201 protein-coding genes, 5 tRNA genes and 1 other RNA gene (2 of these 207 cut by a window edge) are annotated in these 227,270 nt (G+C 70.9%); 107 read left to right on the top strand and 100 right to left on the bottom strand.

Going from position 1 to position 227,270, the window contains the following annotated elements:
* The 10 genes from ACSQ2D_RS17540 to soxR form a co-directional block, all read left to right on the top strand.
* Positions 1-999, top strand: the 3' portion of a protein-coding gene (locus ACSQ2D_RS17540) for an AAA family ATPase (RefSeq protein WP_435987205.1). Its footprint begins 687 nt before the window's first position; the window shows 999 of its 1,686 coding nt (coding positions 688-1,686); its start codon lies off the left edge, out of view; it ends in the stop codon at positions 997-999.
* Positions 996-2,333 carry a hypothetical protein gene (locus ACSQ2D_RS17545; RefSeq protein ID WP_435987206.1) on the top strand — a complete coding sequence of 446 codons (1,338 nt, stop codon included), beginning with the start codon at positions 996-998 and terminating at the stop codon, positions 2,331-2,333. Before ACSQ2D_RS17540 ends, ACSQ2D_RS17545 begins: the two co-directional genes overlap by 4 nt.
* Positions 2,330-3,322 carry a glutamate ABC transporter substrate-binding protein gene (locus tag ACSQ2D_RS17550; protein ID WP_435987207.1) on the top strand — a complete coding sequence of 331 codons (993 nt, stop codon included), beginning with the start codon at positions 2,330-2,332 and terminating at the stop codon, positions 3,320-3,322. The genes ACSQ2D_RS17545 and ACSQ2D_RS17550 overlap by 4 nt, the downstream gene beginning before the upstream one ends.
* A complete protein-coding gene (locus ACSQ2D_RS17555) occupies positions 3,319-4,557 on the top strand; it encodes a hypothetical protein (RefSeq protein ID WP_435987208.1) in 1,239 nt (412 codons plus the stop codon). The genes ACSQ2D_RS17550 and ACSQ2D_RS17555 overlap by 4 nt, the downstream gene beginning before the upstream one ends.
* The gene (locus ACSQ2D_RS17560) at positions 4,554-6,992 is read left to right on the top strand and encodes a tetratricopeptide repeat protein (protein WP_435987209.1); all 2,439 of its coding nucleotides are present in this window, start codon (positions 4,554-4,556) and stop codon (positions 6,990-6,992) included. Before ACSQ2D_RS17555 ends, ACSQ2D_RS17560 begins: the two co-directional genes overlap by 4 nt.
* Complete coding sequence (locus ACSQ2D_RS17565) at positions 6,989-8,248, top strand: protein phosphatase 2C domain-containing protein (RefSeq protein ID WP_435987210.1); 1,260 nt, start codon at positions 6,989-6,991, stop codon at positions 8,246-8,248. The genes ACSQ2D_RS17560 and ACSQ2D_RS17565 overlap by 4 nt, the downstream gene beginning before the upstream one ends.
* Complete coding sequence (locus ACSQ2D_RS17570; RefSeq protein WP_435987211.1) at positions 8,241-9,539, top strand: VWA domain-containing protein; 1,299 nt, start codon at positions 8,241-8,243, stop codon at positions 9,537-9,539. Before ACSQ2D_RS17565 ends, ACSQ2D_RS17570 begins: the two co-directional genes overlap by 8 nt.
* Positions 9,536-10,444, top strand: a complete 909-nt coding sequence (locus ACSQ2D_RS17575; protein ID WP_435987212.1) for an FHA domain-containing protein — start codon at positions 9,536-9,538, stop codon at positions 10,442-10,444. Before ACSQ2D_RS17570 ends, ACSQ2D_RS17575 begins: the two co-directional genes overlap by 4 nt.
* 431 nt (positions 10,445-10,875) lie before the next feature.
* Positions 10,876-11,439 (top strand): AAA family ATPase, encoded by a 564-nt coding sequence (locus tag ACSQ2D_RS17580; protein ID WP_435987213.1) that lies wholly within the window; start codon positions 10,876-10,878, stop codon positions 11,437-11,439.
* The gene (gene soxR / locus ACSQ2D_RS17585) at positions 11,440-11,871 is read left to right on the top strand and encodes a redox-sensitive transcriptional activator SoxR (protein WP_435987214.1); all 432 of its coding nucleotides are present in this window, start codon (positions 11,440-11,442) and stop codon (positions 11,869-11,871) included.
* Positions 11,872-11,958: 87 nt separating this feature from the next.
* Here soxR and ACSQ2D_RS17590 read toward each other — a convergent pair whose 3' ends face one another.
* Positions 11,959-12,516: a hypothetical protein gene (locus tag ACSQ2D_RS17590; protein WP_435987215.1), complete on the bottom strand. Its 558-nt coding sequence runs from the start codon at positions 12,514-12,516 to the stop codon at positions 11,959-11,961.
* Positions 12,517-12,769: 253 nt separating this feature from the next.
* On the opposite strand from ACSQ2D_RS17590, the gene ACSQ2D_RS17595 reads away from it, so the two are divergent.
* The 6 genes from ACSQ2D_RS17595 to ACSQ2D_RS17620 all read left to right on the top strand — a co-directional run bounded on the left by ACSQ2D_RS17595 (position 12,770) and on the right by ACSQ2D_RS17620 (position 18,250).
* Positions 12,770-13,216 carry a hypothetical protein gene (locus tag ACSQ2D_RS17595; protein ID WP_435987216.1) on the top strand — a complete coding sequence of 149 codons (447 nt, stop codon included), beginning with the start codon at positions 12,770-12,772 and terminating at the stop codon, positions 13,214-13,216.
* Between the two features lie 163 nt (positions 13,217-13,379).
* A complete protein-coding gene (locus tag ACSQ2D_RS17600; RefSeq protein ID WP_435987217.1) occupies positions 13,380-13,673 on the top strand; it encodes a hypothetical protein in 294 nt (97 codons plus the stop codon).
* Between the two features lie 3 nt (positions 13,674-13,676).
* Positions 13,677-14,264, top strand: coding sequence for a peptidoglycan recognition protein family protein (locus ACSQ2D_RS17605; protein WP_435987218.1), 588 nt, complete (start codon positions 13,677-13,679; stop codon positions 14,262-14,264).
* Positions 14,258-14,755 carry a hypothetical protein gene (locus ACSQ2D_RS17610; RefSeq protein ID WP_435987219.1) on the top strand — a complete coding sequence of 166 codons (498 nt, stop codon included), beginning with the start codon at positions 14,258-14,260 and terminating at the stop codon, positions 14,753-14,755. Before ACSQ2D_RS17605 ends, ACSQ2D_RS17610 begins: the two co-directional genes overlap by 7 nt.
* Before the next feature lie 120 nt (positions 14,756-14,875).
* Entirely contained in the window at positions 14,876-17,989 is a 3,114-nt protein-coding gene (locus ACSQ2D_RS17615; protein ID WP_435987220.1) for an AfsR/SARP family transcriptional regulator, read from the top strand.
* Positions 17,990-18,076: 87 nt separating this feature from the next.
* Positions 18,077-18,250 carry a hypothetical protein gene (locus ACSQ2D_RS17620; RefSeq protein WP_435987221.1) on the top strand — a complete coding sequence of 58 codons (174 nt, stop codon included), beginning with the start codon at positions 18,077-18,079 and terminating at the stop codon, positions 18,248-18,250.
* A gap of 112 nt (positions 18,251-18,362) precedes the next feature.
* Here the strand turns inward: ACSQ2D_RS17620 and ACSQ2D_RS17625 are convergent, their stop codons facing one another.
* The 4 genes from ACSQ2D_RS17625 to ACSQ2D_RS17640 all read right to left on the bottom strand — a co-directional run bounded on the left by ACSQ2D_RS17625 (position 18,363) and on the right by ACSQ2D_RS17640 (position 23,730).
* Positions 18,363-18,848, bottom strand: a complete 486-nt coding sequence (locus ACSQ2D_RS17625) for a CHAP domain-containing protein (protein WP_435987222.1) — start codon at positions 18,846-18,848, stop codon at positions 18,363-18,365.
* A 244-nt stretch (positions 18,849-19,092) separates the two neighbouring features.
* Positions 19,093-21,216 carry an ABC transporter ATP-binding protein gene (locus ACSQ2D_RS17630; protein ID WP_435987223.1) on the bottom strand — a complete coding sequence of 708 codons (2,124 nt, stop codon included), beginning with the start codon at positions 21,214-21,216 and terminating at the stop codon, positions 19,093-19,095.
* Complete coding sequence (locus ACSQ2D_RS17635; RefSeq protein ID WP_435987224.1) at positions 21,216-22,946, bottom strand: ABC transporter ATP-binding protein; 1,731 nt, start codon at positions 22,944-22,946, stop codon at positions 21,216-21,218. Before ACSQ2D_RS17635 ends, ACSQ2D_RS17630 begins: the two co-directional genes overlap by 1 nt.
* Positions 22,947-23,031: 85 nt before the next feature.
* Positions 23,032-23,730, bottom strand: coding sequence for a TetR/AcrR family transcriptional regulator (locus tag ACSQ2D_RS17640; RefSeq protein ID WP_435987225.1), 699 nt, complete (start codon positions 23,728-23,730; stop codon positions 23,032-23,034).
* Between the two features lie 216 nt (positions 23,731-23,946).
* On the opposite strand from ACSQ2D_RS17640, the gene ACSQ2D_RS17645 reads away from it, so the two are divergent.
* Positions 23,947-25,512 (top strand): OFA family MFS transporter, encoded by a 1,566-nt coding sequence (locus ACSQ2D_RS17645; protein ID WP_435987226.1) that lies wholly within the window; start codon positions 23,947-23,949, stop codon positions 25,510-25,512.
* A gap of 49 nt (positions 25,513-25,561) precedes the next feature.
* Here the strand turns inward: ACSQ2D_RS17645 and ACSQ2D_RS17650 are convergent, their stop codons facing one another.
* Complete coding sequence (locus tag ACSQ2D_RS17650; RefSeq protein ID WP_435987873.1) at positions 25,562-27,145, bottom strand: DUF7059 domain-containing protein; 1,584 nt, start codon at positions 27,143-27,145, stop codon at positions 25,562-25,564.
* A complete protein-coding gene (locus tag ACSQ2D_RS17655; RefSeq protein WP_435987874.1) occupies positions 27,142-27,513 on the bottom strand; it encodes an anti-sigma factor antagonist in 372 nt (123 codons plus the stop codon). Before ACSQ2D_RS17655 ends, ACSQ2D_RS17650 begins: the two co-directional genes overlap by 4 nt.
* Positions 27,514-27,689: 176 nt before the next feature.
* Between ACSQ2D_RS17655 and ACSQ2D_RS17660 the strand changes: the two genes are divergently transcribed.
* From ACSQ2D_RS17660 to ACSQ2D_RS17690, 7 genes are all read left to right on the top strand, one after another.
* A complete protein-coding gene (locus tag ACSQ2D_RS17660) occupies positions 27,690-30,017 on the top strand; it encodes a DEAD/DEAH box helicase (protein WP_435987227.1) in 2,328 nt (775 codons plus the stop codon).
* Between the two features lie 308 nt (positions 30,018-30,325).
* Positions 30,326-30,517: a hypothetical protein gene (locus ACSQ2D_RS17665; protein ID WP_435987228.1), complete on the top strand. Its 192-nt coding sequence runs from the start codon at positions 30,326-30,328 to the stop codon at positions 30,515-30,517.
* A gap of 229 nt (positions 30,518-30,746) precedes the next feature.
* Positions 30,747-31,784 (top strand): sulfate ABC transporter substrate-binding protein, encoded by a 1,038-nt coding sequence (locus ACSQ2D_RS17670; RefSeq protein ID WP_435987229.1) that lies wholly within the window; start codon positions 30,747-30,749, stop codon positions 31,782-31,784.
* Positions 31,781-32,752, top strand: coding sequence for a sulfate ABC transporter permease subunit CysT (cysT, locus tag ACSQ2D_RS17675; protein WP_435987230.1), 972 nt, complete (start codon positions 31,781-31,783; stop codon positions 32,750-32,752). The genes ACSQ2D_RS17670 and cysT overlap by 4 nt, the downstream gene beginning before the upstream one ends.
* Entirely contained in the window at positions 32,749-33,555 is an 807-nt protein-coding gene (gene cysW, locus ACSQ2D_RS17680; protein WP_435987231.1) for a sulfate ABC transporter permease subunit CysW, read from the top strand. The genes cysT and cysW overlap by 4 nt, the downstream gene beginning before the upstream one ends.
* Positions 33,552-34,562 carry a sulfate/molybdate ABC transporter ATP-binding protein gene (locus ACSQ2D_RS17685; protein WP_435987232.1) on the top strand — a complete coding sequence of 337 codons (1,011 nt, stop codon included), beginning with the start codon at positions 33,552-33,554 and terminating at the stop codon, positions 34,560-34,562. Before cysW ends, ACSQ2D_RS17685 begins: the two co-directional genes overlap by 4 nt.
* Positions 34,563-35,027: 465 nt before the next feature.
* Positions 35,028-35,492 carry an RrF2 family transcriptional regulator gene (locus tag ACSQ2D_RS17690; RefSeq protein WP_435987233.1) on the top strand — a complete coding sequence of 155 codons (465 nt, stop codon included), beginning with the start codon at positions 35,028-35,030 and terminating at the stop codon, positions 35,490-35,492.
* Positions 35,493-35,502: 10 nt separating this feature from the next.
* Here ACSQ2D_RS17690 and ACSQ2D_RS17695 read toward each other — a convergent pair whose 3' ends face one another.
* The 8 genes from ACSQ2D_RS17695 to ACSQ2D_RS17730 all read right to left on the bottom strand — a co-directional run bounded on the left by ACSQ2D_RS17695 (position 35,503) and on the right by ACSQ2D_RS17730 (position 42,098).
* The gene (locus ACSQ2D_RS17695) at positions 35,503-35,997 is read right to left on the bottom strand and encodes an Rv3654c family TadE-like protein (protein WP_435987234.1); all 495 of its coding nucleotides are present in this window, start codon (positions 35,995-35,997) and stop codon (positions 35,503-35,505) included.
* Positions 35,994-36,317, bottom strand: a complete 324-nt coding sequence (locus ACSQ2D_RS17700) for a TadE family type IV pilus minor pilin (RefSeq protein ID WP_435987235.1) — start codon at positions 36,315-36,317, stop codon at positions 35,994-35,996. Before ACSQ2D_RS17700 ends, ACSQ2D_RS17695 begins: the two co-directional genes overlap by 4 nt.
* 41 nt (positions 36,318-36,358) lie before the next feature.
* A complete protein-coding gene (locus ACSQ2D_RS17705) occupies positions 36,359-36,562 on the bottom strand; it encodes a DUF4244 domain-containing protein (protein WP_435987236.1) in 204 nt (67 codons plus the stop codon).
* 75 nt (positions 36,563-36,637) lie between these two features.
* Positions 36,638-37,309, bottom strand: coding sequence for a type II secretion system F family protein (locus tag ACSQ2D_RS17710; RefSeq protein ID WP_435987237.1), 672 nt, complete (start codon positions 37,307-37,309; stop codon positions 36,638-36,640).
* Positions 37,306-38,340, bottom strand: a complete 1,035-nt coding sequence (locus ACSQ2D_RS17715) for a type II secretion system F family protein (protein ID WP_435987238.1) — start codon at positions 38,338-38,340, stop codon at positions 37,306-37,308. The genes ACSQ2D_RS17710 and ACSQ2D_RS17715 overlap by 4 nt, the downstream gene beginning before the upstream one ends.
* Positions 38,337-39,701, bottom strand: a complete 1,365-nt coding sequence (locus ACSQ2D_RS17720) for a TadA family conjugal transfer-associated ATPase (protein WP_435987239.1) — start codon at positions 39,699-39,701, stop codon at positions 38,337-38,339. Before ACSQ2D_RS17720 ends, ACSQ2D_RS17715 begins: the two co-directional genes overlap by 4 nt.
* A 17-nt stretch (positions 39,702-39,718) precedes the next feature.
* Positions 39,719-40,507 (bottom strand): hypothetical protein, encoded by a 789-nt coding sequence (locus ACSQ2D_RS17725; RefSeq protein ID WP_435987240.1) that lies wholly within the window; start codon positions 40,505-40,507, stop codon positions 39,719-39,721.
* Between the two features lie 691 nt (positions 40,508-41,198).
* Complete coding sequence (locus ACSQ2D_RS17730; protein ID WP_435987241.1) at positions 41,199-42,098, bottom strand: hypothetical protein; 900 nt, start codon at positions 42,096-42,098, stop codon at positions 41,199-41,201.
* Positions 42,099-42,151: 53 nt separating this feature from the next.
* Between ACSQ2D_RS17730 and ACSQ2D_RS17735 the strand changes: the two genes are divergently transcribed.
* Positions 42,152-43,081, top strand: a complete 930-nt coding sequence (locus ACSQ2D_RS17735) for a hypothetical protein (RefSeq protein WP_435987242.1) — start codon at positions 42,152-42,154, stop codon at positions 43,079-43,081.
* 159 nt (positions 43,082-43,240) lie between these two features.
* Positions 43,241-44,428, top strand: coding sequence for a tryptophan--tRNA ligase (trpS, locus tag ACSQ2D_RS17740; protein WP_435987243.1), 1,188 nt, complete (start codon positions 43,241-43,243; stop codon positions 44,426-44,428).
* An 85-nt stretch (positions 44,429-44,513) separates the two neighbouring features.
* On the opposite strand, the gene ACSQ2D_RS17745 is transcribed toward trpS, so the two are convergent.
* Positions 44,514-45,380 (bottom strand): lysophospholipid acyltransferase family protein, encoded by an 867-nt coding sequence (locus tag ACSQ2D_RS17745; protein WP_435987244.1) that lies wholly within the window; start codon positions 45,378-45,380, stop codon positions 44,514-44,516.
* Between the two features lie 190 nt (positions 45,381-45,570).
* Complete coding sequence (locus tag ACSQ2D_RS17750) at positions 45,571-47,235, bottom strand: alkaline phosphatase D family protein (protein WP_435987245.1); 1,665 nt, start codon at positions 47,233-47,235, stop codon at positions 45,571-45,573.
* Positions 47,236-47,516: 281 nt separating this feature from the next.
* Here ACSQ2D_RS17750 and acs point away from each other — a divergent pair, with 281 nt between their 5' ends.
* Both acs and ACSQ2D_RS17760 read left to right on the top strand, forming a co-directional pair.
* Complete coding sequence (gene acs / locus ACSQ2D_RS17755; protein WP_435987246.1) at positions 47,517-49,511, top strand: acetate--CoA ligase; 1,995 nt, start codon at positions 47,517-47,519, stop codon at positions 49,509-49,511.
* A 200-nt stretch (positions 49,512-49,711) separates the two neighbouring features.
* Positions 49,712-50,125 (top strand): hypothetical protein, encoded by a 414-nt coding sequence (locus ACSQ2D_RS17760; protein ID WP_435987247.1) that lies wholly within the window; start codon positions 49,712-49,714, stop codon positions 50,123-50,125.
* A gap of 133 nt (positions 50,126-50,258) precedes the next feature.
* On the opposite strand, the gene ACSQ2D_RS17765 is transcribed toward ACSQ2D_RS17760, so the two are convergent.
* The gene (locus ACSQ2D_RS17765) at positions 50,259-51,794 is read right to left on the bottom strand and encodes a DUF222 domain-containing protein (RefSeq protein WP_435987248.1); all 1,536 of its coding nucleotides are present in this window, start codon (positions 51,792-51,794) and stop codon (positions 50,259-50,261) included.
* Between the two features lie 61 nt (positions 51,795-51,855).
* Between ACSQ2D_RS17765 and ACSQ2D_RS17770 the strand changes: the two genes are divergently transcribed.
* From ACSQ2D_RS17770 to ACSQ2D_RS17810, 9 genes are all read left to right on the top strand, one after another.
* Entirely contained in the window at positions 51,856-52,203 is a 348-nt protein-coding gene (locus tag ACSQ2D_RS17770; RefSeq protein ID WP_435987249.1) for a hypothetical protein, read from the top strand.
* A gap of 111 nt (positions 52,204-52,314) precedes the next feature.
* Positions 52,315-52,860, top strand: coding sequence for an NADPH-dependent FMN reductase (locus ACSQ2D_RS17775; RefSeq protein WP_435987250.1), 546 nt, complete (start codon positions 52,315-52,317; stop codon positions 52,858-52,860).
* A 311-nt stretch (positions 52,861-53,171) separates the two neighbouring features.
* Positions 53,172-54,227: a trypsin-like peptidase domain-containing protein gene (locus ACSQ2D_RS17780; RefSeq protein WP_435987251.1), complete on the top strand. Its 1,056-nt coding sequence runs from the start codon at positions 53,172-53,174 to the stop codon at positions 54,225-54,227.
* 2 nt (positions 54,228-54,229) lie between these two features.
* A complete protein-coding gene (locus tag ACSQ2D_RS17785; protein WP_435987252.1) occupies positions 54,230-55,420 on the top strand; it encodes a hypothetical protein in 1,191 nt (396 codons plus the stop codon).
* A gap of 236 nt (positions 55,421-55,656) precedes the next feature.
* Positions 55,657-58,335, top strand: coding sequence for an AAA family ATPase (locus tag ACSQ2D_RS17790; protein ID WP_435987253.1), 2,679 nt, complete (start codon positions 55,657-55,659; stop codon positions 58,333-58,335).
* Between the two features lie 38 nt (positions 58,336-58,373).
* Positions 58,374-58,997, top strand: a complete 624-nt coding sequence (locus tag ACSQ2D_RS17795; RefSeq protein ID WP_435987254.1) for a hypothetical protein — start codon at positions 58,374-58,376, stop codon at positions 58,995-58,997.
* A 229-nt stretch (positions 58,998-59,226) separates the two neighbouring features.
* Entirely contained in the window at positions 59,227-59,820 is a 594-nt protein-coding gene (locus tag ACSQ2D_RS17800; RefSeq protein WP_435987255.1) for a hypothetical protein, read from the top strand.
* Positions 59,821-59,882: 62 nt separating this feature from the next.
* A complete protein-coding gene (locus tag ACSQ2D_RS17805) occupies positions 59,883-61,709 on the top strand; it encodes a DEAD/DEAH box helicase (protein ID WP_435987256.1) in 1,827 nt (608 codons plus the stop codon).
* Between the two features lie 284 nt (positions 61,710-61,993).
* Positions 61,994-62,800, top strand: a complete 807-nt coding sequence (locus tag ACSQ2D_RS17810; RefSeq protein WP_435987257.1) for a LuxR C-terminal-related transcriptional regulator — start codon at positions 61,994-61,996, stop codon at positions 62,798-62,800.
* A gap of 128 nt (positions 62,801-62,928) precedes the next feature.
* On the opposite strand, the gene ACSQ2D_RS17815 is transcribed toward ACSQ2D_RS17810, so the two are convergent.
* The 11 genes from ACSQ2D_RS17815 to ACSQ2D_RS17865 form a co-directional block, all read right to left on the bottom strand.
* Positions 62,929-64,077, bottom strand: a complete 1,149-nt coding sequence (locus ACSQ2D_RS17815) for an acyltransferase family protein (protein WP_435987258.1) — start codon at positions 64,075-64,077, stop codon at positions 62,929-62,931.
* Positions 64,077-65,501 (bottom strand): hypothetical protein, encoded by a 1,425-nt coding sequence (locus tag ACSQ2D_RS17820; RefSeq protein ID WP_435987259.1) that lies wholly within the window; start codon positions 65,499-65,501, stop codon positions 64,077-64,079. The genes ACSQ2D_RS17815 and ACSQ2D_RS17820 overlap by 1 nt, the downstream gene beginning before the upstream one ends.
* Positions 65,502-65,509: 8 nt before the next feature.
* On the bottom strand, positions 65,510-66,427 hold the full coding sequence (locus ACSQ2D_RS17825; RefSeq protein ID WP_435987260.1) for a type II secretion system F family protein: 918 nt from the start codon (positions 66,425-66,427) through the stop codon (positions 65,510-65,512).
* A 1-nt stretch (position 66,428) separates the two neighbouring features.
* Positions 66,429-68,363, bottom strand: a complete 1,935-nt coding sequence (locus tag ACSQ2D_RS17830) for a type II secretion system F family protein (protein ID WP_435987261.1) — start codon at positions 68,361-68,363, stop codon at positions 66,429-66,431.
* A 53-nt stretch (positions 68,364-68,416) separates the two neighbouring features.
* Positions 68,417-69,814 carry a CpaF family protein gene (locus ACSQ2D_RS17835; protein ID WP_435987262.1) on the bottom strand — a complete coding sequence of 466 codons (1,398 nt, stop codon included), beginning with the start codon at positions 69,812-69,814 and terminating at the stop codon, positions 68,417-68,419.
* Positions 69,811-70,983, bottom strand: a complete 1,173-nt coding sequence (locus ACSQ2D_RS17840; protein WP_435987263.1) for an AAA family ATPase — start codon at positions 70,981-70,983, stop codon at positions 69,811-69,813. Before ACSQ2D_RS17840 ends, ACSQ2D_RS17835 begins: the two co-directional genes overlap by 4 nt.
* Positions 70,980-71,777, bottom strand: coding sequence for a Flp pilus assembly protein CpaB (gene cpaB, locus ACSQ2D_RS17845; protein WP_435987264.1), 798 nt, complete (start codon positions 71,775-71,777; stop codon positions 70,980-70,982). Before cpaB ends, ACSQ2D_RS17840 begins: the two co-directional genes overlap by 4 nt.
* Before the next feature lie 44 nt (positions 71,778-71,821).
* Positions 71,822-73,000 carry a pilus assembly protein TadG-related protein gene (locus tag ACSQ2D_RS17850; protein ID WP_435987265.1) on the bottom strand — a complete coding sequence of 393 codons (1,179 nt, stop codon included), beginning with the start codon at positions 72,998-73,000 and terminating at the stop codon, positions 71,822-71,824.
* Between the two features lie 26 nt (positions 73,001-73,026).
* Entirely contained in the window at positions 73,027-73,434 is a 408-nt protein-coding gene (locus ACSQ2D_RS17855) for a TadE/TadG family type IV pilus assembly protein (protein WP_435987266.1), read from the bottom strand.
* Positions 73,435-73,503: 69 nt separating this feature from the next.
* Complete coding sequence (locus ACSQ2D_RS17860; protein WP_435987267.1) at positions 73,504-73,674, bottom strand: Flp family type IVb pilin; 171 nt, start codon at positions 73,672-73,674, stop codon at positions 73,504-73,506.
* Between the two features lie 124 nt (positions 73,675-73,798).
* Entirely contained in the window at positions 73,799-73,969 is a 171-nt protein-coding gene (locus ACSQ2D_RS17865) for a Flp family type IVb pilin (RefSeq protein ID WP_435987268.1), read from the bottom strand.
* Between the two features lie 262 nt (positions 73,970-74,231).
* Here ACSQ2D_RS17865 and ACSQ2D_RS17870 point away from each other — a divergent pair, with 262 nt between their 5' ends.
* Positions 74,232-75,560 (top strand): hypothetical protein, encoded by a 1,329-nt coding sequence (locus ACSQ2D_RS17870; protein WP_435987269.1) that lies wholly within the window; start codon positions 74,232-74,234, stop codon positions 75,558-75,560.
* Here the strand turns inward: ACSQ2D_RS17870 and ACSQ2D_RS17875 are convergent.
* Complete coding sequence (locus ACSQ2D_RS17875) at positions 75,557-76,687, bottom strand: acyltransferase family protein (RefSeq protein ID WP_435987270.1); 1,131 nt, start codon at positions 76,685-76,687, stop codon at positions 75,557-75,559. The genes ACSQ2D_RS17870 and ACSQ2D_RS17875 overlap by 4 nt on opposite strands.
* 137 nt (positions 76,688-76,824) lie before the next feature.
* Positions 76,825-78,051 (bottom strand): hypothetical protein, encoded by a 1,227-nt coding sequence (locus tag ACSQ2D_RS17880; protein WP_435987271.1) that lies wholly within the window; start codon positions 78,049-78,051, stop codon positions 76,825-76,827.
* A 239-nt stretch (positions 78,052-78,290) separates the two neighbouring features.
* Between ACSQ2D_RS17880 and ACSQ2D_RS17885 the strand changes: the two genes are divergently transcribed.
* From ACSQ2D_RS17885 to ACSQ2D_RS17910, 6 genes are all read left to right on the top strand, one after another.
* Positions 78,291-79,370, top strand: coding sequence for a glycosyltransferase family 2 protein (locus tag ACSQ2D_RS17885; protein WP_435987272.1), 1,080 nt, complete (start codon positions 78,291-78,293; stop codon positions 79,368-79,370).
* Entirely contained in the window at positions 79,367-80,425 is a 1,059-nt protein-coding gene (locus tag ACSQ2D_RS17890; protein ID WP_435987273.1) for a glycosyltransferase family 2 protein, read from the top strand. Before ACSQ2D_RS17885 ends, ACSQ2D_RS17890 begins: the two co-directional genes overlap by 4 nt.
* 16 nt (positions 80,426-80,441) lie before the next feature.
* On the top strand, positions 80,442-81,332 hold the full coding sequence (locus ACSQ2D_RS17895) for a glycosyltransferase (RefSeq protein WP_435987274.1): 891 nt from the start codon (positions 80,442-80,444) through the stop codon (positions 81,330-81,332).
* 160 nt (positions 81,333-81,492) lie between these two features.
* Complete coding sequence (locus ACSQ2D_RS17900; RefSeq protein WP_435987275.1) at positions 81,493-82,239, top strand: class I SAM-dependent methyltransferase; 747 nt, start codon at positions 81,493-81,495, stop codon at positions 82,237-82,239.
* 1,847 nt (positions 82,240-84,086) lie between these two features.
* Complete coding sequence (nhaA, locus tag ACSQ2D_RS17905; RefSeq protein WP_435987276.1) at positions 84,087-85,448, top strand: Na+/H+ antiporter NhaA; 1,362 nt, start codon at positions 84,087-84,089, stop codon at positions 85,446-85,448.
* A gap of 106 nt (positions 85,449-85,554) precedes the next feature.
* Positions 85,555-86,823 (top strand): hypothetical protein, encoded by a 1,269-nt coding sequence (locus ACSQ2D_RS17910; protein ID WP_435987277.1) that lies wholly within the window; start codon positions 85,555-85,557, stop codon positions 86,821-86,823.
* Here ACSQ2D_RS17910 and ACSQ2D_RS17915 read toward each other — a convergent pair.
* Complete coding sequence (locus ACSQ2D_RS17915) at positions 86,746-87,654, bottom strand: glycosyltransferase 87 family protein (RefSeq protein ID WP_435987278.1); 909 nt, start codon at positions 87,652-87,654, stop codon at positions 86,746-86,748. The two genes, ACSQ2D_RS17910 and ACSQ2D_RS17915, sit on opposite strands and share 78 nt — an antisense overlap.
* Positions 87,655-87,824: 170 nt before the next feature.
* Here ACSQ2D_RS17915 and ACSQ2D_RS17920 point away from each other — a divergent pair, with 170 nt between their 5' ends.
* From ACSQ2D_RS17920 to ACSQ2D_RS17935, 4 genes are all read left to right on the top strand, one after another.
* Positions 87,825-88,379, top strand: a complete 555-nt coding sequence (locus ACSQ2D_RS17920) for a phage holin family protein (RefSeq protein ID WP_435987279.1) — start codon at positions 87,825-87,827, stop codon at positions 88,377-88,379.
* A gap of 22 nt (positions 88,380-88,401) precedes the next feature.
* Positions 88,402-89,313 (top strand): alpha/beta fold hydrolase, encoded by a 912-nt coding sequence (locus ACSQ2D_RS17925; protein ID WP_435987280.1) that lies wholly within the window; start codon positions 88,402-88,404, stop codon positions 89,311-89,313.
* Positions 89,314-89,434: 121 nt separating this feature from the next.
* A complete protein-coding gene (locus ACSQ2D_RS17930) occupies positions 89,435-90,196 on the top strand; it encodes a serine hydrolase (RefSeq protein ID WP_435987281.1) in 762 nt (253 codons plus the stop codon).
* A gap of 217 nt (positions 90,197-90,413) precedes the next feature.
* A complete protein-coding gene (locus ACSQ2D_RS17935) occupies positions 90,414-91,505 on the top strand; it encodes a glycosyltransferase 87 family protein (protein WP_435987282.1) in 1,092 nt (363 codons plus the stop codon).
* On the opposite strand, the gene ACSQ2D_RS17940 is transcribed toward ACSQ2D_RS17935, so the two are convergent.
* Positions 91,444-92,202 carry an acyltransferase family protein gene (locus tag ACSQ2D_RS17940; RefSeq protein ID WP_435987283.1) on the bottom strand — a complete coding sequence of 253 codons (759 nt, stop codon included), beginning with the start codon at positions 92,200-92,202 and terminating at the stop codon, positions 91,444-91,446. The two genes, ACSQ2D_RS17935 and ACSQ2D_RS17940, sit on opposite strands and share 62 nt — an antisense overlap.
* Before the next feature lie 56 nt (positions 92,203-92,258).
* Here ACSQ2D_RS17940 and ACSQ2D_RS17945 point away from each other — a divergent pair.
* A protein-coding gene (locus ACSQ2D_RS17945; protein ID WP_435985665.1) for an IS3 family transposase occupies positions 92,259-93,436 on the top strand; the annotation gives its coding sequence in 2 pieces (ribosomal slippage) (positions 92,259-92,543 and positions 92,546-93,436; 1,176 coding nt in all).
* 97 nt (positions 93,437-93,533) lie between these two features.
* Here the strand turns inward: ACSQ2D_RS17945 and ACSQ2D_RS17950 are convergent.
* Positions 93,534-93,902, bottom strand: coding sequence for an acyltransferase family protein (locus tag ACSQ2D_RS17950; protein ID WP_435987284.1), 369 nt, complete (start codon positions 93,900-93,902; stop codon positions 93,534-93,536).
* Between the two features lie 29 nt (positions 93,903-93,931).
* On the opposite strand from ACSQ2D_RS17950, the gene ACSQ2D_RS17955 reads away from it, so the two are divergent.
* The 3 genes from ACSQ2D_RS17955 to ACSQ2D_RS17965 all read left to right on the top strand — a co-directional run bounded on the left by ACSQ2D_RS17955 (position 93,932) and on the right by ACSQ2D_RS17965 (position 96,448).
* Positions 93,932-94,204, top strand: coding sequence for a hypothetical protein (locus ACSQ2D_RS17955; RefSeq protein ID WP_435987285.1), 273 nt, complete (start codon positions 93,932-93,934; stop codon positions 94,202-94,204).
* A 178-nt stretch (positions 94,205-94,382) separates the two neighbouring features.
* On the top strand, positions 94,383-95,819 hold the full coding sequence (locus ACSQ2D_RS17960) for a sensor histidine kinase (protein ID WP_435987286.1): 1,437 nt from the start codon (positions 94,383-94,385) through the stop codon (positions 95,817-95,819).
* Positions 95,820-95,827: 8 nt separating this feature from the next.
* Positions 95,828-96,448: a response regulator gene (locus ACSQ2D_RS17965; protein ID WP_435987287.1), complete on the top strand. Its 621-nt coding sequence runs from the start codon at positions 95,828-95,830 to the stop codon at positions 96,446-96,448.
* Here ACSQ2D_RS17965 and ACSQ2D_RS17970 read toward each other — a convergent pair.
* The 4 genes from ACSQ2D_RS17970 to ACSQ2D_RS17985 all read right to left on the bottom strand — a co-directional run bounded on the left by ACSQ2D_RS17970 (position 96,426) and on the right by ACSQ2D_RS17985 (position 104,668).
* Positions 96,426-96,725: a DUF6907 domain-containing protein gene (locus ACSQ2D_RS17970; protein ID WP_435987288.1), complete on the bottom strand. Its 300-nt coding sequence runs from the start codon at positions 96,723-96,725 to the stop codon at positions 96,426-96,428. The two genes, ACSQ2D_RS17965 and ACSQ2D_RS17970, sit on opposite strands and share 23 nt — an antisense overlap.
* A 110-nt stretch (positions 96,726-96,835) precedes the next feature.
* Positions 96,836-102,541, bottom strand: coding sequence for an OmpL47-type beta-barrel domain-containing protein (locus ACSQ2D_RS17975; protein ID WP_435987289.1), 5,706 nt, complete (start codon positions 102,539-102,541; stop codon positions 96,836-96,838).
* A 196-nt stretch (positions 102,542-102,737) separates the two neighbouring features.
* Positions 102,738-103,973: a sensor histidine kinase gene (locus ACSQ2D_RS17980; protein WP_435987290.1), complete on the bottom strand. Its 1,236-nt coding sequence runs from the start codon at positions 103,971-103,973 to the stop codon at positions 102,738-102,740.
* Positions 103,974-103,996: 23 nt separating this feature from the next.
* Entirely contained in the window at positions 103,997-104,668 is a 672-nt protein-coding gene (locus ACSQ2D_RS17985; RefSeq protein WP_435987291.1) for a response regulator transcription factor, read from the bottom strand.
* 61 nt (positions 104,669-104,729) lie between these two features.
* Between ACSQ2D_RS17985 and ACSQ2D_RS17990 the strand changes: the two genes are divergently transcribed.
* From ACSQ2D_RS17990 to ACSQ2D_RS18000, 3 genes are all read left to right on the top strand, one after another.
* On the top strand, positions 104,730-106,190 hold the full coding sequence (locus tag ACSQ2D_RS17990; protein ID WP_435987292.1) for a ferredoxin reductase family protein: 1,461 nt from the start codon (positions 104,730-104,732) through the stop codon (positions 106,188-106,190).
* Positions 106,187-106,738 carry an FMN-binding protein gene (locus ACSQ2D_RS17995; RefSeq protein ID WP_435987293.1) on the top strand — a complete coding sequence of 184 codons (552 nt, stop codon included), beginning with the start codon at positions 106,187-106,189 and terminating at the stop codon, positions 106,736-106,738. The genes ACSQ2D_RS17990 and ACSQ2D_RS17995 overlap by 4 nt, the downstream gene beginning before the upstream one ends.
* A 269-nt stretch (positions 106,739-107,007) precedes the next feature.
* The gene (locus ACSQ2D_RS18000) at positions 107,008-110,619 is read left to right on the top strand and encodes a S8 family serine peptidase (RefSeq protein ID WP_435987294.1); all 3,612 of its coding nucleotides are present in this window, start codon (positions 107,008-107,010) and stop codon (positions 110,617-110,619) included.
* Between the two features lie 243 nt (positions 110,620-110,862).
* On the opposite strand, the gene ACSQ2D_RS18005 is transcribed toward ACSQ2D_RS18000, so the two are convergent.
* Both ACSQ2D_RS18005 and ACSQ2D_RS18010 read right to left on the bottom strand, forming a co-directional pair.
* A complete protein-coding gene (locus ACSQ2D_RS18005; protein WP_435987295.1) occupies positions 110,863-111,534 on the bottom strand; it encodes a response regulator in 672 nt (223 codons plus the stop codon).
* Positions 111,531-113,288, bottom strand: a complete 1,758-nt coding sequence (locus ACSQ2D_RS18010) for an ATP-binding protein (protein ID WP_435987296.1) — start codon at positions 113,286-113,288, stop codon at positions 111,531-111,533. Before ACSQ2D_RS18010 ends, ACSQ2D_RS18005 begins: the two co-directional genes overlap by 4 nt.
* Positions 113,289-113,389: 101 nt before the next feature.
* Here ACSQ2D_RS18010 and ACSQ2D_RS18015 point away from each other — a divergent pair, with 101 nt between their 5' ends.
* From ACSQ2D_RS18015 to ACSQ2D_RS18030, 4 genes are read left to right on the top strand one after another with little or no spacing between them, the layout of a single operon-like run.
* On the top strand, positions 113,390-114,415 hold the full coding sequence (locus ACSQ2D_RS18015) for a Bug family tripartite tricarboxylate transporter substrate binding protein (protein ID WP_435987297.1): 1,026 nt from the start codon (positions 113,390-113,392) through the stop codon (positions 114,413-114,415).
* Between the two features lie 2 nt (positions 114,416-114,417).
* Positions 114,418-115,005, top strand: a complete 588-nt coding sequence (locus tag ACSQ2D_RS18020) for a tripartite tricarboxylate transporter TctB family protein (RefSeq protein WP_435987298.1) — start codon at positions 114,418-114,420, stop codon at positions 115,003-115,005.
* The gene (locus ACSQ2D_RS18025; protein ID WP_435987299.1) at positions 115,005-116,555 is read left to right on the top strand and encodes a tripartite tricarboxylate transporter permease; all 1,551 of its coding nucleotides are present in this window, start codon (positions 115,005-115,007) and stop codon (positions 116,553-116,555) included. Before ACSQ2D_RS18020 ends, ACSQ2D_RS18025 begins: the two co-directional genes overlap by 1 nt.
* Positions 116,552-116,944: a universal stress protein gene (locus tag ACSQ2D_RS18030; protein WP_435987300.1), complete on the top strand. Its 393-nt coding sequence runs from the start codon at positions 116,552-116,554 to the stop codon at positions 116,942-116,944. The genes ACSQ2D_RS18025 and ACSQ2D_RS18030 overlap by 4 nt, the downstream gene beginning before the upstream one ends.
* A gap of 107 nt (positions 116,945-117,051) precedes the next feature.
* Here ACSQ2D_RS18030 and ACSQ2D_RS18035 read toward each other — a convergent pair whose 3' ends face one another.
* The 4 genes from ACSQ2D_RS18035 to nth form a co-directional block, all read right to left on the bottom strand.
* On the bottom strand, positions 117,052-117,837 hold the full coding sequence (locus ACSQ2D_RS18035; RefSeq protein WP_435987301.1) for a GNAT family N-acetyltransferase: 786 nt from the start codon (positions 117,835-117,837) through the stop codon (positions 117,052-117,054).
* Positions 117,838-117,992: 155 nt separating this feature from the next.
* Positions 117,993-119,195, bottom strand: coding sequence for a MarP family serine protease (locus tag ACSQ2D_RS18040; RefSeq protein WP_435987302.1), 1,203 nt, complete (start codon positions 119,193-119,195; stop codon positions 117,993-117,995).
* Positions 119,192-119,935, bottom strand: a complete 744-nt coding sequence (locus tag ACSQ2D_RS18045; RefSeq protein ID WP_435987303.1) for an NUDIX hydrolase — start codon at positions 119,933-119,935, stop codon at positions 119,192-119,194. The genes ACSQ2D_RS18040 and ACSQ2D_RS18045 overlap by 4 nt, the downstream gene beginning before the upstream one ends.
* Positions 119,932-120,591, bottom strand: a complete 660-nt coding sequence (nth, locus tag ACSQ2D_RS18050; protein WP_435987875.1) for an endonuclease III — start codon at positions 120,589-120,591, stop codon at positions 119,932-119,934. Before nth ends, ACSQ2D_RS18045 begins: the two co-directional genes overlap by 4 nt.
* A gap of 234 nt (positions 120,592-120,825) precedes the next feature.
* Here nth and gntA point away from each other — a divergent pair, with 234 nt between their 5' ends.
* The 3 genes from gntA to ACSQ2D_RS18065 all read left to right on the top strand — a co-directional run bounded on the left by gntA (position 120,826) and on the right by ACSQ2D_RS18065 (position 123,119).
* A complete protein-coding gene (gene gntA, locus ACSQ2D_RS18055; RefSeq protein ID WP_435987304.1) occupies positions 120,826-121,602 on the top strand; it encodes a guanitoxin biosynthesis heme-dependent pre-guanitoxin N-hydroxylase GntA in 777 nt (258 codons plus the stop codon).
* A gap of 91 nt (positions 121,603-121,693) precedes the next feature.
* Positions 121,694-122,377, top strand: coding sequence for a DUF1989 domain-containing protein (locus ACSQ2D_RS18060; protein ID WP_435987305.1), 684 nt, complete (start codon positions 121,694-121,696; stop codon positions 122,375-122,377).
* Between the two features lie 64 nt (positions 122,378-122,441).
* Positions 122,442-123,119, top strand: coding sequence for a Crp/Fnr family transcriptional regulator (locus tag ACSQ2D_RS18065; protein ID WP_020145792.1), 678 nt, complete (start codon positions 122,442-122,444; stop codon positions 123,117-123,119).
* Between the two features lie 98 nt (positions 123,120-123,217).
* Here ACSQ2D_RS18065 and ACSQ2D_RS18070 read toward each other — a convergent pair whose 3' ends face one another.
* The 5 genes from ACSQ2D_RS18070 to ACSQ2D_RS18090 are packed head-to-tail and all read right to left on the bottom strand — an operon-like array spanning position 123,218 to position 126,264.
* Complete coding sequence (locus ACSQ2D_RS18070; protein ID WP_435987306.1) at positions 123,218-123,880, bottom strand: nucleoside/nucleotide kinase family protein; 663 nt, start codon at positions 123,878-123,880, stop codon at positions 123,218-123,220.
* A 20-nt stretch (positions 123,881-123,900) separates the two neighbouring features.
* A complete protein-coding gene (locus tag ACSQ2D_RS18075) occupies positions 123,901-124,698 on the bottom strand; it encodes an MBL fold metallo-hydrolase (protein WP_435987307.1) in 798 nt (265 codons plus the stop codon).
* Positions 124,699-124,738: 40 nt separating this feature from the next.
* The gene (locus ACSQ2D_RS18080; RefSeq protein ID WP_435987308.1) at positions 124,739-125,611 is read right to left on the bottom strand and encodes an NUDIX hydrolase; all 873 of its coding nucleotides are present in this window, start codon (positions 125,609-125,611) and stop codon (positions 124,739-124,741) included.
* 18 nt (positions 125,612-125,629) lie between these two features.
* The gene (locus tag ACSQ2D_RS18085; RefSeq protein WP_020145788.1) at positions 125,630-126,094 is read right to left on the bottom strand and encodes a RidA family protein; all 465 of its coding nucleotides are present in this window, start codon (positions 126,092-126,094) and stop codon (positions 125,630-125,632) included.
* Positions 126,095-126,108: 14 nt separating this feature from the next.
* Positions 126,109-126,264, bottom strand: coding sequence for a DUF4177 domain-containing protein (locus tag ACSQ2D_RS18090; protein ID WP_142179199.1), 156 nt, complete (start codon positions 126,262-126,264; stop codon positions 126,109-126,111).
* Positions 126,265-126,337: 73 nt separating this feature from the next.
* On the opposite strand from ACSQ2D_RS18090, the gene ACSQ2D_RS18095 reads away from it, so the two are divergent.
* The 3 genes from ACSQ2D_RS18095 to ACSQ2D_RS18105 all read left to right on the top strand — a co-directional run bounded on the left by ACSQ2D_RS18095 (position 126,338) and on the right by ACSQ2D_RS18105 (position 129,454).
* Complete coding sequence (locus ACSQ2D_RS18095) at positions 126,338-127,099, top strand: alpha/beta hydrolase family protein (protein WP_435987309.1); 762 nt, start codon at positions 126,338-126,340, stop codon at positions 127,097-127,099.
* Positions 127,100-127,217: 118 nt separating this feature from the next.
* Positions 127,218-128,282, top strand: a complete 1,065-nt coding sequence (locus ACSQ2D_RS18100; RefSeq protein WP_435987310.1) for an ArsA-related P-loop ATPase — start codon at positions 127,218-127,220, stop codon at positions 128,280-128,282.
* Entirely contained in the window at positions 128,279-129,454 is a 1,176-nt protein-coding gene (locus ACSQ2D_RS18105) for an ArsA family ATPase (RefSeq protein WP_435987311.1), read from the top strand. The genes ACSQ2D_RS18100 and ACSQ2D_RS18105 overlap by 4 nt, the downstream gene beginning before the upstream one ends.
* Before the next feature lie 71 nt (positions 129,455-129,525).
* Here the strand turns inward: ACSQ2D_RS18105 and ACSQ2D_RS18110 are convergent, their stop codons facing one another.
* The gene (locus ACSQ2D_RS18110; protein ID WP_056761538.1) at positions 129,526-129,831 is read right to left on the bottom strand and encodes a WhiB family transcriptional regulator; all 306 of its coding nucleotides are present in this window, start codon (positions 129,829-129,831) and stop codon (positions 129,526-129,528) included.
* Between the two features lie 285 nt (positions 129,832-130,116).
* On the opposite strand from ACSQ2D_RS18110, the gene ACSQ2D_RS18115 reads away from it, so the two are divergent.
* Positions 130,117-132,555, top strand: a complete 2,439-nt coding sequence (locus ACSQ2D_RS18115; protein WP_435987312.1) for a transglycosylase domain-containing protein — start codon at positions 130,117-130,119, stop codon at positions 132,553-132,555.
* Positions 132,556-132,635: 80 nt separating this feature from the next.
* On the opposite strand, the gene ACSQ2D_RS18120 is transcribed toward ACSQ2D_RS18115, so the two are convergent.
* Positions 132,636-133,091 carry a GatB/YqeY domain-containing protein gene (locus ACSQ2D_RS18120; RefSeq protein WP_435987313.1) on the bottom strand — a complete coding sequence of 152 codons (456 nt, stop codon included), beginning with the start codon at positions 133,089-133,091 and terminating at the stop codon, positions 132,636-132,638.
* Positions 133,092-133,171: 80 nt separating this feature from the next.
* On the opposite strand from ACSQ2D_RS18120, the gene ACSQ2D_RS18125 reads away from it, so the two are divergent.
* Entirely contained in the window at positions 133,172-134,110 is a 939-nt protein-coding gene (locus ACSQ2D_RS18125; RefSeq protein WP_435987314.1) for a metallophosphoesterase, read from the top strand.
* Positions 134,111-134,223: 113 nt separating this feature from the next.
* A tRNA-Pro gene (locus ACSQ2D_RS18130) sits at positions 134,224-134,300 on the top strand.
* Between the two features lie 99 nt (positions 134,301-134,399).
* On the opposite strand, the gene ACSQ2D_RS18135 is transcribed toward ACSQ2D_RS18130, so the two are convergent.
* The 7 genes from ACSQ2D_RS18135 to ACSQ2D_RS18165 form a co-directional block, all read right to left on the bottom strand.
* A complete protein-coding gene (locus tag ACSQ2D_RS18135; protein ID WP_435987315.1) occupies positions 134,400-134,750 on the bottom strand; it encodes a nuclear transport factor 2 family protein in 351 nt (116 codons plus the stop codon).
* Entirely contained in the window at positions 134,747-135,628 is an 882-nt protein-coding gene (locus tag ACSQ2D_RS18140; RefSeq protein ID WP_435987316.1) for an RNA polymerase sigma-70 factor, read from the bottom strand. Before ACSQ2D_RS18140 ends, ACSQ2D_RS18135 begins: the two co-directional genes overlap by 4 nt.
* A 50-nt stretch (positions 135,629-135,678) precedes the next feature.
* Positions 135,679-135,924, bottom strand: a complete 246-nt coding sequence (locus ACSQ2D_RS18145; RefSeq protein WP_435987317.1) for a hypothetical protein — start codon at positions 135,922-135,924, stop codon at positions 135,679-135,681.
* Positions 135,921-136,661, bottom strand: a complete 741-nt coding sequence (locus ACSQ2D_RS18150; protein WP_435987318.1) for an SDR family oxidoreductase — start codon at positions 136,659-136,661, stop codon at positions 135,921-135,923. The genes ACSQ2D_RS18145 and ACSQ2D_RS18150 overlap by 4 nt, the downstream gene beginning before the upstream one ends.
* Positions 136,662-136,775: 114 nt before the next feature.
* Positions 136,776-137,072 carry a mycothiol transferase gene (locus ACSQ2D_RS18155; RefSeq protein ID WP_435987319.1) on the bottom strand — a complete coding sequence of 99 codons (297 nt, stop codon included), beginning with the start codon at positions 137,070-137,072 and terminating at the stop codon, positions 136,776-136,778.
* A complete protein-coding gene (locus ACSQ2D_RS18160) occupies positions 137,026-137,277 on the bottom strand; it encodes a hypothetical protein (RefSeq protein WP_056761527.1) in 252 nt (83 codons plus the stop codon). The genes ACSQ2D_RS18155 and ACSQ2D_RS18160 overlap by 47 nt, the downstream gene beginning before the upstream one ends.
* An 89-nt stretch (positions 137,278-137,366) precedes the next feature.
* Positions 137,367-137,882 carry a DinB family protein gene (locus ACSQ2D_RS18165; protein WP_435987320.1) on the bottom strand — a complete coding sequence of 172 codons (516 nt, stop codon included), beginning with the start codon at positions 137,880-137,882 and terminating at the stop codon, positions 137,367-137,369.
* 146 nt (positions 137,883-138,028) lie between these two features.
* Between ACSQ2D_RS18165 and ACSQ2D_RS18170 the strand changes: the two genes are divergently transcribed.
* Positions 138,029-138,736 (top strand): hypothetical protein, encoded by a 708-nt coding sequence (locus ACSQ2D_RS18170; RefSeq protein WP_435987321.1) that lies wholly within the window; start codon positions 138,029-138,031, stop codon positions 138,734-138,736.
* Positions 138,737-138,812: 76 nt separating this feature from the next.
* On the opposite strand, the gene ACSQ2D_RS18175 is transcribed toward ACSQ2D_RS18170, so the two are convergent.
* On the bottom strand, positions 138,813-139,937 hold the full coding sequence (locus ACSQ2D_RS18175) for a carboxylate-amine ligase (protein WP_435987322.1): 1,125 nt from the start codon (positions 139,935-139,937) through the stop codon (positions 138,813-138,815).
* Positions 139,938-140,235: 298 nt separating this feature from the next.
* Between ACSQ2D_RS18175 and ACSQ2D_RS18180 the strand changes: the two genes are divergently transcribed.
* The gene (locus ACSQ2D_RS18180; protein ID WP_435987876.1) at positions 140,236-141,645 is read left to right on the top strand and encodes an MDR family MFS transporter; all 1,410 of its coding nucleotides are present in this window, start codon (positions 140,236-140,238) and stop codon (positions 141,643-141,645) included.
* Positions 141,646-141,746: 101 nt separating this feature from the next.
* Positions 141,747-142,235: a pyridoxamine 5'-phosphate oxidase family protein gene (locus tag ACSQ2D_RS18185; protein WP_435987323.1), complete on the top strand. Its 489-nt coding sequence runs from the start codon at positions 141,747-141,749 to the stop codon at positions 142,233-142,235.
* 78 nt (positions 142,236-142,313) lie between these two features.
* On the opposite strand, the gene ACSQ2D_RS18190 is transcribed toward ACSQ2D_RS18185, so the two are convergent.
* The gene (locus tag ACSQ2D_RS18190; protein ID WP_435987324.1) at positions 142,314-143,327 is read right to left on the bottom strand and encodes a DNA topoisomerase IB; all 1,014 of its coding nucleotides are present in this window, start codon (positions 143,325-143,327) and stop codon (positions 142,314-142,316) included.
* 120 nt (positions 143,328-143,447) lie between these two features.
* Positions 143,448-143,660 carry a hypothetical protein gene (locus ACSQ2D_RS18195; protein WP_435987325.1) on the bottom strand — a complete coding sequence of 71 codons (213 nt, stop codon included), beginning with the start codon at positions 143,658-143,660 and terminating at the stop codon, positions 143,448-143,450.
* A gap of 151 nt (positions 143,661-143,811) precedes the next feature.
* On the opposite strand from ACSQ2D_RS18195, the gene ACSQ2D_RS18200 reads away from it, so the two are divergent.
* Positions 143,812-145,149, top strand: a complete 1,338-nt coding sequence (locus ACSQ2D_RS18200; protein WP_435987877.1) for an FAD-dependent oxidoreductase — start codon at positions 143,812-143,814, stop codon at positions 145,147-145,149.
* 2 nt (positions 145,150-145,151) lie between these two features.
* Here ACSQ2D_RS18200 and ACSQ2D_RS18205 read toward each other — a convergent pair whose 3' ends face one another.
* The 4 genes from ACSQ2D_RS18205 to recR form a co-directional block, all read right to left on the bottom strand.
* Entirely contained in the window at positions 145,152-146,255 is a 1,104-nt protein-coding gene (locus tag ACSQ2D_RS18205; RefSeq protein WP_435987326.1) for a WD40/YVTN/BNR-like repeat-containing protein, read from the bottom strand.
* Between the two features lie 39 nt (positions 146,256-146,294).
* Entirely contained in the window at positions 146,295-147,566 is a 1,272-nt protein-coding gene (locus ACSQ2D_RS18210) for an aspartate kinase (RefSeq protein WP_435987327.1), read from the bottom strand.
* 130 nt (positions 147,567-147,696) lie between these two features.
* Entirely contained in the window at positions 147,697-148,284 is a 588-nt protein-coding gene (locus ACSQ2D_RS18215) for a DUF5063 domain-containing protein (protein WP_435987328.1), read from the bottom strand.
* Between the two features lie 377 nt (positions 148,285-148,661).
* Entirely contained in the window at positions 148,662-149,261 is a 600-nt protein-coding gene (gene recR / locus ACSQ2D_RS18220) for a recombination mediator RecR (protein ID WP_020145767.1), read from the bottom strand.
* Positions 149,262-149,374: 113 nt separating this feature from the next.
* Between recR and ACSQ2D_RS18225 the strand changes: the two genes are divergently transcribed.
* A complete protein-coding gene (locus ACSQ2D_RS18225; protein ID WP_435987329.1) occupies positions 149,375-150,580 on the top strand; it encodes an aminotransferase class I/II-fold pyridoxal phosphate-dependent enzyme in 1,206 nt (401 codons plus the stop codon).
* 21 nt (positions 150,581-150,601) lie between these two features.
* Here ACSQ2D_RS18225 and ACSQ2D_RS18230 read toward each other — a convergent pair whose 3' ends face one another.
* The 4 genes from ACSQ2D_RS18230 to ACSQ2D_RS18245 form a co-directional block, all read right to left on the bottom strand.
* The gene (locus ACSQ2D_RS18230) at positions 150,602-151,720 is read right to left on the bottom strand and encodes a HoxN/HupN/NixA family nickel/cobalt transporter (protein ID WP_435987330.1); all 1,119 of its coding nucleotides are present in this window, start codon (positions 151,718-151,720) and stop codon (positions 150,602-150,604) included.
* A 104-nt stretch (positions 151,721-151,824) separates the two neighbouring features.
* Positions 151,825-152,499 carry a lysophospholipid acyltransferase family protein gene (locus tag ACSQ2D_RS18235; RefSeq protein WP_435987331.1) on the bottom strand — a complete coding sequence of 225 codons (675 nt, stop codon included), beginning with the start codon at positions 152,497-152,499 and terminating at the stop codon, positions 151,825-151,827.
* A gap of 126 nt (positions 152,500-152,625) precedes the next feature.
* Positions 152,626-153,384 carry a class I SAM-dependent methyltransferase gene (locus ACSQ2D_RS18240; RefSeq protein WP_435987332.1) on the bottom strand — a complete coding sequence of 253 codons (759 nt, stop codon included), beginning with the start codon at positions 153,382-153,384 and terminating at the stop codon, positions 152,626-152,628.
* Positions 153,385-153,436: 52 nt separating this feature from the next.
* Positions 153,437-154,816, bottom strand: a complete 1,380-nt coding sequence (locus tag ACSQ2D_RS18245) for a hypothetical protein (RefSeq protein ID WP_435987333.1) — start codon at positions 154,814-154,816, stop codon at positions 153,437-153,439.
* A gap of 91 nt (positions 154,817-154,907) precedes the next feature.
* Between ACSQ2D_RS18245 and ACSQ2D_RS18250 the strand changes: the two genes are divergently transcribed.
* Positions 154,908-155,774: a LysR family transcriptional regulator gene (locus tag ACSQ2D_RS18250; RefSeq protein WP_435987334.1), complete on the top strand. Its 867-nt coding sequence runs from the start codon at positions 154,908-154,910 to the stop codon at positions 155,772-155,774.
* A 374-nt stretch (positions 155,775-156,148) separates the two neighbouring features.
* On the opposite strand, the gene ACSQ2D_RS18255 is transcribed toward ACSQ2D_RS18250, so the two are convergent.
* Positions 156,149-158,776: a DNA polymerase III subunit gamma and tau gene (locus ACSQ2D_RS18255; RefSeq protein WP_435987335.1), complete on the bottom strand. Its 2,628-nt coding sequence runs from the start codon at positions 158,774-158,776 to the stop codon at positions 156,149-156,151.
* A 199-nt stretch (positions 158,777-158,975) separates the two neighbouring features.
* Between ACSQ2D_RS18255 and egtB the strand changes: the two genes are divergently transcribed.
* The 6 genes from egtB (at position 158,976) to ACSQ2D_RS18285 (ending at position 165,412) form a co-directional block, all read left to right on the top strand.
* Complete coding sequence (gene egtB, locus ACSQ2D_RS18260) at positions 158,976-160,274, top strand: ergothioneine biosynthesis protein EgtB (RefSeq protein WP_435987336.1); 1,299 nt, start codon at positions 158,976-158,978, stop codon at positions 160,272-160,274.
* Positions 160,261-161,241, top strand: coding sequence for an L-histidine N(alpha)-methyltransferase (gene egtD / locus ACSQ2D_RS18265; RefSeq protein ID WP_435987337.1), 981 nt, complete (start codon positions 160,261-160,263; stop codon positions 161,239-161,241). Before egtB ends, egtD begins: the two co-directional genes overlap by 14 nt.
* Before the next feature lie 103 nt (positions 161,242-161,344).
* Positions 161,345-161,806, top strand: coding sequence for a DUF3817 domain-containing protein (locus ACSQ2D_RS18270; RefSeq protein WP_435987338.1), 462 nt, complete (start codon positions 161,345-161,347; stop codon positions 161,804-161,806).
* A 134-nt stretch (positions 161,807-161,940) separates the two neighbouring features.
* On the top strand, positions 161,941-162,597 hold the full coding sequence (locus ACSQ2D_RS18275) for an ABC transporter ATP-binding protein (RefSeq protein ID WP_435987339.1): 657 nt from the start codon (positions 161,941-161,943) through the stop codon (positions 162,595-162,597).
* A 12-nt stretch (positions 162,598-162,609) separates the two neighbouring features.
* Positions 162,610-164,136, top strand: a complete 1,527-nt coding sequence (locus tag ACSQ2D_RS18280) for a hypothetical protein (protein ID WP_435987340.1) — start codon at positions 162,610-162,612, stop codon at positions 164,134-164,136.
* A 49-nt stretch (positions 164,137-164,185) separates the two neighbouring features.
* Positions 164,186-165,412 (top strand): GNAT family N-acetyltransferase, encoded by a 1,227-nt coding sequence (locus ACSQ2D_RS18285; protein ID WP_435987341.1) that lies wholly within the window; start codon positions 164,186-164,188, stop codon positions 165,410-165,412.
* Between the two features lie 603 nt (positions 165,413-166,015).
* On the opposite strand, the gene ACSQ2D_RS18290 is transcribed toward ACSQ2D_RS18285, so the two are convergent.
* Complete coding sequence (locus ACSQ2D_RS18290; RefSeq protein ID WP_435987342.1) at positions 166,016-167,269, bottom strand: MFS transporter; 1,254 nt, start codon at positions 167,267-167,269, stop codon at positions 166,016-166,018.
* Between the two features lie 190 nt (positions 167,270-167,459).
* Between ACSQ2D_RS18290 and ACSQ2D_RS18295 the strand changes: the two genes are divergently transcribed.
* On the top strand, positions 167,460-168,533 hold the full coding sequence (locus ACSQ2D_RS18295) for a substrate-binding domain-containing protein (protein WP_435987343.1): 1,074 nt from the start codon (positions 167,460-167,462) through the stop codon (positions 168,531-168,533).
* Positions 168,534-168,562: 29 nt separating this feature from the next.
* Here the strand turns inward: ACSQ2D_RS18295 and ffs are convergent.
* An RNA gene (gene ffs / locus ACSQ2D_RS18300) (signal recognition particle sRNA small type) lies at positions 168,563-168,659 on the bottom strand.
* Between the two features lie 24 nt (positions 168,660-168,683).
* Positions 168,684-170,006, bottom strand: coding sequence for an MFS transporter (locus tag ACSQ2D_RS18305; RefSeq protein WP_435987344.1), 1,323 nt, complete (start codon positions 170,004-170,006; stop codon positions 168,684-168,686).
* Between the two features lie 111 nt (positions 170,007-170,117).
* Between ACSQ2D_RS18305 and ACSQ2D_RS18310 the strand changes: the two genes are divergently transcribed.
* Entirely contained in the window at positions 170,118-170,591 is a 474-nt protein-coding gene (locus tag ACSQ2D_RS18310) for a hypothetical protein (protein ID WP_435987345.1), read from the top strand.
* Between the two features lie 287 nt (positions 170,592-170,878).
* On the opposite strand, the gene ACSQ2D_RS18315 is transcribed toward ACSQ2D_RS18310, so the two are convergent.
* Positions 170,879-170,966, bottom strand: a tRNA-Ser gene (locus ACSQ2D_RS18315).
* An 84-nt stretch (positions 170,967-171,050) separates the two neighbouring features.
* Between ACSQ2D_RS18315 and ACSQ2D_RS18320 the strand changes: the two genes are divergently transcribed.
* A complete protein-coding gene (locus ACSQ2D_RS18320) occupies positions 171,051-171,995 on the top strand; it encodes an MBL fold metallo-hydrolase (RefSeq protein ID WP_435987346.1) in 945 nt (314 codons plus the stop codon).
* Between the two features lie 36 nt (positions 171,996-172,031).
* Here the strand turns inward: ACSQ2D_RS18320 and ACSQ2D_RS18325 are convergent, their stop codons facing one another.
* Complete coding sequence (locus ACSQ2D_RS18325; protein ID WP_435987347.1) at positions 172,032-173,063, bottom strand: hypothetical protein; 1,032 nt, start codon at positions 173,061-173,063, stop codon at positions 172,032-172,034.
* 111 nt (positions 173,064-173,174) lie between these two features.
* On the opposite strand from ACSQ2D_RS18325, the gene argF reads away from it, so the two are divergent.
* Both argF and ACSQ2D_RS18335 read left to right on the top strand, forming a co-directional pair.
* Positions 173,175-174,182, top strand: a complete 1,008-nt coding sequence (gene argF, locus ACSQ2D_RS18330; RefSeq protein ID WP_435987348.1) for an ornithine carbamoyltransferase — start codon at positions 173,175-173,177, stop codon at positions 174,180-174,182.
* A gap of 95 nt (positions 174,183-174,277) precedes the next feature.
* Positions 174,278-175,309 (top strand): metallophosphoesterase, encoded by a 1,032-nt coding sequence (locus tag ACSQ2D_RS18335; protein WP_435987349.1) that lies wholly within the window; start codon positions 174,278-174,280, stop codon positions 175,307-175,309.
* Positions 175,310-175,384: 75 nt separating this feature from the next.
* On the opposite strand, the gene ACSQ2D_RS18340 is transcribed toward ACSQ2D_RS18335, so the two are convergent.
* Together ACSQ2D_RS18340 and ACSQ2D_RS18345 are read right to left on the bottom strand one after the other, a co-directional pair.
* Positions 175,385-175,921 (bottom strand): LytR C-terminal domain-containing protein, encoded by a 537-nt coding sequence (locus tag ACSQ2D_RS18340; protein ID WP_435987350.1) that lies wholly within the window; start codon positions 175,919-175,921, stop codon positions 175,385-175,387.
* Positions 175,922-175,966: 45 nt separating this feature from the next.
* Positions 175,967-176,263: a type II toxin-antitoxin system VapB family antitoxin gene (locus ACSQ2D_RS18345; RefSeq protein ID WP_020145941.1), complete on the bottom strand. Its 297-nt coding sequence runs from the start codon at positions 176,261-176,263 to the stop codon at positions 175,967-175,969.
* 51 nt (positions 176,264-176,314) lie between these two features.
* On the opposite strand from ACSQ2D_RS18345, the gene ACSQ2D_RS18350 reads away from it, so the two are divergent.
* Entirely contained in the window at positions 176,315-177,904 is a 1,590-nt protein-coding gene (locus ACSQ2D_RS18350) for a helicase HerA-like domain-containing protein (protein ID WP_435987351.1), read from the top strand.
* Positions 177,905-177,966: 62 nt separating this feature from the next.
* Here ACSQ2D_RS18350 and ACSQ2D_RS18355 read toward each other — a convergent pair whose 3' ends face one another.
* Both ACSQ2D_RS18355 and ACSQ2D_RS18360 read right to left on the bottom strand, forming a co-directional pair.
* The gene (locus ACSQ2D_RS18355) at positions 177,967-178,803 is read right to left on the bottom strand and encodes a helix-turn-helix transcriptional regulator (protein ID WP_435987352.1); all 837 of its coding nucleotides are present in this window, start codon (positions 178,801-178,803) and stop codon (positions 177,967-177,969) included.
* Between the two features lie 154 nt (positions 178,804-178,957).
* Positions 178,958-179,830, bottom strand: a complete 873-nt coding sequence (locus tag ACSQ2D_RS18360; RefSeq protein ID WP_435987353.1) for a peptidase inhibitor family I36 protein — start codon at positions 179,828-179,830, stop codon at positions 178,958-178,960.
* A gap of 208 nt (positions 179,831-180,038) precedes the next feature.
* Here ACSQ2D_RS18360 and ACSQ2D_RS18365 point away from each other — a divergent pair, with 208 nt between their 5' ends.
* Positions 180,039-181,355, top strand: coding sequence for a peptidase inhibitor family I36 protein (locus ACSQ2D_RS18365; RefSeq protein ID WP_435987354.1), 1,317 nt, complete (start codon positions 180,039-180,041; stop codon positions 181,353-181,355).
* Positions 181,356-181,437: 82 nt separating this feature from the next.
* Positions 181,438-182,001 (top strand): hypothetical protein, encoded by a 564-nt coding sequence (locus ACSQ2D_RS18370; protein ID WP_435987355.1) that lies wholly within the window; start codon positions 181,438-181,440, stop codon positions 181,999-182,001.
* Positions 182,002-182,079: 78 nt separating this feature from the next.
* Here ACSQ2D_RS18370 and ACSQ2D_RS18375 read toward each other — a convergent pair whose 3' ends face one another.
* Complete coding sequence (locus ACSQ2D_RS18375) at positions 182,080-184,854, bottom strand: BTAD domain-containing putative transcriptional regulator (protein ID WP_435987356.1); 2,775 nt, start codon at positions 184,852-184,854, stop codon at positions 182,080-182,082.
* A gap of 286 nt (positions 184,855-185,140) precedes the next feature.
* Positions 185,141-185,230, bottom strand: a tRNA-Ser gene (locus ACSQ2D_RS18380).
* A gap of 158 nt (positions 185,231-185,388) precedes the next feature.
* On the opposite strand from ACSQ2D_RS18380, the gene ACSQ2D_RS18385 reads away from it, so the two are divergent.
* Positions 185,389-186,780 (top strand): RNA polymerase sigma factor, encoded by a 1,392-nt coding sequence (locus tag ACSQ2D_RS18385; RefSeq protein WP_435987357.1) that lies wholly within the window; start codon positions 185,389-185,391, stop codon positions 186,778-186,780.
* A 31-nt stretch (positions 186,781-186,811) separates the two neighbouring features.
* Here the strand turns inward: ACSQ2D_RS18385 and ACSQ2D_RS18390 are convergent, their stop codons facing one another.
* Positions 186,812-187,318, bottom strand: a complete 507-nt coding sequence (locus tag ACSQ2D_RS18390; RefSeq protein ID WP_435987358.1) for a nucleoside deaminase — start codon at positions 187,316-187,318, stop codon at positions 186,812-186,814.
* A gap of 17 nt (positions 187,319-187,335) precedes the next feature.
* Here ACSQ2D_RS18390 and upp point away from each other — a divergent pair, with 17 nt between their 5' ends.
* Positions 187,336-187,974: a uracil phosphoribosyltransferase gene (gene upp / locus ACSQ2D_RS18395; protein WP_020143911.1), complete on the top strand. Its 639-nt coding sequence runs from the start codon at positions 187,336-187,338 to the stop codon at positions 187,972-187,974.
* Positions 187,975-188,005: 31 nt separating this feature from the next.
* Here upp and ACSQ2D_RS18400 read toward each other — a convergent pair whose 3' ends face one another.
* Positions 188,006-188,995, bottom strand: coding sequence for a small ribosomal subunit Rsm22 family protein (locus ACSQ2D_RS18400; protein ID WP_435987359.1), 990 nt, complete (start codon positions 188,993-188,995; stop codon positions 188,006-188,008).
* Between the two features lie 150 nt (positions 188,996-189,145).
* Between ACSQ2D_RS18400 and ACSQ2D_RS18405 the strand changes: the two genes are divergently transcribed.
* The 4 genes from ACSQ2D_RS18405 to ACSQ2D_RS18420 all read left to right on the top strand — a co-directional run bounded on the left by ACSQ2D_RS18405 (position 189,146) and on the right by ACSQ2D_RS18420 (position 192,898).
* Positions 189,146-189,316: a hypothetical protein gene (locus ACSQ2D_RS18405; protein ID WP_435987360.1), complete on the top strand. Its 171-nt coding sequence runs from the start codon at positions 189,146-189,148 to the stop codon at positions 189,314-189,316.
* A gap of 18 nt (positions 189,317-189,334) precedes the next feature.
* Positions 189,335-190,135: a PH domain-containing protein gene (locus ACSQ2D_RS18410; protein ID WP_435987361.1), complete on the top strand. Its 801-nt coding sequence runs from the start codon at positions 189,335-189,337 to the stop codon at positions 190,133-190,135.
* Positions 190,136-190,312: 177 nt separating this feature from the next.
* Positions 190,313-191,809 carry an APC family permease gene (locus tag ACSQ2D_RS18415; RefSeq protein WP_435987362.1) on the top strand — a complete coding sequence of 499 codons (1,497 nt, stop codon included), beginning with the start codon at positions 190,313-190,315 and terminating at the stop codon, positions 191,807-191,809.
* 162 nt (positions 191,810-191,971) lie between these two features.
* Positions 191,972-192,898: a type IV toxin-antitoxin system AbiEi family antitoxin domain-containing protein gene (locus ACSQ2D_RS18420; RefSeq protein WP_435987363.1), complete on the top strand. Its 927-nt coding sequence runs from the start codon at positions 191,972-191,974 to the stop codon at positions 192,896-192,898.
* Between the two features lie 132 nt (positions 192,899-193,030).
* On the opposite strand, the gene pntB is transcribed toward ACSQ2D_RS18420, so the two are convergent.
* From pntB to ACSQ2D_RS18435, 3 genes are all read right to left on the bottom strand, one after another.
* Positions 193,031-194,419, bottom strand: a complete 1,389-nt coding sequence (gene pntB, locus ACSQ2D_RS18425) for a Re/Si-specific NAD(P)(+) transhydrogenase subunit beta (RefSeq protein WP_435987364.1) — start codon at positions 194,417-194,419, stop codon at positions 193,031-193,033.
* A gap of 6 nt (positions 194,420-194,425) precedes the next feature.
* A complete protein-coding gene (locus ACSQ2D_RS18430; RefSeq protein ID WP_435987365.1) occupies positions 194,426-195,991 on the bottom strand; it encodes a Re/Si-specific NAD(P)(+) transhydrogenase subunit alpha in 1,566 nt (521 codons plus the stop codon).
* Positions 195,992-196,178: 187 nt separating this feature from the next.
* Entirely contained in the window at positions 196,179-197,087 is a 909-nt protein-coding gene (locus ACSQ2D_RS18435; protein ID WP_435987366.1) for a helix-turn-helix domain-containing protein, read from the bottom strand.
* A gap of 348 nt (positions 197,088-197,435) precedes the next feature.
* Here ACSQ2D_RS18435 and ACSQ2D_RS18440 point away from each other — a divergent pair, with 348 nt between their 5' ends.
* The 6 genes from ACSQ2D_RS18440 (at position 197,436) to xylB (ending at position 204,551) form a co-directional block, all read left to right on the top strand.
* Positions 197,436-198,800, top strand: coding sequence for an ABC transporter substrate-binding protein (locus ACSQ2D_RS18440; protein ID WP_435987367.1), 1,365 nt, complete (start codon positions 197,436-197,438; stop codon positions 198,798-198,800).
* 100 nt (positions 198,801-198,900) lie between these two features.
* Positions 198,901-199,848, top strand: coding sequence for a carbohydrate ABC transporter permease (locus ACSQ2D_RS18445; RefSeq protein ID WP_435987368.1), 948 nt, complete (start codon positions 198,901-198,903; stop codon positions 199,846-199,848).
* Positions 199,845-200,687, top strand: a complete 843-nt coding sequence (locus ACSQ2D_RS18450; RefSeq protein ID WP_435987369.1) for a carbohydrate ABC transporter permease — start codon at positions 199,845-199,847, stop codon at positions 200,685-200,687. Before ACSQ2D_RS18445 ends, ACSQ2D_RS18450 begins: the two co-directional genes overlap by 4 nt.
* A complete protein-coding gene (locus ACSQ2D_RS18455) occupies positions 200,684-201,490 on the top strand; it encodes an SDR family oxidoreductase (RefSeq protein ID WP_435987370.1) in 807 nt (268 codons plus the stop codon). Before ACSQ2D_RS18450 ends, ACSQ2D_RS18455 begins: the two co-directional genes overlap by 4 nt.
* Before the next feature lie 116 nt (positions 201,491-201,606).
* The gene (locus tag ACSQ2D_RS18460; RefSeq protein ID WP_435987371.1) at positions 201,607-203,133 is read left to right on the top strand and encodes a mannitol dehydrogenase family protein; all 1,527 of its coding nucleotides are present in this window, start codon (positions 201,607-201,609) and stop codon (positions 203,131-203,133) included.
* Entirely contained in the window at positions 203,106-204,551 is a 1,446-nt protein-coding gene (gene xylB / locus ACSQ2D_RS18465; protein WP_435987372.1) for a xylulokinase, read from the top strand. Before ACSQ2D_RS18460 ends, xylB begins: the two co-directional genes overlap by 28 nt.
* A gap of 123 nt (positions 204,552-204,674) precedes the next feature.
* On the opposite strand, the gene ACSQ2D_RS18470 is transcribed toward xylB, so the two are convergent.
* From ACSQ2D_RS18470 to ACSQ2D_RS18505, 8 genes are all read right to left on the bottom strand, one after another.
* Complete coding sequence (locus ACSQ2D_RS18470) at positions 204,675-205,058, bottom strand: SHOCT domain-containing protein (protein WP_435987373.1); 384 nt, start codon at positions 205,056-205,058, stop codon at positions 204,675-204,677.
* Positions 205,059-205,168: 110 nt separating this feature from the next.
* Positions 205,169-205,879 carry a flavodoxin family protein gene (locus tag ACSQ2D_RS18475; RefSeq protein ID WP_435987374.1) on the bottom strand — a complete coding sequence of 237 codons (711 nt, stop codon included), beginning with the start codon at positions 205,877-205,879 and terminating at the stop codon, positions 205,169-205,171.
* Positions 205,880-205,996: 117 nt separating this feature from the next.
* Positions 205,997-206,839: a DUF4328 domain-containing protein gene (locus ACSQ2D_RS18480; protein ID WP_435987375.1), complete on the bottom strand. Its 843-nt coding sequence runs from the start codon at positions 206,837-206,839 to the stop codon at positions 205,997-205,999.
* A 140-nt stretch (positions 206,840-206,979) separates the two neighbouring features.
* Positions 206,980-208,740: an arginine--tRNA ligase gene (argS, locus tag ACSQ2D_RS18485; protein WP_435987376.1), complete on the bottom strand. Its 1,761-nt coding sequence runs from the start codon at positions 208,738-208,740 to the stop codon at positions 206,980-206,982.
* A 191-nt stretch (positions 208,741-208,931) separates the two neighbouring features.
* Complete coding sequence (locus ACSQ2D_RS18490; RefSeq protein WP_435987377.1) at positions 208,932-210,968, bottom strand: sunset domain-containing protein; 2,037 nt, start codon at positions 210,966-210,968, stop codon at positions 208,932-208,934.
* A gap of 269 nt (positions 210,969-211,237) precedes the next feature.
* Positions 211,238-212,878, bottom strand: a complete 1,641-nt coding sequence (locus ACSQ2D_RS18495) for an AMP-binding protein (RefSeq protein WP_435987378.1) — start codon at positions 212,876-212,878, stop codon at positions 211,238-211,240.
* Positions 212,879-212,983: 105 nt separating this feature from the next.
* Entirely contained in the window at positions 212,984-213,667 is a 684-nt protein-coding gene (locus ACSQ2D_RS18500; RefSeq protein ID WP_435987379.1) for a maleylpyruvate isomerase family mycothiol-dependent enzyme, read from the bottom strand.
* Between the two features lie 60 nt (positions 213,668-213,727).
* Positions 213,728-214,354, bottom strand: coding sequence for a mycothiol-dependent nitroreductase Rv2466c family protein (locus ACSQ2D_RS18505; protein ID WP_435987380.1), 627 nt, complete (start codon positions 214,352-214,354; stop codon positions 213,728-213,730).
* 79 nt (positions 214,355-214,433) lie between these two features.
* On the opposite strand from ACSQ2D_RS18505, the gene ACSQ2D_RS18510 reads away from it, so the two are divergent.
* Both ACSQ2D_RS18510 and ACSQ2D_RS18515 read left to right on the top strand, forming a co-directional pair.
* Positions 214,434-214,877: a MarR family winged helix-turn-helix transcriptional regulator gene (locus ACSQ2D_RS18510; protein WP_435987381.1), complete on the top strand. Its 444-nt coding sequence runs from the start codon at positions 214,434-214,436 to the stop codon at positions 214,875-214,877.
* A gap of 142 nt (positions 214,878-215,019) precedes the next feature.
* Positions 215,020-215,877, top strand: a complete 858-nt coding sequence (locus ACSQ2D_RS18515) for a hypothetical protein (RefSeq protein WP_435987382.1) — start codon at positions 215,020-215,022, stop codon at positions 215,875-215,877.
* A gap of 1 nt (position 215,878) precedes the next feature.
* On the opposite strand, the gene ACSQ2D_RS18520 is transcribed toward ACSQ2D_RS18515, so the two are convergent.
* Positions 215,879-216,751 carry an alpha/beta fold hydrolase gene (locus ACSQ2D_RS18520; protein ID WP_435987383.1) on the bottom strand — a complete coding sequence of 291 codons (873 nt, stop codon included), beginning with the start codon at positions 216,749-216,751 and terminating at the stop codon, positions 215,879-215,881.
* 1 nt (position 216,752) lies between these two features.
* Positions 216,753-218,507, bottom strand: coding sequence for an MFS transporter (locus ACSQ2D_RS18525; RefSeq protein WP_435987384.1), 1,755 nt, complete (start codon positions 218,505-218,507; stop codon positions 216,753-216,755).
* A 211-nt stretch (positions 218,508-218,718) separates the two neighbouring features.
* Here ACSQ2D_RS18525 and ACSQ2D_RS18530 point away from each other — a divergent pair, with 211 nt between their 5' ends.
* Positions 218,719-219,978 (top strand): threonine/serine ThrE exporter family protein, encoded by a 1,260-nt coding sequence (locus tag ACSQ2D_RS18530; RefSeq protein ID WP_435987385.1) that lies wholly within the window; start codon positions 218,719-218,721, stop codon positions 219,976-219,978.
* A gap of 125 nt (positions 219,979-220,103) precedes the next feature.
* Here the strand turns inward: ACSQ2D_RS18530 and ACSQ2D_RS18535 are convergent.
* Positions 220,104-220,176, bottom strand: a tRNA-Arg gene (locus ACSQ2D_RS18535).
* 465 nt (positions 220,177-220,641) lie between these two features.
* On the opposite strand from ACSQ2D_RS18535, the gene ACSQ2D_RS18540 reads away from it, so the two are divergent.
* Positions 220,642-222,486 (top strand): phosphoenolpyruvate carboxykinase (GTP), encoded by a 1,845-nt coding sequence (locus tag ACSQ2D_RS18540; protein ID WP_435987386.1) that lies wholly within the window; start codon positions 220,642-220,644, stop codon positions 222,484-222,486.
* 203 nt (positions 222,487-222,689) lie between these two features.
* Positions 222,690-223,220 carry a DUF6328 family protein gene (locus ACSQ2D_RS18545; protein ID WP_435987387.1) on the top strand — a complete coding sequence of 177 codons (531 nt, stop codon included), beginning with the start codon at positions 222,690-222,692 and terminating at the stop codon, positions 223,218-223,220.
* A 168-nt stretch (positions 223,221-223,388) separates the two neighbouring features.
* Here ACSQ2D_RS18545 and ACSQ2D_RS18550 read toward each other — a convergent pair.
* A tRNA-Ser gene (locus tag ACSQ2D_RS18550) sits at positions 223,389-223,478 on the bottom strand.
* A 191-nt stretch (positions 223,479-223,669) separates the two neighbouring features.
* Between ACSQ2D_RS18550 and ACSQ2D_RS18555 the strand changes: the two genes are divergently transcribed.
* Positions 223,670-225,193: an LCP family protein gene (locus ACSQ2D_RS18555; protein ID WP_435987388.1), complete on the top strand. Its 1,524-nt coding sequence runs from the start codon at positions 223,670-223,672 to the stop codon at positions 225,191-225,193.
* A 101-nt stretch (positions 225,194-225,294) separates the two neighbouring features.
* Here ACSQ2D_RS18555 and ACSQ2D_RS18560 read toward each other — a convergent pair whose 3' ends face one another.
* A complete protein-coding gene (locus tag ACSQ2D_RS18560; RefSeq protein WP_013491183.1) occupies positions 225,295-225,498 on the bottom strand; it encodes a cold-shock protein in 204 nt (67 codons plus the stop codon).
* Between the two features lie 229 nt (positions 225,499-225,727).
* A complete protein-coding gene (folP, locus tag ACSQ2D_RS18565) occupies positions 225,728-226,663 on the bottom strand; it encodes a dihydropteroate synthase (protein WP_435987878.1) in 936 nt (311 codons plus the stop codon).
* Between the two features lie 539 nt (positions 226,664-227,202).
* Here folP and ACSQ2D_RS18570 point away from each other — a divergent pair.
* Positions 227,203-227,270, top strand: the 5' end (the start) of a protein-coding gene (locus ACSQ2D_RS18570; RefSeq protein ID WP_435987389.1) for a lactococcin 972 family bacteriocin. Its footprint extends 415 nt past the window's final position; the window shows 68 of its 483 coding nt (coding positions 1-68); its start codon is at positions 227,203-227,205; its stop codon lies beyond the right edge, outside the window.

The raw sequence follows: 227,270 nt of genomic DNA on the forward strand, positions 1-227,270 counted from the left end.
TCGGTGGAGGAGCTCCTCGCCGAGCTCGACGCGATGATCGGCCTCGAGCGGGTCAAGAAGGAGATCCACCGGCAGGTCGCCCTGCTCACCGTCGAGAAGATGCGCACCCAGGCCGGGCTCAAGGCTCCGAAGATGAGCCGTCACCTCATCTTCGTCGGCAACCCCGGCACCGGGAAGACGACGGTGGCGCGGCTCGTCGGCGGCATCTACAAGGCGCTCGGCCTGCTGCCCACCGGCCAGCTCGTCGAGGTCGACCGCAGCGAGCTCGTGGCCGGATACGTCGGGCAGACCGCGATGAAGACCGCCGAGGTCTGCGCCAAGGCCACGGGCGGGGTGCTCTTCATCGACGAGGCCTACGCCCTGACCGGCGACCAGTACGCCCAGGAGGCCGTCAACACCCTCGTCAAGGAGATGGAGGACCACCGCGAGGACCTCGTCGTCATCGTGGCGGGCTACCCCGACCCGATGGTCGGCTTCATCGCCCAGAACCCGGGCCTGGCCAGCCGGTTCACGACGACGATCGAGTTCGACGACTACTCCGACGACGAGCTGCTCGCGATCCTCGACTCCATCGCCGGAGGCAGCGACTACGAGCTGACCGACGACGCCCGGACCCGCGTCCGGCACCAGCTCGAGGCCACGCCGCGCACGCCCGCGTTCGGCAACGGGCGATTCTCGCGCAACGTCTTCGAGCACGCCGTGGGTCGCCACGCGTGGCGCCTCAAGGACGCGACGGAGCCGACGCGCGACGACCTGCGTCTACTCACCGCAGACGACTTCACCGACCAGCCCGACGGGCCGGCCGAGGCTCCGGCCGACGCACCGGCCGACGCACCGGCCGACGCACCGGTCACGGCCGACGCTCCACCGCAGGATCCGGCGGAGCTCAGGGCAGACCCTGATGGTCCGGCGGGCACCGATGAGGCAGTCTCGGACGAGCACGGCGAGCAGGCCGAGCCCGACGACACCAGCGCGAACGAGCACGAGGACACCGCATGAGCGCACCGACGACGAACATCCCCGTCGCCATCCCGGCGGGTGCGTCGTCCGGCGCGCCCACGGGCCAGGCGCCGCGCACCATCGCCGGCAGCCTCTCGGGCGGCGTCCCCGGTGCCCGCGGCATCGCGAGCCGGCTGCTCCACGGCACGCCCGGCCGGATGCGGCTGTTCGGACTGCTCGGCGTCCTCGCCGCCGTCCTGCTGGGCGCCGTGAGCGCCAACGCGCTCCTCGCCTCGCAGTCCGCGGTCGAGCGCGCCGCCAACAACAGTGCCCAGGTGGTCCGGGCCCAGTCGATCCACGTCGACCTCCTGCGCGCCGACGCCGTCGCCACCAACGCCTTCCTCGTCGGCGGCCTCGAGTCGCCCGAGTCGCGTGCCAGCTACGAGGGCGCGATGGGTCGGGTGGCGTCGGGGATCGCCGAGGCCGCGGCTGCCCAGCCCGCCGACGGCAACGCCCTCGGGGTCCTGTCCCAGCGCGTGCAGACGTATGCCGCCCTCGTCGAGCAGGCCCGCTCCAACAACCGGCTCGGCCTGCCGGTCGGAGCGCAGTACCTCACCCAGGCGAGCGCGGGTCTGCGCGCCGATGCCATCCCGATCGTGACGCAGGTCGTCAAGGCCAACGAGGACCGCGCGAAGAAGGAGTTCGATCGCAGCAACTCGAGCCTCCAGCTGCTCGTGGGCGTCCTGTCGCTCATCGGGCTCGTCGCGCTCGCGGTCTGGCTCGCCAAGCGCACGCACCGCTACCTCAACCCGTCACTGACGGGCGCCATCGCGCTGCTCCTCGTCGCGCTCTTCGTCACGGCGACCGTCATCACCGGCGTCGGCAGCGCGACCCGCGACGTCTCCAACGGCAGCTACCAGCGAGCCGTCGCCCTCGCGAACGTGACGACGGCGGCCAACGACGCCCGCGCCAACGAGAGCCTGACCCTGATCCGCCGGGGCTCGGGAGCCTCCAACGAGCAGGCCTGGGTCGCCGACCGCAAGACCGTCGACGCGACCCTCGCCACGCTCGACGACAGCGCCACCCTGCAGGAGCAGTGGACCGACTACGTCGACGCGCACGTCAAGGTGCGCTCCCTCGACAACGGCGGCCGCTGGGACGACGCGGTCAAGCTGTCGACGAGCACGGCCGACGGAGGCGCCGCGAAGACCTTCGGCACCTTCGACGTGAGCGTGACGCAGGCCCGCGACAGTGCCGGCAAGGCGACCGTCACGACCCTGGAGAAGCTCGGGGGCAGCGCGCCCCTCATCGCCGTCGTCGTGGCCCTGGTGGCCCTCGTCGCATCGTGGCTCATCATCCGAGGAGTCGGCCAGCGGACCGAGGAGTACCGATGAGCACCACCAGCGCGACCCTGCGGCGTCGTTTCTCCAGCCTCGTCGCCGTGGTCGGCCTCGGCGCCCTCGCGGGCTGCTCCGGCGTGACGTACGCCGAGACGCAGCTGCCGACGAGCGCCCCGCCGAAGCCCTCGAGCAGCGCGCCCGCCGTGGCCGCGCCGACGTGCGCCAACGCGACCCAGTCCTACGACCCGCTGCCGAACCTGCCGAGCCGGGGCGACATCACCGACCCGTCGATGCGCCGGATCATCAGCAAGGGGTTCATCACCGTCGGTGTCTCGGCCGACACCTACCTCTTCGGTGCCCGCAACGCCTTCACCGGCGGCATCGAGGGCTTCGACATCGACATGGCGCGGGCCGTCGCCAAGGCGATCTTCGGTGACCCGAACAAGGTGCAGCTGCGGGTCATCACCGCCGGCGACCGCATCCCGCTCCTCAAGGATCCCGACCGCCCGATCGACATGGTCGCGCGCAACATGTCGATGACGTGCGGGCGCTGGAACGACATCGCCTTCTCCGCCGAGTACTACCGCTCCGGCCAGAAGGTCCTCGTCAGCAAGGCCCTGCCCGGCGCCAAGGACCTCAGTCTCGCCGACCTCAAGGGCAAGCGGGTCTGTGCCCCCACCGGCACGACGTCGCTGACCAAGCTCGAGCAGGTCGAGGGCCCGGTCGTCGTGACGGCAGGCACGCACACCGGCTGCCTCGTGCTGCTCCAGCAGGGCAAGGCCGACGCCATCACGGGTGACGACACCGTGCTCGCCGGCCTCGCGGCCCAGGACCCCAACACCGTCATCACGAGCGCCAAGGCGATCACCGTCGAGCCCTACGGCCTGGGCGTCAACAAGTCCGACGTCTACCTCGCGCGCTACGTCAACCGCGTCATCGCCGACCTCGAGGCCGACGGCGAGTGGAAGGCCATCTACAACCGTTGGCTCGCCGCACCGCTCGGCCCGGCGCCCGCACCCCCGACCCCGGTCTACGGACGATGAGCGCAGTGCCGCAGAGCCACCCCGACCCGGGCACCGTCGCTCCGACGGCGCCCGGTCGGCTCGGCGTGCCCGTCCAGGCCGGCGAGGCCCAGACCTACCTCAACGCGTTGCGCGAGTGGGTCGCCCAGCGTCGCGCCGACCTCGGCGAGGTCGACCGCGCCGTCCTCAAGCTCTCACAGGCCGAGCAGGTCGCGATCACCACCGACCTCACCGTCGCGCTGACCTTCTGGAAGGCCGTCAGCGACCGCCTCACCCTGCTCGAGACGACCTTCGACGGTGGCCGCGTCGGACCGGTGGAGGCCGAGCGGCTCTCGACCCTGATCCACGGACGGCTCGACTCCAACACGACCGAGCACCTCTCGCTGCCGTCGAGCGGCTCGCTGGCCGTGAGCCTGCCCGAGGCGTGCCGGCTGCTCGACTCGCTGACCCGCACCCTCCAGGCCCGCGCCTCCCTCGCACCGGGGGCCGCGGAGGCGACCCAGCGGATCACCCTGGTGCGCGCCGGGATCGAGCGCACGCGCGACCAGATCCCCCTCGTCCCGGCCGGCACGCAGCGTGACGAGGCCACCGAGAAGCTCGCGCGCCTGGACCGCAGGATGGGCGACCTCGTCGAGCGCGCCCGTCGGGGTGCCGACGTCGGCGGCATCATCGGCCCGCTCGAGATCGACGTGGCCGTGCTCGAGCGCGACCTCATCGTGGCGGCCGCCGAGCGAGCCTCCGCGGCCCGCAGCCGGGTGCGCACCCAGCAGCAGGTCGAGGAGCTCGACGCGCGCGCCGCCGCCATCCGCGCCCTCGAACGCGCCTGCCTCCAGGCGATCACGCCGGCCCCGCACCTCGCGATCCCCAACGTCCGTGCGCTGGGACCCGTGCCGCAGGCGGCAGCCGAGCTCACGGCATACCGCGACAAGCTCGAGCGGGTCTCGCGCGCGCTCGACCTGGCCCACGAGACGTATGCCGCCGGGCTGGCCGAGCGCGACGAGGTCGTCGGGCTCGTGGGAGCCGTCGGCGCCATGGCCGCGGCGGCGACCCTGACTCCCGAGGCGGGGGCCGACGTGGCCGAGCTGCGCCGACGGCTCGACGAGACGCTCGCGTCGCGGCCACTGCCGATCGCCCGTGCCCGTGCCCTCGCGGCCGCCTTCTCGGCCTACGTCGACGCGGCGACCCGCCCGCAGCCCCGTGCCGGTCGCGCCGCCCCCCGTCCGTCCGCACCCCGACCCCAGAGGCCCCGCCCATGAACTGCACGCAGCCGGGCTGCACCGGAACGATCGTCGACGGCTACTGCGACGTGTGCGGCATGGCCGCCGGGTCCACCCCGGCGCCCGCCGTCGGTGCGCCGGCCCGAGCCGGCGGCGCGTCTGCCCCGGCTGCCGCGGCCGCGGCTGCGCCGTCCGGTCCGTCCATCCCCGAGGGCGGCGCCTGCCAGCAGCCCGGGTGCACCGGCACGATCGACGCGGGCTACTGCAACGTCTGCGGCACGCCCGCCGACCAGCTCGGGGTGGCCGGGTATGCCGCCCCCTCGTCGGCGGCCGCGGCCGACCCGACCGGCGGGTCCGCCGCCTCAGCGGCCACCGGAGGCGTCGGCCCCGAGATCTCCACGCGCTCGGCCGCCTCGAGCAACCTCGCGTCGGCAGCCTTGGGCTCCAAGCGCGCCCGCGAGTCCGGGTCCATCGCGACGCGTCGCACCGGCGGCTCGCAGCGGCTGCGCTCGGCCCGTCTCGGAGGCGGCATCACCTCGGTGCGCCCCGCGCCCGAGATCGACGCCGAGAAGGCGCTGCTCACCAACCCCTCCGTGCCCGAGAACAAGCGCTTCTGCCCGAAGTGCGGCGAGCCCGTCGGCCGTGGTCGCGACGGCAAGCCCGGCCGCACGACCGGCTTCTGCGCCAACTGCCGCCACCCGTTCTCCTTCGACCCCAAGCTCAAGGCCGGCGACCTCGTCGCCGGGCAGTACGAGGTGGCCGGCTGCCTCGCCCACGGTGGCCTCGGCTGGATCTACCTCGCCCGCGACAAGAACGTGTCCGACCGGTGGGTCGTGCTCAAGGGCCTGCTCAACTCGGCCGACCCCGACGCCCTCGCGGCGGCCATCGCCGAGCAGCGCTTCCTCGCGCAGGTGTCGCACCCGAGCATCGTCGAGATCTACAACTTCGTCACGCACGACGACGCCGGCTACATCGTCATGGAGTACGTCGGCGGCACGTCGCTCAAGTCCATCCTCAAGCAGCGTCTCCAGGCCGCCGGGAAGTACGACCCGCTGCCCGTCGACCAGGCTCTCGCCTACATCCTCGAGATCCTGCCGTCGTTCCAGTACCTCCACGACCTCGGGCTCGTCTACTGCGACTTCAAGCCCGACAACATCATCCAGGTCGGCGACGAGGTCAAGCTCATCGACCTCGGTGGCGTGCGCCGTGCCGACGACGACGACTCGGCGATCTTCGGCACCGTCGGCTACCAGGCCCCCGAGGTCGCCGAGCTCGGCGTCTCCGCCGCCTCCGACATCTACACGATCGGACGCACGCTCGTCGTGCTGACGATGGAGTTCCGCGGCTACCAGACGACCTACCTCAACACCCTGCCGGCCCAGGACACCGTCCCGGTCTTCCAGCGCTACGACTCCTTCTACCGGCTCGTCGCCAAGGCGTGCGCGCCCAACCGCGACGACCGCTTCGTCTCCGCCGACGAGCTGCGCTCGCAGATGGTCGGGGTGCTCCGCGAGGTCGTCGCCCTCGACCGCGGGTCCGGCGCCGCCGCGACCACGGTCAGCTCGCTCCTCTTCGACGTGCCGACGCCGGGCGTCGAGCCCGACGACTGGCGCAACCTCCCGGCCCTGCGCCGCGACCCGCACGACCCGCAGACCGGCTGGCTCACCACGGTGTCCGGCTCGCCGGAGGAGCGCCTCGCGACGCTCAAGCGTGCCGCCGTGCGCACGACGGAGGTGCTCCTCGAGCAGGCCCGCACCGCCCTCGACGCCGGCCAGCCCGACGTCGCCGAGTCGACCGCCGGCGAGCTGCTGAGCGCCGACCCGTGGGAGTGGCGGGCCGTGTGGATCCAGGGCCTCGCCGCCCTCGAGCGGGGCGACTCGCGGGCCGCGCAGGCCGCGTTCAACGCCGTCTACGGCCAGGTGCCCGGAGAGCTCGCGCCAAAGCTCGCGCTCGCCCAGGCATCGGAGCAGGCCGGGGACGACGCCGTCGCCGAGAACCTCTACGTCGCGTGCGCGCGCACCGACGCGACCTACGTCCCCATGGCTGCCTTCGGCCTCGCCCGCATCCGGGCCGCGCGGTCCGACGTCGAGGGGGCCGTGGCGGCATACCGCCTCGTCCCGGTCCAGTCGAGCGCCTACCGCACGGCGCGGGCGGGCCTCGCCGAGCTGCTCACCAAGGCCAACCGGGGACTGCCCGACCTCGCCGAGGCACTGCGCACGCTCGACGACACCTCGCTGTCGGCGCGGCGCCGGGCCGAGCTCACGACGCTGATCTACCGTGAGGCGCTCGTCACCGTGGAGAAGAGCGGCAACAAGGCCGATGTCCGCCTCGGCGAGCACAAGGGCACCCCCAACGGCCTGCGTCTCGGGCTCGAGGAGGCCCTGCGCGAGCTGGCCAAGCGCACCCCCGACCTGTCCGAGCGCGTCCCCCTCGTGGACGAGGCCAACGCCATCCGACCCTGGAGCCTCTGGTGACCGACATCCCGACCACGGGAGCACCCCAACCCGCTCCTGCGCCGACCGGCTCGCGGGACTGCCCCGCCTGCGGCACGGCCAACCCGGCCGAGTCGACCTTCTGCGAGGCGTGCGGAGCCGACCTCGTCGTCGCGGTCCGGGCCGCGAACGGGACGCAGCCCGCGGCCGACGTCTCCGACGGCACCGTGCTCGCCTCGGCGACGCCACAGACGGCGCCCGCCGGTGAGGAGTCCCCGCTCGACGTCGGCTGGACCGGGGCCGTGCCCTCCGCGGCCGTCGCCCCCGTCGCCGACGAGCTCACGTGCCACGCCTGCGGCGAGGGGCACATCGTCGACGGCTACTGCGACCACTGCGGCACCCCGCCGCCCAACCCGCGCGACCACCTCGTCGAGTCGCCGACGTCGTGGGTCGGCGGCGTCTGCGACATCGGCAAGCGCCACGCCCGCAACGAGGACGCCATGTCGCTCAGCGCCGGCGAGCCGGCGGGGTCGCGGGCCGTCCTCGTCGTCTGCGACGGCGTCTCGATGGCCACCGACTCGCACATCGCCTCGCTCGCTGCCGCGAAGGCCGCTCGGGCGGTCCTCGACCAGCCCTTCCCCAAGGGCGTCGGCACCCCGGACGCCTGGGCCGCCGGCGCCGGGCGCGCGCTCACGAGCGCCGTGACCCGCGCCAACGAGGCGGTCGCCGCCTCCGTCGTCGAGGACGTCCCCAACCCGCCGTCGTGCACCTTCGCGGCCGCCGTCGTCGAGGACGACGTCATCGTCGCGGGCAACGTCGGCGACAGCCGGGTCTACTGGCTGCCCGACGACGCGGCGGAGCCGGCACGCCAGCTCGGCCGCGACGACTCCTTCGCCCAGGAGCAGATGGCCGCGGGTGTCCCCAGGCTCGAGGCCGAGACCGGGCCGCACGCGCACTCGATCACGCGCTGGCTCGGCAAGGACGCACCCGACGACCTCACGCCGCACCTGACGACGATGACGGCGACGCCCGGCTGGCTCATGGTCTGCTCCGACGGGCTGTGGAACTACTGCTCCGAGGCCGAGGCGCTGCGCAGCCTGCTCACCGACGCGGCCGCACGGATCGAGGACCCGTCGCCCACCACGGTGGCGCAGGCCCTCGTCGACTTCGCCAACGAGCAGGGTGGACGCGACAACATCACGGTTGCCCTCGCCAGACTGGCTGGGCGAGGATCGAGCACGACGACGACCGAGGCGACCGCAGCGGCGCCGGTGGAAGGGGACCCGACCGATGGCTGACTTCACGGCAGAGGTGTTCCAGAACGAGTTCCTGCCCGACGGGGGCACCGACGTGCACGCGATCGTCCGCGTGACGTCGACCGGCGCCTCCGCGGGCGCATCGGCAGGAACCTCGGCCGGGCTCGCCGACCCCGGCTCGGCGGCCGAGGTCATCCTCATCGACACGTCCGGCTCGATGGGCCGGCGCGGTGTCCAGGCCGCCGGTGAGGCCGCCAAGGCCGCCCTCGCCGAGATCGTCGACGGCACGCTCTTCTCCATCGTGTCCGGCAACGGCACCGCACAGATCGTCTACCCCTACAGCCACCAGGGCGCGCTCGTGCCGATGTCGGCGCACACCCGCGGTGAGGCCAACCGGGCCATCGACGGCCTGCGCGCCAACGGCGGCACGGCGATGGGCACGTGGCTCTCGCTCGCCCGGCAGATCTTCGAGACCGTGCCGCACGTGACCAAGCGCCATGCGATCCTGCTCACCGACGGCGTCAACGAGGGCGAGACGCCCCAGTCGCTGCAGGCCGCGGTCCGCAGCTGCGTCGGTGCCTTCCAGTGCGACTGCCGCGGTGTCGGCGACCAGTGGCGCGTCGACGAGGTGCGCGGCATCGCCTCGGCGCTGCTCGGCACCGTCGACCTCATCCCGGCCCCCGAGGAGATGGCGGCCGAGTTCGAGGCCATGATGCGCACCTCGATGTCGCGCGGCGTCGCCAACTCCGAGCTGCGCGTGTGGGTCCCCCAGGGAGCCGAGCTGCTCTTCGTCAAGCAGGTGTCGCCCACGCTCGAGGACCTCACGTCGCGTCGCACGGTCGTCAACCCGCTCACCGGCGCCTACCCGACCGGTGCGTGGTCCGACGAGAGCCGCGACTACCACGTGGCGGTCCGGCTCCCGGCTCGCACGCTCGGCCAGGAGCAGCTCGCGGCGCGGGTGCAGTTCTCGCTCGGCGGAGACCCCGTAGCGCAGGCCCTCGTCAAGGCCAAGTGGAGCAACGACGACTCGCTGACGACGCGCATCGACCCCGCGGTCGCCGCCTACACCGGGCAGGCCGAGCTCGCCACCGTCATCCAGGAGGGCCTCGCCGCCAAGGCCGCCGGCCAGGACGACGTCGCGACCTCGAAGCTCGGCCGGGCCGTCCAGCTCGCCGACCAGACCGGCAACGAGGAGATGACCTCGCGCCTCCGGAAGGTCGTCGAGATCGACGACGCCGACACGGGGACCGTCCGCCTCAAGAAGGGTGCGTCGAAGATCGACGAGATGTCGCTCGACACGGCGTCCACGAAGACGAGCAGGGTGCGCCGGTGAGCGCTGTCTGCCCCAACGGGCACACGTCCGAGGCCGAGGACTACTGCGACACCTGCGGCTCCCCCATCGACGCGAGCGCCCAGCCGGCCTCGGGCGGCGGCGTCGGGGGCGGTGCCACGGGCACCGCCAACGGCACCGCGAACGGCCCGGCGTCCGGCCCGGCGTCCGGCGTCGCGCCCTCGTCCGGCTCCTCGCTCGACCTCGACCCGCCGGCTCCTGCCGCCCCCGCCGCCTCGACACCCGCCACGGCGGACCCGGCCGCACCGGCGGCCCTGGTGTGCCCCAACTGCCAGACCGAGAACCCCGACGGCGCACTCTTCTGCGAGGCCTGCGGCTACGACTTCACGACCGGCGCGATGCCGCGCGACCCCTCTGCCGGCCCCGGCGGCCTCACCGACACCGAGCCCGACGGCGAGGCCGTCGGTCCCGCGTCCGCGGGCTCCGGCGCTGCCGCTGCCGCCGACGGCCCGGCCGGGGAGGCCACGACGTCCTTCGAGTGGCTGGCCGAGGTCTGGGTCGACCCGGACTGGTACCAGACCCAGGAGGCGGAGGACCCCTGCCCGTCACCGGGTCTGCCGACGATCATGCCGCTGCGCCACCGGAGCGTCCTGCTCGGCCGCGTGTCCACGAGCAAGAACACCAACCCCGAGATCGACCTGTCGTCCGACCCCGGGGTCAGCCGCCGCCACGCGCAGCTGACCACCGACGGCTCGCGCTGGTTCGTCGAGGACCTCGGCAGCTCCAACGGCACCTTCGTCGGCCCCGCGTCGGGACCGCTCCCCCAGCGCTCCATCGCGGTCGGTCCCAAGACCGAGCTCGGCGACGACGACCGCCTCTACGTCGGCGCGTGGACCCGCGTCGTCGTGCGTCGTGCCACACCCGACGAGGTCGAGGCCTACGCCTGACGCCCCGTCGGGCCTACGCCTGACGCCCCGTCTCAACCCGCCCGCCACCCCGCCGCCCCCGGCACTCGAGTGGCCACCCCGTCCCAGTCGTCCCAGTCGTCCCAGTCGTCCCACGGCCCGTGCGGGCCGGCAGCGACGACGGGGCCACCCGACGGGTGGTGCGCACCGGCTGTGGGACGACGGGGCCACTCGACGGGGTGATGGCACCCGCCCTGGGACGACGGGGCCACTCGACGGGGTGATGGCACCCGCCCTGGGACGACGGGGCCACTCGACGGGGTGATGGGCACCCGCCCTGGGACGACGGGGCCACTCGACGGGACGTGACGGCATACGGGATCGGTGTCAGGCGGCGGAGGTCTGCGGACGCTACTTGAACGTCACATGAACTCTGACGACTTTTCACTCCCGGGCGCCTAGGGTGGTGCGGTGTGAGCGACCGGCCCCTCCACACCGCCGTCGACATCCCGCAGGTCATCGTCGTCACCGGCGTCATGGCTGCGGGCAAGTCGACCGTCTCCCAGCTCCTCGCGGAGCGCTTCTCCCACGCGGTGCACCTGCGCGGTGACGAGTTCCGCCGCGTCGTCGTGCGCGGTCGCGTCGACATGTCGCCGCACGGTGACCCCGAGGCGGAGAGACAGCTCGCCCTGCGCCACGCCATCGCCGCGCACTCCGCGAACGAGTACGCCGCGGCCGGCTTCACCGTCGTCGTCCAGGACCTCTTCGTCGGCACGACCCTCCGGCCGTTCCTCGACCAGCTGACCGCGCGACCGCTCAGCCTCGTCATGCTCGCGCCCGACGTGGGCACCGTCATGCAGCGCGAGTCCGAACGCGTCAAGGTCGGCTACGGCGACCTCTGGTCGATCCGCGACTTCGACCACAAGGTGCGCACCGAGACGCCGCACATCGGGCTGTGGCTCGACAGCTCGCAGCAGACGCCGGACGAGACCGTCGAGGAGATCCTCGCGCGCCTGGCCGAGGCGAGGATCGCCTAGATGTCGGGCCTGACCATCGGGCAGGTCGCCGAGCGCACCGGCGCGGCCACCTCCGCGCTGCGCTACTGGGAGGACCTCGGGCTCATCACCTCGGTCCGCACGACGGGCAACCAGCGGCGCTACGAGCGGGCCACGATCCGGCGGGTGTCGTTCATCCGGGCGGCCCAGCGGGTCGGGCTGTCGCTCGAGGAGATCGGCGCGGCCCTGTCCACGCTCCCGGACGCACGCACCCCCACCGCCACCGACTGGGCCCGCCTCTCGCGCGCCTGGCGCGGCCGGCTCGACGAGCAGATCCGCCGCATCGAGAAGCTGCGCGACCAGCTCGACTCCTGCATCGGCTGCGGCTGCCTCAGCCTGCGCACGTGCGCGCTCAACAACCCCTCCGACGTGCTGGCCGAGCACGGCCCGGGTGCCGTCCTCCTCGAGCCCTGAGAACGGCTGCGCGTCCAGCGGTTCCGCTGAGTCGCGGTCGGGCCGAGGGGTCCCTCGGCCCGACCGCGGCGACGGTCGTCCGTCGGGTCAGCGGCCGTCGCCCGGGCGGGCGATGCTCACATGGACGTGGTCGTAGTGGCCCCCGACGACGCCGGAGCCGCCGGTGTAGGTGCGCCAGCCCTCACTGCGGCGCGGCCAGGTCCAGATCCGGCCGTTCCAGATGACCTGCTGGACCTTGAGCGGACCGGCGTTGGCGACGGCGAAGTTCGCGGCGCGCTGGAGCTGGTCCTTGTCGATCGGACCGGGGTACTGGCCCGGGGTGTTGCCGGCATAGCAGTCACCGGCGTTGCCGCTGTAGTGGTAGCTGTCCGAGGTGTGCCCCGAGTCGGTGGCGAAGTTGCCGTGGTTGCACGACGTGAGCATCGGGCGGTTCTCGCGCAGCACGTCGATCGTCCAGCGCGCCCGCTGCGTGTAGCCGGTAGCCACCGAGTCGGCCGGATAGGGATTGGTCGCGACCGCGACGAGCGTGCTCGAGGGCGCGTCGGCGGCGGGCGCTGCCTGCGGCGAGAGCGACGGGACGGCCACGGCCGCCACGGCCGTCGCCGTCAGGGCGAGCGAGAGGACGCGTAACTTCCAGCTGGACATGTGAGTACTCCTTCTCCCGACGACGCCCTCAGGGCGCCGTGCGGATGGGCCCGGGGCGTTCGGCTGCTCCGGGTGGTCGTGTGAGCGTCTCCACGTCCCCTAACCAGTCGCTAACCACGCTCGGGCAAAGGCGTGGGCAAAGGTCTGGACGGGCTCGCGCACCCGGATCGGGCTCGGGCCGTGCTCCTCGGTCGGTTAGCGGGCAGTTAGCGGCGCTCCGGACGATGGGCTCACCACCGAACAGGAGGCTCACATGATCCGCAGGACCACCGTCGCCAGCGGCCTCGCCGCTGTCGTGCTCTCCCTCACCGGCGCCATGATCGGCGCGGCCCCCGCCTCAGCCGACGACGGCACCGTCTCGGCCACCTCCCCCGACGGCCGCGCGTACGGCTCGGCCTACCTCGACTTCCGCAGCGCGCTCCGCGTCAACATCAACGACCTCTACGTCAACGACCGCTGCCCCGGCGACGGTGTCGCGGCCACGATCAACCTGTACGTCGGCCACGGCGGCACCATCCAGGACATGATCTGGATCAAGGTCGGCGAGCGCACGGACTCGGGAGGCTGCGGCTCGGACCCGGTGCGCACGAACACGTACTACCTGGCCGGCTACGAAGAGGTCGACGCCTTCGCGATTCGCGTCTGCGGCTCGGGCGGCTGCTCCGGCTACGACTGGCGGATGAACCCCTACGCGCACTGACCCGGACTCGATCCGCCGGCGTCATCGACCGGTGCGAACCGGCCCCTTTCCGGCCTTGACCAGACAGGGAGGCCGGCCGGCGCCGGACCCCACTCACGACCCCGGATCCCACTCACGACCCCGGGCCCGAGACGTCCAGACCCCATCTCACGAGGAGCTGACCATGACATCAACCGCACCGCGAGACCTCACCCCCGCACCGTCGTCGGACCCTGTGGCCCACGACCTCGGCGCGGCCGACGACCACCTCATGGGCCGCCGCGCCGCCCTTCACCGCGGGGTCGCCGGCCTCGCGGTCGCCGCCGTCGCTGCGGTCGCGACACCGTCCGCCGCACGTGCTGCACGGGTCGGGGACTCCGGCGGCGAAGCCGAAACGGTCGGGACCGCAGGAGCCGCTGCCGGTCGACCCGCCCGTCCCCGCACGCCTGAGTGCCTCGCCGACCTGACGGAGGGCTGAGCCATGGCGCGCATCCTCTGGCTCGCCGACTCCCTCCGCAGCGCCGGCCTCACCGTACGCGAGACGAACGGGTGGGAGACCCGTGAGCGGCCGGCCTCGACGGGCGGCTTCGCGCCCGAGGGTGTCCTGCTCCACCACACGGCCGCCTACGCGACGGCCGACAACCCGCACCCGTCGCTCAACACCGTCATCGAGGGACGCGGCGGTGCCGACCCGTTGCCGGGACCGCTGTGCCACGTGCTCATCGACCGCAACTCCGTGTGCTGGGTCATCGCCGCGGGCCGTGCCAACCACGCCGGCGCCGCCGTCGCGAGCGGTCCCATGCCGGCCGGTGACGGCAACGAGATGTACGTCGGCATCGAGGTCGAGTACGCCGCGACCAACCACTCCCCGACCCAGTACGCCACCAGCTCCCAGAAGTCGACGGCCATCGTCGCGGCGGCCCGCATCGTCAGCAGGCTCGGCCACGGGTACCGCTACGTACGAGCGCACAAGGAGACGAGCACCACCGGGAAGATCGACCCCTACAACTGGAACATGACCGACGTTCGCGACTCCGTCCGCCAGTGCCTCGAGCGGACAGGATGGTAGGCAGGAGCGGTTCCACCGACCGCGCTGCAGGTGGCGGCCGGCGTGCCCACACGGTCCGGGTCGCCGTGTCGGCGGCGCTCGCCGTCACGGGACTCGTCGCGACGGCGGCCACCAGCCACGCGGCTTCCTACACGCCCGCGCCCTACCGGCTCGTCGCCCAGTGTCCCGGCAACCTCGTGAGCGGCTGGCCCAAGCAGGTCATGAACGACTCGCTCGAGAAGCGCGGCCGCGTCGAGCTGCGCTACTCGCCCGACAACGGTGGCACCAACTGCGTCCAGCTCTACGACGTCGCGGCCGGCGGGCACTACATGCAGGTCAGGCTGCACCGAAACGGTCTCTCGGAGACCGCGTACGACCGGGGCACCTACGACCTCTACGCGGGCGGCCTGCTGGTGACCGGGACCAACGGGCGCTGCGTGGACGTCCAGGCGACGGTCGACTACGGCGGCATCCCCTGGTTCGGCACCTGGAACGACGTGGCCTGCGGCTGACTCCCCCGACGTGGCGGGGCGCCTCCCTTCCTCCTGGGACGGCGCCCCGCCCGACCTCGGACCCCGCACTCGTGAACCCGGGGTTGCGCAGGCACGTGTGGACCACAGCAGAATGCACCTGTGCAGTTCGGGGTGCTGGGGCCCGTCGAGGTCCGCGACGACGACGGCACCGCCATACCCCTCGGCGGCGGACGCGAGCGCCTCGTGCTCGCGCACCTGCTCATCGCGAGCGACCGGCTGCTGCGCAGCGAGGCGATCATCGACCTGCTCTGGGACGACCCTCCGCCCACGGCCAAGCAGCAGGTCCAGAACGTCATCTCGACCCTGCGGCGACGCCTCGGCACCGACGGCCGCGACCTCATCACCTCGCACCGCACCGGCTACGAGCTGCGCCTGCGGCCACCCCACACCCTGGACCTGCTCGAGTTCCGGTCTCTCGTGGACCACGCCAAGAACGACCCGTCGGCGACGCCTGACCAGCAGGTCGAGTGGCTCGGCCGAGCCGTTGCGCTCTGGCGGGGCCGTCCCCTCGGTGATCTGGCCGGGGCAGTGGTCGGCGAGGGCACCAGTGGGGTCGTACGCCGGCTCGACGACGAGCGGATCGCCGCCGTCGACCTCTATGTCGCGGCCCTGTCCGAACTGGGCCGCAACGACGAGGTGCTCGCTGTCACGGCGTCGAACCTCGAGGGCGACGCCTGGAACGAGAGCCTGCACGAGCACCGTCTGCGTGCCTTGGCGTCGGCCGGCAGACGCACGGAGGCGGCCACCGCCTATCGTCTTCTCCGCCAGCGCTTCGTCGACGAGCTCGGCGTCCCCCCGGGTCCTCGCCTCGCCGCGCTCAACTCCCTCATCCTGCGGGGTGACTCGGTCGAGCCCGAGGTCACGCACCGCCTGCCGCGCGAGCTCCCGGCGCCGACGTGGACCCTCGTCGGCCGCGATGCCCTGCTCGGGGCGGTGCTCGCGCGGCTCGGGGGCCTCACCCAAAACAGACCCGGTCGCTCCACGCCTGCCTCCGCCCAGGCCGCGGCCCCCCGCGCCCGCACCGCGGCACCTCCGGCCGTCGTCGTCCTCGTCGGCGTCGGTGGCGTCGGCAAGACGGCCCTGGCCGTCACGGCCGGTCACGCCCTGAGCAGCGCCTATCCGGACGGCACGCTGTATGCCGCATTGGGCGACGACCCGTCCGGCGCCGCGGATCCCCACCACATCGTCGGACGCTTCCTGCGGGCGCTCGGCGTCGAGAGCGGCGCCATCCCGGGCAGCCTCGACGAGCGGCTCGCGCTCTTCCGCAGCTGCACGGCGGGACGGCGCGTCCTCATGGTGCTCGACGGTGCGGTCGCCGAGTCACAGGTGCGGCCGCTGCTCCCGACCACCCCGGGCGCGGGCGCCATCGTCACCTCTCGCAGCAAGCTCGCCGGCCTCGTCGGGGTCCGGCGACACATCGTCCCGCCCCTCTCGGTGAGCGACGGGGCCTCGCTCATCGCCGAGCTGGCGAGCCCCGAGTCCGATGCCGTCCACGACGTCGAGCTGCTGAGCCAGGTGAGCTCGCTCTGCGGACACCTGCCGCTCGCGCTGTGCGTCGCAGGGTCCAAGCTCGCCACCAACTCCTCGCTCACGGTGGAGGAGCTCGTTGCACGCCTGACTCGTGAGCACGCTCGCCTCGACGAGCTGTCCGCCGGTGACATCGACGTCCGGGCCAGCATCGCCGCCTCGCTCGCCGACCTCGCGGCTCCTGCCCGAGCCCTGTTCCGGCGACTGTCCCTGGCTCCCGCCGGGGACTGGCCGGCGTGGCTCGCCCGGTTCCTCCTGCACGGGACCACGAGAGAGATCGAGGCCCACCGGGCGCTCGACGAGCTCGTCGACCGGCACCTCGTCGAACCCGTCGGCCGCGACGGCGCGAACCAGCCTCGCTACAGGGTCCACAGCCTCGTCAGCCAGCTCGCGGCCGAGCGGTTGGCTGCCGAGGAGCCTGCCGATGCCCGGTCGAACCTCACCCGCGAGCTGGCGACACGGTGGCTCGGGCTGGCCCGCGTCGCGGGTGAGTCGCTCCAGGAGAGCCGGGGACGCGCCGACGCCGCCGCGACGGGACCGACCGCGGAGGTCGACACCGGCCCGCTCGACGGGGCGGCGGAGGCCGTGGCCACGCCTCGTGAGTGGTTCGAGGCCGAACGCGGGAGTCTCGTCTCCGCCGTCGTCACGACCAGCCGAGAAGGCGACCCGGATCTGGCCGGAGCGCTGGCCCTCGCCGTCCGCGACTTCCTGGCGATGCGTGCCTACGACGACGACCGCGAGCGGGTGCTCCGGGTCGCCCTCGAGGCCCATGCCGAGCGACCGGACGTCATGTCGGCGCCGCGGCAGCGGTTGGAGCTGCTCAGCTCACTCTTCGCGGTCCTGGCCCAGCGCCAACAGTCCGACCAGCTCCCTGACGTCGCGGCGCAGGCGCTCGAGGTCGCCCGGCAGCTCGACGACCCACAGGCCCAGCAGCGCACCCTCTCGATGTCCGGGTGGGCCGCGATGATGGCCGACCACTTCGGCGAGGCCATGACGTCGTTCGACGCGGCCGCAGCCCTCGCCTCCAGGCTCGGCGACGAGGCCGGACGCCTGCGGGCCGAGGCGCAGCGAGGTGTCGTGCTGCGCAACGTCGGGCGCGCCGCCGAGGCGGATCCGCTGCTCGCCGCGCGCGTCGAGCAGTCCCGCACCATGGAACCGCGGCGCTCGACGAGCATCTGGCTCACGACGCGGGCCGAGGGCCTGCTCGACCTCCAGCGGTGGGACGAGGCGCAGTCACTGCTCGCCGAGGCACTCGACCTGGCCCAGGCGATCCAGGACGACCTCGGCACGGCGCACTGCCGGCTCGCCCTGGCCCGCGTGCACTGCGGGCTCGGAGACCTCGACCGCGCCGAGGCCGAGCTCGCGGCTGCCCGCGCCGAGCTCGACCCGCGGGCCCGATCCGGGGAGGACCCAGACGTCCTGCGTCTGCACGTCGACCTGCTCGCGGCCCGGGCCGAGTGGCGGCAGGCAGACCAGCAGGTCCGCAGACTCGTCGCGCTGCGGCGTCGCCTCGGCCAACCGTTGGAGCTCGCAGCGGACCTGGCCCGGCGCGTGGCCATCGCACAACGGTGCGCGCTGCACCCCGACCCGGAGCGGACCGAGTGCGAGCGCCTGCTCCAGGACCTCGGCCTGACCGACGCCGCCCTGCGGCTCCCCACACCCCCTTACCCTGCTCACGCGAGTTAGCGAGAAGTTAGGGGCGCCCGCATAGTCTGCGACCGTCATCTCGGGCTCCGACCCGGAACCCGCCACTCCACCTGTCAGGGGACCACGTTGAAGATCGTCACTCGGGCCGCCGCCGTCCTCGTCACGGCAGCCGTCCTGGCCGTCGCTGGCCACACCACCGCGAACGCCTCGGGAGACGGCGACGCCGCCGTCTGGTGTGCCAAGCAGGGTGGTCAGAGCACCAACGGCACGTGCCCGGTGCAGCCGCCCACGACCATCTGAGGCTCGCCGTCAGGAGGGCCCGAACGGGTGCGCCGGGGAGGACCACCTCCCCGACGCACCCGTTCTGCATTCCACGCGTCGGCAGCACCCGCCGACGCGCGCGGCGCGCGGGTCAGCCCTTGTGCCAGTAGTACGCGGTGCCGCCGTTGGCCTGGGCGTGCGTCGTGGGGTTGTAGGTGTGCTCGCCGACCTTGTTGGGAGCGACGAAGTTGGAGTCGATGACGCGGATCCCGGTGCCGTCCGGGTCGCCCGTGACGATGGCCGTGTGGATGCCGCGGTCATGGGCGGCGTTCGTCTCCTGGATGATGTCGCCCGGCACGACGTTGGCCTTGGAGACCTGGTGGTAGCCGGCGTTGATGTAGGCCTGGTAGTAGCCGGTGCCGAGCGTGTTGGCGTGGGTCTCGGCGTAGATCTTCTGGACGAAGACCTTGCACTGGCCCTGGTAGGTGCCGAGGTAGTTGCGGGCGTGGGCCACCATCGGGTGCAGTGCACTCGCCGTGGACGCGCTCGTGAGCGGCACGGCGCCGGAGGCCGCGACCGTGAGGGCGACGGCGGCCAGGACCGTGCGGGCGGAGGTCTTGCGGGCGCTGGTGAACATCTTCTGCTCCTTGGTTCGAGGTGCCGGCCAGAGACCCCTGAGCCGGCGCGTCCAGCCCGGCGGGTGCGGGTGAGGGCGTGCCACCAGACTCGTGACAGCCGCTAACCCACGGCTAACCGTCCCCGCTGACCAGCGCCGACGCCGTACGACCCGCGCCGCCGAACGATTCCGGCGCCTCCGCACGGCATGCGTGAGCGGCCCGCCGTCCCGGTGGGAACGGCGGGCCGCGTTGGGTTCTCCCAGCTCAGTCGCCCTGGGGATCCGCGGGGACCGCGCTGTCGGGCGCAGGGACACCGGGCCCGCCTGCCGGGCCGGGCGCCCCGGCCCCGACGGACGCCATCTCGGGTATGCCGTCCGGCGCGCCGGCAGCGCCCGCCGACTCGTCGAGGTCGGCCGCGGCACCCGCGAACTGGGCGGCATACAACGTGGCGTAGGCGCCGCCGGTCGCGAGCAGCTCGGCGTGCGTGCCCTTCTCGACGATGCGCCCCTCCTCCATGACGAGGATGAGGTCGGCGTCGCGGATCGTCGAGAGGCGGTGCGCGATGACGAAGCTCGTGCGGTCGGAGCGCAGCGCGGCCATGGCGTGCTGGACGAGCAGCTCCGTGCGCGTGTCGACCGAGCTCGTCGCCTCGTCGAGGATGAGCAGCGCCGGGTCGGAGAGGAACGCGCGCGCGATCGTGACGAGCTGCTTCTCGCCGGCCGAGATGTTGGACGCCTCGTCGTCGAGCACCGTGTCGTAGCCGTCGGGCAGCGAGTGCACGAACCGGTCGACGTAGGTGGCCTTGGCGGCCGCGACGACCTCCTCGTCCGTGGCACCGGGGCGACCGTAGGCGATGTTGTCGCGGATCGTGCCGCCGAAGAGCCACGTGTCCTGCAGCACCATCCCGATGCGCGCGCGCAGGTCGTGGCGCGTCAGGTCGCGGATGTCGACGCCGTCGAGCGTGATGCGTCCGCCGTCGAGCTCGTAGAACCTCATGATGAGGTTGACGAGCGTCGTCTTGCCGGCGCCGGTCGGTCCGACGATGGCCACGGTCTGCCCGGGGCGGACCGACAGGTCGAGGTCCTCGATGAGCGGCTTGTCGGGCGTGTACGAGAAGGCGACCGACTCGAACGCCACGGCACCGTGCGGGTCGTCGATGCGCGCCGGCGTGACGGCGTCAGGCTCCTGCTCGTCGGCGTCGAGCACCTCGAAGACGCGCTCGGCGGAGGCGACCCCCGACTGGAGCACGTTGGCCATCGACGCGACCTGTGTCAGCGGCTGCGTGAACTGCCGGGAGTACTGGATGAAGGCCTGGACGTCACCGAGGCTCATCGTGCCCGACGCGACGCGGAGGCCGCCGACGACGGCGATGGCGACGTAGTTGAGGTTCCCGACGAACATCATGACCGGCATGATGATGCCGCTGATGAACTGGGCACCGAACGAGGCCTCGAAGAGCTCGTCGTTCTTCTGCTTGAAGTTGGCCTGGGTCTCCTTCTGGCGGCCGTAGACCTTGACGAGCCCGTGTCCGGTGAAGGTCTCCTCGACGATGCCGTTGAGCTCACCGGTGTTGCGCCACTGCTGGATGAAGAGCTTCTGCGAGCGCTTGGCGATGAGGCCCGTGACGACGATCGAGATCGGGATGGAGACGAGCGCGATGAGCGCGAGCTCCCACGAGATCCAGAACATGATGCCGAGCACGGCGACGACCGTGAGGAGCGAGTTGAGCAGCTGGGACATCGTCTGCTGCAGGGACTGGCCGACGTTGTCGATGTCGTTGGTGACGCGGCTCAGCAGCTCACCGCGGGGCTGGTTGTCGAAGTAGGGCAGCGGCAGGCGGTTGAGCTTGGCCTCGACCTCCTGGCGCAGGTCGTACATCGTGCGCTGGAGGACGCCCTGGAGGATCCAGCCCTGGATCCACATGAGCAGCGACGCGACGACGAAGAGCGCGACGACGAGCAGCAGCACGCGGGCGACGGCGTCGAAGTCGATGCCCGCGCCCGGGATGAAGTCGACGTTGCTCAGCAGGTCGGCATACGTCGTCTGGCCCTGCGCGCGCAGGGTCTCGATGACCTGCTCCTTGGTGGTGCCGGGCGGCGCGTCGATCGTGCCACCGATGACGCCCGCGAAGATGAGGTCGGTGGCGCGGCCGAGGATCTTCGGCCCGATCGAGCTGAGCGCGACGCTCGCGACCGACAGCACGAGGACGACGACCACCTTGATGCGGTGCGGTCGCAGCCGGCCGAGCAGGCGCTTGGCCGACGGGCCGAAGTTGAGCGACTTCTCGCCCGGCTGACCCATCTGCATGTGGGGCGGACCGCCCCGTCGGGCCGGCCCGCGGCGGACCTCTGCGGCCTTCTCCTCGGCCGTCTTGACTCCCTCGGCCATCAGGCCGCCTCCTCCGCGCTGCGCTGGGACTCGACGATCTCCTGGTAGGTCGCGCAGGAGTCGACGAGCTGGTCGTGCGTGCCCTGGCCGACGATGCGGCCGTCCTCGAGCACGATGATGTGGTCGGCGTCGACGATGGTCGAGACGCGCTGGGCCACGATGACGACGGTGCTGCCCAGCGTGGCCGGCCGCAGGGCCCGACGCAGGCGTGCGTCGGTCGAGAGGTCGAGGGCCGAGAACGAGTCGTCGAACAGGTAGATGTCGGGGCGCTTGACGATGGCCCGGGCGATGGCGAGGCGCTGGCGCTGGCCACCCGAGACGTTGGTGCCGCCCTGCGCGATGGCCGAGTCGAGCCCGCCCATCGCCTCGACGAAGTCCTGGCCCTGGGCGATCCGCAGGGCGTCCCACAGCTCCTCGTCGGTGGCGTCCGGGTTGCCGTAGCGCAGGTTGGTCGCGACGGTCCCGCTGAAGAGGTAGGGCTTCTGCGGGACGAGCCCGATCTTGCTCCACAGGTCGTCGAGCTCGAGGTCGCGCACGTCGACGCCACCGACCCGCACCTTGCCGGCGGAGGCGTCGAAGAGGCGCGGGACCAGCCCGAGGAGCGTCGTCTTGCCGGCGCCCGTGGACCCGATGATGGCCGTCGTGCGTCCCGGGTCGGCCCGGAAGCTGACGTCGTGCAGCACGGCCGCCTCGGCGCCCGGGTAGTGGAAGTCGACGCCGACGAGCTCGAGGCCCGCAGCGGCAGGAGGCATCCTCAGCGGCTGCACGGACTCCACGACGGACGACTCGGTCTCGAGGACCTCCTGGATGCGGCCGGCCGAGACCGAGGCGCGCGGGATCATCGTGGCCATGAAGGTCGCCATCATGACGGCCATGAGGATCTGGACGAGGTAGGAGAGGAAGGCCGTCAGCTCGCCGATCTGCATGTCGCCGGAGGCGATGCGGTGCCCGCCGAACCACATGACGGCCACGGTCGAGAGGTTGAAGATGACCATGACGATCGGGAAGACGAGGGCCATGAGGCGACCGACCTGCAACCCGGCGTTGGTCAGCTGGCCGTTGGCCTCGGCGAAGCGGGCCTCCTCGTGCTCCTCGCGGACGAAGGCGCGGACGACCCGGATGCCGGTGATCTGCTCGCGCATGACGCGGTTGACGCCGTCGAGCGAGGTCTGCATGCGGCCGAACCACGGCACCATCCGCGAGATGACGAGGCCGACGACGAGACCGAGCAGCGGCACGGCGACGGCGACGAGCCACGACAGGCCGACGTCCTCGCGGAGGGCCATGATGATGCCGCCGACCATCATGATCGGGGTCGTCACGAGCAGGGCGAAGCCCATGAAGACGACCATCTGCACCTGGGTGACGTCGTTGGTGCTGCGCGAGATGAGCGTCGGAGCCCCGAAGCGCGTCACCTCCTGCGCCGAGAAGTCGACGACCGTGCCGAAGACGTTGCCCCGGACGTCGCGACCCATGCCCATGGCGACGCGGGCCGCGAGGAAGGTGGCCGCGACGGACGCCGCGATCTGCACGAGGCTGACGGCGAGCATGATGCCGCCGTGGCTGATGATGAAGGCGGTGTCACCCTTGGCCACGCCCTGGTCGATGATCTCGCCGTTGAGGCTCGGCAGGTAGAGCGAGGCCATGGTGCTGACGAGCTGGGCCAGGCAGATGAGCACGATCTGGCCCGAGTAGGGACGCAGGTGACTGCGGAGCAGTCGGATCAGCATGTCGGTGCCTTTCGGTGCACGGGCGACGGTGGGGTGTCGCTGAGGAACGCTAAGGACTCACGTGGGGTGAGGGTCAACTGGTTTGTCACGGTCGCGGCTCCCCGTGCGGTGCGAGCATCCGCGGGTCTCCGCCGAGCTGCGCGTGGAGCTCGGCGATCGACAGGCCGCTCTCGGTGGGGGCGGACCGTCGCACGAGGCCGAAGAGGACGGTGTCGACGATCTCCTCGGGGGTCAGCACCTTCCCGTCGGCGATGCCGGGGTGGCTGCCCGAGAAGGTGAGCAGCCGGATCCGGTGGATGAGGTCGGGGCCGGGCACGACGAGGCAGTCCTCGTCGTGGACGAGCATCTGGTGGATCGTGTCGAGGAGCGGCTGGTGCGCGGCCACGTGCTCCTCCTCGTCGGCGTGTCCGCGCAGGTGCCGGCCGGCGTCGTAGCAGGCCTGGTGCGGCCCGCGGTTGGGCGGCTCGGTCAGGCCGAGGGCCCCCATGAGGCCGAAGACCTCGGTGAAGCGGTGCTGCATGATGCGCGTGAAGTCGACGAGCCGGTCGCGGAGGGACCCCTCCGGGTCGATGGCCGAGATGCGGCGCCGGACGGGGGCCGGGCAGAACGCCGCCTGCACGGCCTCCTTCTCGAGGACCTCCTTGGTCGGGAAGACCCGGAAGATCGTGCCCTCGGCCACGCCGGCCTCCTGCGCGATCTCGCTCGTCGTGGGCTTGCGCCCCTCGCGGTGGGCGAGACGGACGAAGACCTCGATGAGGGCGTCCCGGCGGTCATCGGGGCTCATCGGGGCCGCCCGTTGACCGGTTCGCTGACCCTCCACACGTGTCGACACGCTGACCATCATGAATGAGTGAGCGCTCACTCACAAGTGGTTTCGGGGCGCCGATGACACATTTCGCCGCAAACCCGGGTATGCAGCCCTCCGGACCCCTCGACCGCAGCGGCTCGCGCCGCGCGGTCCCACGCCCACCTGTCCCTCTCCAGCCGATCCGAGGTCCGCATGACTGCAACGACGCAGCGCACCGCCACGACCACCAGCACCCCGGGATTCCTCGACCGTCGCCGCACGGTCGCCCCCCTCGGCTTCAACCGGTGGCTCATCCCACCGGCCGCCCTCGCCGTGCACCTGTGCATCGGTCAGGTCTACGCGACGAGCGTCTACAAGACCTCCCTCGTCGCGCACTTCGACACCTCCCAGACGGCGATCGGCATCATCTTCTCGATCGCCATCGTCATGCTCGGGCTCTCGGCCGCGGTCTTCGGCACGTGGGTCGACCGCAACGGCCCGCGCAAGGCGATGTTCGTCGCGACGGTCTGCTGGGGCACCGGCTTCCTCGTCGGCGCGGCCGGCATCGCCACGAGCCAGCTGTGGCTGCTCTACCTCGGCTACGGCGTCATCGGCGGCATCGGTCTCGGCATCGGCTACATCTCGCCCGTCTCGACCCTCATCAAGTGGTTCCCGGACCGTCCGGGCCTCGCCACCGGGCTCGCCATCATGGGCTTCGGCGGTGGCGCGATGGTGGCGAGCCCGCTCTCGCGCCAGCTGCTCGCCCGCTTCGACCCGGGCTACACGCCGTCGGACTCGACGTCGACGGCCGACGGGCACGCCCTGACGCTCCTCTTCGTCACGCTCGGGATCGTCTACGCCCTCGTCATGCTCATCGGCGTCTTCAACATCCGCGTCCCGCACCCCGAGTGGAAGCCCGAGGGCTGGACGCCGCCCGCCGACGCGAGCGACACCGCCGCGCTCGTCACGACGAAGTCGGTCTCGGCCGCGAGCTCGGTCCGCACGCCGCAGTTCTGGCTGCTGTGGGTCGTCCTCTTCTGCAACGTCACCGCGGGCATCGGCATCCTCGAGCAGGCCAGCCCGATGATCCAGGACTTCTTCCGCGAGAACGGCTCGTCGGCCGTGACCGTCGCTGCCGCAGGCGGATTCGTCGGCCTGCTGTCGCTCTTCAACATGGCCGGGCGCTTCGTCTGGAGCTCGACGAGCGACGTCATCGGCCGAAAGCCGATGTACATGGTCTACCTCGGCGTCGGCATCCTCGCCTACATCGGTCTCGCGCTCGCCGGCCACGTCGCCATCGCGCTCTTCGTCCTCATCGCCGCCGTGCTCATCTCGTTCTACGGCGGCGGTTTCGCGACCGCGCCCGCCTACCTGCGCGACCTCTTCGGCACCTTCCAGGTCGGCGCCATCCACGGCCGGCTGCTCACCGCCTGGTCGGCCGCCGGAGTCGCAGGGCCGCTCATCATCAACGGCTTCCTCGACGCCCAGGGCAAGCCGGGCACGCTGACGGCCGACGCCTACACGCCCGCGCTGCTGACCATGGTCGGCGTGCTCGCCGTCGGCTTCGTCGCCAACCTCCTCGTGCGCCCGGTCGCCGACCGCTTCCACGAGTCCGACGACGTCGTCGAGGCGGCCAAGCCGGCTCCGGTCGAGGAGGGCGAGGGCTCCTCGCGCCTGCCGGGGACCGCGCGCGTCGTCGCCCTGTGGGCGGTCATCGTCGTCATCCTCGCCTACGGCGTCTTCCAGACGGTCACGACGGCAGCCAAGCTCTTCGCCTGACCGGCACCACCCTCAAGCGCGAGATCGCTTGCAGCGGCGGCCTGCTCGTTCAGACGAGCAGGCCGTCTGCCACGAGGTCGCGCACCTGCGGGAGCACCTCGGCACGCACGTCGGCGGGGTCGAGACCGAGCACCGTCGCGATGGCGTCGAGCGCGGCCCCCGCCGTCAGCTCGCCGTCGGCCACGCCGAGGTATGCCGCGAGCAGCGTCCCGGCGCGGACGACGCGTCCCAGCCCGCCGCCCTGCCGGACGAGGATGACGCTCGGGTCCTCGGCACCCGGGACGCCGTGCCGCTCCTCCGTCACGTCGGGCGCGCACGACCACGCGACGTCGAGCACGTCGCCGTCGGAGTGCTCGGCCAGCCACGTGCGGGCCCGCAGTCCCGCGTCGACCGCCGGTCCCATCGGCGCCGCGACGGGACCGTGCGCCTCGTCGAGGGAGCGCCACGGCGCGCGGTCGGTCGCCGGCCGCTGCAGCGTGACGACCCCGAACCCGACCTGCTCGACACCCCGTGAGGCGAAGTCGCGCAGCCACGCGGCATACATCAGCGAGTGGGCCTCACTGCCGGGCTGGGCGCCGCCGTCGCGCGCCCACAGCTCGGCGTACTCGGCGGGGTCCTGCGACTCGCGCTGGATGACCCAGGCGTCGAGGGCGACCCCGTCGCGGGCTTGCTCGTCGAGCCATTCGCCCCAGACCTCGCGCCACGTGCGTCCCGCCGGGACCTCCCAGTTGCCGAGGAACTGGGCGATGCCGCCCGGCTCGAGCACGCTGCCGACCTGGCGAACGAGCGAGCGGACGAGGGTGTCGCCGGCGCGGCCGCCGTCGCGGTACTCGTAGAGCGGCACCCCCTCGTCGCGGGGCGTGATGACGAAGGGTGGGTTGCTGACGACGAGCGAGAACTGTTGCCCCGCAACAGGATCGAGCAGGTCACCTGCTAGCAGCTCGACCTCCGGGACGGCGCCCACACCCTCGGAGGCCGCGAGCGCGACGTTGAAGGCGGCATACGCCAGCGCGCGCTCGGAGATGTCGGTCGCGACGATGGAGCCGACGTGGCCGGTCAGGTGCAGGGCCTGCACGCCGCAGCCGGTGCCGAGGTCGAGCGCGCGGTCCACGGGCCGGCGGACCGTCCACGACGCGAGGGTCGTCGAGGCGCCGCCGATGCCGAGCACGTGGTCGGGCCGCAGTGGGCCGCCGACGGCGAGCTCGGACAGGTCGGAGGCGACCCACCAGTCGTGGGCGTCGTCGCCGTAGGGACGCAGGTCGCACGTCGCGAGGACGTCGCGGTCCGGAGGCGCCCCGCGGTCGGCGGCGAAACCGGCACGGCCCTCGAGGCGCACGAGGCCGAGGCGTACGGCCCCGTCGACCCCGAGCGAGGGCAGGGCGGCGGCCAGGGCCGATGCACGCACCCGCCGGCCGAGGGTGAAGAGGCGCACGAGGACGCCGCACGCGTCGTCCACCGACGTGACCGACGACTCCGTCGCGAGGAGCGCCGGCAGCGGCTGCTCACGGTGCAGTGCGGCGGACGCCACCGGCCCGAGACGCTCGGCGACGCCGTCGACGGTGAAACCGGCCGCCGTGAGGTCCGCACGCAGCAGCGCGACGAGGGACCGGTCGACGACAGGGGTGTCGTTCAGGACTGCTCGCCCGGCGCGCTCGCCCCGGCCGCGCTCGAGGCGAGCGCCGCGTCGAGGGTCGGGTGGATCTCGAAGACCTTGTCGAGGCCCGTGATGGAGAAGACCTTGAGGACGCGGTCGTCGGTGCCGACGAGGAGCATCGACCCGCCCCGCGTGCGGGTCAGCTTGAGGCGACCGACGAGCACCCCGAGCCCGGTCGAGTCGAGGAAGGTCACGTCCGTGAGGTCGACGACGAGCTTGGTGCGGCCGCTCTGGATCTGTTCGTCGAGCTTCTCGCGCACGAGCGGCGCGGTGTAGACGTCGATCTCGCCGCCGAGGTGGACCACGGTCTGCTCGCCATGGTCGGCTCGGGTGATCGAGAGATCCACCTGTGCCCCTTCCTTGTGCCGACACGTACAAAGATTCTGGTCGCGGGTCCCGCCGGTCCGGTCCTGACGTCGTGCTGACCGTTCCCCGCCCGGCTCGTTCCCCGCGCGTGACTGACTGCGCAGTAACATGCCCCGCTCGTCGGTTACCGTACCCCGACGGCATACGGTTGCTCCACATGAACGGGGAGTCAGCGCCCGCGGGACCCGTGCCGGAGGACCTCCTGCGCACGCTCGTCGGCGACCATCCCGAGCGGCTCGTGCACGTGCACGAGGTGCCCGCTCGCCGCGCCGTGCTCGGCGCGTGGCCGGAATGGGTCGACCCGACGCTCCTGGGCGCCCTGCTGGCCTCCGGCATCGAGGCCCCGTGGTCGCACCAGGTCGAGGTGGCACAGGCCGCCCACGCCGGCCGGCACGTCGTCGTCAGCACCGGGACGGCCTCCGGAAAGAGCCTCGGCTACCACCTGCCGATGCTCAGCGACATCATCACCGGGACCGGGGCGCCGAACGGACGCGGCGCCACCGCGCTCTACCTCTCCCCCACCAAGGCGCTCGCCGCCGACCAGCTGAGCCGCATCGACCGGCTCGCCCTGCCCGCGGTCCGTCCCGCGACGTACGACGGCGACACACCCACCGACGAGCGGCGCTGGATCCGCGACCACGCCAATCTCGTGCTGACCAACCCCGACCTGCTGCACCACTCCCTGCTGCCGGGTCATGAGCGGTGGAGCTCGTTCCTGCGGGCACTGCGCTACGTCGTCGTCGACGAGTGCCACGTCTACAAGGGCGTCTTCGGCGCCCACATGGCCGCGGTGCTGCGGCGGTTGCGGCGGGTCGCCGCGCGCTACCGCTCCGAGCCGACCTTCGTCTTCGCCTCTGCCACCGTGGCCGACCCGGAGGAGCACGCCTCACGCCTCCTCGGTATGCCGGTGACCCCGGTGACGCGGGACGGCTCGCCCCGCGCGTCGATGACCTTCGCCCTCTGGGAGCCACCGCTCCTCGTCGACGAGACCGGGCAGCCGTCGCGGGTCAGCACCATCACCGAGACGGGCGAGCTGCTCGCCGGGTGCGTGCGCGAGCACGTGCAGACGGTGGCCTTCGCCCGGTCGCGGGCCGGTGTCGAGGTCGTGGCGCGGATCGCGAAGGAACGGGTGCCCGTCACGGACGAGCACCGGGTCGCCGCCTACCGCGGCGGCTACCTCCCGGAGGAACGTCGGGAGCTCGAGCGGTCACTGCGTGCGAAGGAGCTGCTCGGGCTCGCGGCCACCAACGCCCTCGAGCTCGGCGTCGACGTCAGCGGCCTCGACGCCGTGCTGCTCGCGGGATGGCCGGGCACGCTGTCGTCGCTGTGGCAGCAGGCCGGCCGGGCCGGGCGTTCCGGAGAGCGGTCGCTCGCCGTGCTCGTCGCCGCCGACGACCCGCTCGACACGTTCGTCGTGCACCACCCGGAGGCCATCTTCGGCCGTGGCATCGAGGCGACCGTCGTCGACCCCGACAACCCGCACGTGCTCGCGCCCCACCTGGCCGCGGCGGCCGCCGAGCTGCCGGTGACCGAGGCCGACATCGAGATCTTCGGGCCGCAGACGCGCGTGCTGCTCGACGCGCTCGTCGCCCGCGGGATCCTCAAGAAGCGGCCCCGCGGCTGGTTCTGGGGGCGCGAGGACCGGCCCGCCGACCACCTGTCGCTGCGCGGCGCCGGTGAGCCGGTGCGCATCATCGAGACCCGCACCGGACGCGTCGTCGGCACCGTCGACGACTCGAGCGCGCACTCGCAGGTGCACACCGGCGCGGTGCACCTCCACCAGGGCCAGACGTGGGTCGTCACCGAGCTCGACCTCGACGACCACGCAGCCTTCGCGGTGCGCGGTGACCCCGGGTGGACGACGCAGGCGCAGTCGGTCAGCGACTTCCAGATCGTCCACGAGACGGAGCACGAGGAGTGGGGACCGCTCCGCTGCTCGTTCGGCCACGTCACGGTGCGCCACCAGGTCACCTCGTTCCTGCGCCGCCTGCCCGGGGGCGAGGTGCTCGGCGAGCACCCTCTCGAGCTGCCACCGCGCTCGCTCGCGACGAAGGCCGTGTGGTGGACGATGCCCGTCGAGGAGCTCGCGGCCGCCGGGGTGGACGAGGACGGCATACCCGGGGCGGCCCACGCGGCCGAGCACGCGGCCATCGGCATGCTCCCCCTCTTCGCCACGGCCGACCGGTGGGACATCGGCGGCGTCTCGACGGCGCTCCACCCGGACACGGGGCTGCCGACGATCCTCATCTACGACGGGCACCCCGGTGGCGCCGGCTTCGCCGAGCGCGGCTACCGACGGATCCGCCCGTGGCTCAGCGCGACCCGCGACGCCATCGACTCGTGCGAGTGCCCGGAGGGCTGTCCGTCGTGCATCCAGTCGCCCAAGTGCGGCAACGGCAACGAGCCCCTCGACAAGCGCGGCGCCGTGGCGCTGCTCGATCTCGTCCTGCGCCACGCCAATCCCGGATTGAGGAGCGTCACGTGAACCGACCAAGCCGCCGACCGCGCCCGTCGGGCTCCTCGGGTCCGCCGCGCCCGCCGCGTCCGTCCGGGCCGCCCGGCCCGTCCGTGCCGTCCGTGCCGTCCGTGCCGTCCGTGCCGTCGCAGCCTCCCCCGCCCACCGGACCACCGGAGCCGCCGACGCCGCGGGACCCGGCCGCATCCCCGGGGTCGGCGGGATCGGCGGAGAGGCCTCCCGACTCCGCCTCACGCCCGTGGCGCGGGATCACGGGCGGGACGGCCGGTGCGCCTGCGCCCTCCGTCGTCGCGCGCGGGACGCTCCGCCGGGTCGACGTGGAGATGCGACCCCTCGTCCTGGACGCCGACGACGGGACGACGTGGGAGCTGCTGCTCCCGCCCGGCTGGGTGCTCGACGCCGAGCCGGGCGCGCGGGTGACCGTGAGCGGGGACGCCCCGACCGACGTGGCCACGGCGTCGATGGTCGGCCCGGTGCTGCGCGTGCGGTCGCTGTCGCGCGGCGACTGAGCATCCGCAGGCGGCGGTCCCGCCCTTCCGGGCGGCCGACCGCCCTCGCCCTCGGCGGTCCGACCACACTCTGAGACATAATGCTGCGTTATTTGACCGGTAACGCATCGCTATTCGAAACTCCCATGCAACGGATAGGAAAGCAGCCACTCGTCGGCTGTCGACCGACCCGGCGCGCCGCAGCCCGCGACGCGACCCCCATCCGGACCGCACCCCTCAGGAGGCCGACATGCGCCGCCCCTCGATCGCCCTCACGGCCATCGCCGTCACCGCGACCCTCGGCCTGACCGCATGTGCCGGTGGCGGGTCCAGCGACACCGCCGGAGTCCCGGGCACCGACGCCGCGGGCGACGCCGCGACGAGCACCATCAACCTCTACGCGTACGCCGTGCCCAAGGTGGGCTTCGACGTCGTCATCCCCGCCTTCCAGAAGACGAAGGCCGGCCAGGGCGTGCAGTTCCAGCAGAGCTACGGTGCCTCGGGCGACCAGAGCCGCAAGGTCGCCGCCGGCGCCCAGGCCGACTTCGTCAACTTCTCGGTGGAGCCCGACATCACCCGTCTCGTCGACGCCGGCCTCGTCGACTCGAACTGGAATGCCGACGAACACAAGGGAATCCCGTTCGGCTCCGTGGTGACGATCGTCGTGCGCAAGGGCAACCCCAAGGGCATCAAGGACTGGGACGACCTGCTCAAGCCCGGCATCGAGGTCGTCACGCCCAACCCGTTCTCGTCGGGCTCGGCCAAGTGGAACCTCCTCGCCCCCTACGCCGCCAAGAGCAACGGCGGCGCCGACAAGGCCGCCGGCCTCGCCTACGTCTCGGCCCTCGTCAAGGACCACGTCAAGGTCCAGCCGAAGTCGGGCCGCGAGGCCACCGAGACCTTCCTCCAGGGCAGCGGCGACGTGCTCCTCAGCTACGAGAACGAGGCCCTCTTCGTCGAGAAGAACGGCGACCCCGTCGAGCACGTGACGCCGCCCAAGACGTTCAAGATCGAGAACCCCGCCGCCGTGCTCAAGGGCAGCAGGAACCTCGCCACGGCCACGGCGTTCAACGACTACCTCTACACGCCGGCGGCGCAGAAGCTGCTCGCCCAGGCCGGGTTCCGCCCCGTCGACACGACCGTCGCCCGGGAGTACGCCTCGACGTTCCCGGCACCCGCGAAGCTCTGGACCATCGCCGACCTCGGTGGCTGGAAGACGGTCGACAGCACGCTCTTCAAGAAGGACGTCGGTGACATCGCCAAGATCTACGACCAGGCGACGCAGTGACGTCTGACACCGACCAGCAGCGCAGGGGCCCGCATCCGGAGACGGAGGCGGCGCCCCTGCCGCCACGTCCGGACGCGCCCGCACCGGACGGCATACGCCCTCGGGGCGGCGACGCCGCACCCGCAGTCGCGCCGCCCGGTGGCGGCCCGCGACGCACGCACCACGGCAAGGGCCTGCGCGGGCTCCGCCGGCCGCTCGGCATCGGCATCGTCACGCTGTGGCTCAGCGTCATCGTCCTGCTGCCGCTCGCGGCACTGACGGTCGCGGCCTTCGACGAGGGCCTGGCCGGGTTCTGGGAGGCCGTGACCGCGCCCGCCGCGCTCGCGTCCCTCTGGGTGACCGTGCTCGTCTCGGCCGTCGTGGCCCTCGTCAACGCCGTGCTCGGGACGCTCGTCGCGTGGGTGCTGGTGCGCGACGAGTTCCGCGGCAAGCGGTTCGTCAACGCCTTCATCGACCTGCCGTTCGCGCTGCCGACGATCGTCGCGAGCATCGTGCTGCTCTCGCTCTACGGGCCCAGCAGCCCCATCGGGGTCGAGCTCAACGCGACGCGCTGGGGGCTCGTCGTCGCGCTCCTCTTCGTCACCCTGCCGTTCGTCGTGCGGTCGGTGCAGCCCGTGCTCATCGAGGCCGACCGCGACGTCGAGGAGGCCGCGGCCTCGCTCGGCGCCACGACCTGGACGACCTTCCGCCGCGTCGTGCTGCCGACCCTGGCGCCGGCGATCCTCAGCGGGACCGGGCTCGCCTTCGCGCGCGCCATCGGCGAGTACGGCTCGGTCGTGCTCATCGGCGGCAACATCCCCCGCGAGACCCAGGTGGCCTCGCAGTACATCCAGCAGCAGATCGAGATCGACCGCCCGCTCAACGCGGCCGCGGTCTCGGTCGCGCTGCTCGCCATCGCGTTCGTCACGCTGCTGCTGCTGCGCGTCGTGTCGAGCCGCAGCCAGCGACGCGAGGAGCGTGACGCATGAGGGTCTCCCGGCGCACCCGCCTGTCGCTGCGCGTCGTCGCGCTCGGCTACCTCTTCGTCCTGCTCGCCGTGCCGATCGGCGTCATCCTCTGGCGCACGTTCGAGCCGGGGCTGTCGGTGTTCATCGCCTCCATCTCGACGCCCGCCGCGAAGTCGGCACTCAACCTGTCGCTGCTCATCGTGGCCATCACGGTGCCGGTCAACGTCGTCTTCGGGGTCGCGACCGCGCTCGCCCTCGTGCGCGGTCGCTTCCGCGGACGCGGGCTGCTCCAGGCCGTCGTCGACCTGCCGTTCGCCGTCTCGCCGATCGTCGTCGGCGTCTCCCTCATCATGCTGTGGGGCGTCAACGGGTGGTTCGGTGCGCTCGACCGGTCCGGCTTCCAGGTCATCTTCGGGATCCCGGGCATGGTGCTCGCGACGATCTTCGTGACCTTGCCCTTCGTCGTGCGCGAGGTCGAGCCGGTGCTCCACGAGATCGGCCAGGAGCAGGAGCAGGCCGCCTCGACGCTCGGGGCCAACGGGTGGCAGACGTTCTGGCGCATCACGCTGCCGGCCATCCGCTGGGGCCTGACCTACGGCGTCGTGCTGACGGTCGCACGGGCCCTCGGCGAGTTCGGCGCCGTGATCATGGTGAGCTCCGGCTTCCCCGGCGTCTCCCAGACGCTGACGCTCCTCGTGCACTCCCGCTACATCGACGACCACAACACCTACGGCGCGTATGCCGCCGCCACCCTCCTCATGGGCATCGCGCTGCTCGTGCTGCTGCTCATGACCGTGCTCGACCGCAAGAGGAGCGACCGATGATCACCGTGACCAGCGCCCGGAAGGACTACGGGTCGTTCACCGCCCTCGACGACGTGAGCCTCGACATCCCGAGTGGCTCGCTGACCGCCCTGCTCGGGCCGAGCGGTTCCGGCAAGTCGACGCTGCTGCGCGCGATCGCCGGCCTCGAGGAGCTCGACTCGGGCACCGTGACGATCGAGGGCCGCGACGTCACGGACGAGCCGCCGCAGCGACGCGGCATCGGCTTCGTCTTCCAGCACTACGCCGCCTTCAAGCACATGACGGTCCGCGACAACGTCGCCTTCGGCCTGACGATCCGCAAGCGCCCCAAGGCCGAGACGGCCAAGAAGGTCGACGAGCTGCTCGAGATCGTCGGGCTCGACGGCTTCCAGCACCGCTACCCCGCGCAGCTCTCCGGTGGGCAGCGCCAGCGGATGGCGCTCGCCCGGGCCCTCGCCGTCGACCCGCAGGTGCTGCTGCTCGACGAGCCGTTCGGGGCCCTCGACGCCAAGGTGCGCACCGACCTGCGCCAGTGGCTGCGTCGGCTGCACGACGAGGTGCACGTGACGACGGTGCTCGTGACGCACGACCAGGAGGAGGCGCTCGACGTCGCCGACCGCATCGCCGTGCTCAACAAGGGACGCATCGAGCAGGTCGGCGACCCCGTCACGCTCTACGAGCGCCCCGCCAACGACTTCGTCATGGGCTTCCTCGGGTCGGTCGCGCACCTCGGCGGGCAGCTCGTGCGACCGCACGACATCGCCCTCGAGCGCGACCGCGCGACGGCCCTGGCCCTCGACGCCAAGGTCGCCGACTCCCCCGGTGTCATCGACGCCGTCGTCGAGCGCGTCGTGCCCCTCGGCTTCGAGGTGCGGGTCGACCTGCGCGCCGACTCCGGAGAGCGCTTCGCCGCGCAGATCACGCGGCGTGACGCGGCGCAGCTGCAGCTGCGCGAGGGCGAGACGATCCACGCGCGTGCCGTGGGTCGGTCGAGCATCGTCGAGCACGACCCCGCGCTCGCGATCTGAGGCGCAGCGTCCAGCTGCGAAGGCCAAGGTGGGACAGGTCTCGCCCCGACACGGACGACGGCATAACGTATGCCGTGAAGCCCCTCTCGTCGCCGCGCGACGCGGGCGGGCAGCTCGGGTCACCGAGTGAACTGAGGCGGCGAGGGGACGACACCTCGCCGCCTCAGTCACACCCCCACCCACCCCACCCCCTCGAGTGGTCACTCCGGTACAGGGGATCTCCGCGCAGAAACGACCACACGACCACCCCACCCCCTCGAGTGGTCACTTCGGTACACCCGGACGTCCGCGCGGAAACGACCACTCGACCACCCCACCCCCTCGAGTGGTCACTCCGGTACACCCGGACGTCCGCGCATAAACGACCACTCGAGGGGTCTTGACCGTCGAGTGGTCGCCTCGGTACGGCCTGGTCAGGAGCGCTGATAGGCGCATGGGTCACCGCGGGTGCGGCAGACTGCACGGGTGGACATCTCGGCACGAGTCGACTACGCGGTCCGCGCGATGCTCATCCTCGCCGAGTCGGACGCGGAGGGCTCGGGCCCGATCAGCATCGACAGCCTCTCGACCCGGCAGGAGCTGCCGCGCAAGTTCCTCGAGGCGATCTTCGCCGACCTGCGCCGCGGCAACCTCGTGCTGAGCCGTCGCGGCGCCCGCGGCGGCTACGTGCTGGGGCGGCCGCGCACCGAGATCAGCGTCGGCGACATCTTCCGCGCCGTGGACGGTCCGCTCGCCGAGGTGCGCGGGCTGCGACCGCACGAGACGGAGTACCACGGCGTCGCCACCCACCTGCCGAGCCTGTGGGTGGCCGTCCGCGCCAGCCTGCGCGAGGTGCTCGACGACACCTCCCTCGAGGACCTCCGCACCGGCGACCTGCCCGACCGGGTGCGACAGCTGCTCACCGCCCCGGACGCCTGGCAGAACCGCTGACGTCCGGTCGTCAGCGCTGGGGACCGGCACGGGAGCGAGCCGTCGCAGGGTCGGGCCACAGCCGGGCACGGACCGTCACGCGCAGTTCGACGTCTGCTCCCCTCGACGAACACGACTGTGTCGCAGCGCCGTTCGCGCGAACGACCCGTTGCGCCACAGCGCAGGCCTGAGCTGGGCTCGCGCCGTCCTGCATCGCCGAAGCGGCGGCCAGGGAGCCGAGGTCGGCGGCGACGCGCGCGCGGTGGCTGGCCACGACCACGGACGCCACCACGAGGCCGCCCATCGTGAGGACCAGCACGACGGCCACGACCGACAGGGCCAGGATGCTCGCCGCGCCCCGCTCGCCCTCCGGCCTCGTCGGCCGCGGTTGACACTCTCGATGTCGCGGTCGGCGCCGTGGTGCTGGCGGCCGGTGCAGCTGTGGGCGTGTGTAGCGCCGTGGCTGTCGGTGACGTTGCCGCCGTCGGTGTGACGGGGAGGCCGGTCGGAGGGCAGGGGTCGTCACGACGGCGACTCGACGGGAGTGACGGCGGAGGCGCTGAGCTCCCAGCCGGGCAGCACGCCCCAGCCACCCGTTCGGGCCGAGACGACGACCCGGACTCCCCCACCGACTCCGAAGACCTGCACACGAGCGCCCGCCGGGGCCGACTCGGCCGCGAGGGCAGTGACGCGGGCCGCGTCGTCACCACGGGCCGCGGCCCGGGCGGCGACACGAGCCGCGTCGACGCACCGGATCTGGTCGACGGCGGCGTTGACCGCGACGAGGCAGAAGCCGAGGACGAGCACGACCGACGGGATGGCGACGGCGAGCTCCGCCGTCACCATCCCGCGCTCCCGACCCGGTGCGGGCCGAGCGCGTCGCGACCTCACCCCGCGATCCCCAACGCGCTCTGGACGATGCCGGCCAGGGCGCCGCGCACGGCGTCGGACTTGACGACGCCGAGCAGCACGAGGGCGAACGTGCAGGCCGCCATGATGCCGACGGCGTACTCCGCGGTCGTCATCCCCCGGTCGCGAGGTCCGGACGTCCTGCGGTGACGCGTGAGTCGTCGGATGAGCTGATGGGTCATGGGTTCTCCTCTCCTCGCCCGGACCGGATGCCCGGGACGCTGTGCCCTCGTGACCGAGGGATGATCGGTGGCCCGTCAGGCGGCGAGCAGGTCACCTGCGAGGGCGATGACGAGCGGTGCCACGGTGGTCAGACAGAAGGCCGGAAGCAGCACGAGACCGAGTGGCGCGACGAGGCGGACGCCGACCTTGGCCGCCGAGACCTCGAGCCGCTCGAGCTCGGCCGCGTGCAGGTCGTCCGAGGCGGCACGCAGCATCGCGCCGGGCGGCACTCCCGCCTGCTGCGCGATGGCGACCGCGCGCGCGGCCGGTGCCCACGTGGGTCCCACCGAGGCCCAGGCGTCGGCCTCCGTGGCTCCCCACCTCAGGGCGGCTGCCACCTGTCGCAGGTCCGAGGACGGACGTCCGGTCAACCCGGTGGCCACCGCCTCGAGCACGTCCCACGTCGGCAGGCCCGACCGGTAGGCCAGGGCCAGCAGGGCGAGGGCCGAGGACACCTCGGCCTCGGTCGCACGCCGCCCGTCGTCAGCGGCGCCGCCGTCGTGAGGAGGGCGACGCGAGTCGCCGTCCGAGCCTGCGTCACGGGTCGAGCCGACGGCCTGGTGGGCGACTGTGTCATCCGTGGCGCCACCGGACCTGGCGCCGGGACCGCCGGACAGGACGAGGACGGCAGAGGCGGACAGTCCGGCCGCCACCAGACCCAGAAGCGGCGCGTCCCGGAGCGCGTCGGCGATGGCGTCGGGTGTCACGGTCGCACCGCCGCCCGGACCATCCGGGAGCACCAGACCCTCCCGGTCCAGACGAGGAGGAGTCCGACGACGACGGAGGCCGTCGCGATCGGCGACCCGAGGTAGAGCGTCGCCGGGTCGATGCCGCAGGCCAGCCCGAAGAGCGGACCCGTCAGTGGGAGGAGGGTCAGGACGGTGACGGTGGCGCGTGGACCTGCCACGGCGACGGCGACCCTGCCCCGACGGGCTCGCGCGTCGAGGAGCCCTCGGACCGCACGCTCGACCGCGGAGGCGAGTGGAGCGCCGGTGGTCTCGGACAGGCGCCAGGCAGCAGCGACGAGCGCCAGCTCCGGCGAGGCGCTGCGCGCGGCCCACTCGCCCCAGACCGGCGAGGTCGGCTCGGCCCGGTCGCTCGCGTCGAGCAGGCCGCCGACGAGCCGGTCGATGTCGGCCCCGGTGGAGGCACGGCCCGCGCCGCCCGCGGTCCCTCCGGACGTCCACGGACGCCGAGGTGACGAGGTCGCGGCCGAGCGCCGGCTCGCGCGCCCGCCAGCCCGTCGGTCCTGTCCGGCTCGGCCCTGTCGGGCCAGACGGACCCGCTCCGCACCGAGCGTCGAGGTGGCCGCGAGCTCGATGGCACGGCTCGGCGTCAGGCCGGCGCCGAGCGCCGGACCGATGCCGCGCAGCAGGTCGAGGACGTCGTCGACGAGCGCTCCCGGCCGTCGGCGCAGTCGCCACCTCTGGTAGAGGTCGACCGGGTCCTGCTGCCACACGCTCGGTCCAGCGCCGTCGCCACCCGTCGCGAACCCGTCACCGGCCAGGCCGCGACCGGCGCGCGGTCCGCCGGGGATCCCACCACTGAGCCCACCATCGATCCCGCCCCCTGGACCACCGGCAGCCCCACCCCTCAGTCCTGCACCGGGCTCGCGCCCGGCCCCGTCACCGCACCAGAGGTCGACCACGATCGTCCTGCGGGACACCCGGCGCGGCCACACGAGCACGGCCAGACCCAGCAGCACCGCGGCGAGCGCCCCCACCGCGCCGGCGTTCACGACGCCTCCTCGATCGGAGTCGGCGCCGGGGTCAAGGCCGAGGCCGAGGCCGGCGGCAGGACAGGAGCTGGGGATCGCATCGGGGTCGCCGTCGGGGCCGGGATCGAGGTCGCGATGGACCTCGGGGTCGCCGTCGGGGCCGGGATCTGGGTCGCGATCGGGGCCGTGGCCGTGGCCGTGGCCGTGGCCGTGGAGACGAGCTGCGCCTCCAGCCCGAGCCGACCCGCGAGCGCCGGCCACGCCGGCCCGGGTCGGGGCTCGTGACCGGGGCCGTCCCACTCGAGCGCGGGCACGATGCAGGGGTCGCCGTCGCGCCGGAAGAGCGCCGCGACCGAGGCGACCCGCCGTCCTCCCCGGTCACGGGTCACGTGGACGACGACGTCGATGGCCGCCGCCAGCTGGGCCCGGACGGCGTCAGGGGACAGGCCTGCCAAGGCCCCCAGCGCCTCGAACCGGGCCACGACGTCGGCAGGAGCGTTGGCATGGACCGTGCCGCAGCCACCCTCGTGGCCGGTGTTGAGGGCGGCCAGCAGCTCCCTGACCTCGGCCCCACGGACCTCGCCCACGACGATCCGGTCGGGGCGCATGCGCAGCGCCTGCCGCACGAGCGTCGTCAGGGTCACCTCACCGGCGCCCTCGACGTTGGCCGGACGGGCCTCGAGCCGGACAAGGTGCGGGTGGTCGACCGTCAGCTCGCGCACGTCCTCGACGACGAGCAGCCGCTCGACCGGGTCGCTGCAGCCGAGCAGCGCCGCAAGGAGGGTGGTCTTGCCCGCGCCCGTGCCACCCGAGACGACGAACGCGAGCCGCTGCGCGACGAGCGCTCGCAGCACCGGCTCCCACTCCGGGGGCAGCATCGCGCGCCCCCGAAGCTCGGCCAGTGACACCGGCTCGCCGGGCGGCACCCGGATCGTGATGTGCGGGCCGCCGTCGACGAGCGGCGGCAGCATCGCGTGGAGGCGAGCCCCGGACGGCAGCTGCCCGTCGACCCAGGGGCTCGCCTCGTCGAGACGGCGGCCCGCGATGCCGGCGAGGCGGACGGCGAGGCTGCGCGCGTCGTCGGCGTCGAGCCGCTCGCCCACCCACTCCATGCCGTGGCCGCGGTCGACCCAGATGCGCCCGTCGCCGTTGACGGCGATGTCGGTGACGCCCGGCTCCGCGAGCCACGGGTCGAGCGGGCCGGCGCCGAGCACCCGAGAGGCCAGCGCCGAACTGGTCTCGGCGACGCGCTGGGCCCCGAGGGCGCCACGCTCCTGGGTCGCCACCTCGGCGACCGCGGCGCCGTCGGGACCGATGCCGTCGCGGACCCGCTGCCACACCGCCGGGGTGAGCGAACCGCCGGGCCGTGGCTGCGCGCTCATGCCGCGACCGTCTGCGCTCATGCCGCGACCGCCTGGTCGGTGAGCCTCAGCAGCAGCTCGTCGGCGGCGCGCACGACCTCGCCACGCCCCCGCGCGCCCGGCGGCAGCCCCTCCGCGACCTCGGCGACGAGGCGCCGGTCGTCACCGACGGTCGCCACGAGCGGCACGTCGAGCCCGTCCATGACGAGGTCCTCGAGGTCGGGCTCGATGCGGCCGCCCCGCAGCACCACCCACGGCTCGATCGGCAGCAACGGCTGGGCCTCCCATGCCCGCTCGGCGTCACGCAGACGGCGCAGCAGTCCCCGCACGCCCGACACGACCGCGGAGGTGGCCGCCAGCTGCGGCACCTGCGTGCCGCACACGACGACGACCGCGTCGACGAGCAGTGCCACCCCGGCGAGCACGGAGGGGTCGCGCGGCAGGTCGAGGACCGTCAGGTCGTGCGCGTCGGCCAGGCCGGCCACGACGTCGGGGACGCTCTGGGCCCAGCCGTCATCCGTCCCGTCAGTCGGCCACACCCATCCCGAGCCGCCGCTCCCCGAGAGCACGGGCACCCCGCACGAGACCGGGAGCTCGTCGGCCAGCCCGAGCCCGTCCACGACGCCGGCCACCTCGGACAGCTCCGGCCATCGCCAACCCGGCTCCTGCTCGAGCCCGAAGACGACGTCGAGGCACCCCGACACGCGGTCGAGGTCGACGACCACGACCGACCGTCCGGCTGCGGCGGCGCGGACGGCGACGGCAGCCGCGAGGGTCGAGGACCCGACCCCACCCGAGGCCGGCACGAAGGCGATGACGTTTCCCATGCGCCCACCGTCATGCACGCGGAGGAGCCCGCCCAGCGGCATACGCGAGCCGGTGGATGGCCGGCCCCGCACCCGAGGGGGTGTGGACAACCGGGCCGCACGCCGCCCACCCGAGCGCAAGGCCCGGAAAATAGTGGTGGCCTTCGTCCGGGGGAAGACGAAGGCCACCTCACGAGACTGGCACCGGGGGGGAGGGGCCAGATCGCGTCGGTGCTCGACCCTTGAGGGGAGCACCACCAACAATGCTGGACGCTAGACCTTCGGATTGCAAACCGAGAAGTCACGACACGCGGTGATTTCTCGGGATTTGTCACGACACGACAGAAACGTTCAGTTCCAAGGGCGCCGACAGATCTTCCCACACAAGGCGGAGGCCCCCCGACCAACGGTCGGAGGGCCTCCAGAGAAGCTCCGGGCTACCAGGCGTGCATTCTCGTTAGTGTCGCCCCGGTTGTGCGCCCGGGGGTGGACTGTTCCAAGGGAACTGCTCTCGCGTGGGTACTCGGCCTCTTCTCGAGACATCTGTTCTGCGTGGATCCGGATCTACGCCTCTCGGCGATGTGGTTCCTGACTCCGTTCTACTCCACGACGTCGGCGTGGCGACACCCCCCACCTCCTCGCGACGACAAGAAACTGTCCACCCCGGTGGACATCCCGCACGAATCGTCGCGAACGGGCGTCCGGCCGAGGCTCAGGTGAGCCGTCCGGCCCGGACCGCGTCGCTGATCCGCTCCCCCTCCGCGGCGCCCCGGACCATCGCCTCCCCCGCCTGCGCGAGCCAGAGACCGACGCCTGCGGCGCCACCCTGGGCGTATGCCGTGAGCGCACCGAGGTAGGCCGGCCCACCGTTCGCGACGTGGCCGGCTTCGGGGACGGCGACCCCGGTCGGGTCGAGCCCGAGGGCCTGGACGAGCGCGCGCTCCATGGCGCGGGCGACGAGACCGTTGCCGTGGACGAAGGGGCGGATCGCGGCGATCTCGGCGTGGACGAGCGCGGCGACCACGGAGGCCGGGACGCGGTTGCTGCCGGCCGCGGCGACGATGACGTCGGAGAGGGAGGCGAGGCGCGCGGCGACGACGGTCGGCGCCGGGGCCGGACCGAGGTCGACGAGCTCGGTGCACCCCTCGTCGCCGATGCGCGGACGGCCGAGCGCGTCCCCGCTGACGACGGGTGAGGCCGCTGCGACGTGGAGCCGGGCCAGCGCCTGGAGCGGTGCGGTGCGCACGAGCGCGACGACGCGCTCGCTCTCGGCAGTGGCCGAGACGGCGCCCTTGAGCGTGCGCAGCCCGGGGTCGAGGTCGTCGGGCCAGTCGCGGGCGCCGCTCATCAGCTCGCGCACGACGTCGACGGGCAGCTCGGCACCGTCGAGGGCCGCGCTCGCCTGGGCACCCCGCACCCGGGACTCGGCCGAGGCCTCGGGGATGCGCCGGCGCAGGGCCTCGTGGAAGCGGAGCCTCGTGCAGGCCTCCCGGGCGGCGTCGGCGCGGGCGCGCACGTCGGGCAGGTCGGTCAGCGCGGCGAGCTGGTCGAGCAGCACGGTCTGCTGTGACGACGGGCTCGGGTTCGGGCGGCTCGGGGTCGGGTCTGGCACGCCTGTCAGCCTAGGTCTGCCGATGGGTCGTCCCCGCCTGTCACGATGAGACGGTGGCCACTTCCACCGTCGTCGACTGGCTGCTCGCCGGGGACGTCGCCGTGGGCTACCTCACGACGCGCGACCTGCTCGGGCGCGACGACCCCGACCTCCAGGCGCGCATCGCCACGGAGGGGGTCGGCGCTGCGCTGCTCGCGGCACGGGGTCCCGACGGGCACTGGGGCCGCGGCTTCTACCAGCCGAAGTGGACGTCGAGCCACTACACGCTGCTCCAGCTCAGCCAGATCGGCCTCTCCCCGCTCGAGCCGGCCGCACGGGAGACGGTGGGGCTCGTCCTCGACGGCTGCAAGGCCGACGACGGCGGCGTCAGCCCGTCCCCGCGCGCCAAGCCCAGTGATGCCTGCATCAACGGCATGGCGCTGGGCTACGCGAGCTGGTTCGGCGCCGCCGAGGAGCAGCTGCGCAGCGTCGTCGACCTCTTGCTCCGGGAGGTCGTGGCGGACGGCGGCTTCAACTGTCGGCACAACCGGCCCGGAGCCAGCGTCACGCACTCGTCGGTCCACACCACCGTGTGCGTCATCGAGGGCATCACCGGCTACCTCCGGTCGGGTGCCCGCTACCGCGCCGACGAGCTGGAGCGGGCCCGCTCGTCGGCCGCCGAGTTCCTCCTGCGCCACCGGCTCCTGCGGAGCGAACGCACCGGCGAGGTCATCCGTGCCGAGTTCGCCGGGCTGCACTACCCGTCCCGCTGGCACTACGACATCCTGCGCGGTCTGGATTCCCTTGCAGCCGCAAGTATCCCGCGCGACGAGCGCATGGACGAGGCGCTCTCGATCCTCCGCGGTCGCCGTCGCGCCGACGGCCGCTGGACCCCCAACCGCGCCTACCCCGGCCTCACCCACGTGCCCAACGAACGGGTGGGTGTGCCGAGTCCGTGGGTCACCCTGATCGCCGAACGCGTGCTCCTCGCGTATCCTCACTGACATGAGTTCGACCGTCGCACCGACCCGCGCGTGGTGGCTGCCCAGCTGAGGCGGCCCGTCGAACCAACCCGAGATCCGGAGCCGCCCACGGGCGGCTCCTCGCATGTCCAGGACGTGCGGCGAGGTCTCTCCCGTGGGCACCCACGACCAGGAGAGACCATGACCAGCAGCATGACCAGCAGCACGACCAGCAGCACGATCACGAGCACGACCCACCGCGCCACACCGTTCGCCCCTGCCGACACACGCGACGCCGACGAGAGCGCGACGTATGCCGCGGCGCTCGAGCGCAGCGCCGTCCTCGACGCGCTCATCGACCAGCACGCCACCGGCGACCCCGACGACAGCACCGAGGACGCCGCTCGTCTCCGGATGCTCACCGGCGACCGTCCCACAGGGCCGCTCCACATCGGCCACTACCTCGCGAGCCTACGCAACCGGGTCAGACTGCAGGACAAAGGAGTCGAGACCTTCGTCGTCATCGCCGACTACCAGGTGATCACCGACCGCGACTCGGTCGGCGAGGTGGGCGCCAACGTCCAGGGACTCGTGCTCGACTACCTCGCCGCCGGCCTCGACCCGGCTCGGACGACGATCTTCACCCACAGCGCGGTGCCGGCGCTCAACCAGCTCATGCTGCCGTTCCTGTCCCTCGTCACCGACGCGGAGCTGCGCCGCAACCCGACGGTCAAGGACGAGCTCGCGCTGTCCGACGGCCGGCCGCTGTCGGGCCTGCTGCTCACCTACCCCGTGCACCAGGCGGCCGACATCCTCTTCTGCCACAGCCGGATCGTGCCGGTCGGCCGCGACCAGCTGCCGCACCTCGAGCAGACACGCGCCATCGCGCGCCGTTTCAACCAGAGGTATGCCGCGGGGCACAGTGTGTTCGCCGAGCCCGAGGCCCTGCTCAGCGAGGTCCCCCTGCTCCTCGGCACGGACGGTACGAAGATGAGCAAGAGCAAGGGCAACGTCATCAACCTGCGCGACACCGCCGACGAGACGGCCGCCCGGGTCCGGGCCGCGCGGACCGACTCGGAGCGGCGGATCACCTTTGATCCCAAGGGTCGTCCCGCCGTGGCGAACCTCCTGACCATCGCCGGGCTGTTCCTCGACGAGTCACCCGAGGTGGTGGCCGAGCGCGTCGACGACGGCGGCGCCCAGGCCCTCAAGCGCGTCGTCACCGACGCGGTCAACGATTCCCTCGCGGGGCACCGGGCGCGGCGGGCCGACCTCGCCCGCGACCCGGCATACCTCACCTCGGTGCTCCACGAGGGGAACGCACGCGCCAACGAGGTGGCCGAGCGGACCCTCGCGACCGTGCGGGCGGTGATGGGGATGAGCTACTGAGGGCCGCGGAAACGTCATCGCCTCGCCGGCGCGCCCGGGAGGGCGATGAGCCCAACGAGCACGACGCCGCCGAGGGTCGGGCGGCCTATGAGGCAGTCTCACGGATCCCCGGCGACGGCTCCTGAGTCGGACCCGGCGCCACCCGACCGCGTCGAGGGCGACGTGGGTGGGCTGCCCTGCGGGAGCGCTGGATCCGCGCCTCGGCCGCGAGGTCCGCCCGGCGCATGCCCTCCTCGTCGAGGCGCAGGCCCTCCTCGGGACCGGGCGCGCTGCCCCCGCGGGAGGCGGGCAGCCACCAGCGGTCGGCGGCGTCGCGCGGCTGGTCGGGATACGCGTCCATCGCCTCGGTGAGCACAGCCTGCAGGCGGTCCCGCAGCTCCTCGGAGACGGCATACGGCTCGGCGTCGGGGGCGGGAGTCAGCGGCTCGCCGACGACGATCGTGACGGCCGTGCCGCGGCGGAGGCTGAACCGTCCACCCACCGTGAGGATCCGCTGGCTGCCCCAGACGGCCACCGGGACGAGGGGCACCTGGCACCACGTCGCGACCGCGGCCGCGCCGGGACGAAAGGGCCTCAGCTCCCACGAGTGCGAGATCGTCGCCTCGGGGAAGAGCCCGACGACCTCACCGGCACGGGCCTTGGCGACGGCATGGCGCAGCGCGACCTCCCCGTGCGCGCGGTCGACGGCCACGTGGCCCATCGCCCGCATCGCCCTGCCGACGACCGGCGGCGCGAAGACGCCCTGCTTGGCGAGGAACCGGACGAATCGGCCCTGCCGGCGTCCCACCAGCCCGACGAAGAGGAAGTCGAGGAAGCCGACGTGGTTGCCGGCGAGGACCGCGCCACCCCCGCGGGGCAGGTGCTCGGCGCCGCGCACGTCGATGCGCAGGCCGAGCCCCGAGAAGACGGCGAGCGCCGCACGGATGACGAGGCGATAGGTCCGGTCGGTCACAGCACATCTTCGTCACGGATGCCCAGGTCGGATGGACCCGACACACCGCCGCCCGTCGAGTGGCCCGCCGCTCCGTGCCCGACCGCACGGTCAGGCCGGTGTGACTGCGGGGCCACTCGACGGCTGGATGGCTCCGACGGATGTTGCGGCGGGGCCACTCGACGGCTGGATGGCTCCGGTGGGGTGGCGCTCAGGCGCTGCCGTGGGTCTCCTCGCGGATCGTGTCGGCGATGATCTGCTCGTCGCTCGGGGTCGACCGCCGCAGCGTCGTCGTGGGCAGCGGGTTGTCAGCGGTCTGGCGCAGGCCGCGCACGCCGTCGTCGATGACGAACTCGGCACGCGTGAACGCCTCGGCGCCGGGCGTCGTCACGACCGGCACACAGCGGAAGCGCGCCGTCAGCTCGGACGGGGTGATCGACGTCGAGACGTAGCCGCGCAGGTTGGTCCAGAAGCGCAGGTTGGGGTTCCACGCCGCCCACGGGTGCTGGCCGGTCGGGCTGTCGTAGCCGTTGCCGCCCGAGGTGATCGAGCTCGTGATGAGCTCGGAGCCGACGACCTCGCCGGGCTGGTCCCAGTCGAGGTAGAGGTCCGAGGCCCAGTGGGCGTGCACGTCGCCGGTCAGCACGACGGGGTTGCGCACCCCGGCGTCGACCCAGCCCTGGGTGACGCGCCGACGGGACGCGCGGTAGCCGTCCCACGCGTCCATCGACACCGTCGTCCTCGCCGTCGCGTCGTTGTCGCGCCGGCCGAAGAAGACCTGCTGGCCGAGCAGGTCCCACCGTGCCTCCGACTGCCGGAAGCCGTCGAGCAGCCACTGCTCCTGCTCCATCCCGGGCAGCGAGCGCGTCGGGTCGTCCGCCGCGGGGCAGTCCTTGTAGCCGTCGCCGCAGGCCTGGTCGGAGCGGTACTGGCGCGTGTCGAGCATGTGGAAGTTCGCGAGCCGGCCCCAGCGGACGCGGCGGTAGAGGTCGAGGTTCGGACCGTCCGGCACCGAGGAGCGGCGCAGCGGCATGTTCTCGTAGTAGGCGCGATAGGCGGCGGCCCGCCGCTGGAGGAAGGTCGGCGTCTCCGCGACCTTCTCGGGGATGTCTCCGGCGTAGTTGTTGTCGACCTCGTGGTCGTCCCAGACGGCGAGCCACGGCGCGGCGGCGTGCGCGGCCTGCAGGTCGGGGTCGCTCTTGTACTGCGCGTAGCGCTGCCGGTAGCCGGCGAGCGTCGTCGTCTCCGGACCGGCGTGGTTGCGGCCGATGCCGTTGCCGCCGCCCTCGTACTGGTAGTCCCCGAGGTGGAGGATGACGTCGGGCCGCTCCTCCGCGAGGCGGCCGTACGCCGTGAACCAGCCGGCAGGCAGGTTCGAGCACGACACGAACGCCATGGCGAGCGCCGACGGCGTCTCCCACGGGTTGGGTGCCGTGACCGCGCGACCCGCCTCGGAGAGGTGGCGGCCCAGGCGGAAGCGGTAGAAGTACTCGCGGCCCGGACGCAGGCCGTGCACCTCGACGTGCACGGAGTGCGCCCAACCGGGCTGTGCAGCAACCGATCCCGCCTTGACGACGTCGGCGAAACGGTCGTCCGACGCGACCTGCCAGTTCAGCTGGTAGGTGGCGGACGGCATACCACCGAGCCCGTCGGCGGCGAGCGGGTCGAGGGCGAGGCGGGTCCAGAGGACGAAGCCGTCGGGCTCGGGGTCGCCGCTGGCGACGCCGAGGGTGAAGGGGTTGGCCGCCGGGACGACGGCGGCCGCGCTGGGTCGGCTGTCGAGGACGACGCCGGCCCCCGCGAGGGCGACGGTCCCGGTGGCGAGGCCACCGCGGAGCAGGGTTCGGCGAGAGGGCAGCTGGGGAGTCGTGTCCATGTCGTCCACATTCGTCACTCTGCGGGCGGCGCGGCCCACCACCCGGAGAACCTCAGGTGAAGCGTTGGGGCGAGATGGCGTATGCCGTCCGCTCGCGTCGGGTGCGCGCGTGGCCCGACCGCTCGTCCTCGGAGCGAGACCGCTCGGCGGGCTACTCGTCGGTAGCGGTGAGACCCGCCTCACTCGGCCCTTGAAGCGCGAACTAGCCTGCGTTTGAGTTGTGCATCAACCACGACGCCCCCGCCGACACGTGCGCGGGCGGCGCGACCGCACCATCGTCGATGCGAAAGGGTGACACCGTGAGCGAAGAGCCGCTCGAGAACCTCGTCCATGAGGGACTGACCTTCCCACCGCCGCCCGAGTTCGCCGCGCAGGCGAACGGCACGGCCGACCTCTACGACCAGGCGGACGCCGACCACGAGGGCTTCTGGGCCGAGCAGGCCCGCACCTACCTCACGTGGAGCACCCCGTTCACGCAGTCGCTCGACTGGAGCAACCCGCCCTTCGCGAAGTGGTTCGCCGACGGCGAGCTCAACGCGTGCGTCAACGCCGTCGACCGCCACGTCGAGGCCGGGCGCGGCGACAAGGTCGCCATCCACTTCGTCGGTGAGCCCGAGGGCGACACCCGCGACATCACCTACGCCGACCTCCACGCCGAGGTGCAGCGTGCGGCCAACGCCCTCGCCGACCTCGGCGTCGGCAAGGGCGACACCGTCGCGATCTACCTGCCGATGATCCCCGAGGCCGCCGTGGCGATGCTCGCCTGCGCCCGTCTCGGCGCCCCGCACTCGGTCGTCTTCGGCGGTTTTTCGGCCGAGGCGCTGCACTCGCGCATCGACGACGCCAAGGCCAAGGTCGTCATCACGTCCGACGGTGGCTACCGCCGCGGTGCCCCGTCGGCCCTCAAGCCGGCCGTCGACGCGGCCCTCGACCACGACGACACGTCGGTCGAGCACGTGCTCGTCGTCAAGCGCACCGGCCAGGACATCGCGTGGAACGACCGCGACGTCTGGTGGCACGAGGCGCTCGAGAAGGCCGACCCGACGCACGAGGCGCAGCCGTTCGAGGCCGAGCACCCGCTCTTCATCCTCTACACCTCAGGCACGACCGGGAAGCCGAAGGGCATCTTCCACACGACCGGCGGCTACCTGACACAGGCGGCCTACACGAACGCCGTCGTCCACGACGTGCACCGTGACACCGACGTCTACTGGTGCACCGCCGACATCGGCTGGGTCACCGGGCACTCCTACATCGTCTACGGGCCGCTCACGAACGGTGTCACGCAGGTGATGTACGAGGGCACCCCGGACACCCCGCACCAGGGCCGCTGGTGGGAGATCATCCAGGACTACAAGGTCACGATCCTCTACACCGCCCCGACCGCCGTGCGCACCTTCATGAAGTGGGGCGCCGACATCCCGGCGAAGTTCGACATGAGCTCGCTGCGCCTGCTCGGGTCGGTCGGCGAGCCGATCAACCCCGAGGCGTGGCTCTGGTACCACAAGCACATCGGCGGCGGCCGCGCCCCGATCGTCGACACGTGGTGGCAGACCGAGACCGGCGCCATCATGATCAGCCCGCTGCCCGGCGTCACGACGCTCGAGCCCGGCTCGGCGCAGAAGCCGATCCCCGGCATCAGCGCCGAGATCCTCGACGACGAGGGCAAGCCGTTCACGACGCCCGAGCAGGTCGGCTACCTCGTGCTGACGAAGCCGTGGCCGTCGATGCTGCGCGGCATCTGGGGCGACCCGGAGCGCTACAAGGAGACGTACTGGTCGCGGTTCGGCGAGAAGTACTACTTCGCCGGCGACGGCGCGAAGTACGACGCCGACGGCAACATCTGGCTCCTCGGCCGCGTCGACGACGTCATGAACGTCTCGGGCCACCGCCTGTCGACGGCCGAGATCGAGTCGGCGCTCGTGTCGCACCCGAAGGTCGCCGAGGCCGCGGTCGTCGGCGCCAACGACGAGACGACGGGCCAGGCCGTGTGCGCGTTCGTCATCCTCCGCCAGGAGTTCGTCGAGGAGGCCGACGAGCCCGGTGAGGGCAAGGACCTCGTCCAGGAGCTGCGCAACCACGTGGCCAAGGAGATCGGCCCGATCGCGAAGCCGCGCTCGATCATGATCGTCAGCGAGCTGCCCAAGACCCGCTCCGGCAAGATCATGCGCCGCCTGCTGCGCGACGTGGCCGAGGGCCGCGAGGTCGGCGACGTGACGACCCTCGCCGACAGCTCGGTCATGGAACTCATCAAGACGGGCATGACGAAGGACTGACCCCACCCGGGCCGTCCTGCCGGCCCCGAGCACGTATGCCGCCCGCCTCGCCACCCGGCGAGGCGGGCGCATCTCATGGCGACACGTGACCTGCGCGCCTTCGATCTGCGACACGACTGAACATCACGTGCGCTTCTTCCCGGGGTCGGCAAGCTAGCGTGAGGCCATCCGCTCGTCCCCGCAGCGCAGGAGGAAATGCCGTGACCAGTCAGCCCACGCGACGACCCGGCGGAGTCACTCTGGTCGTCGTCCTCGCCATCCTCAACGGCCTGCTGTCGATCGCGGGCGGCATCATCCTCATCCTGACGCGCAACAGCAGTGAGGTGGAGCGCGCGGCCAAGGCGGGGGCGACGACCCTGCTCGTCCTCGGCATCGTGGTCCTCGTCATCGGCCTGGTCTACCTCGCGGTCGCCTCGGGCCTGGCCAACGGCAACGACGGATCCCGCCTCATCACCAACGTGTTCACCGTGCTGAGCCTGCTCGTGAGCATCTGGGCGGCGTGGCAGTCGACCGGCTCCGCCCAGATCCAGGCCGTCAGCAGCGGACTCATGGCGATCGTCATCCTGGTGGCCCTCAACTCGGCGTCGGCAAAGGCGTTCTTCGCCTCCCGCTAGGCCCCCCGCTGGACCATCACCCAGGCACCACTCCCGGGCGCGTCGGTTCATGCCACCCGCGCCGACCCGTGCACCTCCCACCCACGGCAGGCCCCTGGCCCCGGCGTCGTGGCCGGGGTGTGGGGCGGGGCAGCTAGAGGTGCCAGGTGACGCCGGTGGGGCTGACGGTGGCCGTGAGTCCGCGCCGGTGGACGACGGTGTGGTGCCGACCGCAGAGCAGAGCCCCGTTGCACACATCGGTGGGTCCGCCGTGGAGCCAGTGGGTGACGTGGTGGGCCTCGCACCACATCGGCGGGACGGTGCAGCCGGGATAGCTGCAGCCGCCGTCACGGACGGCCAGGGCCCGACGCTGCGCGGGGCTGAAGAGTCGTCGCGTGTAGCCGAGGTCGAGCACCTCGGACGGGCCTCCCAGGACCATGGGGACGATCCCGGCCTCGCAGGCGAGCCTCCGCACCGCGCCGGGCGAGAGGGCGGCGTCGGTGTCGAGGAGACCGACGCCCCTCAGATCATCCATGAGCGCGTCGAGGGACATCGTGACGACCAGCGTCGTCCGCGGGGACCGGGTCACGCCCTCGGGAGAGGCGACGCCGCGGCCGATGATCTCGAGCAGCGCATCGGCCCGACGTGCCGCCGGGGTGCGCGGGTCGACGTCGGCCGTGCCTGCACGGTCTCGGCGCCCCTGCCCTCGCGCAGGATGGGCGTCGAGATCCGGGTCCAGGCCGAGCGCAGGATGGGCGGCGCGGTCCGGGTACAGCCCGAGCGCGGGATGGGCGTCGAGGTCCGGGTTCAGCCCGAGCGTCGGACGGGGGGCGAGGTGCGTGCTGGAGATGAGCTCTGGCCGAGGTCTGGACAGCCGGTCGATGGCGGCCTCGACGATCGCGGCACCTTCAGGGTCCAGGCGCAGCTCGAAGACGGTGAACCCGGCACACGAGCGGACCTTGCGGAACGCGCGCCCGAGCCGGAGCCCCTCCTCCTCGGCCTCGAGCTCGGCCGGTGGCTTCAACGCTGCGCGGGCGTGGGCGATGAGCCGGCCCAGCTCGCGCCCGGTGAGCGCGTCGCAGGCCTCGACCATCGAGTCGAGGATGCCCGACAGGTGCTCGGGGTCGGCGATCCGGGCGACGTCGTCGTGGAAGCGGACGATGGCTGCCGCGTGCGCGACGGGGACCTCGGCGGCCGCGACCCGCTCGGCGAGGCGCGCCCAGCGGGGCTCGTTCATCGCCGCACCGACGCGGGTCACCGCCGCCGCGCCCTGCCCGTCCAGCACCCCGCCGCCCACGCCGGCACCGGCCTGTGCGCGCAGCCAGTCGGCGCGGCTCAGCCCGTCGTCGGACCCGAGGCCGCGGGAGTCGGCCTCACGAGCCAGAACGGCCGTCAGGGTCTGGCTCAGCTCGCGCACGGCCTGGGCGTGGCCGACGGCCTCACCGACCTGCGACTCGGGCAGCGACCACGTCGGGAAGTCCCGGGTCAACGCCCGCAACGTCTCGGCCATCGACGACAGCACGCCGACCAGACCCAGCTCCTCGACCGACCCGGCAGCGTCATCGAACCGTCCGGCCCCCTCGGAGCCCTCAGCAGCACCCGAGCCGACGGACCGCAGGCGGGCGCGAGCCGCAGCGCCGTGCTGCGCCGGCGCCGGCGGGCGGGGCTCGTGGGTGGCTGCTGTGCTCATGTCCTCACTGTAGAGTCGACCACTGACAATGCATGACATCGTCACCGCGCAAGGAGCCACCATGCCCAGCCCGACCACGGGAACCGACCGCACCAAGGTCCTCTCGGTCCGCCTGACCGCCGAGGAGCTCGAGGCCCTCATCGCGCGGGCCACGGAGATCGGCGTCGGCCCCTCCACCCTGGCGCGCACGTACGTGCGCCACGGCCTGTCCGGCAGCCCGGCAGGCGCCGGCGCCACGACGGCGCCAGCCGCCGCCCCGGCTGCATCGGGCTCATCGGCCGCGCCGAGCTCACCGGGTGCAGGGGGCTCGGCACTCGAGACTCGCCTCTCAGCCATGCTCGCCGAGCACGCCAAGGCCGACCTCGAGTCCCGCGTCGCCGCGCTCGAGAAGTGGGTGGCGGAGCACTGAGCCGACCGCTCCACGAAGCGGACGGCATACGCGATCTGGGTGTGAGCCCAGCCACACGCCCAGCACGGGCCCTCCCGGAATGCCCAGCCGGCTGTGGTAGTTGGTTGAAACGTGAAGCAACTTCGAATCGTCGTGTCCTCCACCCGTCCCGGCCGCATCGGGCCGAAGGTCGCCGAGTGGGTCGCCTCGCAGGCGCCCGCGAGCGAGTGGGAGGCCGAGCTGCTCGACCTGTCGTCGCTGCCCTTCTTCGACGAGGAGGACATGCCGCGCAACGGCAACTACGCCAAGCCGCACACGAAGGACTGGGCCTCCAAGGTCTTCGAGTCCGACGCCATCGTCGTCGTGACGCCGCAGTACAACCGCAGCTTCCCGGCCCCGATCAAGAACGCCATCGACTACCTCTTCGCCGAGTGGGACGCCAAGCCCATCGCGCTCGTCGGCTACGGCTGGAGCGGCGCGAGCGACGCCACCGCCGACCTCGCGAAGGTCCTCGCCCACGTCAAGGCCGACGTCGTCGGCTCGACCGGTCTCGTCTTCACCCAGGACGTCTCCCCCGCCGGTGAGCTCGACGTCACCGACGAGCGCCGCGCCGAGCTCGGCGCCCTCCTCGACGCGCTGGCCGCCAAGGTCGAGGAGCCCGTCGGCGCCACCGCTTGAGCCCAGCACCCGCACTCCCCGACGGGGGCCGCCCATCCCGGGCGGCCCCCGTCGTCGTCCCGGCACCGGACGCCGATGTCAGACGCCGGTATCAGACGCCGCCGCACACCCTCCGTCTGACACGGGCACCGGAACACCACGTCGTATGCCGTCCGCCACCGTCACGCAGGGCCGCGGACTCCCGTGACGGCGGGGCGGTTCGGGCAATTCGCCTCGAGGGACGTGCGCCCGGTGCTTGACTGGATGGGCGCCAGGTATGGGAAGGCGGTTGTGATGGGCACACAGCTGCGCGGGCCGGCAGAGGTCGCGCCATGACCCATTTCCTCGACACGCTCCCGCTCGACTTCTCCGACCCGAAGGTCCAGCAGCTGGAGACCGCCCTCATCCAGACGTTCCCGACGGCGGGCGACGTGCGCATGGTCCTGCGCAAGTCCGGCATCTCCGAGGCCTACGTCAACCTCCAGCAGCCGACGGCCGCGGCGTGGCAGGAGCTCCTCGACGTCGCCCGCAGGCAGGACCGCCTCAGGGTCCTCATGGCTGCGGTCATCCGGGAGCCGAACTCGGCCGCGATCCGGCCCACGCTCGAGGCGCTCCTCGCCGACACGCTGGCAGCGACGCCGAGCGCCGAGGCCCCTCCTCCGGACGAGCCGATCGTGTGGAAGAGCGACCCCACCCCCGACGGCCTCGAGCGCCAGATCGGGGCCCAGTCGACCCTGCTCGACGTGTCGTTCCTCGAGCGCGGCATCGAGATCAGCCCGTCCGTCGTCAAGCTCGTCGTCACGCTGAACGACAAGGAGCGTTACAACGGAACGGGATTCCGCATCTCGGACGACCTCCTCCTCACCAACCACCACGTCCTCTTCGACGAGCAGGGTCCGGCCAGGACAGTGGAGGCGTGGTACGGCTACGAGCGGTCGTTCGCCGGGGCGACCCGCGACCCACAGGTCATCGTCTGCGACCAGAGCTCGATCGTGGGCAGCAAGGACCACGACTGGGCCGTGGTCAGGGCCGTGAGTCCCCTTCCGGTACAAGCCCGCCCGATCACGCTCACGGGGGCACCGAAGCCCGCGGTCGCGGACCGGGTCTACATCATCCAGCACCCCGACGGGCGGGTGAAGCAGATCGGGATGGTGCACAACACCGTGGTCAAGGTCGACGACGACCGGATCGGCTACCTCACCGACACCGAGGGCGGCTCGTCCGGCTCACCGGTCTTCGACGAGCAGTGGCGCCTCGTGGGCCTGCACCACCGGTGGGAGACGGACGTCGTGGGCGGTCGACGACGCATCTACAACCAGGGCGTCCGCATCGATCGCGTCGTGGAGGGCCTTGCGGCCGCGGGCGTCGTCCTGGAGGGGGCGGGCTGACCATGGGCTACCTCGACCACCAGTTCGACCCCGGCACCCCCGCCGGGCAGTACGTCGTGGAGCGGCTCGGGTCGCGCTACTTCGAGAAGCAGCCGATCCAGGAGCTGGCCCTGGCAGCCGGCGTCCAGCGCGACCAGATCTTCTGGGACCAGAAGGCGTCGCAGCTGTGGATCGACGTCCTCGAGACGGCATGGAAGCAGCAACGGCTGCGCCTGCTCTTCATCGCCATCTCCAAGGACGCCGGCGCCGACCGGATCTTCCAGGACCTCGCGGCCGAGCCGACGGACCACGAGGTCGTCGAGATCCCGCCCCAGACAGGGCAGGCGGGGCAGCCGGGTCTGGCGGGTCAGGCGCAACAGCCGGCCGCGGCCGGAGCCGTGGCCGGAGCCGCGGCCACCGTCGCCGAGGCCGTCGGGGCGATGTTCACCGCCGCGGTCCTCTGGAACGACGTGCCGCTCATCGACCGCACCGACCTGCGCGGCCACGTGAAGCGGATGCTCGGTCCCGGCGGTCGGCGTGCGCTGCTCGTCAAGGGCCCCACCGGTGCCGGCAAGACCTACACCCGGCAGTTCATCCGCTACGTCTCCGAGAACGCCCTGCCACCGAACGGCACGAAGGCCAGGGTCAGCCCCGTCGACGCCGCCCGCCGCGCCGGCAGCCCGATCGACGTCCGCGAGCTGGCCGACACGGTCGCACGCTTCGTCGTCGGCGAGCCCGCACCGAACTTCGACCCGACCGCCCAGCCGCAGACCGTCGTCTGGCTCTTCAAGGACTGGCTCGTGGCCGAGGTGGCCGCCAAGGGTGACCTCGAGGACTGCTGGCTCGTCTTCGACGGGTTCGACCCGACGACGGCCACGGCCGCGGCGCTCCAGCTCGTCATGGAGCTGGCGCAGTCGGCCGCGTCCCGGGACCTCGGGCCGGTGCGCGTCATCGTGCTCGGCTACGACGACCCCCTCTCGGAGCCGGACCAGGCACTCGTCGAGCCCCTCCGCCACCCCGGCGACGACGACGTCAAGGCGTTCATCCGCGCCTACGCGACCCGGGCACAGGGCATCCCACCGGATGCCGACGCCGTCGACGCCGTCTTCGACGAGCTGGTCAGCGACGGCGGCCCCGTCGCGGACCGCCAGCTGGTCGAGCTCGGTCCGAGTGCGTTCGCCCTCTGTCTCGACGTGTTCGGGCCACTCCCGTGAGCGGGCCTCCGTCCGGGCGGACTCCCGTCGTCTCGGCCGCGGACGTCCGTGCCCGCCTGGCCCAGCGCGCGTCGGCACGGTCGGCACCGTCAGCCCCGAGTTCGCGGGCCGCCGCGCCGCCCGCCCCGTGGGAACCCGAGCCACCGTCGTCGACGCGGGACGTCGAGCCTGCGCCGACGGGCCGGACCGGTGAGGCAGCCGCCCCGGACCCCGCCCGGCAGCGACTGCGTGAGCGGGTGGCACTGCTCGACTACTTCACCGTCGACTCCCTCGAGGGTCGTACGACGCGAGAGACCCCGCGCCACAAGGAGATCGACGGCTTCATCGGCAGCGACTGCGAGCTCGTCACCACGAGGGCCGGCGGGGGCGCGTGGCGCCTCCGGCCCGAGGTGCGCGCCGAGGTCCTGCGGTCGCTCGGCCCCGACCGGGCCGTCGAGCTGACGCGCGGACGGTGGGCGGTGGCGCCCGCGCCGGACGACGTGACCCACCGGATGGCCGTGCGCCTGATCCAGGGGGACACGACGCTCCGGGCGCTCACGCCGGCCGAGCTGACCGGCATACTCAAGGCGGCCGTCTGGCTGGAGGGGCTCGGTCTCGACCTGCCCGGCTCCGCCGACGTCCAGTCGGCCCTCGACCTCGCCAACGTCCTCACGCCGCTGCGCGCGGTGTCCACTCCGGACTTCGTCGGACGCGAGGACGAGCTCGCCCGGCTCGAGGCGCACGTCATGGGTGGCCCGGGAGGCCTCCCCCTGGCCCTCCACGGCCCCGGCGGCGTCGGCAAGTCGACCCTCCTCGCGACCTTCGTGCTCGACCACATCGAGGGGACGGACGCGCGCCCGCCGATGCCCTTCGCATACCTCAGCTTCGAGCGGGCCGAGCTCGACCCGGAGTTCCCGATCGGGCTCATCGCGGAGGTATGCCGTCAGCTCGCTCTCCAGTCGGCCGACCTCGCCGGGCCGCTGGGTGAGCTGCGCCGGGAGATCGTCGCCGTCGTCGAGGCGGAGGCGGCACTGCAGCGCGAGACGTCGAGCTCGCGGGGGCTCGGCACCAAGGACATGGTGCGTCGACACCTCGACGAGGACGCGTTCCTCATGGAGCTGAGCCAGCGGCTGCGGCGCGCGTGGGGCAGCAAGCCGGTGCTCGTCGTGCTCGACACGTTCGAGGTGGCGCAGCGGCGGCGCCGCTCGACGCTGGGCCGCCTCAACCGCACGCTGCAGAGCCTGCAGCGCCAGCTGCCGTCGCTGCGGGTGGTCGTCGCGGGCCGGGCCGAGGTGACCGAGCTCCAGGTCGAGAACCGGCGGCTCAACGGGCTCGACGACGCCCAGGCGAAGCAGTTCCTGCGCCGGGCCGTGGCCGACCTCGCCGTGACGGACGCTCTCGTCGACTCCGTCGTCGAGCAGGTCTCGGGCAACCCGCTGAGCCTGCGGCTCGCCGCCGACCTCATGCGCCGCGAGGGCCCTGCAGTGCTCGCGACGAAACGTGGGCGTCGCCGGCTGCTCTTCGACCTCCGGGCGGAGCAGGTGCAGGGCGTGCTCTACCGCCGGATCCTCGACCACGTGGCGCGCCCGATCCGGCCGCTCGCCAACCCCGGGCTCGTCGTCCGGCAGATCACCCCCGAGGTCATCAGCGACGTGCTCGCGGTGCCGTGCGGGCTCGGCGAGCTGCAGCCGGCCCAGGCGGCCGAGCTCTTCGAGATGCTGCGCAGGGAAGTCTCGCTCGTCACCGAGTCCAGGCCCGGGGTGCTCGTGCACCGCGCCGACGTGCGTCAGGAGATGCTGCCGCTGCTCGACGCGGAGAGCCCGGAACGGGTCGCCGAGATCCACCGCCGTGCTGTCGCCTTCTACGGCGCCCGGTCCGACACCGACGACCGCATCGAGGGCCTCTACCACCGGCTCATGCTCGGCCAGGCGTCGTCGACGCTCGACGCGCACTGGGACCGGGGCGCCGGGCCCTTCCTCGAGCCCGCGATGAGCGAGCTGCCGCCGTCGTCGCGGGTCTACCTCGCCGGCAAGCTGCGCCTCGAGGTCGACGCCGCCGACCTCGCCGAGGCCGACTACACGGCCTGGGCACGGCAGGCCACGAAGCAGGCGAGGTCACTGCTCGACTCCGGTCGCCCGGCGTCCGCCTGGGACCTCCTCGCCGCCGACGACCGCCAGCCGCGTCTCGTCGAGGTCAGCCGGCTGCGCATCGAGGCGCTGGCCACGCTCGGCCGTCACGAGGAGGCGATGGCCGAGGTCGACGCGGCCGTGCGCGCTGCCGAGGAGCGTCCCCTCTCGCTCGACTACATCGAGCTGTGCATCGTCGGCGGTCGCGTGGCCGAGGACGCCGGCGACCTGGAGCGGGCGGCTCGGCTCTTCGTCGACGCCCGGGAGAGCGCGACGGACTTCGGGGCGCGCTCCGCGGCGCTGACGGCCGGCGTCGGCGTCCTGCGGATGGTCCGGCGCCAGGGAGGGCTCGGGTCCCAGTCGGCGACCCGCCGTCTCCGCGGCGAGCTCATCGCCGAGGCGGCCGGGCTCACCGAGCAGGACAAGGCGAGCCACCCCGGTCTCGTGCGCGAGCTCGCCGCGGAGCTCGGGGACGCCGTGCCGAGCCTGCTCGCCGACGCCTCCCTCCACGTCGGCGTGACCTCGGCCGGCGACGACGCGTCCGGCCACGACGCGAGCACCCTCGACGTCATCCAGGACAACATCCGCAGGACGATCGAGAGCGACCCGACCATCGGGCCGACCGACCGAGGACTCGACGAGGACGAGCCCGCTCCCGACGTCGGCGACCTGTCGTCGGCGGTGCAGGGCCATGCGCTGGCCGAGGCCGTCAGGGCCCTTCCCGACGACCTGGACCTGCGCGAGTCGCTGAAGAAGTACTGGCAGGGCGAGGCCGACCGTCCGTCGTTCGACTACAACGCCGACAGCTGAGCGCTGACGAGCGGCCGCATCACACGAGAGGGGACGTCATGCCCACCAAGCCGAAGCCCGACCCGAAGCCCGACCCTGTGCCCAACCCGGCGGAGCCGACACCGACGCCGACGCCTGGGCCGGCACCGACGCCTCCCTCCAGCGCGTCGGCGAGCGGCGCGAGCTGGCGCTGGCTCTTCTGGGCCGCCATCGCGATCGTGATGGCGTACGTCGGCTTCGTCCTGCTCGCCTTCGTCCGCGCCGACGACAGCCTGCCCGAGACCGACTGGAGCAGGTCGGTCTACGTGCTGCTGGGCGTCGAGGCGCTCGCCTTCACCGCCGTCGGATGGCTCTTCGGCCGCGAGGTGCACCGAGGCGAGGCGCAGGAGGCGCAGAAGCACGCCGACGAGGCGAAGCAGGTGGCGACGCTCGAGAAGGACCGCGCCGACACGGCGAAGGACGTTGCAGCACAGGAGCGTTCGCGCGCCGAGGCCGCAGCCACCAAGGGCCACATCCTTGCGCGAGCCGTGCGCTCCCTCACCGAGCCCGAGCCGGCCGGTGGCGAGCTCGGCGGTGTGGAGAGGTCACCGGAGGGTGGCGGCACGCGCGGCCTCGACACCCCGGTCTCCGGGTCGACCCAGGCACTGCGCAACATCGCCGACGAGCTCTTCCCCACCGACTGACGCGGGTCGACGTCGGGGTCGACGTCGGGCCGCCGTCGGGGCCGGCGTCGGGGACTGCCGTCCCGGTGGCGTATGCCGCCCTCCCGAGGTCGGCGGGTAGGGCGGGCTTTCGCGGCCGTTTCGCCGACGAGCCTCCGGATCCGGTGATACAAAGCGGGGCATACAGGGCATACGTGTCGTTCCTGCAACAGCCCGGGACGCGGCAGCCCGCCACCACCCCGGAGGATGCATGTCGCACCACGACGCCGACGCGTCTCACAGCCCGACCCGACGCACGGTCGTCAAGGGCGCTGCCTGGACGATGCCGGCCGTGCTCGTCGCCGCACCGGCTCCGGTCGTGGCGGCCTCCGTCGCTCCGCTCACCTTCACCGGCTCCGCCTGCAAGCTCCCGGGCGGCTCCTCGGACACCTACAAGGGCTACGTCTTCGAGCTCGTCGCCACGAGCGCGGGTAGCGCGGACAACACCGTCACCGTGATCACCGGCGTGACGGTCGACGGCATCGTCGAGCCGCGCTTCGCCGTCGCGGTCAAGAGCGGCGTCTGCGCCTGCGCTCCGTGCGGCAGCGCCCCGTCGAACCACCAGTGGTGCACCCCGAGCGGTGCCGGCACGCAGCGGGTGCTGCTCTACACGGACGGCGCGGCGAGCGGTACGAGCTCGAACAGCGAGATCTGCGTGACCTACAGCCGCTACCGCTGCGACTGCTCGCCCCTGGTCGGCGGCTCGCGGCCCGTCACCATCTGCAGCGGTCGCCGCTCGACGCCGCCGATCACGGGCGGTGGTGGCGCCTGCCGGATCGCCGACGTCTTCCCGCTGCCGGCCTGACGCACCCGCCGGGACCCCGCATCGCGTGTCGCACACCCCCTCCGAGGCACTACCGTCAGGGGGTGAGCGAGCGCAGCCTGGAGTCCGAAGCACCCGAGACCGATGCCCCTGAGGGCGAGGCAGGTGCCGTCGCCCCAGAGCCCGACCGGGTCTCGTTCGCCGACCTCGGCCTCGACGACAAGGTCCTCAAGGCGCTGCGTGACGTGGGCTACGAGTACCCGTCTCCGATCCAGGAGGCGACGATCCCGGCCCTGCTCGACGGCCGCCACGTCGTCGGGCTCGCCCAGACCGGCACGGGCAAGACGGCGGCGTTCGCGCTGCCGATCCTCAGCCGGCTCGACCTCAAGCAGAAGAAGCCGCAGGCGCTGGTCCTCGCGCCGACGCGTGAGCTCGCCCTGCAGGTCTGCGAGGCCTTCGAGCGGTATGCCGCCCACCTCCGGGGCGTCCACGTGCTGCCCGTCTACGGCGGGCAGGCCTACGGCGTCCAGCTGAGCGCGCTGCGCCGCGGCGTCCACATCGTCGTCGGCACCCCGGGCCGCATCATGGACCACCTCGAGAAGGGCACGCTCGACCTGAGCGAGCTGCGCTTCCTCGTGCTCGACGAGGCGGACGAGATGCTCAAGATGGGCTTCGCCGACGACGTCGAGACGATCCTGGCCGACACCCCCGACGACAAGCACGTCGCGCTCTTCTCCGCGACGATGCCGGCGCAGATCCGGCGCATCTCGAAGAAGTACCTCCAGGACCCGGTCGAGATCACCGTCAAGACGACGACCTCGACGGCGCCGAACATCACGCAGCGCTACCTCACGGTGAGCTACCCGCAGAAGGTCGACGCGCTGACCCGCATCCTCGAGGTCGAGAACTTCGAGGGGATGATCGTCTTCGTCCGCACGAAGAACGAGACCGAGACGCTCGCGGAGAAGCTCCGGGCCCGAGGCTTCTCAGCCATGGCGATCAACGGCGACATCGCGCAGAACCAGCGTGAGCGCACCGTCGACCAGCTGAAGTCGGGCAAGCTCGACATCCTCGTCGCCACCGACGTCGCCGCCCGGGGGCTCGACGTCGAGCGCATCAGCCACGTCGTCAACTACGACATCCCGACCGACACCGAGTCCTACGTGCACCGCATCGGCCGCACCGGTCGCGCCGGCCGCAGCGGCGACGCGATCTCGTTCGTCACGCCGCGTGAGCGCCACCTGCTCAAGGCCATCGAGAAGGCGACCCGCCAGTCGCTCACGCCGATGACCATGCCCAGCGTCGACGACATCAACGCGACGCGTCTGACGCGCTTCGACGACGCCATCACCGAGGCGCTGGCGACCGACAAGGTCGACTTCTTCCGCGACGTCATCGCGCACTACGTCGGCGAGCACAACGTGCCCGAGGCCGACGTCGCGGCTGCCCTGGCCGTCGTGCTCCAGGGCGACGAGCCGATGCTCCTAGACCCCGAGCCGGTCCGTCCCGCGCGGACGTTCGACGACCGCGGGTCGCGCGACCGTCGTGACGACCGCGGCGACCGCGGAGGTCGACCGGTTCGCGGCGACCGCGGTGACCGGGGGGACCGGGCCGACCGAGGTCCGCGCCGCGGCACGTCCGGCCCGATGGCGACGTACCGGATCGCCGTCGGTCGCCGCCACAAGGTCGAGCCGCGACAGATCGTCGGCGCCCTCGCCAACGAGGGCGGCCTCGGCCGGCAGGACTTCGGGCACATCGACATCCGCGCCGACCACTCCCTCGTCGAGCTGCCGGCCACCCTGCCGCCCGGCACCTGGGACAAGCTGCGCTCGACGCGCATCTCGGGTCAGCTCATCGAGCTGAGCGAGTCGCAGGAGCGGGGCAGCCGGCCGACGCAGTCCAAGCCCTACCGCAAGGGCCCGCGCGACTGACCCCGCTCGTCCTCGAGGCACTCCCGACGGCGCACGGTGTGCTCCCCCCTGTCGGCCAGCACACCCTGCCGTTCCGTCAGCTCCTGGCCGGCGCGCCACGTCCTCCCTGACGACGGCGAACCTCCACGAACTCGTCCGGCCCCCACCCCTGTCGTGCCATTCTGAAGGCCGACGTGGTCGCGCGTCGAGTGTCGTTTCGGACACCTTGACCGCGGCCTCGGTCGGCTCTTCGCAGGGCTTCGGGAGAAGGCTGTCACGGGACCGTCCCCGTTCGAGGAGGAGACGTGTCGCAGAGTCGTGAGGTGGCAGCCGCGAGCGCGGCGCGAGACCTTGCGGTGGCCGCCGCGCGGGGAGAGTCGCTGGCGCCGTTGCTACCCGTCGTCGTCGAGGTCCTCCGGGCCGACGCGGGCGTGGGGCTCACGCGTCTCCGTCGGACCGCACAGGGCGTCGACGTGACGGTGCAGGTCGCCGGTTCGGCGCCGATCACGGCCGAGATGGGCCGCCTTGCGGCGGAGGTCGCCGACCAGCACCCGGCGATCCCCCTGCTCTCGACCTCGGGCGCGGTTCGGGTGAGCGACCTCGTCCCCATCAGGGACTTCTGGCACACGGAGGTCTACGCGCGGATGCACGGGCACGTCGGTGGGCGGTATCCCGTGGCGGTCATGCTGCACAGCTCCCCGACCGACGTCGTGTTCCTCGGTGCACACCGGGCCGCTGTCGACTTCAGGACGGAGGACCTGCACCTGCTGGAGGCGATCCAGCGCCCGCTGGGGGCGGCACTGGCCTTCCGGGCCGCGCTCGACGAGACGACGGCGGCGCTGCGCGGTGAGCGACCGTCGCTGCCGAGCGGCACTGTCGATCTGGTCCACGAGCCCGTGACGGCCCTCTGCGCCGCGTACCGTCCCACCCGACGCGAGGGCGAGGTGCTGGCCCTCGCCGCCGCCGGGTGGACCAACCTGCGCATCGCCCGCCGGCTCGGCATCACCGAGCGCACGGTGCGCAAGCACCTCAGCTCCGTCTACGAGCAGTCGGGGCGCCGCGGCCGTGCCGCGGCCGCCGCGTGGTGGGTCGCCATGCAGGATCTCGACTGAGCGATGGCGTATGCCGTCCGCTCCGGCCCGCGCGGCCCCGACCATCTCGTGGGGTCGGCTCATGGGGGACGACTGGACCGCACCGCTGACGGTGCGGCGCCTCCAGGTGCGACGGCAGGGGTGCGGCCCTAGCGAGCGGAAGCGACCGCTTCGACCGGGACGACGGCAGTGGGGTGCGCGACCACCGGGACGAGCCGACGAAGCCGCATCGACGGCCGCTCGACGAGCAGCCATGACGCCCAGGCGACAGGCACCGTCACGGCGACGGAGAGCACCGCGAACCACGCCGCCCCGACGGCCGCTGCGACGCCAGCCGAGATCATCAGCTGTTGAAGTGGACAACCCAACAAGTACATGCCGTACGAGATGTCGTTGCGCGCACCGCTTCGGATGGGGAGTCGGGCTCCGAGCCACAAGAGGACGAAGGTCAACGGGACCGGCGCCAGAGCGAGGTAGAGCGCGTGACTCGTTGCGAGCATCAAGGTGACCGCACCAGAGGCGGCAATCACGAGCCACGGAGTGGACGGCATCCATTCCCGAACGAACCAGAGCAGCACCCCGGCTGCGAAGAACGACCAGAGTCGGGCGAAGTCAGGGTTGAACCATGGCGCGAGGCCGGCGGCCTGCTGTACGACTACCAAGGCAGACAGACATGCCAGCACGCTCAACGCGGACCTTGCGCCGAACCCGGGGAAGGCGATGATGAGGCCGAAGAAGAGGTAGGCGCCCGCCTCGAACACAAGCGTCCACAGCGGCGCGTTCCACAAGCCGACGTAGTAGCCGCCACTTGGTGTGTCACCGATCCCAAGGACCGGCATGAAAAGCATGGAGTTGCCGATGACGTATCGGCCGGCCCCACTCCACGAATAGACCGAGCCGTCGAGACTTGCCGACAGAGGCGCGATGACGAGAGCGGTGAGCAGCAGAGTTGACCAGAAGGCGGGCATGAGCCGTAGCGCACGCCGCCAGAGGTACGGCTTCATGCCCATTCGAGATCGGCTTCCAGCGATGAGATAGCCGGAGATCGCGAAGAAGCCGTCGACGGCAAAGCCGCCGGCATAGGCCAGAGTGCCGCCGGGCCCGTGGATGAATGACCGGGAATGCTCGAGGATCACCATTGCTGCGAGCATGAGACGCAGCGCGTTCAAGGCGTTGTCGCGGCCTGCGAGACGGACATGGAGAAGCGCTGGTTTCCCCTGTCCCCTGACCGGCATGGGGACAGAGTGCACCAAAAGGCACTGGTGGGTGAGCCATTCCGCAAATCGGGGTCGCAACATCAGGCTCTGAGCAGCACGAAGCCGCCAGCTTTAACGACCACCTCCCACCCACGTCCTGCCTGCATTGCGGCGACCACGGCGGCATCCGTGGGGAGGACGGCAAACGTGCACCCGACCAGTTGGGGGTAGGTCTCCCAACCGGGCTTTGCCGCGATGAAACCGAGGTAGGCCCTGATGCGCTCTCCGGTGTAGAGCTCGACGCGCGTGTCCATAGCCGGACGCAGTCCGGCGTGCCGAAGCATGAGCCAGCCGCCTACAGCCTGGTCGTTGCACACGACCGTGCCTGCAGGGAGCCGGGCGAGCGCGGCGTCGAGGCCGTTGGGCCCGATCCCCGGAAAGGCCGCCGTCGTTGGCGAGAGGACCGCCGCCAGCAAAAGACTCACGACGCCAGACACCAGCACCGCCAGTCGCTCGCGACGGGAAGGGCTGGGGTCCGTCTGACGGGTCACCTGCTGGATAGCCGCGGCGGCCAGGGGTGCCATCACGACCGCGGACAGCCCGGTGGTCCGGGACCAGGTGACAGCGAGGACCAGAGCCAGGACCGTGAGGAGCGCGACCGTCCACTCCCCACCTCCGCGCATCATCTGAGCTGCGACCACCACGGCGAGGAGCAGTAGCGCGGCGAGGAGACCGGCGTTCGTCAGACCGGGCGGCTGCCACTCGCTGATCATCGAGGTCACACCGCTCACCTGGAAGGGCGACGTGAACAGTCGCGGCCCCACCGGCGTCAGGGCAGCGACCGCGACGGAGAGTACCGGCACCAGTGCGAGCCGCGCAGCCTCCCGCACGGAGACACGTCGCTCGAGCAGCATCCCGACGACGACGAGACCGCCGATGACGGGACCGACGAACCACATGCCGTGGCTGCACGCCCACAGCCAGCTCAACGGCACGAGCCACCAACGGGCACGGCGGTCCTCGCGTGTCAGCAGCCATGCGCTGGTGGTGACAGCAGCAAGCGCGAAGGTCACGAGCTGCGGTCTGGGCGAGAGGCTCCCGCTGAGGGCGACGAAGGTCACCGCGAGCACCAGGGCGGACACGAGGGCCGACGACCGACGTCGGCAGGCGGCATACACCGTAACCCCGACAAGCAAGGATCCGAGGCACAGCAGCCACGCCACACCGGGGAGTCCATAGGCCGCGTGGGCCCAGTGCATGAGCACCTCGGGCAGCCACTGGTTGAGGATCCACACCTTCTCGGTCCCGGCCCCGAAGGGGTCGTCGAGGACGAACTGCCCTGTCTGCACGAGGTGCTCACCCGCCACGACGTGCCAGTACGCATCGGGGTCCTTGAGTGGACCGAGGGGCTTGAGAGCGAAGAGGACCAGGACCAGGGCCGGCAGCAGCCAACCGAGTCGCGCCGCCGGCGAGCTCGACCCGGGGTCGTGCACAGCGCGGGCCTTCGAGTCCGTGACGACGGCCACGACGGGGATCAGCCGCCGAAGGCCTGCATCATGCGGATGCCGCCGGGGCCGATGATGACGATGAAGAGTGCCGGCAGGATGCAGAACATCAGCGGGAAGAGGATCTTGATGGTGACCTTCTGGGCCTTCTCCTCCGCCTTCTGGCGACGGACGAGGCGCATGTTGACGGTCTGCTCGCGCAGCACACCGGCGATGGGCAGGCCGAGCCGGTCGGCCTGGACGAGGGCGGTGATGAAGTTCTTCACCTCCGGCAGCGTGACGCGGTCACCCATCGAGCTGAAGGCCTCGCCGCGCGACTTGCCGATCTGGATCTCGGACAGGACGCGAGCGAACTCTCCGGAGATCGGGCCCTCGACGTTGCGGGCAACCTGGAGGAGCGCAGAGTCGAAGCCTTGGCCAGCCTCGACACAGACGCTGAGCATGTCGAGCGCGTCGGCGAGGCTCTTGCTCGTCTCCTCTTGACGACGAAGCGCTACGTTCTTCATGAGCAGGTCAGGAAGGAAGAAGAGTGCGGCGCCGCCGATCAGGGCGAAGAGGAGAGCGTTCGGCAGCTGGAACTTGCCATAGAAGGCGCCCAGGACGATGCCGATCAGTAGGGCCGCCCCCTTGAGGCCGAGGAGGCGCTCGACCGTCCAGCCTTCCGGATTCCCCGCTTGGTCGAGGAGCTTGGTGTAACGCTCGTCGGCGCCGCCGGGAGAGAGGGCTCGCGCGAGACCCTTCGTCCGCTCGAGGATGGGCGCGACAAGGCGATCCTTCGCGGCCAGGTCAGTCGTCACCACATCCCGGCGGTCGACGGAGTTCTCGATGAGCATGAGGGACTTGGCCACGCCGCGCGGCTCACCAGTGCTGAAGCTGAGGCTGAGCACGGCGACGAGCAGACCGATCGCGATGAGTCCAGCGGCGACGTAGACGGGGTTCACATTCATGTCACACCTCGATCTTCACGACTTGACGCATCCAGATGATGCCGACGCCGAGCGCGAGGAGCCCACCGATGCTCATGAACAGGCCTACGGTGGTCGTCCAGAGCAGGCTGACGTACTCGTAGTTGACCTTCGTCATGTAGATGAAGATGAAGATGGGCAACGCGACGAGGATGTACGCCGATAGCCGTCCTTCGGCGGAGAGGGTCGCCACTTGGCGGTGCAGCGACTCACGTTCACGAAGGGTGCCCGCGGTGGTGCGCAGCGTGTCGGCGAGGTTGCCACCGACCTCGCGCTGGATACGGATTGCCATGACCGTCCAGTGCATCGACTTGCTCTCCATGCGGTCTGCCACTCGCTCGAGGGCATCCGAGATGTCGGTGCCGATGCGCGTCTCGGCAAGCGCTCGGCTGAACTCCTTACCGGCGGGCTCGGCGGCATCCCGAGCCACCGCGTCGAGGGCTTGCGGCAGACCGAAACCACTGCGGAGGCTCGTCGAGATGAGGAGCAGGATCTGGGGCAGCTGGGCCTCGAACTTGCGGGCTCGCCGCGAGGCCGCGAAGCGCAGACCGATCGGCATGATGAGCACGCCTACGACGATGCCGAAGACCAGCCCCACGATCTTCGCCTGCCCGCCGAGCACCAGGCCGATCGCCGCGCCCACGATGACCGCGACAACACGGAGTATGAGCCACTCGCCTGCACGGAAGGGCAGATCGGCCCGCTCTATGAGCGCCATCGTCTTGCTCGTCGCCTTGCGGTCCTTCATGACGCGGTCGCCCATGTCGAGCAGCTGCGCCGTGATGGTGCTCTGGGCCGCCTTCATCTCTTGGCGGGAGATCGTCACTGCGTCACCGACGACGTAGGAGTCGATGGAGGCCACTCGGCGCTCGCGCTTGGTCTGCAGTGTCGGCATGAGAGAGGTCGAGAGCACGACGAAGAGGGCCAGCGCGAGCAGGCCGCCGGCGATGTAGGGCGTGCGGTCGGTGATCGGGACCGGTCCCAGGCCGACACCTGCGGCCTGCGGAGCGGGTGCCGCCACCGGCGCCGGCGTCGCCGACCCCGAAGGTGCCGGTGTAGCAGCTGGTCCGGCGAAAGTGACCTCACGCGCGAAACCGAAGGCGGTGCTCCCTGCGACGCCGGAGATCTCGTAGCGGTGAGGCCCGGTCAGGGTCTTGGGGATCGCAGACGAGAACTGGACCTGGCGGTTGAGCGCCTGCGCTGACGCTGCAAAGGCCGCGGTCACGCCTGCGGCGTTGTCGGCCGCAACCACGGTCCCGCCGTTGGTTTCGGCAAACGTCTGGAGTGCCTTGCTCGCGTCCGGATCGTTGGTCTTGAACCGCACGACATCGACTCGGATGCCGCCGGCCTTGAGCTTCGCGACGGCGTTCTTGAGAGCGAGAGCCTTGTTGTCGGCGACGGTGTCGGCACCGTCGCTGAGGAGCACGATGCTGCGGTCACCCGTCCCGCTCAGCACGCCAGCAGCGCTCTGCATGGCGGCATACAGGCTGGTGTCGCCGCGCGAGTCGAGGCCGTTGATGACGCGCTGGGCTGCCGCGCGGTCGACGGTCGGCGCGAGGTCGACCCCCGCGGTGTTGGCGAACGAGGCGACTCCAACCTTGACGTCGGCCGGCACGGTCTTGAGGTAGGTGGCCGAGGCTTTGCGGACGGTGGCCATTCCTTGCGAGCCCATGGATCCGCTGGTGTCGATGACGAGCATCGCCTTGCGATCCAGCTTCGCGGCCTGCTTGACCGTGGCCGGGAACTCCTCTCCGTCGATCTTCACCTTCAGCGACGCCGGATCGACCTGGACGTCGACCTGGCTTCGAAGGGTAATGACACCGGTCAGTGTCGACCCCGCGCCGGTCGACGTCGCCCTGACGCTGCTCAGGCCGACCGACACGTCGTCGGCCTTGGCAGTGCCGGCGGGCAGGACCACGAGACCGACCGCGAGAGCGGCAAGCCCGGTGAGGAGGCGACGGGTTGAGGAGCTCACAGTGCCGACCGAGAGAAGAGTGTGACGGGTAGCTCGACACCCACGTCGGCGAGGTCGGAGGTGAACTTCGGGCGGATGCCGGTCGGCATGAGCCCGCCGAGGAAGCGGCCGTTTTCGTCCCGGCCGGCGCCGTAGTTGAAGGTGAAGATGTCCTGGAGCGTGATGACGTCGGACTCCATGCCCACGACCTCGGAGATCGCGACGATCCGGCGCGTGCCGTCCTTGAGTCGTGACTGCTGCACGATGAGGTCGACGGCGCCCGCCACCTGCTCGCGGATCGCGCGCACCGGCAGATCGACACCTGCCATGAGGACCATGGTCTCGAGACGCGCGAGGCTGTCGCGCGGCGTGTTGGCGTGGACGGTCGTGATCGACCCGTCGTGACCGGTGTTCATGGCCTGGAGCATGTCGAGGGCTGCGCCGTCACGGATCTCACCGACGATGATGCGGTCGGGACGCATACGAAGGGTGTTCTTGACGAGCTCGCGGATGGAGACGAGACCGCGACCCTCGATGTTGGCCGGACGCGCCTCGAGGCGCAGCACGTGCTGCTGCTGGAGCTGAAGCTCGGCCGCGTCCTCGATGGTGACGATGCGCTCGTCGTGCGGCAGGAAGGAGCTGATCACATTGAGCGTCGTCGTCTTGCCCGAGCCGGTGCCGCCACTGATGATGATGTTGCGACGGCCCTTGACGCAGGCGCTGAGGAAGTCGCGGACGTTCTCGGTCATCGTGCCGAATGAGATGAGGTCACGGTCGGTGAACGGGTCCGCAGAGAACTTTCGGATCGTCAGCATCGAGCCGTCGAGGGCGATCGGCGGCACGACGGCGTTGACACGCGATCCGTCGGGCAGGCGAGCGTCCACCATGGGGCTCGACTCGTCGACGCGTCGACCGACGCGACCCACGATCTTGTCGATCGTGCGGCGCAGGTGCGTCTCGTCCGAGAAGCGCGCGTCGACCGGATAGATCTTCCCCGCGCGCTCGATGTAGATGTCCTCGGCGCCGTTGACCATGATCTCGGAGACCTCTGCGTCGCGCAGGTAGGGCTCGAGTGGACCGTGACCGAGGATGTCGTCGGACACGTCCTGGGCAATACGCGTGCGGTCGGAGTGTGAGAGCGGGGTCTGCTCGGAGTCGATGACCTCCTGCAGGGTCGTGCGCACCTGTGAGGCGAGCTCGCTCTCGCTGAGGTTGGGGTCGTAGAGGCGCGGACCGAGCGACGCGACGAGCGCCTGGTGCACGCGCTCCTTGACGCCCGCGAAGGGGTCGACCCCGCGGCGGCGCACGGGAGCAGAGCCGTTCGTGATGCGGACCTGGCCATTGTTGGGCGGCGCGGGCTCGTTGATCTGGCTGGACTGGCGGGCCCGCTCCAGGCGGTCGGCGAGGTTGCTCATCTCTTGCTCCCGAAGAGTCCGAAGCTGCGCTTGGCGCCGTTCTGCAGGTCCTCGCCGAAGCGGCGACGAATCTCGTGGTCCGCGAGGTCGCGGATCGCCAGCGACACCGGGTTGCGCGGGTCGTCGAGGACGAGCGCGACGCCACGGTTGACCGATGCCGGCACCGTAAGGCTGTTGGGGACGTTGGCGGAGATGGGCGCCTTCAGAGCGGCCTCGACGTCGTCGGGCTTGAGCCCGACCTTGGCGTCGGAGCGGTTGAGCACGATGGTCCGCGCCTCCCTCGAGGCGCCGAGCGTGTCGAGCGTGTTGATGGCGATCCGGAGGTTCTTGACGGCCGGGATGTCGAGTGTGGCGATGAGGATGGTCAGGTCGCTGACATCGAAGGCCGCAAGCACGTGCTCGGTGAACGACGGCGGCGTGTCGACGAGGACGTAGTCGTACTGCCCTCGCGCGACGCGGAGCAGCTCGATGACGACGTGCGACGGGACGCGGTCGGCATCGGCTGGGTCGGCTGGCGCCGCGATGACGTCGAGCCCACTCTCCTCGTGACGGGTGACGACCGACTGCACGCCCTGGTCGTCGAGGTGCCCGCTCATGGCGACGACGTCTCGGACCGAGCCGTGCGGCTGCAGCTGCAGGCTGATGGCGACGTCGCCGAACATCAGGTCGAGGTCGACGAGGAGCGTCTTGGCTCCTGTCGAGGCGAGGTAGACGGCGAGGTTGGTCGACATCGTCGTCTTGCCGACGCCGCCCTTGGCGCTGAAGACGGTGATGATCTTGCCGTCGCGCCCACCGACTGTCGTGCCGTGTCCGCTGAGCTGCTGCGTCAGTGCCACGGAACGTCGGACCGCGTCGGCGAGCGCCGTCTGGTCGTCGGCCTGGACGACCTCACGAACGCCGCTGCGCAGCGCCTGCGCTAGCGCCGTGACGTCGAGACGGTGACGCAGCAGGATGACGCCGAGCTCGGGCCGGTCGATGCGCTCGCGCTCGGCCAGCTCGCATGCCGAGTCGAGGTCGATGTCGGGGCCGATGACGACGAGCGACTGGTTGCGGTCCTCCTCGAGGGCGCGGCTGACACGCGGCGCCGAATTGAGGTGCACGGCATCGCCACCGAGTGCGAAGCGGTAGGTGTCGACCGCGCCGGGGTCGTAGTCCCAGAGGATCGTCATTGGCCGGTCACCGCGTCTCGGAGCTGGAGGTCCGTCACCTCGAGACCCGGGTCCATCTTCACATCCGAGCCACGCAGGGCGCCGTAGAGCTGACGGTTGTTGATGCCGTGGACGAGCACCGGAGCATCGGATGGCTTGATCGCGACCGTGACGAGGTAGCCACCGCTGGCGCCCGCGGCCGTGGCCGGCTGGCCCTCGGCGGGCGGAGCTGCCGCCTGACCTGACAGCGGCGCATCACCCATGGCGATGACGAGAACGTCAGGCAGGAGAAGGCTCGTGCCGTGGACATCGTTCTCGTTGAGGATCTTGGCCTCCGGGGTGTCACGAAGGTCCTTGATCTTGTAGGACTGGTACAGCGCGATGTGTGAACCCGGGGTGACGAACTTGCCCACGCGAGCGGGATCGGAGAGCTGGAGTGAAACGGCCAACATGCCACTCGGGACCTCGATCGCCTTCGTGCCGGCCGGCGCCGTTCCGAAGCGTGCGGCCAGCAGGTACTCGCCCGCCTGGATGTCGGACGTCGCCAGAAGCGCGTTGTTGTCGGCGTTGATCTCCTGAAGTGCACCAACGGGGACGGCCTTCGAGCTCACGGACGTCTGGGCGATGAGACCGGTGCGTTGTGCGTCCTTCAGCGTCGTGCCGGCCGGGATCGGCTGCTGCGCCACCCACACCGGCGCCGGAGACTCGGCGGCAATCGCCCGGGCGTCGGCGTTGCGCGCGTACATGATGACGAGCGCGCCACCACCAACGGCGAGGGCTAGCGCCACGACGATGGCAAGAATGCGACGGTTCATGCGGAGATACCCCCAGAGAAGAAGTTCATGGTGTTGCGATGACGTCAGCCCAGATAACCGACGACGGAGGCTCCCAACGAGGTGCCAGTACCGATGGTGGTCCCCACAGGGAGGAGCCCGGAGGTGAACCAGCCCCAGAAGTAGGTAACCGACCCGTTGCACTTTCCTGTGCAAACGCCGGAGGGCTCGGCATAGATGGCGGCCGACTGGCTTGGTTGCGCTGCTGCGACCTTGACGAAGCCTGCAACGTAGAACTTGGCGATGCCGCCAAGGGTGAAGGTCGCCGAAGATCCTGTTCCGGTGGCCGAGATCGCAATGGGGATGGCGGTCTCCTTGCCCAGGTAGTTGTTCAGGTCGCCGCTGTCCTTGCATGGGTTGGGCAAGGAGCCCACGTCACCAGGCATCGTGCCCGTGGAGTCAAACGTGGCCGTGCACGGTTCGTTCGCCGCCGTCCATCCGAATCCGCCGGGGTAGTATCCGCCGTTCGCGTTGCGGCCGCATGTGTCAGTCGTGTTGTCGTCGTTGCTGTGAGCAACGATCGCAACTGGGTATCCGCCGGAGCTGATGGCTGTGGGCAGAGTTGTCGAGCTGCTTCCCGGTGGCGGCGTGTAGGGCGGGCTGGGCGCGTACTTCGTGCCCGTGGCAGTCGCGGCCTTCCAATCGCAGAACCCCATCACCAGGGGAAGCGTGTTTCCTGTGTTGCCTGCGGGGCCCCACCCGGCGCGAGCGCACGACACGACCGTCGTTCCGCTCGACCCTCCACCAGCGAGGGCTCGTGCGAAGGGCGTGAGGACTGTGCTCCCTGCAGCCGTCTGTGTTCGCGTCCTTACCTCGACGTACTTGACCGCTGCGGACGCAGACGGAACCGGGTTGCACTTGCCGAGATCAGAGGCGTCGGCTGCGACCGATGTGTCACACACCGGCAGGTCCGATCCCGTGACGTTCTTGACGCACACGCTGGCGATCTCGGACAACTGGTCCTTGGCGTTCGCGTCGGCCAAGGGCTTCACGGCATTGACTGCTCCGGCGGCGCTGCACGCCGTGGTGTCGGCCTTGGCGCAGTACTGCGCCAGCGCATACGCAGACGCGTCGGCTCCGTTCTGCAACTCACGTCGTTCGGACATCACCTGACCGATGTCGACACTGAGGGCCAGGCTCCCCATGACCACACCGAACCCCACCAGAACGCTAACGATGACCGCCACAGCACCGTGCTCACGCATCGCGCGAGCGTGCCGGGCGCGTAACTTCAACCGCCGCATCTCATCACCCCGTTCGCCACCACAGGACCACTGATACCCCACGAGCCGCCCACCATCCTGATCGCCGGCCCCATCACGATCCAGTCGAACGGGGCTGTGACGCGAACAGTGGCGTTGGATGGAGACGCTGCGGGACAGCTAGCCACCACAGTGGCGGCCGCGCCAGGAACCCCAGCGGCCCCGGCAAGGGCACGCTGGGTAATCGCGGTTAGGTCCGAGGCAGCTGGGCTCGGAAGAACCACGGCGGCGCGGGCCCCTTCGCGCGAGGCGTTCGTCAACTGGATCTGGGTAAAGAAGTAGCGACCGAAGTCGACGACTCCTGCGATGACCAGAAACAGCACAGGGAGGACGATCGCGAACTCCACGGCGGATGCGCCGCGCTCAGTTCTGGCCATGCCAGATCGCCCTCCCCAAAGTCGTGCGGTGACGTCCGTGGCCCCCCGGCGTGGACGTCGTGTGAAGTATCAGACCTGCTTGGCCACGTTGTCGAACGTGTTCGACAGGTTGCCGCCGAGAAGCGTGACGGCGGCGATGATCACGACAGCGATCAGAGCAACCATCAGGCCGTACTCGACAGCGGTCGCGCCGCGCTCGGATGTGAAGCGGCTCTGGATCTTGGCGGCAATCTTGGTCATTTCTTACTCTCCCTGGTGAAGTGGCGCTACGCCCGAACTATGTGAGTTGGAGCTCGTAGGACCCCTCCACGAGCGAGGCACGGATGCGAGGCCGTTCCCCCGACCCCGCACCCGTGGTCGATGCTCAGACCTTCTTCGCGACGTTGTCGAACGTGTTGGAGAGGTTGCCTCCGAGGAGCGTGACGGCGGCGATGATCACGACGGCGATCAGGGCGACCATCAGGCCGTACTCGACGGCGGTCGCGCCGCGCTCACGGTTGAGCAGCGTCTGGACCTTGGCAGCAATCTTGGTCATGGTGAAGGGTTCCTCCCAGTGATGCAGGGCCACCCGAATGTGCCCCCCGCTGAGGGAAGGTTAGGTTGCGCGTGGCGGTGTGTCTCGGAAATGGTTGAAGTTCACATCGCGCACCCAAAGTTCATCTTTCGGACAGGGCGGGATGAGACCCTTGGTCGAGGCTCGGACACGATCGTCCGCGGGTGGCCGGCGGCTAGCGAGGAAGCACAGGGAGACGTTGGCAGTGAGCACGGAATCACCCGAGCGTCGTCGAGCCCTGCCCATGGGAGTGGTCATCACGCTGGGCGTTCTCGCCATCGTGGTCGCCCAGGTGGCCGTCATCGGTTCCGATGCGTTGTGGCTGCCTGCCCTCGGCGACACGATCCGGGAGACTGCGTCGATCCCCCATGGAATCCCGTTCGCTGCAGCGGATTCGACAGGTTGGGTCAACACGACCGTCCTTGGCCAGCTCCTCTTCTCGTACGCCTTCACCCTCGGCAGCATCGGGATCGTCATCGCGCAGGTCATTGCTGTCACGGCGTGCCTGACGACCCTCGCTCTGGATGCGAGCACGCTCGGCGCACGGCCCCTGGGCACCTCAGTGGCTATCGTGGCCGTTGCATTGGGGGCAGCCGCGCCGATGCTCATCGCCCGGGCGCAGCTCCTCTCGTTGCTTCCGTATGCGGTGCTGCTCGCGCTGCTGAGGCGCCAGCACCTGCGACCGTCCGCCGCCATCTGGTGGTCGGTGCCGATGGTGGCGGCGTGGGGAAATCTTCACGGCGGCGTGCTGGTGGGCATCGCGGTGCTTGGGTGCTACCTGCTCTTCTCCCGCCTACGCCACGCGCCCCTGACCGCCGTCGGGGTAGGAGTCTCGGCGCTGGCTGCGACGTGCCTCAACCCTGGACTGCTTGACACACCCCGTTACTACCTTGGCGTGTTCGGCGGTAAAGCGACGAGTGACGACTCCGGGATGTGGAGCCGACTGAGCCTGACGAACCCGTTCGACGTTCTCCTCGTCGTATCCGCCCTGGCACTGCTTGCCATGTGCCTTCGTCGCCGAAGGCCGCCGTGGGAGCTCGTCGCCGGTGTCGGTCTCGCGGCGGCGACGATAACGGCCGCGCGCCACGGGATCTGGCTGCTGCTCTTCCTCGCCGTCCCTGCCGCGCTTGGGTGGACACGACCTGACGCGGAACCGGTCCGCAGAGAGTTCTCACCGGCTACCGGGGCCGTCTTAGCCATCGCCCTTCTGACTGTCGCCAGCGGTCTGCTCGCGCTGCGCGTGCCTTCCTTCGCGGCTGCGGACTCCAACGCCACTGCCCTCGCACGTGCTACGCGAGGGCAGGTCGTGCTGGTCGAGGAACCGCTCGCCGAATCTCTAGTTGCGGCAGGGGCGACCGTGTGGGTGAGCAATCCACTCGATGCGTTCACCACGAGTGACCAAGCGGCATACCTGGCATTCATGGCGGCTGACACGGCTGGTTCGAGATCGGCGCTGGAGCAGGCCGACGTCGTTGTGGCGGCGCCAGATTCACCACAGGCCCGCGCAGCGATCGCTAGCGGATTCACCAGGGTCACCCCTGTGGGCGAGTACGTCCTGCTGCGACGGGTCTAGTCGGAAACAAGAGGCGGGGAGACACGCACGGACGACTGCCCGACGATCGTGACCGGCTCGAGCACGTCCATGTCCGAGAGTCGTTGGGGGCCGGGGCCCCTCAGCAATCGTTCGAGTGGCCTCTCAAAGGTCTCGTAGAGAACGAACGAGACGCCGATGACCGCCATGACGGCAAGAAGGCAACCGAGCGCGGCTCCCAGCGGCAGGGGTGACGCCAGTAGAGGCGCGGTGAGGGCCAAGATCAGGGGGTGCGCCATGTAGACGCAGAAAGACCACTGGCCCAGGCTCACCATCAATCGGGATCGAAGTGGAGACGGCGCAGCGGCCAGATCGAGATGGGCACAGGCGATGATCACGGCCACGAAGCTCGGCACCATGGCAAGCGTCAGGGCCCACCGGTCCTCGAGGTGGTACCCCGTGAAGGTAGGACAGAAGAGCACAACCACGTAAGAGACGGTCAGCGATGCGGAAGCCCAGCGCATCCGCACCCGGGGCGCGTTGCCTCGCATCACCGCCGTGGCCGCTAGGGCTCCGCATGCAAACTCGACGAAACGAAACGCCGGCAGGTGGAAGAGCAACAACCCCCAATCAGGGCCCCGCACATGTAGCGCAGCCCCGATACCTGCCGCGCCGGCGAGAAGCAGAGCCGAAGCAACGATGGGATGACGCACTCGCCAGAGGAAACGTGCGACGAAGGGAAAGGCCGCGTAGAAGAACATCTCGCACGACAGCGACCACGACACGCCCGTAAACGAGCGGACCACGGCGTCATCCGGCGACCAAGCCTGCAGCAGCAGGACGTTGGCGGGGAGCGCTGACCAGTTGGGTGCGGCGCTGAAGGGCAGCATCGCAACGACTACGAAGAGCAGATGCACCGGATAGATGCGCGCAAAACGGCGGCGGTAGAAGCGCGACGTGCTCGCATCCGGGTCCATCGAGTAGGTCAGGACGAAGCCGCTCAGGACGAAGAAGAAAGTGACTCCGACATATCCCGCGCCCATGAGGCGTCCGAGCATCGGGAAGTTGGGGATGTACGTGGACAGGTGGAAGATCACGACGAGGCCGGCCGCCACGAATCGCAGGCTTGTCAGTGATCTCAGGTGTGCCTGGTTGCCGGTCGCGAACATCCCCACCTCGTCCGATACACGCTCGGTGCGCGGCGAGCTCGCTATACCGCGCGGCTCGAGCCTAGAGGTGAGGAAGCGCTCTGCCGTGCGTTTTGACGAACAGCGGCTGCTCGGCCCAAGCGCGTCCGGACCGACAGTCAGGGAAAGGGACGGTGACTCAGGTCGCCCGAGACGATGAAGAAGCTCGTCACCCAGAAGTACTGGGCCACCAACCCGATTGCGATCAGCACCCCCAGAACAAGTGGCGGCGCCCAGCGAACCCCGCGTAAGTAGGTGAACCCCAAACCCGGGAACGGCCAGAGCGGGGCGATGGCCAGCATCAGGTAGCGGAGCATGCTTGGACTGGGGCGACTCGCTAGGAACAAGTACAGCGGATAGACCACTGACCAGAGGCGTAGCTCTTGCCCCCAACGGCGACTACCGGGCCTCAGACACACCAACGCCAGGTACACCACGACGACGATGGCCAAGATCCCTACCGGCGTGAATCTGAGCATGTCGCCGACCCAGCCACCTAGACCGTTGCTGTTGACGGGCCACGCGGCCTGCGTCTCGAAAAATGCATCACGGCGACCCGTCACAGCCCAGGCAATGAGCGGCCAGAGGGCTGCAGTGGCGAGGACCGCCGCCGTGGCGGCGACATCCCTCACGGGGAAGCGCGGCCCCGATGTCGTGCGACGTTGCGTCAGCCAGTCGTGGAACAACACGGCACCCAAGACCACCCCCAATGGAAGCGCGATGGGTCTGGTGAGTGACAACAACACGGCGATCCCTACGGCCTGACCCAGAAGCCGACGCCGCACAGCGCCGATGAAGAGCACAACCAGAAGCAGCGCCAAGCCCTCCGTGTAGGCCACCTGGAGGACAGGGGCCGTGACGTACGCCATCACGCAGGCGACGAGAGCACCAGCCCCCCAAGTCCCCATTCGAAATCGAACCAGGTTGAAGAGCGCCACCATGGCCATGGCCCCGAACAGAAGGCTGACGATCCACGCGCTTGGAGCGAACCTCATGCCGGTCGCTGCCATCACGCCACGAACAACCATGGGGTAGGCGGGGTAGAAGGCCCACTCATTCTGCTGGACCACGCCTTGACCATCGACTGGAAGCGTCGCTGGGTAGCCCCCGTCAGCAATCGACTCGTACCAGTTCCCGTCCCAGTTCGGGACGACGCCGAAGTAGCCGGGTGAGGCGGGCGTCGGTGACGTCACGTGGTACGCGGGAGAGGTCCGCTCCAGGGCGACCTGGCGCGAGGCCCCGATGGACAAGAAGACCGCACCCACCGCCGTGAAGACGACCCAGATGGCCAACGGGACCATGAGCTTCTGTAGAAGAGGATCGCCTCCTGCCCGGGTCTCTGGCACACGTCATTATGGCCGGCGTGAGCGGAAATCTTGGGAACCAGTCACCAGTACGCGTCCCGAGGGCGTGGTTCCGGGAACGTGTACGCGCCGAACCCACCAAACGCAGAACCGAACCCATCGAGCTCCGGTTCGGTCTGATCCGATGGTGGGACGCGGAAGACTGGCCGAACCACGAGCAGAACCGCGGTGTCCGCCATATGCTGGCGAGGTTTTCGACTACATAGTTGGGGGACCAGGACGTGACCGACGAAGGCTTCGGCGCTCTGCGCATCGCGGCCATCGTGCCGTGCCACAACGAGGAGGCCGCTGTTGGGCGGGTCGTCACCGACCTCCGACGCGCGGTCCCCACCATGGACGTCTTCGTCTATGACAACTGCAGCACGGATCGAACCCGCGAGGTGGCCGAAGCTGCGGGCGCCGAGGTTCGCGTGGAGGAGCGACCTGGCAAGGGTCACGTGATCCGTCGCGCCTTGGCCGACATCGACGCCGACGTGTACGTGATGATTGATGGAGACGACACCTACGACGCTTACGCACTGCCGGAGATGCTGACCACGCTCCTCGACGGACCGTTCGACCAGGTCATCGGCGTCCGCATCGCCGCGGAAAAGAGCGCCTTCCGTTCCGGCCACCAGCTCGGCAACCGCATGTTCAACCAAGTCGTGTCTCGCATCTTCGGGCGACCGGTCACAGACATGCTCAGTGGCTACCGCGTCTTCTCGCGTCGCTTCGTCAAGTCCTTCCCGGCGATGTCACGTGCCTTCGAGATCGAAACCGAGCTGACCGTTCATGCGATCAACAACCGCGTGCCCCAGAGCGAAGTGCCTGTGACGTTCGTCGACAGGCCAGAAGGGTCCGAGAGCAAGCTTCGGACCTATCACGACGGCTTCCGGATCGCTCGTATGATAACCCGCCTGATGCACCACGAACGGCCCCTGGCGCTCTACTCCACGCTCGCTGCGCTCGCCATCCTGACCGCTATCGGCATTGCGGTTCCCGTCGTCCAGGAATACCTCGACACCGGAATCGTCGGCCGATTCCCGACCGCCTTCGGCTCGGCGTCCTTGGTCATTGTCGGATTCATCATTCTCGTCGTCGCCATTCTTCTCGACGGCCTCCGCAAGGTCCGTCAAGAGACGACCCGCATCGCGTACATGACCATTCCAGCGCTGCCTCGTGTCGCCCGACGAAGCTCAGCTGGACCGGTCGCAGCCAAGCCGGCCAGGACCACCACCTGGCGCGAAGCCACCTCGGAGCCGCAAGCCTCCGAGGCCTCGGTCACCCCGCTCTTCGCCGAGCGGTCATCGGAGCACGTGTGAGCGTCAGCGTCGTCGTCGTCGGTTTCGGCGACGAACCAGTTCTGAGCGAGTGCCTACAGTCGATCAGGGCTCAGCTTGAGAACGACGACGAACTGATCCTCGTCGACCACGGCATCACTGAGTTTCAGCCCTGCGAGGGCGTCACGGTGGTCACCCCCAGCGGCAATTCAGGCTTCGGAGGTGGCTGCGCCGCCGGGGTCGCTGCTTCTACGGGCGACGTGCTGGCCTTCGTGAACTCTGATGCCGTTCTGCGCCCGGGAGCCATTGCAGCCCTTGCAGCTGCCGTGGGAGACCCCACGGTCGGTTTGGTCGGAGGGATAGTGCTGCTGCCCGGCATGCCGGAGACCATCAACTCCATGGGGCTCCCCGTGCACCTCAGCGGTCTCAGTTGGAGCGACGGCTACGGAGAGGCTCTCGGCCCGTCTCACCGCAAACTCCGGCAACTCACGTCCGTGGCCGGCGCGTTGTTCGCCTGTCGCCGTGATACCTGGGATCTGCTGGGAGGCATGGATCCTGCGTACTTCATGTACCACGAGGACACAGATCTAAGCCTGCGCGCTCACTTAGCCGGGCTCACCGTGGAGTTATGCCCTGAAGCATTCGCATGTCACCAGTATGAGTTCTCACGCAATAGTCAGAAGATGTTTTTCCTTGAACGGAACCGCTTCCTCACCGTGCTGGGTGACTTTCCGAATCACTTGCTCCTGCGAACACTGCCGGCACTGCTCATGCTTGAGCCCTTGTATGTGGCAATCGCCATTCGAGATGGGTGGGCCAGCGAGAAGGTCCGAGCCTGGTGGTGGCTTTGGCAGCACAGGCGTGAGGTTCTCGCCCGCCGCCGACGCGTTCAGTCGCGGGTTGCGGCACCCCATGCCCTAGATCAATTGCTCACAGCATCGATCACACAGACGCAGTTGCGACCGCCAGTTGGATTCAAGTTGCTCAACTCGGCCCTCAATTCCTATTGGGCGATTGCCCAGCCGGACGCCGAGACCCCGCACCGGTCCGTCACGCGCACACTGGATTACGGAGCCGAAAAGGGTACGGGTGCCTAGTCTCGGAGTCATAGTTATGGCTGTATACAGGCCCGATCCCAATCTGCTCAGGCGGCAATTGCGGTCGATCATTGACCAATCTCTTACGGAGTGGCGCTGCATCGTCGGCCTGGACGGGCCAGACGAAGCGGCCGTCACCCTGATTGATGCAGAGATCGGGAAGGACTCACGCTTCGAAGTGGTTGTGTTTCCAGAGAATGTCGGAGTGTACTTGAATTTCGAGCGCCTCCTTCGACGTGTCGACCACTCGGCAGCATGGTTTGCGCTCGCTGACCAGGACGACTACTGGCATCCACTCAAGCTGGAGCGGCTGGTCTCTACCTTGGAGAACGCCGGAGCCTCAGGTGCGTCATGCCAAGGCCGGATAGTGACTGAAACAGGGATTGTGCTTGGCCAAACGGCTAGGCGATCAAAACCTCTCACATCGCTTCTGATCGTCAACGAAGTAACAGGCTGCCTCAGCATATTTAGACCAGAAGTCCTCGACCTCGCGCTTCCATTCCCTCCCAATTCCGCCCTTGCTATCCATGATCACTGGTTAGGCGTTTGCGCCGTCACATTACACGGCTTCTGCTTCAGTGATAATGTGCTGCACGACTATGTACAACATCCGGGTAACACAATAGGTGAGCAAAGAAAGCTCAAGCTGCACAAGGCCCTCCTTAAACTGCTTCTCGGAAGAGTGTCATGGGCCCGGGTAACCTCTGAGCCCTGGGAGTGGAGGGTCACGATGGCCCAGACTCTGTTGTCGCGTGCCGCCGCGCCGGATACCCAGGCCTTGCAGGCAATCGCCCGAGGCAGCTTGACCCCGAAACTCGCCATGTTGATGGCGCGGCAAGTGCTATCCAGACACGTCGCTGCCCCTGTCGCCGCAGCCCTATCTTTTGCGGCGGCGGCACGCCGATGACGAGCAAGCCTCAGACTATCGTCTATAAAGACAAAAGACCCGCCCCGCTTGGACGGTCAGCCGTCGGCGGGGACATTGCAGATATCATCGACATGGGAGGCGCTAGCGCGATGAGCGAAGCAGAGTCGCTTGGCGGGTCCGAATGAGTCACGCGGAACAGATGGCATTCTTTCAACTTTGCGCCGACATCAACGAAGGCCCAATCTCAGAGTCCCGCGTTCTCGAGATCGGCTCGTACGACGTTAACGGCTCCGTACGTGGGTTGTTTAGGAACGCTAGGGAATACGTGGGAGTGGACTTGGTCCACGGACCAGGCGTCGACCTTGTTGGATTCATCCACGAACTAGACTTGGGAGAAGGATCGTTTGACATTGTCGTTTCTGGCGAGTGCTTCGAGCACGATCCTCATTGGCGCGAGACCTTTAAAAGTATGGTTGCCCACGCGCGACCGGGCGGATTCGTGGCGATCACTTGTGCGTCTCGAGGCAGAGTTGAGCATGGGACTGCCAGGTCCGGTGCCGCTCAGTCACCAGGCACGGAGCACATGGGCTCCAACTACTATGGCAACGTTGAGCCGGACGAAATGGATGGCATTGCGGGCACGCTAGGGCTTAAGGCTTTTCGGAGTTGGTATTTGCGAAGTCCTGCAGACCTCTACTTTGCTGGCATTAAGTCGGGAGGCAGCCACCCCTTCCGACTTCCAAGCTCCGAAGACGTCGTTAGGATTCGCGATCTCATGCCCCTGCGCGAACGCATCTACCGCTACCCGCTCAACTGGGCCGCTCGCCTCCCCATATCCGAGGGAGCTTTCCAGCGCTTCGCCATCCCGTACTGGCGTTTCGTGCAGGAGTTCAGGAACTTCCTGAGTCGCTTAGAGACGCGATTCATCAAGAACACCTTGCGGTAACGTGCCCAGCCCGATTGATCACCTCAAGCGCACAGTTGGGCATAGCGGCCTGTATGCCGCGTCCATGGCGACCATGGGAGTCGCAGGGCTCGCGTCGGCTCACTTACTTATCGATGCCGTCGGCGCTCGGACATGGTCGGCGGTCGTCGTGACGCAGGCCATCGGGGCGATTTCTGGGGCTCTGAGCTTTCTCGGATGGCAATCCGCCGGGCCATCATTAGTTGCGATGCAACGCGCAAATCCAATTGGGGTCTTAAAGCAATCAATTCGCCCCCGGGCGATAGCATTCATTGCGCTCCTTCCATTCACGGTGATTGCAGTCTTTGCCATAACGCGCACTACCAGCCTCGCCCTTGCATTGCTAGCTGTGGCATCCGCGCTTCCGAGTCTTGGGTGTTCTTGGTACTTCATTGGACTTGCCCAGCCCGGGAGGCTGCTAAGACTGGACACCCTTCCCCAAGCGGCTGGAATGTTGGGAGGGGCCCTTTTCGCTGGTCATACGAAGAGCCTGTACCCATTTGTTATCGGCATCGTGGTTGGAGCACTGATAGCCCCAACCCTCTCCTACGCCTCCGCGCTGCGGCCTAGATTGACTCGCAAACTGCAATCAGAATGGAAGGGAGTTGAAGTTCCGATAGCCAGCGGCGTTTTGCGACATGCCGCTTGGTCCTCATGGGCCGGGCTCATCACAAGCTACTCCCCGCTTCTGTTTGCGGCTGCGCTGCTACCGGCACTGCTCCCGGTCGTTGCGCTAGCGGACAGGCTCTTTCGATTCGCATTGGCAGGCTTCTCGCCTGTGCTGCAGAGCATCCAATCATGGGTTCCAGAAGCGACCAGTAGCCTAGGCATTGCCCGACGAGCACGCGCCGCGGTTCTGGGCGCGGCGGTTTGGGGAGCCATTGGCGGAGTGGTTGGCGCTCTGACGCTTTCTAGCTTGGGCGACGCCTTGTCGTCAGGGGCGATCTCTATACCAAGCGGCCTCGCCATTGCTTACGGGGTCATGTACGCGGTGTTGAGTGTCGGACAGGTGACAGCCCTCGCCGTCCTCGTCCCGCTCGGTGAAACTCGGACGATCGCTTGGTCAACCGCCCTTGGAGCAGCGATTGTCGTGAGCTTCGTCCCGATACTCACTCAGGTCGCCGGACTGCCAGGTTTGATGAGTGCAGTACTTGTCGGCGAAACGTGCGCGGTGACCATCCAAGTAGTGCGCGTAATCCGCTCAACTCAAGGGCTCGGCGGGGAGACGGTCGGCCTACGAAGCGCGCCGCCCCCCGGCGGCACCCCAACCTAGTGAGAAGCTCCACTTCGACGGTGACGACGCCAGAGAATGCGCCTGGGTGGGGAGATCGCGGTTCGACGAGACTCTTCGTCCCGGAGTTGCTGAAGCATCGTCTTCGGCTTCGGCGGCGGCCAGTCCTGGGCGCGCGGGTCCTTGGTGTCCATGTAGTACTCGGTCCACCCGTAGTCGTCGCGGTAGCGCAGCGTCCCGTCGCCGACGTAGTACCAGCCTGCTGGCTTGTCGTTCATCGTCAACCCCCAAACTCACTCACCAAGTGGGAGCCCCCCTCCCGAGGCTCAATCTACGGCTGCCAACCGGTCGGAATCCACTGATGTCTAATTAGTCCGATTTGACCGTGCCACAGGGTGTTCCGGTCGCCTCACGTCGTCCCGGCGACCCCAATCGACCTTCGCGAGTCGCACGCGCAGGTCCGGCTCCCGGAACGCGTCCCGAGCCGGTGCCGCCGCCTCGCTAGAATCGAGGCGGCTCACGGCGACGACGCAAGTGGCCATGGTGTGCCGGGAAGTCTGGTCGGCGGCCCATGACCCATCCCCGAAGGGACCCCAAGGTGAGCGACCCGCACTCCAGCGCGACCCCGCCGACACCATCGCGCGACGAGGCCGGCAACCGGCTCCTCGGCCGCGGTAGCTGGCGTGAGGCGCGCTACGTCGCGGACCTCTTGCGTGCCGAGACCGTCGGCGGCGCGATCCTCCTCGCGGCCGCAGTGGCCGCCCTCGTCTGGGCCAACTCGCCGTGGCGCGACGGCTACGCAGCCCTGCGCGACACGGTCATCGGCCCTCAGGCCCTGCACCTCGACCTCTCGCTCGGGACGTGGGCGGCCGACGGGCTGCTCGCCGTCTTCTTCCTCGTCGCGGGCATCGAGCTCAAGCGCGAGTTCGTCGCGGGAGACCTGTCCGACCGTCGCAAGGCGGCACTCCCCATCGCGGCAGCGGTCTGCGGTGTCGCGCTGCCCGCGATCCTGTTCGTCGTCACGGCCACGCTAATGAGCCGGGGCGAGAGCGCGAGCGAGCTCAGCGGCATAGTCCGTGGCTGGGCCATCCCGACGGCCACCGACATCGCCTTCGCCCTGGCGGTACTCGCCGTCATCGGCACGCACCTGCCGAGCGCGCTGCGTTCGTTCCTGCTGACCCTCGCCGTCGTCGACGACCTCATCGCGATCACGATCATCGCCGTCTTCTACACCGACACGGTCAGCCTCCTGTGGCTGCTCGCGGCCGTCGTCCCGCTCGCCGCGTGGCGCCTGCTGCTCAAGCGGAAGATCACCAACCCGTTCATCCTCGCCGTCCCCGCCCTGCTCGCCTGGGTCTTCGTCCACTCGAGCGGCGTCCACGCCACGGTCGCGGGCGTGCTGCTCGGCCTGCTCGTCCCCGTCAACCGCGAGGTCGAGGATGACCCGGACCGGCACTCGCTGGCCGAGCGCATCGAGCACAAGATCAGGCCGTTCTCCGCCGGCTTCGCGGTGCCGGTCTTCGCGTTCTTCGCCGCCGGCGTCACGGTCGTCGGTGGCGGCTTCGGCGCCGCCCTGAGGGACCCGGCCGCGATCGGTGTCGTCGTCGGACTCGTCGTGGGAAAGGCCGTCGGCATCCTCGGGGGCACGTGGGCGGTCGCCCGCTTCACGCGCGCCGAGCTCGACGAGGACCTGGCGTGGACCGACGTCCTCGGACTCTCACTGCTCGCCGGCGTCGGCTTCACCGTGAGCCTGCTCGTCGGAGAGCTCGCGTTCGGCACCGGCTCCGAGCGCGACGACCACGTCAAGCTCGCCGTCCTCTGCGGCAGCCTCATCGCCGCCCTGCTCTCGAGCGTCGTGCTCCGGGCCCGCAACCGGCACTACCGGATCGTCGAGGCTCGCGAGACCGAGGACCGGGACCACGACGGCGTCCCGGACGTCTACGAGACCGAGGGACGCTGATCGCGGAACGGCCTGAGGTGATCGCACTGCCCGTTTTCTACGGATGCACCCCATGCCGCTTCGACCCCGGCTATCTTGACCCGACCGGGGATCGGAGTCTGACTTGATGAGCGAGCTCGCGACAGCGCGTGGCGAATGGAGCCGCAGGCGCGTCGTCTTGACGCTCGTCGCGGGCTATCTCGTGCTCCGGATCCTGAGCTTCGTGGAGTTGTGGGTCGCCTCGAGCTCGCAGGCGCCCACCGGACCGCCGAACCCACTGGGCGCACCAACGACCTACTACGTTCACACGCAAGCTCCTGCGTCCCCGGGCCTGCCGAGCGTTCTCGCGAACTGGGACGGCCAGTGGTACGAGAGGATCGCCACCGAGGGCTATCCGACTGCCTCCGAGGCGCGTTCAGCAAGCGACGCGTGGAGCTGGCAGTTCCCACCTCTGTTTCCGCTACTCGCCAAGCTCGTGATGGTCCTGACCGGGCTCGGCTTTCCCATGGCCGCAGTGCTGCTGAACCTCATGTTGGGCGGCATCGCGACCGCGCTGCTCTACGGGATGTTCCGCTCTGCCGTGAGCGCACCGATTGCCGTCGCTGGAGCCCTCTCCGTCAACGCCTTCATGACCGCCCCGCTCCTGAACGTGGCGTACAGCGAGCCAGCGGCGCTCGTCTTCCTCCTGCTCGCCCTGCGCGGACTCGTCTCGAAGCGCTATGCCTTCGCCTGGTTGGCCGTACTTGCCCTGGCCTTCACCCGTCCCGTTGCAGCCCCGCTCGCATTGGTCTACGCCGCGCACTGGTGGTCATCCTGGCGATCGCGGAGCACCCCGCGCCCAACTCCGACGATGCACGCCTGGCTGGCGCTGGGCACACTCACCTCTCTCATCTCGCCCTTCCTGTGGAGCCTCAGTGCTGCTGCCCTGATGGGAGACGCGCAGGCGATCACGCGAACAGACGGGCCAACCTCGGGTTCCTCCCGGGCCGCGTCGATGATGAGCTCCTTCGACTTCGGTTGGTTCGCACGTGCTGGTGAGCAGGCCGGCGGACTGGGTGTGACCCTGCTGGTAGTCACTGTCGTCCTCGGAATGGGGATCCCCGTCGCGGCTGCACGACGGCTGGGCCTAACAGTGGAACTCCAGATCTGGGGCGTGGCGTACGTCGTGTTCGTGCTGCTCGTGACTCCGGTGACGCCGGGATTCCTGCGCTACCTCCTACTGGCCGCCCCGCTGCTCGTGGCCGTTCCGATGTGGACCCTGACGTGGAGTCGCCGCGCGCTGGGTCTGATCGCCTTCACCTTGATCACTGCGATAGCTCTATGGAGCCAATGGTTCTGGATCCGCTACGTCTACATCCTCGACCCGGCCCCGGCCCTCGTGCCGTGGAGTCCTTAGGCCGTCAGCACCAGAGCGTTCGTGTGTGCGCTGCCATGCGAAGAGTCGCGGAATGGCCGCGAGGATGGCGAACACCGCGTAACCCTCGATGACCGGGCACCCGAGCACCATCGCTGGTGCCAAGAGCCAGGCTCGGCCTCCCAACGCTGCCCACACCGTGAGCAGAGCAGCGCACCCCAAACGCACCGTGGGCCCGAGCCCTCGGTCGCCTGCCGACTCGAGGACGAACGAGACCCAGCGGGCCCACGCGTCCGGGCTCACGGCGTACGACAGCCCACACACCACGACAGTCGATGCCACCGCCCACACGACGGGACGCCAGTCACGCCGCACGGGGAACCACAATCCGACCACTGCGGGGCCGATCTTCGTCAACAACGGGAGCATCAGCCACCACGCCCGGCCTCGAACGCTCCACACCAGCGCGACTGCGAAGAACAGATAGATGTTGCCGATGAGGATGTCCGGCAGGAGGAAGAGACCTGACACCACACCCCTGAGCCACCCCAGCGGGCTGACGAGCCAAAACAGTGCAGCCACGCCTAGCATCGCCCAGAGCACCTGGAACACCGGCCACGGCAGGTGCCCGAGGGGAGTGAGCACCTGGGCGAACACCGGTGAGTAGAGGTAGGCGTCAGTGAACTCCGGCGGAAGCGTGTACCAGCTGCTCGGATCAGAAGCCGCCAGCCAGTATGCGTGCGAGTCCAGCCCGAGGGTGCCGGCCCGGACGTACCCAGAGACCTGGAGGTAGGCAAAGAGCAGACCACCCGGCAGCAGCGCGACCCAGAGCGCCCGTAACAGGCGTTCCCGATCGATCGAGGTCCCAGCCACCGTGTCCCCCTCAACGGGTACGTGCATGGCGCGCACACGCCCGCCACATTCCGGACCATAACGTCGGGTCTCGCGAGCCGCACGGGGTTGAGCATGGTCGGGAATCAATTCGAAGATAGGGTGAGCAGGCACGTCATGGCTGAACTGAACGGAAACGAGGAAGTGAGCCGATGAGCACGGATCCCCGGCAGGAGCGGACACTCGGCCAGCTGGTCGCGTCCGCGACACAGGACATCTCGACGCTAGTCCGCAGCGAGATCGCCCTGGCCAAGGCTGAGGTCTCGGTTCAGGTCAAGAAGGCGGGTGTGGGCGGTGGCCTGCTCGCCGGAGCGGCCGTCATCGTCTTCTACTCCGTCTACTTCCTCTTCACGACGATCGCCGAGGGCATCCAGGCGCTGGGTCTGCCGCGCTGGGCCAGCTTCCTCATCGTGACCGTCTTCATGCTGCTCGTCGCGGCCGTCCTCGGCCTGCTCGGCGTGAAGAAGATGAAGACCGTCGACCCCACCCCGGCGAAGACGATCGCCGAGGCGCAGGAGACGGTCGAGGCGATCAAGTCGGCGGTCGAGCACCCGGGCACGACCGTCCCGGCTCCGCGCCCCGAGTGGGACCGACCCGGCCTTCCGGCCACCGTGCCGGCCGACGCCCCTTCGGCACCCACCACTCCGGCCGCGTCGTCGAGCAACGGGAGCGCGCCGAGCACGCCCGACCCGTCGCGCGACGCCTGACCTGAGACTGCCCGCCGCATCCATGTCCGTCGACGCTGCCTTCGTCAACATCGACGGCCCGTGGGAGCACCGCTACGTCTCCGCCAACGGCGCCCGCTTCCACGTCGCCGAGCTCGGTGACGGGCCGCTCGTGCTGATGCTGCACGGCTTCCCGCAGTTCTGGTTCACGTGGCGCCACCAGATGGTGGCCCTGGCCGATGCCGGCTACCGCGTCGCCGCCATGGACCTCCGCGGCTACGGCGGGTCCGACAAGCCGCCGCGCGGCTACGACACGTACATGGCGACCCTCGACACCGCGAGCGTCATCCGCGCCCTCGGTGAGAAGGACGCCGTCGTCATGGGTCAGGGGCTCGGGGGCTGGATCGCGTGGTGCATGCCGATCCTGCGACCCGACGTCACCCGCGCCATCGCGTCCCTGTCGATGCCGCATCCGCGGATCCTGCGGCACGCGATGTGGTCGAACGCGAAGCAGCGTCGCGCCTCGTCGTGGATCGCCGGCCTCCAGAAGCCCTTCGCCCCAGAGCGCGAGATGGCGAAGTCGCACGACTACGTCGAGGACCTCCTCCGCTCGTGGTCCTCACCCTTCGGCACCTTCCCCACGGCCGAGGACATCTCCCGCTACGGCGACGCGATGATGATCCCCTTCGTCGCCCACTCCGCCGCGGAGCACTACCGCTGGCTCGGCCGGTCGGCGGTGCGCCCGGACGGACCGCTCTTCATGCGCCGCATCCGCCACGCGATCCGGGTGCCGGTCGTTCAGCTCCAGGGCAGCGAGGACGGCTGCGTCATCGCCGCCGCCACCCACGGGTCGGGCGCCTTCGTGCCCGGCGACTACCGCCACGTCAAGGTCGCCGGCGCCGGCCACTTCCTCACCGAGGAGGCCCCCGACCAGGTGAACGCCGCCCTCCTCAAGTGGCTCGGAACCCTTGCCTGACATGGAGCTCGAGCTTCCCGACGCCGGCGGCGTCACGTGGTCGGTGTGCGTCCGTCGCGTGACGGTGGAGCCGGGACAGGGGAATCGGAGAGCTCGCTCGACGCTTCCACTGGACTCCGGAATGCCGTTGGCTGCCGCGGGTGCCGACGCGCCGTTGCGCACGGCGTCCGTCGGCAAGGTGCTGCTCCTCGTGGAGACGGCCCGGCTCATCGCCGCCGGCGACCTCTCCCCCGACGAGCCGCTCACCCGGTCCGTCGACCTCTGGGTGGGCGACTCTGGTCTCTGGCACACCCTGTCGGTCGAGACGCTCCCTCTCATCGACGTCGCGGCCCTCGTCGGCGCCGTCTCCGACAACCTCGCGACCAACGTCCTGCTCCGGCGGGTCGGGCTCGCCGAGGTCGCCGCCCGCGCCACGTCTCTCGGTCTGCGTGCAACCGCCCTGCACGACCGCGTCCGCGACGTCCGAGGTGCCGACCATCCCGCCACGTTGTCGACCGGAAGCGCCACCGAGCTGAGCCAGCTCATGGCCCGGCTCGCCTCCGGCACAGCCGCTGGCCCAGACGCGGATCGCCTCGTGCGCCAATGGCTCTCGGCCAACGTCGACCAGTCCATGGTCGGGTCGGCCCTCGTCGAGCAGGGCGGCCTCGACCCGATCGCTCACCACTCGTCCTTGGACCTGCCGACGGCGTTCTGGAACAAGACCGGGACGGATGCCGGAGTGCGGGCCGACGTCGGCGCCGTCACCTCGGGCGACCGGACGGTCACCTGGGCCGCGATCGCCAACTGGGACCCCTCCCCCGGCACGACGCTCGACCACCTCACGGTCTGGGCGGTCCTCCGCGGGATGCGCCACATCGGCGAACAGGTCCTCGCCCAGCTGTAGCCCGACCGAATTCGCACGAATCGCGGACTTCTCGACTGGTCTCGCGGACAATGACCGAGGCGCATCCCTCAGCCCGCGCCGCCCTCGTCGCTGACCTCGGGAAGTCATGACTACGCCAGCAACACGCCCCTTGGCCACGGTGTGGCCACCGGTCGCGCTTGTCGCGACAGCCCTGCTGGCCTGGCTGCAGTGGCGAGGCGTCACCAGCGGCATCTGGGTGGACAGCGATGTCTATGTCATGGGGGCTCGCACACTGCTCGATGGCGGCGACCTCTATGCCGACGCCACCTCCGTTGACCTCCGCTTCACCTACTCGCCGTTCGCGGCCGCGATCTTCGTGCCACTGGCGCTCCTGCCCGTGGAGGTCGCCCGGTGGAGTCTGACGGCTCTGTCCGTCATCGGCCTCCTGACCACCGTCCTCGTGCTCGGACGGCGTCTCCACCTGAAGCCTTGGGTCATCGCATGGCTGGTTCTCGCGACTGCAGCGCTGGAGCCCGTCCTCCGCAACCTGCTCCTCGGTCAGATCAACCTCATCCTCATGGCGATGGTCGTTGTGGACTTGCTGGTCGTCCCTCAGCGATACAGGGGAGTCCTGGTCGGGGTCGCTGCGGGAATCAAGCTGACACCTGCAGTCTTCGTCATCTACTTCCTTCTCCGGAGGGACTGGGTCTCCGCCGTGCGCGCGGCCGGCGCGTTCGCAGCGACGGTGGTCGTCGGACTGGTCGCTGCTCCGGCGAGCACGGTGTCCTTCTGGGGTGGCGGCTTCCTCGGGCTCGGCAAGTTCGGTGCTGATGCCGTCGTTGGTACGGACAACCAGTCTCTGCTGGCCGCAGTACTCCGCGTCCTCGGTCGACCCGAGGTACCTCTGGTCGTGCAAGCACCACTGGCTCTCGTCGGAATCGGCCTTGGGACAGTCGCCGCTCGGCGAAGCCTCGAACGAGGTGGACCGGCATGTGAGGTGGAGGCCGTGGCCTGGATCGCACTCGGGGGTCTCCTAGCGTCGCCGGTCTCCTGGACCCACCACTGGGTCTGGATCACCGTGGTACTTGCCGTGCTGGCGGCGCGCGCCCAGCCCGTCGCGGCCGGTCTGGTGCTCTTCGCCTTCTGGTTCCCTCTCGTGTGGATGCTCTACAGCAGCGACGGTTTCGAGGCGTTGCTGTTCCCATGGTGGAAGGCGCTCGTCTCCGCGGTGTACGTCGTCGTCGCGCTCACGATCCTGATCGCCCAGGCGGTGGGTGGTGGCCGTGCTACCCATACCAAGTCGGCGACCGCCGAGGCGCGGGCCGAGCCCGCACCCACCGCTCCTTGAGCGTCGCCATAGGCAGCTCGACGAACCGTCGCGTCAGCTCGGCGAGCAGGCGAGCCGTGGGCACCGCGATCGCGGCGGTGGGCAACGGGCCAAGCCCCCAGACCACGCTGATGGCCACCAGAAGCGGCAGGTGCCATAAGTAGAGGGAGTAGCTCGCCAGACCGAGCCGTACGAGAGGTCTCGGCTGCAACGCACGGGACAGACGGCCGTCGGGCGCGGACGTCACGTGCCCGGTGATGACGAAGGACGCCAGCGCCGCCAACGGAATGTCCGACTCTCCCGGCAGCCAGTGTTGGAGCGGCCCGACGATGGCGACGGCGAGTACGGCAACAGCGGCCCAGGCAACGCCGCTGCGAAAGGCAAAACCCAACCAACCCCATCTGCCGACGGCGAGTACGCAGCCGATGAGGAGACCGAATCCGCGTGTCACAGGTGAGAACTCGGCGACGTCCGAGCCAGCCGTAATGGCGTAGAGGCCCAGCATCGCCATCGCCATCGCCATCGCCATCGCCATCGCAGCCAGCATCCACACCAGCACTCGGGCGCTCATACTCCGCCGAAGCGCGAATACCAGAAGGAGGGAAAGGCCAAGTAGAACTGCTCTTCCTGGGCGAGCGACCAGAGGTGGCTCATGGCGGCCCAGACTCCGAACGGCAGGGCACCCAGCACCACAATGAGCAGGTTGGGACTGCTGCACGGATAGGTGACATCTGATCTGCGTCGATGTGTGTCGGCGCTGGAAGGATGTGCACCATGCCCAAGGCGTTTCCCAACGAGTTCCGCGAGGACGTGATCCGGGTCTTCAAGGAGTCGGATGCCTCCGTGGCCCAGGTCGCGAAGGACTTCGGCATCTCGCCGTCGTGCCTGAAGCGGTGGCTGACGATCGATGAACGACGCTCGGCCAGCGCTGCGAGCCCGGCCCGGACCTCCAATGAGTCCGAGGCGCTTCGGGAGGCGAACAAGCGGATCAAGCTTCTCGAGCAGGAGAACGAGGTCCTGCGCCGCGCGGCCGCCTATCTCTCGCAGGCGCACCTGCCGGGAAAATGATGTACCCGCTCGTCCGCGAGCTCGCCGGCGACGGGATCCCCGTCACGGTGACGTGCCGGGTGCTGAAGATCGCCCGCCAGCCCTACTACCGCTGGCTGGCCAACCCGATCACCGACACCGAGCTGACCGCGGCCTACCGGGCGAACGCGTTGTTCGACGCCCACCGCGACGACCCGGAGTTCGGCTACCGGTTCCTGCTCGACGAGGCCCGCGACGCCGGGCAGGCGATGGCCGAACGGACCGCGTGGAAGCTGTGCTCGCAGCAGGGTTGGTGGTCCGCGTTCGGCAAGAAGCGCGGCCGCAACGGCAAGACGCCGGGACCGCCGGTGCACGACGACCTGGTCGAGCGCGACTTCACCGCGCCCGCCCCGAATCGGCTGTGGCTGTCCGACATCACCGAGCACTGGACCGGCGAGGGCAAGCTCTACCTGTGCGCGATCAAGGACGTCTACTCCAACCGCATCGTCGGCTACTCGATCGACTCACGGATGAAGTCCTCCCTCGCCGTCGCAGCCCTGGACAACGCCGTCGCCCGACGCCACGCTGACGGCGCGGACGTGGCCGGATGTGTCCTGCACACGGACCGCGGGTCGCAGTTCCGGTCCAGAAAACTGGTCCACCAGCTCCACCGTCACGGCATGGTCGGCTCGATGGGCCGGGTCGGGGCGGCCGGTGACAACGCAGCCATGGAGTCGTTCTTCGCGCTGCTGCAGAAGAACGTCCTGAACCGTCGCGCGTGGGCGACCCGCGAGCAGTTGCGGATCGCGATCGTCACCTGGATCGAACGCACCTATCACCGCCGCCGGAGACAGCCTCGGCTCGGGCGGTTGACCCCGGTCGAATACGAGTTGATCATGACGACAACCGCCACGCAGGTGGCCTAACCGAAACTGTCACCCGTCCGTGCAGCAGACCCGTTCCACGTATAGGTCGCTGAGGCCACCCACGCAACGGCAAGCTGTTGCCACGATGCCCCTTCGTTCAACCACAGCGGCGTCGCCGCCACGTAGGCGGCGAGGACAACAAGGAGCGGCGGAAGAGCCTGAGAAACCGGGGGACGTAGAAGGCCCGCAGATCGATCCGAGCGTTCGCTCGCCACTCGCCTAACAGGATCGTCGTAATCAGATAGCCGCTCAGGACGAAGAAGATGTCGACTCCGACCCGTCCTACCGTGAACCCGGGGAGCGAATGCGCACAGACGACCAGGGCGACGACAACTCCCCGCAGCCCGTCGAGTGCCGGCACGTACGGCAAGCTCCCTGACCTCACGCCGTGAGGGTAGGGCGAAGCAGAACGTCTGCCGGGCCGTCTTGTGACTTTGCGCGCGGGCGAGGTCCTGAGATCTGCCACGTTGGCCCTCGGCCTACGTCGACCAGTCCATGGTCGGGTCGGCCCTCGTCGAGCAGGGCGGCCTCGACCCGATCGCGCACCACTCGTCCTTGGACCTGCCGACGGCGTTCTGGAACAAGACCGGGACGGATGCCGGAGTGCGGGCGGACGTCGGCGCCGTCACCTCGGGCGAGCGGACGGTCACCTGGGCCGCGATCGCCAACTGGGACCCCTCCCCCGGCACGACGCTCGACCACCTCACGGTCTGGGCCGTCCTCCGCGGGATGCGCCACATCGGCGAACAGGTCCTGACCCAGCTCTGAGCCACGGTTCAACCAGGCCGCCTTGTCGAAAACGGCAGACATTCGACGTTCTGTTCATGGCTCTTTGCCTGCGTTTGACACGCCTGAGTTCTGCCACCTCATCACCGTTTTACCGTTTATAGAAGCGGTTGAACCAATTGGCATACCGCCAGCACACCACGAACTTAAACTCCGCCTCATGTACCAGTTGGGGTGGGCTGGCCGCAGTGTCGCGGGCCGACGGCAGGCCGCCGGCGCTGCTGTGCCCACGCTGGCCGGATGGGTCCTCGGCGTCGCGGTCACGGCGGCGATCCTCGGCACCCCCTATCTGGTCTTCGCCTACCACAACCCGGACCTGCATCTCGTCCTGGACTCCCTGGACACGAGCGTCGCCCTGCTCGTCTCCTACCTGCTGTTCGGCCGCTACCGGCGCAGCAGACGCCTGCAAGACCTACTCCTGGCCCAAGGCCTGTTCCTCCTCGCCGTAGCCGGCCTGGGTATGACGCTCAGCCTTCATCTGCTCGGGTTGCACGACGGACGTTCCGATGTCTGGCTCCCGGTGGGGCTTCGCGTGACGGGAGCCGCGTTCGTGCTGGCGGCCTCGATGACAGGGGAGCGGCTCGTCACGGGACGTCGCGGGCGAGCAACCGCACTGTTGGCGTGGATGGTCATCATGGTCGGGATGATCCTGACGTGGGTGGGGAGGAGCCTCCTGCCGTTGGCCATGGCACCCACGCCTCCCGCCTCTGCTCAACAACCGGTCATCACCGGGCACCCTGCCCTTCTCGTGGCGCATGGTCTGACGGCCATCTGTTTTGCGGTCGCCTCGGTCCGTTTCGCGATGCTGGCCGGACGCCGCTTCGGACTGAACGACGAGCTCGTTCGTTGGCTCGGCCCGGCCTTCGCCCTTGCTGCCTTTGCACGCCTCAACTACGTCCTCTTCCCCTCGCTCTACAGCGACTGGCTCTACACCGGCGACCTCCTCCGCACGGCCTCGTACGCGGTGCTTCTTCTCGGCGCGGCGCGGGAGATTAGTCGATACTGGTCGGCCCAGGCCCGAGCGGCCGTCCTCGATGATCGGCGTCGCCTGGCTCGCGAGCTCCACGACGGTGTGGTGCAGGAGCTCACCTACATCCGCTCTGAGACGTCAACGCTCGCAAGGGAACTGGGAACACGTCAGCGAGTGCTTGACGCGTGCGATCGAGCCCTCGATGAGGCACGGGCCGCGGTGGACGCCTTGGGGCGCAGCAGTGATGAGCCGCTCGGGTTCGTGCTTCACCGAGCCGCTCGGCAGGTGGCGGAGCGCTACAATGCCAGCCTCGAAGTGGAGCTGGACGACTCGGTGTCGGCTGATGCCGACCAGCGCCACACCCTCGTGCGCATCACGCGGGAAGCGGTGTCCAATGCGATCCGACACGGCAGAGCAGACCGGGTCCGGCTCCGCCTGACAGGCGGTGAGCAGGGACGTCAGCTGCTTGTCCAGGACGACGGGGTTGGATTCGATGTCAGCCAGGCCAGACACGGTGCGACGGGGTACGGCCTGACGAGTATGGCCGACCGGGCCACGTCCCTCCATGGTTCGTTCACCATCGACTCGGCACCCGGACAGGGCACGACCGTGGCGGTGACGTGGTGACGATACGTGTGGTCATCGCCGACGACCACACACGCATGCGCGGCCGCATCCGGGATGCACTCGAGGCCGGAGGCTGTGACGTGTGCGGCGAGGGAGCGAGCGCTGCGGACGCCGTCCGCCTGGTCACGGAGCACCGACCGGACGTGGCCCTCCTGGACATTCACATGCCCGGTAACGGCATCCAAGCGGCCCACGACATCGCGAAGCTCGCGCCCGAGGTCGCCGTCGTGATGCTCACGCAGTCGGCCGAGGACGAGGACCTCTTCGACTCGTTGCGCGCCGGCGCCTCCGGCTACCTGCTCAAGGACACGGATCCTGCCGAGCTCCCTGACCGGCTACGCCGAGTCATAGCGGGAGAAGGCACCATGTCGCCCCGCCTGGTCGCGCGGATCATGGACGAGTTCCGCGCACCCACGAAGCGTCGCTTCGGACGATCCACCGCGGCAGCGAAGCTCAGCGCGCGCGAGTGGGAGGTGATGCAGCTGCTCAGCGAGGGGCTTGCCACCGACGAGGTGGCCGGCCGCCTCTTCCTGTCGGCGACGACGGTCCGGGTCCACGTGTCATCGGTCTTGAAGAAGCTCCGGGTCAAGGACCGGGAGAGCGCCTTCAAGCTCTTGCGCGGCGAATGACTCCGACCCCCTCGTCGACGAGGTGGGTCAGGGCGTCGATGAGGGCATCAGCCTCATGGAGCGTGTACTCCTCGCCGCCCAGCAGGACGTAGGGACCGTCCAACTGGCCCGTGTCCGGCTCGATGGTCGTGCACAGCCGCAGCGAGACACCTCTGACGAGCAGCTCACCGCTCATGTGGACGGCGTCGTCCTCCCCCGTGCGTATGCCGTGTCGCTGCACGCACCAGGTCGGGCAACCGGCCGGCCGGCCGGCATACGGGCTGTTGGCGGTGGTCATGACATCCCTCCTGCTAGAGATGCTCGGTTCTGGTGCGAGGGGTCCCGCGTCGTCACCGACGCGGGACCCCTCATTCCCCTCAGCCCCCTCGAGCCTCAGAGCTGCGATCCTCAGCGAAGGCCGATGGTGACGAAGTACGTCTGGCCGTCGTCGAGTCTGACGCCGATCTGGTAGTAGCTGCCTCCCGTGCTCGGCGTCTTCCAGTTGTAGATGTACTGCCCCGCGTCGTACCGGAACGTCGACCCGCTGTCCGCCGAGACGGTCTGCAACGTCTCATCGACTGGAAGGCTCATCGCCCCACCCTTGACCGGGGTCAGCCAGACCGGCGCGTTGATTGACTGCACGGCCTGTCCAGCAGCGTTCTTCAGCACGAACTTCACCGGGATGGTGCTGCCCGACTTGAAGACACTGGTCGAGGTGCCGACCTGGTGCGCCGTGTCGTTGATCGGCTGCAGGAAACCGTCGAACTTGTAGACGACCTTGTAGGTGCCCGTCTGGCTGACGGAGTTGCCTGCCTTGTCTGTGGCGGTCGCCGTCCAGCTGAACGTGCCCACGCCGTTGGAGCCACCGGTCACGGCCACCTTGCAGGTGTCGAGGCCGGAGAAGTCGTCCGTCGCGGTACAGGCCGCCGCGGGGGTGGCACCGAGGCTGTAGAAGCCGTTGGTCACGTTCACCGACGTGATCGTCGGGTTCTCGTTGTCGATGCTGATCCCTGAGACCGAGGTCGTGCCGACGTTGTCCGCGAAGTCCTTGGCGGATCCATTGGCCGACTGATTCGCTCCGTTGCTCGAGAGCGTCACGTCGTCCTGGCAGGTGGCCCAACCGGAGAGTGTGTCGGAGCAGGCGAAGTGGACCTTGACCGGGCTGACGTACCAGCCGTTCTTGCCGGTGGTGCCGCTGACCACGGAACCGCTGATGGACGGCTTGGTCTTGTCGAGCTTGACGGTCACCGAGTCCGTGCCGATGTTCCCAGCGGTGTCCTTTGCCGAGCCGTTGACAGCCAGGCCAGTCGTGCTGGTCTCGGCGCTGATGACCTGGTCGGTGGTGACGCTGCCGGCTGCAACGCCCGAGCCCGGGTCCGTGTCCTTCGCGTCGAAGTGCACCGTGACGTCGCTGTTGTTCCAGTCCGACGCGTTCGCCTTCGGGTTCACCGTGTGGGTCACAGTCGGAGCGATGTTGTCGTACTTCAGTGCGACCTCGTTGGTGCGCTCCACGTTCCCGGCCACGTCGACCGCGTAGTACTTCACGCTTGCCGTGCCCGTGCCGCTCAGCGGGACGCTGACCGACTTGCTCGCACCCGCCGCCACCTGCTCGCTGCCGCCGTTCACGGCGTAGTGGATCTCGCTGACACCGGACGGGCCGACGTCAGTCGCGTTCAGCACGACTGTGGCGGTGGCACCGGTGCAGTAGCCGTTGGTGGTCGTGCACTGGTTGTCGGCGGTGGTCTGCGGCTCGTGGCCGTCGATGTTTATGCCGGTCACCGTCTTGGTGCTCGTGTTGCCCGCGACGTCCTTCGCCTCGGCGCTGGTGACGCTCTGGTTGGCTCCGTCACCGGACACCACGGCGTCGGAGGGGCAGGTGCCCTGCCCCGAGCCGGCGCTGCCGTCGGCCAGGGCTGGGTCGGAGCAGGTGAAGCCAATGATGACGTCCCCGCGATACCAACCGGCGGCGTTCTTGCCGGCGGGCAGCTGGGCGGTGATGCCAAGCGGAGCCCGGTCGATGTTGATCCCGCTGACCGACCCGGTGCCCGGGTTGCCCGCCTTGTCGCTGATCGTGGCCGAGGTGCCCTGGTTGCGGCCCTCACCCGCGATCTTGCTGTTGGCCGGCTGGGTCGCCGGGTTGATGCCCGACAGGCCATCCGTCCCGGTCCAGGCGACGGACACGTCGCTGCGGTACCACTCGCCACCGTTCGAGTCGCCCGTCGGCGCACCCGTCAGGGAAGGAGCAGTCTTGTCGATGCTGATCTTGCCGACGGTCACCGAGTTCGTGTTGCCGGCCACGTCCTGGGTGTCTCCCTGGACCGACTGGTTCTCGCCCTCGCTGGCCACGGTCTGGTCCGGGCCACAGCCGGCGATGCCGTCCGTGACGTCGGCCGGAATCCCAGAGTCGGCGTCCGTGCAGCTGAACGCGACCTTGACGTCGGTGTTGTTCCAGCCGAACGAGTTGGCGACCGGGGTGCGCGTCGAGGTGATCGTCGGCGCGATCGTGTCCACCTTCACCTGGATGGTGTTGGTCGTCCCGTGCGCCTCCTCGTTGCCGGCAATGTCCCCGCTCCAGTAGGAGATGGTGTGCGTGCCGGTGGAGAGGTCCGCGGTGAACGGCTCGCCGTAGGTCTGCTTGGCGCCGCCGTCGATCGTGTAGTACGTCGCCTTCACGCCGGACGTGACGTCCGACGCGTCAAACGCGACCGGGATGCCGCTGGTGACGAACCAGCCGCTGTCCGGCGAGATCGGGTTGATCACCTTGGTGACCGGCGCCGTCGTGTCGATACTCAGGGTGATCGGAGCACCCGCGGTCTCAACATTGCCGGCGTTGTCCTTGCTCCAGAAGGCGATCTCGTGCGTGCCCTCGGTGCCGAACGGGAAGGCGCCGCTGTAGGCCTGAGCAGTTCCCCCGTCGACCGTGTAGTAGGTCGCGTCCACCTGCGACAGGTTGTCGTGGCCGGTCAAGGTGACCTGGACCGCGTCGCCGTACCAGCCGCTGGCCGGGACCTGCGGCACGCTCGACGTGGTGGTCGGGGCGGTGACGTCGATCTTGATGCCGTCGACCTTGGCCTTGGTGACGTTCCCGGCCAGGTCGTTGACCGAGGCGTTGGCGCCCAGGTTCTCGCCCTCACCGGTGACGGTGCTGTCGGCCGGACAGTTCGCGTCGAGGCCAGAGCCGTCTTCCGAGCAGGTCCAGACGACGGTGACGTCACCGTTGTACCAGCCATTGGCATTCGGGCCGACCGTGGCCTTGCCGGTCAGAGTCGGCGGCGTCTTGTCGAGCTTCAGCGTGATGCTGTTGCCCGCCCTGTCCTCGACGTTCCCAGCATTGTCGGTGCTCCAGTACTTCACCGTGTGGGTGCCGTCGGTGCCGATGACCACCGCGGCGTTGTAGGCCTGCCCGGGACCACCGTCGATCGAGTAGAACGTGTGGGCCACGCCGGACAGGTTGTCACTGGCAGCCAGCGTGAAACTGACGTCCTTGTTGTACCAACCGTTGGTCAGAGCACCGGACACCGATGCAGAGGTGCTGGGGGCGTTCCGGTCGATCTGGATCCCGCTGACCGTCGTGCTGGTGGTGTTGCCGGCCCTGTCGATGCAGGTGGCGGTGGCGGACAGATTGCCGCCCTCACCCTTCACGATGGAGTCAGCAGGCTGCGCGGCCGGTCCCGACAGCGGGTCGGTGCAGGTCCAACTGACCGTCACGTCGCCGTTGTGCCAGCCGCTCGAGAACGAGCTTGCAAGCACCGGGCCGGTCTTGTCGATGCTGATGCCGGAGACCGTGGCGCTATCAGAGTTGCCCGCAGCGTCCGTCGCCGTGCCGGTGACCGCCTGGTCTGCGCCCTGGACGAGGACCTTGTCGGCCGTCTTCGAGGCCACGCCGGACCGGTCGTCAGTCGCGGTGAACGTCACCGTGACGTCGTCGTTGTACCACTGGTTGTCGTTGGCGGCCCGGTCCACAGACCCGGAGATCTTCGGGGCCGTCTTGTCGATGCTGACCAGCGCGGTGTCCGTCGCGGAGTTCCCCGCGCCGTCCTTGGCGGTCCCCACGACCTCCTGACCGGTACCCTCGGTGGTCACGGTGGCGTCGCCGGTGCAGCTGGCGACGCCCGAGCCGCCCTGGTCGGCGCACGTAAAGGCCACGTCGACGTTTCCGTTCGTCCATGCCCCGTTCTTGTAGGACGGCGGAGTGAATCCGTGGCCGATGGTCGGCAGGGTCTTGTCGATCAGCACGTGGACCGTCTTCGCGGCCTCCGCGTTGCCGGCCACGTCGGTGCTGAAGAACGTCACCGTGTGGTCACCCTCGGTGGACAGCTTGAAGCTCGTCCCGGTCTGCTGCGTGCCGTTGTCGACCGAGTACGTCGTCGAGGCGACGCCGGAGCCGTTGTCGGTGGGCGACAGGGTGACGTTGACCTCGCCGTTGACCCAGGCGTTCGACGTGCCGCTGATCCCGGTGTTGGGGGCGGTGCGGTCGATCTGGATGCCGAAGACCGTCTTGGTGGTGTTGTTGCCGGCGTTGTCCGTGCAGGTGGCCGTCGAGGAGAGGTTCGAGCCCTCGCCCTTGACCACGTCGTTGCTGGGTGGGCTCGCGACCTTGGAGAGGGTGTCGGTGCAGGTCCAGGTGACGGTCACGTCGTCCTTCTGCCAGCCGTTGGGGAACGAACCGCTGAGAACCGGCGGGGTCTTGTCGATGTTGACGCCGGTGACGCCGGCACTTGCCGAGTTACCCGCGGCGTCTGTGACGGTGGCGCTGGCGCTCTGGTCCGCGCCCTCGGTAAGGACCTTCGAAGCCGGAATGCCGCTGATGCCGGAGAGCGCATCGCTCGCGGTGTAGCTCACCGTGACGTCGTCCTTGTACCAACCGGCGGCGTTCTTGGTGCCGTTGGCGGTCGCGGTGATGGTCGGGTTGGTCTTGTCGAGCTTGACCGTCACGGAGTCGGTGGCCTTGTTGCCGGCCTTGTCGGTGGCGGTACCGCTGACGAGCGTGCCGTTCGTCTCGGTGCTGACCGTCTTGGAAGCCGTGGTGCCACCGTCCGCGACGCAGGACGCGAGACCCGAGCCTCCGGTCTCGTCGGCGCAGCTGAACGTGACGGTCGCGTCAGCCTTGTTCCAGCCTGCGGCGTTGGGCGCCGGTGACACGGCGTGCGTGATCGTCGGCGCCGTCTTGTCAATCGGGGCAACCGTGGTGGTGACGGAAGCGGTGGCGGTGTTGCCCGCGTTGTCCGTAGCGGTGCCGGTGACGGTCGTGCCGCCCGGGACGGTCTTCGAGCTCGACGCCGGGCTGGTTCCGTCCGCGGCACATGACGCGATGCCGGAGGCCTCGCCACCGCCAGAGTTGCCGTCGTCACACGTGAAAGTAACGGTGACCGTGCCATCACCGTTGTCCTTCTGCGTTCCACTGATGCTTGGCTTCGCCTTGTCCAGCCGAACCGTGACGGAGCCTGACGCTCCGGTGTTGCCCAACCGGTCGGACTGCGCAGGCGCCGTCTTGGTGACGATGCCGTTGGCGCTGATTGCCGAGTCGGTCTGGAAGGGCTGAGCCGCGGCAACTCCGGAGCCGGCGTCGGTCGCGGTCCATCTGACGGTCACATCGCCGTTGTTCCAGCCCGCGCCATTCGGTGCCGGGGACAGCGCGGCCGTGACGACCGGCCCCGTGTTGTCGAGGGTGTAGCTCGCCTGGGTGGAGTTGGTCTGACCGGTGCAGTTGTTGGCGTTGAAGTTCGGGGAAGCAGCCACGGTAAAGGCCTGGGCCCCGTTCCCGGCCGGTGCAGTGGTCGTGAACGTCCAGTTCGACTTGGCCGTCAAGGACGTCTGGCGAGGCAGCGTGGCCGCCCCCGTCACAACGACGCACTGGGTGTCATTCGACGTGGTCACCGTCAGCGTCAGCGCGGCCCCCTGCTTGGCGTAGAGCGTGCTTCCCACACTCACGGTCCCCGCGCCGCCGCTGAAGACCGCGCTCGAGACGCTCGACGCCGACGCCCCCACGAGGTTGACGCCCCCGAGGACGAGAGCACCCGTGGCGACCCCCGCCAACAGTCTCCGCATCTTGCTCGTCGTGCCACGCCTGGAGCGTGACTGCGCGCCCTGAACCGCGCTCGTCTGGATGTTCATCCCAGGTTCCCCTCACCTAATCAACACGAAGTGGGTGTGCCGGGCCCCCGCCGCACACCCAGAAGGTATGAGTGTTTTCGTCCCACCCGGAGCGGTTTGACGTTCAACCACCCAAACGCCGAGGCGTTCACGCTCGACGGCCGCGTTCAAATGTCTAAACGTGTCCTCGATACCGCGGGCGGAGCCATGACAGACGTCAGTCGGCAGCAGTGGCAGGGATCAGCACACTGAACGTCGCTCCCCCGCCAGGCGTTTCCGTCACGTCGAGCCGGCCACCGTGCGACCGGACGATCTGGGTCACGAGCGCCAGCCCCAGCCCGACGCGTCGGCTACCCGCCCCTCCGTCACCGCGGGAGAAGCGGCGCGACAGCTGCTCGACGTCCGCGACATCGACTCCGTCGCCGTGGTCGACCACGTCGACACGCACCTGATCCTCGGAGACGCCAGACCTCACCTCGACGCGAGTCCCCTTCTCGGAGTGGGCGATCGCGTTGTCGACGAGCGCCAGCACCGAGCGCCGGAGGCTCGGCCTCACTCCCAGCACGACGCACCCACCAGCCCCGGCCGCCTCGTCGACGAGCGTCACCCCGTGGTCCGCGGCATATGGCAGCAGCGACGTGACGACCTCCGACGCGAGCGCGCCCAGGTCGACCCGCTCGGCCACCTCGTCGACGTGCTCGAGCTGCGCCGAGAGCAGCAGGTCGGACACGACGTCGGCCATGGCCTGGGTGTCGTGGACGAGCTGGTCGACCTCGGCCAGCCGGCGCGCCGACGTCGGGTCCCCGCCGCCGGCCGCAGCATCCGCAGCGACATCCGCGGCGACGTGACGCCGCAGCATCTGGGCGCGGGTGCTGATGACGGCCAGTGGCGTCCGCAGCTCGTGCGAGGCGTCGGCGACGAACTGGCGCTGCAGCTCCATGGCCTCACCGAGCGGCCGCACCGCGCGCCGCCCCGCCAACAGACCGGTCAGCGCAGCCAAGAGCACCCCGAACACCCCGGCCGCAGCGGTCGACACGAGCAGTCGCTGCTCCTCGCCGGTGTGCAGGCGGATGTCGTAGACCGCGACGTAGCGCCCGCCCTCGCGCTGGTCGACCCACGCGGGCCACGACCGCCCGTCGGCGGTGAGGCTCGTCGCACCCGACACGTCCGGCCCGACGGCCGAGGCCGCAGCGGCCAGCTCCGCTGGCATCGACCGCGTCGCCTCCTGCCCCGACTCGGTCAGCTTGACGAGCCACGTGCCCGGCGGGGCGTCGACGACGTCGTCGGCCGTCCGGGCGGCCGTCTCGGTGCGCCCGCGGATCTCGGCGAGCTGCTGCCGGTCGAAGAGCAGGGCCGTGCCGATGATGGCGAGCAGCACCACGAGCGCGGTCGTCGCGCCGACGCGCAGCGCCACCGTGCGCGAGGCCCGCCGCAGCGGATCGCTCTCCCCCACAGACCCTTTCGAGCGCCGGCCCATCAGGACGCCCCGAGCCGGTAGCCGACGCCGTGCACGGTCTCGATGACGGACTTCCCGAGCTTGCGGCGCAGGTAGTAGACGTAGGTGTCGACGGCCCCGAGCGTGTCGGCGTTGTCGAAGGCCGCGACGAGCAGCTCGTCCCGGGTGAAGACCCGCGTGGGCCGGCGTGCCAGCGTCTCGAGCAGTCGGGCCTCGCGCCCCGACAGCATGACCTCGCCGTCACCGCCGACGAGACGCTGCTCGCCGACCACGAGCCGCCGGGCCCCGACGGTCAGCTCGCCCGTCGCCCCACCCATCGGGCGCAGCAGGGCGCGCAGCCGCGCGAGCACCTCGTCGACGTCGAAGGGCTTGACGACGTAGTCCTGCGCGCCGGCGTCGAGACCCTCGACGCGGTCGGCGACCGTGCCCCGCGCGGTGAGGAAGAGGACGGGCGCCGTCAGCCCCCGCGAGCGCAGCCGCGTCACGAGGTCGACGCCCTCGATGCCCGGCAGCCCACGGTCGACGACGAGCACGTCCCAGTCGTCGACGAGGCCACGGTGGAGGCCCGCCTGGCCGTCACGAACGGCCGTGACGGCATACCCCTCCTCGCCGAGCAGCTCGGTGAGCATCTGCGAGAGGTCGGGATCGTCCTCGACGAGCAGCAGTCGCGGGCGGATCGGCGACGTGGTCATGGACCGACCCTCCCCTTCCCGTCTCATAACTTTCTGAGATCACGTGACCACCATCGTCTACGTGAGCACCACCATCGCACCACACCGCGGGACCCCGAGCCGGGTCCGTCGCGCCCTGCGTGCCGGCGCGGACTTCCGCCGCTGGCAGGCCCGCACGGGCGACCTCCTCGAGACCCTCGCCATCGCGAGCCTGCTCGCCGTCGTGGCGCAGTTCCTCCTCGGCGGGGGCAGCCACGACCTCGTCGCCGGCCCGGGCAGCACCACCCTCATCGCCGTCGGGCGCCTCACCGGCCTCGTCGCGATGGACCTGCTGCTCATCCAGCTGCTCCTCGCGGCCCGCGTGCCGTGGATCGACCGCGTCTACGGGATGGACCGGGCGCTCAAGGCGCACCGCGTCCTCGGCCGCGTCACCGTCCCGCTCGTGCTCGTCCACGTCGGCGCCATCGTCGTCGGCTACGCCGCGCGCGACGACCTGCACGGTCCGTTCGCGCCGGTCGTCGAGTCGTTCCGGCTGCTCACCGGCGGCAGCGACCTCCTCTTCGCCTTCATCGCGACCGCCCTGCTCGTCGTCATCGCCGTGACGTCGGTCAGCATCGCGCGCCGCCGCCTCTCCTACGAGTGGTGGCACCTCGTGCACCTGACGTCGTATGCCGCCGTCGTCCTCGCCGTGCCGCACGAGCTGTCGATCGGCTCGGACTTCACCGCCTCGCCGTGGGTGCGCACCTACTGGTGGACCCTCTTCGTCCTCGTCGCGGCCAGCGTCCTCTGGTGGCGCCTGCTCGTCCCCGTCGCCCGCAGCCTGCGTCACCAGCTGCGCGTCACCGACGTCGTCGAGGAGGCCCCCGGCGTGTGGTCGGTGTGGATGAGGGGACGCCACCTCGACACGCTCCCGGTCCGCGCCGGCCAGTACCTCAACTGGCGCTTCGTCAGCCCCCGCCTGCTCGCGACCGCCCACCCGTGGTCGATCTCGAGCGCCCCCGACGGCCGCCACCTCCGCATCACGGTGCGCGAGCTCGGCGACCACTCGAGCCGCCTGGCCCACCTGCGACCCGGCACGCGCGTCCTCTTCGAGGGCCCGTACGGCGCCTTCACCGCCCGCCGGCGCGTGCGCCGTCGCGTCCTGCTCCTCGCCGCCGGCATCGGCGTCACGCCGGTCCGCTCGATCCTCGAGGAGCTCGTGCGCCACGGCCACGCCGGGCCCGGCGACGTCACCGTCGTCTACCGCGCCAACGACGAGTCACAGCTCGCCCTGCGCCACGAGCTCGAGCACCTCACCGCCGTCGGCGGCCACCAGCTGCTCCTCCTCGTCGGCCCCCCGGTGAACGGCTCGTGGCTGCCACCCGACCACTCCGGCGGCCGGCCGGTCCCCGACGCCGAGCGGCTTGCCGAGCTCGTCCCCGACCTGCGCCGCCACGAGGCCTACCTGTGCGGCCCCGGCGGCTGGATGAACCTCGTCCACCGCAGCCTCCTCGAGGGCGGCATCCCCAAGGCCCACATCCACGGCGAAAGGTTCTCCTGGTGAGGAAGGCAACGACCGCCCTCGTCGGCCTGGCCGGCATCGTCACGCTGAGCGCGTCCTGGGCCACCGGGCTCGCGCCGAAGCACGCCGCCGTCACGGGCGTCCACATCCTCTCGTCGGCCAAGGCCGGCACGCCCGTCGCCGCCGCACCGCCGAGGCCCTCCGGCAGCTCTAAGACCTCCGGCGCCACCAGGGCGTCTGGCAGCTCGAAGACGTCGAGCGGCTCGAAGACGTCGGGCGCGGCCCCCAAGGCAGCCGCCGCCGCACCCCGCTCCGGCACCGTCGACGGCGCCGTCGTCGGGACGCAGTACGGCTCCGTCCAGGTGCGCGTCAGCTTCACGGGCACGAAGATCACCAACGTCCACGCCCTCCAGCTCACCGACAGCTCCCGCACGTCGGTGTCCATCAGCGCCGGCGCCGCCCCGACGCTGCGGCAGGAGGCCCTCGCCGCGCAGTCGGCCCAGATCGACGTCGTCAGCGGTGCCACCTACACGAGCGAGGCCTACCAGCAGAGCCTCCAGTCGGCGATCGACGCGGCCCACCTGGGCTGACGAGCCCCCACGAACCGCACCCGACAGGGTGCCCGCGACGCGGCCCGCCGATCTTCCCTTGTGGTCGGCGGGCCGCACCTCTCCCCCCGAGCCCAGCACCCGGCATACGCCCTCCGCCCGATGGCGTATGCCGTGTGCCCGGGTGCTCGGGGCCACGCGCTCTCCGCCGAGGGTGCACATCCGTGCAGAAGTCAGGTCGTTCCTGACATCCGGGACCCCGTGCTCTGCCATGATGCGCTCGCATCTTCACTTCTCACAGGGGCTCCTCCATGCTCGGTCGCCGGCCTTTCGCCGCGGTCCTGACGCTTGCGCTCATCGCGCCCGTCACGGTCCTCACCACGTCCACCACCGCTTCGGCGGCACCCACCCCGTCGGCGAAGAAGGTCGCGGCCAAGCACCTGCCTCACCCCGCGCGCAACGCCAAGAACGCGACCGAGCACGACCCGCACACGGTGCTCGTCAAGTTCAAGAAGTCAGCCGGCCAGGCCACCCGTGACACGGCCGTGCAGAGCCGCGGCGGCCGGGGCGCGCAGGCGCTCGCCGGCACGGACTTCGTCAAGGTCACGACGACCGGCCGCGCCGACGAGCTCGCCAGCCGCCTGAGCGCCGACCCGTCGGTCGCCGAGGTCACGCTCGACTACGTCCGCGAGGCCAGCGCCACCCCCAACGACTACTTCTACGCCACGACGCGCGAGCAGGAGTACCTCAAGACGGTGCGGATGCCCACCGCGTGGGACCGCTCGAAGGGCTCGCTCTCGCAGGTCGTCGCGGTCCTCGACACCGGCGTCAACGGCAAGCACCCCGACCTCACCGGTCGCACCGTCGCCGGCTTCAACGCGATCACCGACGTCGGCATCGCGGCCGGGGCGGCGAGCGACGACAGGGGACACGGCTCGATGGTCGCGGGCATCATCGCCGCCGAGACCAACAACGCCGAGGGCATCGCCGGCGTCGCGTGGAACGCGAAGGTCATGCCGGTCAAGGTGCTCAACTCGCAGGGCAAGGGCACCGACTCCGACATCGTCCAGGGCATCAAGTGGGCGGCCGACCACGGCGCCCGGATCATCAACATGTCGCTCGGCGGTCCCGACGACAGTCCCGCACTGCACGACGCCGTGAAGTACGCCGTCGGCAAGGGCGCCGTCGTCATCGTCGCGGCGGGCAACTCCGGCGGCGACCGCCCGGAGTACCCCGCGGCCTACGCCGAGGCCATCGCCGTCGCCGCGACGGACGACGCCGGCAAGCTCACCTACTTCAGCACCCACGGCTCGTGGGTCGACGTCGCGGCTCCCGGCTGGGGCATCCTCTCGACCGAGCGCAACAGCGACTACTACTTCGGCGACGGCACGTCGTTCTCCGCACCCATCGTGGCGGGCATCGCCGTGCTGCTGCGCAGCAAGACCCCGTCGATGACCCCGGCGCAGATCGCGGCCCGGCTGCGCACGACCGCTCGCGACGCGGGCCCGCGCGGCATCGACCCCTACTACGGCGCCGGCATCGTCGACGCGACCAACGCCCTCGGCGGCGGCTGGGCGGCCGACGTCGCCCAGCCGTCCAACGGCGTCAACGAGCCCAACGACGTCCCCTCCCGCGCCCTCGGCCGCGAGTCCGCGGGGCTCACCTACGGCTCGCTGTCCACCGAGGGCGACGTCGACTGGTGGCGCTTCGACGTGCCGAGCCAGCGCCAGGTGACCTTCACCCTGACGCCGCCGTGGTTCGACAGCAACGCCGCCCAGAACGTCGACCCGGTCCTCGCGGTCTACGACGAGAACCTCAAGCTCGTCGCCGAGGTCGACCAGACGGCCGAGGGCGAGGCCGAGACCGCGACGGTCCGCCTCACCGGCGGCCCGCACTACGTCACCGTCCGCAACTTCAACGGCGCCCGGGACGACCGCGACTACTCGCTGTCCATCGAGCCCGGCGGCGCCGGCATCCTCAACCCCGCGACGCAGGTCGTGCCCGGGGCTGCCTACGGACCCCTCGCCTACGGCGACGTCACCGGTGACTCCAAGGGCGACGTCGTCGCCGGCGTGGTCCCGGGCAGCAGCACGGGCCAGCTCCACGTCCTGCGCCAGCAGTCGACCGGCGGACTCCTGGCCCCCGTCGCCTACGAGACGTCCGGCGCCTCCGTCGTCCGGAACGTCGTGACGACGCAGCTCGACGGTGACACCAACCGCGACGTCGTCGTCTCGACCGACCTCGGCATCCAGCTCTTCCGCCAGACCGACACCCACGTGCTGGCCACGCCGCAGGTCGTCCCCGACACGACGGGCACGACGTTCGTCGCGGCCGGTGACCTCGACGGCGACGGTCGCACCGACCTCGTCCAGTCGACAGACACCGAGATCGCCGTCCTCCTGGCACAGACGGACGGGTCGTGGGTCCGCACCGTCGTCGACGCCGCCGGTGCCAGGAAGCTCGTCATCGGGGACCTCGACGGCGACGGTCGCCCCGACGTCGCCGGCAGCCGCGGCGACACCGTGGTGGTCCTCCACAACACGACCGCCGGCTGGACCCCGACGTCGCAGACGGTGCCCGGGGACTCGGGCACCAACGCCATCGCGGTCGCCGACGCCAACGGTGACGGGCGCACCGACCTCGTCGCCGCCACCGGGGGCAACCGCCCGTCCAGCCGCCTGCTCGTCTGGCACCAGGCGGCCGACCACACCCTCGCCGCGACGCCGACGAGCATGGTCGTCCCCGACATCCCGGAGGCCCTCGAGGCCGCCGACGTCACCGGCGACGGCCGCACCGACTTCGTCATGGCCCACGGCGGCTGGTCCACCGTCAGCGTCGTCGAGCAGCGTGCCGACGGCACGCTCCTGGCGGCCAGCGGCAGCTTCGCCAACTCCCCCTCGAGCTACGACCTCACCGGTCTGGCCGTCGGGGACCTCACGGGTGACGGCAGGATCGATGCCGTCGCGCCGTCCTACAACGGTCTCGACCTGCTCTCCAACGCCGGCGCACCCACGCCGACCGGAGCGCAGCGCCTCGTCCGGAGCACCTGGCCAGCCGACTTCGGCAGCGGTCTGCCGGTCACGACGACGCCGACGGTGACCTTCGCCCGCGACGTCAACGCCTCGACGGTGACCACCTCGACCGTGCGCGTCGTCAACGGCCGCACCGGCAGCGTCGTCCCGGCCACCGTGGCCTACGACGCCGCCAAGCGCACCGCGACGATCAGGCCGACGGCCGCGCTCTACGACTACGCGCCCTACCGCCTGCTCGTCTCGGGCGTGAAGGACTCGTCCGGGGCGACCATGGCCGAGGTCAGCTCGTCGACCTTCCGCACCGTCGACCTCGCCCCGGCAGCGGTCGGCTCGTTCAAGGCGACCGGAGCACTGCGCGCCGCGACGCTGACGTGGAAGGCTCCGGCGGTCAACGACCTCGACCGCTACATCGTCCGGATGTCAACGGGATCCACGCCTCCGGCCAACGTCACGGCCGGCACGGGGGTCTACTCGGGCACCGCGACGAGCGCCACGGTCACCCTCGCGCAGGGCACGACCTACAGCTTCAAGATCTGGGCCAAGGACCGGTCGGGCAAGTACAGCCCGTCCGCCTGGGGCAAGCTCGTCGGCACCGCGGAGACCATCGGCTCCAGCACGACCTCGCTGACGAAGGGACGCTCGGTCACCCTGACGAGCAAGCTGACCCGACGCGACACCGGTGGCGCCATCGCCGGCGTCCCGGTCCAGCTCTACTGGCGCAAGGTCGGTTCGACGACGTGGAACCTCACGGTGACGCGGACGTCGAGCTCGACGGGCACGGTCTCCTACGCGCACGCACCCAGCGCGTCGGTCGACTACATGTGGGTCTACCGCGGGTCGAGCGCCTTCGTCGGTTCGAGCAGCGCGCTGCGTCGGGTCACCGTCCGCTGACGGGCGGGCGTCAGCCCCGCTCCGGGCACGTATGCCGCAGGGCCCCGTCCACCCGGACGGGGCCCTGCGGCGCACCCCGTCGAGTGGGCACTCCCGCACGCCCCGTCGAGTGGTCACTCCCGCATACCCCGTCGAGTGGTCACTCTCGCACGCCGGTCGCGGTCACCTGTCGTGTGAGAAAGTGCCCACTCGACGGTGGCGAGGGTGACGATCGGCCGGCCTGGGGCGCGGACGGACGGGCGGTCAGAGCCAGCGGTAGCGGCGTTCCGGACGTCCGGTCGCGCCGTAGCGCAGGGTCACCTCGGCCTGCCCGAACGAGACGAAGTGCTCGAGGTAGCGTCGGGCACTGACCCGCGAGATGCCCACGGCCTCAGCGCATTCCGTCGCCGATAGGGTCTCGCCCGACTCGCGGAGCGCCTTCTCAACCGCCTCCGCCGTCTCGGCGCTGAGACCCTTCGGCAGCGCGGCCACCGGGCTCCGGCCGACCGGCTGCGTGGAGAACGCCGCGTCGATCTCCTCCTGCGTCAGGTCGTCGCTGAGGTCGCGCGCCCGCTCGGCGGCATACGTCCTGAGTCGCTGCTCGAGGTCGGCGAAGGCGAAGGGCTTGAGGAGGTAGCCGACGACGCCCTGGCGCACCGCGGCTCGCACCGCGTCGGCCTCCTTGGCCGCGGTGATGACGAGCACGTCGCACGTGTGCCCGGCCGCGCGCAGGCGCGTGACGACGTCGAGCCCGAACGCGTCGGGGAGGTAGAGGTCGAGCAGCACGAGGTCGGGCCGGAGGTCGGCCACCATCGACAGCGCCTCGTCGCCCGTCCGGGCGGTGCCGACGACCTCGAAGCCGTCGACGCGCTCGACGAAGCCACGGTGGATGCGGGCCACCATGAAGTCGTCGTCGACGACGAGCACCGTGATCATCGCTTCTCCTCCGCGTGCCCGGTGGCGGCCTCGACGGTGAGGCGGGCGACGAACTTCGCGCCCGTCGGGGTGTTCTCGACCTCGACCTCGCCGCCCCGACGTTGGCAGATCAGCCGCGTCAGCGCCAGCCCGATGCCACGCTCCCCCGCCCGGGCCGCCTTCGTCGTGTAGCCGTGGGTGAAGACCTCGGTCACGACCTCGGGCGCGATGCCCGGCCCCGAGTCGACGACGCTGACCTCGAGCGAGCTCGCGTCCTGCCGGATCGTCAGCTCGACCCACTTGTCGGGGCCCTCGGACGACGCGGCGGCGTCGATCGCGTTGTCGACGAGGTTGCCGACGACGGCGGCGACGTCCGCCGAGTCCCGCTGGCCGATGCGGCCGAGCGACGTGTCGTCCGAGACCCGGAGCTCGACCCGGCGCTCGGTCGCCTGCGCGGCCTTGGCCATGACGAGCGCCGTCACGGCCGTGTCGCGGATGCGGCGCGACACCGTCAGGTCGAGCTGGGCCCGGTGCTCGCTCACCGCGTCGACGTAGCCGACGACCTCGTCGTACTCCCCGAGCTGGATGAGCCCCGAGATCGTGTGGAGCTGGTTGGCGAACTCGTGCGCCTGCGCCCGGAGCAGCTCGGTCGTGCTGCGGAACGAGCCGATCTCGCGCTCGAGGTCGGCGAGCTCGGTGCGGTCGCGCAGCGTCGTCACCGACCCGAGCGGCCGGCCGTCCTTGCTGACCTCCATGCGGTTCATGACGAGCACCCGTCCACGCCGCAGCACCACCTGGTCGCGCGGCGCCCGACGCACTCCGTCGCCGCTCGCACCACCCGTGGCGTCGGTGGCCGCGTCGTCCGTCCCGCGCTCCCCCTCCGACTCGTTCTCGTCGGTCTCGTCGGTCACGCCGCGCAGCACGTCGCGCAGTCGTGGACCGATCGGCAGGTCGTCGAGACGCATCCCCACGGCGTGCTCCGGGAGGTCGAGCAGGCGCTGGGCGACGTTGTTGACCAAGGTGATCCGCTCGTTCGTGTCGAGCGCGACGACCCCCTCGGCCAGCCCGAAGAGCATGGCCTCGCGGCTCTCCGCGAGGCCCGTGATCTCGGCCGGTTCGAGCCCGAGCGTCTGCCGCTTGATGCGTCGCGCGAGCAGCCACGAGCCCACACCACCGAGCACGAGGGCGATGCCGAGGTAGGTCGGCAGGTACGACGACGCACCTTGGAGACGGTCGAGGGCGGACGGCATACGCACGGCGACCATGACGGTGCCCAGCTGGGCGCCGACGGGCAGCGGCGCCGACTCCGACGACGACGTCGGTGTGTAGAGCAGCGGGCTCTGCGCGACGAGCATCCGCTCACCGCGGACGTCCATGACACCCGTCCAGCTCGCCCCTTCGCCGACGGCCGGCGCGCCGAGCGGGATCCGGGTCTTGTCGATCGTCGGGTCCGACGACACCCGCGCGATCTCGTCGGCGTCCGCGAGCGTCACCGACGTGACGTTGTACTGCGTCACGACCGACTGCACGACGGCCGGGAGCACGTTGACGATCCCGCCGGGACCCATCTCGGTGCGCACGATCGGGGTGCTCGCGAGCTGCTCGGCGATGGCCGACACCCGACGGCCCTCGGTGCGCGTGAACGTCGACTCCGACTGCGCGAGGGACACCAGCGCGACCGTCACGAGCACCCCGAGGAGGATGACCATCTGCACGACGAGCAGCTGCCCGGCGAGGGAGAGGCGACCGAAGCGGCCCGGTCTCTGCGTGACCAAAACGAACTCAACCTTCATTGCTGACACAAGGGCGACACGGCGTCGTGGCGCAGGCCACGATCATGCCGTTCCAGCCACAGAACGCGAAAGAGACCTCAACGATGAGCACTCGCACTCCCGCCCGCAGGTCCATCCTGCTCGGCGTCACCGTCGGCGTCACCGCCCTGGCCCTCTCGGCCTGCGGCGCCACCGCCAAGAAGGACGACGCCGCCACCGGCGCGGCCGGCGGCTCCCCCGCCAGCAACCTCCAGATCATGGTCCCCAACGCGCCCGGCGGCGGCTACGACACGACCGCCCGCACCGCGGCCAAGGTCATGGAGGCCGCCAAGATCACCAGCGCGATCCAGGTCTTCAACCTCCCTGGCGCCGGCGGCACCGTCGGTCTGCAGCGCACGGTCAACGAGAAGGGCAACGGCAAGCTCGCCATGCAGATGGGCCTCGGCGTCGTCGGCGCGGCCTACACGCAGAAGAGCCAGGCCACCCTCAACGACACCACCCCCATCGCCAAGCTCATCGAGGAGGCCGGCGCGATCGTCGTGCCGAAGGACTCGCCCTACACGGACGTCAAGGCGCTCGTCGCGGCGTGGAAGGCCGACCCGAAGAAGGTCAACGTCGGTGGCGGCTCGTCCCCGGGCGGACCCGACCACCTGCTCCCGATGCAGCTGGCCAAGGCCGTCGGCATCGACCCCAAGACCGTCAGCTACATCGGCTTCGACGGCGGCGGCGAGCTGCTCCCGGCCCTCATCGGCAACAAGATCTCCTTCGGTGCCAGCGGCTTCGGCGAGTTCCTCGACCAGGTCAAGGCCGGCCAGGTCAAGGTCCTCGCGGTGACGAGCGACAAGCGCATCGACGCCCTGCCCGACGTGCCGACCCTCAAGGAGTCCGGCATCGACCTCGTCTTCACCAACTGGCGCGGCATCGTGGCCCCTCCCGGCATCTCCGAGGCCGACAAAGCCACGTGGATCGACGCGCTGACGAAGATGCACGCCTCGCAGGGCTGGAAGGACGAGATGAAGAAGCGCGGCTGGACCGACGCCTTCGTGACCGGTGAGGCGTTCGGCACCTTCCTCAAGGAGCAGGACGCCTCGGTCGCCGAGATCCTCACCACCCTCGGACTGGCCAGCTGACCATGTCGGACCACACCCCCGACCCCACGCGCGACGCGCCTGCCGGTGGGGCGACCAGTCCCACCGCCGCGTCCGTCGACACGTCCGACGGGGTGCCCACGCAGGCCCGCGGGGACCGCGCACAGTACGGCATGTGCGCGTTCCTCGCGGTCCTCGGCGGGCTGCTGCTCTTCGACGCGGCCCGCATCGGTCACGCGACGAGCAGCAACGACCCCGTGGGTCCCCGTCCCGTGCCGATCATCCTCGGCATCCTGCTGCTCGTGACCGCAGTGCTGTATGCCGTCGACGTCTACCGCGGCGGCGTCGGCAGCGCCGAGGAGGGCGAGGACGTCGACCTCTCGACCGGCTCGGACTGGAAGACCCTCGGCATGCTCGCCGGCTTCTTCATCCTCAACGCGCTGCTCATCGAGCCGCTCGGCTGGGTCATCAGCGGCACCATCCTCTTCGCCGGCTCGGCCTTCGCCCTCGGCAACCGCCACCACGTGCGCGGTGTGCTCTTCGGCCTGGGCCTCGCGCTCGCCACCTTCTACGCCTTCGCCATCGGGCTCGACGTCAACCTGCCCGCCGGCGTGCTGCAAGGAATCCTCTGATGGACAACTTCGCCAACCTCATCGACGGGTTCGGGCACGTCCTGACCCCGATGAACCTCCTCTTCGCCCTCATCGGCGTCACCATCGGCACGGCCGTCGGCGTCCTCCCGGGCATCGGGCCGGCCATGACCGTCGCCCTGCTGCTCCCGGTCACGTACGGCCTCGAGCCGACGCAGGCCCTCATCATGTTCGCCGGCATCTTCTACGGCGGCATGTACGGCGGCTCGACGACCTCGATCCTGCTCAACACCCCCGGTGAGTCCTCCTCGGTCGTGACGGCCATCGAGGGCAACAAGATGGCCAAGGCCGGTCGGGCCGCCCAGGCGCTCGCCACCGCGGCCATCGGCTCCTTCGTCGCCGGCACGATCGGCACGCTGCTGCTCGCACTGGTCATGCCGCAGGTCGTGAAGTTCGCCGTCAGCCTCGGCGCCCCCGAGTACTTCGCGATCATGCTGCTGGCCTTCGCCGGCGCGAGCGCGGTGCTCGGCAGCTCGCGCATCCGCGGCTTCGCGGCCCTGCTCATCGGCCTCGCCATCGGGCTCATCGGCATCGACAAGGTGACCGGCCAGCAGCGCATGACCTTCGGGACCGCGCAGCTCGCCGACGGCATCGACGTCGTCGTCGTCGCGGTCGGCATCTTCGCCGTCGGCGAGGCGCTCTGGGTCGCGGCCCACCTGCGGCGCAAGGCTGCCGGTGTCATCCCGGTCGGGCGTCCGTGGATGGGACGGGACGACTGGGGCCGCTCGTGGAAGCCCTGGCTGCGCGGCACCGCGCTCGGCTTCCCGTTCGGCGCCCTCCCCGCCGGTGGAGCCGAGATCCCGACCTTCCTGTCGTACATGACGGAGCGCAAGCTCTCGAAGCGACCGGAGGAGTTCGGCAAGGGCGCCATCGAGGGCGTCGCCGGACCCGAGGCGGCCAACAACGCCTCGGCCGCCGGCACCCTGGTCCCGATGCTCGCGCTCGGGCTGCCCACCAACGCGACGGCCGCGATCATGCTGGCCGCCCTGCAGGGCTGGGGCCTCGAGCCCGGGCCGCTGCTCATGGAGAAGCAGCCGGTGCTCGTCTGGACGCTCATCGCGAGCCTCTTCGTCGGCAACACGATGCTGCTGCTGCTCAACCTGCCGCTCGCCCCGGCCTGGGCCAAGCTGCTCCAGATCCCGCGTCCCTACCTCTACGCCGGCATCCTCTTCTTCGCCTCCATGGGGGCGTATGCCGTCAACGCCCAGCCGTTCGACCTGCTCCTCCTGCTCGTGCTGGGCATGGTCGGCTTCGCGCTGCGCCGCTTCGGGTTGCCGGTGCTGCCGCTCATCATCGGCGTCATCCTCGGCCCGCTCGCCGAGCTGCAGGGGCGACGCTCGCTCCAGCTCTCGGGCGGCGACCTCAGCGGCCTCGTCGGCGGCCCCGTCGCCTGGGTCTGCTACGCGATCATCGCGCTCGTGCTGCTGTGGCCGGTCGTCGGCAGGCTGATCGGCCGGGGTCGTGGACACGGCCGGGACGGCGATGGTGGCCCGGGTTCGAGCACCACGGCGACGACGGAGGTCATGGCATGACGATCCTCGTCGGCTACATCCCCACCCCGCAGGGCGAGGCGGCCCTCGCAGCCGCCATCGCCGAGGCGAAGGCGCACGACGAGTCGGTGCTCGTCATCAACATGTCCCGCGACGACAAGCTCGTCGACGCCCACCGCGCCGAGGGCTCGGACCTCGACCGGCTGGACGCCGACCTCGCGGAGTCCGGGGTGACGCACGAGGTGCGCCGCATCGAGCACGGCACCGACCCGGCTGACCAGCTGCTCGACGTCGTCGAGCGGGAGCAGCCACGGATGCTCGTCATCGGCATCCGGCACCGCAGCGCGGTCGGCAAGCTGCTGCTCGGCTCGACCGCGCAGCGCCTGCTGCTCGACGCCACCTGCCCGGTCCTCGCCGTCAAGGCCGACTGAGCGACCCGGCATACGCCCCCACCACCACCCCGTCCACCCACTCGAGTGGTCACTCCCGTACACGCCCCAGCCCGTACGGAAGTGACCACTCGACGGGGTTTCGTGGGTCAGGTGGGTGATGGGGCGCGGGAGACGCCGACGTGGCGGGCGACCTCGGCGAAGCCGGCCCGCTGGTAGAGCCCGATCGCGGGCCCGCCGTCCTCGGCGACGATGACGAGCCGCCCGACGGCCGGGTCCTCGAGCGCCCACTCCCCCGCGGCCCGCACGAGCGCGCCCGCGATGCCCCGTCGCCGGTGGCTCTCGAGCGTGACGACGTCCTGGTAGCGCGCGAGGTCACCGAGCCGCACGATGCCGAGGTTCGCGACGAGCCGGTCGCCGTCGAACGCCCCGAACCACCGCGCCCGCCCGGACTCGACGAGCGCGCGCTGCGCCGCCGCCCGCCGCCGCTCGAAGACGAGACGCCCGTCGCGCCGGTCCTCGGGGGTGTCGCTCCCGCCGACGTGCGCCGACTGCTCCCAGTCGTCGTCGGTCTCGAGCGCACGGAGCAGTATGCCGTCCGGTGCGGTCGCGGGAGCCGGCACCGATGTCGTGGCGAGGTCGACGTCGACCTCGACGTCCCAGCCGTGGGCGGCCCAGGCCTCGGTGTCGCCGCCCGGCTGCGTGAAGGCGATCGCCCGGTGATGGGCGTCCGGGAGCTCGGCCACGAAACGCGAGGTCCACCGCTCGACCTCGTCCGAGCGGGCCGCGGTCGGCACGAGCAGGAAGTTGCCCCACCAGAAGGTCGGGTTGGCCGGGGTCCGCACGACGAGGTGGTCGCCGTGGTCCGTGACGGTGGAGCCCTGCAGCCGCAACAGGTCGAGATCGGTGGTCAGCCCGGGACTGTCGATGCGCACCCCCCGATCCTTCCACCGTCGAAAGGCCAGAGTCCGCGCCTCCCCCACTCGCCGCGCGGAAGTGACCACTCGACGCCGGCCCCCACTCGAGTGGTCACTCCTGCACGCGAACCGGCCGCACCGAAGTGACCACTCGAGTGGGCGTCCTGAGAGGGTCAGCCGGCGACGCACGCGCCGGTGTCGACCGCCGCCCCGGCCGACGTGGCCTGGTCGAGCACCGGCCGTGCCTCGGCGAGGGTCAGGGCGTAGCCGGTCGAGTCGTCCTCGAGCGACTTGGCGAAGATGACCCCGACGACGCGCCCCTCGGTGTCGAGCAGGGGCCCGCCCGAGTTGCCCGGCTGGACGGTCGCGGCGAGCGAGTAGATCTCGCGGATCACGCGCTCGCGGCCGTAGATGTCGAGCCCTCGGGCCTCGAGCTGGGCCCGGACACGGGCCGAGACGACGCGGTAGGGGCCGTCGAGCGGATAGCCCGGGACCGCGGCCGAGTCTCCGCGCTTCAGCTCGCCGCCGAGCGGGAGCGCCGGCAGCGAGAGCCCCGGCACGCTGAGCACGGCGAGGTCGCGGCGCGCGTCGAAGACGACGACTCGGGCCCGCAGTGTCTGGTCGCCGCCCTCCACCCGCACCTCGTCGGCGCCGGCGACGACGTGGGCGTTGGTGACGATGCGGCCCGGCGAGAGCACCCAGCCGGTGCCCTCCTGGCCGCGCTGGCACGACTGGGACTGGGTCGTCACCTTGACGACGGACCGGCCGGCCTCGCGGATGGCCGGCGACTGCGCGACCTCGGGGTCGGGGTCCTGGACCGGCGTGATCGGCTCGGGAGCGAGATCGCCGAACACCTGGGGGAAGCCCTGGCTCGACAGGAAACCGCGGAAGCTCGCGAAGACCTGGCCGGTCTGCTCGGGGACGACGGAGTTGACGACCTGCAGCACCTTCGACTCGGCCATCGCCTTGGACAGCGACGGGTTGCCCGCCGTGCGCAGCGCCCCGCCGATGAACCAGATGATGAGGCTGGCGGCGAGCATGACGACGACGGCGCCCAGGGCCGAGTCGACCCGGCGCAGCGACGTCTGGCCGACCTGGCGCCGGATCCGTGATCCGAGGAGACTGCCGAGGTACTGGCCGAGCCACCCGAAGGCGACGACGCCGAGGATGAGCACGAGCACGCGCGTGCGGTCGTTGTCGGCGACCGCCTCCCAGCGTGCGAGCATCTCGGGCAGCTGCCACACCGCGAACATGGCGAACACGAAGAAGCCGACGAGCGAGAAGACGCTCTGGATGAGGCCCTGCCGGTAGCCGGAGTAGGCGTAGGCCAGCAGGAGCAGGACCAGGGCGATGTCGAGCACGACGCTGCCGGTCATGGACGCCTCCCTCCCAGGTAGCGCTCGGGGAGCTCGCGCCTGATCTCAGGATCCCACGGCCGGGACAGGCCGCCGAGCTCGAGGACGCTGCTGATGAGCCCGGCGGTGAAGCCCCAGAGGAGCAGGTGGTCGAGGTCGAAGCCGGGGCCGACGTAGCCGGACGGGTGCGTCACCGAGAAGCGGGTGGCCGGGTCGACGAGGTGCGAGACCGGCACCGAGAGCACGTCGTGCACCTCGGCCGGGTCGCGGACCCCGATGGGCGAGGGCTGGGCCCACCAGCCGAGCACCGGCGCGACGACGAACTGCGCCGGCGCGAGGAAGAGCGAGGGCAGCTGGGCCACGACGTCGACACCCGCGGGGTCGACTCCCGTCTCCTCCTCGGCCTCGCGCAGCGCCGTCGCGACGAGGTCGTCGTCCTCGGGGTCGCGGGAGCCACCGGGGAAGGCGATCTGGGCCGGCTGGGTGCGCATGGTGTGCGAGCGCTCGATGAGCACGACGTGCTCGCTGTCGTCGTCGGCCCCGGCAGGCGGGGGGCCGAAGAGGATGAGCACCGCCGACTCGCGGCCGCCCTCCTCCGGGGGCAGGAAGCGCGAGAACCACTCGGGCGCGACCTCCTCGAGGCGCACCGCGAGTTCGTCCATCCACGCGGGGCGCGGCACGGCCCCCGCCCCGAGCGCCGGGGAGGGCTCGATGGAACCCGACCTGCCGGCATACGCGATCCGGCTGACGGTGCTCGTCACTTCGGGGCCAGCTCGTACTTCAGGAGCTTCGCCGCCTTGTCGGGGTCGGTCTCGCCGGCGCCGTAGCTCGGGCACCAGCGCGCCACCGGGCACGCCCCGCAGGCCGGCTTCTTGGCATGGCACGTGCGGCGGCCGTGGAAGATGACGACGTGGCTGAGCATCGTCCAGTCCTTGCGCATGAAGAGCTGGCCGATCTCGTGCTCGACCTTGACCGGGTCCTCCTCCTCGGTCCAGCCGAAGCGGCGCACGAGACGCCCGAAGTGCGTGTCGACGGTGATGCCCGGGATGTCGAACGCGTTGCCGAGCACGACGTTGGCGGTCTTGCGGCCGACACCGGGCAGGGTCACGAGGTCCTTGAGGCGCGGCGGCACCTGCCCGTCGAAGCGCTCGACGAGGGCGATGCCGAGCTTGATGAGCGAGTCGGTCTTGGCGCGGTAGAAGCCGGTCGGCTGGATGATCGTCTCGAGCTCGGTGCGGTCGGCGTTCGCGTAGTCCGCGGCTGTCGGGTACTTCGCGAAGACGATCGGCGTCACCTTGTTGACCCCGACGTCGGTCGTCTGCGCCGAGAGGATCGTCGCGACGAGCAGCTCGAGCGGGGTGGTGAAGTCGAGCTCGCAGTGGGCGTAGGGGTAGCGCTCGTGGAGGGAGCGGTACATCTTCCGGGCGCGCCGGGTCCGCGCCACGGGGGTCTCGTCGTCGATCACGAGGGCTCGGGGGGACACGGACGACACTGTATGCCGCCGCGCTGTCACCCGCTGTCCGCCTCCGTCGGGCGGTCCGCCGGGTCGCCCCGTCCAGGGTTCGGTGCGGGTCCGTCCGGGGCGCGTCCAAGGTTGCGCGTGAAGCGAACCCGAGGTGGGTACGTCCTGCCTGCACGGGAGGAGTCCGACATGTCAACGGATACGCGCACCGAAGCCCCTACGCCGACCACGGCGCCCGGGCTGCAGGCCCCCGACGAGCGGCACGGGCTCGAGACGACCCTGGCCATGCTCGCCGACATGGACCTCGCCCACGCCTCCGACGACGACGTCGTCCGGGCCCTCGAGCTCATGGTCACCCACGCCGAGTTCCCCTGCCTCGGGGCCAAGTCCGTCTTCCGCCGCGGCAGCGTCGCGCACGCCGTCCTCGACGACATGACCGACCCGGACGTGCCTGCGCAGCTGCTCGAGCGGCTCGCCGCCTTCGCCCGGTCCATCGAGGGGGAGAGCGGCTTCCACTCCTTCATCGCGACCTTCCGCGGGCCCCTGCCCACCGACGAGGCCGGCTTCGAGTCCTCCCTCTTCGAGCTGCTCCAGCGGCTGCACGACGCCGACGACCGCTCGTGGGCCGACGGGGTGGGCTCGGACCCCAACGACCCGCACTTCGCCTTCTCCGCCGGGGGCACGGCGTACTTCATCGTCGGGCTCCACCCGGCCGCCTCGCGCGTGGCCCGCCGCGCGCCCCTGCCGACGCTCGTCTTCAACCCGCACGACCAGTTCGAGGAGCTGCGGGCCGAGGGACGCTTCGAGGGCATGCGCACGACGATCCGCCGGCGCGACGAGGACCTCCAGGGCTTCGTCAACCCGATGGTCGCCGACCACGGCGACAGCAGCGAGGCCATGCAGTACTCCGGGCGCCGGCACGCCGCGGGGTGGGAGCCACCCCTCGACGTCCACGACGCCGACTAGACGCGCACGACCCGACGCACCACCGACCCGACGCACCACCGACCCGACGCACGACCGACCCGACACACGACCGACCACCAGGGGAGCAAGGATGACGATCTCGCAGGACGCACGGCTCATGACCGACCGCCTCTTCGGCCCCGGCGGCCCCGTGCTGCAACCGGCCGGCGGCTACCGTGACGGCATGGACCTGACCCGGCTCGCCCCCCAGACCGGCACCGCCTTCCTGCTCCGCGCAGGGCAGCGCCTCACCGTCGTCGACCCGACCGGCGAGCAGGTCAGCGACTTCTTCGCCGTCATGGACGACGACCGCGACGAGTGGTTCAGCTCCGGCCGCACCATCGACTACGCCAACTCGACCGCCGTGACCACCGGCTCGGTCCTCTACAGCAACCGCAGCCGGCCGATGGCGACCGTCGTCGAGGACACGTGCGGGCACCACGACATCCTGCTGACGCCCTGCTCGCAGCAGACCTTCGACCTGCTCTACCCCGAGTTCGAGGGCGCCTACCACCCGAGCTGCTTCGAGAACCTCGCGACGAACATGGCGGCCTTCGGCGTCGATCCCGACCGCATCTCGACGACGCTCAACATCTTCATGAACGTGTGGAACGAGCGCGGCGGCGAGCTGCACATCGACCCCCCGACGTCCAGGGCGGGCGACCGCTTCGTGCTGCGGGCCGAGGCCGACCTCGTCGTCGGCCTCACCGCCTGCTCGGCCGAGAAGTCCAACAACGGCGTCTGCAAGCCGATCGACTACCGCATCGACGACTGAGACCGCGGCCCGAAACGCCTGCAGTGGCAAGGCGCGGGCGGGTACGACGTGGCACACTGACCCCGTGGATCTCGACGTGGTGAGGCGTGCGCCCCTGTTCAAGGCTCTGGACGACGAGGCGGCCTCCGCCCTGCAGTCCGAGATGAGCCGGTCGCACATGGAGCGCGGCGACGTCCTGTTCCACGAGGGCGACCGGGGTGACACGCTCTACGTCATCGCCGAGGGCAAGATCAAGCTCGGCCGCACGAGCCCCGACGGCCGCGAGAACCTCGTCGCGATCCTCGGCCCCGGCGAGATGTTCGGCGAGCTCAGCCTCTTCGACCCGGGCCCGCGCACCATGACGGCCACCGCCGTCGCCGAGACGCAGCTGCTCGGCCTCGGCAACGACTCCCTCACGGCGATCCTCACCGGCCGTCCCGAGGTCTCCAAGGCCCTGCTCGCGGCTCTCGCGCAGCGCCTGCGCCGCACCAACGCGCACCTCGCCGACCTCGTCTTCACCGACGTCCCGGGCCGTGTCGCCAAGGCGCTGCTCGACCTGTCCGAGCGCTTCGGCCGGCCCGTCGAGGGCGGCATCATGGTCTCCCACGACCTCACGCAGGAGGAGCTCGCGCAGCTCGTCGGCGCCTCCCGCGAGACGGTCAACAAGGCCCTCGCCGACTTCGCGACGCGCGGCTGGCTGCGTCTCGAGGCCCGCGCCGTGCTCCTGCAGGACGTCGAGCGGCTCAAGCGCCGCGCTCGCTGACAGACGCGAGATCAGCTGCGCTGCAAGGCAGCTCAGCTAGGCAGCTCAGCTAGGCAGCTCAGCTCCCGAGAACACGCCGGGACCCGCTGCCGGTCACCTCACCCCGAGAAGGCCCAGCCCGCCGGTCCGTTCGTGACGTCACGGTCAGCCCGGCCGGCCGCCGCGGCGACGAGTACCGCGTTGAGGTCGTCGTTGCCGGCCACCCACGCCTCGGCCGCGGCCGGCTCCTTGCCGAAGCGGACGTGCCGGTCGACGAGCCGCGACCGGCGCACGTCGTCGTCACCGCTGACGAACCACACCTCGGCGAGAGAGGCCCGAGCCCGCTCCCACCGTTCCTCGGGCAGCAGCAGGTAGTTGCCCTCCGTGACGACGAGGCGGGCGGCCGGCGGCACGACCATGGCCGCGGCGAGGGGCTGCTCGAGCGTGCGGTCGAAGCCCGGCGCGTAGACCCACGCGTCGGGCTCGGCCACGATGCGGCGCAGCAGGGCGGCGTACCCGTCGGCGTCGAACGTGTCGGGCGCGCCCTTGCGCGAGCGCAGGCCGAGCCGGTCGAGCTGGGCGTCGGCGAGGTGGAAGCCGTCCATCGGCACATGCCCGACCCACTCGCGCCCCTGGCGCGCGGCGACGGCATCGACGAGCGCCTCGGCCAGGGTCGACTTGCCCGCCCCGGGAGCGCCGGCGATGCCGAGCACGACGCGGCGGCCGTCACCGACGAGCGCCACCGCCGTTGCCGCCAGCTCGTCGATCCCCGGATGCTGCACGGCCCGAGTCTGCCACCCGCTCACGGATGGGTGCGGAGGTACTCCAGCTGGGCCTGCACCGAGAGCTCGGCCGCCGGCCAGACGCTGCGCGGCACGTCGGCGTAGACCTCCTCGACGACGGCGTATGCCGTCTGCGCACCTCGGGCGACCGCGTCGCGCACCTGGTCGAGACGTTCGGCGCGGTGCGTGAGGTAGAAGGTCACGGTGGCGGCCGCATCGGCGACGAACGGCCCGTGGCCGGGGAGCAGGCTCGTGACGTCACCGGCCCGGGTCAGGGCCTCGATGCGGTCGAGCGAGGCGAGGTAGGCCTCGAGGCTGCCGTCGGGCCACGCCACGACCGTGGTCCCGCGGCCGAGGATGGTGTCGCCGGTGAGGAGCGTGTTGTCGGCGGGCAGGACGAACGAGAACGAGTCGCTCGTGTGCCCGGGCGTCTCGACGGCGACGATCTCGAGTCCGCCGACGGTGATGGTCTCGCCCGCCCGCAGGTCGTCGTGCCCTCGTCCGAAGGCGCGCACCGGCGCACCGGTCAGCTCGTGGAAGCGGTCGGCGCTCTCGGCGTGGTCGTCGTGGCCGTGGGTGAGCAGGGTCAGGGCGACCCGCCGGCCGGTGTCGGCGACGCGCCGCAGGACACCCTGCAGATGGCCCTCGTCGAGCGGGCCCGGGTCGACGACGACGACCTCGTCGGACCCGGGCTCGGCGAGCAGCCACGTGTTCGTGCCGTCGAGGGTCATCGGCGACGGGTTGGGGCACAGCACGCACTCGGCGCGCTCGCTCGTGACGCCGCCGAGCCAGCCGGGGTCGGCCGCGGTCCCGATCACCGCGCCACCTCCCGGGGCCGGCCCGACGGCGCCATCGGGCTCATCGTTCGACGATCTCCATCGCAGGCCCGCCCGGGCCGTCGACGACCTCCGGCATGATGAGCGGAAGGTGGTCGCTGTGCACGACGACGTCTGCGGCAGAAGGCGCGTCGCGGATCTCCTCCACGCACACGACCGTCGGGGGCAGCATGAGAGCCGACCCGGCGGCATACGCCCTCAGCAGCTCGGATGGCACCACCCACGTGGCCTGGTCGGCCTCGGTGGTCTCGCCGTCGGCCACCTGGAAGGGCGGCATGAGAGCGGCGAAGAACCACGTGTCGTAGCGGCGCGGCTCGAAGACCGGGGTCAGCCAGTGCGCCTTGGCGACGATGAGGTCCGAGCGCAGGACGAGACCCTTGTCGCGGAGCACGTCGGCCAGCGAGAGCCGGCGGTCGACGAGGGCGAGACGGATGTCGAGCCACTCGGGACCGTCGACCGTCGCGAGCGGTCCGCTCGCCGACGGGCTCGCGAGGAGCACGCCGCACTCCTCGAAGACCTCACGGATCGCGGCCGCGACGTACATCTGCGCCTCGGCCGGCGAGCAGCCGAGCCGGTCGGCCCACTCGGACGGCGAGGGACCGGCCCACGGCAGGCCGATCTCGCCGTCCCGCTCGTCGACGGAGCCGCCGGGGAAGACCATCGTGCTCGGCGCGAACTCCATCCCGGAGACGCGCCGGAGCATGAAGACCTCCGGTTCGGAGACGCCGCCGACGCCGTCGCGCACGAGCATCACGGTGCTCGCGCGTCGGGGCTCGGCCTCGTCCCAGCGCTCGCCGGCGAGCCAGCGGCCGGCGGCGTCGGAGATGCCGGGTGTCGTGGTCAGGGGGAACTGGCGACCCATGGAGCCGGTCACCTGGCGCTCACCTGCCGTCATCGTGCCCTCACCCTGCCTTCACCGGGCGACGGAGACGATGACCTCGACCTCGACGGGTGCGTCCAAGGGGAGCGCAGCGACACCGACGGCCGAACGAGCATGGATTCCCTTGTCACCAAAGGCTTTGACGAGCAGCTCGCTCGCGCCGTTGATGACCCCGGGCTGGCCGGTGAAGCCCGGGTCGGAGGCGACGAAACCGACGACCTTGACGACACGGGTCACCGTGTCGAGGTCGCCGATCTCGGACTTGATGGCCGCGATCGCGTTGAGGGCACACGTCTCGGCGAGGGACTTGGCGGTCTCGGCGTCGACCTCGGCGCCGACCTTGCCGGTCGCGGCGAGGGAGCCGTCGACCATGGGCAGCTGACCCGAGGTGAACACGAGGTCGCCCTCACGGACGACGGGGACGTAGGCGGCGACGGGCGGCACGACCTCGGGCACGGTGAGGCCGAGCTCGGACAGACGGTCTTCGACTGCAGACATGGTGCGGTGACTCCTCAGGACTTCGGACGCTTAAAGTAGGCGACGAGGCTCGTGCCGTCGGGACCGTTGACGATCTGGACGAGCTCCCACCCGTCCGCCCCGAAGTTGTCGAGGATCTGCTTGGTGTTGTGGATCAGAAGCGGTGCGGTGAGGTATTCCCACTGGGTCATGGCCATCACCCTACTCAGTGTCACCCCGGCTCTCTCGGGGTGCGTCGGTGACGCGGGTGGCACCATGACGCCCATGACGAGCAGCCCCTCGACGACGTCCGCCGCGAGCGCCTCGACCCGCGCCTACGGCAGCGACCCCGCACAGGTCTACGACGTCATCCCACCGGCTCCGGGCGCCCCTGCGGCGACGGGCACGGTGGTCGTCGTCCACGGCGGCTTCTGGCGGGCGCAGTACGACCGGGAGCACGCGGTCCCCGAGGCCCACGCCTTCGCGGGGGCGGGCTACCACGTCGTGCTGGCGGAGTACCGCCGAGTCGGTATGCCGGGTGGCGGCGTCCCCGGGACCCTCGACGACGTGCAAGACCTCGTCGCGTCGATCGCGTCGCAGCCGGACCTGCCCAAGCCGCTCGTCCTCGTCGGACACTCCGCCGGCGGGCACCTCGTCGCGTGGGCGGCCGGCCAGCCCTGGGCCCGGGAGCGCGGCATCGCCGGCGTCGTGTCGCTGGCCGGGGTCGTCGACCTCGGCGCGGCGGACCGACTGCACCTCGGGTCCGACGCGACGCGTGACTTCGTCGGGTCTGGGCCCGGCACGGCCGCGTGGACGTCGGCCGACCCGATGTCGACCCTGCCGCCGAAGGTGCCGGTGCGGCTCGTCAACGGCGCGGACGACGACACCGTGCCCCCGGCCGTGGCCGACGACTACGTGGCCAAGGCGAAGGCGGCCGGCGGCGACGTGACCGAGCAGGTCGTGCCCGACGCCGACCACTTCGCCGTCATCGACCCGCAGACGGAAGCCTTCACCGCAGTCCTGGCCGCCGTCCGCTCCCTCACCTGACGGTCCCGGACGCCCGGCTCCATGTCACTGCCCCGCCAGGCGGGGCAGTGACGGAGGCGACGTCCCCTGGAGGCCCGCGGCGGGGGGTGTCCCGTTCGGCGCGCCCTAAGGTGGAGGGGTGACGACCGGCCCCACCGACCCCTCCTGGGCGCGAGCGCGGCTGCACGTCGTCACCGGCAAGGGCGGCACGGGCAAGACCACCGTCGCCTCCGCGATCGCCCTGGCCCTCGCGTCGACGCCGGCCCACGTGCTGCTGACCGAGGTCGAGGGGCGACAGGGCATCAGCCAGACCTTCGACGTGCCTCCTCTCGGTACCGACGAGACCCGCATCGTGCGTCTCCCGGGTGGCGGCGAGGTCGTCGGCCTGTCGATCGAGCCCAAGGCCGCCCTCCTCGAGTACCTCCAGCTCTTCTACAAGCTCGGCCGCGCCGGCAAGCTCCTCGAGAAGTTCGGCGCCATCGACTTCGCGACGACCATCGCGCCGGGCGTCCGTGACGTCCTGCTCATCGGCAAGATCTACGAGGCCAACCGGCGGCGCAGGGACGGCAGGCACAAGGGCGACGCCGCCCCCGTCTACGACGGCATCGTCCTCGACGCCCCGCCGACGGGACGCATCGGCCGGTTCCTCTCGGTCAACTCCGAGGTCGCCGACCTCGCCCGCGTCGGACCGATCGCCTCGCAGGCCGGCTCGATCACCCGCCTGCTCGAGTCCGAGCAGACCGTCGTGCACCTCGTGACCCTCCTCGAGGAGATGCCCGTGCAGGAGACGCTCGAGGCCATCGACGACCTCCGCGCCAAGGGCCTGCACCCGGGCGCGATCATCGTCAACATGGTGCGCGAGCCCCTCCTCGACGACACGGCGCTCGCGCAGGCCCGCGAGGGTCGGCTGCACAAGGCCTCGATCCGCACCCAGCTCGGCGAGGCCGGCGTCCGGGCCACGCCAGAGCTCGTCGACGGCCTGCTCGAGGAGGCCCGCGACCACGCCCAGCGCATCGACCTCGAGCGCGAGCAGCTCGCCCTCCTCGAGGCCACGGGCCTGCCGATCACCGAGCTGCCCGCCCTGCCCGGCGGGGTCGACTCGGGCTCGGTCCGCGAGCTCGCCGACCTCCTCGTCCCGCTCTTCGCCCGTCACGCCGCGCCCCCCGCAGGCCCGCACGGCGACACCGACCGGGTCGACGCATGAGCCCCGGCCCCGTCTCGACCAAGGCCCCCGCCCTCGACGTCGACGCCCTCATCGACGACCCGGCGACACAGATCGTCGTCTGCTGCGGCTCCGGCGGCGTCGGCAAGACCACGACCGCCGCGGCCCTCGGTCTGCGCGCCGCCGAGTCGGGCCGCAAGGTCGTCGTCCTGACCATCGACCCGGCGCGTCGCCTGGCCCAGTCGCTCGGCCTCACCGAGCTCGACAACACGCCGCGCCCCGTCACCGACATCGACACGTCGGCAGGCGGCAGCCTCCACGCGATGATGCTCGACATGAAGCGGACCTTCGACGAGGTCGTCATCGCCCACTCCGAGCCGGGCAAGGCCGAGCAGATCCTCGCCAACCCCTTCTACCAGGCCGTGAGCAGCTCGTTCGCGGGCACGCAGGAGTACATGGCGATGGAGAAGCTCGGCCAGCTCAAGGCGAGCGCCGGCACCGAGGACGCCCCGTGGGACCTCATCGTCGTCGACACCCCGCCGTCGCGCTCGGCCCTCGACTTCCTCGACGCCCCCAACCGGCTGGGCAGCTTCCTCGACGGACGCTTCATCCGCCTGCTCACCGCGCCGGCCAAGGCAGGCGGCCGCGCCGGCCTCAAGGTCTTCGGCGTCGGCGTGCAGATCGTGACCTCGACGATGACGAAGATCCTCGGCGGGCAGATGCTCAGCGACGTGCAGACGTTCGTCAACGCGCTCGACACGATGTTCGGCGGCTTCCGCGAGCGCGCCGACGAGACGTACCGCCTGCTCTCCGAGGACGGCACGGCCTTCCTCGTCGTCGCCGCACCCGAGCGCGACGCGCTCCGTGAGGCGTCCTACTTCGTCGACCGCCTGGAAGCGGACGGCATGCCGCTCGCCGGGCTCGTCGTCAACCGGATCGGTCGTGTCTCGGCGACGGGGGTCACCCCGTCGCGCGCGCTCGCGGCCGCGGAGTCGCTCGAGGAGAGCGGCGGCCCGAAGTCGGCGTCGAACGCCGCCGGACTGCTGCGGCTGCACGCGTCCCTCGTGCGCACGGCCGAGCGACAGCGTGAGCTCGCGGACCGCTTCTCACGGTCACACCCCGGCATACCCGTGGTGCAGGTGCCGGCGCTGGGACGCGACGTCCACGACCTCGACGGCCTGCGCGAGATCGGGCATGCGTTAGCGGGGTCGTGACCCACCCTCGGGTGGCGACCCCGCTCACGTATGACGTGGACCGACCGGTGACCGGTCGGTGTGAAGCCGGCTCAGTCGTGCTTGACCTGTGAGGCCATGCCCGCACGGAGCGCCGACTTCCAGGACGTGATGTCCGGACGCTTGCGGAGCAGGGCCCGGCGCTCGCGCTCGGTCATGCCTCCCCAGACGCCGAACTCGGTCCGGTTGTCGAGAGCCTCGGCCAGGCACTGCGCGAGCACAGGACACGTCTTGCAGACGGCCTTCGCGTCGTGCTGGGCCTTGCCTCGGACGAACAGAGCATCCGGGTCCGTGCCTGAACAGCTGGCCTGACTGGCCCACTCGTCCACCCACGGATCCACGATTGCGACAGCACTCATTGTTTACCCCTCCCCGCCCGGCGCCTCCCATGACATCCGGACTGACCGCGGACCGTCCCACCGATCCTGATCATGTGGACCCCCCTAAGGCCCAAACGAGACATTACGAGCACCGGGCCCGGCCCGACATAGGCTCTATGGACCATTTAGTTGAGACGGTGACTAGTCACCTGAGCACCGGAGCCATGGTCATCCAGGGCCGGGAGCGGGCCGTTCGGGACACCTGCAGACCCGGGTGGCCGCTGAGATCCAGTGGCCATAGGGTGAGCGGTTACCCTTGGGCCCATGTCTTCACGCACTACCTCGATCGGCGGCGTCATCAGCCTGCTCGGCGCGTTCATCGCGTCCGCGCTCGTGCTCGGACTGCTCGCCGCCGGCCTGGTGATGCCCGCGGTGGGCGCCACCGGCGCCCTCGCACGCAGCGGCGTCGACGTCTTCAACGAGCTCCCGAGCGAGTTCACGACCGACCCGCTGGCCCAGACGTCACGCATCCTCGCCGCCGACGGCACCGTCATCGCGACGCCGCAGGAGCAGAACCGCACCATCGTGCCGCTCGAGAAGATCGCGCCGATCATGCGTGAGGCCCAGATCGCGATCGAGGACCACCGCTTCTACGACCACGGCGGCATCGACATCCAGGGCACCGCCCGCGCGGTCATCTCCAACCTGCGCAACGGCTCCTCGGTCGGCGCCTCGTCGCTCACCCAGCAGTACGTCAAGATCTCGCTCCAGTACTCCGCCCTCAGCTCCGGCAACGAGGAGGCGGCCGCCGAGGCCGTCAAGAAGGACTACATGCGCAAGCTCAAGGAGCTGAAGTACGCCATCACGCTGGAGAAGAAGCTGACGAAGGACCAGATCCTCGAGGGCTACCTCAACCTCGTCTACTACGGCGACCGCGCCTACGGCGTCGAGGCCGCGGCCCAGCACTACTTCAGCGTCTCGGCGAGCAAGCTGAGCCTCTCGCAGGCCGCGCTCCTCGCCGGCCTGACGCAGAACCCCGGCACCACCGACCCGGTGAACTTCCCGAAGAAGGCCCTGGCCCGGCGCAACGTCGTGCTCGACCGCATGCACGAGCTCGGGCGCATCACCGACAAGCAGTGGCAGGCCGCCAAGAAGCGCACGCTCAAGCAGGACATGCGGGTCTCGCAGCCGAAGAGCACGTGCCTCGCCTCGCCGTACCCCTACTGGTGCGACTTCATCGTCAACTACGCCCTCGCGATGCCCCAGCTCGGCAAGACGGTCGAGGAGCGCAAGCGCACCCTCTACCGCGGTGGCGTCACCATCACGACGACCCTCGATCCGCGCATCCAGCGGATCGCGCAGCGCGAGGTCACCAAGAACGTCCCGATCGGCGACAAGTCGAAGGTGGGCGCGGCGGCCTACGTCACCGAGCCCGGCACCGGCAAGGTGCTCGCCTTCGCCCAGAACACCGAGTACACCGTCGGCAAGCAGACGCTCGGCAAGACCGGCGTCAACTGGGCCCTCGACAAGAAGTACGGCGGATCGAGCGGCTTCCAGTTCGGCTCGACGGCCAAGGCGTTCGCGCTCGTGACGGCCATGGAGTCCGGCATGAACACCACGTCCTCCGTCAACGCGAAGGGCGCCGGAGGCAACCAGCAGGCCACCTACAAGCCCTCCGAGTGGCCCGGCGGCATCAAGAAGGGCTGCGGCCCCGGCGGCACGTGGAACGTCTACAACGACAGCCCCTTCGGCGGCGGCAAGATCTCGCTCATGGAGGCGACCGCGAAGTCGACCAACACCGCGTTCATCGCCCTCGCCGAGCAGCTCGGTGGCTGCAAGGTCCGTGACACCGTCATGCGCCTCGGCCTGCACCGTGCCGACGGCGGAGAGATCCCGCCGTACGCCCCCGCCTACGTCCTCGGCGCCACCGAGGTCTCACCGCAGGGCGTCGCCCAGGCCTACGCCACCCTCGCCGCCGACGGCAAGAAGTGCCCGGTCGTCGCGATCACGAAGATCACGCAGGGCGGCAAGAACATCGCCCTCCCGGCCACGAAGTGCGAGCAGGTCGTCGACCCCGACGCCGTGCGCGCCACCGACAAGTTCCTCGAGTACAACATGACCCACGGCTCGGGCATCCTCAACCAGCTCGACGACGGCAAGCGCGAGTCGGCCGGCAAGACCGGTACGGCCAACGGCAACAACGAGTCGTGGTTCGCCGGCTACGTGCCGCAGCTCGCGACGGCGGTCTGGGTGGGCACGCCCGACGACGGCAACAAGCGCGTCATGAAGAACCTCCAGATCGGTGACCGCTTCGTCGACGTCATGCACGGCGCCAAGATCGCGGCACCCATCTGGAAGGGCATCATGAACAAGGCCCTCGACGGAGAGCCCGAGGTCAAGTTCAAGGACCCGTCCGACAAGCTGCTCAAGGGCGACCAGGTCGACATCCCGAGCGTCACCGGCATGTCGGTGAACGATGCCATCTCGACGCTCCAGGCGGCCGGCTTCTCCGCCGGCGTCGGCGGCACGATGAGCTCGTCGGTGCCGAACGGCCTCGTCGCCGGCACCTCGCCCTACGGCCGAGCGGCCAGTGGCAGCTTCGTGACGATCTACACCTCACGCGGCGGGGACCGACAGCAGATCCCGCAGCCGCAGACGACCGTCATCAGTCCGGGTGGCGGCGGTGGCGGCGGTGGCGGTGGCGGTGGCACCGGTCCGGGCAAGCCGGGAGGCAAGCCGACCAAGCCGCCAGGTCGCGGCTGACCCAGCGATGACGAAGGCCCGACGCGATCCGCGTCGGGCCTTCGTCGTCGGCGCCACGACTCACGCGTGAGGTGCGTCGGTCAGCCCGCGAGGACCCGGCGCACGATGGCGGCGACGCGCCCACCCTCGGCGCGACCCGCCACGGCAGCGTTCGCGGCCTTCATCGCCAGGCCCATCTGCGGCATACCGCTGGCGCCGGAGGCGGTGACGGCCTCGCGCACGACCGACTCGAGCTCGTCGTCGCCGAGCTGCTTCGGCAGGTAGGCCTCGAGCACGGCGAGCTCGGCCTCCTCCTTGGCCGCGAGCTCCGGGCGACCCGCGCCGACGTATGCCGTCGCGGCCTCACGACGCTTCTTGGCCTCCTTGGTGAGGACCTTGAGCACGTCGTCGTCGCTCAGCTCGCGATGCTCGGTGCCGGCGACCTCCTCGTTGGTGACGGCGGTGAGGGCCATCCGAAGTGAGCCGGCCCGGACCTGGTCGCGCTCGCGCATCGCGGACGTGAGGTCGGACTTCAGCTGCTCCTTGAGGGTGCTCATGGGGCCAGTCTGTCAGGTCGGCCACGCGGGCCCCGACCGGTTTGTCGGGGGTCGTGCCGACGGGTGCGAGGATGGGCCCCATGCGTGCCGTGACCAAGACCGTCCTGGGCCTGGGGATCGCCGGCGCCGGCGTGCTCGGCTGGGCCTCGCTCGTCGAGCGCAACGCCTTCGTGCTGCGTCGCTTCGACGTGCCGGTGCTGCCGGACGGCGCCGAGCCGCTGCGGGTGCTGCACCTGTCCGACCTGCACCTGCTACCGCGCCAGCGCGCGAAGCGGACGTGGGTGCACAGCCTCGCCTCGCTCGACCCCGACCTCGTCATCACGACCGGCGACAACATCGCGGCCCCGGACGCGGTGCCCTCGCTGCTCGACGCGTACGACCTGCTCCTCGGCGTCTCGGGCGTCTTCGTCCTCGGGTCCAACGACTACTTCGCGCCGAAGCTGAAGAACCCCCTCGGCTACCTGACGCGCAACTTCGCCAAGGGCGTCGGCACGACGCAGCGTCTGCCCACGGCCGACCTCGTTCGCGGGCTCGGCTCCCGTGGCTGGGTCGACCTGACGAACCGACGTGACTCGCTCACGGTGCGCGGCCTGCGCATCGACGTCCGCGGTGTCGACGACCCGCACCTCGGCTACGACCGCCTCGACCTCGTGCGCGGCCCCGCCTCGCCCGACGCCGACGTCACCCTCGGCGTGACGCACGCGCCCTACCAGCGGGTGCTCGACGCGTACGCGAGCGACGGCGCCGACCTCGTCGTCGCCGGGCACACCCACGGCGGCCAGGTCTGCGTGCCCGGCTACGGCGCCCTCGTGACGAACTGCGACCTCGACACCGGCCGCGTCAAGGGCCTGTCGCGCTGGTGGCCGGGCGCCGGCTCGACGCCGTCGTCCGAGGCTCCTGAGGGCGCCGCGTGGCTCGAGGTGTCCGCCGGTCTGGGCACGGCGCCCACCGCTCCCGTACGCCTGGCCTGCCGTCCCGAGGCGACCCTCCTGACGCTCGTCCCCCGCTCCCAGGGCTGACTCGGTTGCGGGTCTCGCGGCGGTCGACGAGCCCGATTCGGAGATGGGCGGGGGCCTGCGCTAGCATCTCTGCTTGCTGCCTCCGGTCCACGGATCAGGGGTAGGTGCAGCACCGGGGTGTGGCGCAGCTTGGTAGCGCGCTTCGTTCGGGACGAAGAGGTCGCAGGTTCAAATCCTGTCACCCCGACCATCGCGAAGGGCCTGCTGGAAACGACGACGTCGTTCCAGCAGGCCCTTCGTCGTGCCGGGGGACGGCGCCACGGCGTCCAGTCACCCGGACGATCCGACCTCATCGAGGCGCGTGCCAGCGGACCAGCTTGTCCGGGTTGAGCACGAGCCACACCCGGACGACGAGTGCCCCGTCGACCTCGGCGACGACGACGGCGCACGCTCGCCCCGACCGGCGCACGACCACGGCCGGCCGTCCGTTCACCTGCTCGACCGTGAGGGCGCGACCCGGTGCGTCCCCGACCGCCGTCGACACCACCCGCGCCACGGATGCGGCGCCTCGGACCGGACGCAGGGGCGTCACCACCCGGCCGCCGCCGTCACTGACGAGCACGACGTCCCGGTGCATCGTGGCCGCCAGCGCGTCGAGATCACCACCGGCGAGCGCGTCGGCCCAGCGGCCGGTGCTCACGCCAGCGCTACGAGCTTGTGCGGGTTCATCACCCAGCTGATCCGGTCGATCCCCTCCTCCGACGCGTCGACGACGAGGACGACTTCGAGCACGCCGTCGCGGCGCAACAACGCGGCCGGCCGGCCGTTCGCCGTCGCGACCTCGACGTCGATGCCGACCCAGAAGCGGTCGTGGAAGGCGCGGACGTACCTCGCCACCCGCGTCGCCCCCTGCACGGCGAAGCGCGAGGCGCGCACGACGCCCCCACCGTCGGACGTGCTCGTCACGTCGGCGGCGAGGAGATCCTCGAGGGCGGCGAGGTCGCCCGACCTCGCCGCGTCGACGAAGGCGACGAGCAGCTGCTGCTGGTCCCTGCGGCTCACGCTCGCGCGGCGCTCGCCCGCGATGCGTCGGCGTGCCCGGCTGACGAGCTGGCGCACCGCGGGCTCCTTGAGCTGGAGCACGTCCGCGATCTGGGCGTAGGGGTAGTCGAACGCCTCCCGCAGCACGTACGCCGCCCGCTCGTTCGCCGTGAGGCGCTCGAGCAGCGTCAGCACGGCGAACTCCAGGGCCTCCCCCCGCTCGGCGCCGAGGTAGGGATCGGCGCTCGTGTCGACCGGTTCGGGCAGCCACGGGCCGACGTACGTCTCCCGCCGGGCCCGCGCGGACTGGAGCGCGTTGATGGCGAGCCGGGTCGTGGCCGTGGCGAGGTAGGCGGCCGGGTTGTCGACCTCCTCGCGCGGCGCGGTCTGCCAGCGCACCCAGACGTCCTGGACGAGGTCCTCGGCCTCCGTCGCGCTGCCGAGCATGCGGTAGGCGATGCCGAAGAGACGCGGACGCACCGCGGCGAAGGTCCGCACGGCGTCGTCGAGCCCGGGCTCCGGCAGCTCCGTCGTCACCGCCGCCTCCTCACGTCGTGGACCACACCCGCTCGCACCCGACCGAACCCTCACCGCGGGTCCCGGCCCGCCTCCAGGGCCTGGACGGCACCGAGCAGGCTGCGCAGCCCAGTCTGCTCGGTCTGGACCTCGGCCGGGTCGACGAGCCACTCGCTCTCGGGCGAGGAGAACGCTCCGAGGGCCGGGCTCGCGTCCGCCACGGCCAGCTCGACCCGGACCTCCGCCTCGAGCGCGACGAGCCGGTCGAGAGCGTCCCGGTCGTCGCCACGACCGCCGTCCCCGAGCAGCCCGGTCACGAGCGGTGCCAGTCGACGTAGTGGACACGCCCGAGCTGGGCCGGGCCCACGGGCACGAGGCTGTCGGTCTCGAGCACGGACCCGAAGTAGGGCGCGAGCGGGTCGGTGACGACCGGCCGCGGGTCGCCCAGCGCAACGAGCGCCTCGCGGAAGAAGGCGTCCATCGGGGCCCGGTCGGGGCCGGCGATCTCGAGTCGCCCGCCCAGCGGCGCACCCACGGCGACGCGGGCCAGCGCATCGGCCACGTCGTCACCGGCGATGGGCTGGAACGCGGCGGACGGCATACGCACCTGTCCGTCGACCTCCGCCGTGTCGGCGATGGCGGGCACGAACTCGAAGAACTGGGTCGCGTGCACGATCGACCACGGGATGCCCGAGCTCTCGATGAGCCGTTCCTGGGCGATCTTGGCGCGGAAGTAGTCGTTCCCGGGCAGCCGGTCCGTGCCGACGATCGAGAGGCCGACGTGGTGGGCGACGCCGGCGGCCTTCTCCGCCTCGAGCACGTTGCCGGTCGACGTCTCGAAGAAGTCGAGCACGGCGTCCCGCTCGAACGACGGCGAGTTCGCCACGTCGACGACGACCGACGCCCCGACGAGGGCCGCGGCCAGCCCCTCACCGGTCAGCGTGTTGACGCCGGTCGCGGGCGATGCCGCCAGCGCCTCGTGCCCGTGCGCCTCGAACCTGCGCACGAGCTTCGAGCCGATGAGTCCGGTGCCGCCGATGACCACGATCTTCATGGGAGTCCTCCTGTCGGGCGCCCGGGTGGCGCCTCCGACAGACAAGACCGGACAGCCCCCGGATCTGTGACAGGCCCCGGTGAACCGGGTCCGCTCCGGGCCGTCGTCGAGCCCTTACCGGTTCGTCCGGCCGTCGATGCACTCGCGCAGCAGGTCGGCGTGCCCGCTGTGCTGGGCGTACTCCCAGATCATGTGGCCCACGGCGGCCCACGACGGCCCACGACGGCCCGCACGGACCACGTCCCGCCCTCGGTGGTGATGACGTCGTCCAGGGGGAGACCGTCGCGAGCGCCGCCTCCGCGAGCGGGCACTCCGCCTCCAGCCGCTCGTGGTCGGTCTGCGCCCGTGCGGCAGATGTGGGGTCTCAGTGTTCGACGACGTGGTCGCCGTGCTGGTAGTGGCGGTGCCCATCGTGCAGGTGATCCACGTGGTTGCCGTGCTGGACCGTCTCGCAGCCGTCACCCTCGGCGTGCACGTGGCCGTGGTCGGTGTGCACGGCCTGCTCCGCGTGACGTTCGGAGCCATGGACGTGGTCGAGGTGGTCGCCATGCTCGACGGTCTCGCAGCCGTCGTCAGGAACGTGCTCGTGGTCGGACGCGATCGTGTGATCGGACATTCTTCCTCCAGGGATCAGACGGTTCACCCGAATCCTCCTCCAGCCGTCCGGGGGGGCGTCAAGGGTGAGTCGCGAACGGTTTCGACCCCCTACCGGTGCGTCCGGCCGTCGATGCACTCGCGCAGCAGGTCGGCGTGCCCACTGTGCTGGGCGTACTCCGAGATCATGTGGCCCACGACGGCCCGCACCGACCACGTCCCACCCTCGGTGGTGATGACGTCGTCCAGGGAGACCGTCGCGAGCGCCGCCTCGGCGAGCCGGCACTCCGCCACCAACCGCTCGTAGTCGGTCTGCGCCCGTGCGGGGTCGAGGTCCTCGAAGTCGGCGTCGGGCCCGAGGGCGGGGTCGTACATCGGCTCGAGGTCCTCACCGCCGACGAACTCGCGGAACCACCCGCGCTCGACCTTGGCCATGTGCCTGACGAGCCCGAGCAGCGACAGGTCGGACGGCGGGACGGAGCGCTGCGCCAGCTGCTCGCCGGTCAGGCCGGCGCACGTGTCGAGCAGCACCGCCCGCCGCCAGCCGAGCCGGGCCTCGAGCAGCGTCCGCTCGTCTCCCACGGGCTCGAACTGCGGCAGGGACACCTCCGGCGCGATCCACGTCATCGCGCCATCCTGACAGCCGAGCGCGGGGACGCCGGCGTGACCTGCCGCCACCGGACGAAAACTGCGTGTGTCGAGCCCGACCCGGCGCGACACTGGTGCGGAGGTGCCGGCCCGGCGTCCGGCCCCGAGCACGGACGGAGACCGCGATGAGCGACGAGCCGCCTTCGGCAGGCCAGCCCGCCGACCCCGAGGGACCCGGCACCCCACCGCGGCTGAGCGACTCGACGACGCCCGGCCTGCCGGTCTTCCTCTCGACGGAGCACTGGAGCCTGCTCGGCACGCGCTCCATGACGTGGTCGGAGATCATGAGCCGGATCACGATCTACCTCACCGTCGTGTCGGCCTTCCTCGTCGTCCTCGCGCTCACCGCACAGGCCACCGGCTTCGGCACGCCGTTCCGGGTCATGGCCATCGGCTTCGCGTCGGCGGCCCTCGTCATGGGCTCGCTGACCGCGATCCGGGTCAACCTCGCGAGCCGGGAGGACGCCGACCTGGTCCGGGCCATGAACCGCCTGCGCCACGCCTACGTCGAGCTCGCCCCGGAGATCGCGCCCTACCTCACGGCCTCGATCCACGACGACGAACGCGGTCTCATGCAGACGTACTCGCTGGGCTACCGGCGCAACCTCGTGCTGCACATCGTCGGCAGCACCGCGTTCTTCCTCATGGTCGTCAACGGCCTCGTGGCCGGCACCCTGGGCGCCCTCGTCGCCGACATCGCCGGTGCGGGCACCGCCGTCGTCGCCGTCATGGGGACCCTGTCGGGCGTCGCCTACGTCGTCGGCCACATGGAGATCGCGCGTCGGGTCTTCGCCGGCCCGAACGACGACGAGCGCTTCCCGACCCCTGGCTGACAGCCCTGGCCGACACCCTTGGCTGACACCCCTGGCCGACACCCCTGGCCGACACCCCTGGCCGACTCGCGGGACGTCAGGCCTGCCGCCCGTCGTGCGCCGCGGTCGTGCGCACCGACTCGGCGACGACGTCGACGAGCTGCCCGGTCCGCGCCAGCATCCTGCGTTGCCGGACGGCCCCGTTGCCCTCCTCGCGCACCCGCGCGAGCCCGTCCTGCACGACGGCGAGGTCGCCCGCCGCCTCCAGCGCCGGGCCGACGTGGTCGAGGAGGGAGTCGAGCACCGACCAGCTGGGCACGGGCAGACCGGTCCGCCAGTCGAGCAGCCGGCCCTCCATGCCATCGCGCCCGGCCTGCCACGTCGCGAGGCGGACCATCGTCGTCGACACGTCAGGGGGCGCCTGGCCCTGTGCCCACTCCTGCGCGGCCGTCTCGACGAGGCCGCGGCACAGGGCGGCGACGACGACGGCCTCCTCGACGGTGAAGCACACGTCGGCGGCTCGGACCTCGACGGTCGGGTAGTGCTGCGCGAGCCGGGCGACGAAGTAGACCATCCCCTCGTCGAGGATCACCGACGACAGCACCATGCCGCGCACGAGCCGGTGGTAGGCGTCCGCCGAGCCGAAGCAGCCCGTCGGACCCCACGACGGCCACCTCGCGAGCACCTGGCTCCGGTAGCTCGCGTAGCCCGAGTCCTCGCCGTTCCAGTAGGGCGAGTTGGCGCTGAGGGCGAGCAGCGTCGGCAGCCACACGCGGATCCGGTCGAGGACGCCGACGCCCTCCTCGTCGCCGTCGACGGACACGTGGACGTGGCAGCCGCAGATCAGGTGCTCGTGGGCGGTCAGCCGGTAGCGCTCCTCCAGCCACGCATACCTCGGCGACGTCACGGCGAGCGGGCGCACGGGCAGCGGCGAGGTGGCGAGCGCAGCAACGCTCGAGCCGGTCCCCTGGGCCGCCGCGACGGCCTCCGCCCGCCAGTGCCACAGCTCCGCGCGCAGCGTGTCGAGGTCGCCGGCGGGCGGGGTGTGCGTCTCGATCTGCTGCTGCTGGAACTCCCCCTCGACGGCTCCGTGCACCCCCGTGCCCGGGACCTCGGGGTGCCGGCGCGCGGCACGCACGAGCAGCTGCCCCGAGACCGACCGTGGCCGTCCGTCGTGGACGTCGACGAGCAGCATCTCCTCCTCGACACCGAGGGTCCGCACCGTGGCGCTCCTTCCGGGAGCACGACCGAGGACGTATGCCGTGTGGCCCGCTGCCGCCGCCGGCGTCCGGTGACGCCGACCGCACCGGACGGCATGCACCCGTTGCTCCGCGTCACCAGTGTGGCGTGCGGCCCGCACCCACGGGCAGGAGCGAAGGTCCCGGATGTCGGAGCGGCGGGAATGAACGACGCCCACGTGCGTTGTCCCTCTTTGTCGCCCCAACACCAGCAGGAGGATCGTGTCGACCTCGTCCACCCTGGGATTCCGCTCCGAACGCGGGCCGATCCTCATCGCGCTCATGCTGTCGACGTCGCTCATCGCGCTCGACTCGACGATCCTCGCCACGGCGGTCCCCTCCATCGTCGCGGACCTCGGCGGGCTGACCCAGTTCCCGTGGCTCTTCTCGGTCTACCTTCTCGCGCAGGCGGTGTCCGTCCCCGTCTACGCCAAGCTCGCCGACACGGTCGGACGCAAGCCGGTCATCCTCGTCGGCATCGGCCTCTTCCTCATCGGCAGCATCCTCTGCGGGTTCGCCTGGGACATGGGCTCACTCATCGTCATGCGGGCGCTGCAGGGGCTCGGCGCCGGGGCGGTCCTGCCCATGACGACGACCATCGCCGCTGACATCTACACGGTGGCCGAGCGCGCCAAGACCCAGGGCTACATCGCGAGCGTCTGGGCCGTCTCGTCCGTCGTCGGCCCGACGCTCGGCGGCGTCTTCTCCCAGTTCGCCTCGTGGCGCTGGATCTTCTTCGTCAACATCCCGTTCTGCCTGCTCGCCGCCGGCATGATCTGGCGCACGTACGACGAGTCCGTCGAGCGCCGTCGGCACCGCATCGACTACGCCGGGGCGACCGTGCTGACGGTGGCCCTGACGCTGCTCATCCTCGCCGTCCTCGAGGGCGGCCAGGCGTGGGCGTGGGGCTCGTGGCAGAGCATCGGCTCCTTCGCCGTCGGCGGCGTGCTCCTCGTCGTCTTCGGGTTCATCGAGCGTCGGGCGGCCGAACCGATCCTGCCGGTCGAGGTGCTGACCCGACGGCTCATCGTCGCGACGTGCCTCATCGGCATCGGCGTCGGCGCGGTGCTCGTCGGGCTCACCTCCTACGTGCCGACCTTCCTCGAGCGGTCGACGGGTGCCACCCCCATCGTGGCGGGGCTCGCCGTCGCCGCTCTCACCATCGGCTGGCCCATCTCGGCCTCGCAGTCGGGACGGCTCTACATGCGCATCGGGTTCCGCCCGACGGCGCTCATCGGCCTCGTCATCGCGACCCTGGGCGCCCTGGCCCTGTGGCTCACCTCGGCCACCCCGAACGTCTGGGCCACGGCCGCCTCGTGCCTCGTCGTGGGCTTCGGCCTCGGCCTCGTCGCCACGCCGACGCTCATCGCGGCGCAGGCGTCCGTGCCGTGGAACGAGCGCGCCGTCGTCACGGGCACGAACATGTTCATGCGCTCGGTGGGCAGCGCCGTCGGCGTCGCGATCTTCGGCGCCATCGCCAACGCCGTCATCGCCTCCCAGGGCGGCGCGGCTTCGAGCGAGGCGGTGCAGGCCGGGTCGACGGCGGTCTTCCTCTCCGTGCTCGTGGCCGCCGTGCTCACGATCGCCGCGGGGCTGCTCATGCCGCACACCCGCGCCGAGGACGTCGCCCACGGCGGCTCGTCCGACGCCGACTCGAGCGTCGTCACCGAGGCCGAGGCCTCCACGGCCTGAGCCGCAGCCCGGCCAACCCTCGACAGGAGCGAGTAGCGCCGGAGGGCATCGGGTACGTCGCGAGGGACAGAGTCACCGACCCCGACGACGAGGAGAACGCGATGAGCGAGCACGACGACGGCACCCGGAAGGTCGCCGACCTGATCAAGGACATCCGGATCGCGATGCTGACGCACGCGGACTCCAACGGCGTCCTCGTCAGCCACCCGATGGCCACGCAGGAGGTCGAGTTCGACGGCGACGTGCTCTTCGTCGCCGAGCGCGACAGCCACAAGGCCCGCGACATCGCCGCCCAGTCACCCGCGCGGGTCAACGTCGCCTACAGCTCGCAGAGCTCGTGGGTGTCGCTGTCCGGCACGGCGACCATCGTCGACGACAACGCCAAGCTCGCCGAGCTGTGGAACACCTTCACGGGTGCCTGGCTCGAGGGCGGCCCGGAGAACCCCAACAACATCATCATCAAGGTGAGCGCGGACTCGGCCGAGTACTGGGACTCCCCCGGCGCCAAGGTCACGCAGATCGCCAACTTCGTCAAGGCGAAGGTGACGGGCGAGCGGCTCGAGGGCGACAACGAGGTCGTCGACCTCTGACCGCCTGAAGCCGCGTATGCCGCCGGGTCCCCTTCGCGTTGAAGGGGACCCGGCGGCATACGTGCCTTTGGACGTCGCTCAGGCAGCACCCTTGACGAGCCGCATGACGGCCCGCTCGAGCGCGTCTCGGTCGCGCACCCGGACGAGCTCACCGAGCTCCAGGCGCGTGCGGTCGGCCTTGGTGAGGCGCGACAGGCTGCGCGCGATGGTGCGGCCGACGGCGTACTCGTCGAGGACGCGGGGGTCGACGTAGGAGCTGCGGGCGACCGCAGGGGTGTTGCCGAGGTGCTCGGAGACGACCTTCATCGCGTCCTTCTCGGCGCGCTTGAGCTCTCGCTCGGAGTCGACGGGGCCGGTCCGCGCGAGCGCGACGGCCGCCGTCACGGTGGCCGCCCAGGTGCGCAGGTCCTTGACGGTGTACTCCTCGCCGACGAGCTCCTTGAACGCGACGTTGAGGTCGCTCGAGCGCAGCTCGTGCCAGCCGCTCGTGTCGCGGTAGGCCAGCAGACGCTCGCCCGGATAGCCGCTTCGCTTGAGGGACAGCACGATCCGCGCCAGGAGCTGGTCGGTCATGACGGCCTCGCGGGTGACTCCGGACTTCGCCGGGAACTCGAAGGTGACGTCCTCGCCGCTCACCGTGACGTGCGAGCGCAGCAGCGTCGCGACGCCGTGGGAGCCGTGCTCGGCCTCGTACTCCTCGCCGCCGCTGCGGAAGAGCCCGGCGTCGAGCATCCGCAGACCGGCGGCCGTGACGCGCTTCTTCGTCAGGCCGTTGGTCCGCAGGTCGGCTGCGATCTGCTTGCGCGAGGCCGGCAGCTTGCGCGCCAGCACGAGCACGCGGTCGTGCTTCTCGCGGCCCCGCGCCTCGTGCCACGCCTCGTGGTAGAGGTACTGGCGCCGCCCGGCGTCGTCGGTGCCGACGGCCTGGATGTGGCCGTTGGGGTGCGGGCTGATCCAGACGTCCTGCCAGGCCGGCGGGATGACGAGGGCGGTGACCCGCTCACGCGTCTCGGCGTCGACGGCCTTCCCGTCGGCGTCGACGTAGCTGAAGCCCTTGCCCCGTCGCACGCGACGGATCCCGGGCTTGTCCATGGTGCTCCGGCGCAGTCTCACACCGAGGAGATACCCGCACCGGGTCGTGGGTCAACCGCACCGGACCGCACCGACCGCACCGGGCCGCGGCGCCGGGCGATGCGGCGGGCCGACGGCTTCTCAGCCGGCGGGGTCGGGGCGCACGCCCGCGACCTCGGAGGTCGCATCGGTGGTCTCGCGCGTCGACACCTCGGTGTCGGGACCGTCGGGCGAGGCGACCGGCACCATGTCGGGCACCTTGATCTCCGCCTGACCGGGCGGCAGAGGAGGGTCGGGCGTGACGGGAGGGAAGACCGACCCGTCGCTCTGCAGATGTGATTCGTGAGGGGTCACGTGTCTCATTACCTATCGCCCCGAGTAGGTGGTTGCCGTGCTTCCTCTTCGACCATACCCACCGTTTCCCGAGGCGAACCTGTGGCTTTCGGCGCCAAACCGCTTGACGACGACCGGCCCGCCTCCCACTGTGGAGAGGGCGGAGGGGGTGATGGTCGTGAAGGTCGCGGTCATCGGCGGTGGCCCCACGGGCCTCGTCACGGGGATGGGTCTCGCGCGCCGCGGGCACGAGGTCGTCGCGGTCGACCGTGACCCCGGGCCGCCGGGCGACGGCGGTCACTGGGCCCGGCGCGGCGTCATGCAGTTCCACCACGCGCACGCCTTCCGTCCCCAGGTCGGCGAGGTGCTCCGCGCCGAGGCCCCCGCAGCGTGGGACGCCTGGATGGCTCAGGGTGGCGAGCCCGTCGAGCTGCCGCTCGGTGACGGCCGCACGGTGCCCGGCGGGGTGCGCTCGCGCCGCGAGACCTTCGAGCGCGCCGTCCGCGCCGCCGCGCTCGAGCAGCCGGGCCTCGAGGTGCGCATCGGGCACGTCGACGGCGTCACGACGAGCCGGGGCCGCGCCCAGGGCGTCCGCGTCGACGGCGTCGACCTCGAGGCCGACCTCGTCGTCGACGCCTCCGGCCGCTCCGGCCGGGTCAACCGTCACCTCCGCGCCCCGGGGGTCGGCGGCGAGTGCGGCATCGCCTACGTCGACCGGGTCTACCGCCTGCGGCCGGGCGTCGCCCTCCCGCCGATGACGAACGCCATCGCCTGGCAGGGCACCTACGTCGGCTACCTCGTCATCGTCTTCCTCCACGAGAAGGGGATCTTCTCCGCGCTCATCATCCGGTCGACCGCCGACCGCGAGCTCGTGGCGCTGCGCCACACCCGGGCGTTCGAGGCGGCGGCCACCGCGATCCCGGGGCTCCGGGCATGGACCGACCCCGACGTCTCCGAGCCGGTGACCCACGTGCTGCCCGGTGGTCCGCTGCTCAACGTCTATCGCGGGCAGCGCGGCCTCTCGGGCGCGCTCGCCCTCCCCGGGCTCGTCTTCGTCGGCGACTCGGTGTGCACGACGACCCCGAACTTCGGCCGGGGCCTGACCACGTCGCTGACGCAGGTGGGCGAGCTGCTGCGCCTCGTCGACGAGCACGGCGACGACGTCGGGGCGATCGGCGCCGAGCTCGACGCGTGGGACGAGGCCCGGATGCGGCCCTGGGTCGAGGACCACATCACGATGGACCACGCGCTCGTCCGCCGCTGGGCCGGCGACGACATCGACCTGTCCGCCCGGCTGCCGTCCGACGTCATCATGATGGCCGCAGCGCAGGACCCGTCGATCGGTGCGGCCATCGGGCCCTACGTCTCGATGCAGGCCCTCCCGTCCTCGCTCGATGCCGTCGAGGACCGGGCCCGCGCCGTCTACCGGACGGGCTGGCGCCCGCCGCCCGACCCCGGCCCCTCCCGCGACGAGCTCGCCGACGTCGTGGCCGCCGCCGCCCCCGCCTGAGCTCAGCGGGTGAGGACGCCGACGCGGCCCTGCTCGCCGGACGCCCAGCAGGCGCCGTCGTGCGTGCACTCGACCGAGTCGAAGCTGCCGGTGTCGAACGTCGACCACGTGCGTCCGCCGTCCGTCGAGACGTCCGAGCCCGACGGTCCCACGGCCAGCACGGTGCGCGCCGTGCGCGGCACCCACGCCGACCCGGACCGGTAGCCCGACGGGTTGGTCGTCGACTTCGTCCAGGTACGCCCGCCGTCCGCGGTCCAGGCCGCGTTGTCGACCGCTCCGGTCGGAGAAGCGAAGTCGCCGCCGACGACGACGCCGCGTCGGGCGTCGCGGAAGCTGACCGAGAAGATGCCGGCCGACTCACCGCCCGCGACGGGGCTGTCGGCGACGGTCCACGTGCGGCCGTGGTCGGCCGAGGTGAAGACGCGCGCCGGGTCGACGCCGCCGCTCACGAGGTAGGTGCGACCGCCGACACCCGCGGAGAGACAGGTCCCCGACGCCGCGAAGGCGAACTCGCCCGCCTGGGCCGCCGGCATCCCGGCCGGGTCGACGAGCGACCACGAGCGGCCACCGTCGGAGGTCTCGACGAGCCGGAACCTCCCGTCGACGGGGTCGCTCATCGCCAGACCGCGCCGCGGCGAGCTGAACGCCATGCAGTCGTAGAACGCGGCCGGGTCGCTGTTGCGGAAGCTCTCGGTCCAGCTCGCACCACCGTCGTCGGTGACGAGGATGCGGGAGTCCTCCCCCTCCCCGATCGACAGGATGACGGCGTGCCGCGCGTCGAACGCCTCGATGTCGCGGAACTGCAGCGCCTCGGTGTCGAGCCCCTGGGGGCTGACGTCGCGCCACGTCCTGCCGCCGTCGGTGGTGCGCAGCACGGTGCCGTTGGTGCCGCTCACCCACGCCACCTGCCGCGAGACGGGCGCGAGCCCGCGGAAGCGCTCGGTCGTGCCGGTCGGCGTCACCGTCCAGCCGTATGCCGTCACCCCGGCTCGCGCGGGAGCGTCACGTCCCACGGCACCGGGCGACACGGCATACGCAGTGGTCGCGGAGGCGACGAGCGCGGTGGTGGCGGCTGCGAGCAGGACGGATCGCGTCGGGAGTCTCATGCCTCCCGAAACTAGACCCGATCGGGCCGGTCGGCGCGCTCAGCGGCCGGTGCCGCCGTAGACGATGGCGTCCTCGGTCGAGTCGAGGCCGAAGGCGGTGTGCACGGCGCGGACGGCCTCGTCGAGGTCCTCGGCGCGGGTCACGGCCGAGACGCGGATCTCGGAGGTCGAGATCATCTCGATGTTGATGCCGGCCTCGGCGAGCGCACCGAAGAACTTCGCCGAGACGCCCGGGTGGCTCTTCATGCCCGCGCCGACGAGGGCGATCTTGCCGACGCCGTCGTCGAAGCGGAGGTCGGCGTACTCGACCTCGTGCTTGATCGACTGGAGCACCGACATCGCCTTGGGCCCGTCGGCCTTGGGAAGCGTGAAGGAGATGTCGGTCTTGGCCGTCTCGGCCGCCGACACGTTCTGCACGATCATGTCGATGTTGAGGCCGGCCTCGGCGATGGCCCCGAAGATCTTGGCCGCGATGCCGACCCGGTCGGGCACGCCGACGATCGTGATCTTGGCCTCGCTGCGGTCGTGGGCGATGCCGGCGATGATCGGTGCCTCCACGGCGCCTTCTCCTTCGTAGGGGTTGTCCTTGATCCACGTGCCGGGCTTCCGCGACCACGACGAGCGCACGTGGATCGGGATGCCGTAGCGGCGGGCGTACTCGACGCAGCGCAGGTGCAGGATCTTGCTGCCGTTGGCGGCGAGGTCGAGCATCTCCTCCATCGAGAGCACGTCGAGCTTGCGGGCGTTGGGCAGCACGCGCGGGTCGGCCGTGAAGACGCCGTCGACGTCGGTGTAGATCTCGCAGACCTCGGCCCCGAGGGCCGCGGCGAGCGCCACGGCCGTCGTGTCGGAGCCGCCCCGACCGAGGGTCGTGATGTCCTTCGTCGTCTGGCTGACGCCCTGGAAGCCGGCGACGATGGCGATGTGGCCGGCGTCGAGCGCGCTCTGGATGCGGCCGGGGGTCACGTCGATGATGCGGGCGGCGCCGTGGGCGTCGTCGGTGATGACGCCCGCCTGGCTGCCGGTGAAGGACCGTGCCTCGGCGCCGAGCTGCGCGATGGCCATCGCGACGAGCGCCATCGAGATGCGCTCGCCCGACGTCAGCAGCATGTCGAGCTCGCGCGCGGGCGGGGCCGGCGTGACCTGCTCGGCGAGATCCATCAGCTCGTCGGTCGTGTCGCCCATCGCGGAGACGACGACGCAGACGGAGTGTCCGGCGCGCTGCGTCTCGACGATGCGCCGGGCCACACGCTTGATGGCCTCGGCGTCGGCAACGGACGACCCGCCGTACTTCTGGACGACGATGCTCACACTGGCTCCGGATCTCCTCGGTGGTCTGCGGCGGGTCCGAGTCTAGGCTCGCCCGCGGAACGTCCACCGGGGCGTCGCGATGGTGAGATGTGCGCCGATTCGTCCCGTGCGCCGCACGTTCTTGCGCGGACTAGGGGTGCAGCGCGTCGAACTCCGCCTCGCCCACGGCCTCCTCGTCGGCGTCGAGGCGCAGGTGGGCGAGGATCGAGTGGAGGGAGCGGAGGGCCATCATCCCGCGGTCGCCCCAGTGGGACAGGTAGCCGAACTGCCACCACCACAGCGCCTCGAGCCTCCGGCCCGCTGCGTAGTGCTTGAGACCGTGGCTCAGCGAGACCGCCACGTCGACGAGGTCGTTGGTGATCGAGCCGTCGGCTCGGTCCGACGAGGTGATGGGGTCGATGACGTAGACGTAGTCGTCGATCCCGGCGAAGACGTTGGCGAGGCCCGTGCGCAGCGGGTCCGAGTCGTCGTCGGCCGCGTCGGGCTCGAAGCGCTCCTCCGGCACGACGTCCTGGATCGCGCCGAGCCGCGCACCGGCGACGAGCACCTGGGAGAGGGCCAGCGTCAGCAGCGGTAGCGCCGTCTCGGGCGAGCTGCCCGAGGCGACCTCCGTGACCGAGGTGAGGAAGGCGCTCGCCTCCGCAGCGGTCAGGTCGGCGAGACCCGACAGGTCGTCGATCTCGCTCGTGCGGCCCTCGTCCAGCGGCTCGTCAGTCATGGCCCCCAGCATGCCGTATGCCGTGTCGCCCGGATCCCCCCGGAGCCCCCCGGAACCGCCGGAACCGCCCGGACGCCAGCGCCACCCCCTCGTGCACTCGAGTGAGCGCCCAGCCCCACACGAGTGGCCCCGTCGTCCCACCAGCCCCACGCCCCCCGGCGCCCACCTCGTCGAGTGGCCTCCCCGCCCCACCAGCCCCACGCCCCCGGCGCCCACCCCGTCGAGTGGCCTCCCCGCCCCACCAGCCCCACGATCGGGCGTGTGACGACGAGGCCACTCGACCGGGGGTGGTGGCTCGGGGATGGGGCGAAGGGGCCACTCGACGGGTGAGGGGCGGGACGGCATACGTCCTGGGTGGTGGACCCCCGTGGGGTGGGTCAGGCGTCGACGCGGCGGCGGCCCTCGAAGGCCCGCCCGAGGGTCACCTCGTCGGCGTACTCGAGGTCGCCGCCGACGGGCAGGCCCGACGCGAGGCGGGTCACGGTGAGGCCGACGTCGCGCAGGAGGCGGCTGAGGTAGGTCGCCGTGGCCTCGCCCTCGAGGTTGGGGTCGGTCGCGATGATGACCTCCTGCACCTCACCGGAGGCGAGGCGCACCATCAGCTCGCGCACGCGCAGGTCGTCGGGACCGATGCCGTCGATGGGGCTGATCGCGCCGCCGAGCACGTGGTAGGTGCCCCGGAACTCGCGGGTGCGCTCGATGGCGACGACGTCCTTGGGCTCCTCGACGACGCAGATGGCCGTCTGGTCGCGCCGGGGATCGGCGCAGATGCGGCACCTCTCGGCCTCGGCGACGTTGCCGCACTGCTCGCAGAAGCGGACCCGGGCCTTGACCTCGGTCAGCGCCGTGACGAGCCGCGTCACGTCGTCGGAGTCGGTCTGGAGCAGGTGGAAGGCGATGCGCTGGGCGCTCTTGGGACCGACCCCGGGGAGTCGTCCGAGCTCGTCGATCAGGTCCTGCACCGCGCCTTCGTACACACCGCAACACTAAGCCCCGCAATCGCCTGCTGCGGACCGCCGCTCCGGTCTAGCGTGACGAAGGAGCGTCAGGGGACGTCGCGACGAGCGGGGTGTCGGAGTGGGGTGTCGGAGTGGCTGACCAGGAGCACGGCCGGACGGTGTCCCGTCGCAGCGAGCGGATCCAGGGCGCCGCGCCCTTCCGGATGATGTTCGGCTTCCGGATGCACTCCGGGTATGCCGAGCGCCGGCTCGAGCCCGGGGTCCTCGACTTCACGTTCGGCGACCCGCACGAGATGCAGATGCCGGCCTACGTCGACGCCCTGCGCGAGGCGGCGCTGCCGCGGGACGAGCTGTGGTTCGCCTACAAGCAGAGCGAGGTCGCGGCCCAGGCAGCGGCCGCCGCCTCGCTCGAGCGGGTCGTCCCCCTCGGCTGGGGCGCCGACGACGTCCGCATGACGACCGGTGGCTTCGGCGCGATCACGGTCGCGATGAAGGTGCTCGCCGACCCCGGCGAGGAGGTCGTCTACACCCTGCCGCCGTGGTTCCTCTACGAGCCGCTCGCCCTCGAGGCCGGGCTCGTGCCGGTCAAGGTCCCGGCGCTCCAGCCGAGCTTCGACCTCGACCTCGACGCCATCGCCGCGGCCATCACGCCGCGCACGCGCATCGTCGTCGTCAACACCCCGAACAACCCGTCGGGGCGCATCTACCCACCCGACCTGTTGCGCCGCCTCGCCACCCTGCTCGACGAGGCATCGGCTCGACACGGGCGGCGCATCTGGATCGTCTCGGACGAGCCGTACAACCGGATCGTCTTCTCCGGCAGCGAGTTCCACAGCCCGGCCGAGTTCTACCCGCACACGCTCATCTGCTACTCCTACGGCAAGACGTTGCTCGCTCCCGGTCAGCGACTCGGCTACCTCGCCGTCCCACCGGCCGTCGAGGACCGCTCGGCGCTGCTCGAGGCGATCGAGATGATGCAGATCGCGGCTGGGTGGCTCTTCCCCAACGCCGTCATGCAGCATGCGACGCCCCGGCTCGAGGAGCTCTCGCTCGACCTCGCGCAGCTCGAGGTGAAGCGCGACCGGCTCGTCGACGCCCTGCTGGGGATGGGCTACGAGCTGACTCCTCCGGACGGCACGTTCTACCTCTGGCCGCGCTCGCCGGTCCCCGACGACGAGGCGTTCGTCGACGACCTCTCGCGGCGCGGTGTGCTCGTCATGCCGGGGGCGCTGTTCGAGACGCCGGGCTGGTTCCGGATCTGCCTCACGGCGACGGCCGAGTCGGTCGAGGCAGCGCTGCCGCACTTCCGTGACGCCTTCGAGGCCACCCGCTCCTGAGGCGCCGCGCGCATGGCTCGGTCAGTCGGCGAGCGTTGCCGTCCAACGCTCCTCGATGCGCCCGAGGCGCCAGACGGCGAGCGCCACGACCCACGTGAGGACGAAGAGCCCGACGATCCAGAAGCCGACGTCGCCGAGGTCGATCGAGCCGACCCACGCGACCGGCCCCGTCGTGACCTCGAGCTTCTCGGCGAGCAGCCCGACGAGCTCGATGACGCCGATGAGCAGGGCGACGGCCACCGACAGCGAGGTGACGGTGATGTTGTAGAAGATCTTGCGCACCGGCCGGTTGAACGCCCAGCCGTAGGCGACGGTCATGAACGACCCGTCGAGGCTGTCGAGGAGGGACATGCCCGCGGCGAAGAGCACGGGAAGGGTGAGGACGGCATACCAGGGCAGGTCGGCCGCGGCGGCGCCGCCGGCGATGACGAGCAGCCCCACCTCGGTCACCGTGTCGAAGCCGAGGCCGAAGAGCAGCCCGACCGGGTACATGTGCCACGGCTTGCGCACGGCCCGCGTGACGCGGCCGAGAACGCGGTTGAGGAAGCCGCGCTTGTCGAGCTGCCGTTCGAGCTCGGCCTCGTCGTAGTGGCCCGAGCGCATCCGCCGGAAGACCTTGAGGATGCCGACGAGCGCCGCGAGGTTGATGAGGCCGATGAGGACGAGGAAGACACCCGAGACCGTGGTGCCCCAGACGCCCGTCACCTGCTGGAGCGCCGAGCCGTCGTCCTCGAGCGCGCCGGCGAGGGCCCGGATGCCGAGGGCCACGAGCATGACCATGGCGAAGACGACCGACGAGTGGCCGAGGCTGAACCAGAAGCCCACGCTCATCGCCTGCCGTCCGTCGGCGAGCAGCTTGCGCGTCGTGTTGTCGATGGCGGCGATGTGGTCGGCGTCGAAGGCGTGACGCATCCCGAGGGTGTAGGCCGTGACGCCGATACCGACGCCGAAGAGCTGGCCGGCAACGCGGTACTCCGCGGGGGCCACGACGAGGACGAGCAGCCCCCAGCCGACGACGTGGAGCAGCGTCACGAAGGCTGCCATCCCGACGAGGCTGCGCCGCTCGTCCCGGGAGAGCCGTCGACGCACCGCCGATCGCGGGCGCGAGCCCGAGCTCGGGCGCGAGGACGTCAGGGTCACGGGCCCACGCTAGATGCGACTAGGTCGCATCTGCAACGCCGACCTCATCCGGGCGAGCCGGGCCGGCGGGCGGCGGGCTCAGAGGGCGGGCTCAGAGGGCGGGCTCAGAGGGCGGGCTCGCCGCCCGGCACCTCGTTGTACGTCTCGACCCGCTCCTGGCCGCTCAGCCCGGCGATGGCCTCCATGACCCGGTCGGTCAGCTGCCGCCGCGCCTTGCCTGCGGGCACCCCGGCATACTCCTCGACGCCGATCGGCTCACCGAAGCGCACCGTCACCTTCGCGAGCCGCGGGAAGCGCGCCCCGACCGGCTGGATGTCCTCGGTCCCGATGAGCCCGACCGGTACGACGGGGACCTGGGCGGTGAGCGCGAGCCACGCCACGCCCGTACGCCCGCGGTAGAGCCGACCGTCCCGGGAACGCGTGCCCTCGGGGTAGATGCCGAACGCGTCGCCCGCCTTGAGCACCTCGAGGGCCGCGTCGAGGCTCTCCTGCGCTGCGGTCGGCGAGTGCCGGTTCACGGGCACCATCCCGACCGCGCTGAAGAAGCCCTTGCGCACGAAGCCGCCGACGCCGGTGCCCGTCCAGTACTCCTCCTTGGCGAGGAAGCGCACCTGCCGCGGCGAGGCGAGCGGGATCGCGAAGGAGTCGATGAACGACAGGTGGTTGCTCGCGACGACGACGCCACCCTCGCGCGGGATGTTCTCCTTGCCCTCGATCGTGGGCCGGTACAGCGCATGGGACAGCGGGTACAGGAGGTTGCGCCCGAGGCTGTAGAACATGGGCCACAGCCTAGGGCCGGCGACACGGCGGCCGGGCTGGGGCGTGCGTCGCACCCCCACGCTGTTCACCCCTTGGTATGCCGGGTGCCGGGCCCGAGCGCGTCGGGCGCCTCGGTCCCGGAGGCGTCAGGCGCGGGCGCGCACCGCCCAGGCGGTGGCCATGATGTAGAAGGGCGGCTCGGGCAGGAGCTCGCGGCAGTGCTCGCGCAGGCGGATCCGGCCGACCTCGTCAAGGCTCTGCACGTGCGCACCGGCCGGACCGACGCCGAGCGTGTAGGGGTCCCACCAGTCCTCGAAGGTGGGGTGGCGCACCGTGACCGTGAGGGCGGTGTCCTCGATCTGGTTGAGGCCGGCCAGGTCGCAGAGCTCGGCCAGCTCGCCCTCGCGGACCCCGCTCATCCCCGACTCGTCGTCGACGTCCGGGTCGAGGTCGCGGGCGGCCCTCCAGAACGCGGCGAGCGGCGCACCGCCGCCGGCGAGGTCCCAGACGCAGGCCGAGACCGTCCCGCCCGGGCGCGTGACCCGCGCCATCTCGTGCAGCCCGAGGACGGGGTCGGTCATGAAGCTGACGACGAGCTGGGCGAGCGCGTGGTCGAAGAGGTCGTCCGGGTAGGGCAGCTGCTCGGCGGTCCCCGTCTGCACGTCGAGGGTCGGGAACGACTGGCGCAGCGCGGCGAGCAGCTGTTGCGACGGGTCGACCGCCGAGACACCGTCGACGCCCAGCCGGTCGATGAGCACCCGCGTCAGGGCGCCCGTCCCGCAGCCCACGTCGATCGCCCGGCCCGGTCCGGCAACACCGGACCAGTCGGCGAATCGTGTGGCGAGCGGCCCCGAGTAACGCCCCATGAAGCGGTTGTAGGCGTCCGCCGCAACCTCGAAGGTCACGTCCCGACGCTACCCCCGGAGGCGGGCGGCCCACGCCTGAATGGGGATTGTCCTAGCCGCGGGATGGGGATTGGCCCAGACGTGACCGGCCGAAGCGGCCGGCGGCGGGCGTCCGGAGCTCGGAGCCCGTGGGCGCCTCTCGCGCCGTGAGGCCGACGACGAGCGCCACGGCGGCCGTGACCAGCCCGCTCACGGCGAGCGTCGGGCGAGGACCCACCTGGTCGATCACGAGGCCACCGGCGAGCATCCCGACGGAGACGGTCACGTCGACGAGGATCGACTGACCTGCCAACGCGGCCCGCCGGGCGGGCCCGCGGGTCCGGGCCAGCAGGACCTGCATCATCGCCCGGATGCCGACGACGGTCACCGCGCCGGCTGCGGCAGCACACACCGCGACGGTGACCGGGGTCGTCCACACCGCCATCGCCGCGAACGCGAGGCCCTGGCCCACCCAGGCGACCGTGGCGAGACGGAGCGGCTGCGCGGACGGCGGCCGCCGAGCGATCGCGAGCGTCATGACGAGCGAGCCGAGCCCGTATGCCGTCAGGGCCGTCGCGTAGAGGGCGCCCGCCCGGCCGGTCCGCTCCCCCTCGACGGCGAGCCCCAGCGCGAAGGCGAACCACAGCAGGCAGCTCGTCCCGCGCATGACCCAGCCTCGCAGCACGTCGGGGTGGTCGCGGACCGAGGCCAGGATGCCCGGTGCAGGAGCCGGTCGTGGCGTGGCCGGTGAGGCGCCGGCCACGGCAGTCGCCTGGCCGGCGTCGGCCGGGGCGACCGGGGCGACCGGGGCGACCGGGGCGACCGGGGCGACCGGGGCGACGGTGGCGCCCGTCAGGACGACGCGGCGGACGAGCAGCGCCGAGACCGCAAGGGCGAGGCCCTCGACCCACAGCAGGGCGTGGGTCCAGCCGAGCTGCACCCCGAGCCCGGCGAGCGCCGGCCCGACGACCATGGCGCCGCGGCGCAGCGCGTCGTCCCACGTGATGACGCGAATCGCGGCACCACCACCGACCCGGTCACCGAGGTCACCGAGCAGCGCCGTCCGCCCCGGCGAGGCCAGAGCGTCCGAGACGCCCACCGCGAGGCCGGCAACGGCGAGCATCACGGGGTGCAGCACCCCCAGGGCGAGGGCGACCGGGACGACGAGCACCGCGCCGGCCTGCCACAGCGACACGAGGGCGAGTCCCCGACCGTCACTGAGGCGCTGGCGCAGGCGCCGGGCCCACCACGGCGAGGTGACGACCGGCAGACCGGCGAGGCCTCCGACGAGGCCCGCCATCGCTGCCGAGTCGAACTCGCGCAGCACGACGAGCGGCAGGGCGATCTGCGTGAAGCGGTAGGCGAGGTGCTCGATGGCGTTGGACAGCAGCAGGATCCGGATGTGTCGAGTCGGTGGGTGGTCGGCGGTCTCAGTGGTCACGGTCGCGGTCACGACTACCACCCTCGACGGGGTGGACCTTCGGCGGTAGGCAGCAGGATGTGGTGACTGCTCATAAGGTGGCCTTATGAATGCATTGGTCCAAGTGCCTGATGTCGAGGACCTGACGCTCGTGCTCACCCTGCACCGGACCCAGTCGCTCGGGGCTGCGGCGCGTGAGCTCCTCGTCAGCCAGCCCGCTGCCTCCCAGCGTCTGTCCCGACTCGAAAGGCGCTGCGGGACAGCTCTCTTCGCGCGTAGCTCGCTCGGCACGACGGCCACCCCCGCAGGTCTGGAAATGGTTCGGCAGGCAGAGCACATCCTCGGCCACCTCCACGGGGTCTTCGCCGCGGTCCGGTCGTCGGCGGCGGCTCGCACCCTGCGGGTCGGCACGTTCGCCGGTATCTCGGGCTACGCGTTCCCGGCGCTCGACGAGCTCGTCGGCGATGCCGTGCGGCTCTCGACAGTGGTCCACCACGGCGACGAGATGATCGAGCTCGTCGCCGAGGGGTCGATGGACGCGGCTCTCATCGGGATCGCCGAGCAGGTGCAGCTGCCACCACACGTCGTCGCCCATCGCCTCGGCACGGACGAGCTCGTCGCCTTCGTCGCGTCAGGGGTGCAGCCACCGAGGCGCGGCAACCTGCCGTTCCTCGACCGGGTGGTCACCTACGCCCCCTACGACAACTCCGGCCCGCTCATCGCCGAGCGCATCGCGGCCCTCGGCGGGACACCCCGACACGCGGCGACGGCTCCCGTGGCGCTCGAGATCTCGCGTCGCCGCGACGGGATCGCCATCGTGCCGTCGAGCGCGGCCCGGATGTCAGGGCGTCCCGGCGATCGGGTCATGGCGTCGCGGGTCGACCTCCCGGTGCGCCTGTCGGTCATCGCGCGGGGCGAGCTCGACCCGGTCCTCGTCGCCGCTCTCCCGGCCCTGGCCCGAGCCCTCGGCCTGCGCCGCCGCACCCCATGACGCCACCCCCTCGAGTGAGCACCCGACCCCACTCGAGTGAGCGCACAACCCCACTCGAGTGGTCCCGCAGTCACACCGGTCACTGATGTGGGCAGCACCCCTGGTTCGAGTGGCCCCGCCGTCACAGCCGACCGTGTGAGGACGGGGCCAGTCGACGGACTGGGTGGCCGGCGTCGTGGTGCGCGTGGGACGGCGAGGCCACTCGAGTGGTGAGGTGCACATGCCGACGGGCCGGCGTCGTGGTGCGCGTGGGACGGCGAGGCCACTCGAGTGGTGGGAGTGCACCCCGCCGACGGGGCCGGCCAGCTGGGTCCGGAGCTGCGCGAGAGCGCGTGCTGCGTCAGTTCTCGAGCTGCGCGCGAGCGCGTGCTACGTCAGTTCTCCAGCTCCTGGACGACTCGACCGCCGAGCACCTTCTCGATGACGGAGCGGCCGACGTCTCCGGACTGCTCGATGTCCTCGTCGTCGTCGCTCACCGCCGAGTCGTCGGTGACCGGTTGCCGCGGCTGCTCGTCGTCGGTGGGGCGTGAGCCTCCGGCGCGCGAGCGAGCCTGGGCGAACGACTGCCGCACGGCACTCGCTCCCCGCACGGCTGAGTCGGTGGGCACCTCTCCCCCGGCGGACGCACCGGCGGCTGCCGGTGCCGCGGCCCCTGCAGCGGCGGCTCCCGCCTGACCGGACGCGCCGGGCGTCGGCGACTCCCCGGCGGGCGCGGTGGCCCAGTCCGGGGCCGGCCCGGTGGCCGAGCCCCAGCCGGCGTTGTCCTCGAGCGACCGCCCGGAGACCGGACTCAGGCCGGCATCGGCGAGGGCTGTCGTGCCCCGCGAGCCCGAGGTCGACGAGCCACCGCCGCCCGTCGGGGACGATCCACCGAAGCCGCCGGCCCCGCTCGGGGCGCTGTCTCGGGAGCCGGCGGACTCATGCCCCGCGCCGGCATCACCCCACGACTGGCGAGGCGCGCCGCCGTCACCGTGCTGGCCCGCGGGCGGACCACCGTCCGGACCGCCTGGAGCGCCCTTGCTCGGAGGGTCGGGAAGGCCGGGCGGCACCACGCCGGGCGGCGGCGCGACCGGGGCCTGCTGCGAGACCGCGTCGACATGGATGCCGTCGACGATGGCGTCGACACCGAGCTCGTCGATGAGGGCCTGCCGGACGATGTCGGCGTGGTTGCCGGCGCGGAAGGTCTGGGTCAGGCCCGCCGTCGCGATGCCGAGGGTCAGCTTCTTGCCGTCGAAGGCCGTGACCTGGGCGTTCTGGGACACGAAGGTCCACGTGATGCGCCGCATCGTGAAGATACGACCGAGCACGTTGGGCCAGGCCCGGCGGATGGCATCGGTGTCCATGCCTCCGGCCGGGGCGCTCTCGGCACCCGCGCTCGTGGGCGCAGCACTCCCCGCTCCCGGCGCCGAGGCGTTCCCCGACCGTGCCTCGTCGGAGGCACCGGCGAGGTGCTGGTCACCGGCGTGCGACGGGTCGACGGCCGACGGGCCTCCGACGGACTCGTCCGGCGTCATGACGGGCGGCGAGCCGACCTCGGCGCGCACGGCGTCGACGCGACCCGCGTCGCCCGGACCCGCGGGCGGACCGGCCGACCCGGGAGCCCCGGCCGCCTCGGTCTCGACGCCGGAGCTGCGCCCACCCCCGCCCATGCCACCAGCGGCGTGCGAGGCGGCAGCGCCCCCACCGTTCGACGGGGGCGTGTAGTCGGAGACGGTGCGCGGCGGGGCAGACACGGCCGGCGGGCCGGACGGGGCCGGGGTGGGAGCGGTCGGCGGGGCCGTAGGCGCGCTCGCCGGCACCCCCACGGGCGGGGCGTCCGCGCGGGCGGCGGTCGGGACCCCGCCGACGTCGAGGCGACGCTCGAGACGGTCGAGGCGGGCGGCATACCCCTGCTCGCCGGAGGCGGCCGGGAGGAGGATGCGGGCACAGATGAGCTCGAGCTGGAGGCGGGGCGCGGTGGCGCCGGTCATCTCGGTCAGGCCGGTGTTGACGATGTCGGCCGCACGCGACAGCGCACCCGGGCCGAACGCCGCCTGCTGCACCCGCATGCGCTCGAGCTGGTCCTCGGGAACGCCACGCAGCACCTGGGAGACGCCCTCGGGGATGGCGGCGACGATGATGAGGTCGCGCAGCCGCTCGAGGAGGTCCTCGACGAAGCGACGCGGGTCGTGGCCCGACTCGATGACGCGGTCGATCTGGCGGAAGGTCGCCGCTCCGTCACCGGCAGCCATCGCGTCGACGGTGCTGTCGAGCAGCTCGCCGTCGGTGAAGCCGAGCAGCGACACGGCGCCGTCGTAGGTGAGCCCCTCGGGACCGGAGCCCGCGATGAGCTGGTCGAGGACCGACAGGGAGTCACGGACCGACCCGCCGCCCGCACGCGTGACGAAGCTGAGCACGCCCGGCTGGACGGCCACGTGCTCGGACTCGAGCAGCCGCTCCATGTACGTCGAGAGCTTGGCCGGCGGGACGAGGCGGAACGGGTAGTGGTGCGTGCGCGAGCGGATGGTGCCGATGACCTTCTCGGGCTCGGTCGTCGCGAAGACGAACTTCACGTGCTCCGGGGGCTCCTCGACGATCTTGAGCAGCGCGTTGAAGCCCTGCGGCGTCACCATGTGCGCCTCGTCGATGATGTAGATCTTGAAGCGGCTCTGGGCCGGGCCGTAGCTGGCCCGCTCGCGGAGGTCACGGGCGTCGTCGACGCCACCGTGGCTCGCGGCGTCGATCTCGATGACGTCGACCGAGCCGGAGCCGCCCCGCGCGAGCGCCACGCACGAGTCGCACGTGCCGCACGGGATCGGCGTCGGGCCCTGCTCGCAGTTGAGGCAGCGCGCGAGGATGCGCGCGCTCGTCGTCTTGCCACAGCCGCGAGGGCCACTGAAGAGGTAGGCGTGGTTGACCCGACCCGTGCGCAGCGCCTGCATGAGCGGCTCCGTCACGTGCTCCTGGCCGATGACGTCGGCGAAGCTCTCGGGCCGGTAGCGGCGGTACAGGGCGGTGGCCATGCCCGAAACCCTAACGGCCACGACCGACGCCGGGAACGCCGACCGAGCGGCCGTCTCCGGCGGGCGCTCCGGCGCTCGAAAGCGTGAACACCTCCTTACGGACGGCCGGTCGGACGAGCGGGTGTCACCGGGTATGCCTAGGGTCGATTCACCGGTCACGGCGCACGGGGCGCCACGGGCCGGACGGAGGAGGTCACCCATGCCCGACCCGACCTGGGACGCCGACACGATCGTCGCCCGCTACGACGAGGTGCGAGCGCACACCGAGACGCTCGCGTCCCCGCTGTCCCCGGAGGACCAGACCGTCCAGTCGATGCCCGACGTGTCGCCGACGAAGTGGCACCGTGCGCACGTGACGTGGTTCTTCGAGACGTTCGTGCTCGCCGACCACGAGCCGTCGTTCAAGCCCTACCAGGACCAGTACTGGTTCCTCTTCAACAGCTACTACGAGGGTGTGGGGCCGCGCTACGCCCGCGCCGAGCGTGGGTTCATCACCCGCCCGGGCGCCCACGACGTCGGGCTCTACCGCGCCGACGTCGACGCGCGCATGCGCGACCTCGTCACGACCCTCGACGGCGGCTCGCTCGAGAAGCTCACGTCGACGATCGAGCTCGGCTTCCACCACGAGCAGCAGCACCAGGAGCTGCTCCTCATGGACATCAAGCACGTCCTCTCGGTCAACCCTCTCAAGCCGACGTATGCCGGCAGCCCCCTCGCGCTGTCGGCTCCCGACCCGTTGGGCTGGGTCGACGTCGAGGGCGGCCTCGTCGAGGTGGGTCACCGAGGCGGCGGGTTCAGCTTCGACAACGAGCTGCCGCTGCACCAGCAGTGGCTCGAGCCCTACCGCCTCGCCGACCGCCTCGTCACCAACGGCGAGTGGCTCGAGTTCATGGCCGACGGCGGCTACGAGCGCCACGAGCTCTGGCTCTCCGACGGCTGGGGAAAGGTGCGCGCCGAGGGCTGGCGCGCGCCGTTCTACTGGACCGAGGTCGACGGCGCGTGGTTCGAGCACACCCTGAGCGGCACCCGCCCCGTCGACCCGGGCCTCCCGGTGAGCCACGTCAGCCACTACGAGGCCGACGCGTACGCCACGTGGGCCGGCAAGCGGCTGCCCACCGAAGGCGAGTGGGAGCACGCCGTCGTCGCCGACGGCCAGGCGGACGCGACCGCGATCGGCGGCAACCTCGCCGACACCGAGACGTTCCACCCGCGCGCGGCCGGTCCGAGCACCGGGCACCTGCGCCAGGTCTACGGCGACTGCTGGGAGTGGACGACCTCGGCCTACCTCGCCTACCCGGGCTACCACCCGCCGGCCGGCGCCATCGGCGAGTACAACGGCAAGTTCATGTCGGGCCAGATGGTCCTCCGCGGCGGCTGCGCCCTGACCCCTCCCGGTCACGCCCGCGCCACCTACCGCAACTTCTTCCCACCGGGCTCGCGGTGGGCCCTGTCCGGGGTCCGCCTCGCCGACGGGGTGAGCGCCGATGAGCGCGCGTGAGCCGGTCGTCACCGTCGCGCTCGACCCCGACTGGGCGTCCGGCGCGCTCGTCGACGACGTACGCCGTGGGCTCGGCTCGCAGCCGCGCACCCTGCCGCCGAAGTGGCTCTACGACGACGTCGGCTCCGACCTCTTCGACGAGATCACCCGGCTGCCGGAGTACTACCCCACCGAGCGCGAGCGGGCGATCCTGCGCGACCACGCCGCCGACATCGTGGCCGCGTGCGACGCGACGACCGTCGTCGAGCTGGGCAGCGGCACGAGCGACAAGACGCGCACCCTGCTCGACGCCTTCACGACGACCGGGAGCCTCGAGCGCTTCGTCCCGGTCGACGTGTCCGAGCAGACCCTGCGCGACGCGGCGACCATGCTGTCCGAGCGCTACCCGTCGCTGCGCGTCGAGGCCCTCGTCGGCGACTTCACGCTGCACCTCGGGCACCTGCCACGGGGCGGGCGGCGGCTCGTCGCCTTCCTCGGCGGGACCATCGGCAACTTCTACGTCGAGGAGCGGGCCGCCTTCCTCGGTGCCCTCCACGACAGCCTCGAGCCCGGCGACTGGTTCCTGCTCGGCACCGACCTCGTCAAGAGCACCGACCGGCTCATCTCGGCCTATGACGACAGCCGGGGCGTCACGGCGAGCTTCGTGACGAACTGCCTCCGGGTGCTCAACCGCGAGCTCGGCGCCGACTTCGACATCGACGCCTTCTCCTACGTCCCGTTCTGGGACCCCCGGCAGGAGCGGATGGACCTCCGGCTGCGTGCCGACATGCCCCAGCGGGTCACCATCCCCGGCGCCGACCTGACATTCGACCTGGCGCACGGCGAGGAGATCCGCGTCGAGATCTCGACGAAGTTCCGCCGGGAGAGCCTGCGCGACGAGCTGGACGCCGCAGGCTTCACGGTCGAGCGCACGTGGACCGACGACGACGGCGACTTCGCCCTGACCCTGGCCCGCCGCGACGACTGAACGAGTGGGTCCGCAGTCGGTCGGCGGCGGGGTCGCGGAGGGGGCCCTCCCGTCGTTTGGCACACTGGGCGCTCCAGTACGACACGACGTAGGAGATCTCCGCATGACCCCTCGCACCCTCTACCGCCGGATCGCCCTCGCGGAGGTCGTGACGTGGGCCCTCCTCCTGATCGGGATGGCGCTCAAGTACGTCACCCGCACGACCGAGCTCGGCGTGAAGGTCTTCGGACTCGTGCACGGCGTCGTCTTCATCGCCTTCTGCCTCGTCACCGTCCTGCTCTGGGTCAACCAGCGCTGGACCGCCCGCGACGGTCTGCTCGGCCTGCTCAGCGCCGTCCCGCCCTTCCTCACCGTCTGGTGGGAGCGGCGCCTCGAGCGGCGCGGCCTCCTCGACGGTGGCTGGCGCCTCGGCCGTGGCGGCGACACCCCGACCACCCCGGCCGAGCGCGTCGTCGCCGCCCTGCTCGCCCGGCCGATGGTCGCCGTCGGCGTCGGCATCGTCGCGGTGCTCGCCCTGACCGGCGTCGCGCTCGCCGTCGGCCCGCCCGTCGGCTCGCAGGGCTGACTCACGCGACGAGGTGCCCACTCGACCTCGTGGGTCCGTCGGGTGGGCCGGTTCTCCCGATCACGGGATTCGCAGCCGGGCGGCATACGGTGGCTTCCGACAGCTCGGCAGGGTCGACGAAGGGATGGGCACAGATGGGTGCGGTCGCAGTGCTGGCCGGCGAGGTCCGTGCGGAGGGCGTCGGCAAGACGATCGACGAGACGACCCTGCTGCTGCCGACCGACGTCAGCGCCGATCCGGGCGAGTGCATCGTCCTGCGGGGACCCAACGGCTCCGGCAAGACGACCCTGCTGCGCATCATCGGCGGCCTGCTCGCGCCCAGCACGGGCACCGCGACGATCGGCGGACGCGAGGCGGACGAGCGCGACCGGGCGGTGCGTGCCGCCGTCGCGGCCCTGCTCGGCGCCCCGACGACCTACCGCGACCTGACGCTCGTCGACCACCTCGTCCTCATCGACTCGACGTGGGGCGGCGACCCCGCCACGTCGGACGACCGCAGCCTCGCCCTGCTCGACCGGCTCGGCATCGCCCACCTCGACGACCGCTTCCCGCACGAGCTGTCGTCCGGTCAGGAGCAGCTCTTCCGGCTCGCACTGACCTTCTCGCGGCCGGCCAGCGTCGTGCTCCTCGACGAGCCCGAGCAGCGGCTCGACACCGGCAAGCGCCAGGTCGTCGCCGAGCTGATCCGTGAGCGCACCGAGTCCGGCGGCACGGTCGTCATGGCCTGCCACGACCCGGAGCTCACGGCCAGCCTGGCGACCCGCGTCGTCGACATCGTGCCGGCGCGTTGACGCGGACCGACGATGAGCAAGCGCAAGCGGCCCGCCCGCGTCGAGCCCGCACCCGAACCCACGGCTCCGCCCGTGCCCGAGCCGACCAGTGACTCGACGGCCTCCACGGCACCCGACCGGACGGCATACGACCGGACGGGAAACGATACGACGCACGACGTGCCGGGACCGGCCGAGGTCGACTACGACGACCACGACCTCCTCGGCCAGGCCGACTGGGTCATCGGCGGCGAGGCCGCGCGCAAGGCCCGCCAGCAGGGGCTCTATGCCGGCTACGTCCTCTTCCTCGGGGCGCTCGTCTACGGACTGCCGATCGTCCAGGCGGTCTTCCGCACGTCGGACGCGACCTCCCTCGGTGACCAGCTGCGCTCCCCGGTGGCGATCGCGCTGCTCGTCGCGTCCGTCGCAGCACTGCTCGGTGCCGTCGTCTTCGCCGGCCGCTTCCGCGGGCCGGTCGTGCCGCCGATGCCGTGGATCGACCTCGTGCTCCCGGTGCCCGTCGACCGCGCCCTCGCACTGCGACGGTGGTGGCGCTACGCCGCGGTCGGCGGTGTGTTCGTCGGCGCGCTCAGCGGCCTCACCATCGGGGCCGGCCTCGCCTTCGCCCACCTCGCCGGGGTCGGGACGCTCATCGTCACGACGCTCGTCGGCACCGCGCTCGGCGTCCTCGCCACGCGGCTCTGGCTCTGGTCGCAGGTGCGCTCCTGGCCGGGCCCGGACCGCGGCCTCAGCCTGCTCTGGCGGGTGCCCGACGCCCTCCGCGAGCTGCACGCCGAGTCGCTGCGGGCCCACTCCGCCAACACCTCGACGATGGCCGGGTCCGCCCTGACGGGCAACCTCCGCACGGCACGGCTCGCCCTGACCCGACCGGTCCGGCACGGCAGGTCGGCCCGCCTCCGTCCCGGCCGCCCGTTCGGGGTGCTCGTGCGCCGCGACGTCCTCGGCCTGCGGCGCACCCCCGGGGCGTTCCTCTCCGGCCTGGGCCTCACGCTGCTCGGCGGCGCGGTCGTCACGTGGGCGTTCACGCAGCCCGCGGCCCCGAGCATCGCGGCGACGATCGGCCTGCTACCGCTCTACCTCGGCTTCGGGTCCTGGGCCGAGGGCCTGCGGCTGCAGGCCGACAACGCCGGCACCCCATCCCTCCTCGGCACCGGCGAGCTGACCGAGGCCGTGGCGCACGTGACGGTCCCGACCGCGCTGACGGTCCTCGTGCTCGGCGGCTGGGTGGGCGTCGCCGGGGCCTTCGGGTCGCTGCCGGTGGGCGCGCCGCTGTCGCTGTGGCTCGTCCTCGTGCTCGTCGTCGCGGGCAACGTGCTGGCGGCGTTCCGCGGCGCCCCCACCTTCATGCTGCGTCCCCAGATGGTGGTCGCCTGGTATGCCGTGCCGGCCCTCTCCGTCGTCGTGCTCGGCTCGCTCGTCGCGGTGCTCACCAAGGCCACGAACTACACGTGGCTCTCGGTCGTGAGCTGGCTCGTCTACGCCGTGCTCGCGTGGGCGGTCTCGAAGGTCCGGCGCCTGACCTACCTGCACCGGGCCTGAGCGACAACCCGTTCGCCGTCGACGGCGACCACTCGTTAGGTTCGGGGCCATGAGCGAGCTGCGCACGCGTGACGTCGTCGACGCCGACCTCCCCGCCGTCCTGGCCATCCGCAACCGGTCGTTCGGTCCGCTCGGCATGGGCGGCGACGCGTGGTGGCAGCGCGTGTCCGCCGAGACCCTCGGTGGCCGGATGATCGCGGTCGTCGACGAGTCCGACACGGTCCTCGGCGCCGGCCGCATCCGACCCTACGAGCAGGCGTGGGGTGGGCGGCACCTGCAGATGGGCGGCGTGGCCGGCGTCTACGTCGAGCCGAGCGCCCGTGGCCGTGGCGTCGCCACGACCCTGACCCGCGCGCTCATCGCGCGGATGGGCGAGCTGGGCGACGTCGTCTCGTGCCTCTTCCCGACCACCGCGACCCTCTACCGCCGCTCGGGCTACGAGATCGGGGGCGTGCAGACGCGGATGACGTATGCCGCCCACCACCTCCGCGAGCTCGGCCCCTCGCGTGCCGGGCGGGCTGCGACGACCGGCCTGCGCCCCGCGGTGCCGGGCGACGCACAGCAGATGCACGACCTCGCCCGCGCGTCGAGCGCCCGGCACGGGGTCAGCGGACCGATGGTGCGGTCGGTGGAGGCACTCACGGGGATGCTCGAGCGCGACGAGCTCATCGCGTACGTCGTCGACGGCGGCTACGTCGTCTACGACCTGTCCGAGCAGGCAGTCACGGTCGAGGAGCTCGTCGCGACGACGCCCGAGGCCGCGGCGACGCTGTGGGGTGTCGTGGGGTCGGGGTCGTCCGCCGCTCCGACCGTGCACACCTTCCTCGACCCGCGCGATCCCGTGACCCTCGCGCTCGGCGGGCTGCCGGCGGTGGAGGTCCAGCAGATCCCGTGGATGGCCCGGGTCGTCGACCTCGAGGCGGCGTTCGGGGCGCGGGGGTTCGGCCGGCACACCTCGGTCGAGGTCGACCTCCTCGTCGAGGACCCCGACGCGCCCGCCAACGCCGGCCGGTGGAGCCTGACGGTCCGCGACGGCCGGGGCGCTGCGACGCGCACCGACGACGCCCCGGTTCGCGGTGATGCCGACACCCACGTGGCGGACGGGATCACCTCGAACGCGCTGCGGGTCGAGGCGCGAGGGCTGGCGGCGCTGTGGTGCGGCTGGTCCGTGTCCCGCCTGCGCCAGGCCGGCCTCGCCTCCGGGGGCAGCCCCGACGGCGACGCCGCACTCGACGCCGTCTTCGCCGGCCAGCCGTTCATCACCGAGTACTTCTGACACCCGACCCACCCCGTCGAGTGGCCCCGTCGCCACACCTCGCACCCGGCCCACCCCGTCGAGTGGCCCCGTCGTCACACCCGTCGCTGTGACGGGTGCGGGCTCTGGGACCACGCGGCCACTCGAGTGAACGCTTCGCACCAGTCGAGCGAGCGCGAGGTCCCGAGCGCGTGTGACGGTTGGGACGGCGCGGCCACTCGAGTGGGGCTGCGCGCTCACTCGAGTGAGCGCCCGACACAGTCGAAGTGGCCCCGTCGTCACACCCGTCGCTGTGACGGGTGCGAGCTCTGGGACCACGCGGCCACTCGAGTGAACGCTTCGCACCAGTCGAGCGAGCGCGAGGTCCCGAGCGCGTGTGACGGTTGGGACGGCGCGGCCACTCGAGTGGGGCTGCGCGCTCACTCGAGTGAGCGCCCGACACAGTCGAAGTGGCCCCGTCGTCACACCCGTCGCTGTGACGGGTGCGAGCTCTGGGACCACGCGGCCACTCGAGTGAACGCTTCGCACCAGTCGAGCGAGCGCGAGGTCCCGAGCGCGTGTGACGGTTGGGACGGCGCGGCCACTCGAGTGGGGCTGCGCGCTCACTCGAGCGGGTGGGCGGGGTCAGTCGGTGGTCGAGGTGGTCGAGGTGGTCGCGGTGGTGGCGGGGCTGGCGGTGGTGGCGGCGCGGTCGGGCTCGCGGACGGCGGGGAGAGCGAGCAGGGCGACGACCGCCATGGCCCCGACGACGAGCAGCGAGTGCAGCACGCCGACGTGGTCACCGAGGAAGCCGAGCAGCGGCGGTCCGGCGAGGAAGGCCGTGTAGCCGATCGTCGAGACGACGCTCATCCGGGCAGCGGCGCGCTTGGGGTCGTCCGCCGCGGCGCTCATGCCGACCGGGAAGCCGAGGCTCGCGCCGACGCCCCAGATCGCAGCACCGACGAAGGCCAGCACCGGGCCGCCGTAGACGACGAGGAGGCAGCCGACGACGGCGGAGACGAAGAGGACCCGGAGCACCGGGACGCGCCCCCGCTCGTCGAGCACCCGGGTGCCGAGCAGGCGGCCGGCCGTCATCGCCGTGAGGAAGACGGCGAAACCGACGACGCCGACCCACCGCTCGAGGCCGTAGCCGTCGGAGAGGGCGACGGCGACCCAGTCGTTCGCGGTGCCCTCGGTGAAGGCCGCTGCGAGCACGACGACGCCGATGAGCAGCGTCCGCGGCTCGCGCCAGGCCGCGCCGATCCCTGCTCCCGAGCGCACCTCGGCTCCGGACTCGTCCGTCTCGACCGAACGGGGCAGGAAGGCGCGCAGGAACCACGGGGTCACGACGAGCAGCAGCACGACGATGCCGGCGAGGTGAACGGCGACCGGCACGTGGAGGAACGACAGCCCCGCACCGATGAGGGCACTCACGACCGTGCCACCGCTGAAGGCCGCGTGGAAGTGCGGCATGATCGCGCGGCCGAGGAATCGCTCGACCTCGGCGCCCTCGAGGTTCATCGCGACGTCGAAGACCCCGGTGCCGATGCCGACGAACACGAGACCGGCCATGACGACGGCGCGGTTGTGGGCGACGTCGACGCCGAGGCCGACGCCGAGCAGCCCGACGCTCTGGACGACGGCGGCACCCAGCACCGTGCGGGCGGCGCCGAGACGATGGACGATCCAGCCCGACAGCGGCAGCCCGATGACGGAGCCGAGCGAGGCGGCGAGCAGCGTCAGGCCGAGCTGTCCGGCCGAGAGCCCGAGCTCGTGCTTGATGTCCGGGACGCGCGAGGCGAAGGCCGCGAAGGCGGCTCCGTTGATCGCGAAGGCCGTGAAGACGGCGGTGCGGGCCGTGCGGACGACGGCGGCCGGCGGGGCACTGACGGCGGACATGACAGCAAGCCTCTCAAGGACGACGGCCGTCGGGGGGTGGTGATGCGGGCAGGCCGTCCGGCGGCCGCCGCCTCGACGGCGGTGTGACGATGGGTTCAACGGTGGATCAGGGCGCGGGCCGAGGGGTGAGGTCGGGCCTGCCCAGCCTTCGAATCGATTCGACTCGAAACGTTTCGATAGCATGCCTCCCATGGTCACCCGAGGTCAAGCCCGCCCGACGCTGCGCGATGTCGCCGAGCGCGCCGGGGTGTCGGTGTCGACGGCCTCCCTCGTCTTCAGCGGCAAGGGTCCGGTCGCGGAGGCCACGGGCGACCGCGTCCGCGCCGCCGCGGCCGAGCTCGGCTTCACCGGCCCCAACCCCCTCGCCTCGTCCCTGCGTCAGGGCCGCTCCGGCGCGATCGGCGTCCTCGTCGAGGGCCGCCTGCGAATGGCCTTCCGCGACCCCTTCGCCATCGCCGTCCTCGACGGCCTCGCCGAGGTGCTCGAGACCGTGCCCACGGGGATGCTGCTCATCGGGCAGCCCACGGGCGCAGGCGAGTCCGTCGTCCCACAGCTCGCACCGCTCGCGCTCGACGCCGTCGTCTTCTCACTGTGCGGGCCCGGCGAGAACCCGGCCGTCGAGCACCTCGCGGCGCGCGGCATCCCCATGTTCAGCACCGGCGTGCCGGGCGACCGGCGCATCACCCAGGTGCGGGTCGACGAGCGGGCCGCGGGCGTGGCCATCGCCGAGCACGTGCGCTCGCTCGGGCACCGCCGCGTCGCCCACGTCGCCATGCCGATGCTCCCCACGAGCGAGGCCGGACCGGTCCCCGACGCCGAGGTGCGCCCGGGCGAGGCCAACGTGCCGAGCGTGGGCCGCCTGCTCGGCTTCCGTGACGTCTTCGGGGCGAACGCTCCAGCGGTCCAGACCGGGGACGGCTCGTCGTTCGAGGGCGGGCGGATCGCCGGTCGGGCGCTGCTCGACGTGCCCGAGGACGAGCGACCCACCGCGATCGTCACCCAGTCCGACGTCATCGCCGCCGGCGTCATCGTCGCCGCGGAGGAGCTCGGCCTGCGCGTGCCCGACGACCTCAGCGTCACCGGCTTCGACGGCGTCGACCTCCCCTGGCTGCCGCACCGGATCACGACGATGGACCAGCGAGGTCGCGAGAAGGGCCGCATCCTCGGCACGCTCGTGCGCAAGCGCCTCGACGGCACGCGCCCCCGGAGCGTGACCCAGCCGGTCGACCTGCGGGTCGGCACGACGACCGCTCCCCCGGCCTGACCGAGCACCAGGGCCACGGGCACGGAGGGAAAAGGGACACCCCGCGTACCTGGAAGAGCTCTCCTACCCTTGCTGCATTCCTGCCCTGGGGGAGTTCGGAGAGGTACCACCACGCGGGGTGCCGACGGCCAGTGTATGCCGCCCCCGACGTCAGCCGGAAATCGCCCCTCCCGCGGTGGCCGGGCTCGCGGTCGACACCTGCTCGACCTCGCGGACACCGTTGACGTGCGGCGGCAGCCGCCGCTCGACGACGAGCGAGATGACGGCGAGCAGGACGCATCCGCCGACGAGGAAGCCGATGTAGACGAGGCCCAGGTCGCGCCCGATGAGGAAGCTCGCGACGACCGGTCCGATGACGAAGGCGATCGAGAACATGAGCGAGCTGAGCGCGTTGTAGCGGCCCCGCAGGTGGTCCGGCGCGAGGTCGTTGACCATGGCGGCGCTCGTCGGCTGCAGCATCGTCTCGCCGAGACCGAAGACCCCGGCGCACGCGCACAGCAGCACCGTGGCCGTGACCGTGCCCGGCACGAGCGACGTCGCCCCGAGCAGGGTCCAGGCCACCATCCACGTGAACGCCATGACGACGGTGACCCGCGTGCGACGCCGCCCCTCGATGCGTTGGAGCACGAAGAGCTGGAGCAGCACGATGACGACGGTGTTGGCCGCGAACGCGTAGCCGAGCCCCTCGGTCGAGACCTCTCCCACGGCCCGCGCGAAGGCCGGCATACCGGCGTTGAGCTGGGGGTAGCTGACGAGCGCTGCGACGCCGACGAGGAGCAGCAGGGCCCGCAGCCGGGGGTCGCGCAGCAGCGCGACGTAGGAGACCGCCTCGGACCCGTCGTCAGCCGGCCGGGCGACCCGGTCGCGGGCGTGGCGCAGCGGGACGAGGAGGATGACGAGCCCCGGCACGTAGCTGAGGGCGTCGAGCAGGTAGACCGCGACGAACGTGCCCGGCCGCGACACGTCGACGAAGCGCCCACCGACGATGCCACCGATGCCGATGCCGAGGTTGAGCAGCGTGAAGTTGATGCCGAAGTAGCGCTGCCGCTGCCCGCTCGGGATGAGACTGCCGATGAGCGCGCTCGACGCCGGCCACACGATGCCGAAGCCGTAGCCCATGAGCACGAGCGCGACGGCGGCCTGCCCCGTCGTCGTGGCGAGCGCCAGCACGACGTCGGCGAGCAGCAGCGCGACGAGGCTGCTCGCGTAGACGCGCCGCGGACCGATGCGGTCGATGAGCGCGCCCGCCGGAGCGACGAGCACGATGCCGACGCCGGCCTGCAGCGCGAGCAGCAGGCCCACGGTCTCGAGCGGGATGCCGCGCACCTCGTGGAGGTAGACGACCATGAACGGCAGGACGAGACCCGTGCCGATCGACTGGAAGACGACGGTCGAGATGAGCAGCTTGCCCTCGCGCGGCAGGTCGTGCCAGAACGAGGACAGCGGCGGTCGGGCGGCACTGGTCGAGCTCACCGGGGCAGTCTGCCGTGCCCCACCGACAGCCGTCGCACGCTTTTCGGGGACCTTCGACTCTGGCGCGCACCCCCGCCCGCGGCGAGCGTGGAAGCACCGAAGGAGGTCGCCATGTCGACCCTGCAGCAGCACCCCCAGACCTCTTCCCCGCACCCGGCCCGAGGCCCCGTGAGCCCGTGGGCCCTCGGGCTCGGGATCGGCGGGCTCCTCGTCGCGGCGGCCACGTTCGTCGTCCCGAACCCGGACGCCGCGGGCGTCTGCTGGACGGCCGGCTTCGCCCTGCTCTTCGCCGCCCTCGTCGTGGTCGTCGTCGGCGTCGTCCACGCCCGCGGCGACCGCCTCAGCGTCCTGCCGACGAGCACCGCGGGCTGGGTCGCGCTGACCTGCTTCGTCGCCGGCGCCGCCCTGATCTTCACGCCCCTCGCCGAGATCAGCCTCGCCCTCGGCCTCTTCGCCGCGGCCGCCGGCGTCAGCGCCGTGTCCATCTCGCGGGAACGCTCGCTGCCGGTGATCATGCTGCCGCTCCTCGGCGGCACGTTCGTGCTGGCCTTCCTGCTGGGCGAGCTGCTCATCGGGCACGAGTGAGACGACACGGCTTGCGTATGCGTGGAGCTCCCTGACGGGGCCTCTCGGCCCTTCGTCCGGGCTGGGTGACCCGCCCGTCGGGTCGGTCTCCTGCCCCTCGGGTCTGGTTTCATGCCCGCTCGGCCGGGGACACCACCGCCCGCGGGGACGGGGGAACCGTCGCCGCGGCGCCGGGGGGCCGCTCGTTCCTCGCGGGGTCGCGGCCCCCGGCTCCTCCCGAATCCGAAGGACTCCGTCACATGACAGCGGCCCCCATCGCGCTGGGCGCGATGGGGGCCGCTGTCATGTGGCGGAGGATGGGGGATTTGAACCCCCGAGGGTTTTATCCCAACACGATTTCCAATCGTGCGCACTAGGCCACTATGCGAATCCTCCGTCGCGCAGGTTACCGGAGGCGGACCCCGCACAAGAAATCGGGCTCCCCCGGCGCCCTGCGCGACCCCGGAGCACAATCACCCCATGGCCCCTCCCGCGACGGTCCCGCTCGACACCGACGTCGCCTGGATCCACGGCGCACCGTCCCGGCGACGGCGGCACGACCCCCCGCTCCAGGTGCACCACCTCGCCCCCGGCACCGTCCTGATCCGGCAGAGCAAGGACCTCACCTTCGAGGCCCCGTTCATCCTGCTGCTCCTCGGCGAGCGCCGCGCCCTGCTCCTCGACACCGGCGCGGTCGACGGGACGACCCTGCGCCACGCCGTCGACGGTCTCGTCGCGGACCACCTGGCCGCGCAGACGGAGCAGGCCCCGCCGAACGCGTACGAGCTCGTCGTCGCCCACACGCACGGCCACGGCGACCACGTCGCCGGCGACGCAGCCTTCGCCGACCGGCCGCACACGACCGTCATCGGCCACGACCTCGCGAGCGTGTGCGCCTTCTTCGGCGTCAGCGACTGGCCGACCCAGGTCGTGACCCTCGACCTCGGCGGGCGCCCGCTCGAGGTCCTCGGCATCCCCGGACACCAGGCCGCCTCGATCGCGCTCCACGACCCGACCACCGGGCTGCTCCACACGGGCGACACGGTCTACCCCGGCCGCATCTACGTCGAGGACTCCGCCGCCCTGCTCGACACCCTCGACCGCCTCGTCGCCCTCGCCGAGGACCGCCGCGTCGGCCACGTCCTCGGCTGCCACGTCGAGATGACGCGGAGCCCCGGTCGCGACTACCCGCTCGGCGCGCGCTACCAGCCCGACGAACCGTCCCCCTTCATGACCGTCGCGCAGCTGCGCGCCGCGCGCGACGCCTTCCGCACCGTGGCGCACCGTCCCGGCATCCACCGTTTCGACGACGTCGTCTTCTGCATCGGCGAGGGCCCCCGCGTCCTCGTCCCGCTCCAGGCCCGGGCCCTCCTCGAGCAGGTCCGCTGGCGGCTCGGGCTGCACCGCCGCCGAACGGCTCCCTGAGACCGGATTGCCGGCGGGGACCCAAGCGTCTGACGCTCACATGATCGCCGTGGACCGACTCGCCCGATGCGTGCCCCCTGCGACGAGTGAAAAAACCGATCGCCACACGTAGGCCGCAATGAGCACGACCACGAGAATCGCCATGACCCCCAGACCGAGTCGGAGTCCACTGGAGACGCCCGACCGGCCTAGCAGCAACACAACGGACACGATCTGCCCGAGCGCCGCCCAGAGAGACAGCAGCCCGCCGAGCATGAGGCCACCGATGGTGCCCTCGTTCCCGTCCTTGAAGGTGAGGTAGGCGACGGGCGCCAGCAGTACGAGGAAGCCGAGGAACAGGTTCACCCCGACCAGCTGCGCAGCGGGGAACTGTGGCAGGAGCTGAGATAGCTGACCGCTGGCACCAGCTACTGCCGCGACCAGCGCGCCCGCCGCTCCGATATTGGACGCCCAGCTCTCGTTGAACTTCCAGTCGCTTCCGGCCCTGAGGTGCCTTCCCATGCGGACGTCGTTGTGTTGGGCACGCAAGACGGCGAACAACAACGCGAAAATGATGAGGGCGGCCGCGAGGCCACCCCAGATCGGCTTCAAGAGAACCCACAGCGCCACGCTTCGACGAATGCCGAATGTCGTCTTGGCCACCGGATCCGCAGTTGCCGCATCCTCAACCACGAGCAACCCTGACGCAGGATCAGAGGGCCTCACCTCCATGGTGAGCGGCACCGCGAGGACCTGCCCCATGACAACTCGATGAGTCGGAGGGTTCGTTACTACCGGTCTTTCTGTTCCGTCGGGCATGAATGCGCGTACGCGGACTTGCTGCGCGTCTAGTCCGCTGTTGCTGAGCACGATGGAAGCGGTAGCGGCGGCGACCGGGTTGCCGTACTCCAAGAAGTCTGAGCTCTTCACCTTGAACGTGACCCCGTCGGCGTCCAAGATGACCAGCTGCGGCGTGGTGGGAGCATCGGCAGCGGCCGCTCCGTCGATGACGGCCGGAGCGATGAGACCGATGCCGACCGCGGCCAGGAAAAGGAAAACTTGTCGCCGTCGCCCGAACCTTCGCGCCATGCAACGACGTTAGGACCCCCTCACCTCCTCCGGGTTGAGTTCGCAAATGATCCGTCCGATGTCCTGAGACCGGATTGCCCCGCCCCGACGACGCCTGAAACCATCACGTCCATGTCGCTCGCCGCACTCCACCGCCGCAACCTGCTCAAGGAGATCGACCTGACGCCCGACGAGTTCCGGGCGCTGCTCGACCTCGCCGCCGAGCTCAAGGCCGCCAAGCGCGAGGGCCGCGAGGAGCGACGCCTCACCGGCAAGAACATCGCGCTGCTCTTCGCGAAGACCTCGACCCGCACCCGGTGCGCCTTCGAGGTGGCCGCGGCCGACCAGGGCGCCAGCACGACCTACCTCGACCCGATCGGCTCGCAGATGGGCCACAAGGAGTCGGCCAAGGACACCGCCCGCGTGCTCGGCCGCTTCTACGACGGCATCGAGTACCGGGGTGCGGGCCACGACGTCATCGAGACGCTCGGCGCCTTCGCCGGCGTCCCTGTGTGGAACGGCCTCACCGACGACTGGCACCCGACGCAGTCCCTCTGCGACGCCCTGACGATGCGCGAGCACGCGGGCAAGCCCGACGAGCAGATCGCGTACGCCTACGTCGGGGACGCCCGCTTCAACATGGGCAACTCGCTCCTCGTCACCGGGGCCCTGCTCGGCATGGACGTACGCATCGTGGCGCCGCAGTCGCTGTGGCCGTCCGACGCCGTCGTCGCCGTCGCGAGGAGGTATGCCGCCGAGACCGGTGCGCGGCTCACGCTCACCGAGGACGTGGCCGAGGGGGTGCGCGGCGTCGACTTCGTCCACACCGACGTGTGGGTGTCGATGGGTGAGCCCAAGGAGGTGTGGGCCGACCGCATCGAGCTGCTCACGCCCTACCAGGTCAACGCGGAGCTCCTTGCGCTGACAGGGAATCCGGCTGTGAAGTTCATGCACTGCCTTCCCGCCTTCCACGACCTCGAGACGCAGGTCGGGATGGACGTCCACGAGCAGTTCGGGCTCAAGGAGCTCGAGGTCACCGACGACGTCTTCGAGTCCGACGCCTCGGTCGTCTTCGACCAGGCCGAGAACCGGATGCACACGATCAAGGCCCTCATGGTCGCCACGCTGGTGCAGCTCTGACGGCGGGGGGTCCCAGCGGCCTCCCAGCCTCCCGTCGCCTGACGTTCACCGGTTCGAGGTGGTGCCGTTCGGTCGCGGCGCGGGAGAACTCAGTCATGCACCTCTCTCGCACCCCAGCCCTCGCGGCCGTCGCCGCCGCGCTCGTCGTCCTTCCCGCTGCCACGGCCGCCACCGCCGCGGACGTGCCCGGCCAGGACAAGGACGGCCACTACCGCTTCGCCGTCATCGGTGACGTGCCCTACGGCGACGCCCAGGTCGCGGCCTTCCCGACGTGGGTCGACCAGATCAACGCGACCCCCGACCTCTCCTTCACCATCCACGTCGGCGACATCAAGAACGGCTCGTCGGCGTGCACCAACGAGTACTTCTCGATGGTCCGCACGCAGTTCGACCGCTTCACCATGCCGCTCGTCTACACGCCCGGCGACAACGAGTGGACCGACTGCCACCGCACCAACAACGGCACCTACGACCCCCTCGAGCGCCTCGCCGCCGTCCGGTCGACCTTCTTCCCCCGCGCGGGCCACACCCTCGGCGCCGACCTGACCGTCGCGTCGCAGGCGACCGCCGGCTTCCCCGAGAACGTCTCGTTCCGGCGTCAGGGCGTCGACATCGCGACGCTGCACGTCGTCGGCAGCAACAACGGCCTGCTCCCCTGGCCCGAGCTGGGCTTCACCGCACCCACGGCGCAGCAGGTCGCCGAGGAGCAGGCGCGCATGGACAACGCCGTGGCACAGGTCCGTTCGGCCTTCGCCGGAGCCCGCCAGCGCCACGACCGGGCCGTCGCGCTCTTCCTCCAGGCCGACATGTTCGACCCGACGTACGCGGTGACGTGGGCGGACAACTCCGCCTTCCAACCGCTCGTGCGCGAGCTCGTCGCCCAGTCGGATGCCTTCGACGGCGAGGTCTACCTCTTCAACGGCGACAGCCACGTCTACAACTCCGACCGACCGCTCGCGTCAGGGTCGCGGTGGCTCGACTTCTACGGCGTCGAGGGCTCGGCCGACAACCTCACCCGCGTCACGGTCGACGGCTCGAGCAACAACAGGGACTTCCTCGAGGTCACCGTCAACCGCCCGGGCGCCGAGCACGTGCTGTCCTGGCAGCGCGTCCCCTACGCGCCCTGACCGGGCGGGACACCAGCCACGGCGTGAGTATGCCGTCCGGCGCAGACCGCGCCGGACGGCATACTCACGCTCGGGTCACTGCTGGACGGTGATCGTCGGGCACTGGCGCAGCGTCTGGGTGGGCGTCGCGACGACCGGCACCGGGCCGAAGCTCTTCCACGCCGCGCCGACGACGAGGTCGACCGTGTCGCCCTTGCGCTTGTCGTTGACGTAGACGGCCTTCGGCACGTGCGTCTTGACGAGGCGGGCCGAGGCCGCACCCTCGGGTCCGAAGCGGATCTGCGCGACCTGCTTGACCCCGGCGTCCTTCGGGTCGTTGCCGACGGCCTTGACCGAGAAACCGCGGTCGGCCGCAGCCTTGGCGACCGCCGCGGCCAGTCCCTTGCGCGCCGTCGAGTTGTAGACGTTGAGGCTCACGTCGGCCGGACGCAGCGGGGCGACCGGCACCTCCGTCGTGCACGGTCCCGGCGTCGGGGTCGTGTCGCGGAAGTAGGTCGAGGCGTAGTAGAACGCGCCCGCCAGGCTCAGCAGGACGACCGCGATGACGATCGTCGACCGGCGCTGGCGCCGCACCCGGTAGGTGCGGTCGTCCTCGTCAACGACCTCCGACATCACCGCTCCTTCGTCCGTCGGCCCCCGTGGTCGGGCAGCCCTGTGTCAGGAGAGTACGAGGACTCGGGCGTGAAGGACAGGACGCTGCTGCAGCGCGGCGCGCAGTGCCCGGTGCAGCCCGTCCTCGAGGTAGAGCTCGCCCTCCCACTCGACGCAGTGCGGGAAGAGGTCACCGTAGAAGGTCGAGTCGTCGGCGAGCAGGCCGCGCAGGTCGAGCGTGCTCTTGGTGGTGATGAGCTCGCCGAGCTGCACCACCCGGGGCGGGACGTTCGACCAGTCCTTGGTCGTCTCGAGTCCATGGTCTGGGTACGGGCGCGAGTCGCCGACGGCCTTGAAAATCACCGGGTCAGCATAGGCGTCGAACGTGGACGACCGGCCACTAGAGTTCGAAGCGTGACCGAGACTGCAGCCTCAGGAGCCCAGGGAGCCGGCGACACGGGCCAGATCGACGAGATCCGGGCCGGCTACGCGTTCGACGGAGGCGTGCTCAAGCTCGGCGCCGCGGTCGTCGACGGCCAGGCCCACGCCGACGCCCCCGTGCAGATCCCGCTCAGCGTCCTCAACCGTCACGGGCTCGTCGCGGGCGCGACCGGCACGGGCAAGACGAAGACGCTCCAGCTCATGGCGGAGCAGCTGTCCGACCAGGGCGTCCCCGTCTTCCTCGCGGACATGAAGGGTGACCTCTCGGGTCTCGCGACGCCCGGCGAGGGCGGCGACAAGATCACCAGCCGCGCGGCCGACGTCGGCATCCCGTGGACGGCGACGGCATACCCCACGGAGTTCTACTCGCTCGGCGGCAAGGGCGACGGCATCGCGATCCGCGCCACGATCACGAGCTTCGGCCCGACCCTGCTGAGCAAGGTCCTCGGCCTCAACGACACCCAGGAGAGCAGCCTCGGGCTGATCTTCCACTACGCCGACAAGAACGGCCTCGCGCTCCTCGACCTCAAGGACCTGCGCGCCGTCATCAGCCACCTGACGTCCGACGAGGGCAAGGCCGACCTCAAGGACCTCGGCGGCCTCTCGAGCGCGACGGCCGGCGTCATCCTGCGCAACCTCATCACCTTCGAGGACCAGGGCGCCGGCGCCTTCTTCGGCGAGCCCGAGTTCGAGACGAGCGACCTGCTGCGCACCGCCGCCGACGGCAAGGGGATCATCTCCTGCCTCGAGCTGCCCCAGGTGCAGGACCGCCCGCAGCTCTTCTCGACGTTCCTCATGTGGATGCTCGCCGACCTCTTCCACGACCTGCCGGAGGAGGGCGACGTCGACAAGCCGAAGCTCGTCTTCTTCTTCGACGAGGCACACCTGCTCTTCAACGACGCGAGCAAGGCGTTCCTGCAGGCCATCGAGCAGACGGTCCGGCTCATCCGCTCCAAGGGCATCGGCGTCTTCTTCGTCACGCAGTCGCCCAAGGACGTCCCGTCGGGCGTCCTCGCCCAGCTCGGCAACCGCGTCCAGCACGCGCTGCGCGCCTTCACCCCCGACGACGCCAAGGCGCTCAAGCAGGCCATCGCCACCTACCCGCACACGGCGTACGACATGGAGAAGCTCCTCACGAGCCTCGGCATCGGCGAGGCCGTCGTCACGGTGCTGTCGGACAAGGGCGTGCCGACGCCCGTCGCGTGGACCCGGATGAAGGCCCCGAACTCCCTCATGGACCCCTCGTCGCCCGCGACGATGGACGCCGTCATCGCCGCGTCGCAGCTCAAGACGAAGTATGCCGACGTCGTCGACCGCGAGTCCGCCTACGAGAAGCTGGCGGCCAGGTTGCAGGCGGCTCCCGCTGCGCCGGCCGCGCCCGCTCCCGCGCCGGCAGCACCGGCGCCCGCTCCCGCTCCCGCGGCGAAGCGCGCCCCCAAGGAGGAGCCGGGCCTCATCGCGCAGGTCGCCGGCAGCTCGGCGTTCAAGTCGATGCTGCGGTCGGCCGGCACCGTCATCGGCCGCGAGATCACCCGCAGCATCTTCGGCACGCGCAAACGCTGACCCCCACCGACTCCCAGCCCGGGGCGCCTCGACCGTTCGTGGGTCGGGGCGCCCTGTCGCTCCTACGCGTCGAACTCGACGTCGTCGAGGTCACCGTCGACGTCGGCGAAGTAGCTGATGATGCGGATGTCCGGCTCGTCGAGCACCTGCAGGACGAGCTGACGCAGCTGGATGACCTGGCCGGTGTCGAGGCGGATCCGCTTGGTGCGGCCCCGGGTCGGGTCGGTGTCGTGGCGCTCCCACCACTCGACGGTGTCCGGGTTCGTCTTGAAGATCTCGTCGAGGATCCGCTTGAACGACGGGTCGTCGGGGTGCCGTGCGTACGCCTCGCGGAAGAGCGCGAGCTGGTCGGCCGCCTCCTGCTCCCAGTCGACGAAGAGGCTCCGGGCCGCCGGGTCGCAGCAGTAGAACCACAGCAGGTTGCGCTCGCGCTTGTTGCGCTTGCTCTCCCAGTCCGTGAAGAGCTGGCAGGCCGTGTGGTTCGCGCCCAGCACGTCCCAGCGGGCACCGACGACGTAGGCCGGGTTCGGGTCGATCGAGTCGAGCAGCTCCTCGAGCTCCTCGGTCAGCTCCTCCGGTGCCTGCGGCCGGCGCGACGGGGTGCCCGTCGCGAGCGCGTGCAGGTGGGAGCGTCCGTCGGCGTTGAGCTTGAGGGCGCGGGCGAGGCCGTCGATGACGCTCTTGCTCGGACGCAGGTCGCGGCCGCGCTCGATGATGTCGTAGTACGCCACGGAGATGTTGGCGAGCTCGGCCACCTCGGTGCGGCTGAGGCCCACCCGGCGCCGACCCTTGGCCCGCTTGATGCCGACCTCCTCCGGGGCCAGCTCGTGCCGGCGCGCGCGAAGGAACTCGCCCAGGGGGGAGGGGGTGCGCACGCTGAGGGGGACGTCCGTGGTCATGGCGCACATCCTGCCAGTGGCCGGGCCCACCGATGACGTATGCCGTCCGCCGTGACCGGTGCGGACAGCATACGTGGGTGCCGGGTGGCGAAGGGGCGTGCCCGGTCCGGGCACGCCCCTGCCTCGGTGACCCGACGGGTCACGTCTGGTCCGGTCAGTGGTTGGCCATGAAGTACGGCTGCGCCCAGCCGAGGTAGTTCTGGCCCCACCGGTTCTCGATGGTGGCGATGGTGGTCTTGTCGATGCGCCCGTTGACGTCGATGTCGTTGGACATGAAGTAGCCACCACCGATGGAGATCATCACGTGGCCGGCTCCGCCGTTGCTGAAGAACGCGAGGCCTCCGGCCGGGACGCTGCGGTCACCGCCGTGGCGGTACGTGGACGGGATCTGGGTCCAGTGGTTGTAGGCCGTCGTCGACCCGCTGTGGCTCCAGCCGTACGCGTTGGCGACGAACCGGTCGCAGAGGCCCGAGTACGTCGAGGCGTCGTTGAGGGCCGAGTCGTACTTGCCGTCCATGCCGATGGCCCACGTGACGGCCGCCGAGCACGACCGCGGGTTGCCGAAGCTGTTCTTGCAGGACTCGGCCGAGACGAACGCCTCCACGTCGTGGGACGCGTTGTTGTTCTTCAGCGTGGCGTTGAGGTCGGCCTCGGCGCCGGCGGCGAACTGCTGGTAGGTGCCGCCGAAGTCGGAGTTGTAGTGGACCCGGACGGCCTTGCCGGTGCGGTTCCACACCGAGGCCGCGTTGTTCTTGATGCACTGCCCGTAGCCGTTGCGACCCGAGGTGCGGAACGTGTAGCAGCTGGCCGGGTCGGTGCCGTAGTCACCGAGGTCGGTCGCGGCGTGGTCGGAGATCGAGCCGACGTTGCCGCTGTTGTAGTAGAAGCAGAACTCGCCCGACTCGCAGACGCCGTTGCGGGCGGTCGCGGCCTGGGCGGGCGATGCCGTGAGCAGCGTCGCGACGACGCTGCACAGCAGGGCCAGCACCGCGCCGGCGGCCCTGGCGGGACGTGTTGTCGTGGTCATGCACTCTTCCCCTTGTGATGGCGCAGGATCTCCCTGACGCATGCCTGACGTACGACGAGCAGCGTCCAGCGGGCTCCTACATCCGACCTACACCGCATCCCGCGGCGGCCAGGGTTGCCCGATGTAGGCCGGGCTTAGACGGGCCCCGGAGGCTGTCAGGGTGCCGGCCCACCAGGGCGCGCACCCCACTGCACAGCTCGGAGGAGACATGCCACAGCACCCCGGACGCCTCGGCTCGGCCGGAGCCGCCCTCGCGTTGGCGATCAGCGGACTGACCGCGCTCGCCGGCGCCACCCCCGCGCACGCCGCCGACCGCAACGGCGTCTGCGAGACCGGCGAGTTCTGCTACTACTACAACAGCGACCACGCGGGCTCCGTCTCCGACTTCACCTCGTCCGTCGCCGACTACGGCACCGACCAGCCGGGCTGCTACGACTTCAAGACCTCGGGCCTGGCGGGCTACGGCCAGTGCATCAAGAACAACGCCGCGTCCGTGTGGAACCGCAGCAGCGACAAGGTGCAGGTCTTCTACAACTCCGACTACGGCGGCGCTGTCCAGGAGATCGCCGCCGGAGCCAAGGTCAACCTCAGCTCGGCCCTGAAGAACCAGAACGCCTCACACCGCTTCGTCTCAGGCACACCGGTCCCGTCGTCGGCGCCCAGCTACTACGTCTCCAACCAGGACACGGCGTGGGCCAACGCCAAGGGCTGTGCCATGGGCAACGCCGACGAGGCGCAGGCCGGCACCCAGACGAGGATCGTCGTGCTCGACTTCGGCCGGCTCAACCACGACGCCGACGGCGTCTGGCGGCTGTCCTACTTCAGCGGCACCGACCGCACCCCCGCCTCCGCGGGCGCCCTCGCGGTGGCGATGGGCAAGGGCTACGACAGCTGCGTCGGGGCCGACACGTCGTCACTGCTGCGGATCGGCCTCGGCACGAACAACTCGTCGGGCACCATCTCGTCGGCCGCCGGCAAGGTCATGGCGCAGGCTGCGCTCGACGCCGATGCCGGCTTGGCCGCCTTCCCGCAGGCGACCGTCTGGGGCGCCAACGACTTCGAGGCCTGGGGCGCCGACTCGACCGCGCACGCCAAGGCCCGCAGCTGGGTCGACGGCTACAACAGTGTCGCCGGCGCCCGACCCCTCGTGAACTACGGCAGCGCCGACGGCTGCCCGAGCTCGTCCATCCCGACGGACGGCAGCTGCAACGCCGGGCTCAACGCGTACACGATCTGGTACGTCTCCACCCAGGGCGCCGCTCGGCCGCTCCCGGAGATCTACACGCCGACGGGCACGCAGGCCAAGCAGTGGAAGTACCTCTCGCTCTACTCCGTCGTCAACAAGGGCTTCAAGCTCACCTTCCCCGGAGTGATGTCCCAGGCGGGTGCGTGCGCGCAGTCCGGCGGCTGCCCCGGCACGGACAACTCGCCGTCCTCGTCGTGGTCCCAGCTCGACGACCAGGTGGACTCGGACAGCCGCACGGCGACGAACCCCGGCAACCCGACGAACATCTACTGGCAGTGACCGGGCCGTGACGGGACCTGTGACGAGACCTGTGACGAGCGCTGGGACGAGGACGTCGATGGACGCCACGAGAGGACCTCTGGTGGGACGCACCGCGACGTCCCGTCCGGTCGCGGTGCGGCGCACGGCCGTCGGCGCGGCACTGGCCGTGACGCTGGGACTGGTCGTCGTGGGCGGGTGGGCCGCGGTTGCCGGCTCCGCGTCGGTCGCCGACCGGACGGTCCACGCGGAGGTCGCGGCGGTGGCGGAGGTCGCGGCGGACGGGGAGCTGCTGGCCGATGCCCCGGCCGGTATGCCGTCCGCCGACGACGGCGCCAAGGTGGCGGCTGCCTGGCCGACGGGCATCTTCGAGGACCCGGAGGCACCCGCCCGCGCCTCGGAGTTCGTCGGCACGAACCGCTGGGTGGGGCAGGGAGGTCCGGGCACGCTGGCCGTCTGGGCCGGGCGCTCGGGCGAGGACGTCACCCGGGGCCGGGTCCTGGTGGGCACGTTCGACGGACAGCAGCAGGTCGTCTCGCGCGACACGGTCGACCTGCCCGCCACCGGTCCGCTGCGGATCGTCTCGGCCCACGGCGTCGTCCTGCGTCTCGTCGACGCGGCCGGTCGGCCACACCGGTTCGACGCAGCCACCGGCGCCTTCCTCTGACCGGTGCCCACCCACCCGGCCACGGGGTGCGTCACGTGCGGCACACGCACGCGGCGCACCCTCCGGCGCCGGGGGTCGTCAGGCGACCGGGACGGTGGTCAGGTCCGCGGCCTGGTGGAGCAACGCCTGGCACAGCTGCTCGCTCGTCGCGACGTGGTTGCGGCGGAAGATGCGCGCCGCGCGGACCAGGGTCGTGGTGGCGCGGTCGCGGTCGAGGAGGTCGACATGGATCCGGCCGAGCTGGAGCAGGGTGTAGGCGATGCACCGCTCGTCCCGCAGCTCGGTGAAGGTGGCGAGGGCGTGCTCGAGGTCTCGCAGCGCCTCGCCCGTCTGGCCCAGACGATGGTGCAGCTCGCCGAGGTCGCGCAGGACGACTCCCTCCCGGTGGACGTCGCCGATCGCGCGGGCGAGCCGCAGGGCCGCCGCGAACCACGGCCGTGCCTCCTCGAGCCGGTTCTGCGCGACGAGGATGCGCCCCAGCGACCCGCGCAGCAGCGCCTCCTTGGGGGCGTCACCCGACTCGAGGACCGTCGGCAGGGCAGCGCGCAGGCAGCCCTCGGCGAGGTCGAGCCTGCCCTGGTGACGGTGCACCGTCGCCAGCCCGGCGAGGGTGAGGGCGGCCCCGAGGTCGTGACCCTCTTGTCGGAAGAGGTCGAGGGCCCGCTGCAGGTGCTGGCGTGCCCGCGTCAGCTCGTCGGAGTAGATCAGCGACTGGGCCAGGCCGCGCCACAGGGAGGCTCGGGCGAGGGGGCTGTGACCCTCACAGGCCAGCGCGACCTCGTGGGACGCCGTCCAGTCGTCGTAGAGGGCCTGCTCGTCGTAGAGCGGGCTCAGCGACGTGGCGAGGTCGTGGGACTCCTCGCCGAGTCCCCAGTCCCGCGCCAGGCCGAGGGCGTCGAGGAGGGCACGCCGTTCGGCGAGCAGCCATGCCGGGGTGTCCTCGACGAGACCGCGGGCCTCGGAGACCGGGAGTCGCCACGCGTCGCCTGCCCCGGCCAGCGGCTCGAGGAAGGGGTCGAACAGGCTGGGCGGTCTTGCGCTGCGGGCCTCGTCGACGAGGGCGGTCCACCCGCTCAGCAGTCGACGCACGGCCGCGCGGCAGACGTCCTCGCCGCGAGCCGTGGCGCGCTGCCTCGCATAGGACCGGAGCAGGTCGTGCATCCGGTAGCGGGGCTGCCCGACCGAGTCGTAGGACACGAGCTGGACGAGGTTCGCGTCGACGAGCCGTTCCATGACGTCGTCCTGCGCAGGCTGGCCGAGCAGGGCGCTCAGCACCCAGCCGGGCTGGTCGCAGGAGCCGAGCAGGCCGAGCAGGTCGTGGCCGCGCACGACGTCGTCGGGCAGGGACCGCAGCGACAGGTCGACGCTGGCACGGACGTCGAGGTCGCCGAGGCTGAGCTCGGCGAGCCGACGGGACTCGTCCGCGAGGCGCTGGCGCATGGCCTTGAGCGGCCAGGTGGGCCGGCCCAGCAGCTTGCCGCTCGCGATGCGGATCGACAGTGGCAGGTAGCCGCACAGCTCGACGATCGTGCGGGACTCGTGCGGCTCGAGCGCGGTGCGGGCCCCTCCGACGATCCGGCACATCATCTCCTCGGCGTCCCGTGGGTCGAGCAGGCCGAGGTGGACGTGGTGCGCGCCCGGGAGGTCGGTGAGGAGGTGGCGGCTCGTGACGATGACCGCGGAGTGGCCGTGCGGCGGCAGGAGTGCCTGCACCTGCTGGGCGCTCGCGGCGTCGTCGAGCACGACGAGCGTCCGCCGCTCGCCGAGGTGCGAGCGCATGAGCGCCGCGCGCGCCTCCACGGTGTCGGGCAGGGGCCGGCCGAGCTGCCCGAGGGCGTGCAGCATCGCCGCGAGCAGCTCGGCGGGGTCGCGAGGCTGGGTCGCGGTCCCGGCCAGGTCGAGGTGGAACTGCGCGTCGGGGAAGCGATCGCGCACCCGGCGGGCCACGTGCAGCGCCAGGGTCGACTTTCCCGTGCCCGGCGCGCCGTGGACGACGACGACCGTGGGCGCGTCGACGTCGGTCGCGGAGAAGAGGTCGAGCATCTCCTCGACCTCCCGCGCGCGTCCGGTGAAGTCGGGGATCCCCGGTGGCAGCTGCCGGATGGGCAGCTCCTTCTGGTCGTCATCGATCGGGCTCTCGGCTCGGGCGGTGGCACGCGGGCCGACCCGGTGGGCAGCCGTGCCCGGGGGCAGGGTCCCGGCGAGGATCTGCTGGTGGACGGCTTGGGTCTCCGCGCTGGGGTCGGTGCCCAGCTCCTCGGCGAGGGTGCGGCGCAGCCTGTCGTACTCGTGGAGCGCCTCGGCGAGGCGCCCGCTCCGGTAGAGGGAGACGAGCAGCTGACGCCGGAGGTGCTCGCGCAGCGGGTGCCGGGCGACGAGGTCCTGGACGTGCTCGACGACGGCCTCGTGGCGCCCGGCGTCGATCTCGATCTGCAGCCGGCACTCCGTGGCGGTCATCCAGCGACCGGTGAGGCGGTCGGCGAGCATCCGCGCCTGCTCGCCGGTCGCGCCCGGCAGCGGCTCGCCCCGCCACAGCGCGAGGGCCGAGTCCAGCGCGGCCGCGGCCTCGTCGTGCGACCCGGCGCGGAAGGCGGCCAGGCCCTCGTCGACACGGGCGCCGAAGAGCGCCGCGTCGACGTCGCCGGGACCCGTCACGAGCCGGTAGCCGTCCCCACAGGTGCGGATGAGGGCACCGTGGGTGTCGCCGAGTCGGGTCCGCAGCCCCCGGACGTAGCCGTAGACCTGGGTCGGTGCCGAGCTCGTGGGACTCTCGCCCCACACCTCGTCGATGATCCCGGGGACGGTCACGACGTGCGGCGCGCGAGCGATGAGGCACTCCAGCACGGCGCTCATGCGGCCGGTCGTGACCGGTGTCCAGCTGGTGCCGTCAGACACGGCCAGCGGTCCGAGAATCCTGATGCGCATCGGTGCCGTCCCCTTCCGGGGAAAACGCTAGCGGGATCCGGCGCGGGCGCCACCGGAGAGCGTCGGCGGCGACCCCCACCCAGCTGCCATCGAGCGGTCGGCCCACCGCCACACGACTCCTCGCGCAGGCCGGGTCGCCCCCTCGCGTGCTCCGCGGCGTCCTGTCAGACGAAGAAGGACCCGACGATGAAGCGCTGTCGGGTCCTTCTACGTCTGGCGGTGGCGGTGGGATTTGAACCCACGGTGGAGTTACCCCCACACACGCTTTCGAGGCGTGCTCCTTAGGCCGCTCGGACACGCCACCGGGAGAGACCATACCCGAGCCTCCGGCCCTCGAAGAAATCGGCCGGCACGGCCGAGGCGCTGCCGCTGACATCACGAATCCGCCCCGTGGCGCGGGCCTCCCGGAGGACGATCGGAGGTGCACGCACGAGGCGAGACGAACCGTGGGAGGCGATGACCATGGCAGGCACGACGCCGGCGAGGCCGACCTCCGAGTCCCTCGCTCTCCGCGAGGCCTTCGACCGCCACTACGCCGACCTCGTCGCCGAGCTGACCGCCCTCAGCGGCAGCACCGGCACGGCCGAGGCCGCCGTCGACGAGGCCTTCCGGCGCGCGGCCGCGATGCCGGACTTCGCCGAGGTCGGTCGCGCCCACGACTGGCTCCGCGTCACGGCACGCAACCAGGTCGTCCGTCGCTCGTTCCGGCACGACGACCTCGACGGGCTCCCGGCCACCCCGGCGGCGGCCCACTTCGAGCGGCCCTCGCTCGCCGGCAGCCTGGCGCGCGCCCGACGCGCGCACCGTGCGGACCTCGTCCGGCGCGCGGCCCTCGGCGCAGCCGGGACGGCGCTCGCCGTGACCGCGGTCGTCGCCGTGGCCGGCCTCTCCCCCTGGTCGAACTCGAGCGCGCCGGCGGGGACGGCCGCGTCCTCGCCCGGAGCCGTTGCGAGCAGCGGGTGGACCGGCACGTGGAGCTCACCGCCCCTCATCCCGACGACTGACGCACCGGTGCCCTCTCCCAGCGTGTCGCAGCCGTGGCCACCCGGACCCGAACAGGTCGTCGGCCACCCGGCCGCGACGAAGGCCTACGTCGTGCAGTCGCCGCAGGCGGCAGACCGTCGGGCGACGGTGTGGGAGCGGTGTCGACCAGCGGAGCCGAACCAGTACCCCGCGTGCGAGGGCGACGACATCGCCCGGGCGGTCGAGGTGGTGGACGGCCGGGGTCATCGCATCGTCCGACGGCTGGGCGACCAGGAGGTGGTGCGACCGGCCTTCGACGGGACCTTCGCCGTGCTCCCGGCCTGGGGCTCGGACGGCCACGCCCTCCTGTCGCCGACGATGACCGAGCCGAAGCCGTTCGAGGTCGAGCCCGGGGTGAGGCCGCGACCGGGCCAGGTCTTCACCCAGTGCGGCTCGGGCCCCTGCCTCGTCGACCTCCACGGCACCGTCCGCCTGCTCGACCTCCCCGCCGCCGCCGACATCGGCTGGGACCAGCAGACGTCCTCGGGCTGGCTGGGCGTCCAGACCGTGGAGGCCACGGGCGCCACCCGTGTCTTCATCCAGCAGGCCGACGGGACCTTCTCGACCGTCGACGTGCGGCTCACCGTCCCCAGGGGAGAGGGCGACTCACCCAACGCCACGAGCTGGCCGGGTGGGCGGGTCGCGATCTGGGCCTCGACCCGGTCGGGCTTCTCCCAGGTCGCCGTCTCGTCGGACCGAGGGCGATCGTGGACGGTGCGCTGGGGCAGTCCCGACAGCGTCGGGGACCCGGCGTCGTTCGGCTCGGCACCCCTCGCCACGTCCCCCGGTCTCGCGATCTCGCAACTCAGGAGGTGGCCGCCGAACGGGTGACGGGCGGCGACAGCGTATGACCGTGCCCGGGTCAGTCGCCCAGCCGGCGGCCCTCGAAGAAGTCGACGAGCAGGGCCGCCGACTCCTCCGCCCGGACGCCCCCGACGACGTCCACCGTGTGCGTCGCGAGCGGGTCGCGCGTCAGGTCCCAGACCGATCCGCACGCCCCTGCCTTGGGGTCCCAGGCGCCGAAGACGACCCGCTCCACCCGCGCCGCCATCGCCGCGCCGGCACACATGACGCACGGCTCGAGCGTCACGACGAGCGTGCAGCCGTCCAGCCGCCACGAGCCCATCGCCTGCGCAGCCTCTCGCAGGGCGACGACCTCGGCGTGCCCCGTCGGGTCACCCAGCTCCTCGCGCACGTTGCGGCCGCGTCCGACCACCCCACCCTCGGGGTCGACGACGAGCGCGCCGACGGGCACGTCCTGCGAGCCGGCGGTCGCCGCCGCGAGGTCGAGCGCCTGACCGACCCAGGCGGCATACGTCTCCGGCGCCGGGACGGAGCTCTTGCCGGGGGTCTCGGATCTCTTCGCCACGCGATAAGTTTCCACCCATGGACGTCCATGTCGCAGACCACCCGCTCATCGCCCACAAGCTGACCTACCTGCGCGACAAGCGGACCGACAGCCCGACCTTCCGGCGCCTCGCCGAGGAGCTCGTCACGCTGCTCGCCTACGAGGCCACGCGCGACGTCCGTGTCGAGCCGTTCGAGATCGAGACGCCGGTCGCGCCGACCACCGGCATCAAGCTCTCCAACCCCAAGCCGATCATCGTCCCGATCCTGCGCGCCGGTCTCGGCATGCTCGACGGCATGGTCAAGCTCCTCCCGAGTGCCGAGGTCGGCTTCCTCGGCATGATCCGCAACGAGGAAACCCTCGAGGTCTCGACCTACGCGAACCGCCTGCCCGACGACCTCACCGGGCGGCAGGTCTTCATCCTCGACCCGATGCTCGCCACCGGTGGCACGCTCGTCATGGCGATCGACTACCTCACGGCCAAGGGCGCCCGCGACATCACGGCCGTCTGCCTGCTCGCCGCCCCCGAGGGCATCCAGCACCTCGAGGACGAGCTCGCCGACAGCGACATCCCTGTCAAGGTCGTGCTCGGCACCATCGACGAGAAGCTCAACGAGAAGGGCTACATCGTCCCCGGTCTCGGTGACGCCGGCGACCGCCTCTACGGCGTCGTCTGAGCCCACCGCGCTCCCTGCGTATGCCGCGGGGTCAGGGCAGCGCGTCGCCCCACTCGGCGTCGCGCGCCCTGCGATAGCGCTCCCCCGCCTTCTTCGACACGACCTCGCGCCCGGCGGTCCCGTCGGGCCGGCAGACCTGGAACTCGACGAATCCCTTGCGCTTCAGAGGATGCCGGAGGATGCGGCCCGAACGCTCCTCTGCTCGCGGGGGTTCGAGGACCCCGGGCGCGGCAGCGGCGACCCACGAGTACTTCTCGTCCTCGTAGGACAGCTCAGCCCCCTTGAGACGACGGTGCTCCGCGGAGCGGCTCACGCGGGCTGCGAAGTGGCACCAGTCACCATGTGCGAGAGGGCATTCCGCGGAGTGTGGACACGGGCCCAGGAGTGTCCAGCCGGCCGCGAGCAGGGCTGCTCGGACGCGGAGCACCCGTGCGTAACCGTCGGGCGTCCCCGGCTCGGCGACGACGACGGCACGGCCCCGACGCATCGCATCCGCGACGAGCGCGTCCTGCTGGGCCTCGTCGAGCTCGCTCAGCACGTACGAGACCGTGACGAGATCCGCCTCCACCGCGGGCCACGCGCCGGCGACGGCCCGCCGGAACGTCGCGCCCCTCAGTGCGGGCGACGACGCGTCGTCGACGAGCTCGCGCCCGAGGGCCAGGGCGTCCTCGACCTGGTCGAGCACCGTGACCGACTCCAGCGACTCGAACGCACCTGCCGCCGCCCACGCCGCGGCGCCGGTCCCGCCGCCGAGGTCGAGCAGCGACCGGGGCGCCAGACCACGAGCCGCGACGTCGGCGAGGACCCGCGACAGCGCCGCGTGCGTGGCCGGCATCCGGTAGGCGGCATAGGCCGCCACGTGCACCCTCGACGCGAGGATCGGAGCCGACGCGGGGGCCACGGACCGGTAGCGCGACACGAGCGCCTCGGTCGCCCGGGTCAGCTCGCGCTCGTCGACCCGACGCACGGCGCGGCTCAGAGCGGCACGCAGCTCGGCGGCATACGCTGGCGTTCGCGACACTCGTGGAGGATAGCGGCGGCCCGCAGGTCAAGCCGACACGCGGGCTCCGATGCCGCACCCCACCAGCCACGTACGGCACACTGGTCCCACCCCTGTGCCGTGGGGCTGTCAGGGCAGCGCCAGCACCTTCCCTCCAAGGAGCGACACACCATGGGCCCCAAGGCCAAGAAGATCATCCTGATCATCGTGCTCGCGTTCTTCGTCTACGCCGTGTTCACGTCCCCCGACAAGGCTGCCGACATCGTCAGCAACATCTGGGGTGTCCTCGTCGACGGCTTCAACGCGATCCTCGAGTTCTTCGGGTCCCTGCTCAACCGATGATGCGAGCACACTGAGCCCATGGCCTTGATGAGGAGCACGGAGGTGCCGGCGGGACTGGCGCCGATCCTGCTCCCGGGCGAGAGACTGGTCACCGCGGTGCGCGCGCACTGGGGCAAGCTCGCCGAGCCCGTCGCGACGATGCTCCTCGGGCTCACCGCCGCGGTGTGGATCGACTCCAACGTCACCAAGGCCACCCAGGCGCTCGGCACCATCTTCTGGTGGCTCTTCTTCGGGCTGCTCGCCCGTCTCCTCTGGTGCCTGCTCGACTGGAGCCACAACTGGTTCGTGGCCACCGACAAGCGGCTGCTCCTGCGTTACGGCCTCATCTCCCACAAGGTCGCGATGATGCCGCTGCTCAAGGTCACCGACATGAGCTACGTCCGCTCCATCCCCGGCCAGTTCCTCGGCTACGGCAAGTTCGTCCTCGAGAGCGCCGGCCAGGACCAGGCGCTCCGCGAGGTCAAGTGGGTGCCCAACCCCGACCAGACCTACCGCGACATCTGCGCCGAGATCTTCCACATCGTCCCACCCCCCGGTGACGAGGACTTCGAGGAGATCGACGGCGAGTTCCCTGATGACACAGGGCAGCCCGGCGGTCCGGTACCGCCCGTGAGCCCGATCGTCCCCGGCGGGGGCTCTACCTACCCCGACGTGCACCGCACCCACAACCCGATCCAGGACCGCCTCGACTCCTACTCCCGGGCCGTCCCGATCCAGCGGCCGTCCGACCGGCCCGAGACCGTCTACGAGAGCGACGACCTCAAGCGCCGCCGCCGCGGCGCCGACACCGGGCCGATCTGGCCGCGCTCCGACGACTGACTGCCGTCATCGAGCTGTAGCGCCGGGTGACACAGATGGTGCCCGGGCGGGTACCACTGGGTAGCCGCGGCACCCCCCGCGGCGCGCGGCCGACGACGCCCGGGCAGGACTCGCAGGCGGTCGCGCTCCCCGCTAGTTTGTGATGATCCGCCCGTCACCGACCGCTCGGAGGCCAGCATGAGCGTGTTCCGCACCAAGTCGGTCGAGGCCTCGATGGCCTCGTCCGAAGAGGCCGACCACAAGCTGAAGAGGACACTCAGCGCCCTTGACCTCACGGTCTTCGGCATCGGTGTCATCATCGGCGCCGGCATCTTCACGCTGACCGGCAGAGCCGCCAAGGACTACGCCGGTCCGTCCATCGCGCTGTCGTTCGTCATCGGTGCGATCGTCTGCGGCCTCGCCGCGCTCTGCTACGCCGAGTTCGCGTCGACGGTCCCCGTCTCCGGATCGGCCTACACCTTCTCGTACGCGACGCTCGGCGAGCTCGTCGCGTGGATCATCGGCTGGGACCTGCTCCTCGAGCTCATGCTCGGCGCGAGCGTGGTCGCCCAGGGGTGGTCGCAGTACTTCGTCACCTTCCTCGAGCAGCTGGGAGTGACCTGGCCAGAGTCGGTCGGGCCGGGGTCGCACGTCGACCTGCCGGCCTTCCTGCTCATCGCCGCCCTGACGCTGCTCATCGCCAAGGGCATCAAGGAGTCCCTGCGCGTCAACCTCGTGCTCGTCGGCGTCAAGCTCTTCATCGTGCTCTTCGTGATCTTCGCGGGCATCCAGTTCATCAACCGGGACAACTGGTCGCCGTTCATCCCGCCGTCGCAGCCGGGCAAGGCCGCCGAGGGTCTGACGACCCCGCTGCTGCAGGTCATCACCGGGATGACACCCGCCACGTTCGGCATCATGGGCATCATGGCCGGGGCGGCCATCGTCTTCTTCGCCTACATCGGCTTCGACGTCGTCGCGACCACGGCGGAGGAGGCGAAGAACCCGCAGCGCGACCTCCCCCGCGGCATCCTCGGCTCGCTCGCCATCTGCACCGTGCTCTACGTCGCCGTGACGCTCGTCATCACGGGCATGCAGAACTACAAGGACATCGACCCCGACGCGGCCCTCGCCACCGCCTTCAAGAACGTCGGCAAGGACGGCTTCGCGACCCTCATCTCTGCCGGCGCCGTCGCCGGCCTCACCACGGTCGTCATGACCCTCATCATCGGCGCCACCCGCGTGACGTTCGCGATGAGCCGTGACCACCTCATCCCGCCGAGCCTGGGCCGCACGAACGACCGGACCGGCACCCCGGTCAAGCTGACGCTCATCATCGGCACGGTCGTCGCCCTCATCGCCTCGCTGACCCCCATCGGCAAGCTCGAGGAGATGGTCAACATCGGCACGCTGACGGCCTTCATGCTCGTCTCGCTCGCCGTGCCGATCCTGCGCAAGCGTCGCCCGGACCTCAAGCGCTCGTTCAAGGTCCCCGGCAACCCGGTCGTGCCGTGGCTGTCCGCGGCCGCCTGCTTCTACCTCGTGCTCAACCTCTCGGTCGAGACGTGGATCCGGTTCATCGTGTGGATGGCGCTCGGCTTCCTCATCTACTTCCTCTACTCGCGCCAGCACAGCAAGCTGGCGACGGGCGAGGAGGAAGGCAGCCGCGAGGCCCCCGAGGTCCTCAGCGAACGCTGACCGCACCCCGGGCAGCCTCGACTGCTCTCTCTTCGGACGACTCCCACGGCATGCCGTGGGAGTCGTCCCATGTGAGGGCAGTCGCGCGGTCGGCGGGCAGCGAACAGGCGGGTGTCCACAGGCCTGCTGCACGGCCCGGGGCTCCGAGGCCACGATGGACCGATGGACCTGTCCACCATCGCCCGCGACGGCGTCTTCTCCAGCGCCACCGCCTCACGCTTCGGGCTCGACGCGGCAGCGCTCCGTCGTCTGCTGCGGGCCGGCGAGTGCACGCGCCTCCGGCCTGGTTGGTACGCGCCGGGACGGCCGGCCGACGACCACGAGCTCTGGCGTGTGCGCGTTGCTGCCGCCGCTCAGGAGTATGCGGGGCGCGCCGTACTCAGCCACGACGCGGCCCTGCTCGCCCTCGGCCTGCCGACCTTCCGTCCGGTCACCTCTCGCGTCGACCTCACGTGGACCGAGCCCGGCATCCCGGCACACCTCGGTCGGTGGGTGCGGCTGCACCAGTGCCCGACGGCCCACGCACTCGACCCTGAACGCCCCGTGACGCCGGCTCTTGCGATCGCCCAGACGGGGCTGCGCAGCCGCCGAGCCCTCCTCGTCGCCGGCGACGCCGCGATGAGGTCGCGAACCGCCACTCGCGCGCAGGTCGACGACGCCCTGGCCCTGCTCGACGGGCACCGTGGGATCGTGGCCGCGCGTGCGGTGGCGCCCCGCATCGAGCCCCTGCACGAGTCTCCGGGCGAGACCCTCACGGCATGGCTCCTGCACCAGCTCGGGTATCGGCTCGTCCCGCAGTACGAGGTGCCCGACACGGAGCAGCTGACCGCGAGCGGGTGGCCGGACCGCGTCGACTTCCTCGTCGAGGGCACCCGAGTCGTCGTGGAGTTCGACGGCAAGGTCAAGTACGAGGGCCGCGACGTGCTCTTCGCCGAGAAGCAGCGCGAGGACCGCATCCGCTCGCTCGGCTACGAGGTCGTCCGCCTGGTGTGGGCTGACCTGTCACACCCGGAGCGCGTCCGGACCCTGCTGCAGGCCGCGGTCGCGCGCTCAACCCGGCGCGACGTCCGTCGACCCCGCAGCGCCTGATCGGTGACTGCTCCACGCGCGCTCGACTGCCCCGCGACTGACCGAACGACACGGCATACCAAGGCACTCGGTCAGGCTGGAGGCAGTCGGTCAGGCTGGAGGCAGTCGGTCAGGCTGGGGGCACTCGGTCGGTCAGAGGGCCTTGATGATGTCCTCGACGCGCTCCTTGGCGTCGCCGAAGAGCATCGCGGAGTTGTCGCGGAAGAAGAGCGGGTTCTGGACCCCCGCGTAGCCGGCGTTCATCGAGCGCTTGAAGACGACGACGTCCTTGGCGTTCCACACCTGCAGGACCGGCATCCCGGCGATCGGCGACGTCGGGTCCTCCGCGGCGGCCGGGTTGACGGTGTCGTTGGCGCCGATGACGAGCACGACGTCGGTGTCGGGGAAGTCGTCGTTGACCTCGTCCATCTCGAGGACGATGTCGTAGGGCACCTTGGCCTCGGCGAGCAGGACGTTCATGTGGCCCGGCAGACGACCGGCGACCGGGTGGATGCCGAAGCGGACGTCGACGCCCCGCTCGCGCAGCTTCGACGTGAGGTCGGCCACGGGGTACTGCGCCTGCGCGACCGCCATGCCGTAGCCGGGGGTGATGACGACCGTCGACGCGTTCTTGAGCAGGTCGGCGACCTCGGCCGCGTTCGTCTCGCGGTGGTCGCCGTAGTCGACGTCGGAGTTGGACACGGCCCCGTCGGAGCCGAACCCGCCGGCGATGACCGAGACGAACGACCGGTTCATGGCCTTGCACATGATGTACGAGAGGTAGGCACCCGACGAGCCGACGAGCGCCCCGGTGACGATGAGCAGGTCGTTGCCGAGCATGAAGCCCGCAGCGGCGGCGGCCCAGCCCGAGTAGCTGTTGAGCATCGACACGACGACGGGCATGTCGCCGCCACCGATCGAGGCGACGAGGTGCCAGCCGAACGCGAGAGCGATCGCCGTCATGACGAGGAGAGGCACGATCGAGTGCGCGGCCACGAACCACACGAGCAGCCCGGCCGACACGACGAGCGCAGCGAGGTTGAGCCAGTGGCGGGCCGGCAGCATCAGCGGCTTGCTCGAGATGCGCGCCGACAGCTTGAGGAACGCGACGATCGAGCCCGTGAACGTCACGGCTCCGATGAAGACGCCGAGGAAGATCTCGACGAGGTGGACGGCCTCACCCTCGACGCCGACGAGGTCGGACGTCGCGATGAACGTGTTGATGCCGACGAGCACCGCCGCGGCCCCGACGAACGAGTGCAGCATCGCGATGAGCTCGGGCATGCCGGTCATCTCGACCTTGCGTGCCCGGGCGATGCCGATCGCCGCACCGATGACCATCGCGACGCCGATGAGCAGCCAGGCCGACCAGGCCGCACCGCGCAGTGAGAGCCAGAGCGTGGCGACGAGGGCGATACCCATGCCGACCATGCCGAGGACGTTGCCGTCGCGGGCGGTCTCGTGCCTCGAGAGGCCCGCGAGCGACATGATGAAGAGCAGCGCCGCGACGATGTATGCCGCCTGGATGAGTGCGATGTCCATGTGCGGTCAGCCCTTCCGGAACATCGTCAGCATGCGGCGGGTCACGGTGAAGCCACCGAAGATGTTGATGCTCGCCAGGAGCGCGGCCACGAAGCCGAGCACCATGATCACGACGCCCTTCGTGCCGCCCACCGACCCGGCCGAGCCGAGCTGGAGCAGCGCACCGACGACGATGATGCCGCTGATCGCGTTGGTGACCGACATGAGCGGCGTGTGCAGCGCGTGGTGGACGTTGCCGATGACGTAGTAGCCGATGACGACGGCGAGCGCGAAGACCGTGAAGTGCCCGAGGAAGCTCGGCGGCGAGACGGCCGCGACCGCGGCGAAGACGACGGCGCCGATCGCCATCCCGGCATACCTGCGCCGTGGGTCCTTCGGTGGCTCAGGCTCTTTCACGACCTTCGTGCCGGATGCCGTCTGCGCGACCGGGGCCGCGCTCACCTGGATGGCGGGTGGGGGCCAGAGCAGCTCGCCGTCGCGGGCGACCGTCATGTTGCGCTGGACGACGTCGTCGAAGTCGAGGACGAGCTGACCGTCCTTGCCCGGCGTCAGGAGCTTCATGAGGTTGACGAGGTTCGTGCCGTAGAGCTGCGACGCCTGCGTGGGCAGCCGGGCCGCGAGGTCGGTGTAGCCGATGATCGTCACGCCGTTGTCGGTGACGACCATCTCGTCGGCGACCGCGCCCTCGACGTTGCCGCCGTTGGCCGCCGCCATGTCGACGATGACCGAGCCGGGCTTCATCGAGGCCACCATCTCGCCGGTGATGAGCCGCGGCGCGGGACGCCCGGGGATGAGCGCCGTCGTCACGATGATGTCGACGTCAGGCGCCTGTTCGGCATACAGCTCGGCGGCCCGCCGGTTGTACTCCTCGCCCATCTCCTTGGCGTAGCCGTCGCTCGACGCCGCAGCGGCGTCGACCTCGGGCATCTGCACGGCGAGGAAGTCGGCGCCCATCGACTCGACCTGCTCGGCCACCTCGGCCCGGGCGTCGGTCGCACGGACGATCGCCCCGAGGGAGCGCGCCGTGCCGATCGCGGCGAGGCCCGCCACGCCGGCACCGGCCACGAGCACCTTGGCGGGCGGCACCTTGCCGGCCGCCGTGACCTGGCCGGTGAAGAAGGAGCCGAACTCGTGGGCGGCCTCGACGACGGCGCGGTAGCCGGCGATGTTGGCCATCGACGACAGGACGTCGAGCGACTGGGCCCGGCTGATGCGGGGGACGGCGTCCATCGCCATCGCGGTGACGCCCGCGGCGCGCAGCCTCTCGACGAGGTCAGGGCTGATGGCCGGCGCGAGGAGCGAGACGAGGACCGTGCCCGCTCGCAGGCGGGCGATCTCGTCGTCGGAGGGCGCGTTGACCTTGTGCACGATCGGCGAGCCCCACGCCTCCTCGGCCGTGACCACGCGAGCGCCCGCGGCGGCATACGCCTCGTCGGAGAAGCTCGCCCGCTCCCCCGCCCCGCTCTCGACGGCGACGTCGTAGCCGAGTCCGACGAGCTGTTCGACGGTCTTGGGCGTCGCTGCGACACGTGTCTCGCGGGCGCGGGTCTCACGGGGGACACCGATCTGCACGCTGGGCTCCTTCGCGCGGAGGGCTGGTGGGCACTGGTTCACGAACCTAGAGCACGACCCCCGGGTAACGGCAGGTCTGCCGGGCACGTCACACAAATGACACGCGACCCGACCCGAACGTCTCTGATCGTGGGCAGCCACCGGCTCCGGGGCGGGCGTTCCCCTGGCCCCGGTGGGCCCGGGTCGGTCAGTGCGAGGGCGCCCGCCGGCCCAGGCTGAACACCTCGGGCGGCGGCTTCTGGTCCGACTCCAGCCGGCGGTAGGCGCTCGGCGTCGTCCCCACCTCGGCGAGGAACTGTCGGTTGAAGTTGGCCATATTGTGGTAGCCACTCATCTCGGCGACCTGCGCCACGGAGTGCTCGGTCGTGTCGAGGAGCCGTCGGGCGTAGGCGATCCGCAGCTTCTTGACCATGCTCGAGAACGTCATGCCGGTCGCCGTCTTGAAGTACTTCGAGAACGTCGGCTCCGACATGTACGCGAGTCGTGCCGCCGTCGACAGGCGGATGTCACCCGTGAGGTTGTCGAAGATGTAGCTGAGCCCGGCCTCGCCGGCGTCGCGCGACGCGGCATCGGTCGGCCGCCCCATCCACTCGCTCGCCACGAGGTCGTACTCCTCGGGCGGGGCGTGCGCGAAGAGCGCCAGGAGCTTGAAGAGGTGGCCGAGCTGCTCGACGCCCTGGCTGTGCACGCAGGCGAGGATCGTCTCGGCAGCCCGCCAGGCCGTCGCACCGGAGAAGACGATGCCGCGGGTCGAGCGCTGGAGCACCTCGGTCACCTCGGCCAGCTCGGGCAGGTGCTCCATCGCCGCATGGATCCACTCGTCGCTGAACTGGATGACCGCGTCCCGGTCGACCGCCACCTGCCCCTCGGCGAGGTCGCTGACCCAGTCGTGCGGCAGGTTGGGACCGATCAGGCTGACGTGACCCGGCGCGAAGGTGCCGATGTGGTCACCGGCGATGAAGCTGCCACGCGTCTTGGTGATGAGGTGGATCTCGTACTCGGGATGGAAGCCCCAACCGCAGATCTCGCTCGGGAAGTCGTGCGTCAGCACCCGCGCCGAGGCCTGGGGGTGGTGCGGGATGTACTCGCGACGCACTGGCTGCCCCAGTATCTGGCCCGCCTGTACGGAACGCACCGAGTCGCCGTCGGTCGTGCGGGAGTCGCCATCAGAAGACTGGCCGGATCGATACGAAATCTTCGCTCCCCTCGCCGGGTGGGACCGCCGTGTCCCCACATCGTGCGGGCCGCTGTCCGGAATGTCGAGTCCAGCACCAGGCCGCTCGCAAGATCGTATCAATGACAGGGGTCTCATGGTGCTTGTTGGGCCTACCCGCACGTCAATACCGTTCCGGCAAGTTCCCGTCAAGAACGACAGCGGAGATCGCCGCAAGGTCCGGTGGGTCCGGGCCGACGGAACGAGGAATGCCTACCAAAGGAGTTAGGAATGCTTGCGAACAAGCGCATGCTCGCGCTGGGGACGGGCGCGGTGGCGGTCGCCATGACGGTGGCTGCCTGTTCGTCCGGGGCCGTGCAGTCCGGCAACGGGTCCACGGGCGCCGCCGGAGGCGCCGTCACCCTCAAGGTGGCCACCGTGAACAACGGCCAGATGAAGGACATGGAGAAGCTCAAGACCGAGTACGAGAAGGCGAACCCCGGCGTCACGGTCAACTTCCAGGTCATGGAGGAGGGCGACCTCCGCGCCGCCGTGACGGCAGACGTCGCGAGCGGCGCCGGCCAGTACGACATCGTCACCATCGGCGCCTACGAGACGCCCCAGTGGGGCGCCAACGGGTGGCTCGTCGACCTCACCCCGGAGCTGCAGTCGGACGCGTCGTACGACGTGAACGACCTGCTCCCCCCGGTGCGCGACGTCAACACCTTCGACAACAAGCTCTTCGCCGTCCCGTTCTACGGCGAGTCCTCGATCCTCATGTACAACAAGGAGGTCATGGACAAGGCCGGGGTCACGATCCCGCAGAACCCCACGTGGCAGCAGGTCGCCGACGCGGCCAAGAAGGTCAACACCGCTGACATGGCGGGGATCTGCATGCGCGGCAAGCCCGGCTGGGGAGACCTCTTCGCCCCGCTCACCACGGTCGTGCAGACCTTCGGGGGCAACTGGTACGACAGCAGCTGGAAGGCCACCGTCAACACGCCGGAGTGGAAGGAAGCCGTCACCTTCTACAAGACGATGCTCGACGAGTCCGGTGAGAAGGACCCCGTCTCCTACAGCTTCAACGAGTGCCTCACGGCGCTCAAGGAGGGCAAGGCCGCGATGTGGGCCGACGCCTCCGTCGCAGCCTCGATGCTCGAGGCGTCCGACTCGCCCGTCAAGGGCAAGATGGGCTACGCGCACATGCCGGTCACCAAGACGAAGGAGTCCGGCTGGCTCTGGAGCTGGAACCTCGCCATCCCGACGTCGACGAAGCAGAAGGACGCGGCGGTCAAGTTCGTCAAGTGGGCCACGAGCAAGGACTACATCAAGCTCGTCGGCACGAAGATCGGCTGGTCCAACGTCCCGCCGGGCTCGCGCACCTCGACGTACGACATCCCGGAGTACAAGGAGGCCGCGAAGGCGTATGCGCCGATCACCCTCGACGTCATGAGCTCGGTCAACCCGAAGCAGCCGGGCGTCAACCCGCAGGGCTGGGTCGGCATCCAGTACGTCTCGATCCCCGAGTTCCAGGACGTCGGCAACCAGTGCGCCCAGCTCGTGGCGGACTACCTGGCCAACCGCGGCACGATCGACGACGCACTCAGCAAGTGCCAGTCCATCGCCCAGGCAGCCGGCGACAAGCACAAGAAGTGACGTCCGCCTACTGACTCGTGGTGCCGGGCCCGGCACGCCCCGGGCCCGGCACCACACCTCCTCCAACCCAGTCGCACGAGCCGCACGAGGGAGTGCCGACATGACGACGACCACCACACCACCAACCGAGCTCGAGGACGTCAGCGCCACCACCGCCACCGACAAGCGGCGCGTGCAGCGGACGGAGCTCTGGCGCAACCGGGGACTGCTGCTCCCGGCCGTCATCTTCCTCGTCCTGCTGACGCAGATCCCGTTCCTGACGACGATCGGCTTCTCGCTGACGAAGTGGAACCTGCTCTACCCCAACGACCGTGCGTTCGCCGGCTTCGACAACTACACGAGCGCCCTGACCTCCGGCGACCTGTGGCCCTCGATCCGCGCCACGGTGCTCATCACGGCCTTCTCGGTCACCCTCGCTGTCCTCTTCGGCCTGCTGTTCGCCGTCCTGCTGGACCGCCCGTTCCGCGGTCGCGCCCTGGCCCGGACCCTGATGATCACGCCGTTCCTCATCATGCCGGCGGCCGCCTCGCTCATCTGGAAGTACTCGATGTTCGACACGAACATCGGGATGCTCAACTGGGTCTTCCGGTCCCTGCACCTGCCGGTCGTCGCCTGGAGCACCGAGCACCCGATGGCCACGGTCGTCATCGTGCTCACGTGGCAGTTCACGCCGTTCATGATGCTCATCCTCCTGGCCGGGCTGCAGGGCCAGGACAAGGGCATCCTCGAGGCCGCCCAGGTCGACGGGGCCGGCACGTGGCGCACCTTCACGTGGATCACGCTGCCCCACCTGCGGATGTACATCGAGATCGGGGTGCTCCTCGGCTCGGTCATCATCCTCCAGGTCTTCGACCCGATCGCGATCCTCACCAAGGGGACCGGCGGCACGAAGACCCTCGCCTACCTCCTCTACGAGCGGGCCTTCATCGGGCTCGACGTCGGGCAGGCAGCGGCATACGGCGTCGTGACCGTCGTCCTCACGATCATCGTCGCGACCATCGCGCTCAAGAGCGTGTTCAAGGTCTTCATGGCAGGAGGAAGCCGATGAACAGCACAGACAGCCCGACGCGGTCGAGGCGATCGGCGAGGGGGGCCCTCACGACGCTCGTCACGTGGATCCTCGTGCTCGTCTTCTTCTTCCCGGTCTTCTGGATGGTCCTCAACGGGTTCAAGCCGGAGTCGCTCGCGTCGTCCGTCAACCCGACGTTCATCTTCAAGCCCGTCACGGAGGGCTACCAGCTCGCGATGGACCGCGGGATGGCCGGCTACCTCCAGAACTCGTTGACCGCCGCGGTCATCGCGACGATCATCTCGGTCGTCCTCGCGATCCCCGCCGCGTACGCGCTGTCGATCCGGCGGGTCAAGAACGTCGAGAACTCGCTCTCGTTCTTCATCTCGACCAGGTTCATGCCGCTCGCCGCGATCGTCCTGCCGCTCTTCATGATCTTCAAGACCGTCGGGCTGCTCGACAACATCTACATGCTCGCCATCGTCTACGGCGCGATGAACCTGCCCGTGACGGTGTGGATGATGCGCTCGTTCTTCCTCGAGGTGCCCTTCGAGATCATCGAGGCCGCCCGGGTCGACGGGGCCGGGATGTTCCGCGAGATCGTGCGAATCGTCCTGCCGCTCGTCCTCCCCGGGGTGGCGGCCGCGGCGCTCATCAGCTTCATCTTCGCCTGGAACGAGTACTTCCTCGCCCTGCTGCTGACGAGCTCGGCCGCTCGGACGACGCCGCCCTTCCTCGGCAGCTTCGTCGACGGTCGCGGCCAGTTCCTCGCCGTCCTGTCCGCCGCGGCGACCATCGCAGCCCTTCCCGTCATCATCGCGGGCTGGGCCGCACAGAAGCAGCTCGTCCGCGGCCTGTCGATGGGAGCCATCAAGTGACCGCCACGGCTCCCACAGCGGGCCCGGCCGCCGGCCCGGCCACCGGGCCCACGGTGCGCACCGTCGAGCGTGGACGGAGCCTCGAGGACACGGTCGTCGTCGTCACCGGTGCCGGTGGGGGCATCGGTGGCGCGATCGCCAGGCTCGTCCTCGAGGCGGGTGGGCGCGTCGTCGCCGGTGACCTCCGGCCCGACGCCCTCACCTCGCTGCGCGACGCGTGGGGAGAGGACCGCCTGGCCGTCGGCCTCGGCGACGTCAGGGACGAGGCCACGGCCGAGGCGCTCGTCGCCGCGGGCGTGCAGGCCTTCGGCCGGGTCGACTCCGTCGTCGCCAACGCCGCCGTCGGCTTCTACGGCGGGATCCTCGACTACTCGGCCGACGAGGTCGCGCTCATGGTCGACGTCAACGTCAAGGGAACCGTGTGGCTCGCCCGGGCCGCCGTGCGGCAGTTCCGCGCCCAGGGAGACGGTGGCGACCTCGTCATCATCGGCTCGGTCGCGGGGCTCCTCATCGGGGGCGGCAAGGAGGCGGTCTACTCCGCGACCAAGGCCGCCCAGATCAACCTCGGCTACGCCCTCGACCGTGAGCTGCGCTCCGAGGGGATCCGCACGACGACCATCGCACCAGCCGGCGTCAACACCCCCTTCGCCGCCGCCGACGGACGCTTCGGCGACCGCGACCCCTCCGAGGGCGACTTCATGGAACCGGAGGACATCGCCCAGGCCGTCGCCTACACGCTGCGGCAGCCACGACGGATGCGGACCGAGCTGTGGACGATGTGGAGCCTGTCCGAGACGCACTGACGACCGTCAGCCGCGCGTCGAGGACGACCGGCTCCGCCCCCGTGGCCGGCCATCCCGCCGCCGACGCCTCCGACGCCTCCGACACCTCCGACACCTCCGAGAGGAACCAGACCACCATGACCACCACGCCCGCCCCCTCGCCCCCGCGGCCCACGGCTCTCGCCAGCACGACGCTCGAGGCCCTCCCCGCCACCGTCGCCCGGCCCACCTACGACCGGGCGGCCGTCACCGCGAGCATCGTCCACTTCGGCGTCGGCGGATTCCACCGCGCCCACCAGGCGATGTACGTCGACCGGCTGATGGAGCAGGGCGTCGGCGGCGCGCTCGACTGGGGCATCTGCGGGGTCGGGGCCCTCCCCCACGACCGCCGGATCATCGACACGCTGACGGCGCAGGACGGCCTCTACACCCTCGTCGTCAAGCACCCCGACGGCCATCGGGAGCCGCGCGTCATCGGCAGCATCGTGGAGCTGGTGTTCGCCCCGGACGACCCCCAGTCCGTCGTCGACCGGCTGGCCGACCCGCGCACGCGGATCGTGTCGCTGACGATCACCGAGGGCGGCTACCTCGTCAACCAGGTCACGGGTGCGTTCGACGCGGACGACCCGTCGATCCGGGCCGACCTCGAGGACGGCGCGGTCCCGCGCACCGTCTTCGGGTACGTCGTCGCGGGCCTCGCGGCCCGACGGGACGCCGGCGAGGCCCCCTTCACCGTCATGTCGTGCGACAACCTCCCCGGGAACGGTGACGTCGCGCGGACGATGATGACGGCATACGCCCGCCTCAAGGACCCCGCGCTCGCCGACTGGATGGACGAGCACGTCTCCTTCCCCAACGGCATGGTCGACCGCATCACGCCCGTCACGGTGCCGGACGACATCGACCGCCTCGTCGAGGAGTTCGGGGTCGAGGACGGGTGGCCCGTCGTGTGCGAGCCGTTCACCCAGTGGGTCCTCGAGGACCACTTCACGCAGGGCCGGCCACCCTTCGAGGAGGCCGGAGTGCAGCTCGTCGAGGACGTCGTGCCCTACGAGCTGATGAAGCTGCGCCTGCTCAACGCGAGCCACCAGGCGCTCTGCTACCTCGGCTACCTCGCCGGCTACCGCTACGCCCACGAGGTCTGCCAGGACCCCCTCTTCGTCGACTTCCTGCTCGGCTACATGGAGCACGAGGGCAGCCCGACCCTCCCGGAGGTGCCGGGGGTCGACCTCGACGCCTACCGCCACGAGCTCATCGCGCGCTTCGCCAACCCGGAGGTGCGCGACACCCTCGCGCGGCTCTGCGCCGAGAGCTCGGACCGCATCCCGAAGTGGCTCGTGCCCGTCATCAAGCGCAATCTCGAGACGGGTGGGGAGATCGACCGTTCGGCGCTGGTCGTCGCGTCGTGGGCGCGCTACGCAGAGGGCGTCGACGAGCAGGGTGAGCCGATCGAGGTCGTCGACCGCGTCAGGGACCGTGTCATGGCCGCGGCCGCCCAGCAGGGCACCGACCCGCTCGCCTTCCTCCGCGACCGAGACCTCTTCGGCGACCTCGTCGACGACGAAAGGTTCACCGTGGTGTTCACGCGGGCACTCTCGGCCTTGCACACCAAGGGCGCTCGGGAGACCCTGCAGTCATGGACCGGGCGGAGCAGCACGACGTGACCGATGGACGCACCCTCGTCGCGGGGGTCGACAGCTCGACCCAGTCGACGAAGATCGTCGTCTGCGACGCCGAGACGGGCCAGGTCGTGCGCACGGCGCGCGCCCCGCACCCCGACGGCACCGAGGTGCACCCGGACCGCTGGTGGGAGGCCTACGAACAGGCCGGCGCCGACGGCGTCCTCGACGGCGTGGCCGCCGTCGCGGTCGGCGGCCAGCAGCACGGCATGGTCACGCTCGACGAGAACGACACCGTCGTGCGGGACGCCTTGCTGTGGAACGACACTCGCAGCGCGGGAGCCGCGCGTGACCTCACGGACGAGCTCGGCGGGGTCGCTGCGTGGGTCGACGCCGTGGGCCTCGTCCCGGTCGCGAGCTTCACCGTGACGAAGCTGCGCTGGCTCGCCGAGCACGAGCCCGACCTCGCCGCCCGCGTCGCGCGGGTGGTCCTTCCCCACGACTGGCTCACGGGCCGGATCCTCCAGCAGGGCAGGGGGTTCGAGCGCTGGAGCACTGACCGCGGCGACGCGTCGGGCACCGGCTACTGGTCGGCCGCCGACGGCGACTACCGGCTCGACCTGCTCGAGCGGGCCTTCGGACGGGCGGTCGAGGTCCCCGAGGTGCTCTCTCCGGCCCAGGCTGCCGGCCGCACCGCCGACGGCCTGCTCGTCGCCGCCGGCACGGGTGACAACATGGGCGCCGCGCTCGGCCTGACCCTCCACCCGGGTGACGTCGTCGTCTCGCTCGGCACGAGCGGCACGGTCTTCACACCCCACGGCTCAGCGATCCGCGACGAGACCGGCGCCATCGCCGGCTTCGCCGATGCGACCGGCCACCACCTCCCGCTCATGTGCACACTCAACGCGGCCCGCGTGCTGTCGGCGGCCGCCTCGATGCTCGGTGTCGACCTCACGGAGCTCGACCGGCTTGCGCTGCAGGCGAGCCCGGGCGCCGGCGGTCTGACCCTGCTGCCCTACCTGGACGGCGAGCGCACCCCCGACCTCCCCGACGCCACCGGCACGCTGAGCGGCCTCACCCGCACGAACGCGACGCCCGAGAACCTCGCCCGGGCCGCGGTCGAGGGGATGCTGTGCAACCTCGTGGCCGGCGTCGACGCCCTGCGTGACCACGACGTCGACGTCGCCCGGGTGCTGCTCATCGGCGGAGCAGCCGCCTCACGCGCGGTCCGCGAGATCGCACCGGGCCTCTTCCGCGCCCCCGTCGTCGTGCCCGCTCCGGCCGAGTACGTCGGCGTCGGCGCCGCACGCCAGGCCGCGTGGGCCCTTTCGGGAGAGGCGGACCCACCGACGTGGGCCCTCGCGATCGACTCGGAGTATGCCGTCCGGCCGGGTGACGAGCAGGCGCACTCGGACGTCGTGGCGCGCTACCGGGGGCTCGTGTCGCTCACCCACGGGGTCTGAGCGGCCGCGCCTCGGGATGCGGGCGGCATACACCCTCATGCCTCCTGGAGGTTCGGCGCGTGTGGCCGAGCCTCCAGGAGGGCGCCTACGAGTGGTGCCGTGGTGGGACGGCGAGGCCGGCGCTCAGGCGAGGGCCTTCGCCTTGAGGGCGGTGAACTCGTCGGCGGTGATGGCGCCCGAGTCGAGCAGCTCCTTCGCCTTGGCGATCTGCTCCGGCGCCGAGGTGCTCGAGGCGCCCGCGACCGAGCGGACGTACTCCTCCTGCGCCTGACGGGCCTCGGCGTACTTCTGCGCCGAGCGCTCGTTCATGCCGCGACCGCGGACGATGAGGTAGACGATCGCCGTGATGAAGGTGAAGAAGACGAGGCACACGACCCACAGCGCCTTCATCCCACCGGAGACCTCGGGGTCGCGGAACAGGTCGGCCACGATCGAGAAGAGCACCATGAGGTAGGACGCGAACGCGAAGAAGATGATGATGAACCAGACGATGTCCCAGAACGACATGGGGCGACCTTCTCGGAGGGCAGCACCCAACCGGTGCTCACTCCCATGGTCGTGAGCCGCCGGCGCCGTCGGCATCATCCACACGGGGTGACTGCGCGGCGCGGGGTCGCTCAGCGGTACTCCGGGTTGTGCCAGCCGAAGTGCTCGCCCGCGTTCCAGGCGGACCGGAGGTTGCCGTATGCCGGCACTCCCCCAGCGTCGTGGAGCATCCTCCCGAGGTGCATGAGGTTCCACGTCATGAAGGTCGTGTTGCGGTTGGTGAAGTCGTTCTCGGGGCCGCCGCTGCCGGCGTCGAGGTAGCTCGGCCCCGGCCCGGCCTCGCCGATCCAGCCGGCGTCGGCGTTGGGCGGGATCGTGTAGCCGACGTGCTGGAGGCTGTAGAGGACGTTCTGCGCGCAGTGCTTGATGCCGTCCTCGTTGCCGGTGATGAGGCAGCCGGCGACCCTGCCGTAGAAGAGGTACTGCCCCTGGTCGTTGAGCATCCCGCTCAGCGAGTAGATGCGCTCGATGAGGCGTTTCGTGACGCTCGAGTTGTCGCCGAGCCAGATCGGGCCGGCGACGACGAGGATCTGGCTCTCGAGGATGCCGGGGTAGAGGTCGGGCCAGGCGTCGGTCTCCCAGCCGTGCTCGCGCATGTCGGGGTAGACGCCCGTGGCGACGTCGTGGTCGACGAGGCGGATCTCGTCGACGGTCACCCCGTGGTCGCGCATGATGGCGGCGCTCGCGTCGACGAGGCCCTGCGTGTGGCTCGTCTCGGGGCTCTTCTTCAGCGTGCAGTTGACGTAGGTGGCCTTGAGGCCGGTGAAGTCCCAGTCGGTCATGGAGCCGACTGTCCTCCGTCGCGGCTCGCCGCCGCAATGCTCTGGATGTGACGAGGTGCTGACGTCCGACGGACGTCAGCACCTCGTCGGCCTGCCGTGGCCGCGGCGTGGGACCGGTCAGCGGCGCGTGTAGGCCATCACCCGACGGATGTAGAGGATCCCGATGACGGCTCCGGCGGCGCCGGCGAGGCCGCCGACCGCTTCGAAGGTCAGGCTCGACTGGACCGCGTCCATCAACTCGGACAGCGAGTCGGCCTGCTTGACCTTGGTGTCGGCGGAGCGCCCCGCCATGACGAGCAGGACGTTGAGGAAGATGAGGACCCACAACGCGATGACGAGCCGCGGCGTCCCGTTCGGACGACCGGGCTTCGCCGTGGGGCTGGCGTGCTCGGTGCCCCACATCAGGTCCCGCAGGGCCAGCGGTCCGAGGACGATGTTGGCGATCGGGATGAACCAGCCACCGATCGCGAGCCCGGTGCCACGGGTGTAGAGGCTGTGGTCCGAGCGGTCGGAGGTCCACACGCGGTGGAACCAGACGAGGAGGAAGACCGCTGCCAGCGCACCGACCCCGAGGATGAGCCAGTAGAGGCTCTGTGCTCCTTCGGCCTCTCGCTCCATCGCGGCGAAGTCGCGGTCGCTGAGCAGGCCCTTGACCTTGACGTCGAGCGAGGTGAGGTAGAGGTTGGCGAGAGCCGCGAGGACGAAGAGCGCCTGCGCGATGATCGCGACGACGGCCGTGGACTGCCGCCACGGGCGGACGTTGATGTTCTTGAAGTTCGCCGTGACGCCCGGCTGGCTGACGCCCGGCTGCCCCGTCGCGACGGGCTGGCCGGTCGGCGCGGGCAGCTGAGCGGTGGCGGCGGGCGGGGCGACGGGAACGGGCGGACCGGCGGGTGCCGGCGGGACGGTGGCGGCCTCGGGCGCGGCCGTGGGTTCGTGAGGTGCGGCGGGCTGGGTCATGAGTCTTCTCCCCTGTCGATGACGTCGAGCGCCCGAAACCTACAGCAGCAGGCGTGGTGACCGGGTCGCACGGAGCGCGACCCGCCGCGAGGCGGGCCGGCACCGGCAGGCACCGGGCCCGCACCGGGCCGCCCGTGCGGTCACATCTGCTCGGGGGACTCCAGGCCGAGCAGGTCGAGACCGGTCGTCATGACCCGGAAGACGAGGGCGCACAGCGTCAGTCGCGACTCCCTGACCTCGTCGAGCTCGGCCTTGAGCACGGGGCAGTTCTCGTAGAACGCCGAGAACGCCTGGGCCAGCTCGAAGAGGTAGCCGGCGAGCCGGTGCGGCTCGTAGGTGTCTCCGACCTCGGCGACGACGTCACCGAAGCCGAGCAGGTGCATGGCGAGGGCGCGCTCGTGCGGCTCGCCGAGCAGGATCGGGGCGTGCTGCGCTGCGGGGTCGAGCCCGATCTGGCGGAAGATCGACCGGATGCGGGCGACGACGTACTGGAGGTACGGCCCGGTGTTGCCGGTGAGCGCGACCATGCGGTCGAGGTCGAAGACGTACTCGCTGTCGTGTGCGACGGACAGGTCGGCGTACTTCACGGCGCCGATGCCGATCTGGCGGGCGATCGTGGCGCGCACGGTCTCGTCGAGGTCGGGGCGCGTGCCGTCGATGACGGTGCGGGCCTTCTCGACGGCCTCGTCGAGCAGGGCCATGAGCCGCAGCGGCTTGCCGGAGCGGGTCTTGAGGATCTTGCGGTCGTCACCCAGCACGTTGCCGATCTGGACGTGCACGGGCACGACGTCGTCGGGCAGCCAGCCGGCCTTGCGCGCGGTGTCCCACACCATGTTGAGGTGCAGGGCCTGCGGTGCGCCGATGACGTAGAGCACCCGGTGCGCCTTGAGGTCCTCGACGCGGTGCTTGATCGTCGCGAGGTCGGTCGTGCCGTAGTTGTAGCCGCCGTCGCTCTTGCGGATGATGAGCGGCACCGGCTTGCCCTCGCGACCGGTGTAGCCGTCGAGGAAGACGCACAGGGCGCCGTCGGAGACCGTCGCGATGCCCTTGGCCTCGAGCTCGGCGCACAGGTCGGCGAGCACCTCGTTGTAGGTGGACTCGCCGGCGAGGTCGTCGTCGGTCAGGGTGATGCCGAGCGTCGAGTAGATCTTGTTGAAGTAGATCTTCGACAGGTCGACGAGCTCGCGCCACAGGGCGAGCGTCTCGGGGTCGCCCGCCTGGAGCTTGACGACCCGGGTGCGGGCCCGCACGTTGAAGTCGCCCTCGCTGCCGGCCGGCTCCGCCTTGTCGGCACGGTCGAACTTGACCCGGGCCGCCTGGTAGAAGGCGTTGGGGTCGGTGACGAGCAGGTCGGCCTCCTCGGAGTCACGACCGACGTCGAGGAGGTGCTCGATGAGCATGCCGAAGGGCGTGCCCCAGTCACCGATGTGGTTCTGGCGGATGACGTGGTGGCCGAGGTGCTCGAGCGTGCGGGCCAGCGAGTCGCCGACGACGGTCGTGCGCAGGTGCCCGACGTGCATCTCCTTGGCGACGTTGGGCGCGGAGTAGTCGATCGGGATGTTCTGCGTCGCCTGGAGCGCGACACCGCTCCGCTCGTCGGCCTCGACGTCCTGCAGCAGGCCGGCGATCCACGAGCTCGAGAAGGTGAGGTTGATGAAGCCGGGGCCGCTCACCTCGACGGAGTCGCACACGCCGTCGAGGTCGAGGGCGTCGACGATCTTGGCCGCGACCTCGCGCGGCGGCATCCCGACCTTCTTGGCGAGCGCGAGCGCGGCGTTGACCTGCACGTCGGCGAACTGCGACGGACGCAGCACCGGGTCGGCCTCGCGGAAGTCGTCACCGAGGGCGGCGGCGATCGCGGACTGGACCTTGGGCGTGAGCGCGACGAGCGGGGAAACCATGCCGGCAAGTCTATTTGCGCCGACCGGGTGCCCGCGCCACCGTTTCGGCCGGGCCCACCGAGGGCGGATGCCGTGTCGCCCGGACCGCACGCGGGCGCGGTCCCGTGGCGGGGACCGGCCCGGACGCGGACGTGGCCACGTGCACACCGTGGTGCACGTGGCCACCGACCCGGCGGGGCGTCAGGGAGAGGTCACTCGCCCTGACGACGGAAGCCCGCTCGACGGGCCGCGTCCTCGCTGTAGAACCACACGTCGGGCTCGACGTCGTCGTAGCCGGCGTCGTCGGGTCCGACGAAGGTCGTGCCCTCGCGGGTGCCCTTGACGGCGTGGCCGAGCGGCTGGGCGCCGTCCGCGAGCGGGGCGGCCGAGCCGAGGCCGAAGCCGCCGTCCACGACCTCGTCGAACCCGGAGACACGGCGGCCGGGAGCGGAGTCGCCCTCCGCCGGCTGCTCGCTCGTCGCCTCGTCCGACGCCTCGTCCGACGCCTCGTCCGACGCCTCGGCCGGCTCCTGCGCCGGCTCGTGGACGTCGGTGGAGCCCGTACCGCCGGCGGGCTCGTCGGTGGAGCCGACGGTGGAGTCGTCGGTGGAGTCGTCGGTCGAGTCGCTGGGCGTCCCGGTGTTCGCGGGCTCGGCGAGCTCGTCGTCCTCGTCGCTCTCGTGCGAGTGCGGCGCCATGTCCACGTCGAGCCCGTCGTCCGCGGCGTCGTCGTCGGTGCCCTCGTCGAGACCGCGCTCGCCCGGGGTCGTCGCCCACGGCTGGCCGCGGTGGTCGCCGGGGTCGTCGGTCGGGGTGCCACCGTCGGTCACGACGTCGTCGCGCTCGTCCAGGGCCGGGATCACGACCTCGTGCGGCTCCTCGGCATCGGCCACGGGAGGCGTGAAGTCCTCGTCCGTGGCGTCGGTGGCGTCCGTGGCGTCGGTGGGGCCGGTTGCGTCGGTGGCGCCGGACTGCGTGTCGCTCACGGTCGTGGACCTTTCGTCTGAGGACTGCTCCGTCGCAGTCCCAGTACCCGCTGCGCCCTCCGAGGACGCGTCCGACGCGTCCGACGCGTCGTCGGCCGCGACGGGTGCCGTGCCGGAGACGGCGTCGTCGGTGGTGGCGACCTCCGTGACGGTGCCCGATCCGTCGACGTCGTCGTCACGGTCGTCGTCACGGTCGTCGTCATGGTCGTCGTGGCTCGCTGCGGCCGCCCCCACGGCGGCGGCGCCGACGGCAGCACCGCCGAGTGCAGACGTTCCCGGGTCGTCCGTGCCGTCGTGCGTCGCTTGCGCGTGGTCGTCGGGCTCGTTCTCGTCGGCACCTGCATCGGCACCTGCATCGGCACCCGCATCGGCAGCGTCGGTCTCGGTCGGTGCCCAGCTCGTCGAGGCGGGAGCGGTGCCGTCGGCCCCGTCGCCGTCGTCGGGGCGGCCCGTGACCTCGGGCTCATCCGAGGCGTAGGAGGACTCGTCCCCCACCCGCTCGTCGGCGAGGTCCGCGTCGCTCGCGAGGTCGGTGCTCCTCTCGGACGAGACGTCCTCGGAGGGAGCCCAGGCGGGCTCGTCCGCGTCCCGGGTGTCAGCGGTCTCGTCGTCCACGGGTGCGACCGCGGCCGACTCGATCGGCTCGGACGCCATGCTCGGCTCGTCCTGCTCGTCGGTCACCGCGGCGTCCGACGGAGCGAAGGGGTTCTCGGCGTCGGCGAGGTCGTCCTCGTCGTCGTCGTGCGTGAACGCCGCGGCCCCGACCGCTGCAGCACCGGCAGCACCTGCCGCACCAGCCGCACCGGCAGCGCCGGCACCACGCGGCGGCTCCTGACCCGGAAGGCGGTTGCCGGCGTCGTCGACGCGGTAGCCCTCGTCGTCGGTGGGGACGTCGGGGTCGACGCGGTCGGCCTCACGCTCGAGTCCCGCGTGCTCGACGCGGGCGGACTCGGCGGAGGCGCGGTGCGCCTCGGCCTGCTCCTCGAGGCGCCTCGCCTCGGCCGCCTTCTGCTCGGCCTCGGCGGCCTTGCGCTCGGCCTCGGCGCGCGCGTCGGCGGCCATCGCCGCGGTCACGGAGGCGCGGTCCTCGGTGTCCTGCACCTCGGGCAGTCGCTCCTCGACCTTGGCTCGCAGCTCGCCGGCCTCGAAGCGGCGCGCCTCGACCTCACGACGCCGCCCTGCCGAGACGAACAACCAGATGATCACTGCAATGACGACGATCGCCACCACGATCCACAGAATCGTCTTGCCTGTGTCGGACATGCCATCCCCTTACGGATTTCGGGCCCTCACGACCACTTCCCCCGAAACCTACTGTGCTGAGGGACCTCGGTGGCGCCCAGCGCGCCGCCGTCGTCGTGGACGTACCCCGATCCGTGGGCGCGACCGCCCGGTTCCCACACGACTGACCGCGCGTATGCCGTCCGGCCGGCCGGACGGCATACGTCATCGGTGCACGCGGTGCGGCCTCGCGCAACGCGCGCGCGAATCCCGTTGCTCCGCGGACCAGCCCGTGACCGGGCCGGGGAGGGTCAGCCGAGGCCGAGCCGCTTCGCCGTGGTCTCGCGCATCTCGACCTTGCGGATCTTGCCCGTCACGGTCATCGGGAACTCGTCGACGATCTCGACGTAGCGCGGGATCTTGTAGTGGGCGAGCTGCCCGGTGCAGAACTCGCGCAGGGACTCCGCGGTCAGCGGGGTGGCGCCCTCCTTCATCCGGACCCAGGCGCACAGCTCCTCGCCGTACTTCTCGTCCGGGACGCCGATGACCTGCGCGTCGAGGATGTCGGGGTGGGTGTAGAGGAACTCCTCGATCTCGCGGGGGTAGACGTTCTCGCCACCGCGGATGACCATGTCCTTGATGCGGCCGGTGATCTCGACGTAGCCGTCGTCGTGCATGACGCCGATGTCGCCGGTGTGCATCCAGCCGTCCTCGATGGCCTCGGCCGTCTTGTCGGGCTGCTCCCAGTAGCCGAGCATCACGGAGTAGCCCTTCGTCATGAACTCGCCGGCCGTCCCCCGAGGCAGCGTCTCGCCCGTCACCGGGTCGACGATCTTGATCTCGAGGTGCGGGCCGACCCGGCCCACGGTGCCGACCTTCTGCTCGAACGTGTCGTTCGTGCGGTTCTGCGTCGACACCGGTGACGTCTCCGTCATGCCGTAGCAGATGGTCATCTCCTCGATGCCGGCCGCGATGAGCTTCTTCATCAGCTCTGCGGGACAAGGGGATCCGGCCATGATGCCGGTGCGCACCGTGGACAGGTCGTAGTCGGCGAAGGACGGGAGGTTCCACTCGGCGATGAACATCGTCGGCACGCCGTAGAGGGAGGTGACCTTCTCGTCCTGGGTGGCCTGGAGGGTCAGCGCGGGGTCGAAGCCGGGTGCCGGGATCACCATGCACGCGCCGTGGGTCGTGCACGCGAGGTTGCCCATGACCATGCCGAAGCAGTGGTAGAAGGGCACCGGGATGCAGACGCGATCGGCCTCGGTGTAGTCGCACAGCTCGCCGACGAAGTAGCCGTTGTTGAGGATGTTGCGGTGGCTGAGCGTCGCGCCCTTGGGGAATCCCGTTGTGCCGGAGGTGTACTGGATGTTGATCGGGTCGGTGTTGGAGAGACCCGCCTGGACTCGCGCGAGCTCCTCGGGGGTCACCTCGTCGGCGCGGGCGACGAGCTCGGCCCAGTCCGACGTGCCGATGTAGACGACCCGCTCGAGGCCCGCGACCTCGCCGCGCACCTCGTCGACCATCTGCCGGTAGTTGCTCGACCTGAAGGACTCCGCCGCGACGAGCGTCGAGATCCCTGCCTGGCCGAGGACGTACTGCAGCTCGTGGGCGCGGTAGGCCGGGTTGATGTTGACGAGGATGGCGCCGATCTTTGCCGTCGCGTACTGCACCAGCGTCCACTCGGAGCAGTTCGGCGCCCAGATGCCGACGCGGTCGCCCGTCCCGACACCCACGGCGAGCAGCGCTCGGGCCAGCCGGTCCACGTCGGCCCGCAGCTCGGCATACGTCCATCGGCGCCCCTGCGTGACGTCGACGAGGGCCTCCCGCTCGCCGAAGCGCTCGACCGTGGCGTCGAGGCTGTCGCCGATCGTCGTCTCGAGCAGCGGGGTGTCGGTCTCACCCCTCGTGTGCGACAGCGTGGTGTCGAGCGGGTCGAGAACGTCGGTCATCCGGTGCCTCCGTGCAGCCATGGTGGGTCACTCACACCCAACCGTCGCGGCCCCGCAGGCGCAAGGGATGTCCGCCGTGTCGGTCGCCACCCCGTGGGTATGCCGTCAGGCGAGCCGTGTCTGCATCTTCAGCTGGGCGGCCCCGTCCCCCTCGAGCCGCGCGAGGGCGACCGGCCGACCGGTGACGAGCAGCAGGAGCGCCGCGACGGGGCCGGTGACCTGAGGACCGCTGCCGACCGTCCAGTCCGCGTCCGTGGCCACGAGCCGGTAGCCGTCGATCGGCAGCTGTCGGTTGACCGTGCCGAGCCAGGTGCGTCGGATCGCCCACGTGCGCTCGAGGGCGATGAGCGCGCCACGCGTCCGCATCTCGAGGTCGATGCCGAGCGGGATGGCCATGTCCTGGGCGTGCACGAGGCTGTCGGTCAGGGTCTCGCGGGGAGTCACGAACGAGTTGTGCCGGCGCGACCCGACACCGGACCGGATGCGAGCGATGATCTCGTCGGTCGGGAGCTCGGCCCGGAGCACGGCCGAGTCGTGGATCATCCGGTTGAGGCCGACGTTGCGCAGCAGGCGCGGGTGCTCGACGAGGAGCCGGACGATGTCCGGGCCGTGCTGTCGCTGGAGCGTCAGGTGCGCCGCGACGTGCCGCACCGTCCAGCCCTCGCAGAGCGACGGGTGCTCCCACTGCTCGGCCGTGAGCCCCTCGAGCATCGCGACGGTGCGCAGGCGCTGGTCGTCGATGGCGGCCCAGATCGTGTCGAGGTCCGGTGTCGCGACGGCAGGTCCCATGTCCATCCCCTTCTGTCTGTCATCCTCGCGCGCCGGCGCGGCTCTGCGTGGTCGCCCGGGTCAGGTGAAGACGGGCGGCCGCAGCCGCGTCCGCTTCAGCTCGAAGAACTCGGGGTAGCCGGCGAGCAGCCGCGCCCCCTCGAACACGCGCACGGCGTCGTCGCCGCGCGGTATCGCGTTGAGCACCGGGCCGTAGAAGGCCGTGCCGTCGATGTGGACCGTCGGCGTGCCGACCTCGCCTCCGACCGGGGCGAGGCCTGCCTCGTGGCTGGCGCGCATGCTGTCGTCGTGCTCGTCGGACTCCATCGCGTCCTCGAGGTCGGCGGGCAGATCGAGCGAGGCGAGCGCCGCACGCACCGCCACGTGGTACTCCTCGCTCGTCGGTCGGCGCCAGACGTCGAAGACGAGGGAGCCGAACGCGGCGTAGAAGGCGCCGAGGGCCTCCTCGCCGCGCCGGTCCACCAGCGCGGCGGCCACGCGTGACGGGCCTCGGGACGCCTCCACGCTCCGCCGGTAGTCGGGTGCGACGTCGGTGCGGTGCTCGTTGAGCAGGTAGAGGCTCATGACGTGGTGGTGGATCTCCAGGGGCACGCGGGCCCGGACCTCCTCGAGCCAGCGCGACGCGGTCCACGAGTACGGGCAGACCGGGTCGAACCAGAAGCCGACGACGGCAGGTCGAGCGCTCATCGGCCCACTCCTCTCGCTACGATCTAGTTCGATAGTCTGACCAATATAGTTCGCTCTACTGACTAGTTCAAGAGGTGTCATGACATCCGAACCGTTCGTCGGCCTGCTCATGTTCATCGCGTCCCGCGATGTCGAGACGCGGGTCGTGGCCGCGATGCGCCGGGCCGGTGTCGACGACATCACGCTCGCCCAGGCCCGCGTCGCCGCGCGCATCGGACCCCATGGCACTCGACTGACCGACCTCGCCGAGCAGGCCCAGGTGACGAAGCAGACGGCGACGGCCCTCGTCGACCGGCTCGAGGCAGCCGGCTACGTCGAGCGCGTGCCGGACCCCACCGACGGACGGGCCCGCCTCGTCCGGCTCACCGACAAGGCCGCGACCCTCCTGCCGATCGCCCGCGCCGAGGAGGCGCAGATCGAGCGCGAGTGGGAGGCACACCTGGGGCCGCGGCGCATGCGCGAGCTCCGCGAGGCACTGGTCCTCCTGCGCGAGATCACCGACCCGTACCGCGACGACGACTGAGCGGACCTCGACGTCGTGGCAGCGTCGAACAGGCGAGCCCGCAACCCCCACCGCGACCCCGGACAGGCGTACGTTTCCCACCACCGATCAAGCAGGGGTCGGACGGAACCGCCCGAACGGGCACCGAGCAGGGGAGCACCTCTTGCTGCGCACACTCACATCCGCACTCAGTCTCGCGCTCGTCGCGGCGGTCACGCTGGCCGCCCCGGCCCACGCCGCTCCGGCCGCGGGCACCGTCAGCATCCAGGGGGACGCCGGCGACTACATCACCCAGGGACTGTCGTACGCGTACGCCACCCCGGGCGACCGCATCTCGCTCTCCGGAGACGCCCAGCGCGTCGCCATCTCCATCGTCGGAGCCAACGGCGACGACTGGACCATCGACGCCGCCGCACCGACGGGCCAGTCGCTGACGTCCGGCACGACGTACACGGCCACCCGCTACCCGTTCAACGACGTCGGGGTCGCCGGGTTCGACTACAGCGGTGAGGGACGCGGCTGCAACACCTCGTCGTCGACGTTCACGGTCCAGACCATCACCACCGACACCTCCGGCGCGGTGACGCGGTTCGCGGCCACCTTCGAGCAGCACTGCGACGACCAGACGCCGGCGGCCCGCGGCCAGATCGACGTCGGTCTGGCCCCCGCGGCGCCGCCGCTGCAGCTCACCCTCGCCAACACCGGCGCCACGCTCACCCAGGAGGGCGGTGTCATCGTCACCGGCACGCTGACGTGCTCCTCCGACGCACCGACCGTCGTCAGCGGGATCGTCTCGCAGACCGTCCGCAAGACGACCGTCGCCGGCTCCGGCTCGGTCTACGTCGACTGCTGGGTGGGGCGGACCTACACGTGGGACTTCGCCATCTACCTCGGCGCCGAGCAGTTCCAGGCCGGCAGCGTCACGGTGAGCACGACGGCGACGGCCAACGACGCCTCCACCGGTCAGCAGGTCCAGGCGACCGACGCGGACGCGTTCCGCCTCCGCAGGCCGCGCGCCTGAGTCACGCCGAGCCGTCGTCCACCTGCCCGTCCCTCGGGCCGGGCAGGTGGACACCGCGGTGGATCTCGTAGACGCGGGCCTGGCCCGGTGAGTCGGGGTCGTCGACGATCGGCTGGTCGGACATGAACTGCCGGATGACGTTGGCCAGCTCACCCGGGTGGCTGAAGTTGATGGCGTGGGCGGCCCCGTGGATGACGACGAGCAGGACCGAGTTGTCGATCTGCCCGGCCACCTCCTTGACCCGCGGCGGCGCGGGCATGAGCGGGTCGGCGCTGCCGAGCACGACGAGGGTCGGGATGTGCAGCTCCAGCAGGCGGTCGAGGGCCGGGTAGCGGGTCAGGGCGCGGAACATGCGCAGCGTGCTCGGCACCCCGAACCTCAGGTAGTCCGGCACCGCCACCTGCATGAGCCCCAACGGCTCGCGTATGCCGTCCCGCGCGAGCTGTTGCAGCGCCCGGCGCAGCGGCTGGTTGTGGAGACCCCCCGCGGGTGCGACGAGCACGGCCCGCTCGAGGCGTTCGGGGTAGAGGTGGGCGAACTCGCAGATGACGGCACAGCCCATCGAGTTGCCGACGAGCGTCACCTTCTCGATGCCGCGGTCGTCGAGGAACGCCGCTGCCGCCTCGGCGAGCTCGGGCACGTCGAGCGGCTGACGGGGCCGTCCGCTGCGCCCGAAGCCGGGGAGGTCGGGCACGAGCGTCCGGAACTCGCCGGCGAGCAGCTCGGCCGTCGGGAGCAGGTAGCGGCCCGAGAGCCCGAAGCCGTGCAGGTGCATCATCGGTGCCGCGTCCGGCGGTCCCGACGACTCGCGATAGAAGACCTTGACGCCGTCGTTCGACGTCCATCGCTCGGCCAGCCCCGGTGTGGTCACCACGTCACGCCTCCCCGCGCCCGGACCCGTGCGCCGGGCCGGTCGCCTCGGTCTCGGGCTCCATGGCACCGTCCTCGTCGTCCTCGTCGTCCTCGTCGTCCTCGTCGTCCTCGTCGTCCTCGTCGTCCTCGTCGTCCTCGTCGTCCTCGTCTCCCTCGGGCGGCCCGTCGTCGCCCGGGGCGCGACGCGGGATGCGCCCGGTGAAGAAGAGGGCACCCGCCGTCAGCAGGGCGGTCACCCCGAAGGCCTCCTGGAGCGCGTCCAGACGAGCGCTCGCGTTGACCTCGAGGATCGCGGCCGCCTGCGTCTCGTCGACCCCGGCCTGCTCGAGGGCCTCCGTCAGCTGCTTGTCGGAGATGAACGGCACCCCGCCGGCGAGCTGGGTCGTGGCCTGGGCCTTGACCTCGGTCGGGACGTCCGGGTTGGTCTGGACGCCGGCGATGACCGAGGTCGTCAGCGTCGCGAGCAGCACCGAGCCCACGAGGGCGGTGCCCAGGGACGCGCCGAGGTTCGTGCCGGTGTTCTGGAGTCCGCCGACCTCGGCGCTCTCCGAGTCGGGCACCGACGAGACGGTGACGCTGCCGAGCTGCGACGACAGGGCACCGAGGCCCAGCCCGATGAGGAGCATCGGGATGGCGACGACCCCGGCGTTGGCGCCGGGGTCCATCCCGCCGACGAGCACGAGGACCCCGGCGAGCACCGACAACAGGCCGACGCGCACGACGCGTCGGGGGTTGGCCCTGGGCCAGATCTTGGGGATGCCCGCTGCCGACACGAGCAGCGCGAACGAGAGCGGCAGGATGCGCAGCCCCGTCTGCAGCGCGTCCAGCTCGAGCACCACCGAGAGGAAGAGCGGCACGGCGAAGAAGATGCCGGCCTGGACGAGGTACTGCGAGAAGAACATCGTCAGCCCACCGACGAGGCCACGGTTGCGCAGCAGCACGGGCCGCAGGAGGGGTTCGGAGCCGATCCGCACGAGGTGGTTCTCCCACCGCATGAAGCCGAAGACCACGAGCATGCCGAGGACGATGAGCCAGATCGACGGCGACGCCCCGAGGACCTCGGGGGCGCCGGGCTTGGCAGCGACCCAGCCCCAGTCGCTCGTGCGCAGCACGCCGTAGACGATCGATCCCAGCCCGACCACGGACAGCAGCGACCCGACGTAGTCGATCCTGGCCGGCGTCGCCGGCACGTCGGCCATCTTGCGCAGGAAGACGAGGATGACGAGGACGATGACGACCTCACCGGCGAACACGTAGCGCCACGACGCGAAGGTGGTCACGGCGCCACCGATGAGCGGCCCGGCGGCGACGGCCATGGCGCCCGCCGCGGCCACGAGACCGTACGCGGCGGCCCGTCGCTCGGCGGGGAAGTTGGCGGCGACGAGCGCCACGATCGCGGGCATGATGAGCGACGCGCCGAGTCCCTCGAGCAGCGACCAGCCGAAGAGCAGCACCGGCAGGTTCGGCGCGAGCGCCGTCGTCAGCGACCCTGCCGCGTAGATGACGAGGCCGATGCCGAACGCGCGCCGCCGGCCGATGATCGTGCCGATCTTGCCGCCGGTGATCATCATCGTGGCCATGACGAGCGTGTAGAGCGTGATGGCGGTCTGGATGCCGCTGATCGTCGTGCCGAGGTCGCTCGCGACGACGGCCATCGAGACGTTCATGACCGAGCTGTCCAGGGTCATGACGAACTGCCCCGACGCCAGCAGGACGAGAACCATTCCGGCACCGGTCCGGGCGGGTGAGGTCGACACGGGATCAGCGTCCGCCCACCGCAGTCCCGTCCGCGTCACCCCCACAGGATGAACGCGGGCCACCGAGGGCCCGGTGAGCCGTGCCGGGGCAGCACGCCCCCCTCCGCCGGAGCCGGCCGGCGCGTGGCGTCCTGTCTCATTCCACGTCTCGTTCCGCGCCTCATTCCGCGCGAGTGACGACGTCCGTGGCGTGGCGCCCGAGGCTGGCCGCGTGGACCAGGCCGGTGCGGACCCGTTCGGCGTCACGGTGAGGATCGCGGCGCTGCTCCTGCGCTCGAGCGGCGAGGGCGTCGTCATGCTCGAGCGTGCAGTGGGCCGTGTCTCCCGCGCGTTCGGCGTGGACGTCGAGATGCTCGTGCTCCCCGAGCAGGTGCTGCTCACGGACGTCGGCACGGGCGACTCCGCCCGCGTCGCGGTCGTGAGGTCCACGCCCGGCCTGTCACGACTGGACCAGGTCGTGGAGCTCGAGGCCCTCGTCTCGGACGTCGAGCAGGGCCTGACGCTCCCCGAGGCCTCCCGCCGTCTCGACACGGTCGAGCGCAGCGCCCCTCGGTGGCCGTGGTGGCTGCGGGTCGTCGGCGTCGTGCTCTTCACGGTCGGCTTCGCACCCAGCGTCGTGGCCACCACGGGTGAGGTCGCGGCGACCGTCATCCTGGGCACCGTCATGGGGGTGCTGCTCGTGTCACTGGAAGGGCGTCGCCTCGAGGCGCTGACCCCCTTCATCGGCGCCTTCGTCCTGACGCTGATCGCCGCGCTCCTGTTGACCGGCCTCGCGACGAGGACCGGGGTCGTGCTCGTCGTCGTCCCGGCGCTCTTCATCGTCGTCCCGGGCGACTACCTCTCGGCTGCCGCAGCGGAGCTCATCGCCGGCCGCATCACGTCCGGCGCCACGCGGCTCGTCTACGCCGCGCTCGTCCTCGCCCTGATCGTCGTCGGCATCGCAGCGGCCGCCGAGATCACGGGCAACGACCGTCTCCTGACGGAGACCCCGGTCGAGCCCACCCTCCCGTTCATCGCCGTCGTGCTGGCGTGGGTGCCGTTCTCGGTGGGTCTCGTCCTCGCGTTCAACGCCCCGCTCGCGGCTCTGCCGTGGCTCGTCCCGACCGTCATCGGCACCTTCCTCGTCCAGCAGGGCGCCACGCGGCTCGTGGGTGACATCACCGGCACCCTCCTGGCCGGCATCGCTCTCGGCGCCTTCGCGGGGATCGCCTCCAGGCCGCCGGGTCGCCCGCCGCGGCTCGTGCTCCTCCTCGGCGGGTTCTTCGTGCTCACGGTCGGGGGCCTGGGCCTGCGCGGCGCCACGGCCCTCCTCGGCGACGACATCATCTCCGGGTTCGCGGACCTCCGAGACTTCCTCGTCCAGATGCCCTCCGTCGCGATCGCGCTCGCCATCGGCGTGCTCGCGACCGAGCGCCTCCCCTCGACCACCGGCCGTGCTCACCCGTCCGCCGCGCCGACGGCCCGCGGCTGACTCGGGTCGGTCGGGAGACCGCGTGGTCGGCCGAGCACGACGCGACCGGGTCGGGGCGGACACGACAAAGGGCCCCGATCCGCATTGCTGCGGGTCAGGGCCCAAGGTTCTGTCTCAACACAGAGTGCACCCGTAGGGATTCGAACCCCAAACCTTCTGATCCGTAGTCAGATGCTCTATCCGTTGAGCTACGGGTGCGTCGTTCCGTCACTCGGAGGAACGAAAAGTTACCTTAGCGCCTCGGGTCCGCATCCACGAAATCGGCCCCGGCCCGAGCCCCGCGGGAGCGGCCGGACAGCCCGCCCGCACCCCGCCCGCACCCAGCCCGCACCGGCGCGCAGGGGGCAGCGGACGGCATACGCCCGTGGCTCCGGAGGAGGCCGCGACGACACCCGGCCCGGTACTGGGGAGTACTGAAATTCCTGCAAGAAACCGACAACGGATCGTCGTATTTCTTGCGGCACCGAGGCCATGTGAGGCGTCTCACCGCTCCGGCGCCCGCATGCGGTCAACGGTGGCCACGGCGGCGCGTACCTTGAAGTCATCACGTCATCTGTTCAGCATGTGGACACCTGCGGCCCGATCCGGGCTCGCCCAGGATCCACCTGCGGAGCAGCTTCACACCGGCACGACGTGGTGCCGGGCGGCACCGCGCGCGAAGGGATGGGCCCCGAGTTGACCACGACCCACGAGAAACAGACACACACGACGCACGCGGGACTTGCCGCGTGGGTCGAGCAGGTCGCCGAGCTGACGCAGCCGCGCGACATCCGCTGGATCACCGGCTCCGCCGAGGAGTGGACCGAGCTGACCGACCAGCTCGTCGAGGCCGGCACGTTCGTGCGGCTCAACGAGAGCAAGAAGCCGAACTCCTTCTACTGCGCCTCCGACCCCAGTGACGTCGCGCGCGTCGAGGGGCAGACCTACATCTGCTCCGTCGACGAGAAGGACTCCGGGCCCACCAACAACTGGATGGCGCCCGACGAGATGAAGGCTCGGATGACCGAGCTGTACCGCGGCAGCATGCAGGGCCGCACCATGTACGTCATCCCGTTCGTCATGGGTCACCTCGACGCCAAGGTCCCGATGTTCGGTGTCGAGATCACCGACTCCGCCTACGTCGTCGTCTCGATGCTCGTCATGGCCCGCTGCGGCGACAAGGTGCTCCACAAGATCGAGGAGACGAACGCCGACTACGTGCCGGCGCTCCACTCGGTCGGTGCCCCGCTCGCCGAGGGCCAGGCCGACGTGAAGTGGCCGTGCTCCGACACGAAGTACATCGTCCACTTCCCCGAGGAGCGCACGATCTGGAGCTACGGCTCCGGCTACGGCGGCAACGCCCTCCTCGGCAAGAAGTGCTACTCGCTGCGCATCGCCTCCGCGATCGCCCGCGACGAGGGCTGGATGGCCGAGCACATGCTCATCCTCAAGCTCACCTCGCCCAAGGGGTCCGTCCACTACATCGCGGCCGCCTTCCCGTCCGCCTGTGGCAAGACGAACCTCGCGATGATCACACCCACCGTTCCCGGCTGGAAGGCCGAGATGGTCGGCGACGACATCGCCTGGATGCGCTTCGGTGAGGACGGCCGCCTCTACGCCGTGAACCCGGAGTTCGGGCTCTTCGGCGTCGCCCCCGGCACGGGCGAGTCGACCAACCCCAACGCGATGGCCACCATCGAGAAGGGCAACTCGGTCTTCACCAACGTCGCCCTGACCGACGACGGCGACGTGTGGTGGGAGGGCATGACCGACGAGCCGCCGGCACACCTCACCGACTGGCACGGCAACAGCTGGACGCCCGAGGACGGCAAGGCGGGGACGCTCTCGAGCCACCCCAACAGCCGCTTCTGCACCCCGGCGTCGCAGTGCCCGATGATCGCCCCGGAGTACGACAACCCCGACGGCGTCCCGATCGACGCGATCCTCTTCGGCGGCCGCCGCAAGACGACCGTGCCGCTCGTCTACGAGTCGCGCGACTGGCAGCACGGCACCTTCATCGGCGCGACGCTCTCCTCGGAGACCACCGCTGCCGCGACCGGCGCCGTCGGCGTCGTGCGCCGCGACCCGATGGCGATGCTCCCCTTCATCGGCTACCACGCCGGCGACTACATGAACCACTGGCTCGAGATCGGCAAGAGCGCGGACGCCTCCAAGCTCCCCCGCATCTTCGGCGTCAACTGGTTCCGTCGCGACGAGGAGGACGGCTCCTTCCTCTGGCCCGGGTTCGGCGAGAACAGCCGGGTCCTCAAGTGGGTCATCGAGCGCCTCGAGGGCGACGCCGATGCCGTGGAGACCCCGATCGGGTTCGTGCCGACCGAGGGCGCCATCGACATCGACAGGCTCGACATGACGCCCGAGCAGGTCGCCAAGGCCGTCAAGGTCAACGCGGCCGACTGGGAGAAGGAGCTGCCCCTCATCCAGGAGTGGTTCGACACGTTCGGCGACCAGCTCCCCGCGGAGCTGTGGTCCGAGTTCGACGCCCTCAAGGCCCGCGTCAGCGAGCGCTGAGAGGTCGGTCCACCGCCTGCTGGCCGGCGGGCGGCGGACGACGTGATGCAGGGCCCGGCACCTCACGGTGCCGGGCCCTCCGTCATGCCGGGGGTCCCTGGCGGCGTGGAGCCCACCCGGCACCGAGGGCGTATGCCGTGTCGCCGAGCACGCGGCATACCGCCCCCTGTCGTCAGGTGGCCTTCGTGGGGTACAGGTTGGCCATGAGCGACTCACACCCCTACACCCGCGACGAGACCGAGGCCGAGCGGATCGATCGCAACTTCGGTGAGCAGCTGCAGGAGCTGCGCATCGCCCAGGCCGGCGTCCAGATCCTCTTCGCCTTCCTGCTGACCATCCCGTTCCAGCAGCGCTTCACGACCCTGAGCGACCTGCAGCGGGGCATCTACGTCTTCACCCTCATGGCCGCCGCCGTGAGCGTCATCGTCTTCACGGCTCCCGTCGCGCTGCACCGCACCCTCTTCCGCGACGGGCTCAAGGACTTCATCGTCACCTACACCGACCGCCTCATGAGCGTGGGCCTGTTCACGCTCGGGCTCGGCATCATCGGGGGCGTCGTGCTCGTGCTCGACGTGCTGATGTCGCACACGGCCGCGTTCTGGTTCGGCGGCGCGCTGGGCGTGCTCGGGCTGGCCCTGTGGGTCGGCGTGCCGCTGTCGAAGAAGGGCAGCGCGCGCGAGCACCTGAAGGGCGAGGACGGCGCGAGCACGGACGGGAGCCCCTCCTCCTCCTGAACCGTCGAGAGGCCACGTTCTGCCGCCTCCCAACCGTCGAGAGGCCACGTTCTGTGGACACGCTCGGGGCGGAGGCGGCGGGACGCCGTCGCGGCTCCTCCCACATCCCACGCGTTCGATAACGAAGAAGGACCCCCGACGAAAAGCGTGTCGGGGGTCCTTCTTCGTTGGCGGAGGCGGCGGGATTTGAACCCGCGAGAGGTTTTATCCTCAACCCGCTTAGCAGGCGGGCGCACTAGGCCACTATGCGACGCCTCCGTGCCCGCGACGAGGCCGCCGAGGCGACGTCGGATGCACGGGCGAGCACAGGCTACCGGCACGGGTGGGCCCGACCCAAACCGGGGGTGGACGCCGCCGGGCGCCTTACCCAACTCGATGCGGCATATATCAGGTTGGCAGGGCACAATGTGCATCGGCTCGTGCGCACGGGCCGATGCAGAGAGGACTCCATGACCTACCCGAACACGCGAGGTCCGGCTGCGCCCCCGACCCGCGAGGCGCTGCGACGCGAGCTCAAGTCAGGCTTCCGTCGCGCCGTCGGGCTCACCGCCCTCGGCACCGTCGTCCCCGGAGCAGGCCTGACCCAGACCCGTAGCCGCACGTTCGGCTGGCTGCTGCTCGCTCTCGCGATCGTCAGCCTCGGCGTGGGCGCGTACTACGTGATGCGAAGCGGTGTGACGAACGCCGCGCTGTCGATCGTCGCGCGCCCCACGGTGCTGCAGACGCTCGCCGTCGTGTTCGTCATCGGCGGCATCCTCTGGTGCGGCTCGATCATCCTCACTGCCGTCCAGTCGCGCCCGACGCGGCTCGACCGCGCCCGCACGCGCCTCCTCGCCGGTTTCACCACCCTGATGGTCTTCCTCGTCGCCGGCTCGTCGTTCAAGTTCGCCGAGTACGCCACGATCACGCAGAGCACCGTGGCGCAGGTCTTCGGCAAGACCCCCACGACCCCCGGAGCCGGCGCCCAGGTCTCCGAGGGCGAGGACCCGTGGGCCGACCAGGCCCGCGTCAACATCCTGCTGCTCGGCTCAGACGCCGGCGCCGACCGCATCGGCATCCGCACCGACTCGATGATCCTCGCGAGCGTCGACACCAAGACCGGGCGCACGGCCCTCATCTCGATGCCCCGCAACCTGCTCAAGGCGCCCCTCGCGCCGAAGAGCCCGCTGCGCGCCATCTACCCGTCGGGCCAGTTCGGCTCGCCCGACAGCGCCTGCGACCAGGGCGCCGGCCAGTGCATGCTGACCAACCTCTACGTCGACGCCGAGAACTACGCGAAGGCCCACCCGGGCGCCTACCCGGCCGGCGACCAGCCGGGCCGCGTCGAGCTGCGCGGAGCCGTCCAGGAGATCACCGGGCTCGAGGTCGACCAGATGGTCGTCGTCGACCTCAAGGGCTTCTCGCGCCTCATCGACGCCATGGGCGGACTCGACATCAACGTCAAGCTGAGCGGCTACGGCACGAAGCTGACGATCGGCGGCGAGCACGCCGCTGACGGCAGCATCTTCGGCGTCAAGGGCTACTTCGAGCCCGGCCGCCAGCACCTCGACGGCTACCACTCCCTCTGGTACGCCCGCACCCGCGCCGCCGACAGCGACACCTTCCGCCAGATGCGCCAGCGCTGCGTCGTCCAGGCAATCGTCCAGCAGGTCAACCCGGCCCAGATGGTCACGAAGTACCCCGAGGTCGCGAGCATCCTCAAGGACAACATCTACACCGACATCCCGGTGCAGAACCTCCCGGCGTTCGTCGAGCTCGTCGAGCGCGTGCAGAAGTCGAAGATCACGAGCGTGGCCCTGACGCAGAAGCAGAAGATCTACTCCAACGACCCCGACTACGACCTCATCCGCGAGCTCGTCCAGAAGGGCATCGCGCCGCCGAAGCCGGCCACGCCCAAGCCCTCCTCGACGAGCACGCCGACGAAGACGAAGACCCCGACGACGTCGAGCACCGAGTCCTACGAGACCTGCTGACCCGTAGGACCGCCGACCCACAACAAAGCCCCCGGCCGATGGCCGGGGGCTTTGTCACAAACGACTGAGGTTGGTGTCGCTCGTTGCTGTTGCTCGAGTGATCAGAGCGGACGAACTGCGTCGGCCTGCGGGCCCTTGGGACCCTGCGTGACCTCGAACTCGACTCGCTGCGCCTCGTCCAGCGAACGGTAACCGTTCGACTGAATGGCCGAGTAGTGGACGAAAACGTCGGGGCCGCCGCCGTCCTGGGCGATGAAGCCGAAGCCCTTTTCAGCGTTGAACCACTTGACGGTGCCCTGTGCCATACGGGTAACTCTTCCTTCTTTAGCGTGTGGGACAACGCACCTCGCGCATCCCAAGCTGCCGCTTTGACTCCACTCGACGGGCGCGAACCCACCGATGCCGAAAAGAAATCCCGTCACCGTTGCGGATGACGGGCACCTGCTCGACTACGAGGAACTGCAACTGCAACCGCGACGAACCTAGCAGAATACCGGCCGTTCGGCCCGTCGGACGGGACCAGATTTTGTGCGTTCAGGAACCGTTCGTCGCGCCGTCACGCGGCGTGCCGCGGAGCGCGAGCCGTGGGGGTCGGTCGCCACGGATCGTGGCCACCATGTCGACGACGCGACGGGTCGCCCTGACGTCGTGCGCACGGAAGACCGTGGCCCCGAGCCAGGCCGCGACCGCCGTGGCCGCGAGCGAGCCCTCGAGGCGCTCCTCGGCCGGCAGGTCGAGCGACTCCCCGACGAAGTCCTTGCGCGACATCGCTTGCAGCACAGGGTAGTTCAGGGCTGCGATGTCAGCTGTGTGCCGCAGCACCTCGAGCGAGTGGGCGGTGGTCTTGCCGAAGTCGAGCGTCGGGTCGACGAGGATGCGCTCACGAGGTATGCCGGCCCGCTCGGCCGCGCGGGCACCGTCGGCCAGGGTGCGCACGACGTCCCGCACGACGTCGAGGGGGTCGTCGCCGTAGGTGACGTCGACCGGATCCGTCCGGGGCGGAAGGCCGCCGGTATGTGAGATGACGTAGCCGGCGCCGATGTCCGACGCGACGTGGACGAGGTTCCGGTCGTGCCCGGCCCACGTGTCGTTGACGAGGTCGACGACGCCGGCCGCCTCGCGGGCCACCTCCGACCTCCACGTGTCGAGGCTCAGGAGGACCTCCGGGTGCGCGGTCCGTGCCCACTGCAGGAACGGCACGACGCGCCGGATCTCCTCGTCGGCATCGACCACCTCACCCTCCTGCCCGGCGCGCACACCACCGACGTCGACGAGGTCGGCGCCGCGCTCGACCGCCTCTTCGAGGGCCGCCTTCGCCGACTCGAGGTCGGCGTGGCGGTTGCCGCTGAAGAAGGAGTCAGGGGTCCGGTTGACGATGGCCATGACGGCAGGCGACGCGGCGTCGAAGCGCCGGTCCCGTAGGACGAGAGGACTCGCGGACGGGAGCTGGAGCGGGGCCAGCCGGCTCAGGATCTCGGCGGTGTCGGGCGCGGGATCCGAGCCGGAATGTCTGGTCACACTGTCGTATCTCATGGGGTCGCGCAAAGGTCAACGAGTGTCACGGGCATGGTTGCGGAACTGTTACCATTGTGGAGCAGACATCGCCCACGGCCCGGCCACGCTCCCGGCCGGGTCGCGGGTGGTCTGTCGGTCCTGATCGTCCCGCAATGATGGTCGACCAACCGGGTTCGCGACGACGCGTCAGCGGGCCCAGTCACCAAGGAAACTGAATACAGAGATGTCGTACATCGTGTCGTTCTTCGCGGCCATGAACCGTCCGTCCACGTCCATGCCGGTCGGTCAGTACAACTCCAGCACGACGTTCGAGGAGAGGCTCGGCCTGCTCTGAGAGCGCGTGCAACCGCTGGGCTCACCGTCGAGGCCAGTGCATGAGAACAAAAGGGACTCCGGATCTCCGGAGGCCCTTTTTTCATGCCCGGACCCGGTGCAGCGGCCCAAGCACGACGTCTCCGGTGGCAGCCGGGCCCGCGTCACGCTTTGATCGGCGCATGCCTCAGACTCGCCGCCTCGTCGCGGCCACGGCCCTCGCCGCCGCGCTCGCCGCGACCCCGATGTC

Origin of the sequence: Terrabacter sp. LjRoot27, from assembly GCF_964254175.1 — a bacterium.
GTDB lineage: Bacteria > Actinomycetota > Actinomycetes > Actinomycetales > Dermatophilaceae > Terrabacter.

What these genes read in the sequence shown, in the direction of transcription:
- ACSQ2D_RS17545 (WP_435987206.1), top strand. Translation starts at nt 996, where the DNA reads ATGAGCGCACCGACGACGAACATCCCCGTCGCCATCCCGGCGGGTGCG.
- ACSQ2D_RS17550 (WP_435987207.1), top strand. Translation starts at nt 2,330, where the DNA reads ATGAGCACCACCAGCGCGACCCTGCGGCGTCGTTTCTCCAGCCTCGTC.
- ACSQ2D_RS17555 (WP_435987208.1), top strand. Translation starts at nt 3,319, where the DNA reads ATGAGCGCAGTGCCGCAGAGCCACCCCGACCCGGGCACCGTCGCTCCG.
- ACSQ2D_RS17560 (WP_435987209.1), top strand. Translation starts at nt 4,554, where the DNA reads ATGAACTGCACGCAGCCGGGCTGCACCGGAACGATCGTCGACGGCTAC.
- ACSQ2D_RS17570 (WP_435987211.1), top strand. Translation starts at nt 8,241, where the DNA reads ATGGCTGACTTCACGGCAGAGGTGTTCCAGAACGAGTTCCTGCCCGAC.
- soxR (WP_435987214.1), top strand. Translation starts at nt 11,440, where the DNA reads ATGTCGGGCCTGACCATCGGGCAGGTCGCCGAGCGCACCGGCGCGGCC.
- ACSQ2D_RS17590 (WP_435987215.1), bottom strand. Translation starts at nt 12,516, where the DNA reads ATGTCCAGCTGGAAGTTACGCGTCCTCTCGCTCGCCCTGACGGCGACG.
- ACSQ2D_RS17595 (WP_435987216.1), top strand. Translation starts at nt 12,770, where the DNA reads ATGATCCGCAGGACCACCGTCGCCAGCGGCCTCGCCGCTGTCGTGCTC.
- ACSQ2D_RS17600 (WP_435987217.1), top strand. Translation starts at nt 13,380, where the DNA reads ATGACATCAACCGCACCGCGAGACCTCACCCCCGCACCGTCGTCGGAC.
- ACSQ2D_RS17605 (WP_435987218.1), top strand. Translation starts at nt 13,677, where the DNA reads ATGGCGCGCATCCTCTGGCTCGCCGACTCCCTCCGCAGCGCCGGCCTC.
- ACSQ2D_RS17610 (WP_435987219.1), top strand. Translation starts at nt 14,258, where the DNA reads ATGGTAGGCAGGAGCGGTTCCACCGACCGCGCTGCAGGTGGCGGCCGG.
- ACSQ2D_RS17625 (WP_435987222.1), bottom strand. Translation starts at nt 18,848, where the DNA reads ATGTTCACCAGCGCCCGCAAGACCTCCGCCCGCACGGTCCTGGCCGCC.
- ACSQ2D_RS17630 (WP_435987223.1), bottom strand. Translation starts at nt 21,216, where the DNA reads ATGGCCGAGGGAGTCAAGACGGCCGAGGAGAAGGCCGCAGAGGTCCGC.
- ACSQ2D_RS17635 (WP_435987224.1), bottom strand. Translation starts at nt 22,946, where the DNA reads ATGCTGATCCGACTGCTCCGCAGTCACCTGCGTCCCTACTCGGGCCAG.
- ACSQ2D_RS17640 (WP_435987225.1), bottom strand. Translation starts at nt 23,730, where the DNA reads ATGAGCCCCGATGACCGCCGGGACGCCCTCATCGAGGTCTTCGTCCGT.
- ACSQ2D_RS17645 (WP_435987226.1), top strand. Translation starts at nt 23,947, where the DNA reads ATGACTGCAACGACGCAGCGCACCGCCACGACCACCAGCACCCCGGGA.
- ACSQ2D_RS17660 (WP_435987227.1), top strand. Translation starts at nt 27,690, where the DNA reads ATGAACGGGGAGTCAGCGCCCGCGGGACCCGTGCCGGAGGACCTCCTG.
- ACSQ2D_RS17670 (WP_435987229.1), top strand. Translation starts at nt 30,747, where the DNA reads ATGCGCCGCCCCTCGATCGCCCTCACGGCCATCGCCGTCACCGCGACC.
- cysW (WP_435987231.1), top strand. Translation starts at nt 32,749, where the DNA reads ATGAGGGTCTCCCGGCGCACCCGCCTGTCGCTGCGCGTCGTCGCGCTC.
- ACSQ2D_RS17685 (WP_435987232.1), top strand. Translation starts at nt 33,552, where the DNA reads ATGATCACCGTGACCAGCGCCCGGAAGGACTACGGGTCGTTCACCGCC.
- ACSQ2D_RS17700 (WP_435987235.1), bottom strand. Translation starts at nt 36,317, where the DNA reads ATGGTGACGGCGGAGCTCGCCGTCGCCATCCCGTCGGTCGTGCTCGTC.
- ACSQ2D_RS17705 (WP_435987236.1), bottom strand. Translation starts at nt 36,562, where the DNA reads ATGACCCATCAGCTCATCCGACGACTCACGCGTCACCGCAGGACGTCC.
- ACSQ2D_RS17720 (WP_435987239.1), bottom strand. Translation starts at nt 39,701, where the DNA reads ATGAGCGCGCAGCCACGGCCCGGCGGTTCGCTCACCCCGGCGGTGTGG.
- ACSQ2D_RS17725 (WP_435987240.1), bottom strand. Translation starts at nt 40,507, where the DNA reads ATGGGAAACGTCATCGCCTTCGTGCCGGCCTCGGGTGGGGTCGGGTCC.
- trpS (WP_435987243.1), top strand. Translation starts at nt 43,241, where the DNA reads ATGACCAGCAGCATGACCAGCAGCACGACCAGCAGCACGATCACGAGC.
- ACSQ2D_RS17750 (WP_435987245.1), bottom strand. Translation starts at nt 47,235, where the DNA reads ATGGACACGACTCCCCAGCTGCCCTCTCGCCGAACCCTGCTCCGCGGT.
- acs (WP_435987246.1), top strand. Translation starts at nt 47,517, where the DNA reads ATGCGAAAGGGTGACACCGTGAGCGAAGAGCCGCTCGAGAACCTCGTC.
- ACSQ2D_RS17765 (WP_435987248.1), bottom strand. Translation starts at nt 51,794, where the DNA reads ATGAGCACAGCAGCCACCCACGAGCCCCGCCCGCCGGCGCCGGCGCAG.
- ACSQ2D_RS17770 (WP_435987249.1), top strand. Translation starts at nt 51,856, where the DNA reads ATGCCCAGCCCGACCACGGGAACCGACCGCACCAAGGTCCTCTCGGTC.
- ACSQ2D_RS17780 (WP_435987251.1), top strand. Translation starts at nt 53,172, where the DNA reads ATGACCCATTTCCTCGACACGCTCCCGCTCGACTTCTCCGACCCGAAG.
- ACSQ2D_RS17785 (WP_435987252.1), top strand. Translation starts at nt 54,230, where the DNA reads ATGGGCTACCTCGACCACCAGTTCGACCCCGGCACCCCCGCCGGGCAG.
- ACSQ2D_RS17795 (WP_435987254.1), top strand. Translation starts at nt 58,374, where the DNA reads ATGCCCACCAAGCCGAAGCCCGACCCGAAGCCCGACCCTGTGCCCAAC.
- ACSQ2D_RS17800 (WP_435987255.1), top strand. Translation starts at nt 59,227, where the DNA reads ATGTCGCACCACGACGCCGACGCGTCTCACAGCCCGACCCGACGCACG.
- ACSQ2D_RS17815 (WP_435987258.1), bottom strand. Translation starts at nt 64,077, where the DNA reads ATGTTGCGACCCCGATTTGCGGAATGGCTCACCCACCAGTGCCTTTTG.
- ACSQ2D_RS17825 (WP_435987260.1), bottom strand. Translation starts at nt 66,427, where the DNA reads ATGAATGTGAACCCCGTCTACGTCGCCGCTGGACTCATCGCGATCGGT.
- ACSQ2D_RS17835 (WP_435987262.1), bottom strand. Translation starts at nt 69,814, where the DNA reads ATGAGCAACCTCGCCGACCGCCTGGAGCGGGCCCGCCAGTCCAGCCAG.
- ACSQ2D_RS17840 (WP_435987263.1), bottom strand. Translation starts at nt 70,983, where the DNA reads ATGACGATCCTCTGGGACTACGACCCCGGCGCGGTCGACACCTACCGC.
- cpaB (WP_435987264.1), bottom strand. Translation starts at nt 71,777, where the DNA reads ATGAACCGTCGCATTCTTGCCATCGTCGTGGCGCTAGCCCTCGCCGTT.
- ACSQ2D_RS17850 (WP_435987265.1), bottom strand. Translation starts at nt 73,000, where the DNA reads ATGCGTGAGCACGGTGCTGTGGCGGTCATCGTTAGCGTTCTGGTGGGG.
- ACSQ2D_RS17855 (WP_435987266.1), bottom strand. Translation starts at nt 73,434, where the DNA reads ATGGCCAGAACTGAGCGCGGCGCATCCGCCGTGGAGTTCGCGATCGTC.
- ACSQ2D_RS17860 (WP_435987267.1), bottom strand. Translation starts at nt 73,674, where the DNA reads ATGACCAAGATTGCCGCCAAGATCCAGAGCCGCTTCACATCCGAGCGC.
- ACSQ2D_RS17865 (WP_435987268.1), bottom strand. Translation starts at nt 73,969, where the DNA reads ATGACCAAGATTGCTGCCAAGGTCCAGACGCTGCTCAACCGTGAGCGC.
- ACSQ2D_RS17870 (WP_435987269.1), top strand. Translation starts at nt 74,232, where the DNA reads ATGGGAGTGGTCATCACGCTGGGCGTTCTCGCCATCGTGGTCGCCCAG.
- ACSQ2D_RS17875 (WP_435987270.1), bottom strand. Translation starts at nt 76,687, where the DNA reads ATGTTCGCGACCGGCAACCAGGCACACCTGAGATCACTGACAAGCCTG.
- ACSQ2D_RS17895 (WP_435987274.1), top strand. Translation starts at nt 80,442, where the DNA reads ATGGCTGTATACAGGCCCGATCCCAATCTGCTCAGGCGGCAATTGCGG.
- ACSQ2D_RS17900 (WP_435987275.1), top strand. Translation starts at nt 81,493, where the DNA reads ATGGCATTCTTTCAACTTTGCGCCGACATCAACGAAGGCCCAATCTCA.
- ACSQ2D_RS17910 (WP_435987277.1), top strand. Translation starts at nt 85,555, where the DNA reads ATGAGCGAGCTCGCGACAGCGCGTGGCGAATGGAGCCGCAGGCGCGTC.
- ACSQ2D_RS17920 (WP_435987279.1), top strand. Translation starts at nt 87,825, where the DNA reads ATGAGCACGGATCCCCGGCAGGAGCGGACACTCGGCCAGCTGGTCGCG.
- ACSQ2D_RS17925 (WP_435987280.1), top strand. Translation starts at nt 88,402, where the DNA reads ATGTCCGTCGACGCTGCCTTCGTCAACATCGACGGCCCGTGGGAGCAC.
- ACSQ2D_RS17930 (WP_435987281.1), top strand. Translation starts at nt 89,435, where the DNA reads ATGCCGTTGGCTGCCGCGGGTGCCGACGCGCCGTTGCGCACGGCGTCC.
- ACSQ2D_RS17955 (WP_435987285.1), top strand. Translation starts at nt 93,932, where the DNA reads ATGGTCGGGTCGGCCCTCGTCGAGCAGGGCGGCCTCGACCCGATCGCG.
- ACSQ2D_RS17960 (WP_435987286.1), top strand. Translation starts at nt 94,383, where the DNA reads ATGTACCAGTTGGGGTGGGCTGGCCGCAGTGTCGCGGGCCGACGGCAG.
- ACSQ2D_RS17970 (WP_435987288.1), bottom strand. Translation starts at nt 96,725, where the DNA reads ATGACCACCGCCAACAGCCCGTATGCCGGCCGGCCGGCCGGTTGCCCG.
- ACSQ2D_RS17975 (WP_435987289.1), bottom strand. Translation starts at nt 102,541, where the DNA reads ATGAACATCCAGACGAGCGCGGTTCAGGGCGCGCAGTCACGCTCCAGG.
- ACSQ2D_RS17985 (WP_435987291.1), bottom strand. Translation starts at nt 104,668, where the DNA reads ATGACCACGTCGCCGATCCGCCCGCGACTGCTGCTCGTCGAGGACGAT.
- ACSQ2D_RS18000 (WP_435987294.1), top strand. Translation starts at nt 107,008, where the DNA reads ATGCTCGGTCGCCGGCCTTTCGCCGCGGTCCTGACGCTTGCGCTCATC.
- ACSQ2D_RS18005 (WP_435987295.1), bottom strand. Translation starts at nt 111,534, where the DNA reads ATGATCACGGTGCTCGTCGTCGACGACGACTTCATGGTGGCCCGCATC.
- ACSQ2D_RS18015 (WP_435987297.1), top strand. Translation starts at nt 113,390, where the DNA reads ATGAGCACTCGCACTCCCGCCCGCAGGTCCATCCTGCTCGGCGTCACC.
- ACSQ2D_RS18020 (WP_435987298.1), top strand. Translation starts at nt 114,418, where the DNA reads ATGTCGGACCACACCCCCGACCCCACGCGCGACGCGCCTGCCGGTGGG.
- ACSQ2D_RS18025 (WP_435987299.1), top strand. Translation starts at nt 115,005, where the DNA reads ATGGACAACTTCGCCAACCTCATCGACGGGTTCGGGCACGTCCTGACC.
- ACSQ2D_RS18030 (WP_435987300.1), top strand. Translation starts at nt 116,552, where the DNA reads ATGACGATCCTCGTCGGCTACATCCCCACCCCGCAGGGCGAGGCGGCC.
- ACSQ2D_RS18040 (WP_435987302.1), bottom strand. Translation starts at nt 119,195, where the DNA reads ATGACCGGCAGCGTCGTGCTCGACATCGCCCTGGTCCTGCTCCTGCTG.
- nth (WP_435987875.1), bottom strand. Translation starts at nt 120,591, where the DNA reads ATGTACCGCTCCCTCCACGAGCGCTACCCCTACGCCCACTGCGAGCTC.
- gntA (WP_435987304.1), top strand. Translation starts at nt 120,826, where the DNA reads ATGTCAACGGATACGCGCACCGAAGCCCCTACGCCGACCACGGCGCCC.
- ACSQ2D_RS18060 (WP_435987305.1), top strand. Translation starts at nt 121,694, where the DNA reads ATGACGATCTCGCAGGACGCACGGCTCATGACCGACCGCCTCTTCGGC.
- ACSQ2D_RS18080 (WP_435987308.1), bottom strand. Translation starts at nt 125,611, where the DNA reads ATGACGGCAGGTGAGCGCCAGGTGACCGGCTCCATGGGTCGCCAGTTC.
- ACSQ2D_RS18085 (WP_020145788.1), bottom strand. Translation starts at nt 126,094, where the DNA reads ATGTCTGCAGTCGAAGACCGTCTGTCCGAGCTCGGCCTCACCGTGCCC.
- ACSQ2D_RS18090 (WP_142179199.1), bottom strand. Translation starts at nt 126,264, where the DNA reads ATGACCCAGTGGGAATACCTCACCGCACCGCTTCTGATCCACAACACC.
- ACSQ2D_RS18095 (WP_435987309.1), top strand. Translation starts at nt 126,338, where the DNA reads ATGACGAGCAGCCCCTCGACGACGTCCGCCGCGAGCGCCTCGACCCGC.
- ACSQ2D_RS18105 (WP_435987311.1), top strand. Translation starts at nt 128,279, where the DNA reads ATGAGCCCCGGCCCCGTCTCGACCAAGGCCCCCGCCCTCGACGTCGAC.
- ACSQ2D_RS18110 (WP_056761538.1), bottom strand. Translation starts at nt 129,831, where the DNA reads ATGAGTGCTGTCGCAATCGTGGATCCGTGGGTGGACGAGTGGGCCAGT.
- ACSQ2D_RS18115 (WP_435987312.1), top strand. Translation starts at nt 130,117, where the DNA reads ATGTCTTCACGCACTACCTCGATCGGCGGCGTCATCAGCCTGCTCGGC.
- ACSQ2D_RS18120 (WP_435987313.1), bottom strand. Translation starts at nt 133,091, where the DNA reads ATGAGCACCCTCAAGGAGCAGCTGAAGTCCGACCTCACGTCCGCGATG.
- ACSQ2D_RS18125 (WP_435987314.1), top strand. Translation starts at nt 133,172, where the DNA reads ATGCGTGCCGTGACCAAGACCGTCCTGGGCCTGGGGATCGCCGGCGCC.
- ACSQ2D_RS18150 (WP_435987318.1), bottom strand. Translation starts at nt 136,661, where the DNA reads ATGAAGATCGTGGTCATCGGCGGCACCGGACTCATCGGCTCGAAGCTC.
- ACSQ2D_RS18155 (WP_435987319.1), bottom strand. Translation starts at nt 137,072, where the DNA reads ATGGGCACCGCCACTACCAGCACGGCGACCACGTCGTCGAACACTGAG.
- ACSQ2D_RS18160 (WP_056761527.1), bottom strand. Translation starts at nt 137,277, where the DNA reads ATGTCCGATCACACGATCGCGTCCGACCACGAGCACGTTCCTGACGAC.
- ACSQ2D_RS18165 (WP_435987320.1), bottom strand. Translation starts at nt 137,882, where the DNA reads ATGACGTGGATCGCGCCGGAGGTGTCCCTGCCGCAGTTCGAGCCCGTG.
- ACSQ2D_RS18170 (WP_435987321.1), top strand. Translation starts at nt 138,029, where the DNA reads ATGAGCGACGAGCCGCCTTCGGCAGGCCAGCCCGCCGACCCCGAGGGA.
- ACSQ2D_RS18180 (WP_435987876.1), top strand. Translation starts at nt 140,236, where the DNA reads ATGCTGTCGACGTCGCTCATCGCGCTCGACTCGACGATCCTCGCCACG.
- ACSQ2D_RS18185 (WP_435987323.1), top strand. Translation starts at nt 141,747, where the DNA reads ATGAGCGAGCACGACGACGGCACCCGGAAGGTCGCCGACCTGATCAAG.
- ACSQ2D_RS18190 (WP_435987324.1), bottom strand. Translation starts at nt 143,327, where the DNA reads ATGGACAAGCCCGGGATCCGTCGCGTGCGACGGGGCAAGGGCTTCAGC.
- ACSQ2D_RS18200 (WP_435987877.1), top strand. Translation starts at nt 143,812, where the DNA reads ATGGTCGTGAAGGTCGCGGTCATCGGCGGTGGCCCCACGGGCCTCGTC.
- ACSQ2D_RS18205 (WP_435987326.1), bottom strand. Translation starts at nt 146,255, where the DNA reads ATGAGACTCCCGACGCGATCCGTCCTGCTCGCAGCCGCCACCACCGCG.
- ACSQ2D_RS18215 (WP_435987328.1), bottom strand. Translation starts at nt 148,284, where the DNA reads ATGACTGACGAGCCGCTGGACGAGGGCCGCACGAGCGAGATCGACGAC.
- ACSQ2D_RS18235 (WP_435987331.1), bottom strand. Translation starts at nt 152,499, where the DNA reads ATGTTCTACAGCCTCGGGCGCAACCTCCTGTACCCGCTGTCCCATGCG.
- ACSQ2D_RS18255 (WP_435987335.1), bottom strand. Translation starts at nt 158,776, where the DNA reads ATGGCCACCGCCCTGTACCGCCGCTACCGGCCCGAGAGCTTCGCCGAC.
- egtB (WP_435987336.1), top strand. Translation starts at nt 158,976, where the DNA reads ATGCCCGACCCGACCTGGGACGCCGACACGATCGTCGCCCGCTACGAC.
- egtD (WP_435987337.1), top strand. Translation starts at nt 160,261, where the DNA reads ATGAGCGCGCGTGAGCCGGTCGTCACCGTCGCGCTCGACCCCGACTGG.
- ACSQ2D_RS18270 (WP_435987338.1), top strand. Translation starts at nt 161,345, where the DNA reads ATGACCCCTCGCACCCTCTACCGCCGGATCGCCCTCGCGGAGGTCGTG.
- ACSQ2D_RS18275 (WP_435987339.1), top strand. Translation starts at nt 161,941, where the DNA reads ATGGGTGCGGTCGCAGTGCTGGCCGGCGAGGTCCGTGCGGAGGGCGTC.
- ACSQ2D_RS18280 (WP_435987340.1), top strand. Translation starts at nt 162,610, where the DNA reads ATGAGCAAGCGCAAGCGGCCCGCCCGCGTCGAGCCCGCACCCGAACCC.
- ACSQ2D_RS18285 (WP_435987341.1), top strand. Translation starts at nt 164,186, where the DNA reads ATGAGCGAGCTGCGCACGCGTGACGTCGTCGACGCCGACCTCCCCGCC.
- ACSQ2D_RS18290 (WP_435987342.1), bottom strand. Translation starts at nt 167,269, where the DNA reads ATGTCCGCCGTCAGTGCCCCGCCGGCCGCCGTCGTCCGCACGGCCCGC.
- ACSQ2D_RS18295 (WP_435987343.1), top strand. Translation starts at nt 167,460, where the DNA reads ATGGTCACCCGAGGTCAAGCCCGCCCGACGCTGCGCGATGTCGCCGAG.
- ACSQ2D_RS18310 (WP_435987345.1), top strand. Translation starts at nt 170,118, where the DNA reads ATGTCGACCCTGCAGCAGCACCCCCAGACCTCTTCCCCGCACCCGGCC.
- ACSQ2D_RS18320 (WP_435987346.1), top strand. Translation starts at nt 171,051, where the DNA reads ATGGCCCCTCCCGCGACGGTCCCGCTCGACACCGACGTCGCCTGGATC.
- ACSQ2D_RS18325 (WP_435987347.1), bottom strand. Translation starts at nt 173,063, where the DNA reads ATGGCGCGAAGGTTCGGGCGACGGCGACAAGTTTTCCTTTTCCTGGCC.
- argF (WP_435987348.1), top strand. Translation starts at nt 173,175, where the DNA reads ATGTCGCTCGCCGCACTCCACCGCCGCAACCTGCTCAAGGAGATCGAC.
- ACSQ2D_RS18335 (WP_435987349.1), top strand. Translation starts at nt 174,278, where the DNA reads ATGCACCTCTCTCGCACCCCAGCCCTCGCGGCCGTCGCCGCCGCGCTC.
- ACSQ2D_RS18340 (WP_435987350.1), bottom strand. Translation starts at nt 175,921, where the DNA reads ATGTCGGAGGTCGTTGACGAGGACGACCGCACCTACCGGGTGCGGCGC.
- ACSQ2D_RS18355 (WP_435987352.1), bottom strand. Translation starts at nt 178,803, where the DNA reads ATGACCACGGACGTCCCCCTCAGCGTGCGCACCCCCTCCCCCCTGGGC.
- ACSQ2D_RS18360 (WP_435987353.1), bottom strand. Translation starts at nt 179,830, where the DNA reads ATGACCACGACAACACGTCCCGCCAGGGCCGCCGGCGCGGTGCTGGCC.
- ACSQ2D_RS18365 (WP_435987354.1), top strand. Translation starts at nt 180,039, where the DNA reads ATGCCACAGCACCCCGGACGCCTCGGCTCGGCCGGAGCCGCCCTCGCG.
- ACSQ2D_RS18375 (WP_435987356.1), bottom strand. Translation starts at nt 184,854, where the DNA reads ATGAGCGCCGTGCTGGAGTGCCTCATCGCTCGCGCGCCGCACGTCGTG.
- ACSQ2D_RS18385 (WP_435987357.1), top strand. Translation starts at nt 185,389, where the DNA reads ATGGCAGGCACGACGCCGGCGAGGCCGACCTCCGAGTCCCTCGCTCTC.
- upp (WP_020143911.1), top strand. Translation starts at nt 187,336, where the DNA reads ATGGACGTCCATGTCGCAGACCACCCGCTCATCGCCCACAAGCTGACC.
- ACSQ2D_RS18405 (WP_435987360.1), top strand. Translation starts at nt 189,146, where the DNA reads ATGGGCCCCAAGGCCAAGAAGATCATCCTGATCATCGTGCTCGCGTTC.
- ACSQ2D_RS18410 (WP_435987361.1), top strand. Translation starts at nt 189,335, where the DNA reads ATGGCCTTGATGAGGAGCACGGAGGTGCCGGCGGGACTGGCGCCGATC.
- ACSQ2D_RS18415 (WP_435987362.1), top strand. Translation starts at nt 190,313, where the DNA reads ATGAGCGTGTTCCGCACCAAGTCGGTCGAGGCCTCGATGGCCTCGTCC.
- ACSQ2D_RS18420 (WP_435987363.1), top strand. Translation starts at nt 191,972, where the DNA reads ATGGACCTGTCCACCATCGCCCGCGACGGCGTCTTCTCCAGCGCCACC.
- pntB (WP_435987364.1), bottom strand. Translation starts at nt 194,419, where the DNA reads ATGGACATCGCACTCATCCAGGCGGCATACATCGTCGCGGCGCTGCTC.
- ACSQ2D_RS18440 (WP_435987367.1), top strand. Translation starts at nt 197,436, where the DNA reads ATGCTTGCGAACAAGCGCATGCTCGCGCTGGGGACGGGCGCGGTGGCG.
- ACSQ2D_RS18445 (WP_435987368.1), top strand. Translation starts at nt 198,901, where the DNA reads ATGACGACGACCACCACACCACCAACCGAGCTCGAGGACGTCAGCGCC.
- ACSQ2D_RS18450 (WP_435987369.1), top strand. Translation starts at nt 199,845, where the DNA reads ATGAACAGCACAGACAGCCCGACGCGGTCGAGGCGATCGGCGAGGGGG.
- ACSQ2D_RS18460 (WP_435987371.1), top strand. Translation starts at nt 201,607, where the DNA reads ATGACCACCACGCCCGCCCCCTCGCCCCCGCGGCCCACGGCTCTCGCC.
- xylB (WP_435987372.1), top strand. Translation starts at nt 203,106, where the DNA reads ATGGACCGGGCGGAGCAGCACGACGTGACCGATGGACGCACCCTCGTC.
- ACSQ2D_RS18470 (WP_435987373.1), bottom strand. Translation starts at nt 205,058, where the DNA reads ATGTCGTTCTGGGACATCGTCTGGTTCATCATCATCTTCTTCGCGTTC.
- ACSQ2D_RS18475 (WP_435987374.1), bottom strand. Translation starts at nt 205,879, where the DNA reads ATGACCGACTGGGACTTCACCGGCCTCAAGGCCACCTACGTCAACTGC.
- ACSQ2D_RS18480 (WP_435987375.1), bottom strand. Translation starts at nt 206,839, where the DNA reads ATGACCCAGCCCGCCGCACCTCACGAACCCACGGCCGCGCCCGAGGCC.
- argS (WP_435987376.1), bottom strand. Translation starts at nt 208,740, where the DNA reads ATGGTTTCCCCGCTCGTCGCGCTCACGCCCAAGGTCCAGTCCGCGATC.
- ACSQ2D_RS18490 (WP_435987377.1), bottom strand. Translation starts at nt 210,968, where the DNA reads ATGTCCGACACAGGCAAGACGATTCTGTGGATCGTGGTGGCGATCGTC.
- ACSQ2D_RS18495 (WP_435987378.1), bottom strand. Translation starts at nt 212,878, where the DNA reads ATGACCGACGTTCTCGACCCGCTCGACACCACGCTGTCGCACACGAGG.
- ACSQ2D_RS18500 (WP_435987379.1), bottom strand. Translation starts at nt 213,667, where the DNA reads ATGGGACCTGCCGTCGCGACACCGGACCTCGACACGATCTGGGCCGCC.
- ACSQ2D_RS18505 (WP_435987380.1), bottom strand. Translation starts at nt 214,354, where the DNA reads ATGAGCGCTCGACCTGCCGTCGTCGGCTTCTGGTTCGACCCGGTCTGC.
- ACSQ2D_RS18510 (WP_435987381.1), top strand. Translation starts at nt 214,434, where the DNA reads ATGACATCCGAACCGTTCGTCGGCCTGCTCATGTTCATCGCGTCCCGC.
- ACSQ2D_RS18540 (WP_435987386.1), top strand. Translation starts at nt 220,642, where the DNA reads ATGGGCCCCGAGTTGACCACGACCCACGAGAAACAGACACACACGACG.
- ACSQ2D_RS18545 (WP_435987387.1), top strand. Translation starts at nt 222,690, where the DNA reads ATGAGCGACTCACACCCCTACACCCGCGACGAGACCGAGGCCGAGCGG.
- ACSQ2D_RS18555 (WP_435987388.1), top strand. Translation starts at nt 223,670, where the DNA reads ATGACCTACCCGAACACGCGAGGTCCGGCTGCGCCCCCGACCCGCGAG.
- ACSQ2D_RS18560 (WP_013491183.1), bottom strand. Translation starts at nt 225,498, where the DNA reads ATGGCACAGGGCACCGTCAAGTGGTTCAACGCTGAAAAGGGCTTCGGC.